The sequence below is a fragment of the Undibacterium sp. Tian12W genome, assembly GCF_049339405.1.
Taxonomy (GTDB): Bacteria; Pseudomonadota; Gammaproteobacteria; order Burkholderiales; family Burkholderiaceae_D; genus Undibacterium.
Map to the genome: position 1 here is coordinate 115,344 of NZ_JBMPPK010000005.1, position 201,326 is coordinate 316,669.

Consider the following 201,326-nt stretch of genomic DNA (forward strand, 5'->3'; position numbering starts at 1 on the left):
ACGTTCCCAACTTATCAATTCATGGTGATTTATGATTTACTTTCTATAAAGTCGCTACCCGGCTTTTTGCCATGAGGACTGGGGCGTTATGTATGTTTTCGCACATACGGCATCACCGCGAAGAATTACAATTCATCGTGACTTAGCTGTAAGCGAATACTCCCTGGCAAAATCTGATGTAGATTGGCTCCTATTTCATGCATTTTATTGTTCAAATTTTACGCATCATGCGCTGACCTTCTATGACAGAGACATCCTATTCAAGCGAAACCCGCAAACCAGCTGCATCGACCACACGCATTTCCACTGGAGTTGCGGGATTGGACGATATTCTTTGTGGTGGCCTGACTGCACAACGTGTTTATCTGGTAGAGGGCTCACCAGGCACGGGCAAAACTACGCTGGGCTTGCAATTCTTGCTGGATGGTGTGGCGCACGGCCAACGCGGGCTGTACATTACTTTGTCAGAAACGGTAGATGAACTCGATGCGGTAGCGCAAAGTCATGGCTGGGACATCAGCAAGATCACGGTATTTGAACTGGCCAATGACAATTCTCTGCATCCGGATGCGCAGCAATCGATATTCCATCCATCTGAAGTTGAACTCGGTGAAACTACCAAGACTGTGATGGACCACGTCAATGAACTAAAGCCCCTGCGCGTGGTTTTTGACAGTCTCTCAGAAATGCGCTTGCTGGCACAAAACCCCTTGCGTTACCGCAGGCAGATACTGGCATTGAAACAGTTCTTCTCACAGCGCGATTGCACGGTATTGCTGCTGGACGACAAGTCGAATAGCCCTGATCAGCAGTTGCACAGTATTGCCCACGGCGTCATCAGCCTGGAGCAAATTGCGCAAGAGTTTGGCAAAGAGCGGCGCCGTGTCAATATCATCAAGATGCGTGGCATCAAGTTTCGTGGTGGCTACCACGACTATATCCTTGAAACTGGCGGCCTTAAAATATTCCCACGGCTGGTGGCAGCTGAACACTATAGAGAATTTGAAACCCGCATCACCTCTACCGGGCTGCCCAGTTTCGACGAATTGCTGGGCGGCGGCCTGGTTGCTGGCACCAATTCCCTGATCGTCGGCCCCTCTGGCATAGGCAAGACGACAGTATCGGTGCGTTGCCTGCTGACTGCACTGGAACGCGGAGAAAAAGCCTCGTTTTACCTGTTTGATGAAGGCCTGGGGACTTTCTTTGCGCGCTCTGCCTCTTTGGGAACGGATGTGCGGCCTTATGTAAAAAGTGGTCAACTGGCGATCCAGCATATAGACCCAGCTGAGCTTGCGCCAGGCGAGTTTGCACAGATGCTGCGCGATGCAGTAGAAATAGACGGCGTAAAATTCATCGTTATCGACAGTCTGAATGCGTATTTGCAAGCAATGCCAGGTGAGCAATACCTGACTTTGCAAATGCATGAATTGCTGTCTTACCTGAACCAACAAGGTGTGACCACGGTGCTGGTCTTGGGTCAGCATGGCTTGATAGGTGAAGTACGTACGGACGTTGATCTCAGTTACCTCAGTGACACCACCGTATTGCTGCGCTTCTTTGAATCAAATGGCAGGCTGCGCCGTGCCATCACCGTGATCAAGAGCAGAACCAGTAACCACCAGTTGACTATTCATGAGCTGCAATTGGCCAATAATGGCATCACTATCGGTGCTGCACTGGAAGGATTTGAGGGCGTATTAACAGGCTTGCCCACTTATCGCGGTGCGACCCCGATGCTCGTGGAAAATACTGATGACGATAGCTAAAAATGCACTAGATGAACGTATTCTGATACTTGCGCCCTTTGGCAGAGATGCTGAAGTCATTTATCAATTCCTGATACGCAGCAATTTCGACTGCGGCGCAGTGGCTCATTTTGAGGCCATGGTGACGGAGCTGGCGGTGGGCGCCGGTGCCTGCGTAATTGCTGAAGAAATCCTGCAAGACTCCAGCGTCCAGCAATTAATAATCTGGCTTGGCGAACAGGAACCCTGGTCTGACTTTCCTTTTGTGGTACTCATTTCTAAAGGTGGCAGTGTTGCTGCCAGTGCTGCCAGAAGCGTCTTTGATCAACTTGGCAATATCGTCTTGCTGGAACGCCCCCTCAATTCAGAAACCCTGCGCAGCGCCGCTGCATCTGCATTACGTGCCAGAAGACGCCAATACGAGACGCGCAAGATCCTGCAAGACAGAATGCTGGCAACTGAGAAATTGCGTGACAGCCAGGCGCAGCTACTGCAATTGAATGAAACACTGGAATCCCGCATTGTTGAACGCACACGCGCACTGGCGCAAGCCAATGACAGATTGATGAATGAAGTCATCGAGCGTGAACGGGTGCAGCAAGCCATGGTGCAATTTCAGAAAATGGAAGCCATGGGCCGACTGACCGGTGGTATTGCACATGACTTTAACAACCTGCTCAATGTTATCCAGGGCAGCATGGATTTGATCTTGTTATTGTCCAAAGATGAAATGGCAAAGCGCAAGGCCGAAGTGGCCAGGCGCGCCTGCGAACGTGGTGGCAAGCTTACCGGCCAGTTGCTGGCCTACTCCCGCAATCAAAGACTGGATTTGCGTTCAACCGATGTAGGTGCACTGTTTGAAGGCGTGCGGGAATTGATGAAAACTTCGCTGGGCTCATTGGTTGAACTGGAATTTGAGATGGATGATCAACTGGAGTTTGTCATGGCTGACAAAAATCAGATAGAAATGGCTTTACTGAACCTGGGCATCAATGCCCGCGATGCCATGCCATCTGGCGGCAAACTGACGGTGAAAGCATGCAGGGCAATACCACCGGAAGGCTTGCTCCCGCCGGGCGCTTACGGCCTTATTTCTGTCACAGATACTGGTCATGGGATAGCGCCTAATATCCTGGCGAAAGTGTTTGAGCCATTTTTTACAACCAAGGGCGTAGGTAAGGGAACAGGCCTGGGTCTGAGCCAGGTATATGGCATGGCACAACAATCCGGCGGCACTGCCAGGGTGCTCAGCGAAATCGATGTCGGTACCACGATAGAGATATGGCTCAGGTCGGCAGAAGATTTTTCAGATTCAGATAAGCAAAGCTCCTTCCCTGTACTGAGAATGGTGGCTGCAGGTACCCGCATACTGGTGGTCGAAGATGATGACGCCGTCCGGCAATCGATGGTTGAATCGCTGGAAGCACTTGGCTATTCAGTCAGCCAGGCGGCAGATGGCGAGGCCGGCTTGCGTGAACTCAGACGCGAAAAACCGCATCTGATGATCACGGACTACCTCATGCCAGGCATGACCGGCGCCAAGCTGGTTGATATCGCCAACCAGGAGTTCCCGGGCCTGCCCATGATCATCGCGACTGGTTACGCAGATATGGAGGCCATCGACCAGGTCATAGAAGGTAATAATGTCTTGCGCAAACCTTTTCAGCTCGTCGAACTTGCCTCCAGTGTCGATCAGGCATTGCGCCGGCAGGGAGATCATCCTCAGCATTAGCGTCCGCACATATTGCCTTCAATTTTTATTCGTCATTAATTTTTGCAAAGTCTGTATTTGCTGTATCGCTGCTTTTGCATTTTGATGTCCTGGATTGATGTCCAGGGCCTTTTGGTAAGCAAGGAGCGCTTTTTCATTCATTGCCAGCGTGGCGTAAAACTCTCCCAGGCTATCGTATAAGTTCACATCGCCCGGATGCAATTCTATCGCTGCCTGAAGAATTTTCAACCCGGCTTCTGGCCCACTTGTTCCTCTCAAGCGATAGGCAATATCATTGAGGCTAACGGCACTCGCGTCTCCCTTGGCATTAATTCTGAGAGCCGTCTTGAGCGATTCAAGTCCTTTATCTTTATTGCCTGAAGAAATTTCCAGCACGCCTGCAAGTGCATGCGCGCCCTCTGATGAGGGATAAATTTCTTGTGCGAGCTGCCCGATCTTCAGCGCCTCATTGGCATTGCCGCTACGGATTAAATCTTGCGCAAGTATCTTTAGTTCAGCAAGATAATCAGGCGCTACTGCGGCATCCTGATATGCGTTCTTTATTTTATGATGTAGCGAAGCCAGCGCTTTCACCAGACCCGCCTTGCTCCCTGCATTGTTTTTAGCTGTCAATATGTGTTCTTGCATATCGAAATCCTGCTTCACAAATTTGATATGGCTAGTCTTTTTCCAGGCCACATACAATTGCTCAACTTGCCGTTCAAACGAATCGTCAAAACGAAATGCCGTGGATACCCTACTGTCTTTTTTATACAGGGCGATATAGTCATGAAAGAAAGTGATCGCCGTACTATTGGAATATGACGACAAATTGTGATTCTTTTCATGCAGTTTTTTCGCCATATACGAGCCAATTTTTCGTAACTGCAATCCACCAGCGGAGTGTAGCGCTTCGCTCATGAAAAATTGTGTCTGCTTTGCATCGACTCTGATAGCCTCTGACTTCAAGTGCTGACTGATTTGCTGCCTGAGTTGCTGATTGAATTGTTGATTGAACGAAATGAATGCTTCACTTAGTATTTTGCTTTCTTTTACTTCATCTGCATAAGCTTTTTGCTTATGCTCAAAGTAGGCATTACCTTCATTAAATACCGCCTTCACGGCATCGTAATAAACCCGTTTTTCTGCATCATGGATATACAGTGGTCTGTCCCAGGCCTCACCAGTAATGGCTTCAAATAGCTGCGCGGCAAAAATGCTGGTATCGATTCTTTGCAGATTAGCGGCAACAGCAATTGTTAGACCACGCGAAGGAAAACAGAATAAATAAGTGGATGTTTCTGGTTGTACACCATCGTGAGAAATAGAGAATCTGCCATTGACGGGACTGGTCAGCCAGCCCGCACTGTAGTTGGTGAACTTGGCCTTATTGGTCTCCATGGAGTCAAACATCATATTTTGTGCGTCTTTGGATACAATGCGGCCATGGATAATCCCGTCGCCAAACTTGAGCATGTCGATGACAGTAGAACGTGTGCCGCCAGCAGAAAAGCGGCTGCTGATGTCAATAAACTCAGCGTGTTTTATTTGTTGGTTCTGTAACTGATAACCGCGTACTCTTTCAGGGATAATGTCATAGGGATCATCCAGCCTCGTGGCAGTCATGCCCAAAGGGGCCCATACATTTTTGCTCATGTAATCGCCATACGACATGCCAGACGCGCCTTCGATGACGGCGCCCAATAAATTGTAACCATAACTGGTGTAGCGAAATCGTGTACCCGGTTCAGCGATGAGGTCAAAATTTTCAAATACGGCGATGGATTCTCGGGTATTTTTATGCTCTTTGAAATGTTGTTCCAGTTGCGGATTGACATAGGCATTGATACCTGCCAAATGCCCCAGCAATTGGCGCACAGTGATGGGGTATGGTTTTTTGGGGAAGTAAGGCACATAGTTTTGCACTTCTGCATCAAGCTCTACCTTGCCGCTATCTACCAGTTGTAATATCGCAGTTGCCGTCATGGGTTTGGTGACAGAGGCCAGGCGGTAACTGGATGTTGCCGTAGCTGGCATTTTGTTTTCAACATCAGCATAACCATAACCACGTGCCCACATTACCTTGTCTTGCAGATATCCTATGGATAAGCCAGGGATGTTGTCTCTGGTCATTTGACTGACGGCGAACTGCTCAAATTTTTTGAGCCGGATTTGTGTATCGGCATCGGGCTGCAAAGTCGCTCCTGCGTTCTTCGCAGAAAAAAGCAAGATGGACAAGGAGAACAACAGGAATATGTTTCGCATGATGATGAAGATGATGATAGTCGCAAAGAGAACCAGGGCCAGACATCTTAGCCATGCAGCAGCAATAAAAAAGCAAAAACTGCACGAACTGCACTTGCGCTGCCTGATTTGCACTTGGCAATAGAAAAACATGGCTACAATCCATCCATGACTTCAAACTTTACAAAATGCCTGCTATTTTTTCTTTTCTTCTTTGTGCTCCAGCCCTGTCTTGCACAAGTGGATTTGATGGGACTGCATTTCCAGCACTTACCTGACGATTTTTCTCAATGTGGTGAAACGAATTTGAGGTCTCTGTCTGAACAAGATGTGCAAACAGGCTTTTCCTTGCATGATCTCAAAGCAAAACAACATTACTGTCTGGCAGCGCGCTTCCTGATGCCAATGGCATCAGGAGAATCAGAAGAAGATCGAGTTTTGACTTTATCGCTGCTGGCAGCTACAGAGTTATTTATTGATGGCATCAAAGTGGGGAGCAATGGCAAACCTGCCATCACAAGGGAAGCCGAAATGCCTGGATTTATTGATTACAGCGTGAATCTGAAGCCTGGGCAATTACAACAAGGCACGCATCTGCTGGTATTAAAAATGTCCAGTTATCACGGCAGTGAGCAGGTAAAAAATCCCTTCTATCGTTTATCCATCAATGAACAGCCAAACCCGCATGCGAGCAATAACAAGGAGATCATTCTGCCGCTGTTATTGATGGGTGCTTTATTGCTGGTGAGCTTGTTATTCTCTGGCCTGACTTTGTTTTATCAGCGACATGCACACTGGATAATTTTTTTAATACTGTGCCTGGTAGCGAGTAGCCTGTTGATGATCGAAACCTGGCGTGATCTGATTGGCTATGTTTATCCATTCCACCTGACCAGGCTGTATCTGGTGGCCGGGTTGACCTGGGTTTTTGCTGTTTTATTGCCTGTGTATTTCCTGGTTTTTTTCAGGTTTGAACGTCTGTGGTTGATTAGCTGCGTGCTGGGCTTGCTGACTGCTGCCGTGACTTTTATCAGTCCTTATTTTGACTACAAAAGTGTGATGATGTTTGGCGTCGCGCTTTTTGCGAGCCTGGCAATTAACTTCATCGCCTATCAGCGCCAGAAAAATGCCAGCAAGATGAGCCTGCTCGTTGTCTTATGTTCTCTACTGCTGTTTTTGATTCCTGCTTTTCGTTTTGCAGAAACTGGCTTTGCCCTGAGTATTTGTTTTTTATTATTCACTCTTTTGCTACAGCTATTACAGCAGTTCACCCACGACAGGCAAAAAGCAGCCCTTGCCACGCAATTGGAAAACCAATTACTAAGACGCAGCTTGCAACCGCACTTCCTCATGAATTCTTTAAGTCTGGTAACAGAATTACTTCATCAATCTCCTCAACAGGCAGAAGAATTTATTCAGGCATTGGGGCAAGAATTCAGGATGTTGAATGAATATGCCAGCCACGCCAGCATCGCTTTGACGCAAGAGTTGGAGTTATGCCAGAATTATTTACAGATCATGAGTACCCGCCTGCAAAAGAAATGTTATTTACAGATACAGGGTGATCCAGCTGCCATCATTATTCCGCCAGCTATTTTATTGACGGTATTAGAGAACGCATTTTCGCACAATAAATACAGGCAAGAGACGAAGTTTGAATTGCATATCCATCGCGGCCAAAAGTCGATAGAAATCATCATGAAAACACCTGCTGTCAATCCAAGAGCACATGCTGGAACAGGTATGGGAAACCATTATATTCACCAAAGCCTGCAAGAAGTTTTTGATGGCCGTGCCAGTTATGTGGTGGAGCAAACGGATGATGCATGGTATGCGCGATTTCACTTGCCGCTCATCTCTACATGAAAACTTGATCAGTACAATGCAAAGAAAACTTCATGAAATTATTGATTGTCGAGGATGAGCCGCTGATCGCCCAACGCCTGTTGCGCGAGGCACGACATTTTTTTGGAACAAAGCTGAATCAACTAGATCATTGTGATGATATCGATGAGGCGCTGGCCTTGCTTGCTGCAACAAACTTTGATTTGTTGTTGCTGGATTTGAACTTGCTGGGCGATGATGGATTTAAAATCTTGCAGTTGAAGCACATGGCAAGCAATGACAACGCCATCAGCTTCCAGGCAATTATTATATCTGCGCATACTGAACGGGCAGTGACAGCCTTTGGCTTTGGTGTCATCGATTTTGTACCCAAACCCTTTAGCCAGGAGCGCTTATTTCTGGCCTTTCAACGCTTTGAGCAAGCTCAGCCACCAGAAAATAAAAATGCTAGCCTGGTGATCAAGAAAATGGGAAATATGGAATTACTGACGATTGCCGATATCGATTTTTTGCAGGCGGACGGTCATTACAGCAAGATTATCTGCTGCGATGGGCAACAACATTTCCATGAAAAATCCCTCGAGAATATGCAGCAAATTTTGCCTGACAATTTCGTACGCATACACCGTTCCTATGTCGTGAATATGCAGCACTTCAAGCGCCTGGCAATCAATGCGGGTGGTAAATATTCAATCGATACCAAATTTTCAAAAGAGATTCCTGTTTCACGCTCCATGTATCCAAAAATCAAGGAACTGCTTGGTGCTTCCTGATTTTTCAGGGATGCAATGTTCGTGCATCCCTGAACACTGCAATGATTCACGAATAATTCACGACTTATCAGACGATAGCAAGCCGTTCATTTTGCGGGTACATTGCCGCCATGGTTTCTGCATCTATCGCTGTCTTGAAAGCATGGGCATTTTTTACATTCTCTGCACGCCCAGCTGCTGGTCTGGCGTTTATTTCATCAAACAGTCTTTTGACATTTGGCAGCTTGCTCCAGGCATCATCACCCAGAATAAACGGGATGGCGCGTGCCCAGCCCCAGAAAGCCATATCGACTATGCTGTACTCTGTACCGACCAGATATGGTCGTTGCGCCAGGCGCGCATCCAATATGCGCCAGTGCCGCCAGGCTTCAAAATCATAGCGGTTCAGCGCATAGGTTTTTGGCTCTGGAGCAAAGTGCCTGAAGTGTACTGCCTGCCCGGAAAACGGCCCTACGCCAGTTGCAATAAACATCAGCCAGGACAAGGTTTCTGCACGCGTCACCGGATCAGCTGCTGGCAAGAATTGTCCTGATTTTTCTGCCAGATAAAGCAGGATAGCATTGCTGTCGAATACTACGGCGCCAGTTTCTTCATCGAGGATGGCAGGTGTCTTGGCATTCGGGTTAATCGCTAAATAGGCTGCGCCATGCTGTTCGCCTTTTTGAGTATCGACAGGCACCAGCTCATACGGCAAGCCTGACTCTTCAAGAAACAGGGCGATCTTGGCTGGATTAGGAGAAGGGTGGTAATAGAATTTGATCATTTTTTCTCTTTGAGAATAAGGCTGGCATGAACTGATGCAGGCCCGCATGAGCGAGCCCACAATTGCTTAAGGCATCGGGGTGAAATTGACTGGCACCCATTGATAGCCATTACCCGCTTTTTTCAATCGTCCCATGCCGGGGAACTGTATGTGTGAGGCGGCAACGATGACACCATCTTTTGCGGCCTGGGCAAATACTTTCTGACGCATGGCAGAGGCTGCTTTGGCATGGCTGTCAAAAGTCACTGTCACCTCAGGCTTGTCGAGTTGCACAGAGGCGACGTGGATCAAATCGCCCACCACCAGCATTTTTTCACCATTACTTTCCAGCAGATAAGAGGTGTGACCGGCGGTGTGGCCTTGTGTGGAATGCGCAGTAAGGCCGGGCAATAATTCACCGTCAGCACTAAAGGTTTGCAACTTGTTAGCTGCTTTATAGGGATTGAGCGAAACCATCGCCCCTTCAAAAAAAGACTTCGCATCTGCTGGTGCCTGTTCCATGTTTTTCTGGCTCAGCCAGTAATCTGCCTCGGCCTGATGTACATGGATAATGGCATTGCCAAAAGCCATGGCACCATTGACCATCAACCCACCGGCATGGTCGGGATGCAAATGAGTGAGGTAGATATCATCTATCTGTGATGGCTCATAACCTGATGCCTTGAGGTTGGCAATCAGCTTGCCCAGGCTGGGGCCAAACAGGTTGCTGGTACCGGCATCGATCAGTATCAGCTTGCTGCCAGTATTGACGAGATAAGCATTCACTGAAGTTTCCAGCGGTGCTTGCAAAAATGATTTTGCTAGCGCATCTTTGGTTTTTTGCTCTGGCTCCATCAATATCTTTTCTACTGGCAGTTTGACGGTACCGTCACTGAGTGCAGTCACTTCAAACGCGCCCAGCATGGTGCGGTAATACGCCGGGGCAGATGTTTTTACCATCGGTGCAGCAGAATAAGCAGCGCTGCTGCTCATGCCAAAAGCACCAGCGATGGACAGATATAAAGCTGCGCGGGCCAGTGTGTGTAAAGTGTTCTTGATCATGTTCTCTTCCTCCAGGCTATTCGCCATTTGTTGTTAATACCTTGTTGGTGGAAGAGATTTTATTTCTTTGCGAAAATCGATACAATTAGCTTCAATGCAAACCATCTTTGCGCTTTATGCAAAATTAATTTTAGTGCGAGTGCTTAAAGGAGGCAGCCAAGGCAGTAAAAGAGCATTGATGCGCAGCCATTCTCAAAGCCAGGAGCGAGGCGAACCAGGCATGATAATATTCTTGCTACTTGTTCATCACGGAGTCAGCATGCGTCTCATTCAACGACATAGTTTTTCTGCGCTACTTGTAGCTGGTATAGGCACGCTGATGGCGGGATGCATGCATGTCGATATCACCGACAAGCAGTACATAAGGCCCGATAGTTCAACGGGTTACAAGCTCAGACAAAAATTGACGCAGGACGATATACAGAAAATCAATCCGGCAGCACAGCTCAGGGACGAAACTGTGATTGCCACGGACCAGACCAGGCTGGAAGGTGCCGCGTTCATGCAAGAGGGCAGTAAAGTCACGGTGCTGTATTTTGGTGGCAATCTCTCGCATGTAGAAGATTCGCTGCCTTTCATGTTGAGAAACGTAGGTGCCTGCAATGTCAATCTGGTGAGCTTTGATTATCGCGGTTATGGTCGCACGGCAGGCGTACCTGATATAAAAAACCTGCAGGAAGATGCCTTGAAAATTTATGATGCCGTGCGTGCCAGCACCACGGGCAAGCTGGTGGTGCATGGGCATTCCATGGGTAGCTTTGCAACTGGCTTTATTGCGGAGCAACGCCAGCCTGATGGCATTGTCCTGGAAAACACGGCCAGCAATGTCAGGGATATGGTGTCGCTCTCCACGCCGTGGTATGCCAAGCCTTTTGTCAGCGTGAATATCCAGGACAGTTTGCAGCAGGTGGATAACATCAGGGCGATGTCGCACTACCAGGGGCCAACGCTGGTGCTGACAGCAGAAAAAGACAAGCAGACCCCGGCAGAACTTGGGCAAAAGGTGTATGAGGTAATCCCGTCCAAGGCCAAGCGCCAGTTATTCATCAAGGACGCGGGACACACCGGCTTGTTACGCCGCACAGATTTGCAAAAAGCGTATTGCGAATATATACAGCAAGTCAGCCTTTAAAATGTAAGGTCGATGTTTTTACATGCGCAGCATGATGCAAGTGCTGCGCTTTTGTCTTGTTCGCCAATGAATTTTGGGGATCAGGTTTGATAAGCTACTATAATTGACATGAGCTTATGAACAGGATTCATGAATGCAACGCGAAAATTTCAATGACTTGCAGGCTTTTATCGTCGTCGCGCGCGAGGGTAGCTTTACCAGGGCGGCGGCGCAACTGGGTGTATCGCAGTCTGCTCTCAGCCACGCCATACGCGGGCTGGAAACCAGGCTCGATATAAGACTGCTGACGCGCACCACGCGCAGCGTCTCACCTACGGAAGCAGGGCAACGCCTGCTCGATACTATAGGCCCAAGGTTTGAAGAAATCGAGGCAGAACTGGCCATCCTCAGCGAGCTCAAGGACAAAGCTGTTGGCAATATACGCATCACTACGGCTGAGCATGCCGCCAATTATGTGCTGTGGCCCAAACTCGAAAAATTCTTGCCGCTCTATCCGGATATCAAGGTAGAAATCAATATCGATTACGGCATGACCAATATCGTCGCGCAACGCTATGATGCCGGTGTGCGCCTGGGTGACCAGATAGAGAAAGACATGATCGCTGTACGCCTTAGCCCCGACATGCCGATTGCCGTGGTTGCCTCGCCTGCGTACTTCAAGAAAAATCCCAAGCCGCAAACGCCGCATGATTTGCAGGAACACAATTGCATCAATTTGCGCCTGCCTACCTATGGCAGCATGCTGGTCTGGGAATTTGAAAAAGCCGGTGAAAAACTCCATGTCCGGGTTGAGGGGCAGGTTATTTTCAACAGTACCAGTCCGCGCTTGCGCTCCGTGCTGGCAGGCATAGGCCTGACTTATCTGCCGCTGGATATGGTGGAGCAACATGTGGCTGAAGGCCGCCTGGTGCAGGTGCTGCAGGACTGGTGCCCAGTTTTTCCTGGCTATCATCTTTACTATCCAAGCCGCCGGCATTCATCGTCAGCGTTCAAGCTGTTGGTGGAGGCCTTGCGGCATCGCTGACCTGCATCCGCAGTTGACGCAATCTTGCGTATTTGAGGCTGGACAAATACGTGGCCAGTTCCTGTATCTCAGCCTCTTTCAAACCTGCGGTGCTGGCGCTCATGGGTTCATAGATGCGTTCACCTGTCCTGTCCCTGTAGCGCCTGATGGACTTTTTAAGATAACCGATTTGCTGGCCTACCAGCCTGGACGTGGTGTCATTGCCATGTGCATGTTCGGCATGGCAGATGCTGCAGCGTGAGGTATAGATTGCCTGTCCAGTGAATAACGCTTCTGTGCCTTTCAGGCAAGCACCATGCAAATATTTTATAAGCCTGTTTGTGTTGAAAATGACAAACACATGTGAAATTGATTTGCATCAATGGCCGGGCGAATCTGGCTTTGAGAGCAATTTGTCATTAAAATGAGGCTAAATCTTGAATCTGACTGGTAATTTATCGACAAATCGCGGGAGAAGTATGGCATTCAGGGTATAATCCTATTGCAAGAGAATTCTTACTTCCGATAAATCGAAGTTTTTCTGACAAGAGCGCTGAAACTGGCGTTTCAGGCAGTCTGCTACAGACGTGCTTTAGTTTTTAAGCTCACTGGCCTTGAGCGCAATCTTCTGGCTGTTATCCAAGTACTGTGTTGATGTGATGGCAAAGCCATCTGTGCACAGCCTCTTTCAACACTCACACTCTTTTCGTCTCACGGCATCAGACGATCAACAGTGAGTTCACCGTAATCCCTTGCAGATGATTATGTGATTGTCTGCCATCAGTGACGCAGTCTGTGTACAAGTGTCACGACCTACTATAAAGATGATAAAACCATGGCAAAAGAAGAACTGTTGGAAATGAATGGTCAAGTTGAAGAAGTGCTGCCCGATTCACGTTTCCGTGTGAACCTGGAAAATGGCCACAAACTGATCGCTTACACGTCCGGCAAAATGCGTCAGCATCACATACGCATACTGGCCGGTGACAAGGTGACGCTGGAATTGTCGCCGTATGATTTGAGCAAGGGCAGAATCACATTCCGCCATATTGAAACACGCGGGCCGTCAGGTGGTGGTCAGCAACGTCGTCGTTACTGATCGCAGCTATCGTAGCAGCAGCAAATACAGCAGATGTAAAAAAATGGGGCATTGGCCCCATTTTTTTGTCTGGAGAAAAATCGTAGGGCGCGCCATGCGCACCATCTCCTTATCAAAAATCTCAAAAAATACGCGCAGTCATGCGTGTATTCATGCGCGTATTCATGCCTTAAAGTCTACCTAAGAAAAATGGTGCGCATGGCGCACCCTACCAGAGGCAGGCCAGGTCTCTGATTTTTTCAATCGCTGACAAGACTTGTGAAGCCTTGCCAGGCCTGAGGACAATACCAAATCACTCAGGAAAGCGCACCAGCTTCTTGCCATCCTTGGGTATCTGATACTGCGCTACATTCATCTGCATGGCCAGCAAGGTGTAATAGGCATTGATACCTGTCAGGTCCACGATTCCTTTTTTACCAAAGCGCTTCTCAGCACGTTCATACGTGCGGTCGGAGACGCGCTTGTTCTTGTGTAATTCCATCGAAAAGTCATAGACGATTTCTTCATCGTCTGTCATGTCTGTCGGACGTCTGCCGTCGGCAATCGCAGCCGTCACTTCTGCTTTGATACCCGCTTTGAGAGCGATGGGGTGATGTACATACCATTCATAGTCTTGCGACCATTCACGTGAAGTGATCAATATGACGAGTTCACTAAGAGTAGTGCCCAGGGCAGATTGATACCGTAGATAATCACCCATGGCACGTGCCTGACTCATGACTTGCGGGCTGTGCATCAAGGGCTCGAAGGGGCCAAAGACAGGCACCTTGCGCGTTGCCAGGAATTCTTCCGCGGCTTTCTTCTGCTCTTCTGTGTATTGTGATGGGGGTATCGTGGGAAGGCGTTCGGCAGCCTGGGCCAGGGTATTGATGGTCATGGTGAGTATGATGGGAATGAGAATATTGCTCAGTGTAATACGTTTCATGATGTCTCCTGTATGTGCTGCTTTGTGCTGCTTTGGGCTAGTGAATTTCAATTCTCGCTCTGGCGTTGCACCCAGTGGACTACACCTTCAAGGCTGCGGAAGTCTGCAATAGAGCGGCAGGCGATTTGCGGATGGCGGGTCTGCAGCATTTTGGATAATGCCGAGCCTGGCCCCAGTTCCAGCGCATAGCTGATGCCGCTTTCAGCCATTGCATCCATACAGGCATGCCATTGTATGGTCTGGGTCAATTGTGCCAGCAAGCTGCTGCGTATAGTCGCTGGCTCTGTGACTTTTTCAGCGTTGATACCTGCCAATACAGAAATGTCGGTTTCATGTAAGAGAATGTCATTCAGCGCCTGCGCAAAACCAGGTGCAGCAGCCAGCATCATCGGTGTATGTGAGGCGATGTGCACAGCTATTTCTGTGTGCGTAATATCATGTCCAGGCAACTTGGCAATTTCAGGTATTGCCACGCTGAGCTTGTCTGCCAGACCGGCGATGATGGCCTTGTTGTCAGCAGTGATGATGGCAACGTACAGATCATGGCTGGCAGCGAATTGCTGCATATCGTTGATGGCGACACCAGATACAGCCATCATACCTTGCGGTGTGTGCACGCAAGCTTGCATCAAAGCCGCACGGGTAGTAGCGAGTTGCAGGGCAGCTTGCACATCTATGCTGCCACTGACTGCATGCGCAGAAATTTCGCCTATGCTGTACCCGGCGACCAAGTCGGGCGTGGGTAAATTATCGCGTAGCGCCAGCCAGCTGGCCAGTGTGGCAGCGACGATCAAAGGCTGGGCATAGCGGTTTTTAAATAGCAGATCATGTGATGAAAGTGCTTCTGCAAGCGTGTGTTGTTCTATTTTATGGCTCAACAAATCTTGCACAAAGCTGGCCGCCTTTGCGTCCTGCCTGGCCAGCGCAAACATATCTGCAGACTGTGCACCCTGCCCTGGACATAGCAGGGCGAACTTATTCATGTATCCTCGTTACTGAAAATTCTTCCATGCAGTGATGTACAAAGCATGTTGCAGCCAGCATATCTGCTGCGCCTCCTGGTGACAGTCTGCGTGCGATGAATTCTCGATGACAGTTTTCTGCAATGATCAACCATTGCGGATTAGCTGTACCGCCCTGATTCAGAAATTTTTGTGCTGCATCTTTGGCATAAGCTATTCCTGCTATGCCGCCGCGATGATAGAGATTGGTGTCGCTGATATGTGCTATCAGAGTAAAGAAACAATCGACTTGCGCCAGATGCAGACTGCGGTCGTCTTTCAGGCTTTGCTGCAAACGTGGCAGTGCAAGTTCAAAGATGGAAGGGAAACCCAAGGCCGCCTCTTCCCTCGCACCGCTGGCAGCATATCGTTTTGCCGCCTGCAAGCCGTGACTCAGATGCTGTGTATCTTCTGGAGCACTGTGCACTGACAATGCCTGTCCCCATTGCGATATGAGAGCCTGCCGTAAAGTCACAGCCGTCATTACGCCGTCACGCGAAAAACAATATCCTGCCGCTGCACTGAGCATGCCCAAAGCAAAGATGGCACCTCTATGCGTATTGATGCCCCTGGTCGCTTTCAGCATGCGCTGTTCTGCTGCCATACCCAGTTGTCTTAGCACTTCAAATTCAGCACCAATGGCACCAGCGAACGCAATGTCTCTGAAATAATGGCGCAGAGAAAACAGGCTGCGCATGAAACAGGCAGCATCCATGTCGGTATGGCTACCATTGTCGCGCAGGGATACCAGACCGGGTTTGGGATACAAGACCAGTTCGGCATACAGACTCCGCACTGCGATTCTGGCGATCTGCTGCGCCACACATTTTTTCTTGCTCTCGCAATTTGCTACGGACGCAGTTGGCAGGTAGCGATAAGCACGAGCAATTTCTAACATGGCAATTCACCCTCGGCCAACAGATCAAGCAGGCTTTGCCGGGCACGCAGGCTGACACCATGCATGTCTTTGACCATCACGCGTTGCTGATTAAAATCCTGACTTGCGTGAGCGGGCTGCATCCATTCTTTCCACGCTACTGCGGCTTCGCCAGGAAATACAATCTCTCCATCAATAGGCAGAGTTTGCTGCAGCTCTTGCAGCAAAGCCAGGCCAGCGCGCAATTGTGCCTGGTGATAAGGCCGGAACAGGGTGTCGATATCGGAAGTCGCACTCAAATAATCTTGTCCCGTCAAAAACTGCATGGCGACCGAGCCATACACGCGTAGCTTGATACCCGCCATCAGGGCTTGTTGATGCAGGTTTTGCAAACCAGCCTGCCATGCAGGCGGCACAACAACGATGACAGTATGCAAAGACAAGGCAGACTGATGAATGGCGATATGCTCAGCTTTTACTATCGCAGCAAAGCGCGGCTTGTTGCCATTCACAGGTGGGAGCGGGAAACCTATGCAGACTTCATCGTCTGCAGCATCAGGATGGCGGCGTGTGACTACCGCTGGCCACTCCTCTTGCTGCCATTGCCTAAGAAGGTCTGGTGCGCCAAAAGACTGCAAGACAGCCAGCCAGGCTTCATCAGCAAGCCAGACCAGATCATGTCTTTGATATTGCGCGATACTGTCCATACCTTATTGTACTTGCGCCGCCTGAGATAGAACAGCCTCTATTACCTGCTGTGACTTGCGGCGGCCACCACGCTGTTGGCCCAGTTCACTGCGCCTGTCAGTTGCATCTGCCTGCAACAAGGCATCGCGTAAGCACTGTGCCAGATCACCTTCCCATATAGACTGCACGCCACCCATGCGTTCATAGTTCTTGGGGCCGGGGGCGAATACGGGATTATGCAGCGCGAGTGCAGTCAGCTTTTCTTCTGCTACCTTGGTAATGCGTGCCATCGCTGGCAAACCCATGACGCGTATGGTGGCTTCTGGCAAGGCATAACAGGCATCGGCCATCATGCCACTGGTGATGAAGCCGCCAGACAGAGCCTGGTCATAGACCAGCGCGATGATCTTGTGGCCAGATTGTCTGGCTAACTCTATGCATTTCCCAAGATGTGCCATATAGCTGTTGATGCCCAGCATTTCATCTCTGTGACGCAGGCGCTGGCCCTGGGTATCAACCAGCAGAAAAATTGGCCTTTGGGGATGATCACGTACCGTCGCCAGCACAGCTCTCGCTTGTGCCAGTGCTATCTCTACGTCTATCGGTGTATGCCCACTGGTGCCGATAACACTGATGTCCTGTCCAGCTATAGTCGCTGTGCCGGAGATAAAATCATCAACGATAGTGACTTCATGACCTTGCGGGAATAATTGCGCAAGTAATTGCATGCTATCCATGTTGGCGCTCCGTCTGCCTGATGCTGGCACTCAGCTGCAGGAAAGCCTGGGTATCGAGCATGGCAATATCCTCAGGATTTTCTATGCCCATGGCAGCCCAGATATCCATGGGTTCAGTCTTGCTACCAAAATCTTGCAGGCGTGCTGTCAGCATTTTTTGTTCTGCTTCCAGTGCAGCCAGGCTAAGCGCAACTTCGCTTTGTACACTGTCCTGCATGGCTTGTACTATCGCCGTCTTGAAGGCGGCATCATCGTCGGCCACCAGCATCTGGCAATCGCCGAGCAGGTAGCGGTGCTTGCCGCCGGTGGTACGCCACACCAATGCGCGGTCACGTGAATCAAATTCTTCTACGCCATTCGCGGTTTCTATGACTTCAGGACCGGACATGGCGAGACGCGCTTCTTCCGACATGATGATGGTATTCGCACAGCGCGAGACTATGCCCATGCCGCCAAAGCAGCCATTGCTGCCGCCGATGACGACGATCACGGGTATGCCTGCCGCACGCACAGCCAGCAAGGCGCGCATGACTTCAGACACGGCTATCAGACCCGCATTGGCTTCATGCAGGCGCACACCGCCGGATTCTGCCAGCAGGACCAGTGCCTGCGGTTTGTGGACGACAGCAGCGCGCATGAGCCCTACCAGCTTTGCCCCATGTACTTCGCCAACTGCACCACCCATGAAACCGCCTTCCTGCGCGGCGACATAGACTTGCTTGCCATCCATAGTGCCGCGACCAATGACGACACCATCATCAAATGACACCGGCGCATTCAGCTGCGGCAGATGCGGGCTGGTCCACTCTTTTGCGGGTGGCAGGAACTCTGTGAAATCACTGATCAGTGCGGCCACTCTTTGTCTGGCCGTTGCTTCCAGATAGCTGCTCATTTGGCTTGCTCCAGACAGGCTTCTATGGCCTGATCCATGCGCAGGCTGACAACAGCGGGAGTAGCCCCCATGTCGTTGATGGCGATGCGGCAATCAGCCAGTTGCCAGCGCTGGTTAAAGTCATTCATGACTGCCTGCCAGATCGCACCAAAACCAGTCGCCGCCGTGCTGATTTCTATCTCGCAGGCTGACTGCAAATCCACAGACTGCACTAGCACTTCGAGATTACCAGAACTGACCACACCGACCAGTTGCGCTGCTGATACCAGCTTGCGCTGTCCTTGCTCAAAGCGGTATACCAAAGTTTCCATGATAACGATCCTTACCAGTTCCTGAAGCGTTTAGGCGGTTGATATAGGCCACCCGATGCGCGTACCAGGTCTTTCATATTCTTTGCGGCCAGCAAGTCACGCGTGGCCATGCGTTTGTCTATGCCCATATCTTCTGCGCGTTTGATGATGCCACGGTCACGCAGGTTTTCTACCATGCGTTTATCGCGTGCGAGGCCAACAGGTGTATAACCTGCGATGCCGCGTATCGCTTGTTCGCGTTCCTCTTCACTGCGGCACAGGAGCAGGTTGGCGATGCCTTCTTCAGTCAGGATATGTGTCACATCGTCCCCATAAATCATCACCGGCGGTATCGCCATATTGGCTTGCTCTGCCAGTTGCCAGGCATCGAGTTTTTCTACAAAGGCGGGTTGCATGTGCTCGCGGAAAGTCTCGACCATTTGCACTACCAGTTTTTGCCCACGCGGTATCTGCTTGCTGCCTGCGCGTGCTTCGCGCCCTGCTTTTAGCCATGCCGGGCTGGCATGGCGGCGGCCACGTGCATCTGCCCCCATATTAGGTGCGCCACCAAAACCGGCGATGCGGCCCAAAGTAGCTGTTGATGAATTGCCCTGTAAATCGATTTGCAAAGTGGAGCCTATGAACATGTCGCAGGCATAATGTCCTGCTGCCTGTGACAGCGCACGGTTACTACGCATGCTGCCGTCGGCACCAACAAAGAAAACATCTGGCCGGGCGCGGATATAGTCTTCCATACCCAGTTCAGAACCGAAGGAATGAACGGATTCTACAAAACCCGCTTCTATCGCGGGTATCAGAGCCGGATGCGGGTTCAGCGCCCAGTGGCTGGCGATCTTGCCTTTCAGACCCAGCGACGCCGCATAGGTGGGCAAGAGCAATTCTATCGCGGCAGTATCAAAGCCTATGCCGTGATTCAAGCGCTTGACTTCATATTCGGCATAGATACCCTTGATAGCCATCATCGCCATTAAGACCTGTATCTCGGAGATCAAGGCCGGGTCACGGGTGAACAGGGGTTCTATGTAATGCGGTGTCGGTGCCTGGACGACAAAATCTACCCAGCCTGCGGGGATATCAACACGCGGCAAAACATCGACTATCTCATTGACCTGGACAATCACGATGCCGGATTTAAATGCTGTTGCTTCGACTATCGTCGGTGTGTCTTCGGTGTTGGGGCCGGTATATAAATTGCCTGCGCGGTCTGCCGACTGTGCAGCCACCAGCGCCACGCGCGGTGTCAGATCGACGAAATAGCGTGCATACAATTCCAGATAAGTATGGATGGCACCGATATTCAATTTGCCTGCCGAGGCCAACTTGGCCAGGCGTGCTGCCTGCGGGCCAGAAAAAGAAAAATCCAGCTTGCTGGCAATGCCCTTGTCAAATACATCCAGATGTTCAGGCAGGGCCAGCACGGACAGCAGCATGTGCAAATCATGGACGCGTGCCGCATCCAGCTTAGTCAGTGCCCTGGCAAGAAAATCTGCCTGCTTCTGGTTATTTCCTTCCAGGCAAACCCGGTCGCCTGCTTCCAGTACCGCATGCAGGCAATCACCTATGCGCTGCTGCGGAAATAGTTTGCCCTGCAAATCATTGCCCAGTACATCGGCAGCCCTTTGCAGGCGCTGCTGGCGGTTGGTTTGCAGGGTATTCCAGCGACCGGCTGCGGTCATTATTTTGCTCCCATCAAGGCATCAGGAAATGCAGTGGCGATATGCGGGAATACACATAATAAAATCACGGCCACCAGCATCAATAACAGAAAAGGCATGACACCCCAGACGATATCCTTCAAGGGTATATCAGGCGCGATATTTTTGATGACAAAAATATTCAGGCCCACGGGTGGATGTATGAGGCCCATTTCCATGACGATGGTCATGACCACGCCAAACCAGATCAGATCAAAGCCAGCTACTTTCAAGGGTGGCAAGATGATGGGACACATCATCAGGATAATCGATACCGGCGGCAAGAAGAAACCAAACACCACCACCATCAGCAAAATCACTGTCAGCAACATCCATTTACTCAGGTGCAAATCGACCACCCATTGCGCGGCTGACTGGCTGATGTGCAGATAACTCATGACATAAGAATAGAGCAGCGACATGCCTATGATGAACAGCAGCATAGTTGATTCTTTAATCGTCGAGGTGATGAAGGGCGAAATGTCTTTTGGCCGCCAGACGCCATACACAATCGCGATCAGCACCATCGCCAGCAAGGCACCCAGACCTGCTGTTTCTGAAGGCGTGGCATAGCCACCATACAGTGCCACCATGACACCGATGAGCAGAATAACGAAAGGTAAAACCCGTGGCAGCATTTCGACTTTTTGCGCGAGGGTGAAATGTTCTTCTTCCAGATAGGCTGATTTAACACCGCCCTGTTCATACGCTTTGTAAGCAACTGCATACTCACGGCGTGCGCGATATACTGCATAGCCAGAAAACAAAATCACTAGCAAAACACCCGGGCCTATGCCTGCAAGGAACAAACGTCCCAAAGACTGTTCAGCAGCAACGGCATACAGGATCATGGTAATCGATGGCGGCAGCAAAATACCCAGGGTACCACCGGCAGCGATGATGCCTGCAGCGAAGCCGGGCGAATAACCACGCCTGCGCATTTCAGGTATGCCAGCAGAACCGATCGCAGAACATGTGGCTGGTGAAGAACCCGCCATTGCTGCAAACATGGCGCAGGCGAAAACGTTGGCAATACCGAGGCCACCCGGCACCTTGTGCAGCCACGCATGGATGGCAGAATACAGGTCACGCCCGGCAGGTGATTTACCTATCGCTGCACCTTTTAAAATGAACAGCGGTATCGACAACAAGGTGATCGACGCCATTTCTTCATAGACGTTCTGGGTAATGGTATCGAGCGATGCAGCAGGCATGAAAAAATACATGAAGCCGGTGGCCACCACGCCCAAAGCAAAGGCAATCGGCATGCCGGAAAACATCACGACCAGAGTGACAATGCCATATAAGACGCCGAGGGTAAGCGGACTCATGCTGGCCTCCCTTTGCTGCTTGTATTGGTGGCAGCAGCCAGTATCTGTACCAGGATTTGCAGCGACAACAGGGTCATGCCGGTTGCCATCATGGCATAAGGTATCCACAAGGGCGGCGCGAATGTCGATGAAGTCGTTTGGCCATCTACCCAGGCTTCATGGAACAGCGTCCAGGATTTCCAGGAAAAAAACATGCAGAAAGTCGCACTGATGATATCTACCAGCAACAAACGAAAGCGGTTGACTGCCGGAGGCAGGATAGATGACAAGACTTCTATACCTATGTGGCCGCGATAAGACTGCACGTAAGCCGCAGAAAAGAAAGTCACACCTATCAACATGAATACCGAGGCTTCATCCTGCCAGTCTGTCGGTATCTTGAAAAGATAACGTGTGACGACAGAATAAGTGAGAATGAAGGCAGTCAGCAACATGGCAAACATGGAGATGCGCACGATGACTTTGTTCACCCATTCCAGTGCTTTTGCCAGCCGAGCAACGAAGGGATGGTCTGGAACAGGCGGCCCTTTAGGAGCTGCTATTTCAAAGCCATGGCTCATAATAATTTCTCCGCCAGTTTCAGCAGTTTGGCGCAGTTTTCATTTTTGTCGGCATAGTCCTTCCAGGCCGTGGTGCGGGCGATTGCCTGCCATTTTTTAACCGTGGCAGCATTCAGATCTACTACCTTGGCACCTTTCTTTTCATAGACAGTGGCGACGGCAATATCATCCTGTTTCGCGGCCTTGATGGCGAAAGCTTCGAGTTCAGCACCCACAGTCATGATGGTGTTTTGCTGGTCTTTCGTCAGCTTGTCAAAAATTACTTTTGACATCATCAAGGGTTCAAACATATACCAGTAACTTTGGCCGCGACCACTGGTCAGGAATTTGGATACTTCTTCGAGGCGGAAAGAGATCAGCGAAGTCGATGAAGTCATGGCTGCTTCCATCGCGCCGGTTTGCATGGCCGCATAGATTTCATTCGATGGCAGGGATACTACGGCAGCACCAGCAGCCTTTAATACCAGATCGACTTCACGTGAACCACCTCGTATCTTCATGCCCTTGACATCATCAGGATCAACCACTGCCTTGGTACGCGATGCCACGCCGCCAGCCTGCCAGATCCAACTGACCACGACGATGCCCTTGTCGAGTAAGAGTTTATTGAGTTCCTTGCCAACTTCAGCATTCTTCCATGCAGCACCGACTTCATAGGATGGCACGAGGCCGGGCATGAGGCCGATATTCACTTCTGGCACTTCACCACCAGCATACGATAAAGGCACCAGCGATAAATCCAGCGCCCCCTTGCGCATGGAAGAGAATTGCGCATTGGTCTTCATCAGAGAAGAGCCGGGATAAATTTCAAACTTCAGGCTGCCATTGCTGCGTTTTTGCACTTCGGCGGCAAACATGCGACAGAGACGGTCACGAAAGTCGCCCTCTTCCAGTGTGCCGCCCGGGAATTGATGGGAAATCTTTAGGGCCGTGCTTTGCGCCCATGCAGTTAGTGGCGACCATGCCGCCGCCAATGGGGCCAGACTTAAAGCTTGCAAGACTGTTCTTCTCTTCAGTTGCGACATGATTACTCCTAAGGTTTTTATGGATGAGACATCTCTTTTTGACAAGGTTTTGCCTCGTCTTTGGTCTTTGCATATCCCGCTTAATACTTCGCCTTGTATGCTTTATTAAAATTCTTGTATACAAGATCGACTATTTTGCATTCAAAGTCAACTTGAATATATACTGGAGACATAAATTACTAAAAGACTTAGCAAAATGAAAAACCGCTCAGCCAGCCTGCGAGAAGAAATAGAAGAATTGATAGCAACGGGGCAACTACAGCCTGGCCATCATCTCGATGAAACCGAGCTGGCTGAGCGCTTTGGCGTATCGCGCACACCTATCCGTGAGGCATTAATACAACTGGCATCAATGGGCATCATAGAAATGCGGCCACGACGCGGCGCCCAGGTAGCGACCATCAGCCCACAGCAATTGGTGGAAATGTTTGAGGTAATGGCAGAGTTTGAAGCCATGTGCGGGCGCATGGCAGCGCGCCGTATGTCGAAACAGGAACAGGCAGATTTAAAAACTGCCCATGAAGCCTGCAAAGAGGCGCGTGATGCCGAAGACCCGGACGAATATTTTTACAAGAATGAAGTGTTTCACTACCTGATTTATCGCGGCAGCCACAATGATTTTCTGGAGAAGCAGGCAATGAATTTGCACCGCCGCCTGCGCCCTTACCGCCGCCTGCAACTGCGTGTGCGTGACCGTGTTGCGAATTCTTATAATGAGCACGACCAGGTAGTACAAGCCATCTTGCAGGGTGAGGCAGAACTGACAGCAAATTTATTGCGCGGTCATATCATGATACAGGGGCAGCGCTTTGCCGATCTGATTGCGTCATTGCCGCGGCAAGCCAGATAAACCCGGTATATTTATGGGCGCTTCTGGTTCTCGGCCTTCTCGGTATCAAAGAAATAAGTCATGCGCTTGCGCGGGCTCAGGTAGTCATACACTTCTGGTGCCAGTTGGCCGGGCTTGAGGCTGGCGGTGATGTCGAGTATGGGTTCGTGTATCAGGTCGAGGATGATGGCTTCGGACTTGGGAACGCTGGGGTCGTAGATCAATACGCTGGGGCGCAGCGGCTTGCTGGAGTTTACCGCCACCACCATGCCCAGGGTACCGTCGCTGAGCTTGACGATGGTGCCTGGCGGATAGACACCCATGCAGCGTATGAACAGATTCAGGGCAGGTGCATCAAATTGCTTGCGCTGGTTGGCAAACATATAGGACATGGCTTCATACGGGCTCAGGGAATCAGCCGGGTTCGGTTTATTGCACAGATTGTCATAGGTATTGGTGATGGCGACGATACGAGCCAGCGGCGAGATGCGTTCTGCCTTCAGTTGTTGCGGATAACCACTACCATCGGCCATCTCATGATGCTGCGCGATGATGTCGATGACGCCTTTTGGCAAGTTCAGTTTCTCGCCTATCTGCTGGCCATAATGGCTGTGCATCTGCAACAGATTTTGCTCAGACTTGGTCAGCGCAAAGCTCTTGTTGACAATACGATCAGGGATTTCTACCTTGCCTATATCATGGAACATGCATCCCATGCCGAGTTGCTTGATATCGTCTGCGGGAAAAGACAACTCCTTTGCCAGCATCATGGTCAGCACAGCAACATTCAGAGAATGATAATAGGCTTCTTCGCCAACTATCTTGTCATTCATGAGATGAATGGCAATGTCTTTATCGACCAGCAAAGAGTCCAGCATTTGCTGCACCAGTTGCTCAGCTTCGCGCACCGATTCCTGCGGGCGGGAAAACAGGTTGCGGGTAATATTCTTGAGCGTATTGGCTGCTTTGAGCAATTGCTTTTCGCATTGGGCAATGGCATTGCGTTCTCTGATCAGCCTTTCTATGCGCGATTTTTTTTCTGCTATCAAGGCCAGTTCTTCTGGGCTCAGTGTCATAACCGGTTCGGGCTCGGCCACCTGCACCGTTTTGGGTGGCGGCGGCAAAGGGCGATTATCTGATTTGGCCGGGCTGACCCGGATGGTTTTTAGACCCAGGTGCCTGATTGCCGTGATCTCGTCCTGACTCTTGATCTTGAAACTGTTGAGCGCAAACGAGTGCTCCAGCCAGGACATATCAAGATGTACATATAAACCTATGCATAACTGTTCTACGGGTACATCAACGGTAATTGGGGCTGCGCACATGGAAACACTTTAAAACTGAGATAGATTCATTGTAGCAAATGCAGATTTGCAAAACGCAGCAAAAGCGCTGAACTTTGTTGCAGATGTTTTCATGCATGGACCTGTGCAAATCAAAGTTTTTTTTACCAAAAATCTGATTCAAGGTTGACAAGCTTGCCCCGGATGTCGAATATGCCTGATGCCCATGCCATGCTTGCGGGCAGAAAAATTCTAGCGATATTCCAGGATCAATCACATGACACGACCACTTGGCAGTTATAAATATTACGATTTTGTGATGGCAGCCTTTGTCACGGTTTTATTATGTTCCAACCTGATAGGCGCAGCCAAGGCTGCACAGGTGACCTTGCCTGTGCTGGGTACGGTGACGTTTGGTGCGGGCGTCCTGTTCTTCCCTATCTCGTATATTTTTGGCGATGTGCTCACCGAAGTATATGGTTATGGGCGCGACCGCCGCGTGATCTGGGCAGGCTTTGGTGCCGTACTGTTTGCGGCCATCATGTCGGTGGTGGTACTAGCGCTGACGCCGGCAGCAGACCCATTCAATACCGAATACCAGACCCATCTGGCGGCGGTATTTGGTAATACTCCAAGAATTATCCTGGGCTCGGTCACTGCATTCTGGTGTGGCAGCTTTGTGAACAGCTATGTGCTGGCCAAGATGAAGGTTGCCATGGAAGGCAGGCATTTGTGGATGCGCACCATAGGCTCGACAATATGTGGTGAGTTTGTTGATTCCAGCCTGTTTTATGTGATTGCCTTTTATGGCATCTGGTCAGACAGCCAGTTGATCACCGTCATGGTCGCGCAATATGTATTGAAAACCAGCTGGGAAGTTGTCATGACGCCGGTGACTTATAAGGTCGTTGCCTTCCTGAAGCGCAAGGAAAATGAAGATTACTATGACAAGGATACGAATTTCACACCTTTCCAGTTAAAGGTGTGAATCAAGTGTGAGAGAGGTGTGAGGCAGGTGCGAGCAGCAATAAACATTTCCCACCTGAAATTATCTTCAAGTTTGGCAAGCCTGCAAAAACAGGCTTGCTAAAGTTTTAGGCAATTTTACCGTTCTAAGTGCGAACAGCCTTACTTTCAGCACTTATGTCATGTTTCCTTTAAAAGTATTCCGCATCTTTGAGCAAGCCGCAGAAATGCCGCATGCCAGTAGTCAGCACCGCCGCCTTGTTGCTCAGGGGCAAACACCAGAGGGTAAAGCCAGTGGTGATGAAGCCACTTGGCCAGAAATAGAACGCCGTCAGACAGACAACCGGCGCAATGCTGATCGCCGCGAGAAACAGCAGGCCATTTTACTGAATACCCGCAAATTGCAGGGCAGGCGCAAAGACCCGGGACGGCGCTTGAGCGACAAGCTGGCAGCCCCCAATTCACGCATCCATTTCTCTATCAAGGGTTGAATGCAGGTTTTCAGTTACCTGCACTCAACACAGTTTGCACAAAATACTTTCCATCAAGCACCATCCGACAAGGCTGCCTGCATACCTGCTGCGACTTAAAGGTAAATTTTTTTAATGCTTTAGCAGGTTTTTTGCAGATGCCTTTTTAGTATCCAACGAAAATGTAATATCTTATTTGCGCAATTACGCAAATAGTAAATTGAGTGCGCGCAACTTTCCAGACTCAGAGTATGATAGAGATATTCCCACTATCAGATTGACTGCCATGGACGGATTATCTGATCAGGCTTTGATACAGATTGCCCATTATTTTTCGGCGCTGGCTGAACCTACCCGTTTGCGCATACTGAACTGCCTGCGCGAAAAAGAACACAATGTAGGTGAACTGGCCGAGCGTTGCTCCTGCTCGCAGGCGAACGTATCACGCCACCTTTCTACCCTGGCCAAGCATGGCCTGGTGGCACGCGAAGGGCGTGGTACTTCGGTGTATTACCATATCGCTGATGAATCGATCTATGCGCTGTGCGACCTGGTGTGTGGCAATGTCGCACGACAACTGGAATCACAGGCGGCAGTGCTGAACGGCATCAGCAACCGTAGCAGCATCAACTAAGCCACGGCACGATAGACCAGGCTGACTGCCACACACAAGAGCAAACCCACAAAGATCATCTGCACTTTTTTTGCCGGTAATTGCAAGGCTATGCGTCTTGCCAGCAGCATGCCACCTACCGTAGTCGCAACAAACATGGCTGACAACAAAGCTGGCAGTTGCGTGCCACTCAGCAAGGCAGATCCTACACCCATCGTACCGACTATACTGACGACCAGCAATGAAGTCGCCACCGCCACATGCATGCTGGCATTGGTGTAATGCCTGAGCATGGGCACGATGACAAAGCCGCCACCGACACCGAGCAAGCCTGTCATGAAACCGGACACGGCACCTATGCCAGCAATCACTGCGCCGGTCTTGACTGACCATTCAAAGCGGCCAGTACTGGCATTGATACGTGCCATGGCAGCACGCTGAGCATCATCACAATCAGGCGAGCGCAATTGCACTATCAGCCTCACCGCCACTACCCCCAGTATCAGGGCGAATACCAGCATCAGCCACTGCTGTGACATGCGGTGAGCGACCTGCACGCCCAGCAGTGTCGGCAGACTGCCAGCAACTGCCATCAGCACGGCAGCACGGTAACGCACCAGCTTGCGCATGAGGCCTTCTATTGCACCTATCAGGGCTGCGCTGCTGACGGCCAGCAGGGCTACCGGCATCGCTTGCTGCATGCTGAAGCCCTGGGTATACACCAGCGCTGGCACTGCCAGTATGCCGCCGCCAGCCCCGGTCAGGCCCATGACGAGACCAACCATGGCACCAATGAGCGCCACCACAAGTTCTGCTGCAGAGATGAACATATCGGGAGTCTGGATTAAAAAATATGCTAGTGAACTATTGTATTAAAACAGAAGTGAAAGACGCTTACCGAGCGACCAAGGCAAGATGCAAAGCTATCGTGAGCATTTGCAACGCAGCCATCATCGTCGCGCAAGCGGAAGGCAATCTGTCTTAACTACAAAACCCCACATTACAAAAGTCCACTATAGTATTCCTGTCATGTTCATGCGTCGAGTGTTGAACCTGTTTTGATCCCGCACAAGCATGCTAAATGTCAAAATCAGCAACATTTTTGTTATTATTCGAGAACTCATTTCATCGCCATGCGCGAGTTCATCATGAATCCAGACATCAAGCCACACGTACACAGTTTCTTCGATACACAGACCTGTACCGCCACCCATGTTGTATTCGATGCGCCTGGTGGCCATGCGGCGGTGATAGACCCGGTACTGAATTACGAACCCAAATCGGGACATACCACGAACAAATCTGCTGACCAGGTGCTGGAATTTCTTGCGACAAACAAGCTGACCCTGCAATGGCTGCTGGAAACCCATGCTCACGCCGATCATTTGTCAGGAGCGCAGTACCTCAAGAAAAAAGCGGGTGGCAAAATTGCCATAGGCAAGAATATCAGCGCGGTGCAAAAAGTATTCAAGGTCATGTTTAATCTGGGACCAGACTTCCCGGTGAATGGTGAACAGTTTGATGTGCTGTTCGTGGATCAGGAAGAATTCTCCATTGGTCAATTGCAAGCCAAGGCAATCAACGTGCCTGGGCATACACCGGCGGATATGGCCTATGTCATTGGTGACAGTATTTTTGTCGGCGACACTTTGTTCATGCCTGACGTTGGTACTGCGCGTTGTGATTTTCCTGGAGGGGATGCTGCTCAGTTATACCACTCGATACAGAAGCTCTTGTCCTTCCCGCCTGAAACACGGCTATTTCTGTGCCACGATTATCCACCTGCGGGGCGCGAAGTCTGCACACATACTAGTGTAGCCAGCCAAAAGGCAGACAATATCCATGTGCGTGATGGTGTCAGTGAAACCGACTTTGTTGCCTTGCGCCAGAAGCGTGACAGCGGGCTGGAAATGCCTTATCTGTTGATACCGGCAATACAGGTCAACATCCGCGCAGGTGCCTTGCCGAATGCGGAAAACAACGGCATACGCTATTTGAAAATACCATTGAACAGCCTTTAAAAAAGCAGCCAGCCCGGATAAGTAAATACTTATCAACCACATAATAATAAAATGCTAAAATTTTGCACTTGAGGACATTTTTCTATCCCGGTATTCAATTTGAGCCTCACCTCCACTTCCAGGGAAATTCATGGCGAACATCAAAATCAACGGCAAGGGTCTGTTCTTTAGTGCCCAGAATGCGGCTGTTACCTCCAGCGTACAAACTCTAACATCGGGCTTTTTCATTACCAATCTGATGCAAGCCAGCTGGACGGGCACAGGACTGAGTTACACAACAGGAGTGAGCATGCCAACGGCAGGTACCATTACTTCTGTCACCGTGAAGAATGGACTTGGCCAGGAACAATTCAGCATCAGCAATCTGAACTATCTGCTGTCATCGTCCGATGACTGGAACAAACTGGATCAGGTACTCATCAACATGGTATCAGGCAACGATAACTGGACAGGTTCGGCTGTCAATGATCTGTTTGCCCTTGGTTCTGGCTCAGATACTTATGACGGAGGTGCGGGGACAGATACGGTATTGATGAATATTGCGTCCGGCTACTTAAGCGTCAATCTGACGAAAACCGGTATGGTCACTACCATCGTGGCACCAGGCACTGCAGTGAATGGGCTCACCGATACTTTTACCAATATTGAACGTCTGCAATTCACCGACAAAACATTGGCAACCGACATTGATGGCAATGCCGGGCAGGCATATCGCCTTTACCAGGCAGCGTTCAATCGCATACCTGACAAGGCGGGTTTGGGTTACTGGATAGGACAACTCGACAGCGGCGCAGAAACCCTCAATCATGCCGCTGCAGGTTTTGTCAATTCTGCAGAGTTCAAAAAACTATATGGTGACAATATTACGGACAATGCTTTCATGACTGCCTTGTACAATAATGTCTTGCACCGTAATCCTGATCAGGCAGGCTTTGATTACTGGAATGGCCGTATCCAGGCAGGCATGTCGCGCCCCGACATCCTGGCCAGCTTCAGCGAGAGTACCGAAAATTTCGCGCAGGTTATCGGCCAGATATCCCACGGCATAGAGTTCATTCCTTACGGTTGATCATGCTGGTACGGGAAGAAGTAGCAGGCCGGGCAGTTTTGGCACTCTATGCTGATTAATGTTGATTAATGCAGATTGATGCAAATTGATGCTGATTGGAGTTGCGAGCATCAATCTAGATGAGTAGTACCGGTCAACACTAATTCAAACTATTCCTGAAGAATTCTGCAAACTGCTCCGGCTGCAGAGGCCGTGAATAATAATAGCCCTGCACTTCATCACATTGCTGCTGCCGCAAAAATTCCAGTTGCTCTGCGGTTTCCACGCCTTCGGCGATAGTCATCAAACCCAGGCTCTTGGCCATGCTGATGACGGCGCTGACGATGGCGCGGTCTTCAGGGTCGCTGGTAATATCGCGCACAAAACTCTGGTCTATCTTCAACTTGTAAACTTTGAATTTCTTCAGGTAACTGAGTGAAGAATAACCGGTACCAAAATCATCAATGGACATGCGTATGCCGCGTTCATGCAGATTGTTCATGACGGCAATTGCACCTTGCGGATCATGCATGGCTACACCTTCTGTCAGCTCCAGTTCCAGGCATGCTGCCGGCATATCTGCCTCTTGTAATATGCGCGTCACCAGCGCAGGCAGATCATGATGACGGAACTGGACTGCCGACAGGTTCACCGCAATCAGTAAATCCGGCAAGCCACTGGCCTGCCAGTGCTTCCATTGTTTTGCTGCTGCGCGCAAGACCCATTCACCTATGGGCAAAATCAAACCACTGTCTTCCGCCACCGGGATAAATTCTGCGGGCGAGACATGGCCCAGCACAGGATGGTGCCAGCGCAGCAGCGCTTCTGCACCGAGTACATGGCCGGTTCGCATCGAGAGTTGCGGCTGGAAATGCAACTGGAATTGCTGCTTCTCCAGTGCCTGGCGCAAGGCATTCACCAGTTCAAGGTGACGAGTGGAACGTTCCTGCATTTCCTGGGTAAAGAAACGATAGGAATTACGGCCTTCACGTTTGGCCCTGTACATGGCGGCGTCAGCATTGCGCGATAATGTTTCCAGGTCTTTACCATCATTGGGGTAAATTGCAATACCCATGGAGGCAGTTACATTCAAATCATATTCACCAAGGTGGAATGAAGTATTCACAACCTGCATGAGCTTTTGCACGACTTGCTCGACCTTGTGTTCATCGACGCCAGTTAACAACAAGATAAATTCATCGCCACCGAGGCGCGAAATCGTATCGTTCTCGCGCATGGCAGCCACCAGGCGCTTGGCCAATTCGACCAGCAAGATGTCACCGAGACTGTGACCGAGGGTGTCGTTGATGTCCTTGAAATGATCAAGATCAAAAAAGATGACCGCCAGTGCATCCTGATTGCGTTCTGCCAGGCTCAGTGCATAACGCGCCAGCTCATCAAGCAGGGTGCGGTTCGGCAAACCTGTCAGCGCATCATAATGCGCCAGATATTTGATACGTTCTTCGGTACGTTTTTTATCGCTGATATCTTCCTGTATCGACAAGAAATGCGTGACCAAGCCTTCGCTGTTCCTGATCGGCGAGATATGGGCAAGATCAGTATGATCCAGACCATCGGCATAACGGTTAATCAACTCGCCCTTCCAGTTTTCGCCCCGGCCCAGTTGTTGCCACATGTCGGCATAGACGTCTGGCGAGGTCTTGCGTGAGCGCATGATACTGGGTTTGCGGCCTATGACTTGCCGCAGTTCCTTGCCTGCATTTTTCAGGTAAGCCGCATTCGCATATTCTATGTTGACCGCGGTATCGGTAATCACAATGGCATTCGAACTTTGTTCGACAGCCTGCGACAGCTTGTGCAAACTTTCTTCAGACTGCTTGCGCTCCATGCCTATGGCGATAAGGTTGGCGGCCATCTCCAGCAAGTTAAGCGAGAAGGTATCTGGTACCGAGGGCCGGTGGTGATAAATGGCAAATGCACCTATCACCTTGCGCTCGGCAGAGCGTATCGGTTCTGACCAGCAGGAACGCAAATCACACTGTTCTGCCAGCTCCCGGTAATCGCGCCAATAGGCGTGGGCGGAAAGATCCGTAACTATCGTGCGTTCACCAGTGAACAGCGCGTTACCACATGAGCCTACACCCGGGCCTATGGGCTCGCCTTCTATGGCGCGGGTAAAAACCTCAGGCAGGCTGGGGGCTGCGCCGGTACGCAAATGCATGCGATCCTTGTCCAGCAGCATGATGGTGCACAGACAGTCGGGCAACAAGGATTCAACCTTGAGGACGACATCATGGAACAATTCTTTCTGGGTGGTATTGGCAGTGATCCGCTCCAGCATGTAGCTGCGCAATTCTTCCATCTGCAAGGCGTGCAGTCGTTCATCTTCAAGCTCAAAGCGGTTCAGGACATGGCTGATATCGGTCGCGAACTCCATCAGCAAATCCTGCACGGCTTCGTCAAAGGCATTTTCATTTTCGGCATACAGATTGAATGTGCCTACCACTTTGCCACTCTTGAGCAAGGGCAAGGCAGCAAAAGCGCGCCAGCCTTGCGCCGCGCCACGCTCATGCCAGGCCGCCATCAATTCATCATGCAGGAAATCCTGGCACCAGTATGGCCGGTTATGCAGATAGGCCAGGGCACTGGGGCCATGTTTTTCTGCCTGATCAGGGTGTACAGTAAGCTGCAGGCCTTCAAGATATCCGGCTCCGGCGCCATAGAAAGCGACCGGGTTAAGTACTTGCCGGGCTTCATCCACCAGGCCTATCCAGGCCATTTTTAAACCGCCTATAGTGACAGCATTTTCACAGATACGCGGCAGTAAATCTTCCTTGTCGTCCAGACGCAGAATGGATTGATTACACTGGTTCAATGCATTGTACAGCCGGCTAAGCCGTTCGCTTTTGTGTGCTGCCAGCTTGCGTGCCTCGTCTGTCTCGGCCAGCCTGGCCTGGGTCAGCGCCAGCCAGCCCATGATGCTTTCTTCCATGCCCGGTTTGACGACCACAGGTGTCGTGAAATTGCCCTTGCCCAGATTGATGAGACTGGCAGACACTTCATGTATGGTGCCACCCAGGCTCCTGTTGAGAGAGCGGTAGGCACGCCACAACAGGCCCACCAGCAGGATACCAAGCAAAATAAACAGCATGCGCAACCGCAGCGCAAACTGTGCGGCATCTTCCACCAGGGCCACGCCGCGCTTTTCCATCAAGTCACTGGCCTCGGCAATCGGACGCAGGATCGCTAGTTTGGCCAGACGATAACGTTCATCATAGAGCAGGCCGCTGGCCTGATCCCTGGCTTCATTCACATTCAGGCCCGGGTGTTCGATCAGGTACATGGCCCGGTACTCTATTGCTGTCAGGGCATCAGAATTTTGCTTGGCCTGTTCCAGCAGTGTTAATTCTTTTTGTGTGATACCTGTTTTACGGATCAGGTCCATCAGCGGGACGCGTAAATTAGCCGGGGCAGTTTTTTCAGGAGCAGCAGGATAACTGGCAGGTACCAGGTCCCAGAACAAGTTTTGTCCCAGCGATGCTGGCCGGGCGGCCTTGCCATTGCGCACGTCAAGGATGTGCTGGTAATAACGCTTGTAGTCAGGGTTACCCGTGACCACATAGCTGCGCACCATGCGCGTCAGGTCTTCTGAACTTTGCTGTAATTCCTGCGACAGGGCATGGGACTCAAAGCGCAAGTCATTGAGGCGATCGACAGTTTTTTCTGAATACACATACCAGCCAAACACTGCGGTGAACACAGCAAATACCATCAGTGTCAGCCAAAAGCTGCGCGCATAGGTGGATAAGCTGTTTTGAATGGCCATTGCTTCAGTGCTTTCAAGAACCGGGCAACAAAAGTCAGCAGGACATGCTGACCAGGATAAGCAACTATTCTAAAACAAGTTTCTTTTGAGGCAAGTTCTAATTACCCTGATGTCTCGCCTAAGCCTCGGATTTAGGATGTATCCTGACCAGAATGATGCGCGGGCCATTCATTTTCTTGACAACGGCATCAAAGCGTTCAAATTCGACTTTCTGGCCTTCCACCGGCAAATCACCGAGTTTGTGCATGATCAGGCCGCCTATGGATTCGACTTCATCGCTATCGACATCAAAGCCCAGCGCACTGCCCAGCGTGAACAGTGGCAGGCTGCCCTTGCCTATCAGGGTACCATCGTCCAGTGTTGTCCAGTCGTTTTCATTCTGACGGAATTCATCGCGTATCTGGCCAACCAGCGCACTCAACAGATTATCCAGCGTCAAAAATCCTACCGGTTTGCTGCCGCGCACACCAACAATGGCAAAATGTGGTGCACCCTTGCGGAAGCGGCGGAACAATTCCAGTGCCGGCATGGTCGGTGGCACAAACTCAACCTGGCGCAAATGCTTGCTCAGGTCATCCAACTGCTTGCCAGCCTGCTGCGCCAGGAACAAGTCTTTCAGATGCAGCATGCCGAGCACGGTTTCTTCATCTTCATCAAAGTAAGGGTAACGGCTAAAGCGGTTACGCGCCGCGGTCTGCATGTTTTCTTCGAGGCTGGCGCCTTTGTGCATGGCCACAACTTCATTGATGGGACGCATCAGGTCAGAAATTTCAAGGCCCCCAAAGTCCAGTACCTGGGCCATGATGCTCCACTCATCGCGGGTTTCTTTCTTGCCGCCATGACTGCCGCGCAAGATGAGCTTGAGTTCTTCAGGCGAATAATGAGCGTCACCACCATGTTCTGCGCTCAGGCCTATCCATTTCAAGACCTTGTTGGAACTGAAGTTCAGAGTCCAGATCGCCGGATACATGGACCAGTAAAATGCATACAGGGCAGGCGCAGTCCACAAAGAGACGCGCTCAGGCATGCGTATCGCCATCGATTTTGGCGCAAGCTCGCCAACCACGATATGCAGGAAGGAAATAACGAAGAAAGCAAAAAAGAATGAAATGCCGTGTATCAACTCTTCAGAGTCTATCCCGACCAGAGAAAATACTGGGTGCAGCAGACGCGCAAAGGCAGGTTCACCTATCCAGCCCAGGCCCAGAGATGCCAGGGTAATACCGAGCTGGCAGGCAGATAAATAGGTATCCAGGTGTTGATGCACCGTGAGTAAGAGGCGGCCACGCAAACCTGAGGTTTTTGCAATACTGCGCACCCTGGTCTGACGCAACTTTACCAGACCGAATTCTGCCGCCACGAAAAAGCCATTTAACAAGACCAGTAACAGGGCAGCCAGCACCAACAATAAATTATCCAACGCTCAACCTTTGTAATGAACACCCCGACACTTTAGACTAAATTGCCCCTTTTTGCATGCAAATGCACAGGCTTGCATGAGACCAGCTTGAAAAACTGCCCTTCTGCCACATCTAAGCAAGATACATGCGAGCAAGTTACATGACAAAACCCATGAATTGAGTTAAAAGTTGATGTTCATGGCATTTTGAGGAGAGAGGTTTGAGCTTGGACAGTGTTTTAGCGGAAATTGAAATCCGCCTTGGCGAATATCCTGCACTCAATGATATCCAGTACTTGCGCAAGCTGATTGCAGAGATACGCCCACCCCGCCCACAAGATACAACAAGAGCCACAGACAACCTGCGCGCCCTGTGCTTTGTGCTGCAAAGCAATCCGGCATGGCGCAAGGCCTTGCGCTGTTATCTGATACAGGTATTGACCACGCGCAAGCTGGTACATTTGTTCACCGATGTGGGCATCACCCAAAATACCGGCTTCTGGTCGGTGGCCAGGCAAAGATTGATGAATAAATTTTTGCCGCCACTGGTCAATGACGCCTATATCAAGGACATATTTGGACAGTTGTTTTATAAAAAAACCGACCATATCTGGATCAATGCAGTTGCAGACCAGGCCTGGATGGATTTGCTCAGGGCGATAGGGTTTCGCGCCCGCGCCCCACGCAATACTTATGCCACACTGACCAGTGAAATCCTCAGTGCTGTTCAGGTGCTGTCTTACCGCATCACGAATATAGGCCTGGAAGCCGAACTGGTGCGCAATTACCCCGACATAGAAAAATTCGAGTCGCCTTTCCTGCGCCAGAATGATGCCATCAATGACTATGTGATTTGCTATAACAAGTGGCTGGCCGACAAGTCATGCGAACGTGAGGACAGTAAACACATAGAAGTCTTGCTGACCCAGTGCGAAGACATCGCCAACCGTATACGCCGTACCGCCGCCCTGCAAGGTGTCTCCATCAGCCTGACGCGTTTGCTGCTGCAGTTAATGCAAAGCATAGCGCGCTTGCGTCAGTTGCTCGACATGCTCGACAGCCGCAGCACGGATCACGCCGCCGCCATAGGCACGGCGCTGTTCAAGGAATTGGCAGTTGCAGAAAACCACAGCCATAGCCTGCGCAATCTCATGCAAAGCAATACTGAACTCTTGTCGCTGCAAGTGACCGAAAGAGCCGGGAAAAGCGGTGAGCATTATGTAACCAATAACCGCGCAGAATGGCTGGAGATGTTGCGCTCTGCATTGGGGGCTGGTTTCATCGTCGGCTTCATGGCACTGATCAAGATTTTGTTTGGCACGCTTGCACTCGCGCCATTTGGCTACGCCGTGCTGTACAGCCTGAATTATTCAGGCGGTTTCATGCTGGTGCATGTATTGCATTTCACCATCGCCACCAAGCAACCAGCCATGACCGCTGCCCTTCTGGCGCGCGCCATTGATGGCGGCAAACAAAAGCTTGATGAACTGGCTGAACTCATCGTGCGTGTATTGCGCTCACAATTCATTGCCATCATCGGCAATGTGGGCCTGGCCATGCCGACCGCATATGCCATTGCCTGGGCCTGGGTCTCCATCACGGGCAAACATCTGGTGTCGCCAGAAAAAGCCCAGCATCTGCTGCATGATATCGACCCTTTCGCCAGCCTGGCCTTGCCACATGCAGCTATTGCCGGTGTCTGCCTGTTCTTGTCTGGGTTGATCTCCGGCTATTACGATAACAAGGCCAGCTATGGCAATATCCCCGAACGTTTGCGCCAGTTGGGTTGGCTAAAGCGTCTTTTGGGTGAAACAAGATTGCTACGTGTCACCACTTACATAGGTAACAATCTGGGCGCACTGGCAGGTAACTTTTTCTTTGGCATCATGCTCGGTACGATAGGACAGTTGGGCAGTTTCTTTGGTTTGCCGATAGACATACGCCACATCACTTTTGCCAGTGCCAATTTTGCCTTTGCCCTAGTCGGCCTCGACAATATCATGAGCTGGCAAGTGGCTGCATATTCACTGTTTGGCATCATGTGCATAGGCATGGTCAATCTCGGCGTCAGCTTTAGCCTGGCGATGCTGGTAGCCTTGCGTTCACGCCGTGTCAGTTTTGGCCAGGGCGGTTTGCTGACCGTCTTGCTCTGGGCGCGCTTCAAGGAAAATCCGCGTGCTTATTTTTTCCCCTCCAAAGAAGGTGCAAAAGAAAATGGAGATGAAAAAGAAGCGGAAGTGGAACCGGAAAAGAAAGAGTGAGTTAAGAGACTGTTCATCATTCATTGCTGCGTCAACCAAATGACTGGCGCAGCGTTAACAGCGGATCAATTCTTTTCCGGGACCATCCATGAAACTTGTACCTGCTCTGCTGGCCAGTGCCATCAGCTTGTTTGCCATGCAAGCCGCCAGCGCCCATGAATATGATGGCTTGATGAAGGCAAAGAAATATGCCGAAGCAGAAAAGGCCGCGAACGCCAAACTGAGTACCGATGCCAGTAATGCCGATGCCTTGCTGGTAAAAGCAGAATTGATACTGGCTGAAGGCAAACTCGACAAACTGGATGACGCGGCGAAATATGCGGAGCAATGCGTTAACTCGCACCCGCAACTGTCTGAATGCCATGAGATGCTGGGAAATGTATTAGGTACCAAGGCCACTTCCGGCAGCATGTTTGCCGCCATGTCTTACGCTGGCAAAATTCGCGATGCCTTTATCAAGGCGATAGAACTTGATCCTAAAAATTACAGCGCACGCGGCTCATTGCTGCAATATTATTTGCAGGCACCTGCGATTGCCGGTGGCGGTAAAAGCAAGGCGCAAAACCTGGTCATAGAAACTGCCAAAGTGAATAGTGCGGCAGGCAATTTATTGCAGGCGAATGTGGATCTGGCAGACGACAAATTTGCCAGTGCAGAAACGGCAGCCTTGAGCGCAATCCCAGGTAATACTGAATCCTTGATTAGCATGCAGCGCGGCATCCTGTACAGCATAGGTGCAAGCTATGTACAGCAAAAGAAATACAATGATGCAGAGCGCATTTTTACCGACATGCAGCAACGCTTTCCAGCCAAATACCAAGGCGCATTTGGCATGGGCCGCTCCTTGCAGGAACAGGGTAAACACAAAGAAGCCCTGAGCTGGTTTGAAAAAGCCCAAACGCTTGATACCAATGCCGGTATCTATTACCGCCTGGCGCAATGCCTGCAAGCAGTGAATGAAAAACCCAAGGCAATTTCATATTTTGAAAAAGCACTGAGCTTCAAACCAGCCTTGAGCAAGAAACTGCGGACAGACGCGGAAGAACAGTTAAAGGCATTGAAGGCCTGATTGGCTTGCACAGACTGATTTGTTGAAAACACTGATGGCTGATCATATTTGATCAGCCATTTTTTTATCGGGGCTTGTGTTGCAAAACTCATGACCCAGGTTTGACGCAGGTCAATGAAAACCGAAATGCCGGTATTTGCCTGAAGTTAACTCAATAGTGGCGGCGTAAAATTCAGTTTCTTCAGTTTCATTTTCCACCCTGCTCCCTCATGAAAACCGCCACTGCATCGAAACGCTTTATCCCGCATAGCCTGCTGGAAGATGTACTGGCGATTATTACCGGTACTTTGCTTGTATCACTGGGTGTCGCCCTGTTCAATCAGGCGGGCTTGCTGACGGGTGGCACTGCTGGCCTGGCATTCTTGCTGCACTATACGACAGGCTGGTCATTTGGCACGGTGTTTTTTCTCATCAACCTGCCGTTTTACTGGCTGGCCTGGCGACGCATGGGCTGGCGGTTTACGCTGAAGACTTTTTGTGCAGTCGCACTGGTCTCGTTATTTTCCAGCCTGCATCCCAAGCTCTTGCACCTGACTACGATGAATACCCTGACGCCTTTCTATGTTGCCCTGACAGGTGGCCTGATGATGGGCGTCGGCTTCATTGTTTTATTCCGTCACCAGGCCAGCCTCGGTGGCATCAATATCCTGGCACTGTACCTGCAAGAAAAACGTGGCATACGGGCGGGAAAATTACAGATGGGCGTGGATTTCATCATCGTGGCGGCGTCACTGGCGGTCGTCACGCCTATGGCCTTGCTGGCTTCTGTACTTGGTGCGTTTGCGCTGAACCTGGCCATCAGCCTGAACCACAGGCCGGGGCGTTACATGGCGATGTGACGAGTATTAAAATCAGAGCAGCTCAGCACGGTACTGTGTTGGCGACATCTGCAATCGTTTTTGAAATACCCTGCGCAACTGGTCATCACTGCCAAAGCCACAGCGTGCGGCTATGGTTTTTACCGGCAGGGTTTGCTCAGACATATCTGCCAGCAATTGCCGGGCAAATTCAAGGCGCGCTGTCTCGATAAATTCTGTCGTGCTGACCCCGACTTCATGCTGGAACAAGCGGGTGAAATTGCGCAAGCTCATGCCTGCCATCTTGGCCAGTTGCGATACTGGCAGGCGCTGGTGCAAGTTTGACAATATCCATTGCTGCAGTTCACGGATATTGGTTTGCGCCGTTTTCTGGCTCATCAGGTGCGTGCTGAATTGTGATTGTCCACCAGGACGTTTCAGGTAGACCACCATGTCACTGGCAACTTCCAGCGCCAGTTCATGACCGCAATCATCTTCCACAAAGGCCAGTGCCAGGTCAATGCCGGCAGTGACGCCAGCAGAAGTCCACAGGTTGCCGCTGCGGATAAATATCGCATCGGCATCGACCTGCACGGCAGCAAAGTCATCTTGCAGTTGTTTGGCCACACTCCAGTGGGTGGTCGCATGTTTGCCATCCAGCAAACCCGTGCGGGCCAGAAAAAAAGCGCCTGAACATAGTGCCGCCAGGCGTTTGATCCTAGTCGCAACTTCAGCGACCCAATCGATGATGGCCTGATTGTCTGCCAGCGCCTGCTGTATATGCCTTGAACCGACAATGATGACATCATCTGGCAACACCAGGGTATTGATGAGCTTGCTGGCTTCGAGGCACATCAGGGTATCTGAACGCACAGAGCCCAGATGCGCCGCCGCAATCTTTACATCATAGGCCGCAGGCTTGCCCTGGCGCTGTAAATGGATATTGGCATATTCAAATACCGACATGGGGCCTATCGCTTCCAGTGCCTTGAAGCCGGGGTAGATCACAATATCGACAGTGCGCGCTAAAGTGGATCGCTTGACCACGCCTGACTTGGTTGCTTTAATCGACTTCATTATCAGCTCTGGCTCAATAAACTTAAATAAAGCGTTCATCATAATCGAAACAATGTAACCCGTCTTTTTAAGCCATTCTTAACGCAAAATCGGCCAGACATGCAAAAAGATGACAGAGTCACTGCGCTTTAAAGCACAATCAGCAAACTCATTTTAGCGTCAGATCAAGACCTCATTTAAAGGACAGCCATGAAAACCAAAGCCGCCATCGCCTGGAAAGCCGGAGCACCACTGACGATAGAAGAAGTTGACTTGCAAGGACCGCGAGCTGGTGAGGTGCTGATCGAAGTCAAAGCCACTGGCATTTGCCATACTGACTATTACACTCTGTCCGGTGCCGACCCGGAAGGCCTGTTCCCGGCCATACTCGGCCATGAAGGCGCAGGCGTCATCGTCGATACCGGCCCGGGCGTCACCAGTGTGCGCAAGGGTGATCATGTGATCCCCTTGTACACGCCAGAATGCCGCCAGTGCAAATTCTGCCTGTCACGCAAAACCAATCTATGCCAGGCCATACGCTCTACCCAGGGTCGTGGCCTGATGCCGGATGCTACATCACGCTTCTCACTCGATGGCAAGCCGCTGTTCCATTACATGGGTACATCGACTTTTTCCAACTACATCGTGGTACCGGAAATCGCCGTCGCCAAGGTGCGCGAAGATGCGCCCTTCGACAAGATTTGCTATATCGGTTGCGGCGTTACTACTGGCGTTGGTGCGGTGGTTTTCACAGCCAAAGTGGAAGCCGGCGCGAATGTCGTGGTGTTTGGCCTCGGTGGCATAGGCCTCAATGTCATCCAGGCCGCCAAGATGGTCGGTGCTGACAAGATCATCGGTGTGGACCTGAACCCAGCGCGTGAAAGCATGGCGCGCCAGTTTGGCATGACCCATTTCATCAACCCGAACGAAGTAGAAAACGTGGTTGACCACATCATCCAGCTGACAGATGGTGGAGCAGATTATTCCTTTGAGTGCATAGGCAATACCAAAGTCATGCGCCAGGCGCTGGAATGCTGCCACAAGGGCTGGGGTAAATCCATCATCATTGGCGTGGCAGAGGCAGGTGCAGAAATCTCCACCCGCCCCTTCCAGCTCGTCACTGGCCGCGAATGGAAAGGCTCAGCTTTTGGTGGCGCCCGTGGCCGCACAGATGTACCAAAAATCGTTGACTGGTATATGGAAGGCAAACTGAATATCGATGACCTTATCACCCACCGCCTCCCGCTGGAACGCATCAATGAAGGCTTTGACCTTATGAAGAGTGGCGAGTCAATACGTTCTGTGGTGTTGTTCTGATGATGCAGCGCGCATCCAGCAATAATGCAGCAAACGGCGCAGCAGATGATGCAGAAGAAGTGACTTTGCTGAGCCAGCACGCCTGCCATGGCGGCGTGCAGCGCTTTTATCAGCATGAATCTGCCGAAATAGGCTTGCCCATGCGGTTTTCCGTCTACCTGCCACCACAGGCCATGGCGGGTGAAACCTGCCCTGCAGTCTTTTATCTGGCTGGCCTGACTTGTACAGAAGAAACCTTCATGATCAAGGCGGGTGCGCAAGCCATTGCTGCACGCGAAGGCATCATCCTCATCACGCCGGATACCAGCCCGCGCAATGCCAACATCCCTGGCGACAGCGATGCCTGGGATTTTGGTGTGGCTGCCGGTTTTTACCTGGATGCAACGCAAGCGCCCTGGAACAAGCACTACCGCATGCACAGCTACATCGTCGCCGAACTGCTGCCCATGCTGCTGGCCAGCCTGCCCATGGACACATCGCGCGTCGGCATCATGGGACACTCCATGGGTGGCCATGGGGCCCTGGTACTGGCCTTGCGCCATCCAGACTTGTTCAGCAGCGTATCTGCCTTCGCCCCTATCGCCGCACCCAGCCAATGCCCGTGGGGACAAAAAGCCTTCACCGGCTACCTGGGAACTGATGAAAGTGCCTGGGCCGATTATGACGCCACAGCGCTGATGCAAAAGCAGAGCCAGCCACCCTTCCCCAAAGGCATTTTGATCGACCAGGGATTTGCCGACAAATTTTTGGCTGAACAATTGCATCCTGAGAAATTTGCTCAGGCCTGTACTGCAGTCGGGCAAGCGCTGAAATTGCGCTATCAGCCTGAATACGATCATGGTTACTACTTCATCAATACCTTCATTGAAGACCATTTGCTGCACCACAAACAGCAATTGAATGCCTGATACCTCTCATTAGCGCTTCAAAACGCAGCAAAAACGGCTACAAGGCTGCTTGTTCCAGTTGCACCAAACTGGAACAAGCACTCTATTTCTGTGCGTTTCTCGTTTAACTGTCATCTTTATTGTGTAAAATCGAGCGACTTCGTCGCGCATTTTTGCGCTTACTTCAGAACGACATAACCAGAAAGCAAGAGATGAGTAAAGTAGTCATCAGCGGCACCGGCCTGTACACGCCTTCCCAGTCTATTTCCAATGAAGAACTGATCGCCAGTTTCAATGCTTATGTCCAGCAACACAATGCGCAAAACGCCGCCGCCATCGCCAGTGGTGAAGTAGTCGCACTGGAAGAGTCCAGCGTCGCCTTCATAGAAAAAGCCTCAGGCATCAAATCCCGCTTTGTCATGAACAAGGAAGGCGTGCTCGACATCAACCGTATGGTGCCGCATCTGCCAGAACGCAGCGATGAAGAACCGTCCATTATGTGTGAAATGGCTGTCGCTGCCGCCAACCAGGCACTGGAACGCGCAGGTCGCACTGCTGCCGATATCGATGCCGTCATTTGCGCCGCCAGCAATATGCAACGTGGCTACCCTGCCATGGCAGTGGAAATACAAAATGCCCTGGGTATAGATGGCTATGGCTATGACATTAACGTCGCCTGCTCTTCTGCCACCTTTGGCATACAGGCAGCCGTCACTGCCATCCAAAGCGGCCAGGCACGTGCTGTACTGGTCGTCAACCCCGAGATCACCAGCGGCCACCTGAACTGGCGCGACCGTGACAGCCACTTCATCTTTGGTGATGCCTGCACCGCCATCATCGTAGAACGTGCAGACCTGGCCACATCCAAACACCAGTTTGAAATCGTCGGCCTGAAACTCAAGACACAGTTCTCAAACAATATCCGCAACAACTTTGGCTTTTTGAACCGTGCAGATGAAAGCGGCATAGGCAAACCAGACAAACTGTTCCGTCAGCAAGGCCGCAAGGTATTCAAGGATGTCTGCCCAATGGCAGCCGCGATGATCACCTCTACCGTAGAAGCAGCCGACATCGCCATCCCGGATGTCAAACGCTATTGGCTGCACCAAGCCAACCTGAACATGAATTTGCTCATCGCCCGCATGATTTTGGGCCGTGATGCATCGCCAGAAGAATCACCGACCATTTTGGACACTTACGCCAATACTTCATCGGCCGGCTCCATCATCGCCTTCCACAAATACCAGGACGACCTGGAAGCAGGCAATGTAGGCGTGATCTGCTCGTTTGGCGCGGGTTACTCGATAGGCTGTGTCGTTGTGAAAAAGCTGGGCTAAATCATCCCAGGATGAAGGATTGGAAATGACAAAAGGCCGCATATGCGGCCTTTTGCTTTATTGGTCATGAGTGATCACTGATTGATCACTTATTAACCAGTGACAAGACTGATCCAAGCACCCTACATCCCCAAAGACTTCAACAGTTCAGAGTTTTCGTCATCATCATCGCCAGCAGCAGTTGCGCTTGTACCTGCTCCACTTTGATCTGCCGCTTGTTGCATATGCAGCAAAGCATCAGGATCAGTCACCTCATGCGTTTCAAAGTCATGCAGCTTGATGAATTCTGTCCTATCTATTGCCAGTTCCAGATAAAAGATATTGTTCTTCTCGGTAAAGAATGACACCCGGCGCAGTTCTGGCCTGTCCAGCGGGGTATCCACACTCAACATGACTTGCTTGGTCAATACCAACATCTTGGGCTGGTTCTGCGTAATATTAGTCTGTAATTCGCGACGCACCTTGCCGGTAAAGTCACCGACGATCTGGTTCATCAACTCACCGAGGATATTTGCCACCTCATCAGAGGTAAACGAGGTTGCCAGCTCAGACTTGGGCATGCCCATGTTGAGCATGTATTTTTCATAGATCTCCAGCGCTGTATCGCCATCAAAATTCAACACGACCAGACCAGAAAAACCACCATCAAACAGTACAAAACAACCGATGTCCGGCTTCAAACCTATTTTCGTGATGCGCTGCACCATGGCAGAATAATTCACCTTGCTATTCGTGGCGACATTCAATACCCGTATCACCGAGTTGCACAGGCTCGTCAACAGATCTTCTGTTCCGTACACTACACCGTTTTCTTCCGTGGCCATGACCAACTCCCGAATTTATTACATGAAAATCAATGCACTTGCATGCAATGACTGGCAATCATTAAGAAAGCTACAAAGCGAGATGCTATCCACCCCAGCAAACCCTGAAAGCCTGTACGAATAATGAAAGAATACTGAACCCCCAGCGCCCCGTCCACATGTTTCATGCGATGGACATGATTTGGCTGGCGATACGCCAGATGTGCATACATGGACTGTTGCTATTTTGCAAGCATGAAAAAGCAAAAGGCCGCATACAGCGGCCTTACACTCTCGTCTATATTCAACTCGTCAGGATTAACTTGCGACTAACTTTCAATTAACTTGCTACGACACCAACAATTCTTGAAGAAAGCATGGCATTTCTCAAAATAAGTAATTCACATGCCCAACTGCTTCAAAATCTTTTGCGCCGTCTCTATCCGCATCTGATTTGGATAATTCTTGTTGGCCAGGATGACGATACCCATGTTCCTGGCTGGCACAAAGGCGATGTAGGCACCGAAGCCACCGGTGGCACCGGTTTTATGGATAAAAACGTTTTTGCCGGGTATAAACGGTGGCGTGATTTTGGTCACTGGGGTGGCGTCAAAGGCCATGTGCTGGGATGAGCCTGTGATCAAGGCAGCAATATCTGTCGGATAAGGATAAAGTTCCCATACCAGACTCTGGGTCATGCCACCCGCTTTAAAGTAGCCTGTGTGAGTGTTCTTCAGGGCGGCTGCAAATTCTGGGGGCAGTTCCATCTGACCCAGATTCGCGCGGATGAATTGCACGAGGTCGCTGGCGCTGGTTCTGACGCCGTAGGCTTCTGTCGAGAGCACATCTTCGCTCATGCGCACCGGGGTGTCGTCTTTTTTATAGCCTTGCGCATAGTCTGCGCGTTTGCTTTCTGGTACAACAATGTAACTATTATTCATGCCCAGAGTGGGAAATATCTGTTCATGCATGATGGTGGCAAAGGGCTGCTGCAGGCTCTGCGCTGCGATAACGCCGAGCAGGCCTATGCTGATATTGCTGTAAGTGCGGTATGTGCCCTGGATGTGATCTGGCTTCCAGTTCTTGAGATAGGTTATCAGTTGTTCGTCACTGGTCACTTCATCCGGCACCTGCTGGGGCAAACCGCCTGTCGTGTGTGTTGCCAGGCTCAGCAGGCTAGTCTCGCCAAACTGAGAGCCTTTGAGACTGGCAATGTGGTCAGCGACCTTGTCGTTCAGAGCCAGCTTTCCCCTGCCTTGTGCCAGCGTGGTCATGGTGGCGATAAAGGTTTTGCTGATCGAGCCTATCTCAAACAAGGTGTTATTGGTGACGGGAACATTCCCGGCTCTGGATGCGAGCCCGTAGTTGAATACATATTGTTTGCCATTGACAAAAATACCAACGGCCATGCCGGGAATGGCATTTTTTTCCTGTACCGGGAGTATGACTTCATCAACGACACGTTTGAGCTTGTCAGTTTCTGCGCTCGTGGCTGTCAGGCTGAACATGGCTGCGATGAACAAGATGCTGATTTGATAGAAATGCAGAGCGACTGATTTCATTTTATTTTCCTCAAAAATTTTGTTAGCTGATGTTTTTAAATGGACAAATTTTGCCAGGCGGGATTACAACTTCACTTCCCATACCAGCCGCCAGGTTCGCGCTGATTGCTGTAGATTGATATCTGTCCAGCGTGAAACTGCATTGGTATAAATGCCGCTGTCGAGCTTGTCTTGTTGCAACAAATTACTGACTGAAAAACGCAACTGACTTTGTTTGTTTTGCTTCCAGGCGAGGTAAATATCGAGATGACGTCTGGGGCTGTTGTGCCCTGTCAGGTAAGCTGATTCGCGTATATCATTCGCGGCCTGATAGCTGTAGTCGGCTCCCACGCGCAAGGCGGGATCAATCTGGTAGTCGGCACCGGCACTGGCCAGCAAACCTGCCTGTTGTGCCAGATGGTTATCAGGGCCGGGTACTTGTTCTACCCTTGACCAGTTACGGTTGAAATTGGCGCGCAGCTCCAGCGCTGGCATGCTGGCTGCCAGTTGCTGCAAGTTCAGTTTTGCCTCAATTTCCAGGCCAAGGATACGGGCGCGACCATTGTTGGCGAGGCTGCTGATCCAGGTGCTGCCAATTTGTGCAGTCTGCTCAAGCATCACATCATCTATCCGTCGCCAATAGGTATTGGCGCTGATGACGCTACTCTCGGTCAGATAGTGCTCATACGCCAGCTCCATGCCCCAGGCGCGTTCTGGCCGCAAGTTGGGATTGCCCTGAAAATCTGAATTGAGCGGGGTATTATTGTTATCGATGCGGAACAAGCGTGGTACGAGATTACCCACGGTAGGCAATTTAAAACTGCGGTTGAGCGCCACGCGCCATTGCCTTTGCGCATCGAGCTTACAGACACTTTGCAATATCGGGCTGACCATGCTGGCTTTGTTTTGAACATCAAAGTTGCCTGCCTCTGTGCTATTACTGCTGATACGCTCCATGCGCAAACCCAGATAGGCTGACCAGGCACTGTTGATGGTCCACTCGTCCTGCAAATAAAGGGCCAGTTTTTGCAGGCTTGCCTGATAGTCGTGTGCGCTGCTATCAGCGTCGCCGGGAAGAAGTGTGAATTCCTGTTCATTACGGTTTTCATGGCGTAGTGCCCGGCTGGCTTCCCAGCCCAGACTCAGCACATGTGATTCTGAATACGGTGCCAAATATTTGCCATTGAAGCGGTATTCATTTTCATCGGCATCACCGGTGACATAACGATGTATTTTTAATGTGCCTGCATTGTCCTTGCCCCAGAAATGGAATTTGGTCGATCTGTCCAGGCTGTTCCAGCCCAGGTTCACGTTCAACCTGGCGCTGTCGGCGAGGCGACGCTCCCAATTCAGATCATTGCGTGAGGTGAATACGTGGGCGGTCCAGATGGAATGATTATCAGGGAAATCGGTACTGTCGCCGACATAGGTACTTTCTTTTTCCTGCTTGGTCTGCTCCTGCCTGGCGAGAGTCAGATTGCCCTGCCAGCTCAGGCTGTTTTGTGCGTCAAGTTTCCAGTTCAGGCGCGGCGACAGGCTGGCAACATCGCGGCGGTTTTGCTGGCTTTGTTGCAGTTGTCTGTCTGCTGTCGTTTCCCATACACCGCTCATGCCCGCGCGTTCAGACTGGCTTTCTGTCGCTATGGTATTGAGCTGATTGACATTGCTCTCGAACGTGCCGGCCAGCACGTAAGAAATTTCAGGATGATCGCCCAGTTGATCTCCCAAACTCCATGACAGGTTGCCCGACAAGCGTCCGGCCTGCAGGCTGGTATTGGCTTTGATTTCTGTCGCCTGATTGTTGCTTTTTTTCTTGAGGATGATATTGATCGTCCCGGCAATACTCTGGGCACTGACATCGGCACTGGCGACACGCATGACTTCTATTTTTTCTATCAAGTCAGGGGCAATACTATCTATGGTAAAACCTACCGGGGTAGTCTGGCCGTTCAATAATATCTGGGTGTAACCATTACCGAGGCCGCGCATGCGTATCTCTGCGCCCTTGCCCTTGCTCTCGGTGACACTGATGCCGGGCAGGCGTTTCAAGACTTCGCTGAGATTGGTGTCACCGTATTTTTCTATGTCTTCACGGCCATAGATGCTGCGCATGCCTACGTCGTCTTGCCGGTCGCGATTGGGCTGTGACTTTGCATTGATTTCTACCTGTTGTGGTGTTTGCTGTGCCTGTTGTTGTGCCAACGCCTGTTTACCGGCAAACAGTGCCAGAACACTGAGGGCTATGGTAGATAGGCGTGTTGATGCCTGCTGAAAAAGCATGATTTTTCTTTCATCGACAGATTAAGGGTTCTAAGGGGTGTGACTGGCCCTTGCCCCGATCAAGGTTCAGGGCGCAGGACAGTCAGTGCGTAAGTGGGAGCTGCGGTTTAGCCGGGTTTGGCAGTTTCCAGCGCAGTGCGTATGTGCATGACATCATCGGTACGCACATCGCTGTTTTTTGCATTCAGCAATACCATGATGACGGGCTTGCCAGCGATGGTGGTGCGCATGGTCAGGCAACGGCCTGCGATTTTGGAGTACCCGGTTTTTGACAGGCTGATGTCCCAGTCCTTGCTGGCCGTCAGGCTGTTGGTGCTCTGGTAGTCATAAGTTTGCCCGGCAACGGTATAGCTGCCTTCACTGCGGCTGGCCAGGCTGCGCAATTCAGGGTAGCCGGCTGCAGCCTTGACCAGGCGGGCAATATCTCTGGCATTCGAGCGGTTATTGGGTGAAATACCCGCCGCTTCTTCCAGATGGGTAGCCTGCAAACCCAGGGTGGCGGTCTTGCTTTGCAAGGCTGCGACAAAGGCAGGCTTGCCGCCGGGATAAGTCCTGGCCAGTGCCTTGGCAGCGGCATTACTGGAAGGGATCAGCGCCAATTCCAGCAAGGTCTGGCGCGACAGCACCGTGCCTGGCTGCAGCTTGACCTGGTTGGTGTGCCAGCCTGCCACGTCTTCTTTGCTGATGGTAATGGCTTCATCTTTATCGAGCTTTGCATCCAGAGTCACCATAGCTGTCATCAGTTTGCTGATGGATGCAATGGGTACGATGGTGTCGGCATTTTTTTCCAGCAAGACTTTGCCGCTTTGTTCATCCACCACCAGTACATGTTCTGAACTGGTTTTGACATAGGCGCTGATGTGGGTAACTGGTTCTGCTCTTGCGGCAGCAACTGGGGCTGATGGCACTGAGGGCTCAGGTGCGGCATTGACCTGGGTTTGCAATACCAGCAACAGTGCCGCAGCAATACCGAGCACCGGTGCGGCCATCTTCCAGTGCCAGGGTTGTGAATCAGGGCGCACCAGGCGTTTGATGCGTGACAGCAAATCACCGCCGTTGGCCGCCATCGCGGCTTGCGGCATTGCAGCTATCTGCAATTTATCCAGCACTTGCAGGGCGCGCGCCAGCGGGCGGGCCTGGCCCAGCATGGCAGCAGCCATGTCGTCGGCAATCAGTTCTCTTTCAGCGTCGATGCGCTTGGAAATCCACCACACTGCAGGGTGATAAAACAGCAGCGACAAGACCAGGTTTTGCAAGAGGTTGACGACATAATCCCAGCGCTTGATGTGGGCCAGTTCATGTGCCAGCAAGGCTTCTATCATGTCGGGTGGCATGCCGGTCAGCAGGGATGCGGGCATGACCACGACCGGCTTGATACAGCCATAAGTGACTGGGCTCAACAAGTCTTTCTGAAACTTCACCTGCACCTGTCGACGTATCGCAAATTGATACGCCAGTTGATTGGTACGTGCCTGCCATTGCTGCGTCAGCACTGCAATATCATTGCCATGTTGGCCAAGGCGATACACCCACAGCAAGCCCAATGCGAGGCGCATCAACATCAATAGCACCCCCATACTCCACGAGGTAACTACCAGTGGCAACCAGGCCTCTATTTGTGCAGCAAGCAGGCTTTGCCTGACCCAGACCAGGTCCAGTGAAATGCTGGCTTTGCCGGCCAGCTGTATGGCTGTTTCGAGGTTGATGGTTTGCGGGTCTTGCCATTGCTGCACTATGCCTAGCGCTGGCCACAACAGGCAAGCCAGCATTGCAGTACAGGCCAGTGCATATCGCAATTGCGGGCGGGCATTACGTGTCACGGCCAGCAGAATGGCGCAGATACTGGCGATCAGTGCCCCTTGCCAGACAAAATGCAGCAGCGGCCAGCCCAGCAATTCAGCGAGTGTGTAGTCTGTGTATGTGGCAGCGGGCATCATGATTTTTTCTCATCCTGCATGATCTGTTCGATTTCATCACGTTCTTTATCCGTGACATGGCCACGCAAGGCAGCCAGCACCAGAGCCTTGCCAGAACCGGCAAAGACTTTTTGTATCATGTCCTTGAGCAAATTGGTTTGCAGCGAATCCTGCTCTTGCGAGGGTGCATACACATGTGAGCGCTGGCTTTCATCACGCGTCAAAATGCCCTTGCCATGCATGATTTGCAGATGGCGCAAGACCGTGGCATAGGCCAGGTCCGGGCGCTCGTCCTGTATGGTTTCATGCAATTGCTTGGCACTCATGGGGCCATGCTGCCACAGCACTTTGAGCAAATTAAGCTCAGATGCCGTGGGCTTGGGGATAGACGATTTTGCAACAGCAGAAGACATATTCAGCATCCGGATTAAACAATGGATGCAGAATAAATGTTCTAGAAACTTTTGTCTAGAACTTTTTTTCTATATCAGTAAACTGAATGCGCTTGCTGGCTTACCCTGCCTGCAGCGCTGCAAGCCTGTCTGCTACTTCCCGCTTTAATTCATGTGCGTAAACATCATTGAACTGCACATTCATTCCACGGATTTCAGGATCGGTTATGCCATTGGCGAGACGGAATTCGCGGGCATGGGTACGCAACAGGTTTTCAAACTCTTGTATGTCTGCCAGGTCAGTAATAGGCCTGACTTCAACACCAGGCTGGCGAGCCAGATGGGCGTGCAACCTGGCCTCATGCAAGGCCAGCATGTCTGTTACCGGCGTCGATTTGAACAGGGCAAAGCTGTGTACGCGGGGGCCGCTGAGGTAATACGAGCTGCTGCGCGCATCCGAAGTCAGCAGCAGACTGCCATCGCTGAGCAAGCTTACACAGCGCTTCAGACGTGCATTGCCTGCTGCTTCTATGAGCAAGGCAAACTCCTGCGTCGGTGCCAGCCAGCATGCGCCCGGGGCTTCGCGCTTCAAGATAAGTACATTCGCCATATTTTGAAACCAGGACAAAAACTGCATGTCCGTCTTCACCATGGCCTGTTGCATCTCATCGAGCCAAGGATGCATTTCATCCTTGAACCCTGCTTTTTCCATGGGTGCAATGTCTATATGCGCCCAGCTCACCAGACCGACAGTGGAACTGGCGACTTTGGCAGCGGCGGATTTTATTTCCTGTATCTGCTGTTCGCTCGGCTCTTCGGGCATATTGATACTTTGCTCTTGCCACTCGCCTAGCGCCGATTTGAGATTGGCCATGGCTTCTGTCCTGTCGCTAAAGCTGACTTCCTGGTTCCTGAGACTGGTGGACAATTGGCCCAGTTGCGCCATGGAATTTTCCAGTTCAGCAAAATGCCTTGCGTGAACACTGGCACGCCCACGCTGACAAGTGTCAGCCTCCTGCAGAACCTCTTGCAATCTATGATTCAATACTTCCAGCTCCTCTTCGCTACTATTCTGCAAGGCAGCTTCATAGGCTTTGGCAGCCAGCCTGTAGGCACCTGCTGCGGCAGAATATTTATCCAGCGCTTTCAGCAGATGGCCTTTTTGTGTCAATAAACCGGCATCTTCGAGATTGTCGATTTCATCGATAGCGTCTATAGCCTGATACACTGTATGTGCATGCATACGGCCCAATATCATGTGCTCAAAAAAACCGGGAGGCGTCTTGGCACTATCTTCTTCAACCGCATCACAGATCGCAACCAGCAATCGGGCACGCTCTTTTTTAAATTCAACTGAATCAGGGTGTACTGCCAGAGCCTGCAAAATCATGCTGTAACGCAACCAGGGATTCCAGATATTTGCTTCAGACCAGGCTGCCAGTATCTTGTCAGCCTTGCCTGCATCTGCTGCATGCTCTTTCATCAGTTGCACAAAACCATACATGGCTTGTTGCTCCAGTTGCTCTGAGTAGCTGGCTGCCTCTTGTTCCAAAGCCTCGCGGGCGGCAAGCACGGCTGGATCGACAGGTTCATCTTCCGTATCCTCACCGTCTTCATGCTCGCTTACTTCTCCCTCCTCGCTTATTTCTTTGTCCTCGTACTCTTCACCGTCGTCATCTTCATCCTCGTCGCCACCTTCATCAGGAAACAGCGCCCGCATCTTTTCTTCAAATACTTCATCAGTAATCCAGTATGCAGACTTGTGCTGACGCGCCAGTATCTCAAGTTGGTTATCCAGGTCTTCAGGCTGCAAGAGCGCCAGCACTTTTCTGTCCTTCCAGGCAGAAATATGGTCGTAGGCTGCATCAAACATGGCAATACGCATGCGCAGATATTCTGCATTCTCGGGATGAGAGGCGATGTGGCTGTCAAGCAATGTCATTGTCTCTTCAAAATCCGCCTCATCATTGCAGGCCAGCTCAACCTGTACGCGCATTTTTTCTATCGTCATTTTCGTTTTCCCTTCCCTGAATTATGGCGCACATTTTATCAGCACTTTTTCAGGCAACATAAATCATCTTGTCCTCATGCCTGGGTGCTGGCCACAGACCTGCCGGACGCTTGAGCATGACGATGACCATGGTCAGGCCCAGCAATAATTGCCGCAAGACTTCGGGCTCTATCAGCATGTGGCCGAATAACTGCTGCTGCAGCGGTGGTACCAGATAACGCAGTAATTCGGGCAATAACACCAGCAGCACCGCCCCCAGAATCACGCCGGGTATATGGCCTATGCCCCCCAGTATCACCATGGACAGGATGGATACCGATTCACCCAGGGAAAACGATTCTGGCGACACATAACCCTGGAAGGCGGCAAACATCGTACCTGCCACGCCACCAAAGGAGGCGCCCATGGCAAACGCCAGTAATTTGATATTGCGGGTATTGATGCCCATGGCAATGGCTGCAGTTTCATCTTCACGGATGGCGACAAAGGCGCGCCCCAGCCGCGAATCATGCAGGCGCACAGTGACGAAGATAATGCTGGCACAAAGACTGAGGAAGAGAAAGTAATATGCGTTCACCGATGGCATGGAAAAGCCGGCAACATAGACGGTCGCCTGCGACCCAGGTTCGCCACCCAGTGACACGCCAAAAATGCGGATATGATCGACCATGTTGATGCCCTTGGGGCCATTGGTAATGTTGATGGGCGAGTTCAGGTTGATGATGAAGATACGGACAATTTCACCAAAGCCCAGGGTCACGACCGCCAGGTAATCGCCGCGCAATTTGAGGGTAGGCGCGCCGAGCAATGCCCCCAGCACAGCAGCCAGTGCAGCCCCCAGCGGAACAATGACCCATACTGACAAATGTATGCCGTGCGCGGCAATCTCCGGCCCGTATAGCCACAACAGTGCCTGGCCCAGTATGGGGTAATTATTGATCACGGATTCCAGCAGGGTGGCAAAGTGCGGTGACGCCAGCAAGGCCATCATGTAGGCACCCATGGCATAGAAGGCGACATAGCCAAGATCAAGCAAACCGGCAAAGCCGACGACGATATTCAGACCCAGTGCCAGCATGATATACAGCAAGGCAAAATCCACGATACGCACCCAGGCATTGCCAAACTGCATGGCAACGAAAGGGAAAACCAGCATCAGCGTGATTAGCAATGCCAGTATGGGGTATGCCAGACGGGGGTTGGTTCTGACATCAAAGTAATGAGACATCTATGCTTACCGGAAGTTAACTATCCAGGGTAGCTTAAATGCCAGCCATAACTGGCGCTACCAATATCTTGCTCGAATCGTTATCACAACGCACTACGTTGCCGCGATTGACTAGGCGTCATGCCGAAAACCGAACGGAAGCTGGACGTGAAATGGCTATGGCTGGCAAAACCGCATGCGTGGGCGATCTGTGTCAGGTCATGGCAGCTTGCCCGCATGGCGCGCAGGGCTGCCGCCAGGCGCGTGCGTATCAGATAGCGGTGAACAGGCAAACCAACTTCTTCCCTGAATACCCGGGACAGGTGAAACGGTGAAGTATGTACCTGACGGGCCAGTTCATCGAGCGCCCAATCCTGCTGGGGATACAGCGAGATCAGTTCCTTGACAGCCTCAACCTGCTGTCGCCTGCGGCGCTGCGTCTGAGTGTGTCTGGCGCGGTCCAGTTGCTGACGCTCAAAACAGGCAGCCTGCACCGAGGCAGTCAATACTGAAACGCTGATTTCCTGTACTGCCAGCGTATCAATAATCGGTTCATGCAAATGCCGCCACAAAAGTTCGCGGCTCAGCACACTGGCTGGTGGCAGTAGGCTATGTGGCCGCAACACCGGGGCATACAATTGCTGTACACCTGCGGCATCGACCAGCAATTGCATGAGTGCTTCCCTGGAGAAATCCAGCACCAGCGCCTCGTCGCCTATATCACCGGGGAAGGTGATACGGTAAGGCTGTCCTGTTCCCAAAAAAATCGCATGGTTGGCATTCGCAATGACATGCTGCCTGGGGCCATCATGCTTGGCCAGCACGCCAGCGATGGGCAGTAATACCAGGTCGGCAGTCTCGCACTCGAGCTCCTTGCTATCTTCGGGCGCAGGTCTTGCAATGCCGTGCCGGATGGACAGCAATTCGCTTTGGAACAGGGTGCGCAGCGCCAGTGCCATGGTAGTCTCGGTGGTAGCCCAGGTTAATCAACTCTGACACAATAAGCCGATTCTGCACAAATTTTAATTTGTTAATATGGCATTCTGGCAGACAGGATTGCGGCAACAGAGTTCACTGTCCTACTTGGGAAGCAGCTTGCGCCTCTCGTATTCAAGTTGGTTGATATGGCGCTGTATCGACACATCCATGTCATGCGGCAGGTTCTGGAAACTGATCCCTATGCGGTACTTGCCCTGCCTGCTTTTTTCTATCTGGGTGACGTGGCGCACTATGCCTTCGCAGCGCACGACATTGCGTATGCCCAGCACGATATGCAGTTTGGCAATGCGGTCCTGCACCTTGACTTCAGGCGGGCCAGACACTTGTACGCTCAAGCCACCCACGCACAAATCAAAGATGGGCCAATAGGCCAGGGTCTCGCCTTTTTCATCATACAGCCTGACCTTGAGCGGATCGACGATGGGCAATTCATTGCGATAGTATTCGCGACGTTGCATGCGCACGACACGTGAAGGTATCGGCACCCAAAAGGCATCCTGGTCGCCCCAGGTGAAAATCTGCGGGTTCAAGCCAGTAAACTGTACGCGTATGCCGTCTGGCCTGGCCAGAAAAACGCAGGAACTGGCTTTTTCCAGCAGTTTATTGGCGCGCGCATCTCCACCTATATCAAAGACCAAACCATCGTCCCTGGCTGAGAGTATCAGGGTGACGATGAATTCACGGCCTTCATTAAAATAGACAGTAACCGGCTCACGCCTGTGCGAAAGATCATTCAAAATGCCCAGAATTTCTCTCTGCCCCAACAGGAAAAATTTATCCTCGATTTCGTCATTGCTAAACGATGCTGACATCCATTTACCTTTTTATTTATTTTTCTTGAAAAATAGACTGCTTATTACGACTGGTCAATCAAATAATATCTTTTCCATCATGATTTGACACTTCAGTTGCTTTTTTAGGGGTCGGCACGCCTCACCTGCTCTTGCCGCATAATGACTGTAATACTATCAATATTCATAATCATTAATCAATGAACATACTCGCCATCTGTGGCAGCCTGCGTGCTGCCTCACTCAATGCCATGCTGATACGCGCGCTGATACGTCTGGCACCGCCGGATATCAGCATCCAGGTCTATGAAGGCATGGCAACATTGCCCCTGTTCAACCCCGATCTGGATTTATCGCCACCCACCAGCGTGCTGAGCTTGAAAGAACAGATAGCAGTCGCTGATATCGTACTGATTGCCAGCCCGGAATACGCCCATGGCATGACGGGCGTCATCAAGAATGCCCTGGATTGGACCGTCAGCAGCGATGTATTTGTCTATAAGCCGGTGGTGGTTTTGAATGCCTCGCCCAGGGCCAGGCATGCAGATGCGGCTTTGCGTGAAGTATTGAGTGTGATGTCGGCGAAGATACTGGAAACAGCGTCGGTCCAAGTGCCGGTCATTGGTGCCAGGCTGGACGAGGATGGCATGCTCAGCCATCCTAAAATTGCAGAAATCCTAAAAGCTGCGCTCACAGCGGCCAGGGTGGAATGGCAAACACTGTAAGGCTGAACAGGACAGCAGGCAAACTGGTAATGAGACTATCTGATGGTCAGACGATCAGATAGTCAGATGATCAGACAGCCAGTGCCTGTTCCAGCAAGGTGTGCAATTCGCTGAAGGACGGCTCACCGACATAGCGTTTGAGAATATTGCCCTGCTTGTCAATAACGTAGGTAGTCGGTGTCAGTTTCACATCACCGAAGGATTGCGCCAGCTTGCCTTGTGGGTCGAGCGAAACATGGAAAGGCAGCTTGCGGCTTTCCGCATAGTTGATGACATAATTCGGCGCATCATAGCTCATCGCCACTGCCACAAACTCCAGGCCTTGCTTATTGTATTTATTGTAAGTTTCTATCATCTTGGGCATCTCTGCCACGCAAGTCGCGCAAGAAGTTGCCCAGAAATTCACCATGACAACCTTGCCGCGCAGGCTCTGGGTCGATATCTTTTCGCCTTTGAGATTGGTGAAACTGACATCTGGCATAGGTGTTTTCGCCTTGTAAGTCGCAAAAAAAGCGACCGCCAGGGCAATCAGCGCCGTTGCAGCAATGACTGAAAAAATGGCAAATTTACGCGGTGAAGATGGCGCCAGCATGGTTTTCCCAAAGCAAGAAACAAATCAATAAATACTACAAGAGCGCATTATACGGCCTAAGTCATAAACAGGTTTTGCGCTATCACAGCTACAGCTGCTTCTACACTACAGCGGCTTTACCAAAGTTTGGCTACCGGCACGACGACACCAGCAAACCAGGAGCGGTCCTGGGAATTGCTGGTCAGGCCCTTGGTCATGCCAGCATCAAAGGTAAGCCGCTTGTTGGGGCTATAGGTCAGGGCGATCAGCGCCTGTCCCTGGTTTTTGGTACCAGAGCGATGCCAGCCAGCCCATTCGGCAGTCAGGCCCATTTTTTCATTGATTTCGGTCGAGAAAGACGCTGACAAACCACTTTGCCAGTGTGAAGTTGCATCCTCAGCAAAACCCAGATGTGTCATGTTCAGGTTCAGGTCCGCATGCACCTTGCCCAGATCCTGGCTGACGATGCCATTCAAAGTCCAGTCTGACTTGCCTGAACCCAATGCATCTTTTGCCGTGGGAAATTTATTGCCGAACTCCAGGCCAAAAGCAGTATCGTCACTGATGACAAACGCCCGCTTGATGGTAAGTGAAGTGTCGCCAAAGCCACGGTCACGCTGGCCGGCACCATCATCATTGATGATATGCGCCTCACCACCGAGCAAGACTCCCCATTCCTTGGAAAAAGCCAGCTTGAACAGATAAGGCAGGCTCTGGCGCTGGGCTGGGCCGGTCTTGATGGTGTTGATGCCCATTTCCAGTTCCAGTTGCCCAGCGACAGGCAGTTGCGCAGAATTCGATACCGAGGGGCGGTATGGCGTGATGGCATCAACCTCTTCATCGGCAGCATAGGCGAACTGAGCACTCATGCATGTGAGGCAGGCAAGTGCAGTCAATGTTGCTAAGTTCAGGCGGGATATTCTGGACATGGTTTTCCTTTCATTCTGTGATCAGCATAGCGGGGGCACTGATGGCTTTACCTGCCACATGGGTAGTCAGCACGATTGCGGTCGAGGTAGAGCCAAAAGCATTCAATTCATTAATGATACGCTGTAAATGTTCTACATCGGTCGCCAGCACACGCATGACGGCACCATCTTCTCCTGTCACGGTATAGCAATCGATAATTTCCGGGCAGTTGGCGACATACTGGGCATAAGGTCGCCCCTGTTGCGTCGATAGTCTGATCATGGCGGTGATTTGATAACCCAGCGCCTTGGGATTAATATCAGCACGATAGGCACGTATGACCTGGGCAGCTTCAAGGCGCTTGATGCGTTCTGATACTGCAGGCTGGCTCAGATGCACCTGGCGGCCTACCTCAGCATGCGACATGCGCGCATCCTGTTGCAATAATTGCAGGATTTTTTGATCAAACTGGTCTAGTTTATGATTCATAAGCATTTTGCGTCAATTTCCGATCAAAGCCTTGGCTGGATGAATAAATCCCTTTGGAATCCCATTCAAACCAGGGATTGCACTTGTTAAAGTAGAGTTACTGTAGAGCTTACACCAAACCTCAGGATGCCCCGGAAAAATTGCCATGACAACGACTATTACAGCCAGCCAGCTTGCCCATATTGCCAACGAGTTCGATACACCATGCTGGGCCTATGACGCTTCCATTATAAGAGCGCAAATTGCCCGCTTGCGTCAATTTGACGTGATCCGCTTTGCCCAGAAGGCCTCCAGCAATATCCATTTGCTACGCCTGATGCGTGAAGAAGGCGTGATGGTGGATTCTGTCTCACTCGGTGAAGTGGAACGTGCACTGGCCGCCGGCTATTCCAGCCAGGCGGAACATGGCGGCCATGCCCCTATCGTGTTCACGGCGGATTTGCTGGACCGTGCGACCCTGAAGCGTGTGGTGGAATTGAATATCCCTGTCAATTGCGGCTCACCGCAGATGCTGGAACAACTGGGGCAGGCCCATCCTGGCCATGCCGTATGGTTACGCATCAACCCTGGCTTTGGTCACGGCCACAGCCGCAAGACCAATACCGGTGGCGAGCAAAGCAAGCATGGTATCTGGTTTGAAGAATTGCAAAATGCACTCGCCATCATCGATCAATATGGTTTGACGCTGGTAGGCCTGCACATGCATATCGGCTCTGGCGTTGATTATGATCATTTGCAAAGCGTCTGCGATGCGATGATAGAACAGGTAAAAATCTGCAAGCGTGACTTGCAGGCGATTTCCATCGGTGGTGGCTTGTCCATCCCTTACCGTGGCGACGAGCCTGCGGTCGATACTGCGCACTATTTTGATATCTGGGACAAGGCCAGGAAAGAAATCGAAACCCTGCTGGGCCACAAGATCAGCATGGAGATAGAACCTGGCCGTTTCCTGGTGGCGCAATCCGGCATCTTGATTTCTGAATTGCGTGCGCAAAAACAGGTGGGCAGCAATTTCTTTGCGCTGGTTGATGCTGGCTTTAATGACTTGGTGCGCCCTTCCATGTATGGCAGTTTCCACCGCATTACTTGTCATGCTGCAGATGGCACAGCGCGCACTACAGCCTTACGGCCTACCGTGGTGGCAGGGCCTTTGTGTGAGTCTGGTGATGTGTTCACGCAAGAAGATGGCGGTGTAGTCACCACGCAGGATTTGCCAGCTTGCGACATTGGTGACTTGTTCGTCTTCCATGATGCCGGTGCTTATGGTGCCAGCATGTCGTCGAACTATAATTCCCGCCCGCTGATACCGGAGATATTGGTCGATGGTGAGCAGATCAAACAAATCCGCCGTCGCCAGACTGTGCAGGAATTGATTGCGCTGGAAAATATCTAAGCATTTATTGACGCAGGTCTTCGAGTAGCCCTGCTTTTCTTGCCTTGAGGATGGCGACATTGAGTTTATCAATAATGCCGTCATCCTTGTCTGCCCTGACCGCAAAATGGATAGTGTCTATCAGCAGCGGTTTGGGCAAGACGGTCAGGCGCACATCAGCAAATGGTGAACTGCCGCCTTCGTTCTCATCGCGCAAAACCTGCAAACGGTTTTCAAGAAAACGCGGGTCTTTATTCGCCGCACCAAACAGGCCCGCATCCATGCGCCGGAACAAGAGTTTATAGATACGCGACAAGGGCGCGTAATTATCGACTTCTACCTTGAAGAGATTGTCCTTCATCGCATCGAAGCGGTCACCATAGCTAAAGCCACGTGGTATGCCTATGGTCTTGCCCTTGAGATCAGCCATGGTATTGAAGCGGAACTGGGCATCGCTCCTGGTCACCAGGAACATATATTTTGATTGTATGGGCAGGGAGAAGTGGAAGATTTTTTCGCGCTCTTTGGTCTTGCTGACGCCGTATATCACACCGTCACCATTTTCTGCGGCCTGCAATGCGCGGGGCCAGGGGCTGCGCTGCTGTTGTATCTGCAAGCCGCCTTCCCGTTCAATAAACTCAAATAATTTATCTGCGAGTTTTAAGGGGAAAGGCTGGCCGCGTTGATCTATGGGGTCGGCTGTCAGTATCACCACCTCTTTGGCGTATGCTACATGCATGCTGATTCCAAATGCCAGCGCAGACAAAATCAGCCGCATAGTGAGCCGCATAGCCAGAACTGGATTGCACAAGCGCATTTGACTTACCAAGACCTTTCAGACAAAACCCTCAAAAAAACAGCAGACAATACCAATGCCCAATGCCCAACGACGGGGTCTGGATCAGAAATTGTTTGGGAGAGTAAAACAGACGAGCGATACAACTAATTTGCTTCCATTTCTGGAAACTTATCAGATAGTAACGTCAATATGGCAATGCAGCAAGTTTGACAACAAATTATTACAATAATAAAAAGCCTGCCATGCAGATGCTTATACAGCATCAGTCGCAGCTTTCTCAACTCTTGGTAGAGCTGGCTTGCTTTTGAATAATAGCCTTGATATGCGCCCATTGGGCGGGCTTGATGCCACCCTTGAAAGACTCCAAAACCTTGCCATCACGGCCTATCAGAAAAACCGTGGGTGTTGCAAATACCTTACCAAAATTGTCTTGATAATCAGCGGCATTGCGCCAGAGTGAGGGAAAACCTTGATTGTCCTTGCTCAGCCATTTTGCCTGTTTGGCATAGTCATCAATATCAGTCATCACATCATCAATGCTGACGGTGACCAGTTCAAAGCCTGACTTTTTATTGGCTTCATAAAATTTGCGAAACGTTGGCATCTCGGCCTGGCAGGTTGGGCACCAGGTCGCCCAGAAGGTCACCAGTATGATCTCGCCTTTGCTCGTATCCATCTTGTATGGCTTGCCGTTCAGCATGGTGCCAGCCAGCGCTGGCTGGGCAGGAAACACTTCCTTGCTGGCCGCCTGGGCAAATTGAGCACTGAGGTTGCACGCGACAATCACAGTTACTGCCAACAACTTTGACATACTGAGCATGGTGATACTCCACTTCTGTCTGGACGATAACTTACAGCATAGTGCAGATTAAGATTGCCGTCTGCGCTTATAAGGCAATTTCAGGATAAGTCGCCGAACGCGTGCCTGGTCGCGGTGGGTTATCTGCAGACCTGTAGGTAAATACCATGGAAAACTTGGTTGCTGCTGTCTGATTCTTGCCTGCGGCATGAAAGAGATTGCTATGGAATAGCAAGACATCACCCTGCTGCAAAGGCACAGGCCGTGCTTGCGCCAGCAAAGCCTGGTTTTGTTCCAGATCAGTACGCAAGAACTGTGCTTCGTCGAGTTGGGCAACATCAATATCGGTTTTGTGGGAACCGGGTATCACCAGCAGGCAGCCATTTTCCAGGGTTTCATTGCGCAGTGCCAGCCACGACGATATGAGGTCTGCGCGCTGAAAATTCCAGTAACGGCTATCCCTGTGCCAGCCTGTAGCGGTGGAATACTGCGGTTGCTTGGTCATGATGCAATTATGATGTGACTGCGACAGCAAGGCTCCATCACCCAGCAATTGCAATAAAGGCGTTGCCAATGCGGGCCCGGTTGCCCATTGCGCCAGGCGCGAGTCACGCGCATAAGCCTGCAATAAGCGTCTGGCCGTCAGGCCGCCTTCAGCATCGCGTGACGCGGGTGCGCCGGGGTAGCGGGTATCGGCTTCGTACTCTATCGGTTGTATCTGCCCTGCCAGTTGCTGTTCGCAATAGGCGATCACTTCTTCGCAATAGGCGGCGCTGGCCTGTTGCCGCAATACCAGAAAACCCTGGCTGGCAAATTCTTCTTGTTGCGCAGTACTTAACATGGTCATTATCTTTAATAAGCAAAATACCAATATCGTGCATCATTGATGACACAACAAATGGCTCACTCTTGATTTTAGGGGAATTCTATTCAACTGATCAGAACAGATAGAGGCAATTTAAGCGGTATTGTGATCAGGGCATCACAATTAAAATCCCGTAATAGGTGATAATGTAGGCCAAATTTAACGCAATAAACTAACGCAAAAGCCTCTTACTCAACATGACACACACCGTACTGGAAAACATTAACGTCAGTTCTTTCGAGAACATGCCCACCCCTGAAGAATTGCATGCGCGCCTGCCTTTGAGCGATCTCGCTGGTGATGTCGTCGAGCAAAGCCGCGAAAGCCTGCGCAACATACTGGAACGCAAAGATAAACGCCTGTTCGTCGTCGTCGGCCCCTGCTCCATCCATGACCCGGTTGCCGGCCTGGATTATGCACGTCGCCTGAAAGCCTTGCAGGAAGAAGTCAAGGATGTGATGTTGCTGGTCATGCGCGTGTATTTTGAAAAACCACGTACGACCACAGGCTGGAAGGGTTATATCAATGACCCATATATGGACGATTCTTTCCGCGTTGATGAGGGCATGGAAAAAGCCCGCCGATTTTTGCTGGACGTCTGTGAACTCGGTCTGCCGACCGGAACCGAAGCGCTGGACCCGATTTCACCGCAATACCTGGGCGACCTGATCGCCTGGACGGCGATCGGTGCACGTACCACAGAATCCCAGACCCATCGCGAAATGTCGTCCGGCCTTTCTACACCTGTAGGTTTCAAGAATGGTACGGATGGCGATATCAGCATAGCCATTAATGCGATTTTGTCTGCTTCACACCCACACTCTTTCCTCGGCCTGAATGGCCAGGGCCGCGTCTCCATCGTACGCACCAGCGGCAATCAATATGGTCACGTGGTCTTGCGCGGGGGAGGTGACCGCCCTAATTACGATACCGTATCTGTCGCCATGGCCCAGCAAGCCCTGGTCAAGGCCAAACTGCCCCCCAATATCGTGGTCGATTGTTCACACGCCAACAGCTATAAAAAACCGGAACTGCAACCCCTGGTCATGGCCGATGTCATCAACCAGATTGCCAACGGCAACAAGGACATCGTTGGCGTCATGATCGAATCCAATATCGTTGCCGGCAACCAGCCTATCCCCGCCGATTTATCGCAACTCAAATACGGTTGCTCAGTCACTGATGCCTGTGTGGACTGGGAAACGACGGAGAAGATGTTGCGCGAAGCTGCGGCGAGATTGCGCAATGAGTAAGTAATTTTTTGTAGGGTGCAAGAGCTTGAAAATTGCACCCTTCTCTGTTGGGCACATAGCCATATCCATGAAACAAAGAACCGGCGCAGGTACCTATCTGCTCACCATGTCAGTCAGCGTCATCGTCTGGTCGGCAAGCACAATATTACTTTGCAAAAAATTAGCGATGACAGGGGTCATCGATCTGGTTACGCTCAACTGGTGCATCACAGCAATGGGTATGGCTTTTGCTGCACTTTTTTACCCCATGTCTGCCAGTCGCGTGCGTGATTTGAATTTTCCATCCTGGTCAATCAAGATTTTTTCATTTCCCCTGATCACCTTGATTATCCTGCCTTTGCTCTGCTTTCTTTCCGGGCCAAGATGGGAGAATGACTACGGTGAGCAGGCACCAAAATCTGGAACAGGTAAAACATTGCTCGCGCTTTCTGCATTTGGGGTTGCTGTACCTAGCCTGTACTACGCATTAATCATTTATTACGGCACACGTTATTTGTTGGCCCACACTTTTTCATCGCCAATTTGAGAGCCAAAGGAACTGATTACGATCAATGCAGTTCTCTATGTTCCACACCTTTGCGCATGCAGGCCGCTGCTGATGTTTATAATTGGCGTAATTGATACATGCAACTGGTGTAGGCCGTCCGGATTTCCGTTTGTAGTACATGGCGGCCGTTTTCCACTATTTTTTCACCTCCCACATACACATCGCGCACCAGATTATCATTGCCTGCAAAGATCCAGGTATTGAGTACATCCGTGCTAGCTATACCGGCGAGATTAGGATGCGCATCATCCAGTACTACAATGTCGGCACGGTAACCAACACTTAGTTGTCCAAGCTTGCGCCCGCTGGCTTGAGCGCCACCTTGCAGGGCTGCCTGATATAAGAAATCACCAACCTTGCGCTGGCCCGTAACGCTGGCAATATTGCGGCCCTGCAGGCGCAGGCGCTGGCCATATTCCAGCCAGCGCAATTCTTCTACCGGACTTTGCGATACATGGCTGTCACTGCCTACACCAAAGCGGCCATTGGCGGCGATGTAATCTGGCAAATCAAAAAAACCGTCACCGAGATTGCCTTCCGTCGTGGTGCAAATGCCAGCTACCGCGCCACTGGCGGCGATACCCTGCACTTCTACCTTGTTCAGATGCGTGGCATGCACCAGGCACCAACGATCATTCACAAGTCCACTATCGAGCAAGAGCTCTACCGGGCGTTTGCCTGAGTAAGCGATGCAGGCATCAACTTCTTTTTGTTGCTCAGCGATATGGATATGGATGGGACGGGCGGCAGGCAGTGCCGCTACCAATTCACGTATCTGGCTGATGCTGGCAGCACGTAATGAATGCGGAGCTACACCAACTTCAACCTGGGCACTGCGCTTGACTTCCAATGCTTCTATCAATTGCATGATCTCTGCCACATTGGTGGAGAAACGGCGCTGGTCGTGGCGCAAGGCCTGTTCACCAAAATCGGCATAGCTGTACAACACGGGCAACATGCTGATGCCCATGCCAGTCTGCTCTGCTGCTGCAATCACGCGTTCTGCCATCTCGGCTGGACGCGAATAAAAACTGCCATCCTGGTCACGATGCAGGTAATGAAATTCACAAACTGCGGTATAGCCGTGGCGCAGGCATTCGGCATACAGTTGCGCGGCGATAGCCTGGATTTGTTCAGGCTTGATATGCAGGGCATAGCGGTACATGAGGTCACGCCAGGTCCAGAAACTGTCCTTGCCCTCGCCTGCCATTTCTGTCATGCCAGCCATGGCGCGCTGGAAGGCGTGCGAATGCAAATTGGTCATGCCGGGCAAGACAAACTGCGCCTGGTTTTCATGCGCCTGCAAAGCTGCATTCTGTTCGACGAGGCTCAGGTCACCGCCCTCATTCCAGTGCAGACGTACATTGCTGGTCCAGCCTTGGGGCAGTAAAGCGTAATGGGCAAACAAACTGCTCATGCGGCACTCCCTTGTGTTTTGTTCCAGTCCAGGCAAGCTTGCAGCAACTGCTTCAGCAGAGGTTGCACCTTGACTGCCAGGTCAGGCCGGTATTCGTAGGGCGCGGCTTCATTCATGTAAATGCACTGGCTCATCTCCAGTTGTACTGCATGGATATGACGGGATGGCTGGCCATAATTACGGGTGATAAAACCACCTTTGAAACGGCCATTGAAAATATGCGTGTAAGTATGCGCATCACTCGCGTTTTGCAGGCTGTTTGCAATGGCAGTTTGCATGCCTGCATCACAGGATTTTTGATCGGCAGTACCAAAGTTCAGGTCGGGTAACTTGCCTTCAAAAAAGCGTGGCACTTCAGATGCGATGGAGTGTGCATCCCACAAAACCACGCTGCCATGCAGGCTTAACAGGCGTTCCAGCTCTTGTTGCAATTGCTGGTGATAAGGTAACCAGTAAGTGGCGATGCGGCGCTGCACCTCGGCTTCTGCCGGTAAATTCTCTGGTGCATATAGCGGCTGTTTGGCAAAGGTATCAACCGGGCACAAACCAGTAGTATCTTGCCCGGGGTACAAATTGGCATTGTCGGACGAACGGTTCAGGTCTATCACATAGCGTGAATATTCAGCCGCGATGGTGGATGCCCCGAGCTCTGCTGCCATATTGTAGAGTTCACGCAAATGCCAGTCAGTATCGGTTTTCTCTTGCGCGACTGGCAGCATCTGGGCGGCGATGTCATCCGGTATGCTGGTGCCGACGTGAGGCATGGAAATCAGTAGGGGCAGGCTGCCCTGTTGAAAATGAAAAGCAGTCATGGTGTCTCCGGGATTTATGAATATTGTAGTTTGCGGCTCAGTCTGTCGGCTGCTGCCAAAGTCATGTTGATGAGTTCGTGCTTGCGTTGCTGTATGCGCTGCGCCGGTGCCATCAGGGACAAGGTGGCTTCAAGTTTATCGCGGCCAGAAAATACCGGTGCGCTGACGCCCCAGATGCCAAGATCAACTTCATTTTCACTGGTGGCATATCTCTGTTCACGTATGCCTTGCAACTGGGTTTGCAAGTCTTGTAGCAGTTGGCCGGATACTGGTGCGTTTTCCAGAAAATTCTGCGCCAGTAATTCGTCTTGCAAGGCTGGCGGCAGATGTGCCAGCAAAGCCTTGGCAGAGGCACCGCGCACGCTGGAACTGGCGCGACCTTTGGCAAAAGAACAGCGCAGGGCTTGCTGGCTTTCTTGCATATCCAGACAAACCACTTGTCCATTGACATAGGCCAGCAAACCTACGCTCTCACCCGACTTTTGCACCAGATCGGCAAGCTCATCGCGCGCTGCTCTCATGAGCCATGAGTGCTGGTCAAAACCGCGCGCCAGTTGCACTGCCAGTGGGCCAGGTTCATATAAGCCGGTTTGTGCATGTTCCTGCACCAAACCCCATTTCTTGAGAGGTGCAAGCTGACGGTATAAGGTGCTCAGTGGCAAGCCGGTTTGCTCTACCAGTTCACGTGCAGACAAAGCCTCGCCATGACGCGCGATGCAGGCCAGGACCTGTAAAACGCGTTCGCTTTGAGCAATACTATCCTTAGTGGATGCTGGCATTGTGGCTTAGAGAAAAGAACAATATCAGACTCATTCTAGCAACACGCTGAGAAACATCAACAATCAATTCTCACTAAATGAGAATTGATTGAAAATATTTTCAGCCAGTGACTGTTACGCGAGTGCAGGTCAACGGCGAATATCAGTCGTGGCCACTGAAATAATCTTTGTTTGACCGGGAAAAATCCATGAAATCACCCTCAGGGGTATTTTCACGATTGACGTATTGACCGCTGGGAGGCCCCAAACTTGGCTGTACAAACAAATAGCAAAGAATAGCCCCGATAACCGGGAGCAACCAGATCAAGGCATATTGCGCATATTTTTGCGCAGGCTCGAAAAACTCGCTCCTTGCCAGCAAGTAAGTCACATACACATTCATTGCCAGCAAGACAGTCACAATGATTATGGAGATAATTATGAGTGCGTCCATCATGTCAGAAGCGGTAGTCAGGACTCAGTTGCACAAAACCTCAATGATCCAGGCCATGCAAACCAACTCCGGTATATTCAGGAACATCACCCCTGAATCTGATTTTATGGCTTACGTCTGGTTTCGCCAGCGAATAACAAAACAGACTACCCAACAAAGGTAACAACCAGATCAGGAAAAATTGGAAAGCCTTTTGCACTGGCTCATAATAATCGCTACTCAAGATACAGTAACTGACGTAGATGTTTATCGCACACATTGTGCACAGGAAGTAAATCGCCAGCGTCTCAAAACTGCTCATGTCCTAACTCCTGCTATAAGCCGTTGCCTGGCAATTGCGATTTTCCTGCGCCGGGAACTCAGCCTTGATGACATCGTACTTGCTCTTTTCTTCCGCGCTCATGGCCCTGAACTGAAAGGCAAATTTATTGGTGCTGACCGTGCGCGGGCCTATGCGGGCAGAGCGCACGCCTTTATTGCTGAGATTATTCAAATGCAGTTTGGCTGCTTCTTCGGTCTTGAACACGCCCAGCGAAATACCCCAGCGCAGATTGCTCTGGTCTTGCACGATATAGAAGTCATTGATGCCCAAGCGGCGTAATTCACCGGCTTTTTTGTCTGCGCCTTCTTTGCTGCCTTGCGAAGGGATGAAGACCATGTGGGTGGCAACATCAACGACATTGATACGGGACTGGCGATCACCCATTGCCAGGGATTTTAATTTTTCTTCAAACTTGGGAATATCGTTTTGCTGGAAGTTACCGACTTCGAGGCAGGCGATGACTTCGGGTTTCTTTTCTGCTGCGGGTTCACTTGGCGACACTGCTTCGGCCGCAGTCAGGAGTTTTAACTGGTCGGCGTGATGCTGTTTTTTCAGGCGCTCGGGCTCATGGGTATCGAGGGACCAGTGTCCCAGATAGCCGAGATTAAATGCCAGCAGGAAGGCATTCAGTACGAGCAGGCTCCAGAAAAAGAATCTCAGCATGGTTAAGTGTCAGTGTTATCAGTCCGGGCTTGATTGTGCCACGACAAACAGCCCCGTCAAGACCAGATTATCTACATATTGATAAGGAATGCCCAAATGACTCAATAAATACGGGGCAGCACCACCAGAAATCACGCAATTGACAGTCTTTTTCTCCTGCTGCTCCAGGGTATTGAAGGCACGTACTATCGCACCAACCTGGGCACTGATGCAGCCACTGACGATGGCCTGGTCGGTATTATCGGCAAAGACTTTGGCGATCTCGGTTGATTCTGCCACCTGCGGCAATTGTGCGGTATTGCGTGCCAGCGACTCTGCCATGAGTTTAAGGCCAGGCAAGATCATGCCACCCTTGAATACGCCATCTGCAGTAACAGCATCGACTGTGGTGGCAGTTCCACAAGTAGCGACAATCAGGCTTTGTTGCGGGAACAGATAATGCGCACCTATCATGGAGGCGAGACGGTCACAGCCCAGTTGCGCCGGATTGCGGTAGCCATTATGCAGGCCGGCGATATCTTCTTGCGAGGCAAACCAGTCTATGTGCAAGTCTGGCTGTACTTCTTGCAGTAAGGCCGTGAGTTTTTCTTTGATGCTGGCACCGGCTACATTGGAAATCAGGGCGCGTGTAAAGTGCATGCCTTGCCAACTGGCTTTCAAAGTGTCCAGTTCATCATGGCTGACGGAGGCAATCTGCTGCCACACTGGCGCTGGTGCGGGTGTTGGTGCCGATCCCGCTGGCACAGCCTTGATATCTGCCAGCGCCCATTTGATGCGCGTATTACCTGCATCGATCAATAATTGACTCATGTCTGCTTTACTCTTTTCTTGTTACTCTTTTCTTGCTACTCTTTTCTGGCTACTTTTTTCATGCTACTGGCCGCAAAGACACATCACCTGCGAGCACATTGACCTGGCCCTGCTCAGTCAGTAATATCAGGCAGCCATGCAAATCCACACCCAGTGCTTTACCGGTGTGCAAGACCTGGCCGTGGTCGAGTATATGCACGGTTTGACCGGCGTAGGCATGCAAGGCATTCCAGCGTGGCAAAAAGACTGAAAAACCTTGCTTACCAAATTGCTGCAATGCTGCGGCAAGTGCGTTCAACAATTGCGCCAGCAACAGGTTTCTATCCATCTGCGCGAGCCAGGGTGCATCTGCCAGGGCGCGGCCTACTTGTGCTTCCAGCTCATCCGACACTTGCAGGTTGAGGCCTATGCCAGCGACGATCCAGGTGCCGCCTTCACTGGCGGCAGCAGATTCCAGCAAGATACCTGCGAGCTTTTTACCATCGCGCAAAATGTCATTCGGCCACTTCAATTGCACATTCTGATTCAGGGCATTCAGGCACTCAGCCAGGGCAACGCCTATCGCCAGCGGCAAGCCCAGCAGGTTGTGTGGCGCTTGCGGCAAATGCCAGGCCAGCGAAAAAGTCAGCATACCACCGGGCACAGTCAGCCATGGGCGACCTGCCCTGCCACGCCCTGCCGTCTGATGCACGGCCACCCGCAGCACCGGGCGCGCCGGTGGCGATGTGCCTGTGCCTGTACCTGCAGACAGGCGCGCCATCAGGTCGGCATTGGTGGAGCCGGTTTCTGCGACGACTTCAATATCAACTTCGCGGGCTGCGCCATCACAGAGTTTTTCTATGGCAGCAGCATTGAGTTCCGGGTTTTTATTCTCTTGCATAATCTGTCTATGGTTAGCAGCCGTATTGTACTGCTGCCTGAGCAAATGTTCAGGCCAAAAAAAAACGGCACCTTATACAGGTGCCGTTCTTTACTACATCAACATCTTGATAGTGCTGTATTGCTGCGGTGATTGCTTATGCTTCGCCGCCATCCACCACATCAGTTGTTGTTACTTCTGGTATCGGCGCAAATGCTGCTTTTTCCGCTTCCAGCAAGGCTACGCGTTCATCTGCTTCCCAAGTTTCTTTCAACTTGCGGGCGCGGTGGAATGCCAGACCTGTACCAGCAGGGATCAGGCGACCAACGATGACGTTTTCTTTCAAACCACGCAGACCGTCTTTTTTGCCCATGATCGCAGCTTCGGTCAGAACACGTGTGGTTTCCTGGAAGGACGCCGCAGAGATGAAGGAATCGGTGGACAGGGATGCCTTGGTAATACCCAACAAGATATTTTCATATGTTGCAGGGATACCGTTAGCTGCTGCTACGCGATCATTTTCATCCAGCAATTCAGAACGTTCTACCTGTTCACCAACGATGTAGTTGGCATCGCCTGGATTAACCACGACAACGCGGCGCAACATCTGACGCACGATCACTTCAATGTGCTTGTCATTGATCTTAACGCCTTGCAAACGGTACACGTCCTGAACTTCATCAACGATGTAACGTGCCAGCGCTTCGATACCCAGCAAACGCAGGATGTCTTGTGGATCGGCTGGGCCGTCAACAATCATCTCACCCTTGTTCACGACCTGGCCGTCATGCACCAGGACTTGTTTGTCCTTGGTGATCAGGAACTCGTGTTTCTCGCCGTCCATGTCTGTGATTTCCAGACGTTGCTTACCTTTGGTTTCTTTACCAAACGCAACCGTACCTGTTACCTCTGCCAGCATACCGGCATCTTTTGGTGAACGGGCTTCGAACAACTCGGCAACGCGTGGCAGACCACCGGTAATATCACGGGTTTTTTGTGATTCAGTCGGGATACGCGCCAGAACTTCACCCACGTGTACTTGCTGACCGTCTTTAACGGTAATCAGCGCGCCCACCTGGAAGCCGATCGTTACTGCGTGTTCTGTGCCAGCGATCTTGACTTCTTCGCCTTGTTCGTTCAACAGCTTGACTTGTGGACGCAGTGTTTTACCTGCTGCGCTACCACGGCGTTTCGCATCGATCGCTACCAGCGTGGACAAACCTGTTACTTCATCAACCTGTTTGGCAACAGTCACGCCTTCTTCGACGTTCTCGAATTTCACCGTACCGGTGTATTCGGTAATGATAGGACGAGTCAATGGGTCCCATGTCGCCAATGCAGTACCAGCCTTGATGATCAAACCGTCTTTGACGATCAGAGTTGCACCGTAAGGTACTTTATGACGTTCACGTTCACGACCGTGGTCGTCAGTGATCAGCACTTCGCCAGAACGGGAAATAACGATCTGGTCGCCTTTACCGTTAGTGACATAACGCATGGTCGCTGTGAAACGGATAGTACCGTTGGACTTGGCTTCAACAGAAGATGCAATCGCTGCACGGGATGCCGCACCACCGATATGGAAGGTACGCATCGTCAACTGTGTACCTGGTTCACCGATGGACTGCGCAGCGATAACACCGACTGCCTCACCAGAGTTAACCAGGGAACCACGACCCAGATCACGGCCATAGCACATTGCGCACAGACCATAGCGTGTGTCGCATGTCAGTGGCGTACGTACTTTGACTTCATCGATACCCAGGGCTTCGATGCGTTCTACCATTGTTTCGTCGAGCAGGGAACCAGCTTCGTACAGTGTTTCCTGTGTTTCTGGATTGACGATGTCGTTCGCGCAAACACGGCCCAAGATCAGGTCACGCAAAGGCACGTTGACTTCACCGCCTTCAACGATAGCCTTCATGGACGAACCATTGGATGTGCCGCAGTCATCTTCAACCACGACCAGATCTTGCGTCACGTCAACCAGACGACGTGTCAGGTAACCGGAGTTAGCTGTTTTCAACGCCGTATCGGCCAGACCTTTACGCGCACCGTGAGTGGAAATAAAGTACTGCAAAACGTTCAGACCTTCGCGGAAGTTCGCGGTGATCGGCGTTTCGATAATCGAGCCATCCGGTTTCGCCATCAGACCACGCATACCTGCCAACTGACGAATCTGGGCTGCAGAACCACGCGCACCGGAGTCGGCCATCATGTAAATGGCGTTGAAAGATTCTTGTGTACCAACAGTGCCATCGCGGCGTGTGACTGGTTCAACTTTGAGTTGTTCCATCATGGCCTTGCCGACTTCATCACCGGTCTTGCCCCAGATATCGACCACTTTATTGTAACGCTCACCCGCAGTCACCAGACCGGATGCATATTGCTGTTCGATCTGTTTGACTTCGTGTTCTGCTGCTGCCAGCAAAGTCACTTTTTGTGGTGGAACCAACATGTCATCAATACAGATGGAGATACCGGCGCGTGTCGCCAGGCGGAAACCCATTTGCATCAATTGATCAGCAAACACCACCGTTGCACGCAGACCGCACTTGCGGAATGAGGTATCGATGAGTTTGGAAATTTCTTTTTTCTTCAACGCACGGTTCAGTACGGTGAATGGCAAGCCCTTAGGCAGAATCTCGGACAGGATCGCACGGCCAACAGTCGTTTCATAACGCTTGATGGTTTTGACGAATTCGCCAGTTTCAGCATCTTTCGGAAATTCAGTAATACGGACTGTGATACGTGTGCTCAGCTCAACTTCCTTGTTGTCCCAGGCGCGGATCGCTTCTGAAACGTCAGGGAACATCATGCCTTCGCCCTTGCCGTTGATTTTTTCACGGGAAGCGTAGTACAGACCCAACACGATATCCTGGGAGGGAACGATAGACGGTTCACCATTGGATGGGAACAGAATATTGTTGGATGCCAGCATCAAAGTGCGTGCTTCCATCTGTGCTTCGATAGACAGAGGAACGTGGACAGCCATTTGGTCACCGTCAAAGTCGGCATTGAAAGCCGCGCAGACGAGTGGGTGCAACTGGATCGCTTTACCTTCAATCAGGACCGGTTCAAACGCCTGGATACCCAGACGATGCAGCGTAGGCGCACGGTTCAGCATGATAGGATGTTCGCGGATGACTTCTTCCAGAATATCCCATACGACTGGTTCTTGTATCTCTACCAGTTTTTTCGCTGCCTTGATGGTCGTTGCCAGACCCATCAATTCCAGTTTATTGAAAATGAACGGTTTGAACAGTTCCAGCGCCATCAATTTTGGCAGACCGCACTGATGCAATTTCAGTTGTGGACCAACCACGATAACGGAACGACCAGAGTAATCGACGCGCTTACCCAGCAAGTTTTGGCGGAAACGACCGCCCTTACCCTTGATCATTTCTGCCAGGGATTTCAAAGGACGCTTGTTGGCGCCTGTCATTGCCTTACCGCGACGACCGTTATCGAGCAGGGAATCGACGGCTTCCTGCAACATACGCTTTTCATTGCGTGTGATGATTTCAGGAGCGCGCAATTCCATCAGACGCTTCAGACGGTTGTTACGGTTGATGACGCGGCGATACAGATCGTTCAGATCGGAAGTCGCGAAACGGCCACCATCCAGCGGGACCAATGGACGTAGTTCTGGCGGCAGGACCGGCAGAACTTCCATGATCATCCAGTCTGGCTTGATGCCTGAGCGCTGGAATGCTTCCAGTACTTTCAGACGTTTTGCGTATTTCTTGATCTTGGCTTCAGATTTGGATTCTTTCAACTCTGTGCGCAGGGTTTCTGCATCACGGTCGATGTCGATGGAACGCAGCAATTCGCGGATACCTTCAGCACCCATGAATGCAGTGAATTCGTCACCGAATTCTTCGTACTTGGCAGCGTAATCATCTTCAGACATGATCTGGCATTTTTTCAGCGGAGTCATGCCTGGATCGGTGACGACATATGCTTCAAAATACAGAACGCGTTCGATATCGCGCAGGGTCATGTCCAATACCATACCCAGACGGGATGGCAGGGATTTCAGGAACCAGATATGTGCAGTTGGGGAAGCCAGCTCGATATGGCCCATGCGTTCACGACGCACTTTGGCCAGAGTCACTTCAACGCCACATTTTTCGCAGATAACGCCGCGGTGTTTCAGACGTTTGTACTTGCCGCACAGGCATTCGTAATCCTTGATAGGACCAAAAATCTTGGCACAGAACAGACCGTCACGCTCAGGCTTGAAAGTACGATAGTTGATGGTTTCCGGCTTTTTAACTTCACCGTAGGACCAGGAACGAATTTTTTCTGGAGACGCCAGACCAATTTTGATCGCGTCGAATTGTTCGTTGGGTTGGACTTGCTTGAATAGATCGAGCAGAGCTTTCATGTGTATCACTCCAGTTAAGCGCGCAAACGCTTGGTGGCTGAATGGTGCTGCAACAGAAGCTTCGCCGCTTTACCCTGTTCGCATGAGCGGGAGAGCCAGGTCTTTTCGACACAGGTTCCGCTGATACCGGGAACGACATTACTTCCAAACTGCTTGCCAGGTTTAACGGCCATCGCCCGAATGCTATCCGGGCGATGACTTTGCTACGCAATTACAAAAAACTAAACTTCTTAGCTACGTTCGAGATCGATATCGATACCCAGAGAGCGGATTTCTTTAACCAGAACGTTGAAGGACTCAGGCATGCCGGCGTCGATCACATGGTCACCCTTGACCAGGTTTTCATACACTTTGGTACGGCCATTCACGTCATCCGACTTGACTGTCAACATCTCTTGCAAGACGTAAGACGCGCCGTAAGCTTCCAGTGCCCAGACTTCCATCTCACCGAAACGCTGACCACCGAACTGAGCTTTACCGCCCAGTGGTTGCTGCGTGACCAGAGAGTAAGGACCGGTCGAACGTGCATGCATCTTGTCATCAACCAGATGATGCAATTTCAGAACGTGCATGTAACCCAGTGTGACTTTACGCTCGAACGCTTCACCAGTACGGCCATCAAACAGGGTGACCTGGTTTTTCGATGGTGTCATACCCAGTTGCGCGGCGATATGGTCAGGGAAGGCCAGATCCAGCATGCGACGGATTTCATCTTCATGCGCACCGTCAAATACCGGTGTTGCAAATGGCACGCCATGCTTCAGGTTGTTCGTCAATTCCAGGATCTCAGCGTCAGAGAAGCCGTCGATGTCTTCCTTCTTGCCAGATTCGTTATAAATCTTCTTCAGGAAATCACGCAGTTCTTCTACCTTGGCTTTGGCTTTCAGCATTTCGCCTATGCGCAAGCCCAGACCTTTCGCTGCCCAGCCCAGATGCACTTCCAGAACCTGACCAACGTTCATACGTGATGGAACACCCAGTGGGTTCAACACGATGTCTGCTGGTGTACCGTCAGCCATGTAAGGCATGTCTTCGATAGGCACGATACGGGAAACCACACCCTTGTTACCGTGACGACCCGCCATTTTGTCACCAGGTTGCAAGCGACGTTTAACAGCCAGGTAAACCTTGACCATTTTTTGTACGCCTGGCGGCAATTCATCGCCTTGCGTCAGCTTGGTACGTTTTTCTTCAAAAGCCAGATCGAACTGATGACGTTTTTCAGCGATGGAATCTTTCATCGCGACCAGTGCATTGGCTGCTTCATCAGATGCCAGGCGAATATCGAACCAGTGGTATTTATCCACGCTGGCCAGGTATTCCTTGGTGATCTTGGTGCCTTTAGCCAGTTTGGCCGGGCCGCCGTCAGCGATCTTGCCATCCAGCATACGTTCCAGACGCTCAAATGCATCGCCTTCAACAATACGCAACTGATCGTTCAGATCGAGACGATAGCGCTTCAATTCATCATCGATAATCTGTTGTGCACGTTTGTCGCGTTGTATGCCTTCGCGGGTGAACACTTGTACGTCGATAACTGTACCTACCATGCCGGAAGGCACGCGCAGGGAAGTATCTTTAACGTCAGATGCTTTTTCACCGAAGATGGCGCGCAACAGTTTTTCTTCTGGTGTCAGTTGAGTTTCACCTTTTGGTGTCACTTTACCGACCAGGGTATCACCAGCTGTTACTTCAGCACCGATGTAGACGATACCGGACTCATCCAGACGTGCCAGTTGGTTTTCAGCCAGATTGGAGATATCACGTGTGATTTCTTCCGCACCCAGTTTGGTATCACGGGCAACAACTGACAACTCTTCGATATGAATCGAGGTATAGCGGTCATCAGCCACAACTTTTTCAGAGATCAGGATCGAATCTTCGAAGTTATAACCATTCCAAGGCATGAACGCGACCAGCATGTTCTGACCCAGGGCCAACTCACCCAGATCTGTCGATGCGCCGTCGGCCAATACGTCACCTTTAGCAACCAGATCGCCAACTTTAACGATAGGACGTTGGTTGATATTGGTGTTCTGGTTGGAACGGGTGTACTTGATGAGGTTGTAAATATCCACACCGACTTCACCAGCCTGTGCTTCAGCATCATTCACACGAATAACGATACGGCCCGCATCGATGTAATCAACTTTACCGCCACGCAGTGCCTGTACTGTTGTACCGGAATCAACTGCCACAGTACGTTCGATACCTGTACCGACGAATGCTTTTTCTGGACGCAAGCAAGGAACAGCTTGACGTTGCATGTTGGCACCCATCAACGCACGGTTCGCATCATCGTGTTCGAGGAACGGAATCAAAGATGCCGCAACAGAAACCACCTGACCGGTAGCAACGTCCATGTACTGGATACGCTCTGGGGATACCAGGATCGTTTCGCCAGCTTCACGGGCAGAGACCAGTTCATCGATCAGTTTGCCTTCGCCGTCAATCGTCGCATTCGCCTGAGCGATGATGTAACGACCTTCTTCAATCGCAGACAGGTAATCGATCTGAGATGTGATTTTGCTATCAACCACTTTACGGTATGGTGTTTCCAGGAAACCGTATTCGTTCAGGCGAGCATACAGAGCCAGCGAGTTGATCAGACCAATGTTTGGTCCCTCTGGTGTCTCAATCGGGCAGACGCGGCCATAGTGGGTTGGATGAACGTCGCGGACTTCAAAGCCGGCGCGCTCACGTGTCAAACCACCAGGTCCCAGGGCGGAAATACGACGCTTATGCGTGATTTCTGACAATGGGTTGGTCTGATCCATAAACTGGGACAATTGTGAAGAACCGAAGAACTCACGGATCGCAGCAGAGATAGGCTTGGAGTTGATCAGGTCATGCGGCATCAGGTTGTCGGCTTCGGCCTGACCCAGACGCTCTTTGACAGCACGTTCAACACGTACCAGACCAGCACGGAACTGGTTCTCAGCCAATTCACCAACGCAACGTACGCGACGGTTACCCAAGTGATCGATATCATCGACTTCGCCGCGGCCATTGCGCAGCTCAACCAGGATCTTGATCACGGCCAATACGTCTTCGTTCGACAAAGTCATGGCGCCTGTCAGTTCATCACGGCCAATACGGCGGTTGAACTTCATGCGGCCGACTGCGGACAGATCGTAACGGTCTTCGCTATAGAACAGGCCATTGAACAGGGCTTCAACAGAATCTTCTGTTGGTGGTTCGCCAGGACGCATCATGCGGTAGATGGCAACGCGGGCAGCCATCTGGTCAGCTGTATCATCAGCACGCAGAGTCTGGGAAATGTAAGCACCCTGATCCAGGTCATTGGTGTACAAAGTCTGGATATCAGTGACTTTGGCATCGCGCAAACGACCCAGCAATTCTTCTGTCAGCTCATCATTGGCATTGGCAATCACTTCGCCAGTGTCTGCATCAACGATGTTCTTGGCCAGGACGCGACCCAGCAGGTAGTCTTCAGGCACGGAGATGTGCTTGATACCACCGGCTTCGATCTCACGTACATGCTTGGCATTGATACGCTTGTCTTTGGCAACGATGACTTTGCCGTCTTTGTCGCTGATGTCAAAACGGGCAACTTCGCCACGCAGACGTTCTGCAACGAATTCCATTTCTGCGCCATCACTGTGCAGATTGAAATTATCGAAGACAAAGAAATTGGCCAGAATCTGTTCATTGCTCATGCCTATAGCACGCAGCAAGATAGTGACTGGCATCTTGCGACGACGGTCAATACGGAAGAACAGGATGTCTTTAGGATCGAATTCAAAGTCGAGCCAAGAACCACGGTAAGGAATGATCCTTGCCGAGAACAGCAATTTACCGGAAGAATGTGTCTTGCCGCGGTCATGTTCAAAGAACACGCCAGGGGAACGGTGCAACTGAGAAACGATAACGCGCTCAGTACCGTTGATGACAAAAGAACCAGTGGTTGTCATCAAAGGCAATTCGCCCATGTAGACTTCCTGTTCTTTCATTTCTTTGACAACCGGCTTGGTTGGTGATTCCTTGTCCAGAATGACCAGGCGAACTTTTGCACGCAAAGGCGATGCATAAGTCAGGCCACGCAATTGACATTCCTTGACGTCGAACGCAGGATCGCCTAAAACGTAGGACAAGAATTCAAGACGTGCGAACCCATTGTGCGAAACAATAGGGAAAATCGAGGTGAAGGCAGACTGCAAACCCTCGTTCTTACGAGTTGGCGGTGTTCTGTCTTCTTGTAAAAAGCTCTGGTACGACTCGATTTGAGTCGCCAGCAAGAACGGAACGTTGTGGACGTTGGCGCGCTTCGCAAAAGATTTACGAATACGCTTCTTCTCAGTAAATGAGTAGTGCATGGACACTCCGTGAGTGGCAAGGAAGGATAGAGAATTCAGGATTCTTGTCACAAAAATAAAACCTAGCAACTCTGTGACAAAAAAACCTCAAGTCTCAACCCTTGGTCTTAATAAACAGCTAAACAACCCTGAACGACAAAGAAGCCAAAGAGGAACCCTCTCTTCCAAGAGGATTCCTGTCTTTGACTTGGGCAAATCCGAAGACTTGCCATGATACCTGAATTACTTGATGTCGGCTTTCGCGCCTGCATCTTCCAGTTTTTTCTTAGCTGCGTCAGCATCAGCTTTGGAAACTGCTTCTTTAACTGCTTTTGGTGCGCCATCAACTACGTCTTTAGCTTCTTTCAAGCCCAGACCAGTGATTTCGCGAACTGCTTTAATGACGCCAACTTTGTTTGCGCCAACTTCAGTCAGAATTACGTTGAATTCTGTTTGTTCTTCAACTGCTGCTGCTGGACCGGCTGCTGCTGGGCCTGCTACTGCTGCTGCGGAAACACCAAATTTTTCTTCGAAAGCTTTTACCAGGTCGTTCAGGTCCATTACGGACATCGCGCCTACGGCTTCCAGGATATCGTCTTTGCTAAGTGCCATTTGAAACTCCAATTAATTATTTACATTGATACGGTATTTGACGGAAAAAAACTTATTCTGCGGCAGCTTCAGCAGCTTCTTCAGCTACTGGTGCTGCAGGAGAACCTGCTTCTTTCTGTGCTGCGACGGCTGCCAGAGCACGTGCGAAAGCAGATACAGGAGCCTGCATCATGCCAACCACTTGCGCCAACAATACTTCACGGCTAGGAATGCTTGCCAATGCGACAACGCCAGCTTTATCCAGCGATTTGCCTGCATAGTTACCCGCTTTAACAACCAGTTTGTCATTGCTTTTTGCAAAGTCTTGAACGACTTTAGCAGCAGCAACAGCATCTTCCGAGATTGCATAAATCAACGGACCAGTCATTTCAGAAGCGAGACTTGCAAATGCAGTTCCCTCAACAGCGCGACGTGCCAATGTGTTTTTCAACACACGCATGTATACGCCTTGAGCACGTGCGCTAGCACGCAATTGCGTCAAATGACCGACCTGGATGCCACGATATTCGGCCACGACGATAGTCTGTGCAGTTGCTACTTTTGCAGAGACTTCAGCGACGACGGCTTTTTTGTCATTCAGATTGAGACTCACGGTCAACCTCCATTAATGATATTCAGTCCATACACCGGAATGATGTACTTCCCTCATATCGTTTCGAACACGGCGTCCGAAGTTAGGAGTTTCACTGGGGGACCAGTAATCACTACAAAACTTGTTCGGGTACACCATCTGCGTTGGGACCTGTTGATTGCTCTTCAGATATTAACCTCATGCTTGAAAACTACACTCACACACTCGGCCCAACGGTCTTTGACACTCTGGATGTTTGTTCAAAACATCCAGCCCAAAGATGCGCCCTGCATCAAAAGATGCAGGGACTTAATTCTTAGCCTGCCAGATTAGCGTGATCTACACGTACACCTGCACCCATAGTGGATGAGATGGATACTTTACGCAGATACACACCTTTGCTGGATGCTGGTTTAGCTTTGTTCAAAGCTTCGATCAGTGCAACCAGGTTGGACTTCAGGTCACCATCAGCAAACGACTTACGACCGATTGTTGTGTGGATGATACCTGCTTTGTCTGTACGGTATTGAACTTGACCAGCTTTTGCATTTTTAACTGCAGTAGCTACGTCAGGAGTCACTGTACCGACTTTAGGATTAGGCATCAAACCGCGTGGGCCCAGGATCTGACCCAGAGTACCAACGATACGCATAGTGTCTGGAGAAGCGATAACGACGTCAAATGGCATGTCGCCAGCTTTAACGCGTTCAGCCAAATCTTCCATACCAACGATATCAGCACCGGCAGCTTTCGCTTCTTCCGCTTTTGCACCTTGTGCAAATACGGCTACGCGTACTGTTTTGCCTGTACCAGCTGGCAATACAACTGCGCCACGAACAACTTGATCAGATTTCTTAGGATCAACGCCCAGTTGGACGGATACGTCGATGGATTCGTTGAATTTTGCTGTTGCGCATTCTTTGATCAAAGCGATAGCATTGTCAAATGGATACACTTTCAGACGGTCAACTTTCGTTGCCAGCAATTTTGCTTTTTTAGATAACTTAGCCATTACAGACCCTCTACCGTGATGCCCATGGAACGAGCAGAACCAGCAATAGTACGCACTGCTGCGTCCATATCAGCTGCTGTCAAATCAGCGCGTTTAACTGTCGCGATTTCTTCAGCTTGCTGGCGAGTAATTTTGCCAACTTTGTCTGTATGTGGTTTTGCAGAACCTTTAGTGATGCCAGCTGCTTTTTTGATCATGTAAGTTGCTGGAGGCGTCTTCATCACGAATGTGAAAGACTTGTCAGCAAATGCGGTGATCACAACAGGAATAGGCATGCCTGGTTCCATACCTTGGGTCTGCGCGTTGAACGCTTTGCAGAATTCCATGATATTCAGACCACGTTGACCCAGAGCTGGGCCGATAGGTGGGGATGGGTTTGCTTTACCAGCTGGCACTTGCAGCTTGATAAAACCAATGATTTTCTTTGCCATGTTTGGCTCCTTCAAAAAATGAGTAGTAGCGCCTGCCGGTATTTTTTCATACCAACAGGCTCCTCCGCCTGCTGAGAATTGCCTGTATTACGTTTGTAGTACCACAGCCAACGCTCTAACCAGTTTCAACAAATTGCTTTGTTACGTACTAGTCAAACGTGAATCCTGTTAAACCTTTTCAACCTGGGAGAATTCCAGCTCTACTGGTGTAGCACGGCCGAAAATAGTGACTGTCACGCGTACTTTGGACTTTTCATAATTGACTTCTTCGACATTGCCGTTAAAGTCAGTGAAAGGACCATCTTTGATACGGACTACTTCGCCTACTTCGTACAAGACTTTTGGTCTTGGTTTTTCAACGCCTTCTTGCATCTGCTGCAAGATCTTGTCGACTTCGTGCTGTGGTATCGGGGAAGGCTTGTTTGATTTGCCGCCGATAAAACCGGTTACCTTGCTGGTGTTTTTTACCAGATGCCAGGTATCGTCAGTCATTTCCATTTCAACGAATACATAGCTGGGGAACAAACGACGCTCAGTGACGACTTTCTTGCCATTCTTTGGCTCTATCACTTCTTCAGTCGGAACCAGAATCTGACCGAATTTGTCTTGCATCTCTGCGCGTTCTATACGCTCCACCAATGCACGTTGCACGCTCTTTTCCATACCGGAATAAGCATGCACGGCGTACCATCTTTTAGCACTTTTAGGTACAGACACCGCTGGTGCTGTACCTTCTTCGTTTTCCTGAATGTTCTCGCTCATTATTTTTTCCATCCGAGGATTACGTCATACAACACAAATCCGATCAACTGATCGGTGCCCCACAGGAAAAGCGCCATCACAAGAACAAAGCCGAATACTACGGCAGTGATCTGCCCCGCTTCTTTGCGGGTTGGCCAGACAACTTTTTTAGTTTCGCGCACAGCTTCTTTTGCAAAGCTGACAAAATCGCGACCCATTTCAGAAGTTGCGATAAATCCAACAGCAACCAACAAACCCACTACCAAAGCGATGGCACGTATCCACGTTGCCTGTCCAGCGAGAATATAAAAAGCAGCAACACCGGCAACTGCAGCCACTACCGCCAGAATGACTTTGTACTTGTCATTGGATGTACTGACTGTTTGAACGGGATGATTAGACATACTTTATTTACTTTCGGTGGCCAGCGGCCTTGATGGTGGCAGGGGCGGAGGGAATCGAACCCGCGACCTTCGGTTTTGGAGACCGACGCTCTGCCAATTGAGCTACACCCCTACATCTTGACATTTACTACAAGCCTTGCCCGAACGAATCAGACAAGGCTTGCATTTTACTACTTATTTATTACTCGATGATTTTAGCAACAACGCCAGCACCGACTGTACGGCCACCTTCACGGATAGCGAAGCGCAAGCCTTCTTCCATCGCGATCGGGTTGATCAATTTAACAGTGATAGATACGTTATCACCTGGCATGACCATTTCTTTGTCTTTCGGCAACTCGATCGAACCAGTTACGTCCGTTGTACGGAAGTAGAACTGTGGACGGTAGTTGTTGAAGAATGGTGTATGACGGCCACCTTCATCTTTGGACAGAACATAGATCTCGCCTGTGAAGTGGGCGTGAGGCTTGATGGAGCCTGGTTTTGCCAACACTTGACCACGCTGGATATCTTCACGTTTTGTACCACGCAGCAATACGCCGACGTTGTCACCTGCTTGACCTTGGTCGAGCAGTTTGCGGAACATTTCAACGCCAGTACATGTTGTTTTGACTGTGTCTTTGATACCGACGATTTCGATCTCTTCGCCAACTTTGACGATACCGCGTTCGATACGGCCAGTAACAACTGTACCGCGACCGGAGATGGAGAATACGTCTTCTACTGGCAACAGGAAGGCGCCATCGACAGCACGTTCTGGTGTCGGGATATAGGAATCCAGTGCATCAGCCAGTTTCATGATGGCTTCTTCGCCCAGAGGACCTTTATCGCCTTCGAGGGCCAGTTTAGCGGAACCTTGAATGATAGGCAGATCATCGCCTGGGAATTCGTATTTGGACAGCAATTCACGAACTTCCATTTCAACCAGTTCCAGCAACTCAGCGTCATCCACCATGTCGCATTTGTTCAGGAATACGATGATGTATGGAACGCCAACTTGACGGGCCAACAGGATGTGTTCGCGAGTTTGTGGCATTGGGCCGTCTGCTGCGGAGCAAACCAGGATAGCGCCGTCCATTTGAGCCGCGCCAGTGATCATGTTTTTAACATAATCAGCATGGCCTGGGCAGTCAACGTGGGCGTAGTGACGACCGGCTGTTTCGTACTCAACGTGGGCTGTATTGATTGTAATACCGCGCGCTTTTTCTTCTGGTGCTGCATCGATCTGGTCGTATGCTTTAGCTTCGCCGCCGAATTTTTTCGACAGGACTGTTGCAATCGCTGCTGTCAGTGTGGTTTTACCGTGATCAACGTGACCAATTGTACCGACGTTGACGTGCGGCTTGGTGCGCTCGAACTTACCTTTTGCCATTTTGGACTCCTAACGATTTTGATGAGAATGCTCAGGCACGCGCCCGACAAATCAGACTTGAAAACACCAGATAACCTTGGTGCCCTTGACGTGGATTGAACACGTGGCCTCTCCCTTACCAAGGGAGTGCTCTACCACTGAGCTACAAGGGCAGCTTGCTGCGCAAAACCCCGCGCAAGTAAAACTGGAGCGGGTGAAGGGAATCGAACCCTCGTCATAAGCTTGGAAGGCTTCAGCTCTACCATTGAGCTACACCCGCAAAGGCCACCGCTTCAGCCGCTAATTTCTAAATTCAATTCTTTACCTGTGGTGGAGAGGGCTGGATTCGAACCAGCGTACTCGTAAGAGAACAGATTTACAGTCTGTCGCCTTTAACCACTCGGCCACCTCTCCGCAGGGAACCCCGAATTATGGAGATACTCGACCCAACTGTCAACACCCTTTTGAGAATTTCTTACTCAAACAGAAGTGGGATTTACCGAAAAATTTTCTAAATAATTGATTTTATTCATTATTTATAAAATCATATGTATTAAAAAGTTACGGTAAAAATCCGCAGCAGATGAGACAACTTGCGGCACCGCCATGCCTTTGTTGCAACTTTCCTACAATCACCATTGCGTCCAAGCTCAAGGTATGATGTTGACACCCTACTACACACGCTAGCCATGGCCCGCACCCTCGCATCCGATTATCAATTGCAGCGCGACGATATCCTGGAAAAGGCGGCGACTGCCTTTGCCAACTATAGCTACCCCGGCACCTCCATGAGCGTACTGGCGCAGACCTGCGGTACCTCGAAAGCCAGGCTGTACCACTACTACCCCAGCAAAGAAGCCATTTTGTTTGATTTGCTGAACCGTTATACGCAAGTGCTGATACGTCTGGCGGAGAGTCATCATGACTTGCCAGCGCTGATTGCGGCCTTCCTGGCGGAATATGAGCATTCACAGACCCGTCATATCGCCTTACTGAATGATGTGAAATTCCTGGAAGAGCCGCAGCGCAAGCTGATACTCGATGCGCAAAGAAAAATCGTCGAATTGTTTGCTGGCTCGATACAGCGCAGCTTTCCAGACCGTACCACAGCACAAAACCGCAGCGCCATCACCATGCTCCTGTTTGGCATGATCAACTGGACCTTTACCTGGCTCAAACCACACCAGGATGCAGACAAAATCTCGTATGCCGACTTTGCTGTACTGGTGACACAGATTTTCATGCAGGGCATGCTGGGCGTACCTGTGACAGCGCCAGAAAAAGCTGACGCTTAAATTGTTTGCCCTATGTTTGCTCTAAATGATCCCTGCAATTTAGTTTCTGGCGTGTGCAATCTGGTAAAACTCCAGTCCCTCAAACGCCCCCAGTTCCAATGACAGCTCACTGATGCGCGTTGCCAGTTTGCGGCTCAGGCCGACTGCCACGAAACGCCATTCAGAGCGCCCTTCCTTGCAACTGATGTTCAGGGTACCTGTCGCAATTTCATAGCCACGCGCAAGCGCCATACTGCGCAGGACATCTTCGCGCGGGATATAGCCCTGGCGAAACTGCATGGTGATCGCCACCGCTGGCCGAGAAGGCAGCCAGGTCTCAATTATGGATACCCAGATCATGCAGGCCGCTGACAAAAACGCCAGCAGGATCGCAGCGGCATAAAAGCCGACGCCAACCATCACGCCTATGGCTGACGAAGCCCATAAAGACGCAGCAGTTGTCAGACCGCTGATGGTAAATCCTTCGCGCATGATGACGCCGGCACCGAGAAAACCTATGCCGGTGACTATGCCTTGTATGGTACGTGAAGGATCGAGATTGACAGGAGAAAGCGCGCGCCCGCCAAACCAGAAATCAGGGTAACCGGCGATCACCACCAGGGCTGCCGATGCCATGCATACCAGGCCATAAGTCCGCATGCCGGCAGCACGCCCATGATAAGAGCGCTCATAGCCAACCACAAAACCCAATAGCATGGCGCCAGTCAGATTCAGGAAGATAATGACATTGGCATGCAATTCAGCGGCGGACCAGAAACTCATGAAATAACTGGAAAGAGATACTGTCATCAGCTGGCCTCAAAATGAGCTAAATTGTATGTCTGTCAGTGTAGCAAGCAGGTATCTGACGGACCAGTAAAACATCGTCAAATCAAAGCAATAGCTGACCTGGGGTCAGCTATGCGTTATAATCCTGTTTCTCTTTCATTGGGGAGTAGCCTGCTCCGGTTAAATCCGGGGAAAACGCATCAACATACTTGGCCATCTGGTCATGGTGCGTTTGATACGATTTGCCGCAAGTGCGGCGATTGTATTGGGCAAGACCTTTGATAGTTATGTTTCTGCTGACCAGGGATGGGGCGGGATGTAACTGTCATCGGACAAACTGCCCCATCCCGCCTATTCTCATGGAAGCTTTTCTCGTCTCTGCACTCGCTGTCACCGTTGGTGAAATTGGTGACAAAACACAATTGCTCGCACTGCTATTGGCTGCCCGCTATAAAAAACCTGGCCCTATCGTGCTAGGCATCCTGGTCGCGACACTGGCCAACCACACCCTCGCTGGTCTGGTCGGGCAACTGGTCGCCACGCATATTGATGCTACTGTCATGCGCTATCTGCTGGGCCTGTCTTTTTTAGCCATTGCTGCATGGACGCTGAAGCCGGATGAGATGGATGATGGCGGCATCAGCGAAAGCCGCTATGGTGTTTTCATGCTGACTTGCGTGACTTTTTTCATCGCTGAAATTGGTGACAAAACCCAGTTGGCGACAGTCGCGCTGGCCGCCAAATATTCTGACCTGACGATGGTCATCGCCGGGACCACACTGGGCATGCTGATTGCTGATGTACCAGCTGTATTTCTGGGCAAGATTGCTGCACCGAATTTCCCTTTCAAATACGTACGCTGGTGTGCTGCCGCAGTTTTTGCAATTCTGGGCCTGCTGGTATTGTTTGGGATGGAACTTAAATTTCCAGGAATATAAATTTATAGGAAGAGCTGATGCAGAATGAAGGCGGCCCGGCTTTCCCGGCCAGACACAACAACGCCAGCTTAATTCTGCAACAGGCTCTGCGCCATGTTGACGTGACAAGACCATAGAATGATGATAGATACATGATTACGATTTACCACAATCCACGTTGCTCAAAATCGCGCGAAACCCTGGCGCTGGTGCAGGCGCATGCAGACGAAACTCAAATACCACTGCAAGTCATTGATTACCAAAAAACTCCTTTGAGCTTTAAGGAATTGCAAGGCCTGCTGGCTGCTTTGGGCAATGCTGATGCCGGTGGTGAAATCAATGATGACATTCAGACAATGCTGCGCAATAACGAAGCTGAATATGCCAGCCTGAATCTGGCCGGCGCGGATGCGGCAACTGGCCTGACTGCCATTGCGGCCCACCCGCACCTGCTGCAAAGACCGATAGTCACTTACCAGAACAAAGCGGCCATAGGACGTCCGCCGGAACACGTCCTCACCCTGTTCAAGAAAGCCTGAGCCGCCATGTCAGAATTTAAACTTGCCGCTGGCAGCCACGTCAAATTTGGTTGTATCTCGACCCAGCTGTACCCCATCCTGCGCCAGGGCCTGGCAGCAGACATGCCGCGCCAAAGCTTCCAGGAAGAAGCAGCTACGCCCGCAGGCGGCATCATGGTTGGTGAACTGATGGCTTATTTTGCCGCTTGCGCCGCCTTTTGCAAAGCAACCAGCAGCCTGCATCATGAGCACCAGCAGGTATTGGGAGAATTCGTCAATGCACTGCAAAACCAGCATGGTGAAAAACCCCAGATGCCGGAACTGGAAAACATTGCAGTTGCCGCAGGCTTGCCAGTGATACTGGAAATAGAATTGGGGGAAGACTGCGTACTCAAGGCTGACACACACTTTGTCTCTGACAATGAAGCAGAGAAAAGCTGGAAGCTGTGGCGCAGTGGCATCTTGCAACGCGAGGGCGGCATCCCGGCATCCTGGATCAAGAAATTTTATTTCCCGCGCCTGCTCGATTATCGCGATGTCGCCAGCTCACGCAGCCCGCGCTCACTGGAACAAACCACGGATACCGCGCTGATGGTAGGCGGTCTCATGCAATCCTGGCACAAGGATACGCCGGCAGATCTATTGCATGCGTTTCGCAAGCAATATGGCAGGATCAATTTCTCCCAACACAGCAGTTTTGATGAAACTGCCCTGGAGCGCTTTTTCAACCTGAATCCCATGCTGGACCCTGCCACCCGTCTGTTGAATCAAATGACGATATGGCAAGACATCGATGCCCTTGCCAAGAAGCAGGAGATTCCTCTGGCTTGAAAGACCGGCATAAGAAAATCCCGCCGTGAATTCAATCACCGGCGGGATTTTTTAACTGGAAGGACTGCGTTTGACAAAGAACAGCGCCGTACCTATCGCCATCAGTATCCCGCCAAAAAAACGGTTCTGGCTCTTCAGCCATTTAGGATCGCGAAAGTATCGCTGCATCGTGGATGCAGCAAATGCATAACCATGCATGACCACCAGATCAATCGCGCACATGGTCACGCCCAATATCAACAATTGCGGCAACAATGGCGCATCGTGAGAAATAAATTGGGGTAATACCGCCACCATGAAAATGATGCCCTTGGGATTAGTTGCATTCGTCAAAAAGCCTGTCAAAAAGCGTCTGGACATGGCCGGCACCTGGGTAGTGGTGGCCTGATCAGCACCGGCGTCATTCGCAGCAGGCACATCAATTTTGGCGCGCCATTGGCTGATACCCAGATAAATCAGGTACAGCGCACCTATAGTTTTGACAACGCTGAAAGCAAACTCTGAAGCCATCAGGATAGAACCAACACCAGCACCGGCAATAGCCAGTATCAGCAACAAACCTGCCTGCAAACCCATGATGGTGCCGCTGGCTTTTTTGACACCATAATTCAGACCATGCGACATTGACAGTACCGCGCCGGAGCCAGGAGACACTGCGATAACGCAGGCTGCAAAGAAGAAAGTAAGCCAGGTAGTAAAGTGCATGAGGTTCGTCCCGCTGAAATGATGAATAGTGTCAGGACATTGTAATGCCTGAGCATTATCCTTGCAGTAAGTGCTAGCACGTAGCGCTCTGCGTGTCTGCTGCTAGCCGCGCATCATGGCTGCCAGCAGCTGGCTCTTGAGGGTTTTGATGAGTGCAGTCTCGTCTGGTGGTACACCTTCATCGGCGTTCACATTACGGTCTGCATAGAACAGACCCAGCGGTTTTTTTTGTATGACCAGCGGCAGTATGATGAAACTGCGTGCGTCCGGCAATAATTGCTTATGCCAGTCTGGCAGCAGATTTTGTATCTTGGGTACCGAGGCATCGGATATCATCAGATCGACATTATTGCTCATCGCCAGATGGAACAGGTTCTGGTCTGGCTTGCCGCTAAAGGAAAAACCTCTTTGCCTTTCCTGATAATTCTCACCTATCGCCAGCCGCGCCACATAACGCACAGTCTGCAGGTCACGCAGACAGACTGCGGCAAAACGAAAACCCATGCTGCTATACAAGGTCTCCAGCACCAGCAGGATCAGGTCATTCAGTTTGAAGTTGTCAGACGCCAGCATTTGCGTCACATCCTGCACACCGGCCAGCAAGAGATCGCGGGCCTGCTTGGGCTTGCCGCTGGGGTGGCGCTCATCATTCTGGATTTCGCCGGCTTCATAATTTTGCAGCAGCAGATCATTTGGCACGCCATTGGTGGTACTGGCATCTACCTCACCAATCTGGATATCACCCATGGCAATATCCATGCTCTTGGCCAATTGCCGTGTTTCTGTCTCGACCTTGGTCAGCATTTCGTCAAGTATAGCCTGGTCGAAGTCCAGAGCCTTGCCATATTTCAGTAACAGCGGTTTGGCTTTTTCACTGAGGTTGCCACTGCCGGCACTCATGATGGTTGAAGCCAGCGCATCGCTGAAACTGGCTACCTGACGCAGCCATTCAGCACGCGTGTTCACCTTCTTTAATTCACCGCCTGGCAAAGGGAGCAACGATTGCACGATAGTGTCAGGTATCTTCCACTCTTGCAGTGCCATTTCGCCAAAACGCTCATAGCTGCACCCCAGCAGCGTGGATGCAGCTTCCTGCGAGGTGGTCTGCCCGGTCTGCAGCATGGCTTGTATGCGGCTATACAAGGGGTGGTCGTAGGAAGCCACCAGTATCTTGCCAACATTCTTGAACAGGGCAGCCACTGCCGCTTCTTCGCCATCCTGAAAGCGCCCGCGCGCAGCCATTTCACGTCCTACTATGCTGGCGCACAAGGCCTGCACCAGCTCACGCCTGACGCTGTTGGCATGGCTTTTATCCTTGAAGCAATCGACCAGCAACATCGCCATGGCACTGGTCTTGATGCTGTTAAAGCCCAGCAGGAAAATCGCCCGTGAAATGGTGGTGACAGGAGCACCTGCACTGGTGCGGTAATGGATGGTATTCGACAGCCTCAGTATTTTTTGTGTCAGGGCGACATCGGCCAGCACAAAATGCGCGAGCTTGGCGACCGGGTCTTCACTGGATGAAGTAATTTCAACGACCTTGGTAATCGACACTCCCAAGGTTGGCAAACTACTCTCTTCATTGATTTGCCTGATCAACCGGTCACGCGGTAATTCTGGTGCGTGCTGATCCAGATGTACAGAAGCTTGAATAGTCATGGTCTCCGCAACTACTTATTTTCTTAACAAAACCATACTGGAGCCTGGTTGCTTAATTTTTATATTTGGTTTTTATAATGAATCTTTACTTGGCAACCCGGGCAGCATTGATGCCGTATTTTTTCTGCAATTCGTCATACAGGCCGCGTATCGCTTTCAGACGTGGATTCATGGGATCAAGGCGACGCGCTGACTCAATCAGGTTGCGCGCCAATTCGCCAGTGGCATGATCCCAGCCCATGTTTTCCAGACATTTCAAGGCGGCCAGTGCGGCATTCAAGACCACTTGCGGGTTGTCGGGTGACTTACGTGCGGCAGCCGCCATCATTTCCACAGAGCCACGGAAATCGCCCTGCTTGGCTTTTTGTACACCCAGAGCCACCAGGTCCATGACTTCTTTCTGGCTGCGTTGTGCCAGTTCCTTGGCGAGATGCCCCTTGCCTGCGCTTTCAAATACGCCCATGGCCTTGCTCATGACTTGCTGGTTGCTGGCGTTTTTCATAACGTCGAGAATAATCTCGGAAGCATTGTCTTCCTGATTATTTTCAAGACAACTTTTTGCCAGGCCCAGCTTGGCTTCCGTCGAAAGACCTATGTCTTCACGCGTCGCGGCCACGGCATTGTCAAGTTCTTCACTCAAACGAGCATCGCCGGTTTTGGCATGCACCATGGCAGCAGAGATCGCCCGTACAGCGGCAGTTTTTTTCATGCCTACCATGTTCTTTTCGAGATCACGGATAACGGATTTGGCCTGCTCGGTATCCCCTTTCTTGACCAGAGCATCGACCAGGTTCATATGATCTTCAGGATCACGGAACTCGGAGAACTTGGCCTTGCTGACGACTTTTTTGAAGACATTTTCAGCGGTTTCTATATCCCCGGTCTCAAGGGATATCTTGCCCAGCTTGCGCAAACGCCTGACGGCATGGGGCGAAACGCCAACGGCGACATCAAGCACCTCTTTTGCCTCTGGCAACTCACCGACCATTTCATGGGTCTTGGCCAGCCAGTCATAGGCATCCATGTATTTATTGTTTTCTGCTACCAGGTTTTTCAGGATTTCTTCCGCTTCCTGATATTTACCTTGCATGAACAAGGTCTTGGCCAGGCCCAGACGCGCCCAGGCCACTGCCTTTAATTCGAATAAATGTTTATATAATTCTTCGGCCTCAGCCGCCTCACCCTGTACTACATGCAACTCGGCACGCAGGCGCATGAAGTCTATCGAGTACTTGGGAAAATCCCGCTCACCATGGTGACAAGCCATGATGGCTTCGGGAATTGAGCCTTGCTCCATGAGACTATGAACATCGACAAAGGCCTTGCGTTTTTCCAGGGCGCGAATAACGCGCTCCAGCAACATGTCGGCAGTAAATGGTTTGAGCAGGTAGTCAGAAGGCGCAAGTTCAGCTGCACTGACGACCTTGGCATAGGAACGCTCTGCCGTCACCATGATGAAGATGGTTGATAAAGGTGCCAGCTTGTGGTGACGCATGTCTTCCAGCAGTTGCTGACCATCCTGGCCTACACCCAGATCATATTCACACAGGATAAGGTCAAACACTTTGGCCTGTATCGTACGCACAGCGATACCCGCAGAAAGCCCGTGCTCTATCTTGGTGATGCCACAAAGATTCAGCATATTATGCAAACTGACCCGCATGCCTGCATGCGGCTCAATGAGCAATGCCCTGATATCGCTGAGTTCGCTCATTTCAACCTTTAGCGTAATTTATTGTTGATCTCGCTGCAGCGCATGCCAGCCCGCCCCCTTGGTCAGCATGCCCTATTAAGCCTGAGTAAGCTTAAATAGACAATTTCATTATATTAAAGTGACGGCGTAAAGATATGGAAACTTTACCCCCATATGACAACAATGTTGCACGGCTTTAACATATTTAACGCATTTTGAGACTGGAGGTGGATTAAGCCTATCTAATTGCAACACCATCACGTACTGATTATTTGAATATCCTGGCTACCAGCAGGACGAATAATGAAATCAATATGGTGGAAGCGAAGGGAAAGGAAAAACTGCGGCCAAACAATTTGAAACGCACATCGCCTGGTAAGCGGCCTATGCCCAGTTTTTCCAGCCAGGGCAGCAGGCTGGAAAATACCACGACAGCGACAAAGATGGTCAATACCCAGCGTATCAAAGCCTGCTCCTGTTCAATTTGTAGATGCCAATTTTATAATTAGCATCAATCAGGCAACCATCATAAGCGGTGACTGCGATCCAGGCGTAATAAATTTTCTGGCAATTCCACGCCATGTCCCATGACCAGCACTTTGAACAACTCCCCCATTTCCGCTGGCGACACCAGTTTTTGCAGGGCATTTGCCTGGGGCAGGTAGTCCATGACTTGTTCTGGTGAAGTGCGCGCCAATACATCGGCAATGCCTGCCGCTGTCAAAAAGCTGGCCTGACTGGTGTAGTTCAATAACTCCAGCCCCGCCGCCAGACCCGATTTGGCCATGGCCGTAAAATCGACATGGGCGGTGATGTCCTGCAAACCTGGCAGATAAAAGGGATCAGGATGGGCATGATGGCGGTAATGGCACATCAGACTGCCTTGCTGGCGCTGCGGGTGATAATACTCTGCCGCCGGGAAGCCATAATCTATCAGTATCGCTGCTGCAGGTTTGCCGCTGGCGAGCAACATGGCGGCCAGGCTGTGCATGAAGCCGGTAGCAATGGCATGGACTTCCGTCAAATAACCGACCGGCAATTCATCGGCATAAGGAATTTGCGTAATCTTGTCTGAACTGCATGCCTGTGGCTGTTCGCGGAAAATCAGTCTTGGCGCACTTTCTTTATCGACCACCGCCACGCCGACCTCACGCCAGCCTTCTGCCGTCTTGATGACAAGATCGACAGGCATGGCATCCAGCACCTCATTACCCAGTACTATGCCAGAAAAAGAATCTGGCATTTTTTGCAACCATTGGACTTGTGGGAAGCCTTTCAGCAATTCTTCCTGACGTGCGCGCAGTTCGCCGGACAATTCCACGATAAAATAGCGTTCTATCGCGATTCCAGACAATTGACATTCCGACAAAAAATCCAGGGCGAGCTTGCCCGTGCCTGCGCCGAACTCCATGACTTCGGCGGCAGTTTGACTGAATAACTGACTTGCCAGCCTGGCCAGGGTGGCTCCAAATAGCGGCGACATTTCCGGTGCGGTTGTAAAATCACCGTCTTTGCCTAATTTTGTGGCACCACCGCTGTAATAGCCAAGGTCAGGCGCATACAGCGCCAGTTCCATGTAGCGCGAAAACGGTATCCAGCCCTGATGTTGGTGGATGTCGTTGATAATCAGTTGTTGTAAGGCAGATGAAGCGGCCAGCGCATCATCGCCAGGCACAGGTAGAGATAATTTATGCATAGCCGCATTGTATTGAAAACACAGTAATCCTTGTCAAGAATTTCCATGAGAGACGTATGAGCAGCATCAAGTTATGAACAATAAGCACACAAACCGCACAGCACTGATCACCGGTGCCGCCAAACGCATAGGGCGGCATATCGCCCTGCATATGGCGCGGCAGGGTTGGGATATTCTTGTCCATTATGGCAATTCAGCAGCAGAAGCCCAGACCCTGGTGACAGAAATCCAGGTACTGGGCCGCCGTGCCCATGCCTTGCAGGCCGACCTGGCAAATGAAACAGCAACGCATGCCTTGTTGCCCGCAGCGATAGCCGCCATGGGCAAGATAGATTGCATCGTCAACAATGCATCGCTGTTTGCAGAAGATGATGTACACAGCTTCAGCCAGGCCAGCCTGAACAGGCATATGCATGCCAACCTGGCCGCCCCCATCATACTGGCGCAAGCACTGCATGCGGCAACCACAGATGGCGAACAAACCTGCGTCATCAACCTGCTGGATCAAAAGCTGTACAACCTGAACCCCGACTTTTTGTCTTACACCCTGTCCAAGGCAGCGCTGCAATGTGCGACCACAACACTGGCGCAGGCACTGGCCCCTAAAGTCCGGGTAGTTGGCGTTGCACCTGGCATCACCATGGAATCAGGCCATCAAAGCACGGCAGATTTCCAGCAGGCATACCAGGTTACACCATTGGGCAGGTCCAGCACGCCTGAGGATATTGCCCGCGCCGTCTGTTTTCTGGCGGACAGCTCTGCCATGACAGGCACTACCATCCTCGTCGATGGCGGCCAGCACCTTATTCCCTTGCAGCGCGATGTCATGTTCCTGGCGACTGCAAACCAATCTATTTCACCTTAATCCCGGGACCACCATGTTATCCATCCTGCATCACCCCCAGCTCTCAGACTGCCGCCGCCTGTTCTTGCGCAATTATGAAATCTCCATCAACATCGGCGTGCATGAGTTCGAGAAAAAAGGCGAGCAACGCGTGCTCTTCAATGTGGACCTGTATATCCCGCTGGCGCTGTCTACGCCCAAGGATGACCAGCTGGAAGAAGTCGTCGATTATGATTTCATGCGCTGCACGATAGCCGACCGCATTTCCAAAGGCCATGTACATCTGCAGGAAACCCTGTGTGATGATGTCGCAGCTATCATGCTGGCACATCCTAAAGTACGCGCAGTGCGCATCTCTACCATGAAGCCGGATGTCTATCCAGATTGCGAAGGCGTAGGTGTAGAAGTATTCAAGATCAAAACCGACATTTAAGCCCGAATTTACGCAAGAATTTAAAGCCATATCATGCAAGCTCTGAACGATACATTGATGGACACCCCGGTCGAAGTAAAAGCCACGGTCAAATCACAAGAAAAAATCACCTACGAAAACAATAAGCTGCACAAGCGCTTATGCCGCCTGGTTGGCCAGGCGATCGGTGATTTCAATATGATAGAAGAAGGCGACAAGGTCATGGTCTGCCTGTCTGGCGGCAAGGACAGTTATGCCCTGCTGGATATCTTGATGACCCTGCGTGAACGTGCGCCCATCAATTTCGATATCGTCGCGGTTAACCTCGATCAAAAGCAGCCTAACTTCCCTGACCATATCCTGCCAGCTTATCTGGAAAAACTGGGCATACCCTACCATATAGAAAACCAGGATACCTATAGCATCGTCAAGCGCCTGATCCCAGAAGGCAAGACGACTTGCTCGCTGTGCTCACGCCTGCGCCGCGGTATTTTGTACCGCGTGGCCGATGAACTGGGAGCCACCAAGATCGCGCTTGGCCATCATCGAGACGATATCCTGGAAACTTTTTTCCTGAACATGTTCTTCGGTGGAAAACTCAAGGGCATGCCAGCCAAGCTGCAATCCGACGATGGCAAACACATCGTCATTCGCCCCCTGGCCTATGTTAAAGAGTCAGACACTGAACGCTATGCCGAAGTAAAAAACTTCCCCATCATCCCTTGCGATTTATGCGGTTCGCAAGAAAACCTGCAACGCAAGCAAATCAAGGGCCTGATGCGCGAATGGGACAAGAAATTCCCTGGACGTGTAGATAATATCTTTGCATCCTTATCGACCGTAGCACCTTCACATCTGATGGACAAGAACCTGTTCAATTTCAGGGATTTGAAAATCGATGGCGAGGCGAATCCGAATGGTGATATCGCTTTTGATGATGAGCCTTGTGCGACACCTGCTGCGGGTGTGATTTCTCTGCATCTGGATCAGGATTAAAAAATAGCTGCTGCGTGAGCGCTTGATACGACTCACGTAATCAAGCGCTAGGATTTCAGTTCCGCCGCCAGAAAATCGACAAAGCTGCGGATCTTGGCGCTAGGGCGGCGGTTTGGTAGCATCAATACATGTAGAGGGCGGCTGAGTGGCGTTTCATGCGGCAGCACCCTCACCAGCTTTCCCGTGAGCAGATCGTCACTCACCAAAACCTCGGCCAACAGGGCGATGCCAAGCCCGCCCAATACCGCAGCACGTTGCGAGTGGCCACTATTGACGCGCAAGCGTCCGCGCACCGACACTGGTATCTGGCCGGTCGCCTGAACAAAAAACCACACCCCCGGCGTTGATGAGCCAGTAAAATCAACGCACTGGTGCTGGGCCAGATCAGCCAATATTTTAGGCTCGCCACAACGCGCTATGTAGGCTGGCGAGGCACATGGCACCAACCGCAAAGGCGCCAGCGAGCGGCCTATGAGGCCGGAGTTGGGTAATTCGCCACCGCGTATCGCCACATCAAACCCCTGATCCAATAAATCAACCCGGCTGTCATTGAGGACTAACTCAATCTCAACTTCGGGATGTTTTTCCAGATATGCCGTGATGATCACTGGCAGCACCACCGAACCTATCGAATGTGGTGCCGTCACTCGCAATATGCCGCGCGGTGCAGCATGCAGGCCAAGGGCATCGGCTTCAGCCCCTTCCAGTTCAGCCATGATGGTCTTGCAGCGCTCATAAAAAGCCATGCCGAGCTCAGTCAGCTTCTGACGGCGCGTTGTGCGGTTCAGCAGCAGGCCGCCCAGATGCGCTTCAAGATAGCGGATGTGATTGCCAACCATCGGTGCGGACAGATTGGTGGCATCAGCGGCGGCTGCAAAGCTGCCTTTTTCTACCACTTTGACAAAGGTGTTGATGGCAGCAAAACGGTCCATTCGTTAATCCTATTTACGAGTCTATGCGCGATATTACTATTTTTCCAGGCGTTTGTTGCGGGCAAGATGGCACTGTTCTCTCCCGAACGACAACTAATAGGAAAATATTATGACTACATTAAATCGCATTCTCGCTGTCGGTGCCGCTGGTAAATTTGCTGGCCTGGTTGTTCCTGAACTGGTCAAACGCGGCGCGATTGTGCGCGGCCTGGTCCGCAATCCAGAAAAAGCGGAAGAAGCACGTGCGAATGGCGTGACAGAAATCGCCATCGGTGATCTGAGCGACCGCGCTGCGATTGAATCTGCCCTGCAAGGCGTAGATGGCGTTTTTTATCTGGCACCAGCTTTCCTGCAAGACGAAGCGCAGGTTGGTATGCAACTGGTTGAAGCTGCCAAAGCGGCAGGTGTGCGCCGCTTCTTATTCTCAGGCGCGATACACCCGGTCATTAGTCAACTGGCCAATCATAATGGCAAGCCAGCGGTGGAAGAAGCATTGATACGTTCTGGCATGCAGTACACCTTGTTACAACCTGGTGTTTTCTATCAAAACATGGCACCAGCCCTGCCAGTGGCAGCTGAGCATGGCGTTTTTGCAGAACCATTTTCAAGCACTTCAACCCTGGGCCGTGTGGATTATCGCGACGTGGCCGAAGTGGCCGCGCTTGCATTGACCGGCGATGCCCTGGCGTATGGCACGTTTGAATTGACCGCTGGCGAAAATACCGATCGCGACCATGTGGTGCGCATCATGGGCGAAGTACTGGGACGCGAAGTCAAGTCAGTGACACCTACGTTCGAGCAATGGGCAGCCATGGTCCATCTGCCAGATGCCGCACGACCCACGCAGATGTTGCGCGCTATGTATGCGTATTACGACAGGCATGGCTTGCAAGGCAACTCGCTGACTTTGCGGGCAATCCTGGGCAGGGAACCACGCAGCCTCAAAGCTTATTTCACCGAGCTGGCACAGGACCAATCCTTGGCTAACTCTCGCTAAGGACATAGGTATGACAACGAAGCATAACTCGTACATTGCCAGGGAAACTGCAATCAATACGGTATTCAGTGTTGTTCTCAGTATCGCGTTTGCGTTGCTGTTTTTTCAATCGGACACCCATATCGATTTGGGCAGCCGCAAGGTTGTTCTGGATATCGTGCCACAAAGCTTCGCGGTTGCTTTTATGAGCTCACTGATACCGTCGCTGTTGACCCGCCAGCGTCGTAGTAGTGGAAAACTGCAAACACTGGAAGGCAAGCATAGTTTGCCGCGCAATGTGTTTCTGCGAAGCGCAGTAGTGGGTGTCATTGTCACCACCATCTGCGCGGCGGCCTACGCCATTCTCGGACCGGTGCAGGGGGCGATTGTTTTAATACTTAGCCAGTTCGTGATCTTAAAGGCTGTTTTTGGTGGAATTTTATCGCTCGTCGTCACACCGATTGCTTTGATCACCGCTTTAAGGGATACATTATGAAATCACATAACACCATCATTCATCATCAACAACATGATCAGGATCGTGCCTTCATGGCGGACCTGCGCGCGGCACTGGTATCAGCCCCGAAACTTGAACTTACACCCGAAGCGCGCCCTGGCTTTGATGCCCTGATGAGGCAGGTGCCGCTTGCAGATGCAGTTGACTATGAGACGTCCAGCGTTGCCGGCATACCAGGTGCGTGGTGCAGCCCGGCTGGTGCCCAAAGTGATGCCGCCATCTTGTATTTGCACGGCGGCGGCTACGTGCTGGGCTCATCTGCCGCTTACCAGAACCTGGCCGGTCAGATCGCTGCCCGCGCTGGCGTCAAGGCCTTCGTACCTGATTATCGCCTGGCACCTGAGCATCGTTTCCCAGGTGCTTTGGAAGATGCCATCGCGGCTTACAAGGGCTTGATTGCGCTGGGCTACCGACGTATCGCCCTGGTAGGCGATTCTGCAGGTGGTGGATTGGCGCTGGCCTTGCTGTCGCGTTTGCAAGAGCTTGCCGGAGCAGGTCTGACAACACCAGTGTGTGCAGCAGTCATGTCACCCTGGACCGACCTTAGCCTCTCCGGTGTATCAATGAGTACAAGGGCTGCACATGATCCATTATTAAGCCGCGAAATATTGGCCAAGGCTGCCGCGCTCTATCTGGGCAATCAGGATACCGATACAAAAGACCCGCTGGTTTCTGCATTATTTGCCCGGCATGAAGGAATCGCCCCTGTCAGGCTGCATGTCGGAGCAGACGAAGTGCTGATGGACGATGCTATCCGCTATGCGCAAATACTCAGCGCGGCAGGCGGAACGGCTGAGGTGCATATATGGGAAGGAATGACGCATGTCTTTCCCGCCAGCCTGTCAACACTGATAGCCGCCCGCGAGGCACTGGACGACATTGCTAATTTTTTGCGCCAGCATCTGACGTAAGCAATCAATTTTCCATGCCACAATTGAAACAATGATCGCCAGACGGCATCTGTCCTTTATGTCTGTTCTTTATGTCTATTCTTTATAACTCAGGCAATCCTGTTGCCCGCTTTCCATACGCCCATGACAACAGGTATGCCACGTACTACACGCACGCGTAAAAAGTCAGCACGCAAGCCAACTGCAATCTCTCCCCTGTCATGCAGACCTATCATGCGCGCCGGATTGCGCGTCACGGTCGCCACTGCCTTGGGCAAACCAAAGCCTTCATTTTGCAGCAGGAAAGCTGCATGCAAGAGGCTGGCAGGCACATAGTCTGAAGACAGCACATCGAGTAAGTCCAGGCGCGCCAGTTCTGCCGCCGAGACATTGCCTGAGTGTGAACCACCACGTACCATATTCGGCGCGCCCATGATGATGCCCAGGCCCTGTTCACGGGCAGCACTTGCAGCAGCAACCGTAGTCGGAAATTCAGATATCGTCACGCCATCATCAACACCTTCGGCCACATGTTCCACCGTTGTATCATCATGGGTAGCCAGTGGGACTGGCACATCCAGTTCACGGCAACTGGCGACGATGGCGCGGCGATTGGATGCTGCATACGCGACTTGCCTGAGCAGTAAACGTTCGAGCATGGAATCGACTTTTTCTTCGCTCCAGCCGCGCTTGCCGGATACATAGACGCGGTAATGCGTCAGGTCTGTCCACTGCCTTTGGCCGGGTGTATGGTCCATCAAGGAAACCAGCTTCAGGCGATCGTCATGCAGATAAGGAGCGAACATGTCCAGCAAGCCTTCTTCCGCCAGTTCCAGGCGCATGTGCAAGAAGTGGTCTGCCCGCAGGATGCCTGAGTCTGCGGCCATGCGCAAACCTTGGGTACAAGAATCGAGAGTGTCATTGCGCAGGCTGTCTGAATCGATGTCACCGACTGAAATTGCATCAAGCACAGTCGTGATGCCGGATGCAGCGATCTGGGCATCATGCGCCAAAATAGCAGGCAGAGTAGGCCAGACTACCTTGGGGCGTGGCATCAGGTGTTTTTCCAGATTGTCAGTATGCAGCTCTACCATACCCGGCAAGAGATAATCGCCTTGCCAGTCATCTGTACCTGTGACACTGGAAGCACGTGCGGCTTCAGTCAGATCAGCTATCCTGCCCTGTTCTACCAGCATGGAACCGCTGATGACTTCATCGGCCAAAACAATTTGTGCGTTCTCTATTCTGTTCATCATGCTGCCACCAAAGAAACTGCTGCGGGGATGGAAAAAATTCTGGTCGCCAGCGCCTGGCGCACTACTTCATCATGGAAGATGCCGACAACAGCAGCACCGCGTTCACGCGCCCCATTGATCATGTCGATGACGGTGGCGCGATTGGCTTCATCCAGTGAGGCAGTTGGCTCATCAAGCAAGAGTATGGGGTAATCGCAAATCATGGTGCGGGCAATATTCACGCGTTGTTGTTCACCGCCAGAAAAAGTCGCAGGCGGGATTTGCCACAGGCGTTTGGGTATGCGCAGGCGTGACAAGAGTTCTTCTGCCTGTTCATAAGCAGCCTGCTTTTCCACGCCGCGCATGAGCAAGGGTTCTGCCACCAGGTCCAGTGTACTGATACGTGGTATCACACGCAGGAACTGGGTCACGAAACCCAGGGTACTATGCCTGACTGCCAGCACTTGTTGTGCAGGTGCAGATTGCACATCGACCCAGCCGCCGTCATCTGCATCACCCTTGTGCCAGATATTCACGCTGCCACTGCTGGCACGGTAATTGGCATACAGGCAGCGCAGCAGGGTACTCTTGCCTGCACCCGATGGCGCGTGGATGACTACGCATTCACCAGCATCTACCTGCATGTCTATTTTGGACAGGATGGACATTTCCTGCCCGCCTTGCAGGTGCAGGGTAAAGTCCTTGGACAAGCCTTCAACAACGATACGTTTCAACATGTGTTCCTCAAGCCTGCAAGACGGATGACACCAGCAACTGGGTATAGGGATGCTGCGGGTCATCAAGTACCTGATCAGTCAAACCCTCTTCAACTACCTGCCCCTGGCGCATGACCATGAGCCGGTGCGCCAGCAAACGCGCCACTGCCAGGTCATGGGTGACGATGACGGCGGCTACCTGCAATTGCGAAACCAGTTGACGCAATAAGTCCAGCAAGCGCGCCTGGACGGAAACGTCGAGGCTGGCGGTAGGTTCATCCATGAAAATCAGGCGCGGTTTGGTCACCAGGTTGCGGGCAATTTGCAAACGCTGTTGCATGCCGCCAGAGAAGTCACGCGGCAAATCATCTATGCGGGCAGCATCAATTTCCACCCTGTGCAACCAGTCCTGCGCCTCGGCACGTATCTGACCATAATGGCGGGCACCAACAGCCATCAGTCGTTCACCGACATTGGCACCGGCAGAGACTTCTACCCGTAAGCCATCCCTGGCACTTTGGTGGACAAAGCCCCAGTCCGTGCGGGCCAGCAAGCGGCGGCGTGCCTCGCTGATCGTGAACAACTCCACCATGCCTTCATCACGGGTATTGAACAAAACTTCGCCCTGCTCTGGCTGCAACTGGCCTGCCAGGCAATTCAACAAAGTAGATTTGCCAGAACCGGATTCACCAACTATGCCCAGCACTTCACCCGGATAAAGGCTCAGGTTGACTTGTTCACAAGCAATCTTGCCACCATAAAACTTGCTGACATTGCGTGCCTGCAGCAGGGGCTCGTTGTTATCCAAATTTTTTTCAATATTCATCTTGCTCATGCCTGTTCTTCCCTGCGGCTGCGGCAATAATCAGTATCGCTGCAAACAAACATGCGTGAACCCTGATCATCGACGATGACTTCGTCGAGGAAGCTGTCATTCGCATCGCACATGGCGCAGCGGTGATCCCAGTGTTCTATCTCGAAAGGATAGTCTTCAAAATCCAGGCTCTTCACCGGCGTATAAGGCGGAACGGCATAGATACGTTTTTCGCGACCGACACCAAATAATTGCAATGCTGGATTTTTATCCATCTTGGGATTGTCAAACTTGGGTATCGGTGAAGGGCGCATCAGGTAGCGCTCGTTGACGATGACAGGATAATCATAAGCAGTTTCTATCTTGCCCAGTCTGGCGATATCTTCATACAGCTTGACGCTCATGAGGCCATAGTCAGCCATCGCATGGTATTTGCGGGTCTCAGTCTCACTGGGTTCCAGCCAGCGCAGGGGTTCAGGGATAGGCACCTGATATACCATGATCTGCCCTTCAGCCAAAGGTGTTTCCGGAATGCGATGGCGGGTTTGTATGACGGTCGCCACCGTGGTTTTTTCCGTCGTTGCCACACCCGTGGTGCGACGGAAGAAGCGGCGTATATTGACTGCGTTGGTGGTGTCGTCAGACCCCTGATCGATGACTTTCAAGACATCATCCTGGCCTATGATGGCGGCAGTAACTTGTATGCCGCCTGTGCCCCATCCATAAGGCAGTGGCATTTCACGCCCGCCGAATGGTACCTGGTAACCAGGTATGGCAACTGCTTTCAAAATGGCGCGCCTGATCATGCGCTTGGTTTGCTCATCGAGATAGGCAAAATTATAACCAGCTTCAGGCTCAGTCCTGGCAGGCGCGGCTTGGGCTTGGGCTTGTTCTGGGGTCTCTTGATATTCCTGAGTTTCCATGGTGTCCATCTCCATCATCATGCTGCCTTCTTGCCTGATTTTTCAGCGGCTTCGTCATCTGCTTGTTCATCTGCTGCTTCAAGCTTGCCAGCTTCAGCAGCCTTGGCATCAATGGTGGCACGTATGCCACGCAAGAGACTGAGTTCAGCCTGGAAATCCACATAATGTGGCAGCTTAAGATGTTGCAAGAAACCGGATGCTTCTACATTGTCGGCATGGTAGAGCACGAATTCTTCCATCTGTGCCGGTGCAGTGATCTCTTCTTTCAGCTCGCTGGCACGCAAGGCACGATCCACCACCCCCATGGCCATGGTCTTGCGCTCGCAATGACCAAAGCCCAGGCCATAGCCACGTGTGAACTTAGGTGCTTCATTTTGTGAACCCACGAACTGGTTCACCATCTGGCATTCAGTGATATCGATCTCGCCTATGTCTATGGCAAAGCCCAGTTCTTCAGGCACGACTTGCACGCTGACCTTGCCATAACGTATCTCACCTGCGAAAGGATGATTGCGGGCATAACCGCGTTGGGTGGAATAGGCCAGTGCCAGCAGGAAGCCTTCATCACCGCGTGCCAGGCTTTGCAGGCGCAAGGCGCGGCTGGCGGGGAATTGCAAAGGCTCACGCGTCAGGTCAAAAGGCTCGGGGTCGCCCTCAGGTATCAATTCAGGCTCGATCAAGCCTTCAGCGTTCAAGAAATCGAGTACACGCGGGCAGGCTTCTGCTGTTATGTTTTCCTGCGCTACAGGTTCAGTACCACCACTACTCATGGCTTCTGCCGCCAGTGAAAAGTCCAGCAGGCGCTGAGTATAGTCATAAGTCGCCCCCAATACCTGGCCACCCGGCACATCCTTGAAGGTCGCCGAGATGCGTCTTTGTATCAGCATATTGGCGGTGTCAACAGGCACGGTCGCCATCAGGCGTGGCAAGGTCGTGCGGTAGGCGCGCAGCAGGAAGATCGCTTCTATCAAATCACCACTGGCTTGTTTGATGGCGAGCGCCGCCAGGTCTTTGTCATACAGCGAGGCCTCGCCCATGACGCGGGCCACGGCCAGAGACATTTGTTCGCGTATCTGGGTGATGCTGAGTTCTGGTACGTCAGTATCGCCACGTCGCATTTTCGCCAGCGCTTCATACGACTGGGCAATGGCCTTCTCACCACCTTTGACGGCTACGTACATGGCAACTCCTCCGACTGCACTGCTGCTATTTTGCTGGTGCGTGGCAAACCGAGTACTGCATCGCCGCTGCAAAAAATCACATCCACACCTTGCGGAAAGGCGGCGCAATTGGCTTGCCATTTGCTGACAAAGTCTGCAGGCAAACCACTGATACGTATGCTGCGTTTATCCTTGATGCCAGGGCCTGTGAGTTGGTATTCAGTGCCATTCAAAAAATCATCGACTTGTATGAGCAGAGTCGCAGATTTGTCCGGATAAGTCATGCTGCCTTGGGCAAAGCCCTGCAAATCCAGTTGCTGTAATGAGCTACCTAGTACTGCAAAATTTGCTGAAGATTTTTCATGTACCAGCGGCAGACCGCAATGGAAACGCAGATAAGTGCGCACGGCATCATTATCCAGTTCATCTGCCAGCCAGGCTGTGGTTTCATAATCCATCAGCGCCAGGCAAGCTGCGGCTGTCGCCATATGCAGAGGAGCAGGCGCTTGCAGGTTCACCTTGAGACGCTGGATAGTGCCAGGCTCGGACAAGGCTTTCAACAAACTGCGAAAAACTGTTTGCGCATCATGCACCGTGTCTTCCCATGCGGGCAACAGTTGCTGCATGGATGACGCAGTTTTCTCACTAGTGTCCAGTGTATATGTCATGCATCTTCTCCTCTGACCATAGTCATGAATTCCACCCTGGTTGCTTGCGCTTCAGCCTGTAATTGTTCACGCTTCTGCTGCAACAATAACTCTAGTGGCTTGATGATATTTTCTTCGACCGTTGGCCTGTGCTCACCTTGCATCAGCGCATCAAAAATCGCTGCCCATTCTGCATGCCGCTGGTCGCGACCGGCCACATAGGCCACGCCTGTTTCTCCTGTCGCCAGACGCAAGGCGCAGCGCGTGACTGACATTTCACCGAGATTGAACTGGCTGCCACTGCCACCGGTTCTGGCGCGCACCATCGCCAAGCCAGTCTCGGGTTTTCTTAACCATAAATAAGAGGGCAGTTCACCGAACTGGCGCACGCTGGCAGCCAGTTCTGGTGCAGGCGCTTTCGCCAGTATGGACATCCAGCGGGCACGCTCTTGCTGGGCAGAGTTGGGAGTTTGGTCAGCATTCATAGCCCCACATTACAGCAGGCTTAGATGAAGTCTTGATGACATCTGATCTGAGATTTTCTTGTCAATTTCCAGTCATATTTCGGGTTTATGATTTGTCATCGCGAGCAAGGGGATCAGCATGGAAACGCATATCGCAATACAGGGTGGCAAGTATCTGCAACAAGACCAGAACGGTCACACTGCCTGGTCTGAAGACAGCATCTATTTGCACGGACTACACATTGCAAGTACAGACAGCAACCACTTCCAGCACCATAACAAACCACAGTTTTTTGATGCCACAGGTTTGCTGATACTGCCCGGCCTGGTTGATATTCATGGTGATGCTTTTGAACGTCAGTTACAACCGCGCCCGGCCACCAGCTTTGCCTACGATATTGCCTTTGCCGATACCGACAGACAACTGATCAGCAATGGTATTACCACCGCCTGCCACGGTCTGACCTTTTCATGGGAAGGCGGCTTGCGCGGACGTGAAGCCGCACTGGCCACGCTAGAACAAGTGGCCGCACAAAAATCCCGCGTGCATGCCGATCACCTGATACATCTGCGTTTTGAAAACCACCATCTCGATGGCTTGCATGATGCACTGAGCTGGGTAGAGTCAGGTCTGATCGCCTTCTTTGCCTTCAATGAACACCTGCCATCCATCTTGAAGAAGAGTGCGTCGCCAGAAAAACTGGTAGCTTACGCCGAGCGCGCACGTTGCGATGTTGCCGGTTTTCTGGAACGTCTGCACAAGGCACAATCACGCTCCCCAAAAGTAGCACAGGCGATCAGCCAACTGGCTGCAGCTTGCCGGCAGCACGGCATCGCCATGGCATCGCATGATGATGAAACCCGCATGGACAGGGAGCGCTTCCAGGAACTTGGCGTTGATGTCAGTGAATTCCCCAAGACGGAAGAAGCCTTGCAGGCAGCAAAAGCCCTGGGCAACCATGTTGTCATGGGCGCACCGAATGTCTTGCTCGGTGGCAGCCACTGTGGCGGTCTGTCAGCCAGCGATGCAGTGCGCCGTGGCCTGTGTGACACGCTGGCATCTGACTATTACTACCCGGCCTTGCTGCATGCGCCTTTCCGTCTGGAACAGGAAGATGTCTGCAGCCTGGCACAGGCCTGGCAACTGGTGTCGCTGAATCCTGCCCGCGTACTGGGCTTGCATGACAGGGGCAATATCGCTGCTGGCCAGCGTGCTGATCTCATCATGATAGAAAAACAGGCTGACGGCAGCCCGCGCCTGATTGCCACCATCGCCGCTGGCAAGCTGGTATTTTGCGCAGAGCCGCAACGCCTGCAATATCAGCAAAGCCTGGAACTGGCCGCCTGATGCGCTATGCTCTCTACTTTTCCCCTGCACCGGACAGCCCATGGTGGCAAGCCGGTGCCAGCTGGCTGGGGCGCGACCCCATGCACGCCGGGAAAATACCGCAAGCACATATCAATGGAGTGCCAGATATTTTGCTTAGCCAGCTCACCAGTGAAGCCCGGCGCTACGGTTTTCATGCGACGCTGAAAGCGCCGTTCAATTTGCTCGAAGGTTTCCAGGAAGCCGACCTGATACAGATGGCCAGTGCCTTTGCCCAGGTACAGCCTGTCATCAGCATCAGGGAAATGCAGATACGCATGATGGGCAATTTCCTGGCCATTCGCCCGCAGGGTGATGAAGCCGAGATCAATGCCCTGGCCATGCGTTGCGTCAGTTATTTTGACTTGTTACGCCGCGCCCCTGATGCGGCTTATCTGGCGAAGCGCCGTCATGCCGGTCTCAGTGCAAGGCAGGAAGCTCTATTGCAGCAATGGGGCTACCCATATACTGAAGAAGAATATCGCTTCCACCTGACACTCAGCGATGATTTACTGGAGGTGGATGCCGATGCACAATATGCCTTGCGTAAGGCAGCGGAACAGCAGTTCTCACGCCTGCTGGACAATACACCGCTCGATATTGATGCGCTGACGATATTCCGTGAAGAACGGCCCGGTGCGCCTTTGAACTTCTGGATGCGTTTTCCCTTCCAGGCCAGGGTACAACAAAAATCCCTGCCTGCGGCTGGCCGTCTGTATTTTGTCGTCGGTCCTTCAGGCGCTGGCAAGGATACCCTGCTGCACTGGGTCAAAGACAACCTGCCCACCAATGCGGCACTGGAGTTTGCGCAGCGGGCTATCACCCGCCCCGCTCACGACAGTGAAGCGCATGAAGTCTTGAACCAGGAAGCTTATTGGCAAGCCGCTGCCGCCGGTCATTTTTGCATGCAGTGGCAAGCCAATGGCCTGTGTTATGGTATACGCAGGAATATCGAGGCCAAGCTCAAATGCGGCCAGGATGTCATCGTCAATGGTTCGCGTGAATACCTGCCACAACTGCGCCAGCTATTCCCGGATGTGCGCATCATCTGGATCATGGCTGATCCCGAGCAAATCAGGCAGCGCATGGAAAAACGCCAGCGTGAGTCTGGTGCAGCCTTGTTGAACCGTCTGGATCGGGGTTTGAAATTTACCGTGCCTGATGACCAGGATATTATCTGCATAGACAATAGCGGGCCTATACATGTGGCAGGGCAAAAGCTGTTAAAGATATTTTCAAAAGAGTAGTACAGCTTCGAAAGGTTAGTGCAGCCAGTATTACCTACGGCCTCACGCTGTTTCAGCCTGTCTCGTGAATTGCAAATTCAGTTTTTCCATCATGCTGATGAAAACTTGCAAATCCACAGTCTTGGCACCAACCACTTTTGCCGTGTCATCCCACTGACGCAATCTGACTGCATCTTCGGCATAGTCCTGATCTATAAATTCCGTTGCTTGCGTCACTGAAAATGGGCCACCCTGCCAGATCAGGCTGCGTTGTGATGCATGTGACAAACCTGACCAGTACAACGGATCTGCCGCACACAGGTAGCGTTTGGCATCGACATGCATACGTATCGGTTCAGTCACATCCCGGTCAAACAATTCTGCCAATAACAAGGCAGCCAGCTCACCATGCGGAAAAGTTTCATCAGTTTCATCATCTGCCATATGTGCCAGGTCATGCAAAAGCGCGGCGATGACCAGGGCATCGCTTGCGCCTTCTTCCATGGCAAGGCTGGCACATTGCATGGCGTGCTCGAGCTGGGTGATGGCTTCGCCACCATACAGACCACCGGCACGGTTTTGCAGCCAGTCTATAACTTGCGGGAGGGTGATGCCCTGGACGATCTGGCGATTTTGTGTTTGCATATCTGCTATATATCAGATGAAGACTTTTCTGAGACGGGAAGAAATCACATCTATCATGCTGACTGTCAGCACGATCATCAATAAGACGGCGCAAGTCTGCGCATACTGGAAGGCACGTATGACTTCCCACAGGATCACGCCTATGCCACCGGCACCGACCATACCAACGACTGTGGCAGAGCGTACATTTGATTCAAAGCGGTACAGGGCGAATGACACCCACAGTGGCATGACCTGTGGCAAGACGCCATAGACTATTTCTTCCAGCGCATGCGCACCTGTGGCACGTATGCCTTCTACCGGTTGCGGGTCTATCGCCTCCACAGCTTCAGAAAACAGCTTGGACAAAATACCGGTCGTATGCACGAACAAGGCCAGCACACCGGCAAAAGGACCAAGACCAACCGCTACTACAAACAGCATGGCAAACACCATTTCATTGATGGCACGTGCGGCATCCATCAATCGACGCACAGGCTGGCTGACCCAGGCTGGTGCGATATTCGAAGAACTCAACAAACCCAGGGGAATGGAACAGACTACAGCCAGCGCAGTACCCCAGGCAGCAATCTGTAAAGTCACCAACAGCTCTTGCAAATAAATGCGCCATTCATGAAAATCTGGTGGAAAAAAACTGGCGGCATAGGTCAGCATATTGCCGCTGTCACGCAGTAATTCCAGAGGGCGCATGTCAGCGCCCTGCCATGACATGGCAAGTATCGCCAGGACTATGCCCCAGACCAATAATTTACCGGTATCACGCTTGGGTGCTTCCGGCAAATTCATGACGACTTGTGGGCGGGCTGTTGGTGTGCTGTTCATGCTATCAAGACTTGGCGATGTCGTTCAGCTTGCGGTTGATGTCGTCGAGCTTGGCTTTCTTTTCATCCGCATTCAGGGCGACGTCTGCTTCTATCTTGACTTTTTCCTTGAACAATTCAAGCTGACGTACAGGCTTCAACTGAGCATTGCTGGAATCCTGGAAACCACCCAGAGTCAGCTTGGCCAGTTGTGCTTTTTCACGCGCCGCATCAGGGCCAGTCTTACCGTAGTTGACAAAGAAATCCTTGATCTTGTTTTTCATATCGGCTGGCAAGTCCTTGCGCCATACCAGGGGATCAGCAGCGATCAGAGGGGATTTCCAGACCTGGCGCAATTGGCTGGCTGTTTCTGGCTGGCGTGCCTTGATGCGGTCCAGCGTATCAGAACTATGCACGGCAGCATCTACCTGCTTGTTGGCAACAGCCAGGATATTGGTTTCATGATTGGCACCACGCACAGTCTTGAATGCTGTTTTCGGGTTCACATTGTTTTGTGCAAACACATAATAGCTGGGCACCAGGAAACCGGAAGTGGAGTTGGGGTCACCTATGCCGAAATTCATATTCTTGGCATTTTTTAAGACATCTTCCATGGTTTGATAGGAGCTATCCTTGTGCACGCTGATCATGCTGTAATAACCAAGAGTGCCGTCAGCATTCACCATCTGCGCAAACACTTCGGAATTGGCACGATCGACGGCCTCGATAGCCGACTTATTACCCAACCAGGCAAATTGCACTTTATTGAAACGCATGCCCTCAATCACGCCAGCATAGTCTGATGCAAAGAAAGCCGTGACCTTGATACCAAGCTTTTTGCTCATATCATCCAGCACTGGCTGCCAGTCCTGTTTCAGGTTTTGGGAAGATTCGGTAGAGATGAGGCCAAAGTTCAAAGTCTTGACCGCATCTTCTGCCATGACAGCATTAGCAGTTGCGGCCATCACCAGGCCCAGAGTCAAACTGCGCACGAATTGACGAAACATGGAAATACTCCTGAAGAGAAAAGAAACTCAGGCGGCAGCCGCGAGAGTGGGTAAAGAGAGTGGGTCGGTAACCGGTGCAGCACTTGCCATGTTGACTGATACAGGATTAAGCAATTCTTCTGCCTCTGCACCATACAGGTCGCGCAACATGGCGACTGTCAGTTCGCTGGAAGGGCCGTCATACACGACACGGCCACGCGAGAGCGCAACAGTGCGCGGGCAAAAACGAAAAGCCACATCGACCTGATGCAGGGATACCACTACCGTCGTACCATCCTGGCGATTCAGGTCCGCCAGGGTCTGCATGACACGGCGTGCGGATTCAGGATCCAGCGAGGCTATCGGCTCATCAGCCAGAATGACCTTGGCTTGTTGCACGATAGTGCGGGCAATCGCTGCACGCTGTTGCTGGCCGCCAGACAGGGCAGACGCACGTTTATAAGCATGTTCAGCAATACCCACGCGTGCCAGCGCGGCCAGGCCCAGGGCTTTTTCTTCTTTGGTAAAAATACGGAAACAACTACGCCACAGCGGAATGCGGGCAATGCCACCTGTGAGCACATTGGTCAGCACAGGCAAACGCCCGACCAGATTGAATTGCTGAAAGACAAAACCGATTTGCGAACGCAGATGACGTATCTGCTTGCCAACCACGCCATTCGCCTGCAAAACCTGCTCTCCGAGACGGATATCATTCTTGTCGGCATTGGCGGTGATCAGGCCAGAGATATGGCGCAATAAAGTTGATTTGCCAGAACCGGATGCGCCGATAAGCGCAACCATTTCACCAGGCGCAAAAGTCAGTGCAATATTGTCCAGCGCCTGGTAACCACCTTTAAAGGTTTTGGAAATCCCGTTGATTTCTATCTTCATCGCATTTACCCCGCATGGACAATTGAGCTAATCCACGGGAGTATTGGACAAGAATATGTCAGGCGTATGAAGACAAGATTACAGGACGATGAAACGACGACATTTCCACGTAAAAAAAACAGCGGATTTGCCTTCAGACAAATCCGCTGTTTTCAACTATTGTAGCCGGGCAAGATATTCCTGATCAGGCTTTACGAGCATCCAGACTCCAGCCACCACTGCCATGTATCAGGACATACAGCAGGCCGCCCGCCATGGAAATATTTTTCATGAAATGTATCATCTGGTTTTGTGCCACATCTGCTGGTACACCCCAGAAATTATGGAAGATGAAAGCCGCTGCCAGTGTGAACAGTATCATTGCCGCAGCTGCCCAGCGTGTACGCCAGCCGACGATGAGCATGAGGCCACCACCCAGTTCCACCACGATGGCAGCAATTGCACCCAGCGCTGGCAAAGGCAGACCCTTGCTGGCGATATAGCCTACGGTTTGCTCAAAGCCGGATATCTTGCTGGCACCGGATGCCACGAAGATCAGGGCAATCAGCACACGGGCGATGAAGGAACCGAAGACGGGTCCTATGGTTTCTGTTTGTTTCATTTTGTTTTCCTTACATGTAGATTTTATTTTGTTCTTCAGTAATGTCGTAGGTTGGGCTACGATTTACCAGCCCAACACTGGGCGTTTAATAAACGTATACGTTACTTCGAGGCTGAGTGTTGGGCTGATGAGACGTAGCCCAACCTACAATCTGCAAATTCCGACAGCTTCAAGGGGTGCTATTTACGGTAATCTCCATCAAATATCGCTCACCAATTTGCCTTCGCGAAAATCACTGATCGCCTTGAATATCTCCGCCTGACTGTTCATCACAAACGGCCCATACTGAACAATCGTTTCACCTAGGGGCTGGCCAGCAATCAGCAACAAGCGACTATTCACTTTGGCGTCTATCACCACGCCATCCGCATCCGGCGATTTTTTCAAAATCGCCATGCGTTGCACCGGCACCTCACGCTCGCCTATCTGCACCTCACCTTCATAGACGCACACAAAGGCATTGAAGCTGGCTGGCAGGCTGTGGCTGAAACTGCTACCGGCTGGCATGTGTATATCCAGGTATAGCGGCTGGGTTACTTCACGCTGTACGGCACCTGCCACGCCATGGCTGCTACCAGCGATGATGCGTACCTTGACACCGGCTGCGGTCAGCACTTCAGGGATGGTGTCGCTCTGGATATCCCGATACCAGGGGGCGATCATCTTGTCTTTTGCTGGCAGGTTCAGCCATAACTGGAAGCCTGCCATGCGGCCTTCTTCCTGTTCCGGCATTTCGGAGTGAATCACGCCACGACCTGCTGTCATCCATTGCACACCGCCGTTTTGCAGCAAGCCTTCATTACCGGCACTGTCGCGATGGCGCATGCGCCCGGCCAGCATGTAAGTAACCGTTTCAAAACCACGGTGCGGATGACTGGGGAAACCGGCGATGTAGTCACCTGCCTCATCACTGCCGAAAGCATCCAGCATGAGGAAGGGGTCCAGCCGGTATTGCAGTGGCTGTGTCAATACCCGTGTCAGCTTGACACCGGCACCATCTGAAATAGGCTGACCGGCGACCAGTTGCTCTACCGTGCGTGATTTGTTCACGCTTTCAGTCTGTTGAACTGTGCTGCTTGCAACTACATCTGTCGTTTCCATGATTCATCGTCCTCGTAGTTAGCCCGTTAATGTTTTCGATTAGTTGTCGATTAAGCAGGCAGTAAATCATTAATTTGCTGGTGTGCTGAAGCCAGAGATGCTTTTTCTGCATCCGGGCCCATGGCCAGACCCTCTGCATAGACAAACTCTACATCGGTCATGCCCAGGAAGCCAAAGAAGGTTTTCAGGTAAGGCATTTGTGTGTCGTTTGGTGTATTGCGATACAGGCCGCCACGTGTCAGTACTACATAGACTTTCTTGCCAGTCAACAAACCTTCAGGGCCATTGGCGGTATAACGGAAAGTCACCTGGGCGCGGGAAATCGCATCTATCCAGTTTTTCAATTGGGCCGAGATACCAAAGTTATACATCGGTGCGCCGAGTACTACTACATCTGCGGACTGGATTTCTGCAATCAATGCATCATCCAGGGCAACGCGGGCTTGCTGTTCTGTCGTGCGCTGGTCTGCTGGTGTGAACAAGGCTTGCAGTGCTGTTTCATCAAGTATGGGGTGAGGATTGCTACCCAGATCACGTACATTCACGGTGGCACCAGAAGATGTTTCCAGTAAAGCCTCAACCAGGCTATTTGCCAGTTGAGTGGAATGAGAACCTTGGACGCGGGCGCTGGAGTTGATTTGCAGGATGTTCATTTTGTGTTCCTTTCAGATAAAGTTTGATGGACGTACTTTAATCGTTCCAAAAACAATCCGGAAGGCGTTAAAATGGATATCATTGTTCCAAAAATAGGAAAATAGTATGGAGGCGCGATCATGACCCTCGAAGCCAATGACCTTTTGCTATTTGCCCGCGTGGTTGAAGAAGGCAGCTTCAGCAAGGCGGCAGAGAAGCTGGGCGTACCAAAATCAACCTTGTCACGCCGTATATCTGCCCTTGAAGCCCAGCTGGGTGAGCGCCTGATCTTGCGCACCACCCGCAAGCTGACGGTGACTGACCTGGGTCAAAATGTTTTGCTGCATGCCCAACATGTGCAGGAAGAAGTGAATGCCACGCTGGCCCTGACCCAGCACAGGCAGGTAGAACCGAATGGCAAGCTGAAGGTATCCATGCCTGGCGATTTTGGTAATCATCAGATGGGTGAGTTGTTATCTGACTTCATCAGCAAATACCCGGCGGTAAACCTGGAACTGGATTTATCACCGCGCCGGGTGGATTTGATAGGTGAGAATTTTGATGTGGCCATACGCGTTGGCGACTTGCCGGACGATGCCTCACTCGCGGCCCGTGGGCTGGTACGTTTCAGTGTGGGCTTGTATGCGTCACCTGCCTACCTGAAACTGCATGGTGCGCCAGCAGAGCCTGAGGCCCTGATGGAGCATGATTGCCTGAGACTGAATACCCGCAATGGCGAAGCCTCGGTCTGGCGCATGGAAAAAGATGGCGCAGTCTGGGAAGGCATACCCCCTGGCCGGGCCAGTGCCAATTCGCCGGAATTACTGACGCGCCTGGCTGTGCGTGGCAAAGGCATCACCATGCTGGCTGACCACTTTGCCGGTCAGCATGTGCATAAAGGCGAGCTGGTGCCCTTGCTGGAAGACTGGAAACTGCCTGAAGTCACTGTCTGGGCGGTATTCCCAGGCCGTCGCCTGATGCCTGCCAGGACACGGGTTTTTCTTGACGCCCTGCAGGCTGAATTCTCAGGCCCGCGCTGCCAGAAGATGTTGGAAGAAGTCAATGATTGCAAGACTGGACGTATAAGTATCAAGTCTTTCTGACTATCTTTTTCACTGAGCTGAATCAAGTTTCGGTACTGACCTTGTCCCAGTCATTTTCTGCTTCATACCGGCACAGCCAGTTGGCCGCCTGATGCCATTCGCGCACCGCATCTGCATTCAGATTACCCGGAGCATCACGGCCAGTGATGTGTGCATGACGAACCGCCCAGTGCAGGCGGTACAATAAGTCCGACCAGTCCAGCACTTGCCCCTTGCGACGCGGCTTAAGGGCAGCCTGCAAACGCTCGGGTGCTTCCATCGCATGCGGGAAGAGTTTCAGAATTTGCTTGAGGTTCGCCGCTTGCGTAGGAACTGCCAGCTTGTCTGTCAAACCCGCAGCCCAGGCGAGGAAATACAGGGCTTCCTGCCTTTGCAGAAATTGCGCACGCAATTCTTCGGTGATGCCATCCGCAAACAGAAATGCGTTTTCCTGCGCTGATAAACAAGACTTCAGACCATGCGTTTCCAGATAGGCGCGATAGTGTACAACATCACCACCAGCAGCTACTGCAGTCACCGCCCACAAGGCCAGCATGCGCTGCATCAATTCTTCAGGCGTGCGCAGTTCCACTTCTTCATCAGACTCAATCACATGCAATTGCACATTGATGCGGATACCACGTTTATGCAATTCCAGTTCGGAAGCTTCTTTGCGTTGCTCTGGGCTCATTATTTCTTCAATATTGTTAATCAATTCACTCGCTGATAACGAGCAGACGGATTATCCCAGATTTTGCATTGTTAAGGAGTTACAGAACAGCGCAACTCCATGCCTCTACAGGCATTAGAATGTCTGATTGTTACCTGTTATTGCAAAGCTTATATGCCTGAAACCAAACTCTTCCCCGTACTGGAGACCACCAACTATCAACTGCGTCGCATAGTCGCCACTGATATGCCTGCAATTTTCCGTGGTTTATCCGACCCGCGTGTCACTGAATATTATGGCATCAGCTACGACAGCCTGGCGTCAAGTCAGGAGCAGATGGACTGGTATGAACAGGTCTGGCTAAACGGCACAGGCCTGTGGTGGGGCATTTGCAGCAAAGAGGAACCGGAACAATTGATAGGCACTTGCGGCCTGCACGAGTGGGAACAGGAACACCATTGCGCAGAAACCGGCTTCTGGCTTTCTCCCGACCACTGGGGCAAGGCCGTGATACCTGAATGCATGAACGTCATCATCACCCACTGCTTTGAACACCTGAGCCTGCACCGCTTGCAAGCCATGGTTGAGCCAGAAAATATCGCCAGTTGGCGTTTGATAGAAAAACTGGGTTTCCGGCTAGAAGGTGTACTGCGCGAATGTGAATACAAACATGGGCGCTATGTTGATCTTAAATGCTATTCCTTGCTGGACAGGGAGTTTGTTTCGAAACAGGATAGCCGCTGATTTGCAAGGACGACAGGCCAGGCTTTGTATGGGGAGTACGCAGATGGCCTGCCGCTTGCAAAAAACTAAGGGATAAAATTACGTGAATCGGTGGTGTTCCTGTTGGGTTTGACGTTGCTTTTGACTTTTCGCAGTTCCCATGTGTCGACGCCGTTTGTGCTGTACAGAAAATGGATCAAGAAGGACCGCTGTTTGAGGTGTAGCTGGGGTTTCGAGGTGCATGCACCTCGCCAGCGTAACGGCAATCGCTTGCAAGCGATTGTGCGCCCTGCAAGGGAAGCGAGTTTCGGGCCTTCCCATTTTTTGTACTGCACAAACGGGAACCCCTTTAGGGGCGGCTACGCCTGGGTCGCCTTTCTTTGAGTACTTTCTTTGGCGACCAAAGAAAGTACTTCGGCCGCCGGGCCGAGACCCGGCTTGTATCCACAGAGGGCAATCGTTTTACACACGCTACAAGTATGCAACGAACGCCACTAGGCTCCAGCCTACGCTGGAGCGACGACATGTAGATTACCGCTTATCGACATACCGCGTGAGTAATCAATCTCACTTCCCACTACCCCTCAATTTCCCCACTATCCCCGCCGGAAAAAAATAAATCGACACCACAAACAATACCCCCAACCACAACATCCACCGGTCCGGATGCAAGGCATTCGCCAACAGCGGCACATCAGACAAAGACGACGAGGCCACCCCCATCAAACTCTTCAAATAATTCTGCGCCAGTATGAACAAGGTCGCTCCAACCACAGCCCCATACATGGTCCCCATGCCACCTATCACCACGATCAATAAAATGTCTGTCATGACTTCAAAACTCAGCATGGTCTTGGGCCCCACATAACGCAACCACAAGGCCATCAGAGCACCAGCCATAGCCGCAACCAGGGCAGCAATGCAATTCGCCAGGATGCGGTAATATACGGTGCGGTAACCCAGTGCTTCGGCACGGAAATCATTTTCGCGTATGGCCTGCAAGACCCGGCCAAAAGGTGAATTGACGACGCGCAATAAGAACAAGAATAACAAGGCACAGCTTATGAACACGATGTAATAAGTAATCACCTTGCCATCGACAACGCGGCCAAATATCTCTGTTTCAAACAAACGGTAAGCAGGAGACAGCAAAGCAGGCACGCTAAAAGTCTTGCCGTCTTCTCCACCCGTAAAATCTGACAATTGTGATGCCAGCACAGCAAAGGATGAAGCCACAGCCAGCGTGATCATGGCGTAGAAAATCGCTCTTACGCGCAAGGCAAACAGCCCGACGATCAGGGCTAGTACCAGCGTCACCAGCAATGCTGCCAGCAAGCCGACAGCAGCCAGCCCCCATGATGGCGTGCCACTGGCCAGCGCCAGGCCTATGCCATAGGCACCTATGCCAAAAAACATGGTGTGAGCAAAAGAGACTATGCCGGTATAACCGAGCAACAAGTCATACGAAGCAACCAGCACGATATAGACACAGATGGTGGCTGCAGTATTCAAAGGCCGTGCGCCGCTGGTGATGAAGGGGGCAAAAGCCAGCCCGAAAAATATCGCCACCAGGATAAGTCCTAGCCAGCGGTTACGCGGAAAATCATCCGACAGGATTTGTTTCATTGCATTCATGTCTTAACGCCTTACCACGGTGTACAAGCCAGTCGGACGCCACAGCAACACGGCGATCATCAGCAGGATATTCGACACCAGCGCCAGCTTGGGCACCAAGAAGCCAGCGTAATTGGCGACCAGCGCCATCAGCAAGGCACCGATAAAACAGCCGCCTACAGAACCCAGGCCACCAATGATAATGACGATAAACACCATGACCATGATGTCGCCGCCCATGGCTGCAGTGAGGCTCTCTTTGTATAAGCCCCACATGACACCACCGAGGCCAGCCAGTGCCGAACCGGCAGCAAACACCAGCACGAACAGGCGGCGTATGCGGTAACCAAGTGCTTCCACCATCTCGCCATTTTCTACACCGGCACGTATCAGCAAACCCAGCTTGCTGCGGTTCAGTATCAGGAACATCGCAACAAATACCAGCAAGCCAACCACGACAGCAATCAGGCGGTATTTTTCTATGGCGGCATCACCGAGCAGGATGGAGCCGCGCAAGCTGGTAGGCAATGGCAGCGGGATTTGCTCTGCACCCCAGATGACATTGATCATCTGTTCAGCAACGATCATGCCGCCCATGGTGATGAGGATTTGCTTCAAATGTTGACCATATACGGGCATGATGATGACGCGCTCGAAAGCCCAACCCAGCAGACCGGTTGCCAGCATCGCCAGCAGGATAGCCAGGCCCAGTGCGGTCAGATTCATTAGCAATGAATCTGCTTCCATCCAGCCATGCATCGGTAATAACACCAGCGTAGCGACGAAGGCGCCGACGGACACAAACGCACCGTGACCAAAATTCAATACATCCATCAAACCAAAGATCAGGGTCAGGCCGCTGGCCATGATAAAGATCATCATGCCCATGGCCAGGCCTGCGACGGTCAGGGTGATCCAGGTCGGGAAACTGCCCACCAGCGGCAGCATCAGCAAGGCCAGGGCTGGCACCAGTACCAGCGGCCAGATATCGCGTGGCGCTGTCGGCAGGCTGGCGACTTCTGGCTCGGCGGTATTATCCAGAACAGTATCTGTCATTATTCTTCCTCTTGCTTTATTGATGCGCGGCCAGTGACAAGCCCAGCAAATGCTGTTGCAGGCCATTGTCATCTGCCAGTGCCTGCATGCCGCCAGCATGGACGACACGGCCATCATCCATGACAGCCACTGTATCCCCCAGCTTGCGTACGAAATTGAAATTCTGTTCCACCAGCAAGATGGTGGTGTCGCTGGCTTTCAATTCATTGAAGGCAGCCATCAGGCTGAGGATGATGGCAGGTGCCAGGCCCTTGGTCGGCTCATCTACCAGTATCAGTTTGCGTGGTTCGACAATGGCACGGGCGATGGCAACCATTTGCTTTTGTCCGCCGGACAGATTGCCCGCCGGGTAATTCCAGAATTTTTTCAAGGCCGGGAAAAAGCCGCATATCCATTCAACACGATTATTATCGAGCGGGCCATTGCGTGCGGCCAGCAGCAGGTTTTCCTTGACGGTCAGGTCCGAGAATATCGCCATACTTTCAGGCACATAGGCAATGCCCAGTTGGGCAATGTCTGGCGTTGCCATGGCAGTGATATCGCGGCCATCGAAATGTATCTTGCCCTGACTGGCTTTCCACAGGCCCATGATGGTACGCAGGGTCGTGGTCTTGCCTGCACCGTTGCGTCCCAGCAAAACCGAGAGGCCACCGCGTGGCACCTGCATATCAACACCTTGCAGGATATGGTATTCGCCGATGTGGGTATGCACACCGGCCAGTGTCAGTATGGCTTCAGACATGTTGCTCTTCCCTGGTTTCCGGGGCGACGCCCAGATAAGCCTCTTGCACGATGGCAGATGCCATGACGCCGACCGGTTCGCCATCAGCCACCAGCGCACCGTTATGCAAGACGATGATGCGGTCAGCCAGTGAACGCACGACATCCATCTTGTGCTCAACCAGCAAAATGGTTTTCTTGCGCTCTGCCTTGACCTGATGGATCAGGTCCAGCACTACCGGCACTTCATCGACACTCATGCCTGCGGTGGGTTCATCGAACATCATGATTTCTGGTTCCAGTGCCAGCAAGATTGCGACTTCAAGTTTGCGTTTGTCGCCATGTGACAGTGCAGCGACTTTGTCGGACTTGCGGTCAGCCAGGGCAACCTTGTGCAGGTAATGCTCTGCCCGCTTCAACAGACTGGCATGCGCAGACCATAGAGAAAAAATGCTCAAACCCAGACCTGCCCTGCTTTGTACAGCCAGACGCACATTTTCCATGACAGACAAATTAGGAAAAAGATTGGTCAGTTGAAAAGCCCGGCCTATGCCCCTGCGTGTGCGCTCAGCCGCCCCTTTGCTGGTGATATCCACGCCAAACAAATGCACGCTGCCTGAGCTGGCAGGCAGTTGACCAGACATCAGGTTGAAGTAAGTGGTTTTACCCGCGCCGTTAGGGCCGACGATGACAGTCAGTGTGCCGGGATAAAAGTCTGCAGTCACCTGGTTGACGGCCACATGGCCGCCAAACCTGATACTCAGTTCACGCGTGGATAGTGAAGGTGCGCCACTCATTTGCTCGCCTGCCATCATCAGCGCTTGTTCTTGACCGGGACTGGCAACTCACTGGCGGGAATTTCCCTGACCAGTTCGAGCAAATCCCACTCATTTTTCTGATCTTTCTTGATCTTGAAATGGTACATGGCTTGCATGGCCTGATGATCTTCCTTGCGGAAATTCATCTTGCCTTTAGGCGTATCAAATTCCATACCTTCCATGGCCGTGATGAGTTTTTCAGTATCCGTGGATTTAGCTTTGCTGATGGCTGTATAGACTGCGCTGGCAGCGGCAAAACCACCGGCAGTAAAGAAATCAGGCGGGGCTTTATAGCGTTTATTATGCTCGGCCACAAACCAGTCATTTATCTTGTTTTTTGGAAAATCGTAGTAGTAATAAATTGCGCCCTGGGTACCTGCATAGGTTTTCCAGTTTTTCATGATAGGCAGGATATTGCCGCCAGGTGCCAGGGTAATGCCAAAGCGTTCTGGCTTCATGTCAGCCAGCTTGTTCATGGGGCTGGCGCCAGCCCAGATGATTTGCAATACACGCGGTTCCGGCTTGTCTTTGAGCACATCAAAAATGCGTTGCGCAGCAGCCGTAAAGTCGGTGGTGTTTTGCGCTGCATATTCTTCATGAACTACCTTGGCCTTGGCACCAACCGTGCTCAGTGCATCCTTGGCAGCCTTGACACCTTCACGGCCAAAAGCATAATCCTGCGCCAGGAAGGCGATACTGCCACCAGCCTTGATGGTGCTGGCCCCAGCCAGGCCATCCTGGGTGGAATTGCGGCTGGTACGGAAGATGTAACGGTTCCATTTTTCACCGGTAATCGCATCTGCCACTGCGGGCTCGACGATGAGTACTTTTTTGTATTCTTCAGCGACTGGCAGCATAGCAATCGCTGAGCCGGAAGAAGTGGTGCCAACTGCGATGTCGGCCTTGTCATCACCAAAGGCTTCTGCCAGCATGGTGCGGCCTATGTCTGGTTTTCCCTGGTCATCCTTGACGATGACCTTAATCTTGCGGCCATTGATTTCCATCTTACCGCCAGTCAGGTATTCCAGACCCATCATGAAGCCGGTTTCAGTTTCCTTGGCATAGGCTTCGAGTGCGCCGGTCTTGCCTGCAATGAGAGCGATTTTCAAATCCTGTGCCAAACTGCTGGCTGAGGCGAATACACTGCTCAGTGCCAGGCTCAGATAGACGAGTTTAAAGCGGTTTTTCTGTTGCATTTTGTCTCCTGCTAATTTTACGTTGTGGAACTGCATGCATTTTGTCAGCGGCATTTTCCATGCTCTTTTTTGTCTGTGCGCATAAGCATACTGCAAATCGCCTAATCGACTGTGGCTAAAAATTCCCTGATGGCTTTTTGCGCCTGCGCTTCCATGAGCATGGGCGCATGGCCCACTCCATTGACTTCAGCATATTGCATGTCGGGTGCCAGATCTTGCATATAGGCGAGCTGTTCAGGCTCAACCAGGTCTGACAGATCACCGCGTATCAGCAGCACAGGCCGGTTTCTGGCAAGACGGCGGAAAGCAAAATTGGCGACCCAGGATTTGCTTTTCAACTGACCGGTTTGCAAGGGACGGGCAATGTTAGGATCATATTGCAGCACGAGCTTGCCATCGATATTCTGAGCAAAAGCCCGCCTGGCCCACTTGCTCCAATCTTCCATACTATTGTCAGGAAAAGCAGATACATTCACCTGGCGTATGTATTGTGTGGCCTCATCCCAGTCTTGCACTTCCACGGTCTTGCCAGCAAAACCGGCTATCCTGCCCAAGCCCTTCGCGGACAAGGCAGGCCCAACATCATTAAGGACAGCAGCCGCAATCAAATTCAATTTACGCGCTGCCACCGTCATGGTGATGAGGCCACCCATGGAAGTGCCTATGAATACCGCCCGGCCTATGCCCAGGTCACGAGCCAGCTTGATGACATCATTGGCATACGTGACAGTATTGTAGTGCTCGGGGTCGGCGTCATGCTGGGAACGCCCGCGCCCCCGGACATCGACCGCAATCACGCGCCTGCCCTGTTCTGCTATCCACGGTGCCAGCTCTTCAAAGTCGCCAGAATTGCGGGTCAGGCCGTGTATACAAATGACTGCACATTTGGCCTGCCCGCCTTGCGATGGATAATCCCGCGCATACAGTTGCAGGCCATCGTTACTGGTAAAGCTGATGTCAGTGAAAGTAGTCACGCATTATCCTCTCGCTGTCACCGGACTAGAAACGGTATTCCACCGTGGCCGAGACTGTCCTTGGATTGCCATAGAAAGCTGTCGTGCTGCCTTCCAGACCCAGGGTTGGGAACAGGTAACCGGCGACCTTGTACTTGGTATTGCTGAGGTTCTTGCCATGCAGGCCAGCACGCAGGCGTTTGTCAGTGCTGGTCCAGACCAGACTGGCGTCCCACAACGAATAAGCATCCTGATCCAGCAGAGCATTTGGTGTTTCAAACTGGTTGGTCGCACCGCGATAGGAATAGCTGGAAATCAGTGACAGCGTGCCGTTCTTGCCTATCATGTTGAGCGGCCAGTCATAGCTGGCAGTCAGGTTGGCTGATTGCTTGGGGGTATTCTGGAATACCTTCTGGCTGGCGACATCGACACCGGCGACAATGAATTGCGTGTACTTGGCATCGATATAGCTGAACATGCCAGACAGGCGGAAGGCGTCGGTAATGCGCGCAGTTGCTTCCAGCTCAAAGCCCCTGATGCGGGCCTTGCCTGCATTGGTGGTGACGCCGGCGAAGTTGTCATCCTTGCCGTCACCATCGGTATCCACTGCGACTGAGCCAGGTATCTGCACGTTCTTGTAGTTACTGAAGAACAGGGCAGCATTAGTCATGATGCGGCCCTTGTCGAATTGCGACTTCAAGCCCAGTTCCACGGTTTCGATTTCTTCTGGCTCATAACCACTTTTTGCTTTAGTAAGGCTGATCTTGGTGCCAACCACATTCAAACGTGGATCAAAACCACCGCCCTTGAAACCTTGTGACCAGGATGCATAGACATTGTTATCGGCATTGGCTTTCCAGTTCAGTGACAGGCGCGGTGTGAACTTCGTGTCAGTACGGTCCAGATCGCTCTTCGTCAGATTGGTGTCTGTGCGGAACAGCACTGCACCGGGGTTGCCCATTTCAGGTGAACCCTTGGTGCCGAGATATAGCTGGCGCAAGACTGCGGCCTGACGTGTATCCGAGGTATAACGGCCACCGGCGGATACGCTGATCGTGTCTGACAAATTCATGCTGCCATCGGCAAATACAGCCCAGGCCTTGGTATCAACATCGCCCATGGTATACACAGACAGCGGCAATGCGCCATTGAGCAGGGTATCGAATTTGTTGTAGGCATTGGCATCAATGTAATACACACCGGCCACACCCTGTATGGTCTTGCCGCTATAGCTGAGTTGCAGTTCCTGGCTGAACTGACGGTTCTTGTACAGTGCGGGAGCTTCCAGATCGACCGTCGGCAGAGAATCAAAATCGATAGGCGCATAGGAAGTATCGCGGCGGCTGGCAGTAATCGATTTCAATGTCAGCTCATTATTGATCTGCCACTCCACCAGCGCAGAAGCGCCAGTCTGTTTGACTTGCTGGAGATGGCCGAGTGCCGAGGTCAGATTGGCACGGGTATCAAAAACATTATCGAGTATCGGTGCCTTGCTGAGATTGCCCACGGTCAGGCGATAACCATTCTTGGGGCTGGAGTCATCCTGGCTGGTATCTGCCGATACACGGATAAACAGGTTGGAATTTGGTGTGAATTCTGCGCTGAGGCGGGCGGCAGCGACATCCTTGTCGTAATTTTCTGCTCCGGTCAGCAGGTTCTTGCCGTAGCCATTGCGCTTGAACTTTGCCAGGCTGGCCCCTACCCGCAGGGTTTCGGATACAGGTGTACTGGCCGTCAGTACCGCATCGGTCTGGCCATAAGTGCCCACCGTGGCTTTCAGGCGTACATCGGTTTGTGGCTGCAATTTGCGTGTCACATATTTGACCGCACCACCTATGGTATTGCGGCCATACAAGGTACCCTGCGGGCCACGCAAGACTTCTATGCGTTCTACATCATAGATATCAGCCACGGCACCTTGCGGGCGGGCGATATACACATCATCGAGATAAATGCCGACGCCAGCTTCAAAGCCAGCCAGCGGGTCTTGTTGACCAACGCCGCGGATAAAGGCGGTCAGCGTCGAATTGGTGGCGCGCGATGCCTTCATCGTGGTATTAGGCAAGCTTTGCACCAGGCCGACGATGTCGGGGATTGCTGTCTTGGAGAGTTGATCGGCAGAGAAAGCCGTGACAGAAACTGGCACGTCTTGCAGGGATTCTTCGCGGCGGCGGGCGGTAACGACTACCGTGGTCGGCTCGGCATTAGCTGTTTCAGTCGTTGCTGGCGGTGTCGTAGTCTGAGCCTGACTGATGCCACTGCCTGTGACTGTTCCTGATGCGACCAACAATGCTGCAGCGGACCGACGTAAGAATTTCTGCCTTCTCTTGCTCTGATTCATTTCTGTCTCCTGTATTTTTTATGTGCGCCGTATACATTGTTGTATGTCGCATGGCAGGCAGTGTGCACGGAAAGAAAAAAGCCAGAAAGCGTATGCGCGCCCACCGTTTGTGCATAAATGCACATCAGAGTGAAGATAGAGCAATTAAAACTGCCCAGTTGTTGTGCAAAACCCGCATTTCTTGGTTTCTTGCAAAGCAGAAATGGAGAATGAGCTGTTGCAGTATGTGCTTTGCCGCACAATTGGTGCACAATTAGGGCATGAATAGCATGCCTGAATGGACTGACCTGCGTTACTTTCTGGAGCTTGCCCGCGCTGGCACGCTGTCTGGTGCATCCCGTCGTCTGAGCGTGGAACATACGACAGTAGCACGCCGCATAGACCGGCTGGAAAGCCAGCTAGGCTCCACCCTGTTTGACCGCAGCCGTGAAGGCTATGAACTGACCGAGATGGGACATGCCCTGCTCCCCCATGCCGAAGCCATGGAGAGCGCCGCCCTGACAGCGACTGATCAACTGGGTGCAGCCAGCGTCTCCGCCCACGGTGTCGTGCGCCTGGGGGTGCCGGAAATGTTTGGCACTTTGGTGATCGCCCCCTTGCTGGTACATTTGCTGAAAGACCATCCCGAGTTGAGTGTGGATTTATTGGTACAACCACGCTTTGCCAATCTGGCAACCCGTGAGGCCGACCTCGGCGTCATGCTTGATCCACCCAATACCGGGCGCTATGTGTTTACCCGCTTGGCGACTTTCCGCCTGAACCTGTATGCCTCGCCTGATTATCTGGCACGCCACCCGCCGATACGCAGCGAAGCAGACCTGGCTGAGCATGAATTTGTCGATTACGTACAAGACCGACTGGCCAGCAATGAACTCAACTTCCTCGACAAACTGGGCTTTACCCCCAAAAGGCGCTTATGCTGTACAGGCATGATGGCGCAATGTGAGGCTGCAGCGGCTGGCATGGGCCTGATCATGGCACCGCCTTATGCGATACCTTCCAGCGGTACCCTGGTGCCGGTTTTGCAAGACAGTTTCTTTACCGAGCGCTCTTACTGGCTGGCCGCACCCAGCGACCTGTATCGCTTGCAGAGGGTGCGGGTGGTCTGGAACCTGCTGCGCGAATATGCAGAACAACATCCATCTCTGTTTATGCATGCAGAAAGTGGCAAGTCCTGATATCGTACACTGCGTTACAAACTGGAAATCGACTAAAATCAGCTAGTCTGTACATGCGTCAGCGTTTCCTGGCACATAAGCCCCTCATATAACCGACAGCCAAGATTGGATAAGCAATTGCCCACTGCCGCTCTGGATACCAGCCAGTTACAAAACTGGCTAGCCGCCGTCGCCCGCAAAGACGCTCAGGCATTTAAATTTCTGTATGACGCCACTTCAGCGAAACTGTTTGGCTTCGCGCTGCGTATATTAGTTAAGCGTGAGTTGGCAGAAGAAGTTTTACAAGAGAGTTTTGTCAACATCTGGAATAACGCGGGCAGTTATCAGGCAGGTCTGGCAGCACCAATGACCTGGATGACAACTATCGTACGCAATCGCGCTTTCGACCTTTTGCGTCGTGTTGATCACGATGTGGAAATCGATGCTGATAATTTTGATATGGGAATCATGCAAGCCATGGAAAGCACTGAACCGACACCAGCACAGACGCTGGAATTGACACAGGATGCCAAAGCATTGGCGTCTTGCATGTCACGTCTGGAAGGTTTGCACAGGCAGGCAATGGCGATGGCATTTTTCCATGATCTGTCACACAGCGAAGTGGCAGAACACATGAAACTGCCGATAGGCACGGTAAAAACCTGGATCAGGCGCGGACTCGATAAATTGCGCACCTGCCTTACACGTCTGGAGGCATGATGAATTTGCACCAGATAAAAAATAATCCAGGCCTGCAAGAAAAACTGGCCTCTGAATATGTGCTGGGCACCCTGCGCGGTGGTGCACGTCGCCGCTTTGAGGCCTGGCTCAAACAAGATGCAGCCTTGCGCCAGGTCGTCGGCCAATGGGAAGCACACCTCGTGCCCATGGCAGAATTTACCCCTCCCGTGGCAGCACCGGCAACCGTCTGGCCAGCACTGGAAAAACGCCTGAACCTAAGCACCACCAAAGACCCATGGGCCTACTGGCGCAATTGGGGCAAACTGCGCGAAGACCTGGCGTTCTGGCGCGGCCTGGGCATGTTCTCAACCACAGCCGCCGTGGTGCTGGTATCTGTCTTGCTGAGCAAACAGGCGGATCAACAGCAGGCAACACCGCAAACCAATTACGTCGCCACTTTGTCAGATGACAAGGCACAGGCTATCGCAGTGATTACCGGCGACAGCAAACGCGGCCAGTTACAGATACGCATGGTGACAGCGCAAAACATCGCCGCCGACAAGAGCCTGGAACTATGGGCAGTGGGCAAGGATGGCAAAGTCAAATCGCTGGGCCTGGTGGCCGACAAAGGCATCATCACCCTGCCCATGCCTAAAGACATGACCGCAGACAGCGTACCTTTGCTGGCAGTAACGCTGGAACCCAAAGGTGGATCGGGTAATCCTGAGAAACCATCAGGACCGATTATATTCAAAGGTAACTGGGTGCAGATTTAAATAACACCACAATTGATTGGCTTAATTGGCATGAAAAAAACGGGACTGAAAAGTCCCGTTTTATTATTTGCAAAAAATCAAAGTCAATCGGAAATTTACGTCCTGGCTGGCAACAAAGTCCCAACCACTTCACCAAAGCCTATCCGTGCACAACCTTCTTTCTGTGCCCAGCCGCGCATGATGATGGCATCGCCATCTTCCATGAAAATGCGCTGCTCACCATTACTGAAAGTCAGTGCCTTCTTGCCACCTTCAGTGAGTTCCAGCAAGGAACCAGCTTCGTCTGCCAATGGGCCGGATTGCGTGCCCGAGCCCAGCAGATCACCAGGATTGAGGTTGCAACCATTAACAGTATGATGGGTAATCAGTTGCGCGATCGTCCAGTATGAATGACGGAAATTCGACAAGGATAAACGTTCGGCAGGTGCGCCTGCTGCACGCATTTTTTCCGTCTGCAACAAGACTTCAAGCTGCACATCAAAGGCACCTCTGTCACGCAAATCTGGTGCATCCAGATAAGCCATGGGTTGCGGGTCTTCTGCATCGCGGGTCCAGGCATGGCGGTAGGGTGCCAGCGCTTCCAGCGACACTACCCAGGGGGAAATGGTAGAAGCAAAATTCTTGGCAAGGAATGGGCCTAGCGGCTGGTATTCCCAGGCCTGCACATCACGGGCTGACCAGTCATTCAACAGGCACAGGCCAAAGATATGCGATTCTGCCTTGTCCATATTGATGACATCGCCAAGCGCATTGCCGGGGCCAACGAAGATGCCGATTTCCATCTCATAATCCATGCGCTTGGCAGGACCAAACACCGGCGTATCAGATGTCGGCGGTTTGGTCTGGCCTACCGGGCGGCGGAATTGCTGGCCTGATACACCGATGGATGAGGCGCGGCCATGGTAACCAATCGGCACCCATTTGTAATTCGGCAGTAAAGGATTATCAGGGCGGAACAACTTGCCAACAGCCGTTGCATGATGGACTGAGGTGTAAAAGTCAGTGTAGTCACCAATCTGCGCAGGCAAGGCAAATTCTGCTGCACTTTGTGCCAGCAGGCAGGCTTGCAATGCACCTTGCAGGCCTGCACCTTCACGCAAGACGCGTGACAGGGCCAGGCGCAATGCCGACCATACGGGCGCGCCCAAACCCATCAGGGCATTGAGATTGCTGGCATTGACGGCATTGGTGAAATGGCCGCCCTGCAATTCGGTATAACCGGCAAAAGCATGGGTGGCATGGGCGGCCGCCAGATCAAGTATCTGGTCACCAATCGCAATACCGATACGAAATGTCTGGTTGCTGCCCTGACGACGAAACACGCCGTATGGCAAATTCTGCAGCGGAAAATCCGTGTCAGCCTGATTCGCGGATGCTACCCAGCTGCGCAAGCCTACATCATGGGTTTCGTTAAGTTGTACCGTCATTTATTTTTGCTCCGGATTAAAATTTTTCTTGATACCTTGCCAGCACTGATAATAGTCAGCCTGCAATTGCGGCGCTTCCATGGCGGCGCGGGTAGGTTTGATGATATTACGCGTTTCTATCATGAATGCCATCGTATCATCGACTTTATGTGGCTTGCTGGTATCTGCTGCGGATGCCTTATCGAAAGTCGGCGCATCCGGGCCGTGACCGCTCATGCAATTATGCAGGCTGGCGCCACCAGGGCGGAAGCCGGCGGATTTGGCATCATACTGACCGTGGATAAGGCCCATGAATTCACTGGCGATATTGCGGTGGAACCAGGGTGGGCGGAAAGTGTTTTCAGCCGCCAGCCAGCGTGGCGGGAAAATCACAAAATCTATCGTATCCACACCCGGCGTATCACTGGCGGCCTGCAAGACCAAAAAGATGGATGGATCAGGATGATCGTAGCTGATGGAACCTATGGTATTGAAGTGACGCAAATCATATTTGTAAGGCGCAAAATTGCCGTGCCAGGCGACCACATCCAATGGTGAATGCCCTATCTTTGCCGACCACAGATTACCGCTGAACTTGGCCAGCAATTCAAAATCACCTTCCTTGTCTTCATACCAGGCAACCGGTGTCTGGAAATCACGCGGATTGGCCAGGCCATTGGAACCAATAACACCAAGGTCAGGCAACTTCAATATGGAACCAAAGTTTTCGCATACATAGCCACGTGCATCACCATCAGGCAGATGCACCTGGAAGCGCACACCACGCGGTATCACGGCGATTTCTTGCGGTTCTATATCGAGCAAACCCATTTCGGTACGGATATGCAGGCGGCCTTGCTGGGGAATAATAAGTAGCTCAGCATCGGCGTCATAAAAGAAACGTGACGTCATGTCACGGTTAGCTGTATAGATGTGGATGGCACAGCCGGTCTGCGCATCAGCCGAGCCATTGCCTGCCATGGTCATCCAGCCATCGATGAAATCTGTTGCTTCTGCCGGTATCGGCATGGGGTCCCAGCGCAATTGATTTGGCGTTGTTGGTGTCGCGCCGAAATCATTCGTCATGCGGCCATTGCTGGCTTGCTGGAAAGGCTGGTGCATGGCAGCCGGGCGTATGCGGTATACCCAGGAACGGCGGTTCACATGGCGCGGGGCGGTAAAGGCCGTGCCCGAGATTTGCTCGGCATACAGGCCATAGGCGCATTTTTGTGGAGAATTCTGGCTCTTGGGCAAGGCATCTGGCAATGCCTCGGTCGCGAATTCATTCGCAAACCCGGTCTGGTACTGCAGTTGAACTTCTCTTGCGTCATGCTTGCTCATAGCTGATCCTGCCATTCTTGATTGAACAGACTTGAACTTTAATGCAAAGCGCCTTGTTTTACGATATAAATACAAGAATGTACTACATTCATAAAATCAATAATGCTCGACAATAATATTGGACACTGATGCTGGAACCCAAAGACATAGACCTGAACTTGCTCGTGATCTTCCAGGAAGTGTATCAAGACCGCCAGATATCGTCTGTCGCGCGCAAGCTGGGCTTGTCGCAGCCAGCCGTCAGCAATGCCCTGGCACGGTTGCGGCGCAGCTTTGATGATGAATTATTTGTTCGTACGGCAACAGGCATGCAACCGACGGCGCTGGCAGAGCAACTGGCCGAGCCTGTGGCGCTGGCACTGACCCACATCACCCAGGCACTGAACCGGCAAGAGAGTTTTGACCCTGCCAGCAGCAAGCGCCATTTCACAATTGCCATGACCGATGTCGGTGAAGTGTATTTCATGCCTATCCTGGCAGAGCATCTGCATAGCCTGGCACCGCAATTACAGTTATCCACCGTGCGTGCCAGTGATATTGATTTGAAAACAGAAATGGAATCTGGCCGGGTTGATCTGGCGATTGGTGCTTTTGACCATTTGTCCGATGCCTGGTATCAGCGCCGTTTGTTCAGGCAAAACTATGTTTGCATGTTCCGGCAAAGCCATCCGCTGGCGGCAGACAGGCTGGAGATGAAGGATTTCCTGGCGGCGCGACACTTGATTGTTGCATCGAGGGAAAACCCTTATGCCAAAGTCAACCAAAGCCTGGAGAAAGCTGGCATCAGTGCCGCCAGCCATCTGCGCGTGCCGCATTTCGTTGCCGTTCCCTACATAGTCAGTTGCAATGACTTATTGGTAACCGTGCCACAGAAACTGGCGGAGCGCGCAGCCGCGCCATTTGGCTTGCGCTATGTCAAGTCTCCCTTGCGCTTGCCTGCCCTGCAGACCAATATGTTCTGGCACAGGCGCTACAATCAGGATGCAGGCAATCAGTGGATGCGCAGCCTGATATCTGATCAATTTCTTGAGTGAAGCTGTGTGACAAGGGCAATGCTGAAAATCCTTCATGTAAACTCTGAAAGCTTTTCTGCCATGCAATGTAGCTTATCCCCTACACTTGTAGAAATAATTAATCAGCTGGAGTAAACCATGCCCGTCATTACCTGTGTAGAAGACCTGCGCCTGCTCGCCAAAAAGCGCGTCCCAAAAGCTTTTTATGATTATGCAGACAGCGGTTCTTACACAGAATCGACTTACAAGGCCAATGCCAGCGATCTGGCAGCCATCAGGCTAAGGCAGAGAGTTGCCATCAATGTAGAACACCGCTCTACCCGCACTACCATGATAGGCCAGGAAGTAGCCATGCCGGTAGCAATAGCACCCACCGGGCTGACAGGCATGCAATGGGCCAATGGTGAAATGCTGGGGGCGATTGCGGCAGAAAAATTTGGTATCCCTTTTACTCTATCAACCATGAGCATCTGCTCGATAGAAGACGTCGCCAGTGTGACCACCAAGCCGTTCTGGTTCCAGCTGTATGTCATGCGTGACCGCGGCTTTGTCAAAGAACTCATACAAAGAGCAAAGAATGCCAAATGCTCGGCCCTGGTACTCACGCTGGATTTGCAGATTTTGGGACAGCGCCATAAAGACTTGAAAAACGGCATGTCGGTACCACCCAGGCTGACCCTGGCAAACGTCATCGACCTCGCCACCAAACCGGCCTGGGCCCTGCGTGCGCTGACTGGCCGCAAGACTTTTGGCAACCTTGTAGGCCACGTCAAAGGTGGCGATGGCATAGTCACGCTGAGCCAATGGACAGCCAGCCAGTTCGACCCCACGCTGAGCTGGGATGACGTCGCCTGGATCAAGAAAGAATGGGGCGGCAAGCTGATACTCAAAGGCATACTTGATGTCGAGGATGCCAAACTGGCAGTCGCTGCCGGTGCTGATGCCATCGTCGTCAGCAACCACGGTGGCCGCCAGCTTGACGGCGCGATGTCATCAATACAGGCATTGCCAGCGATCGTCGATGCGGTGGGCCATCAGACCGAAGTCTGGTTTGACGGTGGCATACGCACAGGACAAGACATACTCAAGGCCACCGCCTTGGGTGCCAAGGGCAGCATGATAGGTCGTGCCTTTTTGTATAGCCTGGGTGCGATGGGCGAGGCAGGTGTAACGACCATGCTGGAAATCCTGCAAAAAGAACTGGATGTCAGCATGGCTTTGACGGGGACCAAGGATATTCGTGAAGTCAACGCATCGAACATCATACGTGCTTAAATCATACGTGCTTAAATCATACGTGCTTAAGTCATACGGACTTAATGGCAACACCCGGTATAAAACAATACACGTTGCGCTTTAGTTTTTATACCGGGGAAATATCACCTCAAAAATCGTTCCCTGCCCCTGACTACCAGTCAGCACCTTGATCTCTGCCTTATGGTCTGTTGCGATATCCCTGACGATGGCCAGCCCCAGGCCGCTGCCATTTGACTGATCGCTGATACGATAAAAGCGGTTGAAGATCAACTCTTGATCTGAAGGCGCAATGCCGGGGCCGGAATCATCTACTTTCAGCAGCACCTTGTCTTGCAGGCTCAGGCAACTGACCGTGATGGTTCCCTGTGCTGGCGTATAACGAATCGCGTTATCGATCAAATTATCAATCAAGTCGCGCAACAAAAAGCGGTTTCCCATGATATCGCCAGGGGACAAATCAAAACCCAGATCAATATTTTTCTTGTCGGCTTCTTCTATGAAATGCTGTATCGCTTCTTCCACCAGTTTTTCGAGCGCCACCTTCTCCAGGTAAGCTTCAACAAACTGGCTGGGCTCTGCCCTGGCCAGTGACAGGAACTGGTTGGTCTGTCGTATCACGCGCTCACTCGATGACAGCATCAACTCAATTGATCGACTGGTTTCTTCATCGGCTACATAGCGCTGCTGCAGCCACTCTATCTGCATTTTCAGGCCAGCCAGTGGTGTTCTCAACTGATGCGCCACGTTCGCAACAAAATCACGCTGCGCAGCAGCGCCTACCTGCACTTTGCTCAGCAAGTCATTGAGTGCCATGACCAATGGCTGCAATTCCAGTGCGTTATGTTCTACGTCAATCAGGGACAAATCATCATAACTGCGCGAATCCAGATCAGCGCGCATTTTCTTCAAAGGTAATAAGCCTTTTGACACTGCGAACCAGACGATGAGGATGGACATGACTGCCAGCAAGCCCTCCATCAGCAGCAGGGTAGTAAAAATCTCGGAACGGATATTATTCCTGCGTCTCAGGGTCTCACCTACACCGATAAAAACCGGTTTGCCATCGACCATGGCCTTGAGTGAAATAACACGTATCCCGCCGCCGCGCATCATGCCATCGTAGGCCAGCGGCTCATTCAATTGCTCGGATGTGCGCAAGGAAGGGAAATCGCTATCACCAGCAATAGTTTTTCCTGCGACATTCCTGACAATGAAATAGATGGGGTCAAAATGGCCCACACGCAGAACCTGTTCTGCTTGCGGTGGCAAGTCGATGGCGACATCGGCACTGGCCAGTTTCAACCTTGGCACCAATGCCCAGGCCGTATCTGTCAAGCCCTCATCAAAAGCGGCATTGGCAGGCCCCCAGGCGAGGCGATAAATCAGGATGGCGCCAAGGATGTTGGTAATCAACAAAGGCGCGATCAGCCATTTCAGCAATCGCAGGCGTATGCTGGCATTCATCAACTGGCTTTCTCCAGCATATAGCCAAAGCCTCTGATTGTCCTGATGGTGACACCGGCATCCAGGATTTTGCTGCGTATGCGTGAGACATACACTTCGACCGCATTCAGCGTGATGTCCTCACCCCACGGCAGGATGGCATCTATGATTTGCTGCTTGGATACCACGCGGGCGACCTGCAGCATCAGGTATTCGAGAACAGCCCATTCGCGTACCGACAATTCAATTGTCTGGCCATTCACGCGGGCGCGCTTGGCAGTCTGGTCCAGCGTCAGTCCCGCCAGTTGCATGGCGGTAGCTTCTGGTGAACTGCGCCTGACCAGCGCCTTGATACGCGCCACCAGTTCTGGCGTGGCGAAGGGCTTGACCAAATAATCATCGGCACCCAGTTCCAGCCCGTGTACACGGTCCTGGATGGAATCTCTTGCTGTCAGCAACAGCACTGGCAAATTGGCATTCTGACTACGTAAGCGTCTGACAACCTCAAAACCATCAATGCCAGGAATACCGATATCAAGCACCATGATGGAAATCTCTGACCGCTGCAATGCCGCCAGCGCATCGAGGCCATTATGGACGACATCAATCACCATACCGTGAGCTTTGAGATTTTTGGAGATGCCATCCGCAATCACGGTGTCATCTTCAACCAACAAGACATGCATAAAATATCCGAATGAGCATATGAACAACCTGGATATTCTACCTCTTTGACCTCTGTTCCAAGCCTGCTCCCGCTTATTTTTCATTGTCAGCTTATTGTCAGCCTTCTGTCATGTTGACGACAGAATGCCTTGCTATCCTGCCTCAAAATTTGTAATTGACTATTTGCTGCGGCAAACACCTGGCTGCCTTAGTTTGCTTTGCTGTCAGGTGAATTCCCTTGAGGTGGAAATGAATAAGAACAATACCAGTCTGCATACGCTAAGCGTACTGCTCGCCCCCGTCTGTCTGAGCATGCTGCTGTCTGGCTGCAACAAGGCAGAGGCACCAGCATCCAAAAAAGAGGCGGCGGACGAAGCCAAGTTACCCCTGATCCGGGAAGCAGCAGGGATACGCCTGCCTGAGGCATCGCCATTACGAAAATCAATAGCGGTCGCTGCCGTGACTGAACAGACGATAGAACGCGCCATCATCATTCCCGGCACGATAGAGCTGGATGCGGCAACATCCATCAAGGTAGTTCCCCCGGTAGCCGGGCGCATACTGCAATTGAACAAACGTCTGGGCGACAAAGTCAGCGTGGGTGATGTACTGTTTTCTATAGACTCTGCCGATATTGCCACGGCCTACAGTGATGCCAGCAAGGCACAAAGTGCGCTTTTATTGTCTAAACGCAATCTGCAGCGCCAGAAAGACCTGGTAGACGCAGAAATTGCTGCACGCAAAGATTATGAACAGGCAGAAGCAGATTATTCCCAGGCCAGCTCGGAAGTAGGCAGGACCAAAGCCCGGTTGGCACAGCTAGGCGTCAGCCAGGATGGCGCTACCGGTCACCATTACCAGTTGCGTTCTCCTATAGCCGGACGGGTCATTGAATTAAGCGCCGCGCAAGGTGGTTTCTGGAATGATACCAATGCGCCCCTGATGACCGTGGCTGACTTGTCCACTGTCTGGATGACCGCTAGCGTCACCGAGAAAGACCTGCCACTGGTGTTTGCCGGACAAGCAGCCAAAATCACCCTGAATGCCTATGACAATGAAGTCTTTGAAGGCAAGATACGCTATGTCGGTGATGTCATTGATGCAGATACCCGCAGCGTCAAGCTCAGGATTGCAATTGACAACAAGGCTGGGCGTTTCAAACCTGGCATGTATGCCAAGGTCAATTTGAGTGGACAGGCCCATCAGGCACCTGCCATTCCCGCGTCAGCCGTAGTGCAGAATGGTTTTAATACACGTGTGTTTGTAGAAAAAACACCCTGGGTATTTGAACCGCGCATCGTCAAGACCGGTGCCCAAGTGGGCGACAAACTGGAAATCCTGTCCGGCCTGAAAGCAGGCGAGCGCATCGTCATCAAAGAGGGAGTGCTCCTCAATGATTGAAAATATTGTCAAAGTCAGCTTCGCCAGACGCGGCATTGTCTGGCTCGTCTTTATCCTGGTCGCCATGTATGGCATCTACTGCTGGAATCAGTTGCCGCTGGAAGCTTATCCCGATATCGCCGACACCACTTCACAGGTAGTGACACAGGTCAGCGGCCTGGCGGCCGAAGAAGTTGAAAAGCAGATCACGATACCGCTGGAACGCGAAATCATGGGTACGCCCGGCATGCATGTGATGCGTTCCAAAAGCACTTTCGGCCTGTCCCTGATTACCGTCGTGTTCCAGGATGGTACGGAAGATTACTGGTCACGCCAGCGTTTGCAGGAGCGCATCAGCGCCGTTACCCTGCCCTATGGTGCGCAGCCTGGTCTTGATCCGCTGACATCGCCCATAGGCGAGATATATCGCTACACGCTGGAATCCAAGAGCCGTGACCTGCGTGAACTGTCCGAACTGCAGTTCTGGAAGGTAATCCCGCGCCTGAAGCAGGTGGCGGGTGTGGCCGACGTCACCAATTTTGGTGGTATCACTACCCAGTTCCTGCTGGAATTTGAACCAGAAAAACTCAGCAAATATAACCTGAGCCTGGCGCAAATCACGCAAGCCATCAATGCCAATAATGCCAGTGCTGGCGGCAGCATACTGACACGCGGGCAGCAAGGTTTTGTCGTGCGCGGCATAGGCCTGATCAGTGGCCTCGATGATCTGGGCAATATCATGATCACGCAAAAAAACGGCGTGCCGGTCTTGTTGAAAGACCTGGGTGAGGTGAAGCTCGGCAATCAGGAACGCAGTGGCATACTCGGCAAGAATGAAAATCCGGACACGGTAGAGGGCATCACTTTGCTGCTCAAGGGCCAAAATCCATCCAAGGTACTGGAAGGCGTGCACGCCGCAGTCAAAGACTTGAACGAAAATGTCTTGCCCAAGGATGTCAAGGTCGTGCCTTACCTGGACCGCACCATGCTGGTGAAGGCCACCCTGCACACGGTAGGCAGGACCCTGCTCGAAGGCATGATATTGGTGACACTGGTGCTGCTGCTTTTCCTCGGTAGCCCGCGTGCTGCACTGATTGTTGCAGTGACGATACCCATGTCTTTGCTGACGGCATTCATCTTCATGCATCACTTCAAGATACCGGCCAATTTGCTGTCGCTGGGTTCCATCGATTTCGGTATCGTGGTAGATGGTGCGATTGTGGTCATGGAACAGATACTGCGCAAGTTTGAAGAAGATGGCGGCAAACCCCTGACAGCAAAAGATGTCATGACGGCTGCCCTGCAAGTCAGCAAACCCATCTTTTTCGGTATGGTCGTGATTATCACTGCCTACCTGCCGCTGTTCATGTTCCAGCGCATAGAGTACAAATTATTTTCGCCTATGGCATTTGCGATCGGCTTTGCCCTGCTCGGTGCACTGGTGGTTTCACTGGTATTGATACCCGGGCTGGCCTATGTAGCCTATAAAAAGCCGCGCAAGGTATTCCACAACCCGGTGCTGGAAAAATTTTCCTCCATCTATAAACCCGTCCTGGAAAAAGTTGTCAACTCACCGCGCTTGACGATTGCAGCCTTTGTGTTTGCCTTTGCCGCTGTCGTGGGACTGGGTGCCAGTATAGGCCGCGATTTCTTGCCCACTCTGGATGAGGGTTCGATCTGGCTGCAGGTCACTTTGCCACCAGGTATCTCGCTGGAAAAAGCTGGCAGCATGTCTGATGAACTCAGAAAAGCCACGATGGAGTTCAAGGAAGTGTCCGCCATCGTCACGCAACTGGGGCGCAACGATGAAGGCACGGACCCATGGACGCCTTCCCACATCGAGGTCAGCGTCACCCTGCACCCGTATGACACCTGGAAATCTGGCTGGAGCAAACAAGAACTCATAGAAAAAATGGCACAGCGTTTTGAGAAGCTGCCTGGTACCCATGTCGGCTTCACACAACCCATGATAGATGGCGTACTGGACAAGCTTGCCGGTGCCCACAGTGATCTGGTCGCCAAAGTGTATGGCAATGATTTCAAGGAATCCCGCCGTATTGCCAAAGAAGTAGAAAACACGCTGAAAGCCGTACCTGGTGCAGAAAATGTCATTATCGAACAGGAACCACCTTTGCCGCAGATACGCATAGAAGTCGATCGCGCCGCGTCTGCCAGGTATGGCGTCAACGTTGCCGATATCACCGACCTGATAGGCACGGGCATAGGTGGCAAACCCATAGCCCAGTTGTTTATTGATGAACGTCACTATGACATCGGTATACGCTTCAACAAAGCATCGCGCAGTACACCGGATGCGCTGGGCAATCTGATGCTGACATCCTCCAGCGGTGCCAGGATACCGCTGGCGCAGGTAGCCAGCATACGTCTGGATGATGGTGAAAGCACCATCACGCGGGAAATGGGCAAGCGTCACCTGACTGTCGGTCTGGGGCTGAAAGGGCGTGATCTGGCTTCTTTCCTCGATGACGCCAAGGAACAGGTGGAAGCCAAAGTCAACTACGATCATTCCAAATTCCAGATTACCTGGGGTGGCCAGTTTGAAAATCAGCAACGTGCCCAGGCCAGACTGGCGGTGATTTTGCCTGTTGTAGTGGCCTTGATGTTCATTCTGCTGTTTGGACAATTCAGGAACCTACGTCAACCGGCATTGATATTGATGGCCGTGCCACTCGGTGCTATCGGTGGTTTGTGCGCCCTGCATTTGCGCGGCATGACGCTGAATGTATCCAGCGCGGTGGGTTTTATCGCCCTGTTTGGGGTGGCCGTGATGGATGGGATTTTGATGGTGTCGAACCTGAATCGTCTGCGTGCCGAAGGTAAATTGTCATTGCGGGACGTGGTATTGCATGGCGCCCGCGAACGCTTCCGTCCGGTCTTGATGACGGCCAGCGTTGCTGCCCTGGGATTGCTGCCCGCTGCCATCGCCCACGGTCTGGGCAGTGACGTGCAGCGTCCGCTGGCCACGGTTGTGGTGGGTGGTTTGATCACGGCAACCGGCCTGACCCTGGTATGGCTGCCAGGTCTCTATTACCTGATAGAAAAATATATAGAAAACAAAAACAGTAAAGCTGCCGCGCACCATGAAGCCAGCGTAGCAGATGCAGTGTAAGGAATCATCATGCAAAAAATTAAGAAACAAAAATCTCATGGACTGCCGCTGATGTGCGGCCTGCTGCCATTGTTGTTGCAGTTGCCGGTTCATGCACAGGTCAATGTGCAGACAAATACAGTCAGCATGCAGCAATACCTGGCTGCAGTAGAAAACAATAGCCTCGATCTGCAAGCGCAGCAAGAACTCGTCACCAGTGCCAGGGCCGGCATCTCCATCGCCAGTGTGCGACCAGACCCACAATTGACGGCAGGTATTGACTCCAGAGAAATGTATGGCCCAAACAAGCCCAATACTGCGACCACGTCGATAGCAGGTATCGCCATTACTGTGGAAACTGCCAACAAGAGAGGTGCAAGAATACAGGCAGCGGAGAGCAATGTACGCCTGACCGAAGCCGGTGTCTCAGCCTACCGGCGGCAGCTATTGAGCGATGCCTCAAACGCTTTTACAGAAACCTGCCGCTCTGCCATGTCGCTGGCACGTCGGGATAGCAGCCTGAATGCCATGCGCGATATTGTGAAGATGAATGAAACACGTTTCAAAACCGGCGACATAGGCAAGCAGGAACTAGTGCAATCAAAAGTCGAAGCTGATCGCTTTGCCATGGATGTCACCAGCGCCCGCGCTGATACCATTAATGCTGAAGCGCAATTATCGAATTTCCTCGGAAAAAGCTATCAAGAGATTTTTGCAGACAGGAAAATCGATTGCAGCGGCAGCCAGGATGAGATGACGGCAGATCTGACCACCCTGACACGGCAAGCCCTGGAAAAACGGGAAGACATACAAGTGGCGCGTTCAGCCAGTGAAAATGCCAAGGACAATATAGAACTGGCAAGAGCCAATCGCTGGATCGATCCTGTGGTCAACCTTGGTATCAAGAACACGCCAAGGGTCAACGCGATACAGAATGCCAGCGGTACAGTCACGAATTCTCCGGCTGAACGTTCGAGTCCGCTGAGCCTGACGGTCACGATTCCTATTCCTTTTTCACGCATGCAAAGTGGCGAATTAAGCCAGGCGCAATCAGCGCTGACACAGGCGCAACTGCAATTGCGCTCAACCTTGATGAAGGCAGAAACCGAGGTCAGGGGTAGCTATCTGCAATATCAGGCTGCTTTGCAAAATATCAAAAACTATAAGGAACACGTACTTGAGGATTCTGACCGTTTGCTACAGAGCGTGCGTACCAGCTATCGCAAAGGGGCAGCGTCGATGCTGGAACTCTTGAATGCCCAACGCAATGCCGATGAAATTTATCAGGCCTATCTACAGGCAGAAGCTACTTTGGCGATGGCCAGAATCAAGCTGCAACAAAGCACTGCTTATCAGATGAAATAAGGGAAAAATAAGCCTGTCACATTACAGGCAAGCGTAGCATAAAAGCATGGGCAAGCCCATGCTTTTATGCTTCATTTTTGGAGACAGTCCCATGTTTACGCATGGGCCAGATTTATTGCTTGATATTGCTTGATATTACTTAAGCAACCTGACGTTGCAATTGGTTTTGCACCTGAGCCTGCTGTTCTACCAGTTGCAGATTCTCGGCATCAATCAGGATGCGACGTGGTTTGTGTGCTTCTGGAATTTCACGTACCAGTTCGATACTCAACAAACCATTGTCGAGACGCGCGGTGACAACTTTGACATGGTCAGCCAAGCGGAAACGGTGTTCAAAATCACGTGAGGCAATGCCACGATGCAGGAAGTTGCGTGTGCCTTCTGCCTTTTGACGGCGGCCTACGATTTTCAGGGTATCACGTTCGGTTTCGATGTCGAGTTCGCTGCGGTCAAAGCCGGCAACTGCCATGGTGATTGCATATTTATCTTCTGCAATCAACTCAATATTGTAGGGGGGATAGCTGGGTGCATTTTCTGTACGTTGTGCGTCATCAAACAATTGTGCGAGACGGTCAAAACCGATAGCGGAACGGTACAGAGGAGCGAAGTCAAAATTACGCATGATAATATCCTTATAAATTGAAGCGATATAAATTAAATGTTTAGAAACTTTTTTTAAAACTACTGCTTTGAAGCTACTACTTTGACACTACTGCTTTTACTTCTTCAGCAAACCTCGCTTTTGAGCATCTGCTGAGTAGAAAATGGTACTGGTACAAAGAGTTTCAAGAGCCTTTTATAAAAAATTTTAACTTCAATAAAATTGACAATAAATCGACTGTCCTCATCAACAAGATTGACAACAGTCCACCAGGAACCAAACAGGAAACAGGCATGGCCAAGCTCTACTTCAGATACTCAGCAATGAACGCCGGGAAATCCACCGCACTTTTGCAGGTGGCACACAACTATGAAGAGCAGGGACAAAAAGTCCTTCTCTATACCGCTGCCATAGACAACCGTTATGGTGCAGGTAAAGTCACTTCACGCTTGGGGCCACAAAGGCAGGCTGAAGTTTTCGATACGAATTTCGATTTTTTGGCAGAGACACCGAAGGTCAGTTGCGTGCTTGTTGATGAAGCGCAATTTCTGTCTGCTGACCAAGTACGCCAGCTACATCAATTGGCACAGGTGCGCGGTGTGCCAGTGATTTGCTATGGCTTACGCAGTGATTTTTTGGGTGAGCCATTTACCGGCTCGGCATATTTGCTGGCGCTCGCGGACGATATAGAAGAATTAAAAAACATCTGCGCTTGCGGCAAGAAGGCCACGATGAATATCCGCGTTGATGAAAATGGCAGACGCATGAAATCTGGCGAACAAATTGATATTGGTGGAAATGAGCGTTATCAACATGTATGTGGCCGCTGCTTTTACGCTGGCTAACAATAATACGCAGCCTTCTAAAACAAAAGAGCAGGCCCTCGAGCCTGCTCTTTTTACGTATTCCAAACAAGTTTTACAATACCTTCAAAAACTCCGCCAGATCAATAATCTCCTGCGGCGTAAATCCTATATTGAAACGCTTGTCATAGAATTTCACGACATCTGTAATCTCCACCATGCCACCATTATGGAAGTAAGGGGAGCGTGCTTCTATGGCACGCAGGCTGGGTACCTTGAAGCGGCCTATGTCTTTCCATTTTCCTGTGTTCATGGCGCTGCCGGGGTCCGTTGTTTGTAGCAACTCACCAGTCAGTTTATTCCTCAGCGTATATAAGGGCATATCAGGTGTGCGCAGGCTGGCATCTGATACGCCGGTATTGAACAGGCGCGGCACAGAATGCGTACCCACATTACCTAGGCTATGGCAACTGGCGCAGGTTGCACGCTGCAAACCAACACGCAATTCATCATTGAAGCCGGCGACGCGTGTGATAGTGAAAGGCTTGTTATTGAATATCTGCTCGCCTCTGGCTATCGATGCCCTGGCAATATTGATTGCCGATGGTGGCTGTGGTGGTTGCGGTGGCCTTCCTTGCACTGGCGGGTTTGGTGGCGCTGGCCTGTCCAGCCCGCGCCATGCGGCAAACATGTTCATGACATTGCGGTCGAATGGTGCTCCCGTTATATAGTCACCGCCATCAAGGTCATTGATACCAAAATAAAAATTATTCTTTGCCAGTTCAACAGGGCCACCTTTGGCGCCAAGGTCTGTCAGATTACCTGCGGTCAGACTGCTGATCTGTGCTGTGAATAAAGTTTTTTCAAAATCAACGATGCTGCGCTGCTCTGCTGCAGTCAAGCCCTGCGATGCCTGCGCATGACCAGTGACTGCGCTATTTGACTGGTGCAGCAAATCGAAATCAGTGGTGGAAAAACATTGTAGCGGACGGGTATTGCGTATACACAGATTGGACCTGGCATCGCTGAAAGTTTCACGGCCATCCCACATGACGGTACTCAGAAATTTGAGATTCGTCGTTGGCATAGGACGACGGAATAGCGATACTTCTTTGGCGCTGGCGTACCCATAGGGATCATCTACTTTATCCAGTATAAATTCAGCATCAGCGGGTATTGGCAAACCCACTCTGATGAGGCCCTTGGACAGCAACATGTTATAAGCCTGACGCTTTTGATCTAGCGTGGTCACTTTGGCAGTCGGCGAGTTTGCTCCATCGACGAGGGCAAACACCGGGTCATTACCATTGCTGGCAGTAAATCTCAGTTGCAGGTCGTCAGGACGTATGCTCCAGCCCTGGCTTTCCTGATGGCAGCTGGCACAACTGCGGCCATTGCCAAAGGCTTTAAAGAAAGGATTGTTTCTATCTATGCTGCCAGTCGTGGATACTGTCAGCGCAGCTCCCTCGCCATTGGCAATAGGCTCGAGTGAAGGCGGGTCTGCAGGGGCAGGTACCGGAGCAAGGAGTGCAGCCGTGCTTACCGGCGGTGCTGATTGCACACTAGTAGCATTGCTTGCTGACCCTGCCGTACTGGCGTCGCCACCGCAGGCAGCCAGGCTTGCCAGCATAAGCATGGCACTGCCTATCTGTACTCTTGCCCGCACGCCGGCCATAACATGTAAATTCGATATTCTTTGTGATTTCATTTCTAGCCCCCTTGAAGTTTCGATTTTTCTACTCAAGAAGCCCGGCATTCTCTGCGCTAAGTTCTGAGACTGGAGACAGGATGATTTCTGAATGTGAAGAAAAAATGAAGAAAACAGTTTTTTTGAAATTCCATCCGTATTTTTTTATAAAAATATTTTTTTGTTGCGTATCGTCTTTACTTCATGATTCCTCCATAATTGGCTGGCACCATGGCAAATCAATACTTTAGAACTCATTTCATAAATAGGATCACTAGTGTCCCAACGTTTCTCATAGGAGAGACATCTGTTTTGGTTGAATTTCGTCATTGAGATTTCCCGATGACGGCGTAAGTAGTTGATTTATTGGTGTTGTTTCAAACATGGTGAGACTCAGTATTTGTAGAATTTCGTAAAGGCTGTGAGGCAAATGCAGACGTTTTTTGACGATTGCGATGAGTACGTAAGTACAGACCGCGATCCATATTTGCGTCTTCACGGCATTCTCGCTGGTGCCCAGAAAGGTCTTGATACGCAAATGCTGCTTGATCCACTTGAAAAACAATTCGACTTGCCAGCGCTGCTTGTAAAGTGCCGCAATCATCTCTGGTTTGAGAGCGAAATTGTTGGTCAAAAAAATGATGCGCTCCCCAGCGTCGTCCTTGACGACGACACGACGCAAACTTGCCGGGTAATGCTTGCTTGTGTAGAAGAGTGGAAGCACACCAGTTTGATCGCAGATAACGTTGCTCGTCGCCCGATCGACCGGATGCGAGTACCGACGCTTGAATTTGGTATTGCTTTTTGCTCTGGTGACAAAGAAGGCACCCGTCGAATGCAAGTTGTACAGCCGGGCGAAATCCAGATAGCCACGATCCATCAGGTAATACGCGCCTGGTTCGATGACCAGATCGTCGAGAATATTGACCTCGTGGGTCTTGCCGTCTGTGATGTGAATGAAACTGGGAATAGAACCACGTAGGTCCAGCAACGTGTGCAACTTGATGGCCGCCTTGGCGGACCGGAAAGGTGCCCACGGATATACCGACAAACACAGATCGATAGTAGTGGCATCGAACGCATAGACCGTTGCATTGAAGTCCAGGCCAAACGGCTCGCTGGCGTACAACGGGCGTGCTATCGCAATTAGATGTTGCGCCAGATCGGCATAGATTTGCCAGGGACGTGTGGCGTTTGCATTGGCCAGCGTATTGCGGGAAATCGTCGCACAGCGAAATCCCATGTGATACAGCCGATGGGCCTGGGCGCGCAGATTGACTTCGATATCGCGCAGCGATTCCCGATAGGTCAACTGTGCAAACGCCATGGCGAAGAATTGATCCAGACAGGAAAAATCCTTGACCTTGTGATCGCCCCTGTGGGCTGCTACGCATCGTCGAAAGGTGGTCAGCGGCAAATACGTCATGACCTGCGAGAAAACGAGTTTGCCCTGATGCATAGGAGCCTTCAGCGGATATCCGCAAAAAGCACCAATTCTGCACCTCGACGTTCAAATCGAGACCAGATGAAAACATCATTTTATGCAAACAAATCATTGACTTATGAACCCCTGATGTGAAAACGTTGGGACACTAGTGAAATAGGATGAGTGCGAACAAGACGATTTGGGATGCAGTGCAAGGCGTGACGCGCAGCTAAGGCGTCCGCCTTAGCAAGCGGCACAACGCAGCAATGCGCCCAAATCGTCAGTTCCCGGAGGGGTTGCCTCATAACGTGCGCTGGACTGCGTTGAACTCGTTGTCAATAGGCAAAGCTATTGACTGCCTCGTCCGCCTTGCCAGCCCACGTTATGAGGCAAACGCATCTCATCCTATTTATGAAATGAGTTCTATACAATCCGGGAGCCCTGAAGTATGCGTCTGACCATCGCCCGCAAGCTCGCTTTGGCCATTACGGCAATTGTGATTATCAGCATAGGCACGCTGGCCTGGGTCACCAGTCAAAACCTCAAAAGTGGTTTCATCGCCTACCTCAGCGACCTGGAAAAGCAAGACCTGGTCAGGCTAAGCAATCTGCTGGCAGAAGACTATCGCCAGTATGGTAATTTTGACCGTTTCCAGGCCAACCGCCGCCCCATGCGCGACTTGCTTGATCAGATACGCAGCCAGCCACGTCCACAAAATGAAGATGCTCCGCCGCCGCCACCCAGAAGGCCGCGTGAAGACGGGACTGAAGACCAACATGACAGGCGCCCGCCGCCTCCACCACCAAGAGGCCAGGACAGGCCACCACGCGATGCACCACCAGAGCAAAGGCCACCGATAGATCCTATGGGCTTTGGACAAAGACTGTCGCTGATAGACAAGAATGGTATAGCCCTGATAGGCCCCGGCGATGCGCCCGGTGGCAGCATCGTGCCCATCATGCTGGGCAATCAAAAAGTAGGCATGCTCAGGCTGGCCCCTCTGCGGCAAATCTCGAACGCGAGCGCGATGGATTTTGTCAGCTTGCAAATACGTCATACCTTATGGCTGGCATTGACACTGATACTGGTATCGCTGGCATTTTCCCTGTGGCTGGCCAGGCATTTATTGCGTCCTTTAAAATCCTTGCACCAGGTCACGGCAAAAATTTCCAAGGGCCAGCTCGACGCCAGGGCAGAAATGATCAGCCAGGACGAACTCGGTGACCTCGCCCGTGACATCAACAGCATGGCGCAAAACCTGGAGAGAAACGAAGCACAAAGAAGCAAAATGCTGGCTGATATCTCGCATGAATTGCGTACCCCGCTGACTGTCATACAGGGTGAGGTAGAAGCCCTGATGGACGGAGTGCGCCACATCACACCCGCAGCGCTGGAGTCCCTGCATGCAGAAGTGCGCCACATCAACAAGCTCGTCGATGATTTACGCCAACTGACGCTGGCCGATGCCGGTGAGCTGCATTATCAGTTCCAGCCCATGGACTTGCGCCCGATGCTGGCAGACCTGTTGCAACGCTTTGGCCTACGCATGCAGCAGGCTGGCCTGCACCTTGACAGCCAGTTGGGCGACATGCCAGCATGGATCAATGCCGATGGCGGACGCCTGACCCAGGTACTCAGTAATTTGCTGGAAAACAGCATACGCTATACCGATAACGGCGGGGTGATCCTGTGCACCTTGACACGTAATGGCGCCTTGCTTGAACTCAGTATCGAAGACAGTGCGCCTGGTGTGCCGGATGCCAGCCATGCGCTGTTATTTGACCGCCTGTACCGGGCCGACAGTGCACGCAACCGCGCCAGCGGTGGCAGCGGCCTGGGGCTGGCGATCTGCAAGGTCATCGTTGAAGCACATGGTGGACGTATCAGTGCATCTGCCTCACAATTGGGTGGCGTGAAAATTCTCATGCAATTGCCTTTTATCAAGACACCATAAATCATCACATGGACAATAGCGCCCACATCTTCATTGTTGAAGATGACTTGAAAATCGCGGCCCTGCTGAAGGACTACCTGCTCGCGGCGGGCTACCAGGTAAGCCATGAAGCAAATGGCAGGCTGGCACTGGAACAACTGCGCCTGTCCGCACCCGACCTGATCTTGCTGGACCTGATGTTGCCAGAACTGGATGGCATCAGTATCTGCAAGGAAGTACGCAAATTCAGCGAAGTGCCTATCATCATGCTGACTGCGAGAGTGGAAGAGGTAGATCGCTTGCTGGGACTGGAAACCGGGGCTGACGACTATGTCTGCAAACCCTTCAGCCCACGTGAGGTTGTCGCACGTGTGAAGGTGCATTTGCGCCGCAGCATGGCTGGTCTGACTGGTCTGACTGGTCTGATTAGGCAGCCAGCTTCTGAACAATCACGTTTTGCTATCGATAAAGAGCAACTGCGCATACTGATTGATGCCCAACCTCTGAATCTGACGCCGGTAGAATATCGCTTGCTGTCTGAATTCATCAGCCATCCTGAACGGGTGTTCTCACGCCAGCAATTGCTTGATTTTGCGCATGAAGACCAGCGCGATATCAATGACAGGACGGTGGATACGCACATCAAGAACATACGCAAAAAGATACAGGGAAAACTGCCGGGCAATGAATGCCTGCATTCTGTATATGGCGTAGGCTATCGTTTTGAACTGCCATTATCAATTTAAAATTTGCAGGGAAAAAGATGTCCTGTATGCTTGACTTAGAGTCCACTCTAAGTTCTAAGATCATACCGTGACCAGACAATTCATTTCCATAGGCGAGCTGGCTGCCCTGACGGGCTTGTCTGCATATACCCTGCGTTTCTATGAAAAGGCCGGGGTCTTGCAGGCAGCCAAACGGGCAGACAACGGCCACAGACGCTACAACAGCCAGGACGTCCTGTGGCTGGAGTTTGTGCTGCGCCTGAAGCAAACCGGCATGCCACTGGCGGACATACGTGAGTATGCGCAGCTCAGGGCAGCAGGAGAAATGAGTCTGCAACAGCGGTTGACTATGCTTGAGCTCCATCGTCAGCGCCTGGCCACCACCATGTCTGAGCTTGCAGCCAATGCCAGCGTCCTGGATGACAAAATCCGGATTTATCAAACAATGATAGTTGATAAGGCTGGCCGGAAAAAGAAAGTCTGATCATGCATCAAAACAGCAATGTATCCATCAATGAACGTTATCAGCGCGGTTGGGAAAAGCTCAGGGAAATTGATGGCGAAGCAGGAGAAAAAGTCATCGCCGCGCTGGCAGATATTGCGCCCGACTTTGCACGTTACCTGATTGAATTCCCTTTCGGGGATATTTACTCACGCCCGCAACTGGACTTGAAGTCACGCGAAATCGCCGTGGTTGCAGCACTGACGGCGCTTGGGAATGCCACACCCCAGCTCAAGGTGCATATACAGGCTGCCCTGAATGTGGGTTGCACGCGCGAAGAAGTGACAGAAGTGATTATGCAAATGGCGGTATATGCCGGCTTTCCTGCGGCGCTGAATGGCTTGTTTGCGGCGAAAGAAGTATTTGCTGCGCTGGATGCTGAAGCTTAAATCGGCAGACAGTAACTTTGCTTGACGGTATCCATGATCACGGTGGTGCGGAATTTGAGGATGTTCTCATTGACAAACAATACGGCACGGGTAAAACGTTCATAAGCTGCCATGTCCGTGGTTTGCACGATGAGCATGAAGTCAAAATCACCCGCGAGGTAGAAGCACTGCTGTACTTCGATCAGGGCCTGCATGTCTTGCTTGAAGCTGTCTATGACATTGCCCAGGCCTTTTTTGAAAGCAACCTCAACCATGACGGTCAGGGGATAGCCAACCGCCTGGGGGCTGACTATCGCCACCTCTGCCCTGATGACGCCTTCATCCCTGAGCTTGCGTATGCGCCGCTGCACGGCAGTGGCAGACAAGCCTATGTCTGCCCCTATCAGCTCGGCTGAATGGCGACTGTTCTTTTGCAGGTAGCGCAAAATGGCAAGATCAAAACCATCCAGTATCATCGCAATAGGGGTTCATGATGGGGAAGCCTATTATGAACCCATTGGAAATCAATTGCTTACTCTGAAGCAATTAGAAACAACAAAGTGGCAATTAATTTGCCTTGAAGAAATAATAGGTGGCTTTATAAGGTGTGCGGGTTTCTGCCCCAATCTGGAAATCCGAGCATCCAGTCAAAGGTGCCTTGCCGCCAACGGTGACCACGCGCTGTATGCTGGTGACCTTGGAAAAAGTACCATTCGCTGAGCTGGACTTAGCTTTCAACAACAGCCAGGGGATAGCACTGGTATCGACGCTGTCGCTCTTGGCGACTACTTCAGCGACTACTTTGCTGCCATCCGCGGCTTCCCAGGTCGGGCCTTCATAATGCTTGCCCAGTTTGGGGCTGGTAGGGTCATGACTCGCGTATAGCTCAGCTTCTGGCGCACGGAATACCCATTCAAACTTTTTAGGGCCGGATTTATTGGCACGGCAATCATAAATCTGCACGCCGGTAGCAGCCATCTGGAAGGCCAGCACTTCACCTGCAGGTGCTTTGAGGTTGGCTGGCACGCTAACGACCTGGGCAGCAGGTGCAACTGGGTCTGCCGTATGTTTAATAGGCGCAGTCGAGCAGGCTGACAGGAAGGCAGCAGTAGCAATACTGCCAGCGATAGCGATTTTTTTCATTTCTTATACCTTTCAATTAGAGCCGCCAAATTTTAGCAACGGTGTTTTAAAACGAATAAAACACTTACTGAATTTTACATCCTTTGTCAGGAAAACAAGCCCCTACTTAAGTATGAACAAAGTATGAACAAAATATCAGCAACATCGGCGAAAACCGCCTGCAGTATGGATTTTTCTGCTCAGCAGGCCACGGGGCTTCGTGGGACAATGCGGGATTCGCCTGCAGATGAGCAGGCAACAAGGATGATGGATCAGGCCAGATGAGCAACAAGAACAAGAAGGATGCAAGAAACCGAGCTGGCAGCTCATTACTGCATGCGCGCAACCGCCATCAGGGACGCTATGATTTTGCGGCCCTGAGCAAGGCAGAGCCTGCCCTTGCATATCTGCTTGTCAGCACCCCAACAGGTGAAACCAGCATCAATTTTGCCGACCCGCTGGCAGTCAAACTGCTCAACAGGGCTCTTTTGCACAGCAGCTATGGCGTGCGTGGCTGGGATATCCCCTCCGAGAATCTTTGCCCTCCAGTGCCGGGGCGGGCAGACTACCTGCATTATCTGGCTGATTTACTGGCTGACTGCAATCAGGGCCGTGTGCCCAAAGGCAAGCAGATACTGGCCCTTGATCTTGGTACGGGTGCCAGTTGCATTTATCCCCTGCTCGGTGCCAGCGAATATGGCTGGTCATTCTGCGCCAGCGACATCAATCCCGCCTCGCTGGCTAATGCACAGGCCATACTGGAACATAATCCCGGCCTGGGCCAGCAGATACAGTTACGTCAACAGGCCAATGCGGCATCCCTGTTTCATGGCATCGTTGGCGATGATGAATGGTTTGATGTCAGCCTGTGCAATCCGCCTTTTCACGCTTCTGCTGAAGAAGCAAGAGCTGGCAGCCAGCGCAAGTGGGAGAACCTGAAGCAAACTGGCCAGGCAGAGCAGGCGCTACCCGTATTGAACTTTAGTGGCCAGGCTGCAGAACTGTGGTGCGAAGGCGGGGAACTGGCGTTTATCAAGAAAATGATCACTGAAAGTGCGGCCATACCCACAAAAATCTTATGGTTTTCTACTCTGGTATCAAAGTCGGCCAATTTGCCCGCAATCCATGCGGCATTGAAGCAGGTCAAGGTGCTTGATGAAAAAACCATTATCATGAGCCAGGGCAATAAAGAGAGCCGTCTGGTTGCCTGGACTTTCCTGAATGCAAGCCAACAGGCTGCCTGGGCCAAATTACGTTGGTCAAATAGCAAGAGATAAAGCCTGCGCCTGGGTATTTGCCTCCCTTACAGAATATAATCTTAGCTATAGCGGCTAGCCCTGGCTTACAATCTCGTTCGTCTGCCGGTTTGCAGTCCGGAATCAACAAGAACCCACAAGAAATAGCAAGAAGTATGCAATATGTATCTGTAGAGTAAGAGTACTAAGAGTATTGAGAGAGTACTGAATATAGCGTCGCGTGATTTACTTTTGAGCAAAATGTATCAAGGATAACAATGAAACGTGTAGATGATTTCCGCCTGAAGCTGGGCAAAGATGAGCTGGTTCCTATCATGATCGGTGGCATGGGCGTCGATATTTCCACTGCTGAACTGGCTCTGGTTGCTGCACGTCTGGGCGGTATAGGCCATATCTCTGATGCCATGGTGCAGGATGTCTCTGACCGTCGTTTTGACACCAGCTTTGTCAAGGAAAAGACCAAATTCTACAAATACAATATCAACAATTCCGACAAGACTGACATCAAGTTCAACCTGGATCAACTGGCAGAAGCAACCCGTATGCACGTGGGCAAGACCATGGAAGCCAAGCAAGGCACGGGCATGATCTTTGTCAATTGCATGGAAAAGCTGACTATGAATGGCCCACGCGAAACACTGAAGGTGCGCCTGGAGTCTTCACTTGATGCTGGTATTGATGGCATCACCATGAGTGCCGGCCTGCATCTGGGTTCTTTTGGCCTCATCGCTGATCACCCGCGCTTCCGCGATGCAAAACTGGGCATCATCGTTTCTTCAGTACGTGCGCTGCAACTATTCCTGCGCAAGAATTCCCGCCTGAACCGTTTGCCCGACTATGTCATTGTCGAAGGCCCGCTGGCTGGCGGCCACCTCGGTTTTGGCATGGACTGGGCTGAATATGACCTGCAAACCATCATTACTGAAATCGTCCAGTACCTGAAAGCAGAAAACCTGGATATCCCGCTGATAGCCGCTGGTGGCATTTTCACAGGCAGCGATGCCGTATCCTTTTTGGAAAACGGCGCAGCCGGGGTACAGGTAGCTACGCGCTTCACAGTCACCAACGAATGCGGTTTGCCTGCCAGCGTCAAGCAGGAATACTTCAAGGCCAGTGAAGGCGATATCGAAGTCAATAATATCTCGCCTACCGGTTACCCCATGCGCATGCTAAAGAACACGCCTGCCATTGGCGATGGCATACGCCCTGGTTGTGAATCTTATGGCTACCTGCTCGATGGCAATGGTAACTGCGCTTACATCACTTCGTATAACCGCGAAGTGGCAGCACATCCCGATGCGAAGAAAGTCTCGGTCATGGACAAGACTTGCCTGTGCACCCATATGCGCAATTTCAATTGCTGGACTTGTGGCCAGATGACTTACCGCCTGAAAGACACGACCCGCAAACTGCCGGATGGTACTTATGAATTGCTGAGTGCTGAACATGTGTTCCGCGATTATCAATTCAGTGTTGATCACCAGATTGCCTTACCTGTGTAAATCACTGCTCTGAATACAAAAACGCCGCTTTAGCCTTTGGGCAAAGCGGCGTTTTCATATGTGCAGGCTATCAGAGTTCAGATGGCTTCTTGTTCGCGATGGTTTTCCAGTTGGTTTTTGCAAGATCGATATTGCCTGCAATGTCCTTGGCCCAGATCGCACGAATCTTGGTATCGAGATTGAAGTAGAGTTTGTTATCGACGATGTCATACACGTCCGGGTCAGCAACAAATTTCTTGCCTATGGAAGCCCCATAAGCGCAGTAGCCACCAAAGGCAGGCAGGTATTTCTCAGGGTTCGCCTGGAAAGTCTTTTTGTTTTCTTCACTGGTAAACAGGTAATCAACCCCATCTACTGTTGCCACATGGTGACCTGTGCCATGAGCTGGTTTTTCACTGGTGAAGAAAGTCGTGAGATCGTAGCCCCGTGCACCTATGACGCTATTGGCGACCGTATCAGCAGCGCTGATGCCTGGCACTGCTGCCAGGGACAAAGCGGCTACTGCGGAAAAGAAAATGAATTTGATTTTGCTGAACAGGCGGCTGGAAGTGCGTGATATGGAAGTGCGTGATATGGAAGTGCGTGATATGGATGTGAGTGACATAGCGTGCTCCTTTATATGGTTGAAAGCGGATTTGAGATTCGCCTTGCTCATGCGCAGCGAATGGCAGGCACTTTAATTCAGTTCATCAAAGTAAAGAATAACCATAATATTGAATTCATTATTCCCTAAAATGGAATTATGGCCACCGATTCTGATTCGGCACTCTCTGGTGCAAACTCATGCCACGCAGAAATATTTGCTTACATTTTGGTGCATGCACCTGCCTGCGCTGGTATCACAAGCAATTTATTTCCCTGATTAGTTGCGAGCAAGATCAAAATCACTGGTATCAGCCTTGGCATGAAAAATGCTGCAATGCACATGCTTGTGTGTCATTGACGATGTTTTTGAAAAGGCCAGCCTGATGAAAATACGCGTGCTCTCCAGCTTCCCGCTTTCTGTCTCACTTTTTCTCTCATTTTTCTTCTCATTTTTTTTCTCCATCAGCCTTTTCCTGTATGGGGGCAACAGCTATGCACAAGAAACTGCGCCAGCGAGTTCTGCAGCAAGTGCCACAACAGCACCTGTAGTGGCTACGGCCACGCCACCAGCCATGACCAAGCCGGGCATGATCGCCGCCGACAAGATCAGCGCTGGCGACACCGCCTGGATGCTGACCTCGACTGCACTGGTATTGCTGATGACCATACCCGGCCTGGCCCTGTTCTACACTGGCATGGTGCGCAAGAAAAATGCCCTGGGCACGATGGCGCATAGTCTGGCAACCACCTGCATCGTCACGGTCTTGTGGGTGGTGCTGGGTTATAGCCTGGTATTCACCGCAGGTTCGCCTTATCTGGGCAGCATGGACAGGTTCATGCTGCACGGCGTGAGCTTCTTGAAAGAAGCCGGGCAGCTCAGCGTGCATCAACTGGCACCGACGATACCGGAAAGCGTATACCTGATGTTCCAGATGACATTCGCCATCATTACCCCTGCCCTGATCACCGGTGCCTTTGCTGAACGCATGAAGTTCTCTGCGTTGCTGCTGTTCATCACCTTGTGGTCTTTGCTGGTGTATGTACCGGTCGCGCACTGGGTGTGGGAACCGGCAGGCTGGCTGGCGGCGCGTGGTGTGCTGGATTTTGCCGGTGGTACTGTTGTACATATCAATGCCGGTGTATCTGGCCTGGTGGCTGCTTTGATCGTCGGGCCACGCCTGGGTTTTGGCAAGGAACCCATGCCGCCGCATAATTTATTACTTACTGCGATAGGCGCATCACTGTTATGGGTGGGCTGGTTTGGTTTCAATGCCGGTTCTGCCGGTGCGGCAGATGGCCGCGCCGGGCTGGCGATGCTGGTGACACAGGTGGCGACTGCGATGTCGGCACTGGCCTGGATGCTCGTGGAATGGCTGCGCCGTGGCAAACCATCGGTGCTGGGCATAGTCTCTGGCGCTGTCGCTGGCCTGGTCGCGATCACACCGGCATCCGGCTTTGTTGATCTGACAGGTGCACTGGTCATAGGTGCAGTCGCTGGCGTCGCATGTTACTGGGGAGCGACTTCACTCAAATCCTTGGGTGGCTACGATGATTCACTGGATGTATTTGGCGTGCATGCCATCGGTGGCATAGTCGGGGCCTTGCTGACTGGCGTATTTGCAATGAAGAGCATAGGCGGTGCTGACGGCAGCTTGGCAACGCAGGCCTTTGGTGTCATCGTCACTGTGATTTATTCGGGCGCTGTGACTGCCGTCATTTTATGGCTGATCAAAGTGAGCATTGGCTTGCGCCTGACCAATGAGCAGGAAAGAGAAGGACTTGATCTTGAACTTCACGGGGAGCATATCTTATGAGTACCAGCAGCCTGATACAGAATGCCATGTCGGACAATCTTGCCTTCTCCCTCATGGCAAGACTGCACGTGATTTTACGGCGGCAAAATGGCCGCGTGACTGACATAGAATACATGCGTGTCAATCCCGGCTATTGCCGCACTATCCTGGACATGGCGCTGGAATTACCAAACCCTGATTTGCACGACATCTGTCAAAAGCTCAATGAGATTTATTTTGGTGAAGATGGCTTGTTCGTCACGCCACCACCACCCACTCCTTTGCTCAACAGACTGGCAGTCAGGAAACAGGTCATCAACAAGCAGGACGAAAGCAGCATGCCGGATATGACCAGGATACCCGCGCCTGTGCTTGATCATAATGCCATGGTCGATCAAACCTATATAGGTCGCTTGCGTTAGATTTTTATCCGGTGAGGCCAAGACTCATATTACCATTTGGAGAAATGGTCTTCTGTCACACCCACCAGTTTTTCTATCTGCCACCTGGGTGCATCCAGACTTGCCCTGACCCAGCCGCTGAAGACACCTATGGGTTGCAGATAACGGCTGCTGGCGATGACGAGGTTTTTATTTTCTGCGCGAAAACCTTCGGGATGAAAATGCAGGTCCAGCAAACCATCATCAGTATAAATATGCCAGTCAGCCATGGCCTGGCCGGGATCAAAGTCGAACTGTGCAGCGCCCAGTGAAATGAGTTGGCCATCCAGCCACAAGGCATTTTCGTGACTGGAAAAATACCCGGCCTGCAAGTTGAAACCTATGTCCAGCGCATGTGCTGATGCCCAGCGCCAGCCAGTTTCACGCGCCAGGAATCCATTGCTATGATCATAGCTGCCTACACCTTTCTGCAAATTGAAACTGCGGCTACCCACACGTACTTCGCCACTCAATGGCATGCCCGCAGATTTGACGGTTGCATGCACAGTACCGCCCAACACTTCACCAACTGCCAGCAAGGAAGGCGCAGCCGGTTTGGCATCCAGCATGGCATTGATGCTGAATGAACCGCAGTGCAATTGCAATTCATAGCACCCGCTGGCTGGCAGATGCTGAAAGCGTATGCGCTTGCCAAAAAACCTAAATGCGGAACTGGCCTGTTCTGCCGGATGCGCATTCAGTGTTGCTGTCAGACCTGGCAGACCATCCTGGGAATAACTGGCAATAAGCTTGCCTGCCAGCCTGTCGAACACATAGGCAAAGGCGGTGTTGGTCCAGCCCACATCAACAATCGCGATACCGCAAAATATTTCTTCTGTCGCCAGCGCCACATAATGCCAGTGCTTGTGGTGCAAGGTTTGCCACAGCTTGCCGCGCCTGTGTGGTGCGGCCAGACTGGTCCAGTCTATGATGGTTGGTGCACCGGCATATTTGCCAAATCGCACCTGACCATCAGGATGCAGGACTTGAGCGGGTGCAGGCGGCAGGAAGTTCGCTGGCATGGTGTCTCCATTTTATATTTTTGTACGCCAGCGATTCTGCAGCAAAGCAGTTAGAGGGTCTATTTCAAATTGCTTTCATATCCTGCACTGCCGGGATAGCCATGAGTTTCAACAAGGCATAGCCCCACAACAGCAAGCCCGCACCCAGGCAGCCATAAGGATCAGCCGCCCCTTGGGGAAATAAAAACGGATAGGTAACGGCAAACACACTCATCACCAGCCCAAACCAGAAGTGACCTGGCACTTTGAACACGCTGGCCAAAGGCAGGAAGTGCAGGCCAATGATCAGCATGGCGAATGGTGTGACCCACCCGGCCAGGCCCATATTCGCCAGCACATTTCCGCCGACCAGGATGATGGCCCACTGAGCTGCATTAATGACATGGAACAGACGCCCTGCCCTTTGCGCAGCCGGGCTATTGTCGTCAGCATAAGCCTTGTATTGCCGGTGACGCTGGACTGCCAACCCGGCCAGCGTCAACCCTGCAATGGCGATGATCAGATAGACCAGTCCTTTGCCTTGCATGGCACGCTGGTTCCATAACACCATCCAGGCAGCGCCAAAGACAGCAAAGAACATTGCGCCTTTGGCACGGGCAGCGTGGGAAGAAAATGTGGCAGCGTTGATTGCAGACATGATGAGTACTCCTTGTTGAATTGCTGCCAGTATGCCGAAACAGAGTGTGTAATATCAGAGCAAAGTGTCAGGACTTGGCGGTGACAAATGTCATGGTTTTTTCGGATGCAAAAATGTAATTGGCATAGTGAGTCTCACTTGCATGCATAATATCGCTTTTGTAATTGTCGGCAAATTTGCCTGCAATGCGGTTCGCTCAGGCGGCCAAGGACAGGAGATTCTTCAGTGCACTTACTCATTATCGTCATTGCCTTGTTGGCCCTGGCTTATTTTCTGAATCAGGCCATGCAAAAGAACAATCATGCGCAGGACGGAAAGTCCTTGCCTGCGGCTGGCCGTGATGCGGCACATCAAAGCCATCTCGACCGTACTGCCAGTGCACAGGCAGTGGCTTTTATCTCGGAAGGTAAATTGTTTTACCGCGCAGCCCATGGTGAAACCAGGCAATTGCACAGCCCCTATGTGCAAGAGATGCTGGACAAGATGGAAAAACACAGGGAAAGACATGCATGGAAGCAAAACACCAGTTTTGGGGTTTCTGCCTCAGGTGCCTGGCGTCAGTTTGATGGCGAAGGCGCGCAGATCAATGCGACCTCTATGCAATTTGATGAGCAGGGCCGCATCCTGTATTTTTTGCAGGATGCCGGCATGGGTGGCCTGTTTTCGTATGATCTGGAAACTGGCACCGAAAAGCGCATCTTGCACAGGCAAAACCTGGCACTGACAGACATGCATCTGGACCAGGGCAGTGGCAAACTGCTGGCCTCATCGATGAACAAAACCGGCATCGCCAACTTGGTCATGTGCAATCGCGAAGGTGATGAATACCGGGAGTTGACTGGTGGCGATACCCTTGACACCAGCCCCTGCTGGATACCGGATGCAGGAAAGCAGATCCTGTATCAATCCACCGGCATCGCCCGCAATCAAAGTGGCGTCACGCTCGCTTATGGCAATGCCAGCATACAGATGCTGGATGTAAAAAACGGCGCTGTTACGCCGGTGCTGGATGATCCTCAATATGATTTCCTGCACCCACGTGTCTGCCCGCAAGGTAATCTGCACTTCATCCGCCGTCCTTATGAAGTACCCCAATATGACACCAGCAATGCGCTGCTCGATGCCTTGTTTTTTCCTTTTCGTTTATTGCGTGCAGTGTTTCATTACCTGAATTTTTTCTCCATGATGTATAGCCGCAAGCCTTTGACCAGCGCATCCGGCCCGGCCTTGAATGCAGATTTAAAAGAAATCATCCTCAAGGGCAAACGCATCGATGCTGAAAAAGCCTTGAAAAAAGAGGCTATGGTCAATGGCGTGCCTTCATTAGTACCGGCTTCGTGGCAGTTAGTCAGCCGCAACCGCCAGGGCAATGAAACTGTGCTGGCAACCAATGTAGCCGCTTACGATATACGTGCTGACGGCAGCATTGTTTATTCAAATGGACGCGGCGTATTCTTGCTGGGTAGCGGCAGGCAATCAGGCCTGATATTGAAAAGTGAGCTGATTGCAGATGTTATTTCTCAATAAAACCAGGAAAAGACCTTATATGTTGTCATACAACTTTATGCGGGCTTTTTAAGTTAGAATCAGTCTATAACAATCAATTACTTATCAGAACAATACCCGGTTCATGGAAACTCAAGATTACGCCAACGCTCTGCCTACCAAAAGACGGCATAAGAGCCTGTCTCAGGGGCTGGTAGAAAGTATCAGCAATAACATCAAGAATGGCATCCTGAAGCCGGGTGAAAAGCTACCTACCGAATCTGCCATCATGAATCTTTATGATGTCAGCCGCACCGTGGTGCGCGAAGCCATTTCGCATCTGCAGGCTGCCGGGCTGGTGCAAACCCGGCATGGCATAGGCACTTTCATCCTTGAGCCCAGCCAGGCTGCCAGCACCGGCATGCTGCGCGAAGCCATCGTTACTGTCAGGGATGTGCTGGACATACTGGAACTCAGGATCAGCCTGGAAACCGAGGCTGCCTGGCTGGCCGCTTCGCGCCGTACAGAAGAGCAGGCGGTAGCGCTGGGCAAAGCGCTAGAAGATATCCTGGCCAACAAGACCGAAGAAAATGCCTCGGTTAATGCCGATGTGCGCTTTCACCTGCTGATTGCACAATCTACAGGCAACCGTTATTTTGTTGACATCCTTAGCAACCTTGGCACCACCATCATCCCGCGCGCCAGATTGAAATCTGCGATGCTGACACTGGAAAGCAGTACCGGGAATACCAATCAAAATAGCAACAGTGGCAGTAGCTACCTCGAAAGGGTCAACCGCGAGCATGAGGATATTTACCTCGCCATACAGCGCAAAGACCCGGAAGCCGCCCGCGCTGCCATGCGTACCCACCTAAGCAATAGCCGGGAAAGATTGCGACAGGCGCAACAGCGTATAGAAGCTCCTGCAAGCTGATCTCCGCTTAATCCAGGTTTAAATTCAGATTTTTTAAAAGTGTGCTTGTCTTCTCTTATTTTAAGTTGTACGATGACGTATGACTTAAAGAAATAAATAAATAAGCTTACGCACTTACTTTTTAAAACCCGACCAAACCTGGTCATGACGAATCCAGGTTTCCATTTCCGGAGCTACCATGCATCCTCAAGAACTGAAACAAATCCTGTCCTCTGGCCTGCTGTCTTTTCCTCTGACTGACTTTGACGCAGCTGGCGACTTCAATGCCAAGACTTATGCAGAACGTCTTGAATGGTTGGCCCCGTATGGTGCCAGCGCCTTGTTTGCTGCCGGTGGCACGGGTGAATTTTTCTCACTGACCGGTGGTGAATATTCCGACATCATCAAGACTGCCGTCGATACCTGCCGTGGCAAAGTGCCGATCCTGGCCGGTGCCGGTGGCCCTACCCGCCAGGCCATTGCCTATGCACAGGAAGCAGAACGCCTGGGCGCACACGGCATCTTGCTGCTGCCACATTACCTGACCGAAGCCAGCCAGGACGGACTGATCCGTCACGTAGAAGAAGTCTGCGCTTCTGTTAAATTTGGTGTGGTTGTGTATAACCGTGGTAATTCCCGCCTGACTGCTGATTCTCTGGAAAAACTGGCAACACGCTGCCCTAACCTGATCGGCTTTAAGGACGGTATAGGCGATATCGAATTGATGGTATCGATCTGGCGCCGTATGGGTGACCGTTTCAGTTACCTCGGTGGCCTGCCGACTGCAGAAGTTTATGCAGCGGCTTACAAGGCACTGGGCACACCGGTTTATTCTTCTGCCGTATTCAACTTCGTACCAAAACTGGCGATGGATTTTTACCACGCCATTGCAGCAGACGACCATGCCACATCAAATCGCCTGCTTGACCAGTTCTTCCTGCCTTACCTCGAAATCCGTAACCGCAAAGCAGGTTATGCAGTGAGTATCGTCAAAGCTGGTGCGCGTCTGGTTGGCCATAGCGCAGGTCCGGTACGTGCTCCACTGACCGATCTGACAGAGGAAGAAGATGCCATGCTGCACAAATTGATTTTGGCGCAAGGTCCACAATAAATTCAGAAGTAAAGGGAGTACAGAATGCAAATCACCGGGCAAATGCTGATCGGTAAAAAAGCGGTTTTTGGATTGGCAGGTAATGTCAAAGCCATAGACCCATCCACCAATCAGGAAATCGAGCCTGTCTTTGGCTTCGCTACAAAAGATGAAGTTGAGCAGGCTTGCCTGCTGGCTGAACAGGCGTTTGACAGCTACCGCACGACCAGCCTGGAACTGCGGGCACGCTTCCTGGAAGCGATCGCCACAGGCATCATGGATCTGGGCCCTGCACTGATAGAACGTGCAGCACAGGAAACCGGCTTGCCTGTCGCCCGCCTCGAAGGTGAACGTGGCCGCACCGTCAATCAATTGCGCCTGTTTGCCAAAGTAGTACGTGATGGACACTGGCTGGACGCAACCATAGATAGCGCCTTGCCAGAACGCGCACCACCACGCCCGGATTTGCGCTTGCAAAAAATCGCCCTGGGCCCGGTTGCTGTATTTGGTGCCAGTAATTTCCCGCTGGCGTTTTCAGTAGCGGGTGGCGACACAGCATCTGCTCTGGCTGCTGGCTGCCCTGTCGTCGTCAAGGCGCACAATGCTCATTTAGGCACAGCAGAACTGGTAGGCCGCGTCATACAAAGAGCAGTGGCAGATTGCGCCTTGCATGAAGGCGTGTTCTCCATGCTGGTAGGCGCTGGCAGCCAGGTCGGCCAGCAACTGGTTGATCATCCATCCATCAAGGCAGTGGGCTTCACTGGCTCCCGCTCCGGTGGTCTGGCACTGGTAAAAACTGCCAGCCAGCGCAAAGAACCTATCCCGGTGTATGCAGAGATGAGCAGTATCAATCCTGTATTTTTGCTGGATCATGCACTGACAGCACAAACCACGACACTGGCGAAAAACTTTGTCGATTCACTGGCCTTGGGTGCTGGCCAGTTCTGCACCAACCCTGGTTTGGTAATCGCCATAGAAAGTGCAACAGCACGTCAGTTCTTGCAGGATGCAGCCAATGCACTGGAAGATAAACATGCAGCGACCATGCTGACACCAGGCATACACCAGGCCTATGTCAAAGGCACTACGCATCTGGCTGACATCGCGCAATTGCAATTGGTGGCCAAAGGCCAGCAGGCAGAATCCCCATGCGCAGCACAGGCAATGTTGTCTGTATGTTCAGGCAGCACCTTCCTGAGCACGCCAGCCTTGCAGGAAGAAATTTTTGGACCTTCTTCCATCGCCATTCTGTGCAAGGATTTTGATGAAGTAGTCGCCGTCGCCTCTTCGCTGGAAGGGCAATTGACAGCAACCGTACATGCAGTCGCTGACGATCATGCCCAGGCCAGAAAACTCTTGCCAGTGCTGGAAAGAAAAGCCGGACGCATCCTGTTCAATGGTTTCCCTACTGGCGTAGAAGTCGCGCATGCGATGGTACACGGCGGCCCTTTCCCGGCTACCTCGGATAGCCGCAGCACTTCAGTTGGTGCATCAGCGATCGAGCGCTTCTTGCGCCCGGTTTGTTATCAGGGCTTCCCGGCAGATTTGTTGCCGACAGCGCTGCAGGATAGCAATCCCCTGCAACTTGCACGTATGATGGATGGGAAACTGACACTCGCTTAAAGAAAGATGAAGATGTGGAATGGCCCGGGCATGCCCGGGCTGTTTTGTAAATGTTTTGCAAAATGAGCTCATGTACACAGTACTCAAAAAGAAGTGCAGACATGGCAATAAAAATCATCATCAGGAGACGCTCGCATGAGCCAGCAAGCTATAGGAAAATACCGGTGGACTATTTGTGCCCTGCTATTTTTTGCCACCACCGTTAATTACCTGGATCGTCAGGTACTCAGTCTGTTAGCACCGGATTTATCAAAAGAATTTGGCTGGACCAATACTGACTATGCCAATATCACGGCGGTGTTCCAGTTTGTATATGCCATCTCCATGCTGTTTGCCGGCCGTTTCATCGACAAGATAGGTACCAAAAAAGCTTACCTCATCGCCATTGCAGTCTGGTCAGTTGGCGCAGTCATGCATGCTTATTCCATCATGCTGGGTGAAGGCATGGTCAGTGCCCTGACTGCGCTGGGCATAGCGGCAATTCCAGTGTCTGTCGCAGGCTTCATGATTTCACGTGCAGTGCTGGCAATAGGTGAAGCCGGTAACTTCCCTGCAGCAATCAAGGCCACGGCAGAATATTTCCCCAAGCATGAGCGCTCCTTCGCCACCGGCATCTTCAATTCTGGTGCGAACATCGGCGCGATCCTGGCACCTTTGACTGTGCCGCTTATCGCTGCTCAGTGGGGTTGGCAGTCTGCCTTTATCATCATAGGCGCGATAGGTTTTGTCTGGATGATTTTCTGGCAGATGTTCTATGACAAACCAGAACAGCAAAAATATCTTTCGGCAGCAGAACTCGCTTACATCAACAGTGGTGACACACAAACAGCAGAGACAGCAAGTACCACCAGCGATGCAGGTAAAAAAGTATCCTGGTTCAAACTGCTGTCTTACAAACAAACCTGGGCTTTTGTCATAGGCAAGTTCATGACCGACGGCGTGTGGTGGTTCTTCCTGTTCTGGCTGCCCAAGTATCTGGAAGCGCAGTACAAGATGCAAAAGACCGAGATCGTCTTGCCACTGGCAGTCTTGTACAGCATGACCATGATAGGCAGTATAGGCGGAGGTTATTTCCCCAGCTATTTCATGCGCCGTGGTGACAGTCCCTACAATGGCCGCATGAAAGCCATGCTGGTAATTGCCCTGTTCCCCCTGGTGGTCTTGCTGGCACAGCCATTTGGTTACCTCGGCTTCTGGGTGCCGGTATTGCTGATCGGTATAGGCACTTCTGCCCACCAGGCCTGGTCTGCGAATATCTTCACCACCGTATCTGATATGTTCCCGAAAAAATCGGTGGCATCCATCGTCGGCATAGGCGGCATGGCCGGTGGTCTTGGTGGTGTACTGGTCTCCAAAACGGGCGGCTGGCTGTTTGATTATTATGGTCAGCTGGGTCATATACAGACTGGCTACACCATCATGTTTACTTTCTGCGCAGTTGCCTATCTGTTGGCATGGGGCATGATGAAGGCGCTGGTGCCTACCCATAAAGAAATCACAGATCTGTAAGATGACTGAATTTTCACACATAGAATCGATACCAGCCGTGAACTGCATCGTCGGTGAAAGCCCTCTGTGGCATGCGGAGCAGGCGGCCTGGTATTGGGTTGATATACCGGCGAAAACCATTTGGAAACTCGATGCCAGAAATGGCCGCCTGACGTCCTGGCTGACTACAGAAATGGTGGCCTGCATCGCCCTGAAACAGGATGGCGATTTTATTGCGGGTATGGAGAGCGGTATTTTCAGCCTGCACCTCGGTGAAAGCTCACATGCCCGGCAAACCCACCTGGCAGCGCCAGCAGAGCTGATGGGGAGCGGGACAGGCATGCGTTTCAATGACGGCCGCTGTGACCGCCAGGGACGTTTCTGGAGTGGCACCATGTTCATGGACATGGCTGCGGCGAAAGCGATAGGTAATCTCTACCGCTATTCAACAGCGCAAGGACTGTCGGCCCCTGTCGTCAGTAATCTGCTGACCCAGAATGGCCTGGCATGGTCACCTGACGGCAAGACCATGTATTTGTCGGATTCCCATCCTGCCAGCCAGACTATCTGGGCATTTGACTATGATGTGGAAGATGGCATGCCACATAACAAACGCGTCTTTGCCGACATGAAACCCATGGCTGGCCGCCCTGACGGTGCCGCCATGGATGTTGATGGTTGCTACTGGATATGCGGCAATGATGGCGCCTGCCTGCTGCGCTTCACGCCTGCAGGCAGGCTCGACCGTACTATCGCCCTGCCGATGAACAAACCCGCCATGTGCACCTTTGGCGGGCCGGACATGAGTACCTTACTGGTAAGCTCCATAGGTGCTGGCAAGGCAGAACATGATCAATGGGCAGGCAGCCTGGTGCTGGTCAGGCCGGGTGTGGCAGGTGTGCCAGAAACAAGATTCGCAAACTGATTTATTTAATACCTGAAAGCGCAGCGGTACTTGAGCGCATAAGAGATAACATCTCTTATGCGCATTTTTTTATGCTGAGAGCTGGCTATTGTGCAGTTTGTCACCTATCTGCACATTCTTCAATTCCAGGCCCTTGACGTTGTACAGATACAATGGGCTGGCAGCATTCACTGGCGTACCAAACTGGCAATCGCTGATGGTCACATTAGTGACCGGGAAGATCATGGGATTCTTGTCGTCACCGTTATAGTCTGAGGCGACAGGGCCAAGGATGACGATGGCCTGGAAGCACGAGAACTTGCCGTTTTTGGTCGTGACATTACCCACTTTGACATTCGAGATATGCACATTGGTCACCACCGGTGGCCTGGTCCTGACATTGTCACTGACAGGTGCGTAATCGCAATCAAAGGTGATGACGGCACCGGCAGCGGTGGCGACTGTCTTGGATTGTATCGGTGAGCCAGGCAGCGACGTGTAGAAAGACGGGCTGGTCTGCACACCATTCGGAATCGTAATATTGCGTACAAAGAAATTCTTGAGGTAACCGCCACGGTTCATATTGGTCTTCAGGCGTATCGCTGTGTTCAGTGGATTGGTGGCCCAGTTGATATTTTCGAACAAGAGATTTTGCGCATACACATTCTGTATGCCGCCCGCCATTTCACTACCCAGTGTCACCGCGCCATGACCGCTTTGCATGGTGCAATTCTGGATGACAATATTTTGTGAAGGCCCATACTGGGTATCCAGATTCTTGCCTGCCTTGATGGCGATGCAGTCATCACCAGAATCAAAGGTACAGGATTCAACCAGTACATGATCACAGGCCTCGGGGTCAAAGCCATCGCTGTTCGGGCCATGGCTTTTCGCCAGGACATTGCGTATCACGACATTGCGGCAATGCACAGGATGGTGTTGCCAGAACGGCGTATGATTCACCTGATAGCCCTGCATCAAGACATTCGTGCAACTAATAAACTGTATCATCGGCGGACGCAAATTATGGCCCATGCCAAAGATACGTTTGCCCACGGGCACACCCGCTTCAGACAGGGATGGCAGATAATTCGCATCGGCACGCCATTTATCGTTATCGCCCTGTATGCGCAGCCTCTGTTTTTCATCGAGTTGCGGTGCGATTTTTTCCAGGCTGGTCGCATTCAAATCATTTGCGGTATTTTCTGAGCGCTTGCCCAGCTTGTAATTCGGCGTGGTATTTTGTCCCACAGAATTGATGGTTTTTTGCTTGCCCTTCCAGGTCCACCAGCAATCACCATTATCATCAAAGGGAACACCACCCTGGCCGTCGAGTATGCTGCTCCAGTCATCACCCGTCAGAGCAATATTATCCTGACCATAGGCGTATACCATGGGTGAGAAATTCAGGCAGTCATTACTCTGCCAGCGCGATATGACCAGCTTGCCATTTGGCCCGCAGTCAAAGCTGCCGTATTTAGCATAGTCTTCAGGATTATTACTGAAATAGATATGCGCACCCTTTTGTAGATGCACATTCACATTCGACAGCAAGACGATGGGGCCAGCGCAATACCAGTTACCGGCAGGGATGATCACACGGCCACCACCTGCTTCATGACAGGTCTTGATCGCCTGAGCGATCGCAGGATAAATATCTTTGGCATTCGCGACTGGTGTAGATAAATTATCCTGCTCTTCAAAAGAGATCCAGGATTTGACTTTTTTTAATTCACAAGTGACAGCACCAAAATCAGTGATGCGGTAATCAGCAGCGCGAAATTTAAGGGGCTTGGCAAGACGATCGACAATGTCCTGGGCCTTTTGCCAGGGGTCTTCTATCATGCTCGCGGCGAGGGCACGGCTTGCTGGCAAGCTGCTGCCGGCAGCCAGGGACATCGTCTTGATAAAGTTGCGGCGCGCCGTCTGGTTTGCCACTGTATTTTTTTCGTGTTTCATCTTGTCTCTCTTATGCTGTTACCGGTTTACTCTTCAGTATTATTAAATTCAGCCAGGAATATGCGCACAGGTGAAAAAGGCCCGTCATATCCCATCTGCTTTACCGGATCAATTTTTGCTGCCAGTAAATTCGCCCAGTAATCATCACTGGTAAATTGCGCTGGGCGGTAAGGCAAGGTGCCCTTCTTGTTCCAGTCTGACCAGGGCTGCTTTTTATTGATATGTGCACCGATGACAGAATTCATGACGACCATCTTGCCCACCGTTTCCAGCGTTTGCCGCCTGATTGTACCTGTCGGTGAATTGAATACATCGACCTCGCCTATCTGGCAGTCATAGCCTGCAACAGGTACAGGCGCATAGGGTGTGCAACGCTCGTTATGGAACCACTGGCGCGCCAGGCTGAATTTACCAGCGAGGGCATTGCTGCTGCCGTCGTGGGTGAAGCGGCAGTGATCAAACACAAAACCGTAGCGCGACTTCACATTGGTGTTGGGAGCACCAACATAAGAAGAATTGCGGTCACCGAGGGATTTGATTTCAGTTTCAAAAAAGTAGGCCGTGGCATCACCAAAAATAAAATCGACATCGCCTTCTATGTAGGAGCGCTGGAAAAACTGCCTGGCAGTCTGTCCATCCTTGCCTGATTTCATGTACAGGGTATCCTGGAAACCCAGCATGCGCACACCATCAAAATGCGTCTTGTCTGCACCATCCAGCATGACGGCCAGCGCCTGGTGATGCACCATCTGGCTGCGTGCATAAATACCGTTTTCATCAGGACAATTACCCGGCTGGCAATCTGCGCGGGCATTACCCTGATCCTTGTTATAGGCATTTTCTATCGTCAGGTTTTTTGCTTGGAAGCCGGGGCTCTTGACCCACAAAACGGCAGTGCCAAAAGTACCCAGTGCTGGCCGGTCTTTGATGCTGTTGTACATGGCGGCGATAGTAGTGTGTACACCTGCAAACTGTGCAGAAAATTGCTTGGTGTAAGTGCTGCCTGTCGTTGCCGCATCAAGATTGGCACTGATGCGCGTCTTGGCGGCATCACTACCATACAAGGTGATGGGAATAGCCGTATCAGGCACATACACCAGTTCACGGTAAGTACCAGGTTTGATGTAGATGTGAATGCGCTGCTTGCCTGCTTTCGATTTTTCAATATCACCAACAGCTTGATTAACTGCAGCCTGGACTTGCCTGAATACCCTGACGCCATCTGGTGTAGCGTTAACATCAACGACATAGTCAGGCACCAGTTGTGGCTCGGCGGCAATGGGGGCAGACAGCGGGTCCCAGGGCGCCACCTGCTCCTTGCCCGGCAAACCTGCATATTTCAAGACTTCGGTATAGGAAAAGTTCTTGGCAGCCTGCGCATCAAGTTGCGGACGCTTGCTATTATCAGTTGCACTACCTGGTTCTGGATATGCAGCAAATGCTTTTTCGCACTGTCCGGGATTGGCAGCCACTGCATTGAAAACTACTTTATCACGGCCTTCCAGTTGCACATGTTCAAACTGGCTGCTGCTCTTGTCTGCTACGCTGACATCCTTCATTTTAAGTGCAATGACATGTTCTGCGTCATAGCCTTGCAGGATGATCTTGCCTGGTGTTAAAGACTGTACATGTTCAAGACTGATATTACGGTATTGTGGCACCAGATTACCTGTGGCAGTTTTACCGTAATGGGTATCAAAGTCTATCGGTGCCTTGACGTTGCGTATACAGACATTGCGATAGTTAATGTTTTGTACCAAGCCACCACGCGAGACATCGCTCTTGATACGCAAGCCTGAAGTTGTACCATCCATACTGAGATTTTCGACCAGCACATTGCTGACACCGCCATTGGTTTCACTGCCTATGGACATGCCATGGCCTGAATAAAAATGGTTATTGCGGATGGTGATATTTTCTGTCGGACCGTTGTTACCCGCCTTGATGGCGACATTGTCGTCACCGGTACGGATATAGCTATTGGCAATCGTGATATTGCGCGAAGAGATAGGGTCTATGCCATCGGTATTCCTGGCATTGGCGGACGTATCGATGCGCACACCCCAGGCGGTAAAACCATCAACCTGATTCAGGGTGACATGAAAATTTGGTGAATTGCGCAAAGTGATATTGTGCAGGGTAAAATCATTCGACTGCGTGACTTCTATGAGTCTGGGCACATTCTGGCGATTGTTTTCTTTCTGTGCACGCCGGGCGATCTGCCACCAGCTTTCTTCCTTGCCGGTAATACGTTCGCCACCCTGGCCATCGATGACACCCTCACCATAAATACCGCTGCCTTTGGCGCGTTCTACAGTAATAAAAGGTTTGCAGCCTTTGCCTTTGTCATCATTGATGCCGCAAGTACCTGTGCCACGGTCATAATCGAGCGGGTGCGTCGACGCATATAAGGTCACACCAGCATCAAGCAAAAGTGAAACACCGCTGCGCAATTGCAAAGCACCAGACAGAAAGACCGCCTTGCCATTACGGCTGCTCAGGCGCACTGCCTGTCCGGGGCGGCAGGCGTCTATTGCGGCTTGCAGGCTTTGTGTATCCGGTGCGCGGCCAGATGCAACATTTTGCTTGCCACTCTCCAGTTGTGCTGTCAGCACGCTGCAGATTGCTGGTGTCTGTGGTTCTTTTACCAGGCGGCTATCTTGCGCAAACACTGAGCTGGCAAACAAACAGCCTGATGAGGCCAGTGCAGCAACAACAGCTAATGCAGAAGATTTTTTTCGCTTGCTCATCATCTGTTCCCTGCATTCACATGTGCTTGCAAATTCGGCGCTATCAGCAGTAATTCCTTGAGCACCATGGCAGAAAAATGCGCTGCACCTTTGCTGCCCAGGTGGGTACGGTCAAAGGCAGATTTCGCTGCACCGGCTCTTTCCGTCTTTGCCAGGTCACCCGTGTCTGCTGGCAATGCGGCAGGAGGTGGTGCCATTGCCAGCGTATCGGCTTCAGCCTCGCCCATCGCCTGCACTGAGCTATAACTGATGGCATTCAAATCTATCATGGGTACATGTTTGGCGTCTGCCACTTTCATGCTGGCATCTGCCCAGGGCCGCAAATCATTTTGCAGTTGCGTGCCCTTGAAGCTGCGCCTGGTCAACGGCGTCACTAGCACGGCTTGCGCGCCGGCAGCCTGCACATCATTGACATAGCCTGCCATATTGACAGGGAATTCTGTTGCCAGATCGGTAGAGCGACCGGGCTTACCGGGCTGGTCATTGTGACCGAACTGTATCAATACCAAGGTCTGGCTGAACTGTGCATTATTTGCCATGAGTTTTTGTACTACTTCCCATGAACCCTCAGCACGATAACTGCCAGAGCTGCGGCCACCTTTTGCAAGGTTAAGGCAAGTCACCTCAGGCTTAAAGCGTGCACACAAGGCATCACCATAGCCGCTTTTGGGGGCCATCGTAGAGTCACCCACGAGTATGATACGTGTTGGCTGTGTGGGCTGCGTGGGCTTCGTGGACAACGCAGGACCTGGCGATTCTGCCAGCCGTGTCTGGCTGCAAGCGCACAGCATCAATGCGCTTATCGCAGTCATGGCGAAAGTGCGGAGTATAAGTTTCATGGGATTTTCTGGATTCTTAAAAAAAACAGGGTCTGCGAACAAACCCTGTCTCTGTCAAATGACTACATCACTACGTTAATGCTTAAAAGTTATAAGTCAGACGCGCATTGAATGCACGGCCTATAGGGCTGGCTGCACTGCTCAGATAGCCGTAGGTATAACCACTATGATTGGTGACAGGTGGTTTGGCATCCAGCAAGTTGGTGATACCGGCTGACAAAGTCAGGTTCTTGAAACCACGGTAGCTTGCTGTCAAATTCCAGACCTGGTATGGCTCGATGTCCCTGAAGTATTCTGCCGCAATCAAATTCTGGTCATGGTAGCCAGTGTTATAGTTTTGCGTCAGTTGAGAACTCCAGTTACCATAATTCCATGCCATCGTCAGCGTATGTTTCCAGCGGAAAGTAATGATAGGCAAGCTGCTGGTCGTACCATTGCTGGCGACACCAAAGCGACCCACGTTGGAGACATAAGCGCTGTCTTTTTCCAGTTGGTTATCGAACTGCGTCAGATAAGTACCATTCAACTCAAACTTGAAATTACCCAAGGATGTTTTAGGAATGGAATAAGCCAGGGCAACGTCGATACCAGAAGCTTTCTGGCCACCCAGGTTCATCGTGATATTTTTGATGTAAGCCAGTGAGCCATCAGCATTACGCACAAACAGATCAGCGTACTTGGTTGGGTTCAGGAAATAGACTTGCTCAGGCAAATTAGCCAGCATGTCCTTCATTTCTATATGCCAGTAATCAGCTGACACCGTCAGGTTTTGCAAAGGCTCAGCAGCGATACCAAGAGTAAAGCCCTTGGATGTTTCTGGCTTCAGATCAGCGTTACTACCGGTTTGGCGCGGCAGAGCGACATTACATACTGCTGATGCGACCAGACCAGGCAAGGCTTTGCCGGTACCGGCTACACCAGGAGTGCCGCCCGGGCATTGCACGGGATCATCCCATTTTGCAGCTGTCGTGGTATTTGCACCTGCTACTCGATAGCCATAGCGGTCAAACAGTGTCGGTGCACGGAAACCGGTATTGGCAGAACCACGGAACATCAAAGACTTCATCGGCTGATAACGGAAGCTGGCCTTGGGATTGATGGTATTACCAAAATCGCTGAAATGATCGTCACGCACGGCAACGTTGAAATTCAATTCCTTGGTGACAGGGATTTCCATCTCGGCATAAAGCGCTGCGACATTTCGTGCACCCTGGCCATGCGATGGACCAGAAGCCGCGTAAGTTACGACTGAGGTGATATCAGTCTTGGTATCTTCTGTTGTATCTCTGTGCACATCGGCACCCAAAGCCAGTGTCAATGGTCCGCCAGCGAGTGTAGTCAACTCAGTGGAGGCAGTCAGGTCTATGCCTGTGAAGGTACTGATGGAATGGCGATTCAATGCGCCATCTACCGAGATACTTGCGAGGTAAGCCTTACCTGCAGCATCCTGCAAACCAAAAGGATTCAGCGTGCCGTTGGCTATGCCTGTCAGCAGGCCAGGGCCATTCACATAACCTGTTTCGTAGTAGTTATCACGCTGGCTGTGACCATAGACAAAACCAGCCTTGTAGTCCCAGTTTCCAAAACGGCCTTCATCATTGACGCTGACGCGTTGGTTGACTTGTACGTCCTTGGTCGTGGCTTCTGCCAGGTCGGCGACACTCCATGTGACTGTCAGTGGCTCACCTTTGAGACCTGCTACTGCAGGTACGCCACCAGAGTTACCTGGATACCATTTACTGGTCGATGGTATCAAGGCTGCGACACCATTTGCTGTCAGGCTGGTGGTTGGATTTTTTGTACCGAGGATGTATTCCTGACCGCGCATGTAGTCGATAGTCAGGGTATGGTCATCACTGAATTTCTTGGTGCCTTTGGCATAGAAGGTGACCTGCTCGTTACCATACAGTGCAGTACCGTAATAGGCTGCGTTCAGGATACAGGTATTCTTGGCACCCTGTATGCTGTATGGACCCTGGCAACCTGCTGCATAGTAAGGATTGGCAGCGGTTTTATTGGTCGCTGTCGTAAAGTTGGCAGGCATGGCATAGCCACCGCTACCCAAAGTGGGCGCACGGCCTATGCTGGTCAGGATATCTGTGGTACTCAGCTCGGCGCGGTCAGAAGCCAGCAGGCGGGTGCGGCGATGCGCATCTACTGTACCGTACAAATTCCAGCCATCTTTTTGCAGATCACCGACGCCAACGGTGGCGCTCAGGCGCTGCTCATCACCACCACCAGATTTCTGTGGTTTGACATATTGTGCAGAAACAGAATTACCGACCACTGTGCGCTTGGTAATGAAGTTGACCACGCCGCCGATCGCGTCAGAACCATAGATGGAAGACGCACCATCACGCAGGATTTCTACCCTGGCGATTGCGCTCATAGGGATCACATCAAGATTGGCATAACCATCGGCAATCGCTTCATTGGCCAGACGGCGGCCATTCAGCAAGACCAGGGTACGATTAACACCCAGGCCGCGCAGATTGATATTGGTGCCGGAACCGGCATTGGATGGTGCCAGTGAACTGGACTCAGGCAGGGACATCATCAAATCTGCCAGTGTGGTCATGCCACGTTTTTCCAGCTCTTCACCGGTCACCATAGTGACTGGCAATGATGCTTCTGATGCCAGGCGCTTGATGGATGAACCTGTCACTTCCACCCTTTGTACTTCTTGCGCCTGTGCCTGATTGACCATAGTCAGCACTGCCAGCGCTATGGATGACAATACAAACATGGGCCTTTGGAATTTCTTATCGTGTTTCATCGTTCAGTCTCCTCCTGTTTTAATAGAATTCTCGCGACCACGCCTCGTTGGGTATGGAACGCTAGTTGGAGCACCTCGCGTACTCTGTGCCACTGCGACGAAGATGGGCGCAAAAGCCCCACCGGGGTCACAGCCGGTCAAAAATAATAAAACCCGATTACCGCAAATAAAGTCGCAAATTTTTTCTTTGCTTGATGACTTATCTGCTCTTTTGCTTTTGCATCGCTTTGTGTTGCCAATGCACAGCTTATGTATTGTTATGCGTTCAGCCGCGTGAGAAAGTCCTGGTTACCCTTTCAAGATGCGCCCGCATCGCCTTGCGCGCAGCTGCCGGATCATGCGAAGCAATTGCCTCCAGAATATTTCTATGATCAGTCAACGTTTCCTGGCGCAAGTCTTCTGTCTGGAAATGCTCCTTCAATTTATGCCATAAACGGCCACGCTGGTTCCACAGATATTCAACCGTGCCCACCAGCGCACTATTGCCGGTTGCCCTGGCGATGGCCAGGTGAAAATTCCTGTCAGCATTTTCATTACTGGAATAATTGGCATGATGCTTTTCCATTTCCAATACGGCCTTCAAGATTTCATCTACCGCAGAATCAGTCGCCACTCTTGCTGCAATTGCTGCCACCTCTGCCTCTATCAGGCGACGTGCCGACAGCACTTCAAACGGCCCCGGCCCGGCTTCAGGCACATTCGCCTGGGCTTCAGGCACCTCACTGACATAGACGCCAGAGCCACCTCTTACTTCAATCACACCACCGAGTTCCAGCGCTATCAGTGCTTCACGTAAAGATGCGCGGCTCACACTCAATTTGGTTGCCAGATCGCGCTCAGAAGGCAAACGCTCACCGGCAGCTATATTTTCTTCAGCGATCAGGGCCTGGATCCTGTCTGCTACCACGCGGTACAACCTGGGCTCATGCGTCAGCCCTTCGTTCTGTGAACTATTTTTTTTCATCATGGTGTTTGCTACCCGTAGAAAAGCTTAATAAAAGCAATTCGGTCAGACCATTCTAATGTGGTCAGACCAAATTTGCAATGTGGACTAGCCAGATTTTTTATTTGGTGGCATACTCGCCACAAATGATACGAGAGGGATTATAGCGGACTCTGCATTTCCTCCCGTAGAAAAAGAAAAATCTGACGGTATAAATAGAAGGTTTTCATAGTGGAAGCCGGTCTCTTGACAGTAATGATGCAAATTACCAACGCGGCCAGAACTATATTTTCAAAGTTTCATGCCAATTTCTTTCTGGTATGACCACTTTGAAGAAAACCAGGTTTTTCAATAAAAATAATTGTGCACAGCTCATCTCTTTGTGCATTGATAGCCACAAGTGGCAAAGAAGGGGGAATACAAAATGACGGTATCCAGCATCAGCCGGCCACTCAGCTCGCCGCTATATATACGCATGCATGACAAGGACAATGTGGCGATTGTTGCCAATGATGGTGGCTTGCCAGCGGCAACGGTCTTTCCCTGTGGCCTGGCCTTGCTGGAGCATGTTCCTCAGGGGCATAAACTGGCCTTAGAGGATATTGCTAAGGGTGCTGCCATTACCCGCTATAACGTCACCATAGGTTATGCGGTGCGCACTATCCCACAGGGTAGCTGGGTAGAAGAGTCATTGATACGCATGCCCCCCGCCAGAGAACTGGTGGATTTGCCCATCGCTACCGTGCACGCTCCCAATACTGAACCACTGGAAGGCTATACCTTCATGGGTTACAGGAATGCGGATGGCAGCGTGGGTACGCGCAATATACTGGCGATCACGACGACAGTGCAATGTGTATCCGGTGTGGTTGAGCATGCTGTCAAGCGCATCAAGGAAGAACTCTTGCCGAAGTATCCCAACGTCGATGATGTCGTCGGACTGGAACATACTTATGGCTGCGGCGTCGCGATTGACGCACCAAATGCCAACATACCCATACGCACAGTACGCAATATCAGCCTGAACCCAAATTTTGGCGGACAAGCCATGGTGGTCAGCCTGGGCTGCGAAAAACTGCAGCCGACACGCTTATTCCCCAAGGGTAGTATTCCCATCAAGAAGGGGGATGACGGCAGCGGAGAACCGGCGCTGGTATGCCTGCAGGATCAGGTGCACGTAGGCTTCAACTCCATGATCGCCTCGATCATGAACACCGCAGAGAAACAATTGGCCGAGCTGGACAAGCGCCGCCGCGAACCCTGCCCGGCATCCGAGCTGGTAGTCGGTGTGCAATGTGGCGGCAGCGATGCCTTCTCAGGCGTGACAGCAAACCCGGCGGTCGGCTTTGCGACAGATTTGCTGGTGCGTGCCGGTGCGACCGTGATGTTTTCTGAAGTGACCGAAGTACGTGACGGCATAGACCAGTTAACCTCACGCGCCGCCAACCCGGAAGTGGCCGCCGCCATGATCAGGGAAATGGCCTGGTATGACGATTACCTGAAACGTGGCGGCGTCGATCGCAGCGCGAATACCACGCCAGGCAATAAAAAAGGTGGCCTGTCAAATATCGTTGAAAAGGCCATGGGTTCCATTGTCAAATCTGGCAGCTCCACCATTTCTGGTGTTTTGTCACCCGGTGACAAACTCACGCAAAAAGGCTTGATCTATGCTGCTACGCCAGCCAGCGATTTTGTCTGCGGTACCTTGCAACTGGCTGCAGGCATGAACTTGCATGTATTCACCACTGGCCGCGGCACGCCCTATGGTCTTGCCGCAGTCCCCGTCATCAAGGTCGCCACCAGGAATGATCTGGCAAGACGTTGGAATGACCTCATGGATATCAATGCCGGTAAAATCGCCAGCGGCGAAGCCACGATAGCCGATGTGGGCTGGGAACTGTTCCAGATGCTGCTGGATGTCGCCAGCGGCAAGGAAACTTGGGCCGAACATTGGAAATTGCATAATGCGCTGGTGCTATTTAACCCGGCGCCGATTACCTGATCAATAGTCTCAGCAGAAAATCTCAGCAAAAACGCGTTTCAAGAATTCAATAGAAGAGAAAGAATCCCATGAACACCAATATTACTGAAAAACCTTTCAACCGCATTTTGCTGACCGGTGCTGCCGGTGGGCTGGGCAAAGTCTTGCGTGAACGTATCAAGGCATGGGCCAATATCGTTCGTCTTAGCGACATCGCCGATCTTGGCCCAGCGGGTGAAGGCGAAGAAGTCGTCCAATGTGACCTGGCCGACAAAGCTGCTGTGCTGGCATTGATGGAGGGCGTGGATGTGGTGCTACATTTTGGCGGCATTTCTACAGAAGCCAATTTTGAAGCCATCATGCATGCGAATATTCAGGGTACTTACAATATTTATGAGGCGGTACACAAGCACAATGTCAAGCGCGTGGTATTTGCCAGCTCTAACCATGCAGTTGGCTTTTACCGTACTACGGATTATATCGACGCTGACATGCCTACCCGTCCTGACGGCATGTATGGCATCAGCAAATGTTTTGGTGAATCCTTATCCCGTTTTTACTATGACAGGTTTGGTATAGAAACTGTCTGCATACGCATAGGTTCATCCTTCCCTGTGCCAACGACACGCCGTATGCTGGTGACTTATTTCAGTTACGATGATCTGGTTGAGATGCTGCGCTGCTCTATCTTTGCACAGCGCGTGGGTCACACTATTGCCTTTGGTGTATCTGAAAATCCGGGCAAGTGGTGGGACAACAAAAAGGCGGCACATCTGGGTTACAAGGCCAAAGACAGTTCTACAGTTTTTTCTCATCTGTATCCAGACAGCAGTGAATATCCGGCCAAAGACGATATCACTACTATTTATCAGGGCGGCGGCTTTTTGTTGACGACACCGCAATACAAAGATTAAACCAGGAAATAAGAAGCTGTTGCAAAATCAAAAGGGCAGACAAAATTTATTTGTCTGCCCTTTCTTCATTCACCAGCGGTCAGGTCAAGGAACTGGTCAAGAATATGGAAGTGGTCATCAAAGAATAATTCCTCCATACTTTCCAGCTTGTCTATGCTGACCCAGGCTGCCTGGGCTGCGTCATCGGCAGCGCGGATATCGGGCAAGTGATCAGTCTGCAAATCAAAATAATGCGCATGGGTGATAGTGCGGCCACGCAGGCTGCGGCCTGGATGGTCAAACACTTTGACATCAACCAAAGCATGCTCAAGCGTAGATGCCAGTACCGCCAGATTGGTTTCTTCAAACAATTCGCGTATCGCGCCCTGGAACAGTCTTTCATTCTGATCGAGAAAGCCACCAGGCAGTGCCCACAAACCCTTGCCCGGAAAACCTCCCCGCTGCACCAGTAAGACATGACCAGCCGCCTTGACCACGGCGTCCAGAGTCACGAATGTTGGTGCATAGGGAGCTGCCTTCCATGCCTCCTGATAAGCCAGCAGTTGCGCATGTTCTTTCACCAGCACAGCATAGTGCGGCAAAATGCTCCAGGCCTTCAGGTATTGGCGCACACTCTGTGGCAAATAATGAGCAATCACATCAAGTGATACACGCATGTCTTCTGCCTCAAACAATACCTTGCGTATGACAGTGGCATCTATCGCCAGCAATTGCTCGGCAGCGACCAGTTGCCATTGCGGGAAACGGTTCAGGTAATAACTGGAAACATCCTTGAAGTGGCCTATCAAGGCAATACGTTTCGCATAAGGGAAATGCCTTTCTACCTTGCCACGCACTGCTGTCGCCCAGCGCGCATCATCATAATAATCACGCACGGCAATATATGACACCCGGTCACGCTCTGCAGGTGTGAGCGTCGCATTGATCATGTCTGCCCGCTCTTGCCAGGTGAAAGGGTTTTTGGTACTGCGCGCATGGAAGGATGAACCCAGTACCACGACCACTTCTTCTGCCGTTTCCAGCGCCAGTTGCAGGAGCGTGGCGTGGCCGTTATGAAATGGTTGAAAGCGTCCTATCAATACTGCAACGTCGATTTGCATGGCTGACTTCATAAAATAAAACTTTGATTAATCTTAATTGCTATACTTTGCCGCAATCGGCATCTGCCGTCCACTACCAAAAGCACGACCACGCACGCGAATGATGGGCGGTGCCTGGCGGCGCTTGTATTCATTGCGCGCCACCATGCCCATGATACGGCTCAGGCTCTTCTCACCAGTTTCTGTCTTTTGCAATTTTTCCACAAAGGCCTGCGCTTTGACCAATTCATGGGCAGGCAGGCGCTTGCCTTCTATATGCCATTTCAGCATTTCATCGAGTTCATCATACGGTGGCAGGCTGTCTGTATCAAGCTGATCAGGTGCCAACTCTGCTGATGGTGGTTTGGTCAATACATCTTGCGGGATAATTTCACGCCCGGCTGCATTGTTGACATGCTGCGACAAGGCATACACTTCTGTTTTGTACAAATCTCCGATCAAACCCAGGCCGCCATTGGTGTCACCATACAGGGTGCAATAACCAACCGATATCTCACTCTTGTTACCAGTCGTCAGCAACAGTGCGCCAAAGGCGTTCGAGTATTCCATGAGTATGGTGCCACGTATGCGTGCCTGCAAATTCTCTTGCGTCAATCCACGCAAGGGTAAAGCAAATGCATCTTCAAAACCCTTGGCATATTGCTCCACCAGACTCAGTATGGGATGCGTATACAGTTTGACTTGCAGGTTATTGCATAATTTTACGGAGTCAGATACTGAACCTGTGCTTGAATACGCAGATGGCATGGTGATAGCGATAACGTTTTCTGCCCCCAGCGCCTGTACTGCCAGGGCAATGGTCAATGCCGAATCAATACCGCCAGAAGAACCGACTACCACTTGCTTGAAGCCACAACGGCGCGCATAGTCTTGCAGACCCAAAACGATCTGGCGACGGGTAAATTCTGGCACAGTCAAGCCCGCACTATCCGGTTTGACTAATGCAGTACCATCAATCGCAGAAAACTGCTTGCCTACAAATCCCAGCAACTGAAAATCTTCTTCAAAACGTGCTGCCTCAAAAGTCACGCCATGATCAGCTGTGACCGCAAAAGAAGCGCCATCAAACACCAGTTGATCTTGCCCACCAACCTGGTTCACATACAGCAGGGGCAATTGATGATGCGCAGCGGCCTTGGCAAACATCGTATGTCGTTGCTGGCGTTTGCCTATATCTGAAGGGCTGGCATTGATACTGATGATCAAATCGACCTTGGCTACTGTCAGTGCGTTGAAGGGATTAACCTGGTAATCATGCTCTTCATCATTCCAGCCATCTTCACAGACCATGAAACCCAGTTTATGACCAGCGACATCCAGCGTGCTGGCAACTTCCTGTCCTGGTTCAAAATGGCGGCGCTCATCAAAGATGCCATAAGTCGGCAGCAATTGTTTATAGTATTCAGCAACAATCTCACCATTGCGTATCGCCAGCAAAGCATTATGCAAAGCTTTGCCCTGCCCTTTGTTTGGACGCACAGTGCCGATAACGCTGACGAGATCAGGGCAATCTTTGGAAGCCTGCATGATGCTGGCCAATGCCTGTTCAGCCTTCGATAAAAAAGCGCTGTCTTCGAGCAAATCGCCGGGGTAATAGCCGCATACACAGAGTTCACTGAACACCGCGACATCAGCATCTGCCGCCGCAGCTTTTTGCATATGCTGGATGATCGCGGCAGTATTGCCAGCAAAATCACCCACCATATAATTTAATTGTGCAACTGCCAGTTTCAACATGATGAAAAAGTCCTGAATTTAAATTATAGGGTGATGAAAAACCTGACGCAGGTAAGCGAGGAAGGTTTCATCAGTACACAAGGTCTTGCCGGCAGAATCAGATAATTTTGCGACTGGCTGGCCATTGCAGGACATGAGCTTCATGACGATATTCAAGGCTTTGATGCCTGTGTCATTCGTCAGGTTCGTGCCTATGCCAAAACCCGTCATGGTGCGGTCAGCAAAATGACGGTACAGGCTGAAAGCAGTTTCCAGATTCAGACCATCAGAAAACACCAGGCGTTTGGTGTGCGCATCTATACGCAACTTGGTGTAGTGGGCAAGGGCCTTTTCACCCCAGACCACAGGATCACCAGAGTCGTGACGCAGGCCATCAAACAGTTTGGCAAAGTACAGGTCAAAGTCAGACAAGAAGGCATCCATGCCGACCACATCTGTCAAGGCAGTGCCCAGGTCGCCACGGTATTCCTGTACCCAGTCTTCCAGCGCCGCTTTCTGGAAATCACGCAGACGCACGCCAAAGGACTGGTAAGACTGCAGGTATTCATGCGCCATCGTACCTATTGGCACCAGCTTGTGTTTCTTGGCCAGATAGACATTCGATGTACCCTTGAAGAATTGCGGTACTTCACGCGCCAGCGTGGCCACGACTTCATCATGCCATTCACCAGAGAAACGCCTGCGCAAACCAAAATCAAAGAATTCAAAAGGGTGAGCTCTTGGTGCTTCTTTTCCAAATTCACGAATTTGTTCTATCTTGGCTACCAGCCTGTTTCTACCCTCAACCAGAGACTGCTCCGTTTGCAAGCGGCGGAAATATAATTCATTGACGATATGCAGTACAAAAATTTCAAAACCCATGACATGCACTTGCGGGCCGGTTGCGACGATTTGCAAATTGTCGCCATCGGTACTGACCTTGATGAATTTACGCTGGAAATGGAAGACCGTTAAAAAGTCAGTGAAGTCACTTTTGATGAAGCGCAGGGAACGCAGATAATCGAGTTCGTCTTCAGTAAAGTTCAATGCGCACAGGTGATCAAGTTCACGTTCAACATCTTCCTTCAATTCGGCCAGTGGATAAGCCGTGGAATTGCGGCAAACGAAAGCATATTCAGTCTGGGCATTTGGGTGGCTATGCAGCAAGGCTTGCCACATGGTGAATTTATATAAATCAGTTTCCAGCAAACTTTGAACAACGGGTTTCATATTTTTCTTTTCTAGTGTCACTTAAAAGCTGTTGCAAAATGAAGTATGACCGGCAAGCAGGGGGCGCCATGCAGACCATTGTTTGACGTATCCACAAGCAAAATCAACTCTCGTTTTTTTGACAAAGGGGCGGTGCGCACGGCGCACCCTACGCGTTTATCTTCTTAGCCTTTACACATTCGCCAATAACTCAGGCAATACATCTGCCATCTTCGCAATCTGCACACCCCTGGCAGCCATGTCGCGCACAAAGCCTTCAAACTGGGCATCAAAACCTGTGACTGCACTCATGCAATCAGTTACCAATACCAGCTTATGCAAATCAGCTGCGGCGAAATTTTCTACCAGATGTTCAGTGGTCGCCTTCACACAATGGCTGCCTGCTTCGCCAGTAATATACACGCGGTCAGCCTTGCTGAGTTCGGTAATCAATTGCTGGTTCAGTTGTGTATCAGGGTCAGTGGCATCCGGCACTTCTGCCTTCACCGCTGAATAATGCTCAGTCCAGGGATTGGAACCCTTGTTGATCTTGTTGACCACGCCCAGTTGTTTTTCTTCCCAGGCATTATAGGCTGCACGCACATCGGCATGCACATTCTGCCCCCAAGAGCCAATTTCGCAATGCACTGGCCATATCATCAGTTGATAACGACGTTCAGCTTCCAGCGCATCCAGGTAAACCAGCGCACGAGGTAAAGCCCCTGGCTGGCGTGGCTGATATTCGCCAGCACGTACCGCGCTTGCAGAAATTCTTGTGAAAGGTGACACTGCCGCGCCCTGCCCTGTCCTCCAGAAAGTGGGGTGGGCAATGTCATAGCGATGATGAGCGTCCAGAGTGATACTGATACCGCTGATGCCATCTGCGCCCTTATTGATGAGTTCAGCCACGCGCAACATATCGGCATGGGCGCCAGGTACAGGCAGGGCTGGCGATAGTGGTTCAGCGCTATGCGCATCCCTTGCCAGATAAGCTGACGGCAAATCACAGAAATCATTTTGCGGATCAATGATGAGGACTTGCAAATTGCGTTTCATGATGTTTCCTTTTTCTTGTGAGGCTGATTCTATTGTAGGTCACTTAGTTATTTTTTGCAACTAAGTATCCGTATTTTCTTTTTGCTCGCCTTATCAGTGCTAAAAATAGCTTTCATAGTTAAAAATAAGTTTTATTTTCAATAACTTAGCATGAATCTTGCTTTTCCCACTGTGCATGCATATCGCTCCTGCCGATTACAATTGCTTGCAAAGTCGAAGGCTGCGAATCAAAAAATGCAATAAATTGCACACTCAATGCATTCATTTTCCTGCCTCATTTAAATCTGATTGGGATTTTCTTATCCCTCAGGCATGCGCGAAAACAACAAATGGATCAATCTTAGTTATATTTTAAAACTATCTTAGTTGATTTTTATAACTAACTTGATTTATAGTGCGCTTAATCCTGCAAGACAGGCAACTCATAAAAAGAAAAATAAAATGCAAATAACTCAATCTCAAAAGAACTTCAGCAAATTCCTCAGCTACGTACTGCGCCACCAGCCAGATTCCATAGGCATTACACTGGATGCACAGGGCTGGACAGAAATAAATACACTAATGAGCCAGGCCGCGAAGCATGGCAAGCAATTCAAGCTGGAAGACTTGCATGAAGCGGTGCGCACTTCTGACAAGCAGCGCTTTGCCCTCAGTGAAGATGGTTTGCGCATACGTGCAAACCAGGGGCATTCAGTAGCGGTGGATCTGGCCTTGCCGGTGACAGTGCCGCCAGACGTTTTATATCATGGTACGGCCAGCCGTTTTATCGCTTCCATCATGAAAGACGGGCTGCGTCCAGGCTCGCGTCATCACGTGCACCTGTCGGCAAATACGACTACTGCCCGTACCGTTGGCGCACGGCATGGCAAGCCGGTTATCCTGCAAGTCATGGCAAAACAGATGCAGGAAGATGGCTTCCAGTTTTTTGTATCGGCGAATGGTGTATGGTTATGCGACAGCGTGCCACCAACATATTTGATCAGGATGAATGATGACAACTAAGCGACCACATCAGAATACTTACTGGGTAAAACCAGGAAAATTACTGGCAGGCGAATACCCGGGCGCACTGGATGTAAACACGGCAGCGCAAAGGCTGGGGCAATATCTCGATTGCGGCGTCGATTATTTTATCGACCTGACAGAAGAAGATGAACTGGACCCTTATGCACCGCTGCTGATGAAGCTGGCGAAAGAACGCGGCATGCAGGCCCAGCACCGCCGCTTTGCCATACCAGACCGCCATACCCCATCGTCAAGAGAGCAGATGCAGGAAATCCTGCAAGCACTGCGCGAAGCACTGGCAAAGCAGCATACGGTGTATGTGCATTGCTTTGGCGGCATAGGCCGCACTGGCACGGTCATAGGCTGCTATCTGGCAGAGCAACATCAGAACAGTAAGGCAGGTTTGCAGGAACTGGCGCAATTATGGCAGCAGATGGAAAAGAAAAACTTTTGGCCAGAAACACCGCAAACCACAGAACAGCATGCCTGGGTCTTGGCCTGGCCTGTGGATAGCAATTCAGACCGTATAGGAAAGACATGAATACGCGAGAAGAATTATTAAAGCAGATAGACGAGGGCAAGCAGTTCAATTATTTGCACTTCTGGGGTCATAAGCAGCGCGGTTTACAACCGGATAAAGCCTGCTTCAGTCAGTGGTTTGTTGCGCCGTTCAAGATCGATGGCATTACTTACCCTACGGCTGAACATTATATGATGGCTGGCAAGGCCAGGCTGTTCGGTGACGAGGTCGCACTCAAAGAAATACTGGCTACCAGCGACCCGGATATGGTGAAACGCCTGGGGAGGAAGGTGAAGAATTATGATGAATCGACATGGGTAGAGCATCGCTTCCAGATTGTAGTCGATGGCAATTATGCGAAATTTTCGCAAAACCAAAAACTGAAGCAATACCTGTTAAGTACGGTAGACAAGATCATCGTCGAAGCCAGCCCGCTGGATAGAATCTGGGGCACGGGTCTGGCGCAAGATCATCCTGACAGTAATAATCCGCAACTTTGGCAAGGCTTGAATTTGCTGGGTTTTGCCTTGATGGAAGTCAGGAGCAGACTGCTGTGTGAACACAAATAATAAAAATGAAATTTGAAGCTTATAAAAAACAAGTAATGCAATGGCCAGATAATGGCAAGCACATCATGGCGCAATTTGACGAAGATACGATTATCGTCTATCAGGCATATTCTGATGCCATCGCCGATTTTGCAGTTAAGCACCAATACTTTGGCGGTGCATACAGCTATACACGCATGAGTTGGATCAAGCCCAATTTTTTATGGATGATGTTCCGCTCTGGCTGGGCACAAAAACCTGGTCAGGAACGCGTATTGGCAATACGCATCAAGCGCAGCTTTTTTGATGAAATTTTATCGCAGGCTATTCCATCCTCTTTTGGCGCCTCAGAATTTGCCACACAAGAAGTATGGAAGCAGGCGATAGAAACCTCAGACGTGCGTTTGCAGTGGGACCCTGATCACGACCCTGCGGGCAACTGCCTGCCACGGCGCGCGCTGCAATTAGGTTTGCGCGGAGAAATGCTGGCACGCTATGGGAAAAAAGAAATACTGGAAATCATTGATGTCACGCCGTTTGTGTTGCAGCAGCTCCTGCATGTTGATCAGCAGGAGCAATTGTTAATGCCAGTTGAATCCATTTATCGCTCCTGCAATTGACATGCACGCCAAGCATGCGAATCACGCAAAAATCTCGTTTGAATATCAGCCTCGCATCCGTTTAAATATCCATAGACGACAGCCCTGAACTTACCACCCGGAAGCCCGGCTTCGTCGCTATATGGACGGAGGCAATATGGATGTTGTTACTGAACGCCAAAGGGAATTTTCACTACCGGTATCAATGCCTGGCAGCAGTTACGTGCTGGCGCCGATGAGCTATGTTTTGCCTGATGGTCATCGACCTGTCAGTTATACCTTTGAGCCACCGGCGGGTACCCCCTGGGAAAACGCCACTTACGATTTGCGTGAAGTGGCGATACATGATGCGCGCCATGCTGAGCAGGAACCGCAGCTTGAACGCGAGGGTTTTGAATTGTGGGATGCGCCCACTTCCGTCAAAAACTTCATGGATCATGAAGAAGTCAGGTCTGATTACTATCAGGAAGCGCGTGAACTGGCGCTGGCTGTTACTGGTGGCAGGCAGGCTTATGTCTTCGATCACCTTGTCCGGCGACGCGAAGCCAGAGAAGCCAGCCTGTCATTTGGCAAGCGGGCAGAGAATGGTCTGGCGGCGGCCAATGGGCGCATACATAATGACTATACTGAACAGTCAGGGCAAAAGCGCCTTGGCCTGGTGATCCGGGATCTGGAAGTGATGGCGCAGATACGGCGCTATTGCATCATCAATATCTGGCGCCCTACCCATAATACCGTGCTCGATACGCCGCTGGCAATTTGTGATGCACGTACAGTGAAGCAATCGCATTTGCTCGCTTGCGATGTCAAGTACCCTAACCGCACCGGTGAAATTTACTTGTCCAGATTTTCACCAAGACACCGCTGGTCTTACTTCGCTGAAATGCAACCGCATGAAGCACTGATCTTCAAGCAATATGACAGCCAGTTCAGCGGCGTCTCGCGCTTTACACCGCATGCTGCATTTAATCACCCGCACGCTCCTGAAGATGCACCACCAAGAGAAAGCATAGAGCTGCGCTGCCTGGTGGTATTTTGAAAAGGAGGTCATGATGGATACCCCGATAAGCAGCATGCCTGTCATTGATTTCTGGTTTGAGTTTGGTAGCAATTACAGTTACCTCAGTGTCATGCGCATAGAGCAGGATGCAGCCAGGGCAGGCGTCAGGGTACGCTGGCAACCGTTCTTGCTTGGCCCCATATTCCAGGCTCTGGGATGGGAGACCTCGCCCTTTGTATTGCAGAAAGCCAAAGGGGATTATGTCTGGATCGATATGGAAAGACAATGCCACAAGTATGGCTTACCCTGGAAAAAGCCCAGCAATTTTCCACGCTCAGCGATCTTGCCCTTAAGAGTCTCGGTACTGGGTGCGGAGCAAAACTGGATGGCAGAATATTGTCGCCGCATCATGCAGATAAATTTTGCGCATGACCGGGATATCGATAACAAAGAAGTGGTCGCTGCTGTATTAAACGACATGGGCTTGCCCGCAACTGAAATCATCGCGCAAGCCCTGAGCGATGACAACAAATTGAAGTTGCGCAGGCAAACCGAAATTGCCATGAGCAAGGGTATCTTTGGTGCACCGACTTTTTTTGTCGGCGAACATATGTACTGGGGCAATGACAGGCTTGATGATGCGCTTGCCCATGCACGGGATCTATTGATTTATCCCGACGCATGAGCCTGGCGATCTGGATCAGGCTGTTGCTGTCGCATCGGCTTGTATCTCAGGTTTCTGCACGGCTTGCGTCCTGATGAACATACTTAATAAGGCAGTCAGTACCCCACCTGCAATCAGGAAGAGATATACATAGCGGAATTGCTGCAGATTCTGTACCTGTCCACCCAGTATGGTCACCGTAAAAGCCACTCCGAGGGCAGAACCAAACTGACGTACAGCCTGGTTCACCGCACTGCCAACACCAAAGCGTTTGGCAGGCAGGCGCGCCACCGCTGCGCCTGACAGCGACGGCAACACCAGGCCTACTCCTATGCCACTGAGCAGCATGCCGGGCAGCCATACTGTAAGGTAATCGGCAGTCAGGCTGGTGTTCAGATAAAACCATAAGCCACTCAAGGCGTAAATCAATCCACCTGAGACCAGCAGAGGTTTGTGCCCAAAGCGCGCAACGTAGCGGCCAGAGATAATTGCCACTGGCATGACCATCAAAGGGCCGGGAGTAATGCCAAAACCAGCCTTTGTCAGACCGTAATGCCAGATTGCCGTCATGAATAAAAAGAAGCTCAGGAACATGGCGGTAAACGCGGCGCCGAACACCAGTGTAGCGGCATTCACAAAGCGGTAATTCCTGTCCTCGAACAAACTCAAATCGACTGCCGCATGTGGCTTGCCCTTGGCCCAGAAAATAAAGACAAGAAGTATCGCTACGCCAGCACTGATGGTGGCGAGAGTAGATGGTGCCAGCCAGCCCCAACTGTCAGACTGGACTATGCCCAGTATCAGCAAACCACTGCCAGCAATGAGCAAAAACACACCTGGCCAGTCAAAGCGATGGCCGGTTTCCAGATTGCGTGATTCTGACAGGCTTAACGCGGCCCTGATCATGGCGATGATTCCTATAGGGACATTGATCAAAAATGCCCATTGCCAGTTGATGCTTTCTATAATAAGCGCACCCACACTAGGCCCGACGGCTGCTGCCAGCGCAGCAACCGCTCCCCACAGGCTGACGGCAATAGCACGCTTCTCGATAGGAAAAGCCTGCAACACTAGCGCCAGCGAAGTTGGCGTCAGCAAGGCAGCACCAACAGCTTGCAAGACACGGAAGAAGATCAGCATGCTCGTACTGCCAGCCACACCGCACAAACCGGATGCCAGGGTAAACACGCCTACACCAAGTATGAACAGTCGCTTGCGCCCCAATAAATCTGCCAGGCGACCGGCGGGTACCAGTAATGCCGCATAGACGATGGTATAGGCGTTCAGTACCCAGGACAGTTCACTGGGCCGGACATCCGGGAAGGCATGGCGCAATGCAGGGAAGACAGCGAAGCCTATGGTGGCATCAAGCGACACCAGAAATACGGCAACGCTGGCCAAGGCAAAGGTGGGCCAGGGACTGATATTTTTCATGATGTTTCTCCGGCTTCTAACACTCGTTCAACAATATCGGCGGCAAGTTTATTAATGATGAAGCTGACTGCTGCCGCATGTATCTCTGGCGTGCGCAAGATGCGTCTGTGTCCGGTTCCTGCACTTGGCACCAGACTGGCTTGCGGCCAGGCAGCAGCCAGAGCCTGGCTTTCGGTGTAGGGCATTTCTTTATCTTCCGGGTCATGCAGGATCAGGGCGGGGTGACGCATGCCTTGCTGTAACTGGGACAGATCCATGGACGACAGCGGTGCGCCTATGCTGCTTGCCAGCATGTCTTCCAGCTGCTGCCTACTTGCTTCGTCCAGTCCACCTGCCCTGGCCGCATGCTGGAATACGCGTGTCAGCGAGGCCGGGCCGCACAGATGTACACTGGCCTTGACTTGTACGCCTTGTGCAAACGCATACAGGCTGGCGGCGGAGCCTACTGAATGGGCGATCGTGGCAGTCAGCGGCCCCAGATGTTTTGCTACTGCGACCACTGCCTTGCCATAGTCGAGTACATTGGTCGTTTCGCCTTGCGATGCACCGTGTGCCGGTGCATCCAGCGCGGTCACGCTAAAACCTGCCCGCAGCAAAGGGGCGACAAAGCCTGCCATGTGGCTGGCCCGGCTTTCCCAGCCATGCAGGAGCAGGACTTGCGGCCCCTGTCCCCAGGTCCAGGCGCGCAATTCCAGCCCCGCATAAGGAATGCTGACGGGACGCGCCTGCGCCAATACCTTTTTATCATCTTCAGTTTCCGCCTGCCTTTGCGGCCGGGTGAATGCCTGCAAGATCATGTCCATGATGGGCTTATTTGTTGCATTATTTGCTTCTTTGACTGGTGTATTCATGCTGCCCTCGAAATTAGATGACGAATATAATCCAATGGATGTTGATTATCATCTAAAATAGAGATTCATGTCAAACCTGATTAAAACCAGTATTAAAATGAAAACGCTGGTTGGCAGATTTTTTAGGAATAGAGCAAATGAGAACTACCCGCGAACAAGCTGCGCAAACCCGCGAGCGCATAGTAGAAACCGCTGCCCGCCTGTATCGTGAACATGGCATCAATGGCATAGGTGTGGCAGACCTGATGAAAGAAGCCGGGCTCACGCATGGCGGTTTTTACAAGCACTTTGAATCCAAGGAAGCCCTGATTGCCAAAGCCTGCAGTACCGCGCTCGAAAGCACACGTACAGAACTGCTGCGCAAGACAGAACTGGTCAGCGACGAAGAAGCCATCGCCAGCCTGGTGCATAGCTACCTGAGCCGGGCACATAGTGAGCATCCCGGCCATGGTTGTGCGATTGCGGCACTGGGGGCAGAAGCAGCGCGTGGCGAGGCGGCAAGCAAGGAAGTGATGGCGCAAGGGGTTGATCAGCTGTTAGCCATCATCAGCAAGCAATTGCAGCGTTCAGGTGCTAAGGATGACGCGGCTACCGCGCATGGCGTCTTGTCTTCGCTGATAGGTGGCCTGCTGTTGTCCCGCATGATGGACAAACCGGCGAATGCCAAAGCAGTATTGCGTGACACCAGTGAATTTGTGTTGAAAGCGGTACAGAAATAATAAAGAAGTAAAAAAACTGCCCGTTATTTCTAACGGGCAGATGATTCATTAAATCAATTTACCCCCCTGTAAATTCACTTCCGATTATTCGCCAGCCTGCGTACCACAGCCAGCAGGCGATCTATCTCTTCACAAGTATTGTAGAAAGCAAACGAAGGCCGTACCGTTGCTTCCAGACCAAAGCGACGCAAGATGGGTTGGGCGCAATGATGGCCGGAACGTACTGCGATTCCCTCTTCATTGAGTGCCTTGCCAACTTCTGCCGTTTCATATCCTGCCAGCACAAAAGAAGCGACACTGGCTTTTTGATGCGCGGTACCGACCAGGCGTACACCAGGTATGCTCTTCAGCCCATGCGTTGCATATTCCAGCAAGGCATGTTCATACAGGGCGATATTTTCCAGGCCTATGCGCTCGACATAATCAAGCGCGGCTCCCAGGCCGACGGCATCGGCGATATTGCCAGTACCAGCTTCAAAGCGTGCCGGTGCTGGCTGATAACGGGTGTGCTCGAAAGTCACATCTGCAATCATATTGCCACCGCCCTGCCAGGGTGGCAGTTGTTCCAGCAAGGCCTTCTTGCCATACACCACGCCTATGCCAGTCGGGCCAAATATCTTGTGACCGGAGAAGACATAAAAGTCAGCATCCAGCGCCTGCACGTTCACGCGCAGATGTGACACGGCTTGCGCCCCATCGATCAGTACGCGGGCACCGGCAGCATGGGCCAGGGCAGTAATCTCATGCACCGGGGCGATAGTACCCAGGGCATTTGACACTTGCGTTACCGCCACCAGACGGGTCTTGCTGTTCAGGAGCTTGCGGTACTCGTCAAGCAAGACCTGGCCACTGTCATCCACGGGAATGACGCGTATGACTGCACCCTTCTCAGCCGCCAGTTGTTGCCAGGGCACGATATTGGCATGATGTTCAAGCTCAGAGACGATGATCTCATCACCCGCGCCTATGAACTTCTTGCCAAAGGTTTGCGCGATCAGATTGATACCTTCAGTCGCGCCACGCACGAAGATGATTTCCTGTTCGCTGGCAGCACCAAGAAATTTGGCTACCTTCTTACGTGCAGACTCATAAGCATCGCTGGCACGTGCAGCCAGTTCATGCGCCGCTCTATGTATATTTGAATTCTCATGCTCATAGAAATAACTGATACGGTCTATCACCGACTTTGGCTTGTGCGTGGTGGCGGCATTATCAAACCACACCAGTTGCTTGCCATTGACACGCTCAGCCAGGATAGGGAAATCCCTGCGCACGGCATTGATGTCAAAGGGTGCGGCCAAGGATGGATTAGCTGCCCTTGGTGCCTGATCCCAATAGTCTTGCTCGCCTTGCTGGAAATAATACGCTGGCTGTGTAGCATTGCCACCAGATTGCGGTGCGGGCACAGACGTGGCCGACGTAGCTGGCGTTGTTGAATACAGTTCACCCAGTATGCGTTGCAATTGCTCTTGCCCCGGCACGTTGAAAGCACTCGCGCCGGATTGCTTGCCTGTGCCCGCACCTGTTCCTTGCGCCGCCAGGCTATCAAGATTATTGTCAGCAACTGGATAGCCATGCTCTTGCCCGACAAAATAATAGGGCGTGCTGGAACTGGCACCACCCGCTTGCGGGCGCGATGGTGCTAGGCTGCTACCAGCATTTTGTGGTACGCCACTGGCAGAGACAGAAGGCTGGCTTTGTACCGAGCTGCTATCGTGGACTGGCGTACGCGCCGACGGTGGTGCTTCAGGTGTATTGCCCTGGCTAAAGCCCGGCAAGAATTGCGCAGCCGCTTGCGCCGCACCTGGCACCAGCGCAAAAAATTCTGATGCCATGCGGTTCAGTGCGGCTTCATCCGGCAAACCTGAGTTTGCCGCGCCAGTATTATTTGTAGGTGTCAGGATAGTCATGGTATTTACCTATCTCTACGTCATCGAGAACAGCCACTGCATCATCTGTCAATACTGCCAGCGAGCAGTACAGGGAAATGAGGTAAGAGGCAATCGCATTGCGGTTGATGCCCATGAAGCGCACAGACAAACCAGGACTTTGTTCACCCGCCAGGCCAGGCTGAAACAAGCCAACCACACCCTGGCGTTTTTCACCAACACGCAACAGGATAATTTTTGTCTTGCCGTCTTCGATAGGCAATTTATCAGACGGTACCAATGGCACGCCGCGCCAGGTCAGGAATTGCGAACCAAACAGGCTGACTGTCGGAGGTGGCACACCACGGCGTGTGCATTCACGACCAAAAGCAGCAATCGCCAATGGGTGTGCGAGGAAGAAGCCAGGCTCTTTCCAGACCTTGGTCAGCAAGTCGTCAAGATCATCCGGTGTAGGCGCACCTGTCAGTGTGGAGATGCGTTGATCATCATGCACATTTGCCAGCAGACCATAATCAGGATTATTGATGAGTTCGCTTTCCTGCCTTTCCTTGATGGTTTCTACTGTCAGACGCAATTGCTCCTTGATCTGGTCATGCGGGCTGCTGTACAGATCAGAAATGCGCGTATGTACATCCAGCACGGTCGCTACCGCATTGAGGAAATACTCACGCGGCTGTTCGTCATAATCGACAAAGGTTTGCGGCAATTCAGATTCATCGCGCTGTGAACAAGCTACCCGCACATCCTTGGGATTTTTTACTTTGTTGAGCCGGTAGATACCTGCCTCTACCGGCAACCATTGCAGCAGATGCACCAGCCAGCGTGGCGAGATGGTGGATAACTGTGGAACGGTCTTGGTCGCATTTGCTAACTGTCTGGCGGCATTGTCGCTGAGGGCGAAATTACCTGCAGTTACTTCATTACTTACATCTGTCATTACTCTACTCCATGAAAGTCAGTGTATCGAAAAATAAACATGAACAGGCGTGCGGGGATAAGCAGCCGTGTTATGTAGTTCACGGCTGTTTATTTGAAGCTCACTTATTCAAACCAAAGAAACGGGATTTTGCTGTTCGTGCCTCAAGCTGGCCTGGCTTACATGGCTGCCTGCTGCCACATCGCTGGTGACCCAGACATTGCCGCCGACGATGGCACCACGGCCTATGGTGACGCGGCCCAGTACTGTGGCACCGGCATAGATCACCACATCATCTTCAACGATGGGATGGCGTGGCAAACCTTTTTGCAGCTTGCCATCATCATCGCTGGGGAAGCGTTTTGCCCCCAGCGTAACGGCCTGATAGATACGCACACGCTGGCCGATAACGGCAGTCTCTCCTATCACCACGCCAGTACCATGATCAATAAAAAAGCCTGCCCCTATGCTGGCACCGGGGTGGATGTCTATGCCGGTCTGTCCATGGGCAATCTCGGCAACAATACGCGCCAGCAGTGGCACACCGAGCTGGTACAGTTGATGGGCAATACGGTGATGTATCATCGCCAGTATGCCGGGGTAGCACAACAAGACTTCATCGACCGTGCGGGCTGCCGGGTCACCCTGATAGGCTGAGATGACATCGCTGTCCAGTAATGAGCGTATGCCAGGCAAAGCGCGGGAAAATTCACGTACTATCGTCAGGGCCCGGTCATCGATATGCAGACCTTCTTCTTCGTGGTAGCGCGAGGCATAGCTGAGTTCCAGCCTGACCTGACCCAGCAGAGAATGCAGGACAGTATCGAGTGTATGGCCTACATAAAAGTCTTCACTCTCTTGCCGCAATTCAGGCGGCCCCAAGCGCATGGGGAACAAGGCACCACGCAAGTCATTGAGGATTTTTGCCAGTGCATCACGCGATGGCAATTCACGCCCGCCAGGTTCGGCTGATCTTTGCTGGCGACGCCGCCAGGCATGGCGCACTACTGCCAGCTCGCTGACAACCTGCTCTATGCCGAACAGCGAGGCGCGTATCTCTTTAGTCTGTTGCAATACTTGTCCCATGATGAGCTGCCTTCTCTATTACTGATTTTTGAATTGATTCAATCCTGCACCCAGGGGAGTTTGTGGAAGCGCCAGCCCCCGTGATGCCCGCGCTGCTGCGCCTCATCCAGATCGCCTTCGAAACCCTGTTCTATATTGAAGACATTCGACAAACCGGCCTTGCTGGCGGCTTCTGCTGCCAATGCCGAGCGTTTACCACTGCGACAAAGCAGCAAGACCACGGCCTGCTTTTCCTTAAGCTTGCCTTCGAGCTCTTTGACAAAGCGCGGGTTACGTGTCAGTGCTGTACCTGTCGCCCAGGCTACATGCAGGCTGTCTGGCAAATGACCGACGAACTTGCGTTCTTCATTGCTACGTACATCAACAATCACGGCCAGGCCTTGCTGCTGCAACTCCCAGGCATCTGTCGGGGACACGCTGCCAGCAAATGGCAGGCCGGCATCTTTGGCGCGCTGGCGGGCCGCAGCCAGCACAGGTGATTCAGTTATAGTCTCGATTGTGGGGGAAGCTGTCATACACGTTCTCTGTATTCATGTTTTTCATCACAGAGATTGAATGTACAGAAAATACCTAAGACAGAAAACGAATAAAAATGAAGTTAATTATCCGAAATTCAAATATGCTGTAGCTATTGCCACAAAGCCGACATTTGCTGCATTGCGCAAATATGGTATTGCAGTCTGTTAGGCGTATGATATTAGAATCCCACTACTTTATCGCTACTATGGCTACAGCTAAATCTACCTCGTATCCCAGGCTAACGACACTGCTGACGCTGGGCGTCAGTGCGGTAGTATTGTGTACCGTCCTGTCGGCCTTGCTGCTGGTTGACCACTTCGCTAAAAACTATGCACAGAAAGAAGCAGAGCAAAGACTGCAGCAAGTTGCCTGGCAAATGCGCGATTCCCTAGACCAGGTCATGCAAAAATCAGTCAGCGATGTGCAACTGCTATCGCAACTGAATGAAGTCAAAGACGGTAAAGAGCCTGCCGATGTACGCCGTATCCTTGATCACTTGCAACACAACTTCTCTGACTATGCCTGGATAGGTTTGGCCGACCCCGACGGTAAAGTGCTGGCATCTACCAAGGGTATGCTGGAAGGGCAAGATGTCAGCAAGCGGCCCTGGTTTATTGAAGGCAAGAAGGCCTTGTATGCGGGTGATTACCACCCTGCCCTGTTGTTGCAGAAGCTGCTGCCTTACAGCATAGACCCCTGGCGCTTTGTCGATGTATCTATCCCCGTCTACAATTCTGAAGGCAAGCTGCGCGGCGTGCTGGGCGTGCACCTGAGCTGGAACTGGACGCGCAATCTGGTGCAAAACATACTGGCACCCGCTGACAAACAATATGCGGCAGAAATCATGGTGGCGAGGGAAGACGGTACCGTCTTGCTCGGTCCTCTGAAGATGGAAGAAAGCAAAATATCCCCGAACAGCCTGAAGCTGTCGCGTTCTGGCAAGAGTGGCGTGACGGAAGAAGTATGGGACGGCCCGCAGAAATATCTGACTGCCTATACCATGAGTGGACAGGCACGCAATTATCCTGCCTTGCAATGGAGCATACTGGTACGCCAGCCCAAAGATGTTGCCATGGCTGGTTTGTATAACCTGCAGCGTGAAATCCTGATTTCTGGCGCCATACTGTGCGTCGTGCTGGCACTGCTGGCATCACTGATGGCAAGACGCATGTCGTCTTCGCTCACCAAACTCAGTAGCTTCATGGAGCAGCGTACCCAAAACCGCGACTCACAGGCAGCGCAACCTGTCTTCCCGGTTGTGGTTCACGGCTTTCATGAAGCCCAGCTATTATCGACCACGATAGCGGGAATGCTGGAAAAAGAAGAGCAGTACCTGACCAAGATCGAACGCAGCAATCAAGACCTTGAAGCAACCGTGGTTGAACGCACGCGAGAAATTGAACTGAAAGCCAGCCAGCTGGAAAATGCCTTGCAAGAGCAGCGCGTTGTACAAAACCGTTTGCAAGCCATTACAGATAACCTGCCCTGCATTATCACTTTCATGGACAGGCAAGAACGCTATCTATTCGTGAATGCTTTCGTCACGACAGAATTTGGCATCAAGCCCGAGCATCTGTTGGGGCGCACTTTGCGTGAAGCTGTTGGCGATGAATTTTACAAGGCCCATGCACCTCATGTGCAGGCAGTATTGGCGGGTGAACGTGTCAGCTTTGAAGGCGAGGGTAAATTAAATAAACGTACCTACTATTATCAGTCTGTGTATGTACCAGCCTATGACGATGCCGGTCAAGTCACGGGGTTTTATGCGATGAGCTTTGATATTGCTGACCGCAAGCGGGTAGAGATGATGATGAATGAATTCGTCTCCATGGTCAGCCACGAACTGCGTACACCATTGACATCCATCAATGGTTCGCTGCGCCTGGTGGCTGCTGGTGTTGCCGGGCAAGTACCGGAGAAAGCCCAGGAACTGATCACGGTTGCCATGCGCAATGGTGACCGCCTGCTGCACTTGATCAATGATATTCTCGACCTGGAAAAAATCGCCTCCGGCAAGATGGAATTCAATTTCCAGCTCAGCCAGATTGGTCCCATGATCCAGGATGCCATCAGTGCCAACAAATCCTATGCGGATCAATATGGTGTCAGCATCAACTGGCACGAAGCGTATGCCGAGATGATGGTCAACGTTGACCGCCATCGCGTTGGCCAGGTACTTGCCAATCTCTTGTCAAACGCAATCAAGTTCTCGCACAAAGGGGGCGAAGTAGAAGTGACAGTGGAAATGAATTTGGCCAGACAAAGAGTGAAGGTGATTGTTACTGATCATGGCTGCGGCATACCGCCCAATTTCCATAGCAAGATATTCCAGAAATTCAGTCAGGTCGATGGTTCCAACACCCGAAAAAAAGGTGGCACTGGCCTGGGTTTGAATATCTGCAAAACCATCATAGAAAAAATGGAAGGAAGCATAGGCTTCACCTCCACGGTGGATGTAGGCAGCCAGTTCTTTTTTGAACTGCCGCTGGCTGGTACCACTTCATCAAGTGCCGCCAGCGTCATTGAGGCAAGCTAGGCTGAAAGGCTGTCGACTAGGTTGCAGCCAATGCCTGCTCCAGATCAGCAATCAGGTCATCAATGTGTTCTATGCCTATTGACAGACGCACGGTGTCTTCAGTGACACCGGCTTTTGCCAGCTCTTCAGGGTTCAATTGACGATGTGTAGTGCTGGCCGGATGGCAGGCTAGCGACTTGGCATCGCCTATATTCACCAGACGGGTGAATAATTGCAGGGCATCCTGGAAGCGGCCACCGGCGTCACGCCCGCCTTCGAGACCAAAAGTCAGGATTCCGGAAGGCTTGCCGCCCAGATATTTCTGCGCCAGCGCATGGTCCTTGTGTTCAGGCAGGCCGGCATAATTGACCCACTTCACCTTCGCATGCTTGTCCAGGTAATGGGCAATCTTGATGGTGTTGTCGGTAATCCTGTCCAGGCGCAAGGCCAGGGTTTCTATGCCTTGCAAGATCAGGAAGGCATTGAAGGGCGACAGCGCAGCACCAGTATTACGCAAAGGTACGACGCGGGCGCGGCCTATATACGCTGCAGGCCCCAGCGCTTCGGTATACACCACACCGTGATAAGACACGTCAGGCTCATTGAGGCGTTTGAATCTTTCTTTATGCTCAGCCCAGGGGAATTTGCCAGAATCAACGATGATGCCACCTATGGAATTGCCATGCCCGCCGAGGTATTTAGTCAGCGAATGCACGACAATATCGGCACCAAATTCTATTGGGCGCAACAGATAAGGGGAAGGCACGGTGTTATCCACAATTAATGGAACGCCATGTTGATGGGCGACTTTGGCGATGGCTTCAATATCAGTGATATTGCCTAGTGGATTGCCGATAGATTCCACAAACACAGCCTTGGTTTTGCCATCAATCAGTTTGGCAAAGGACTCAGGGTCACGGTAATCAGCGAAGCGGGTTTCTATGCCGAATTGCGGCAGGGTATGGGCAAACAGATTATAGGTACCGCCATACAGGGTAGAGGCAGAGACGATATTGTCACCTGCCTCGGCAATGGTTTGTATCGCATAGGTAATTGCAGCCTGGCCAGATGCCAGGGCCAGGCCAGCAATACCGCCTTCGAGCTCAGCCACGCGCTTTTCCAGCACATCATTGGTGGGATTCATGATGCGTGAATAAATATTGCCCTGCACTTTGAGATCAAACAGGTCCGCACCATGCTGGGTATTGTCAAAGGCATAGGCGACGGTCTGATAAATAGGCACGGCAACCGCGCGCGTAGTCGGATCAGGTGTGTAACCACCATGTACTGCTATGGTTTCCAGCTTCATCAAGATGTCCTTTTATTTTAATAATGCGTTCGGATGAGGAAATTGATCATAAAAATACTGTCTTTAAATAACAAGGAAGCATTTCGAATTTGCTTATCAAGAAAATGAAGCCAGCCCCAGCCCGGAATTTATTTTCGGCATGCAACAAGCAAATAGCGCATGCGGCCACTATTCAGAATGCTGGATAATATTACAATAAAAACATTGTCAAAAATTTCATTAAGTTTGAATTTGAAATACAAACTTACAATATAAAGCGGCAATTATTTATAGTTTGATATTTATAATAGGTCGGAAAAACACAATCAAATTTCCGTGAAACCCGCATGAGGCTGCTATATAAAATGAAAAAATATATCCCACTGGCAATGTTTATTTTCGTTGCATCTGCCTGTACAACATCACCAGCACAAAATGAACCGCGTAATGTCAGGGCTGGTGGTTTTCAGGATCAGCAGAATGCTGAAGTAGGTGATATCCAGGACATGCGCAGAACGACACTGCAAAAGCAAGGCCGGACAGGTGCGACTGGTGCAGTGGTCGGCGCGGTCACCGGTGCAGCGCTGGGCAATCAGATTGGCAAAGGCAACGGCAAGAAAGTCAGCACAGTATTAGGCGGCGTCGTCGGTGGTGTGGTTGGCAATGCTGTTGCTGAACAAAACTCCATGGTTAACGTGCCAGGACTGGAAATTGTAGTGCGCCTGCGCAGTAACGGCAGCCTCATCACTGTCACCCAGGAACAACAGGGACGCGATTCCTATTACATAGGTCAGCCAGTGCGGGTAATCTACACGCAAAATATGGCGCAAGTAATACCCTTGTAAAACAAGGGCTTCATTACGGTGACAACATTTCTCGTTGACGACAGGCCATGACAACGAATAGTTTTTTATAGCGACAGAATGAAAACTTCACACAAGTTAATCAGCCTTGCCCTTTGCGGTCTCAATGCGGCAGCGCAAGCACAAATCTGGACTGACCTGCCAAGCATAGACCAGAAAGCCGATGTCATCACCCAGCGTGCTGACAGCCCTATATACAGCCGCATGGCGACTGACAAGAAATACCGTGAATTTGCCTACGCTGCCATCAATATCCGCGGCGAACAGCTAGGTTACAAACTGGTGCTGGAATCACGCGACGCATTGTTCACGGATAAAAAATTACGCAAAGTCTATGAAGCCAGGGCAGGCAAGTATTTTGTCTCTTACTGGGTAAAGGAATACCCAAACCAACGCACGATGCCCTTCAAACGCAATGTTGATATCTTGCTGGTTGTCGTCGATACCGTGCCCGCGAATAAAGATAATCCCGAATTCAAGGCGGTTGCCAGCAAGCTGCCCTATGTGACTTACCAGATACGCTGGCAGCAATTCAATGGCAATCAGGTGGTTGGCATCAAAGGGGATGACACCGGTGCAGCCGTCAAATGGAATTGTAAAACCAAGGAAGGCAAAGTCATGCCGACCATGATACAGACCATGATCATCCACAAACCCAACTTCAAGAATGAAGAAGAGTGGTATCGCACTGCGTATTACATCACCGATACCGGCGAGTTAAAAGACAATGGCGCAGGCCGGAGAAACATCTGCACTGAGCGCAGTGTAGGCCCGGATGATGAAGTGTCGAAGTGGGTACGCTTTTTTGGCGGTGTATAAACCAGAGATTGACTCTGGCATTCAACAGCTTTTGACGGGGTGATGCTTTTCACACACAGCATCGCCCCTCTCTCAGCTTGGCCCTTGATCACTTCACTGGTACATCCGGCAGACTCAATGCCAGTTCAGCTATCCTGTCCTTGCGCATGAAAACTACACCGGGATGTTGCAGCGCATATTGCAAGAATTCTCCCAGGATTTTTACACGACCCGGGGTGCCGCCTATGCGGTCATGCAGGGAAAGCGACATCATGCGCCGCCTGTATCCTGACTCCATATACAACTGATCAAATTCATCACGCAACTCCTGGCCAAAGGCTTGTGCTGTCAATGGCCCCTCAGCCCCGAAGCGGGCAATGTCGTTATTGCGCAAGGTGTAAGGCACAATCGCAAAGGCCTGGTCATTGACGATGGTCGTCATCGGTTCATCAGCACTGAGATCATCGATGTGATAAGTGAAACCCAGTGACTGCAATATCCCCAGTGTGCGCGGAGTGCCACGTAACCAGAAGGCATTAAAACCGACAGGCCGCGTGCCTGTTGCTTTTTCTATCGCTGCGATATTGGCGATGTACGATGCGCGCTCTTCTGCCTCAGTCATGGTCCAGTGCGGCGTCCAGCTATGGCCATGCGCGGCCGCTTCATGGCCACGTTGCACGATTTCTCTGGCAAGCTCCGGTCTTTGCAATACCGCCTGCCCAACCATATGCGAAGTCACGGGTATCTTGAATTTGTCCCACAGATCCAGCATGCGCGGTATGCCTTCACGTGCGCCATATTCAAACCAGGTGCGGGCTGGCAAGTCAGGCAGGCTGGTGTCTGCCATGGCAGGAAAAGGTGAACCATTCTCGTGCTCTGATTGCGCACCAGCTTCAAACTGCATGGAAACAGAGACCACCATGCGTATGCCATCTGGCCAGAACTGCCCATCAGGCAGATTGATCTTGTTTGTCATTGTCAACTCCCTCTATTAATTTTTGATGATGCCAAGTTGCTGCAACAAAGCCAGGTTATCTTCCAGATGCCAGTTCTCTGCGATGCGGCCATCGGCGACGCGGTAAATATCGGTTGCAATGAAATCGACCTTGCGACCATCGCCTTGCTGACCATGAAAGCTGCCACTGAAGTGGCCAGTAAAATGCAGGCGGCCTACAACACGGTCACCGACCAGCAACATCTCTTCCACCTCCAGCTTAAGATCAGGTACGGCTGCGCGAAAATTTTTTGAGGCAAACAAGGCGCCCTGAGGACCTTGTGGCCGGCCCGCAGGCAAATTCCTGTCCATGAAATTATCTGCCAGCGCCGCTTGTGCAAACTGCGCGTCGCCGGTATTCCAGAAAGCATAGTAACGCCGCGCCGCCAGTGCCATACTTTGTTGCTGCACTGCCGGGATGGACTTGTCGGCAACGATGTTACGCGACACCGGCAAGTCGTCTTGCGCATAAGCTGTGCTTACATAAATATTAAGGAACATCTGATTAAGTTCTAATTTCCATCAATTACAAAATCATGTTCCAGTCAAAGCATAAAACGTGCTGCTGAACATGATTTTCATCAAGAATTGGGGAGTTGTATCCCCAACTTCTTC

At 51.5% G+C, this 201,326-nt stretch carries 183 protein-coding genes, 4 tRNA genes and 1 riboswitch; of the genes, 72 read left to right on the forward strand and 115 right to left on the reverse strand.

Annotation, left to right across the window (positions count from 1 at the left end; all coding sequences use genetic code 11):
• Nucleotides 1-242: 242 nt before the first annotated feature.
• Both ACO0LI_RS07860 and ACO0LI_RS07865 read left to right on the forward strand, forming a co-directional pair.
• Entirely contained in the window at nt 243-1,766 is a 1,524-nt protein-coding gene (locus tag ACO0LI_RS07860) for an ATPase domain-containing protein (protein ID WP_422948955.1), read from the forward strand.
• The gene (locus ACO0LI_RS07865; RefSeq protein WP_423032084.1) at nt 1,753-3,477 is read left to right on the forward strand and encodes a response regulator; all 1,725 of its coding nucleotides are present in this window, start codon (nt 1,753-1,755) and stop codon (nt 3,475-3,477) included. Before ACO0LI_RS07860 ends, ACO0LI_RS07865 begins: the two co-directional genes overlap by 14 nt.
• Nucleotides 3,478-3,495: 18 nt before the next feature.
• Here ACO0LI_RS07865 and ACO0LI_RS07870 read toward each other — a convergent pair whose 3' ends face one another.
• Nucleotides 3,496-5,721: a serine hydrolase gene (locus ACO0LI_RS07870; protein WP_423032086.1), complete on the reverse strand. Its 2,226-nt coding sequence runs from the start codon at nt 5,719-5,721 to the stop codon at nt 3,496-3,498.
• Nucleotides 5,722-6,138: 417 nt separating this feature from the next.
• Here ACO0LI_RS07870 and ACO0LI_RS07875 point away from each other — a divergent pair, with 417 nt between their 5' ends.
• Together ACO0LI_RS07875 and ACO0LI_RS07880 are read left to right on the forward strand one after the other, a co-directional pair.
• Entirely contained in the window at nt 6,139-7,566 is a 1,428-nt protein-coding gene (locus ACO0LI_RS07875; protein WP_423032088.1) for a histidine kinase, read from the forward strand.
• A 32-nt stretch (nt 7,567-7,598) separates the two neighbouring features.
• Entirely contained in the window at nt 7,599-8,318 is a 720-nt protein-coding gene (locus ACO0LI_RS07880) for a LytR/AlgR family response regulator transcription factor (RefSeq protein WP_423032090.1), read from the forward strand.
• A 67-nt stretch (nt 8,319-8,385) separates the two neighbouring features.
• On the opposite strand, the gene ACO0LI_RS07885 is transcribed toward ACO0LI_RS07880, so the two are convergent.
• Nucleotides 8,386-9,081, reverse strand: coding sequence for a glutathione S-transferase family protein (locus ACO0LI_RS07885; protein WP_423032092.1), 696 nt, complete (start codon nt 9,079-9,081; stop codon nt 8,386-8,388).
• Between the two features lie 66 nt (nt 9,082-9,147).
• Nucleotides 9,148-10,122 carry an MBL fold metallo-hydrolase gene (locus ACO0LI_RS07890; RefSeq protein ID WP_423032094.1) on the reverse strand — a complete coding sequence of 325 codons (975 nt, stop codon included), beginning with the start codon at nt 10,120-10,122 and terminating at the stop codon, nt 9,148-9,150.
• 259 nt (nt 10,123-10,381) lie between these two features.
• Between ACO0LI_RS07890 and ACO0LI_RS07895 the strand changes: the two genes are divergently transcribed.
• Complete coding sequence (locus ACO0LI_RS07895; protein WP_423032096.1) at nt 10,382-11,254, forward strand: alpha/beta hydrolase; 873 nt, start codon at nt 10,382-10,384, stop codon at nt 11,252-11,254.
• Nucleotides 11,255-11,387: 133 nt separating this feature from the next.
• Nucleotides 11,388-12,278, forward strand: a complete 891-nt coding sequence (locus ACO0LI_RS07900; RefSeq protein ID WP_423032098.1) for a LysR family transcriptional regulator — start codon at nt 11,388-11,390, stop codon at nt 12,276-12,278.
• Here ACO0LI_RS07900 and ACO0LI_RS07905 read toward each other — a convergent pair.
• A complete protein-coding gene (locus ACO0LI_RS07905; protein ID WP_423032100.1) occupies nt 12,244-12,579 on the reverse strand; it encodes a c-type cytochrome in 336 nt (111 codons plus the stop codon). The genes ACO0LI_RS07900 and ACO0LI_RS07905 overlap by 35 nt on opposite strands.
• A gap of 513 nt (nt 12,580-13,092) precedes the next feature.
• On the opposite strand from ACO0LI_RS07905, the gene infA reads away from it, so the two are divergent.
• Entirely contained in the window at nt 13,093-13,356 is a 264-nt protein-coding gene (infA, locus tag ACO0LI_RS07910) for a translation initiation factor IF-1 (RefSeq protein ID WP_162039515.1), read from the forward strand.
• 292 nt (nt 13,357-13,648) lie between these two features.
• Here the strand turns inward: infA and ACO0LI_RS07915 are convergent, their stop codons facing one another.
• From ACO0LI_RS07915 to dctP, 11 genes are read right to left on the reverse strand one after another with little or no spacing between them, the layout of a single operon-like run.
• Nucleotides 13,649-14,281, reverse strand: coding sequence for a carboxymuconolactone decarboxylase family protein (locus ACO0LI_RS07915; RefSeq protein ID WP_423032102.1), 633 nt, complete (start codon nt 14,279-14,281; stop codon nt 13,649-13,651).
• 47 nt (nt 14,282-14,328) lie between these two features.
• Nucleotides 14,329-15,264 (reverse strand): ACP S-malonyltransferase, encoded by a 936-nt coding sequence (locus ACO0LI_RS07920; protein ID WP_423032104.1) that lies wholly within the window; start codon nt 15,262-15,264, stop codon nt 14,329-14,331.
• Entirely contained in the window at nt 15,257-16,180 is a 924-nt protein-coding gene (mdcB, locus tag ACO0LI_RS07925; protein WP_423032106.1) for a triphosphoribosyl-dephospho-CoA synthase MdcB, read from the reverse strand. Before mdcB ends, ACO0LI_RS07920 begins: the two co-directional genes overlap by 8 nt.
• Nucleotides 16,174-16,866, reverse strand: coding sequence for a malonate decarboxylase holo-[acyl-carrier-protein] synthase (gene mdcG, locus ACO0LI_RS07930; RefSeq protein WP_423032108.1), 693 nt, complete (start codon nt 16,864-16,866; stop codon nt 16,174-16,176). The genes mdcB and mdcG overlap by 7 nt, the downstream gene beginning before the upstream one ends.
• Nucleotides 16,867-16,869: 3 nt before the next feature.
• Nucleotides 16,870-17,583, reverse strand: a complete 714-nt coding sequence (mdcE, locus tag ACO0LI_RS07935; protein ID WP_423032110.1) for a biotin-independent malonate decarboxylase subunit gamma — start codon at nt 17,581-17,583, stop codon at nt 16,870-16,872.
• On the reverse strand, nt 17,576-18,475 hold the full coding sequence (locus ACO0LI_RS07940; RefSeq protein WP_423032112.1) for a biotin-independent malonate decarboxylase subunit beta: 900 nt from the start codon (nt 18,473-18,475) through the stop codon (nt 17,576-17,578). The genes mdcE and ACO0LI_RS07940 overlap by 8 nt, the downstream gene beginning before the upstream one ends.
• Nucleotides 18,472-18,786 carry a malonate decarboxylase acyl carrier protein gene (gene mdcC / locus ACO0LI_RS07945; RefSeq protein ID WP_423032114.1) on the reverse strand — a complete coding sequence of 105 codons (315 nt, stop codon included), beginning with the start codon at nt 18,784-18,786 and terminating at the stop codon, nt 18,472-18,474. Before mdcC ends, ACO0LI_RS07940 begins: the two co-directional genes overlap by 4 nt.
• Before the next feature lie 11 nt (nt 18,787-18,797).
• Nucleotides 18,798-20,462 (reverse strand): malonate decarboxylase subunit alpha, encoded by a 1,665-nt coding sequence (mdcA, locus tag ACO0LI_RS07950; protein ID WP_423032116.1) that lies wholly within the window; start codon nt 20,460-20,462, stop codon nt 18,798-18,800.
• Nucleotides 20,462-21,811, reverse strand: coding sequence for a TRAP transporter large permease (locus tag ACO0LI_RS07955; RefSeq protein ID WP_423032118.1), 1,350 nt, complete (start codon nt 21,809-21,811; stop codon nt 20,462-20,464). Before ACO0LI_RS07955 ends, mdcA begins: the two co-directional genes overlap by 1 nt.
• Nucleotides 21,808-22,371, reverse strand: a complete 564-nt coding sequence (locus ACO0LI_RS07960) for a TRAP transporter small permease (protein WP_423032120.1) — start codon at nt 22,369-22,371, stop codon at nt 21,808-21,810. The genes ACO0LI_RS07955 and ACO0LI_RS07960 overlap by 4 nt, the downstream gene beginning before the upstream one ends.
• Nucleotides 22,368-23,396 carry a TRAP transporter substrate-binding protein DctP gene (gene dctP / locus ACO0LI_RS07965; RefSeq protein WP_423032122.1) on the reverse strand — a complete coding sequence of 343 codons (1,029 nt, stop codon included), beginning with the start codon at nt 23,394-23,396 and terminating at the stop codon, nt 22,368-22,370. The genes ACO0LI_RS07960 and dctP overlap by 4 nt, the downstream gene beginning before the upstream one ends.
• Nucleotides 23,397-23,592: 196 nt before the next feature.
• Between dctP and ACO0LI_RS07970 the strand changes: the two genes are divergently transcribed.
• On the forward strand, nt 23,593-24,246 hold the full coding sequence (locus tag ACO0LI_RS07970; RefSeq protein ID WP_423032124.1) for a GntR family transcriptional regulator: 654 nt from the start codon (nt 23,593-23,595) through the stop codon (nt 24,244-24,246).
• A gap of 11 nt (nt 24,247-24,257) precedes the next feature.
• On the opposite strand, the gene ACO0LI_RS07975 is transcribed toward ACO0LI_RS07970, so the two are convergent.
• Complete coding sequence (locus ACO0LI_RS07975; RefSeq protein WP_423032126.1) at nt 24,258-25,550, reverse strand: HD-GYP domain-containing protein; 1,293 nt, start codon at nt 25,548-25,550, stop codon at nt 24,258-24,260.
• Nucleotides 25,551-25,785: 235 nt separating this feature from the next.
• On the opposite strand from ACO0LI_RS07975, the gene ACO0LI_RS07980 reads away from it, so the two are divergent.
• The 3 genes from ACO0LI_RS07980 to ACO0LI_RS07990 all read left to right on the forward strand — a co-directional run bounded on the left by ACO0LI_RS07980 (nt 25,786) and on the right by ACO0LI_RS07990 (nt 27,578).
• A complete protein-coding gene (locus tag ACO0LI_RS07980) occupies nt 25,786-26,496 on the forward strand; it encodes a queuosine precursor transporter (protein WP_422977107.1) in 711 nt (236 codons plus the stop codon).
• A gap of 160 nt (nt 26,497-26,656) precedes the next feature.
• On the forward strand, nt 26,657-26,965 hold the full coding sequence (locus ACO0LI_RS07985) for a hypothetical protein (protein WP_423032128.1): 309 nt from the start codon (nt 26,657-26,659) through the stop codon (nt 26,963-26,965).
• 265 nt (nt 26,966-27,230) lie between these two features.
• Nucleotides 27,231-27,578, forward strand: a complete 348-nt coding sequence (locus tag ACO0LI_RS07990; RefSeq protein WP_422948979.1) for an ArsR/SmtB family transcription factor — start codon at nt 27,231-27,233, stop codon at nt 27,576-27,578.
• Here the strand turns inward: ACO0LI_RS07990 and ACO0LI_RS07995 are convergent.
• Entirely contained in the window at nt 27,575-28,387 is an 813-nt protein-coding gene (locus ACO0LI_RS07995) for a sulfite exporter TauE/SafE family protein (RefSeq protein WP_423032130.1), read from the reverse strand. The two genes, ACO0LI_RS07990 and ACO0LI_RS07995, sit on opposite strands and share 4 nt — an antisense overlap.
• 330 nt (nt 28,388-28,717) lie before the next feature.
• Here ACO0LI_RS07995 and ACO0LI_RS08000 point away from each other — a divergent pair, with 330 nt between their 5' ends.
• Both ACO0LI_RS08000 and ACO0LI_RS08005 read left to right on the forward strand, forming a co-directional pair.
• Nucleotides 28,718-29,578: an MBL fold metallo-hydrolase gene (locus ACO0LI_RS08000; protein ID WP_423032295.1), complete on the forward strand. Its 861-nt coding sequence runs from the start codon at nt 28,718-28,720 to the stop codon at nt 29,576-29,578.
• Between the two features lie 130 nt (nt 29,579-29,708).
• Nucleotides 29,709-30,647, forward strand: coding sequence for a DUF4214 domain-containing protein (locus tag ACO0LI_RS08005; protein WP_423032132.1), 939 nt, complete (start codon nt 29,709-29,711; stop codon nt 30,645-30,647).
• Nucleotides 30,648-30,786: 139 nt separating this feature from the next.
• Here ACO0LI_RS08005 and ACO0LI_RS08010 read toward each other — a convergent pair whose 3' ends face one another.
• Together ACO0LI_RS08010 and ACO0LI_RS08015 are read right to left on the reverse strand one after the other, a co-directional pair.
• Nucleotides 30,787-34,413, reverse strand: coding sequence for a bifunctional diguanylate cyclase/phosphodiesterase (locus ACO0LI_RS08010; RefSeq protein WP_423032134.1), 3,627 nt, complete (start codon nt 34,411-34,413; stop codon nt 30,787-30,789).
• A gap of 118 nt (nt 34,414-34,531) precedes the next feature.
• Nucleotides 34,532-35,833: a hemolysin family protein gene (locus ACO0LI_RS08015; protein ID WP_422948983.1), complete on the reverse strand. Its 1,302-nt coding sequence runs from the start codon at nt 35,831-35,833 to the stop codon at nt 34,532-34,534.
• 200 nt (nt 35,834-36,033) lie between these two features.
• Between ACO0LI_RS08015 and ACO0LI_RS08020 the strand changes: the two genes are divergently transcribed.
• The 3 genes from ACO0LI_RS08020 (at nt 36,034) to ACO0LI_RS08030 (ending at nt 39,981) form a co-directional block, all read left to right on the forward strand.
• Nucleotides 36,034-38,073, forward strand: a complete 2,040-nt coding sequence (locus tag ACO0LI_RS08020) for a site-specific recombinase (RefSeq protein ID WP_423032136.1) — start codon at nt 36,034-36,036, stop codon at nt 38,071-38,073.
• Between the two features lie 88 nt (nt 38,074-38,161).
• On the forward strand, nt 38,162-39,142 hold the full coding sequence (locus ACO0LI_RS08025) for a CDC27 family protein (protein WP_423032138.1): 981 nt from the start codon (nt 38,162-38,164) through the stop codon (nt 39,140-39,142).
• 209 nt (nt 39,143-39,351) lie between these two features.
• Nucleotides 39,352-39,981, forward strand: coding sequence for a YitT family protein (locus ACO0LI_RS08030; RefSeq protein ID WP_423032140.1), 630 nt, complete (start codon nt 39,352-39,354; stop codon nt 39,979-39,981).
• Between the two features lie 12 nt (nt 39,982-39,993).
• On the opposite strand, the gene ACO0LI_RS08035 is transcribed toward ACO0LI_RS08030, so the two are convergent.
• On the reverse strand, nt 39,994-41,016 hold the full coding sequence (locus tag ACO0LI_RS08035; protein WP_423032142.1) for a GlxA family transcriptional regulator: 1,023 nt from the start codon (nt 41,014-41,016) through the stop codon (nt 39,994-39,996).
• Between the two features lie 189 nt (nt 41,017-41,205).
• On the opposite strand from ACO0LI_RS08035, the gene ACO0LI_RS08040 reads away from it, so the two are divergent.
• From ACO0LI_RS08040 to ACO0LI_RS08050, 3 genes are all read left to right on the forward strand, one after another.
• The gene (locus ACO0LI_RS08040; protein WP_423032144.1) at nt 41,206-42,312 is read left to right on the forward strand and encodes an S-(hydroxymethyl)glutathione dehydrogenase/class III alcohol dehydrogenase; all 1,107 of its coding nucleotides are present in this window, start codon (nt 41,206-41,208) and stop codon (nt 42,310-42,312) included.
• Nucleotides 42,312-43,220 carry an S-formylglutathione hydrolase gene (fghA, locus tag ACO0LI_RS08045; protein ID WP_423032146.1) on the forward strand — a complete coding sequence of 303 codons (909 nt, stop codon included), beginning with the start codon at nt 42,312-42,314 and terminating at the stop codon, nt 43,218-43,220. Before ACO0LI_RS08040 ends, fghA begins: the two co-directional genes overlap by 1 nt.
• Before the next feature lie 191 nt (nt 43,221-43,411).
• On the forward strand, nt 43,412-44,536 hold the full coding sequence (locus tag ACO0LI_RS08050; RefSeq protein ID WP_422948990.1) for a beta-ketoacyl-ACP synthase III: 1,125 nt from the start codon (nt 43,412-43,414) through the stop codon (nt 44,534-44,536).
• A 122-nt stretch (nt 44,537-44,658) separates the two neighbouring features.
• Here the strand turns inward: ACO0LI_RS08050 and ACO0LI_RS08055 are convergent, their stop codons facing one another.
• From ACO0LI_RS08055 to ACO0LI_RS08095, 9 genes are all read right to left on the reverse strand, one after another.
• Nucleotides 44,659-45,360: a DUF3334 family protein gene (locus ACO0LI_RS08055; RefSeq protein WP_423032148.1), complete on the reverse strand. Its 702-nt coding sequence runs from the start codon at nt 45,358-45,360 to the stop codon at nt 44,659-44,661.
• A gap of 380 nt (nt 45,361-45,740) precedes the next feature.
• Entirely contained in the window at nt 45,741-46,901 is a 1,161-nt protein-coding gene (gene ampC, locus ACO0LI_RS08060; protein ID WP_423032150.1) for a class C beta-lactamase, read from the reverse strand.
• Between the two features lie 63 nt (nt 46,902-46,964).
• Entirely contained in the window at nt 46,965-49,160 is a 2,196-nt protein-coding gene (locus ACO0LI_RS08065) for a TonB-dependent receptor plug domain-containing protein (protein ID WP_423032152.1), read from the reverse strand.
• A gap of 107 nt (nt 49,161-49,267) precedes the next feature.
• Nucleotides 49,268-51,094, reverse strand: coding sequence for a M56 family metallopeptidase (locus tag ACO0LI_RS08070; protein ID WP_423032154.1), 1,827 nt, complete (start codon nt 51,092-51,094; stop codon nt 49,268-49,270).
• On the reverse strand, nt 51,094-51,489 hold the full coding sequence (locus ACO0LI_RS08075; protein WP_162057357.1) for a BlaI/MecI/CopY family transcriptional regulator: 396 nt from the start codon (nt 51,487-51,489) through the stop codon (nt 51,094-51,096). The genes ACO0LI_RS08070 and ACO0LI_RS08075 overlap by 1 nt, the downstream gene beginning before the upstream one ends.
• Nucleotides 51,490-51,589: 100 nt before the next feature.
• The gene (locus ACO0LI_RS08080; protein ID WP_423032156.1) at nt 51,590-53,479 is read right to left on the reverse strand and encodes a hypothetical protein; all 1,890 of its coding nucleotides are present in this window, start codon (nt 53,477-53,479) and stop codon (nt 51,590-51,592) included.
• 49 nt (nt 53,480-53,528) lie between these two features.
• The gene (locus ACO0LI_RS08085) at nt 53,529-54,707 is read right to left on the reverse strand and encodes an ABC transporter permease subunit (protein WP_423032158.1); all 1,179 of its coding nucleotides are present in this window, start codon (nt 54,705-54,707) and stop codon (nt 53,529-53,531) included.
• A gap of 83 nt (nt 54,708-54,790) precedes the next feature.
• Nucleotides 54,791-55,645: a helix-turn-helix transcriptional regulator gene (locus ACO0LI_RS08090; RefSeq protein WP_423032160.1), complete on the reverse strand. Its 855-nt coding sequence runs from the start codon at nt 55,643-55,645 to the stop codon at nt 54,791-54,793.
• A 120-nt stretch (nt 55,646-55,765) separates the two neighbouring features.
• Nucleotides 55,766-56,497 carry a flagellar brake protein gene (locus ACO0LI_RS08095; protein ID WP_422948998.1) on the reverse strand — a complete coding sequence of 244 codons (732 nt, stop codon included), beginning with the start codon at nt 56,495-56,497 and terminating at the stop codon, nt 55,766-55,768.
• 179 nt (nt 56,498-56,676) lie between these two features.
• Here ACO0LI_RS08095 and ACO0LI_RS08100 point away from each other — a divergent pair, with 179 nt between their 5' ends.
• Nucleotides 56,677-57,201 (forward strand): NADPH-dependent FMN reductase, encoded by a 525-nt coding sequence (locus ACO0LI_RS08100; protein WP_423032163.1) that lies wholly within the window; start codon nt 56,677-56,679, stop codon nt 57,199-57,201.
• 70 nt (nt 57,202-57,271) lie between these two features.
• Here ACO0LI_RS08100 and ACO0LI_RS08105 read toward each other — a convergent pair whose 3' ends face one another.
• The 3 genes from ACO0LI_RS08105 to ACO0LI_RS08115 form a co-directional block, all read right to left on the reverse strand.
• Nucleotides 57,272-57,793 carry a TlpA family protein disulfide reductase gene (locus ACO0LI_RS08105; protein WP_423031043.1) on the reverse strand — a complete coding sequence of 174 codons (522 nt, stop codon included), beginning with the start codon at nt 57,791-57,793 and terminating at the stop codon, nt 57,272-57,274.
• A 116-nt stretch (nt 57,794-57,909) separates the two neighbouring features.
• Nucleotides 57,910-58,701 carry a transporter gene (locus tag ACO0LI_RS08110; protein ID WP_423032165.1) on the reverse strand — a complete coding sequence of 264 codons (792 nt, stop codon included), beginning with the start codon at nt 58,699-58,701 and terminating at the stop codon, nt 57,910-57,912.
• 10 nt (nt 58,702-58,711) lie between these two features.
• A complete protein-coding gene (locus ACO0LI_RS08115) occupies nt 58,712-59,170 on the reverse strand; it encodes an Lrp/AsnC family transcriptional regulator (RefSeq protein WP_423032167.1) in 459 nt (152 codons plus the stop codon).
• A gap of 145 nt (nt 59,171-59,315) precedes the next feature.
• Between ACO0LI_RS08115 and lysA the strand changes: the two genes are divergently transcribed.
• Complete coding sequence (lysA, locus tag ACO0LI_RS08120) at nt 59,316-60,563, forward strand: diaminopimelate decarboxylase (RefSeq protein ID WP_423032169.1); 1,248 nt, start codon at nt 59,316-59,318, stop codon at nt 60,561-60,563.
• Nucleotides 60,564-60,567: 4 nt separating this feature from the next.
• Here lysA and ACO0LI_RS08125 read toward each other — a convergent pair whose 3' ends face one another.
• From ACO0LI_RS08125 to ACO0LI_RS08135, 3 genes are all read right to left on the reverse strand, one after another.
• Complete coding sequence (locus ACO0LI_RS08125; RefSeq protein WP_423032171.1) at nt 60,568-61,281, reverse strand: substrate-binding periplasmic protein; 714 nt, start codon at nt 61,279-61,281, stop codon at nt 60,568-60,570.
• Between the two features lie 337 nt (nt 61,282-61,618).
• Entirely contained in the window at nt 61,619-62,161 is a 543-nt protein-coding gene (locus ACO0LI_RS08130) for a TlpA family protein disulfide reductase (protein ID WP_423032173.1), read from the reverse strand.
• A 67-nt stretch (nt 62,162-62,228) separates the two neighbouring features.
• Nucleotides 62,229-62,981, reverse strand: coding sequence for a phytanoyl-CoA dioxygenase family protein (locus ACO0LI_RS08135; RefSeq protein ID WP_423032175.1), 753 nt, complete (start codon nt 62,979-62,981; stop codon nt 62,229-62,231).
• A 221-nt stretch (nt 62,982-63,202) separates the two neighbouring features.
• On the opposite strand from ACO0LI_RS08135, the gene ACO0LI_RS08140 reads away from it, so the two are divergent.
• Together ACO0LI_RS08140 and ACO0LI_RS08145 are read left to right on the forward strand one after the other, a co-directional pair.
• Complete coding sequence (locus ACO0LI_RS08140) at nt 63,203-64,258, forward strand: 3-deoxy-7-phosphoheptulonate synthase (RefSeq protein WP_423032177.1); 1,056 nt, start codon at nt 63,203-63,205, stop codon at nt 64,256-64,258.
• A gap of 67 nt (nt 64,259-64,325) precedes the next feature.
• The gene (locus ACO0LI_RS08145; RefSeq protein ID WP_423032179.1) at nt 64,326-64,784 is read left to right on the forward strand and encodes a DUF805 domain-containing protein; all 459 of its coding nucleotides are present in this window, start codon (nt 64,326-64,328) and stop codon (nt 64,782-64,784) included.
• 76 nt (nt 64,785-64,860) lie between these two features.
• Here the strand turns inward: ACO0LI_RS08145 and ACO0LI_RS08150 are convergent, their stop codons facing one another.
• From ACO0LI_RS08150 to ACO0LI_RS08250, 21 genes are all read right to left on the reverse strand, one after another.
• Nucleotides 64,861-66,222 carry a formimidoylglutamate deiminase gene (locus ACO0LI_RS08150; protein ID WP_422949009.1) on the reverse strand — a complete coding sequence of 454 codons (1,362 nt, stop codon included), beginning with the start codon at nt 66,220-66,222 and terminating at the stop codon, nt 64,861-64,863.
• Nucleotides 66,219-67,034 (reverse strand): N-formylglutamate deformylase, encoded by an 816-nt coding sequence (gene hutG, locus ACO0LI_RS08155; protein WP_423032181.1) that lies wholly within the window; start codon nt 67,032-67,034, stop codon nt 66,219-66,221. Before hutG ends, ACO0LI_RS08150 begins: the two co-directional genes overlap by 4 nt.
• A 14-nt stretch (nt 67,035-67,048) precedes the next feature.
• Nucleotides 67,049-67,813 (reverse strand): IclR family transcriptional regulator, encoded by a 765-nt coding sequence (locus ACO0LI_RS08160; protein ID WP_422949011.1) that lies wholly within the window; start codon nt 67,811-67,813, stop codon nt 67,049-67,051.
• A gap of 142 nt (nt 67,814-67,955) precedes the next feature.
• The gene (locus ACO0LI_RS08165) at nt 67,956-68,246 is read right to left on the reverse strand and encodes a hypothetical protein (protein WP_422949012.1); all 291 of its coding nucleotides are present in this window, start codon (nt 68,244-68,246) and stop codon (nt 67,956-67,958) included.
• A 40-nt stretch (nt 68,247-68,286) separates the two neighbouring features.
• Complete coding sequence (locus ACO0LI_RS08170) at nt 68,287-68,547, reverse strand: hypothetical protein (RefSeq protein WP_422949013.1); 261 nt, start codon at nt 68,545-68,547, stop codon at nt 68,287-68,289.
• Nucleotides 68,548-68,550: 3 nt separating this feature from the next.
• Nucleotides 68,551-69,231, reverse strand: coding sequence for an SPOR domain-containing protein (locus ACO0LI_RS08175; protein ID WP_422949014.1), 681 nt, complete (start codon nt 69,229-69,231; stop codon nt 68,551-68,553).
• An 18-nt stretch (nt 69,232-69,249) separates the two neighbouring features.
• Nucleotides 69,250-70,041, reverse strand: a complete 792-nt coding sequence (locus ACO0LI_RS08180; RefSeq protein WP_423032183.1) for a type III pantothenate kinase — start codon at nt 70,039-70,041, stop codon at nt 69,250-69,252.
• 58 nt (nt 70,042-70,099) lie between these two features.
• Complete coding sequence (locus tag ACO0LI_RS08185; RefSeq protein WP_423032185.1) at nt 70,100-70,921, reverse strand: biotin--[acetyl-CoA-carboxylase] ligase; 822 nt, start codon at nt 70,919-70,921, stop codon at nt 70,100-70,102.
• Nucleotides 70,922-71,057: 136 nt separating this feature from the next.
• Entirely contained in the window at nt 71,058-75,290 is a 4,233-nt protein-coding gene (gene rpoC / locus ACO0LI_RS08190) for a DNA-directed RNA polymerase subunit beta' (protein WP_423032187.1), read from the reverse strand.
• Nucleotides 75,291-75,520: 230 nt separating this feature from the next.
• Nucleotides 75,521-79,627, reverse strand: a complete 4,107-nt coding sequence (gene rpoB, locus ACO0LI_RS08195) for a DNA-directed RNA polymerase subunit beta (RefSeq protein WP_422949018.1) — start codon at nt 79,625-79,627, stop codon at nt 75,521-75,523.
• A gap of 222 nt (nt 79,628-79,849) precedes the next feature.
• Complete coding sequence (rplL, locus tag ACO0LI_RS08200) at nt 79,850-80,218, reverse strand: 50S ribosomal protein L7/L12 (protein WP_423031079.1); 369 nt, start codon at nt 80,216-80,218, stop codon at nt 79,850-79,852.
• A 52-nt stretch (nt 80,219-80,270) separates the two neighbouring features.
• Nucleotides 80,271-80,810 carry a 50S ribosomal protein L10 gene (gene rplJ, locus ACO0LI_RS08205; RefSeq protein ID WP_186949960.1) on the reverse strand — a complete coding sequence of 180 codons (540 nt, stop codon included), beginning with the start codon at nt 80,808-80,810 and terminating at the stop codon, nt 80,271-80,273.
• 295 nt (nt 80,811-81,105) lie between these two features.
• Nucleotides 81,106-81,801 (reverse strand): 50S ribosomal protein L1, encoded by a 696-nt coding sequence (gene rplA / locus ACO0LI_RS08210; protein WP_186956790.1) that lies wholly within the window; start codon nt 81,799-81,801, stop codon nt 81,106-81,108.
• A complete protein-coding gene (gene rplK, locus ACO0LI_RS08215) occupies nt 81,801-82,232 on the reverse strand; it encodes a 50S ribosomal protein L11 (RefSeq protein ID WP_186956792.1) in 432 nt (143 codons plus the stop codon). Before rplK ends, rplA begins: the two co-directional genes overlap by 1 nt.
• A gap of 168 nt (nt 82,233-82,400) precedes the next feature.
• The gene (gene nusG / locus ACO0LI_RS08220; protein ID WP_422949021.1) at nt 82,401-82,994 is read right to left on the reverse strand and encodes a transcription termination/antitermination protein NusG; all 594 of its coding nucleotides are present in this window, start codon (nt 82,992-82,994) and stop codon (nt 82,401-82,403) included.
• Nucleotides 82,994-83,377 (reverse strand): preprotein translocase subunit SecE, encoded by a 384-nt coding sequence (secE, locus tag ACO0LI_RS08225; protein ID WP_422949022.1) that lies wholly within the window; start codon nt 83,375-83,377, stop codon nt 82,994-82,996. Before secE ends, nusG begins: the two co-directional genes overlap by 1 nt.
• A 36-nt stretch (nt 83,378-83,413) precedes the next feature.
• A tRNA-Trp gene (locus ACO0LI_RS08230) sits at nt 83,414-83,489 on the reverse strand.
• Nucleotides 83,490-83,558: 69 nt separating this feature from the next.
• Nucleotides 83,559-84,749, reverse strand: coding sequence for an elongation factor Tu (gene tuf, locus ACO0LI_RS08235; RefSeq protein ID WP_423018072.1), 1,191 nt, complete (start codon nt 84,747-84,749; stop codon nt 83,559-83,561).
• Between the two features lie 77 nt (nt 84,750-84,826).
• A tRNA-Thr gene (locus ACO0LI_RS08240) sits at nt 84,827-84,901 on the reverse strand.
• 33 nt (nt 84,902-84,934) lie between these two features.
• A tRNA-Gly gene (locus ACO0LI_RS08245) sits at nt 84,935-85,008 on the reverse strand.
• A 48-nt stretch (nt 85,009-85,056) separates the two neighbouring features.
• A tRNA-Tyr gene (locus tag ACO0LI_RS08250) sits at nt 85,057-85,142 on the reverse strand.
• 275 nt (nt 85,143-85,417) lie between these two features.
• Here ACO0LI_RS08250 and ACO0LI_RS08255 point away from each other — a divergent pair.
• A complete protein-coding gene (locus ACO0LI_RS08255) occupies nt 85,418-86,023 on the forward strand; it encodes a TetR/AcrR family transcriptional regulator (protein WP_423032190.1) in 606 nt (201 codons plus the stop codon).
• A 39-nt stretch (nt 86,024-86,062) separates the two neighbouring features.
• Here ACO0LI_RS08255 and ACO0LI_RS08260 read toward each other — a convergent pair whose 3' ends face one another.
• Nucleotides 86,063-86,812: an MgtC/SapB family protein gene (locus tag ACO0LI_RS08260; RefSeq protein WP_423032192.1), complete on the reverse strand. Its 750-nt coding sequence runs from the start codon at nt 86,810-86,812 to the stop codon at nt 86,063-86,065.
• Nucleotides 86,813-86,940: 128 nt separating this feature from the next.
• Nucleotides 86,941-87,058: riboswitch (yybP-ykoY riboswitch) on the forward strand.
• Nucleotides 87,059-87,150: 92 nt separating this feature from the next.
• Between ACO0LI_RS08260 and ACO0LI_RS08265 the strand changes: the two genes are divergently transcribed.
• The 3 genes from ACO0LI_RS08265 (at nt 87,151) to ACO0LI_RS08275 (ending at nt 89,057) form a co-directional block, all read left to right on the forward strand.
• Nucleotides 87,151-87,729, forward strand: coding sequence for a TMEM165/GDT1 family protein (locus tag ACO0LI_RS08265; protein ID WP_423032194.1), 579 nt, complete (start codon nt 87,151-87,153; stop codon nt 87,727-87,729).
• 131 nt (nt 87,730-87,860) lie between these two features.
• Nucleotides 87,861-88,247 carry an arsenate reductase family protein gene (locus ACO0LI_RS08270; protein ID WP_423032196.1) on the forward strand — a complete coding sequence of 129 codons (387 nt, stop codon included), beginning with the start codon at nt 87,861-87,863 and terminating at the stop codon, nt 88,245-88,247.
• A gap of 6 nt (nt 88,248-88,253) precedes the next feature.
• The gene (locus ACO0LI_RS08275; RefSeq protein ID WP_423032198.1) at nt 88,254-89,057 is read left to right on the forward strand and encodes a hypothetical protein; all 804 of its coding nucleotides are present in this window, start codon (nt 88,254-88,256) and stop codon (nt 89,055-89,057) included.
• 51 nt (nt 89,058-89,108) lie between these two features.
• Here ACO0LI_RS08275 and ACO0LI_RS08280 read toward each other — a convergent pair whose 3' ends face one another.
• From ACO0LI_RS08280 to ACO0LI_RS08300, 5 genes are all read right to left on the reverse strand, one after another.
• Nucleotides 89,109-89,762 carry a LysE family transporter gene (locus ACO0LI_RS08280; protein ID WP_423032200.1) on the reverse strand — a complete coding sequence of 218 codons (654 nt, stop codon included), beginning with the start codon at nt 89,760-89,762 and terminating at the stop codon, nt 89,109-89,111.
• A 102-nt stretch (nt 89,763-89,864) separates the two neighbouring features.
• Nucleotides 89,865-91,421 carry an HDOD domain-containing protein gene (locus tag ACO0LI_RS08285; RefSeq protein WP_423032202.1) on the reverse strand — a complete coding sequence of 519 codons (1,557 nt, stop codon included), beginning with the start codon at nt 91,419-91,421 and terminating at the stop codon, nt 89,865-89,867.
• Nucleotides 91,422-91,506: 85 nt separating this feature from the next.
• Nucleotides 91,507-93,135 (reverse strand): tetratricopeptide repeat protein, encoded by a 1,629-nt coding sequence (locus ACO0LI_RS08290; RefSeq protein WP_422949030.1) that lies wholly within the window; start codon nt 93,133-93,135, stop codon nt 91,507-91,509.
• A gap of 247 nt (nt 93,136-93,382) precedes the next feature.
• Nucleotides 93,383-93,580, reverse strand: a complete 198-nt coding sequence (locus ACO0LI_RS08295; RefSeq protein WP_422949031.1) for a DUF2905 domain-containing protein — start codon at nt 93,578-93,580, stop codon at nt 93,383-93,385.
• 60 nt (nt 93,581-93,640) lie between these two features.
• Nucleotides 93,641-94,810 carry a class I SAM-dependent methyltransferase gene (locus ACO0LI_RS08300; RefSeq protein WP_423032204.1) on the reverse strand — a complete coding sequence of 390 codons (1,170 nt, stop codon included), beginning with the start codon at nt 94,808-94,810 and terminating at the stop codon, nt 93,641-93,643.
• 73 nt (nt 94,811-94,883) lie between these two features.
• Here ACO0LI_RS08300 and ACO0LI_RS08305 point away from each other — a divergent pair, with 73 nt between their 5' ends.
• Genes ACO0LI_RS08305 through ttcA form a run of 3 tightly spaced genes read left to right on the forward strand, consistent with a single transcriptional unit; the run spans nt 94,884 to nt 97,062 of the window.
• Nucleotides 94,884-95,675, forward strand: coding sequence for an SDR family oxidoreductase (locus ACO0LI_RS08305; protein ID WP_423032206.1), 792 nt, complete (start codon nt 94,884-94,886; stop codon nt 95,673-95,675).
• Between the two features lie 13 nt (nt 95,676-95,688).
• Nucleotides 95,689-96,087 carry a dihydroneopterin aldolase gene (locus ACO0LI_RS08310; RefSeq protein WP_422949034.1) on the forward strand — a complete coding sequence of 133 codons (399 nt, stop codon included), beginning with the start codon at nt 95,689-95,691 and terminating at the stop codon, nt 96,085-96,087.
• A 33-nt stretch (nt 96,088-96,120) separates the two neighbouring features.
• Nucleotides 96,121-97,062, forward strand: a complete 942-nt coding sequence (ttcA, locus tag ACO0LI_RS08315; RefSeq protein WP_423032208.1) for a tRNA 2-thiocytidine(32) synthetase TtcA — start codon at nt 96,121-96,123, stop codon at nt 97,060-97,062.
• 47 nt (nt 97,063-97,109) lie between these two features.
• On the opposite strand, the gene ACO0LI_RS08320 is transcribed toward ttcA, so the two are convergent.
• A complete protein-coding gene (locus ACO0LI_RS08320) occupies nt 97,110-97,994 on the reverse strand; it encodes a LysR substrate-binding domain-containing protein (RefSeq protein ID WP_423032210.1) in 885 nt (294 codons plus the stop codon).
• Between the two features lie 109 nt (nt 97,995-98,103).
• Between ACO0LI_RS08320 and ACO0LI_RS08325 the strand changes: the two genes are divergently transcribed.
• The 3 genes from ACO0LI_RS08325 to ACO0LI_RS08335 are packed head-to-tail and all read left to right on the forward strand — an operon-like array spanning nt 98,104 to nt 100,398.
• Nucleotides 98,104-98,991: an NmrA family NAD(P)-binding protein gene (locus ACO0LI_RS08325; protein ID WP_423032212.1), complete on the forward strand. Its 888-nt coding sequence runs from the start codon at nt 98,104-98,106 to the stop codon at nt 98,989-98,991.
• Between the two features lie 10 nt (nt 98,992-99,001).
• A complete protein-coding gene (locus ACO0LI_RS08330; protein WP_423032214.1) occupies nt 99,002-99,466 on the forward strand; it encodes a hypothetical protein in 465 nt (154 codons plus the stop codon).
• Nucleotides 99,463-100,398: an alpha/beta hydrolase gene (locus ACO0LI_RS08335; RefSeq protein ID WP_423032216.1), complete on the forward strand. Its 936-nt coding sequence runs from the start codon at nt 99,463-99,465 to the stop codon at nt 100,396-100,398. The genes ACO0LI_RS08330 and ACO0LI_RS08335 overlap by 4 nt, the downstream gene beginning before the upstream one ends.
• Before the next feature lie 89 nt (nt 100,399-100,487).
• On the opposite strand, the gene ACO0LI_RS08340 is transcribed toward ACO0LI_RS08335, so the two are convergent.
• The 7 genes from ACO0LI_RS08340 to phnG are packed head-to-tail and all read right to left on the reverse strand — an operon-like array spanning nt 100,488 to nt 106,357.
• Nucleotides 100,488-101,630, reverse strand: a complete 1,143-nt coding sequence (locus ACO0LI_RS08340; RefSeq protein WP_423032218.1) for an alpha-D-ribose 1-methylphosphonate 5-triphosphate diphosphatase — start codon at nt 101,628-101,630, stop codon at nt 100,488-100,490.
• Nucleotides 101,630-102,349 (reverse strand): phosphonate C-P lyase system protein PhnL, encoded by a 720-nt coding sequence (phnL, locus tag ACO0LI_RS08345; protein WP_423032220.1) that lies wholly within the window; start codon nt 102,347-102,349, stop codon nt 101,630-101,632. Before phnL ends, ACO0LI_RS08340 begins: the two co-directional genes overlap by 1 nt.
• A gap of 7 nt (nt 102,350-102,356) precedes the next feature.
• Entirely contained in the window at nt 102,357-103,163 is an 807-nt protein-coding gene (gene phnK / locus ACO0LI_RS08350; protein ID WP_423032222.1) for a phosphonate C-P lyase system protein PhnK, read from the reverse strand.
• On the reverse strand, nt 103,160-104,074 hold the full coding sequence (locus tag ACO0LI_RS08355; protein WP_423032296.1) for an alpha-D-ribose 1-methylphosphonate 5-phosphate C-P-lyase PhnJ: 915 nt from the start codon (nt 104,072-104,074) through the stop codon (nt 103,160-103,162). The genes phnK and ACO0LI_RS08355 overlap by 4 nt, the downstream gene beginning before the upstream one ends.
• Nucleotides 104,075-104,082: 8 nt before the next feature.
• On the reverse strand, nt 104,083-105,246 hold the full coding sequence (locus ACO0LI_RS08360) for a carbon-phosphorus lyase complex subunit PhnI (RefSeq protein ID WP_423032224.1): 1,164 nt from the start codon (nt 105,244-105,246) through the stop codon (nt 104,083-104,085).
• On the reverse strand, nt 105,237-105,893 hold the full coding sequence (gene phnH, locus ACO0LI_RS08365) for a phosphonate C-P lyase system protein PhnH (protein WP_423032226.1): 657 nt from the start codon (nt 105,891-105,893) through the stop codon (nt 105,237-105,239). Before phnH ends, ACO0LI_RS08360 begins: the two co-directional genes overlap by 10 nt.
• The gene (gene phnG / locus ACO0LI_RS08370) at nt 105,890-106,357 is read right to left on the reverse strand and encodes a phosphonate C-P lyase system protein PhnG (RefSeq protein WP_423032228.1); all 468 of its coding nucleotides are present in this window, start codon (nt 106,355-106,357) and stop codon (nt 105,890-105,892) included. Before phnG ends, phnH begins: the two co-directional genes overlap by 4 nt.
• Before the next feature lie 118 nt (nt 106,358-106,475).
• On the opposite strand from phnG, the gene ACO0LI_RS08375 reads away from it, so the two are divergent.
• Both ACO0LI_RS08375 and phnN read left to right on the forward strand, forming a co-directional pair.
• Nucleotides 106,476-107,684 carry an alpha-D-ribose 1-methylphosphonate 5-triphosphate diphosphatase gene (locus ACO0LI_RS08375; protein ID WP_423032230.1) on the forward strand — a complete coding sequence of 403 codons (1,209 nt, stop codon included), beginning with the start codon at nt 106,476-106,478 and terminating at the stop codon, nt 107,682-107,684.
• Nucleotides 107,684-108,949 (forward strand): phosphonate metabolism protein/1,5-bisphosphokinase (PRPP-forming) PhnN, encoded by a 1,266-nt coding sequence (gene phnN, locus ACO0LI_RS08380; protein ID WP_423032232.1) that lies wholly within the window; start codon nt 107,684-107,686, stop codon nt 108,947-108,949. Before ACO0LI_RS08375 ends, phnN begins: the two co-directional genes overlap by 1 nt.
• Nucleotides 108,950-108,991: 42 nt before the next feature.
• On the opposite strand, the gene ACO0LI_RS08385 is transcribed toward phnN, so the two are convergent.
• The 7 genes from ACO0LI_RS08385 to ACO0LI_RS08415 form a co-directional block, all read right to left on the reverse strand.
• A complete protein-coding gene (locus ACO0LI_RS08385) occupies nt 108,992-109,573 on the reverse strand; it encodes an HD domain-containing protein (RefSeq protein ID WP_423032234.1) in 582 nt (193 codons plus the stop codon).
• Nucleotides 109,574-109,585: 12 nt separating this feature from the next.
• Nucleotides 109,586-110,395: a phosphonate ABC transporter, permease protein PhnE gene (phnE, locus tag ACO0LI_RS08390; RefSeq protein WP_423007522.1), complete on the reverse strand. Its 810-nt coding sequence runs from the start codon at nt 110,393-110,395 to the stop codon at nt 109,586-109,588.
• Between the two features lie 4 nt (nt 110,396-110,399).
• Nucleotides 110,400-111,380: a phosphonate ABC transporter substrate-binding protein gene (phnD, locus tag ACO0LI_RS08395; protein ID WP_423023357.1), complete on the reverse strand. Its 981-nt coding sequence runs from the start codon at nt 111,378-111,380 to the stop codon at nt 110,400-110,402.
• A gap of 27 nt (nt 111,381-111,407) precedes the next feature.
• Nucleotides 111,408-112,253 (reverse strand): phosphonate ABC transporter ATP-binding protein, encoded by an 846-nt coding sequence (gene phnC / locus ACO0LI_RS08400; protein ID WP_423032236.1) that lies wholly within the window; start codon nt 112,251-112,253, stop codon nt 111,408-111,410.
• Nucleotides 112,254-112,437: 184 nt separating this feature from the next.
• Complete coding sequence (locus ACO0LI_RS08405) at nt 112,438-112,854, reverse strand: DoxX family protein (protein ID WP_423032238.1); 417 nt, start codon at nt 112,852-112,854, stop codon at nt 112,438-112,440.
• A 198-nt stretch (nt 112,855-113,052) separates the two neighbouring features.
• Nucleotides 113,053-113,955, reverse strand: coding sequence for a pirin family protein (locus ACO0LI_RS08410; protein WP_423032240.1), 903 nt, complete (start codon nt 113,953-113,955; stop codon nt 113,053-113,055).
• Nucleotides 113,956-114,005: 50 nt separating this feature from the next.
• Nucleotides 114,006-114,608 carry an FMN-dependent NADH-azoreductase gene (locus tag ACO0LI_RS08415; RefSeq protein ID WP_423032242.1) on the reverse strand — a complete coding sequence of 201 codons (603 nt, stop codon included), beginning with the start codon at nt 114,606-114,608 and terminating at the stop codon, nt 114,006-114,008.
• A gap of 120 nt (nt 114,609-114,728) precedes the next feature.
• Between ACO0LI_RS08415 and ACO0LI_RS08420 the strand changes: the two genes are divergently transcribed.
• Complete coding sequence (locus ACO0LI_RS08420) at nt 114,729-115,691, forward strand: LysR family transcriptional regulator (protein ID WP_110254931.1); 963 nt, start codon at nt 114,729-114,731, stop codon at nt 115,689-115,691.
• Nucleotides 115,692-115,713: 22 nt separating this feature from the next.
• Here the strand turns inward: ACO0LI_RS08420 and ACO0LI_RS08425 are convergent, their stop codons facing one another.
• Nucleotides 115,714-116,361: a DUF4272 domain-containing protein gene (locus ACO0LI_RS08425; RefSeq protein ID WP_423032243.1), complete on the reverse strand. Its 648-nt coding sequence runs from the start codon at nt 116,359-116,361 to the stop codon at nt 115,714-115,716.
• A gap of 153 nt (nt 116,362-116,514) precedes the next feature.
• On the opposite strand from ACO0LI_RS08425, the gene ACO0LI_RS08430 reads away from it, so the two are divergent.
• Entirely contained in the window at nt 116,515-117,084 is a 570-nt protein-coding gene (locus ACO0LI_RS08430) for a GNAT family N-acetyltransferase (protein ID WP_423032244.1), read from the forward strand.
• A gap of 546 nt (nt 117,085-117,630) precedes the next feature.
• Here ACO0LI_RS08430 and ACO0LI_RS08435 read toward each other — a convergent pair.
• The 7 genes from ACO0LI_RS08435 to ACO0LI_RS08465 form a co-directional block, all read right to left on the reverse strand.
• Nucleotides 117,631-118,689 carry a branched-chain amino acid ABC transporter permease gene (locus ACO0LI_RS08435; protein WP_423032297.1) on the reverse strand — a complete coding sequence of 353 codons (1,059 nt, stop codon included), beginning with the start codon at nt 118,687-118,689 and terminating at the stop codon, nt 117,631-117,633.
• A gap of 12 nt (nt 118,690-118,701) precedes the next feature.
• Nucleotides 118,702-119,733 carry a branched-chain amino acid ABC transporter permease gene (locus tag ACO0LI_RS08440; RefSeq protein WP_423032245.1) on the reverse strand — a complete coding sequence of 344 codons (1,032 nt, stop codon included), beginning with the start codon at nt 119,731-119,733 and terminating at the stop codon, nt 118,702-118,704.
• 16 nt (nt 119,734-119,749) lie between these two features.
• Nucleotides 119,750-120,475, reverse strand: a complete 726-nt coding sequence (locus ACO0LI_RS08445; RefSeq protein WP_423032246.1) for an ABC transporter ATP-binding protein — start codon at nt 120,473-120,475, stop codon at nt 119,750-119,752.
• The gene (locus ACO0LI_RS08450; RefSeq protein ID WP_423032247.1) at nt 120,468-121,265 is read right to left on the reverse strand and encodes an ABC transporter ATP-binding protein; all 798 of its coding nucleotides are present in this window, start codon (nt 121,263-121,265) and stop codon (nt 120,468-120,470) included. The genes ACO0LI_RS08445 and ACO0LI_RS08450 overlap by 8 nt, the downstream gene beginning before the upstream one ends.
• Nucleotides 121,266-121,267: 2 nt before the next feature.
• Complete coding sequence (locus ACO0LI_RS08455) at nt 121,268-122,467, reverse strand: substrate-binding domain-containing protein (protein ID WP_423032248.1); 1,200 nt, start codon at nt 122,465-122,467, stop codon at nt 121,268-121,270.
• Nucleotides 122,468-122,568: 101 nt separating this feature from the next.
• Nucleotides 122,569-123,441, reverse strand: a complete 873-nt coding sequence (locus tag ACO0LI_RS08460; RefSeq protein WP_423032249.1) for an alpha/beta fold hydrolase — start codon at nt 123,439-123,441, stop codon at nt 122,569-122,571.
• A gap of 25 nt (nt 123,442-123,466) precedes the next feature.
• A complete protein-coding gene (locus ACO0LI_RS08465) occupies nt 123,467-125,761 on the reverse strand; it encodes a TonB-dependent receptor (RefSeq protein WP_423032250.1) in 2,295 nt (764 codons plus the stop codon).
• A 260-nt stretch (nt 125,762-126,021) separates the two neighbouring features.
• On the opposite strand from ACO0LI_RS08465, the gene ACO0LI_RS08470 reads away from it, so the two are divergent.
• The 3 genes from ACO0LI_RS08470 to ACO0LI_RS08480 all read left to right on the forward strand — a co-directional run bounded on the left by ACO0LI_RS08470 (nt 126,022) and on the right by ACO0LI_RS08480 (nt 128,375).
• Nucleotides 126,022-126,939 carry a LysR family transcriptional regulator gene (locus ACO0LI_RS08470; protein ID WP_423032251.1) on the forward strand — a complete coding sequence of 306 codons (918 nt, stop codon included), beginning with the start codon at nt 126,022-126,024 and terminating at the stop codon, nt 126,937-126,939.
• Nucleotides 126,940-127,056: 117 nt separating this feature from the next.
• Nucleotides 127,057-127,638 (forward strand): sigma-70 family RNA polymerase sigma factor, encoded by a 582-nt coding sequence (locus ACO0LI_RS08475; protein WP_422949063.1) that lies wholly within the window; start codon nt 127,057-127,059, stop codon nt 127,636-127,638.
• The gene (locus tag ACO0LI_RS08480) at nt 127,638-128,375 is read left to right on the forward strand and encodes an anti-sigma factor (RefSeq protein ID WP_422949064.1); all 738 of its coding nucleotides are present in this window, start codon (nt 127,638-127,640) and stop codon (nt 128,373-128,375) included. The genes ACO0LI_RS08475 and ACO0LI_RS08480 overlap by 1 nt, the downstream gene beginning before the upstream one ends.
• Nucleotides 128,376-128,470: 95 nt before the next feature.
• Here the strand turns inward: ACO0LI_RS08480 and fahA are convergent, their stop codons facing one another.
• Both fahA and hmgA read right to left on the reverse strand, forming a co-directional pair.
• Nucleotides 128,471-129,802 (reverse strand): fumarylacetoacetase, encoded by a 1,332-nt coding sequence (fahA, locus tag ACO0LI_RS08485; protein WP_423032252.1) that lies wholly within the window; start codon nt 129,800-129,802, stop codon nt 128,471-128,473.
• A complete protein-coding gene (gene hmgA, locus ACO0LI_RS08490) occupies nt 129,803-131,122 on the reverse strand; it encodes a homogentisate 1,2-dioxygenase (RefSeq protein ID WP_423032253.1) in 1,320 nt (439 codons plus the stop codon). It lies immediately after the preceding gene.
• Nucleotides 131,123-131,250: 128 nt separating this feature from the next.
• Here hmgA and ACO0LI_RS08495 point away from each other — a divergent pair, with 128 nt between their 5' ends.
• Nucleotides 131,251-132,156 (forward strand): LysR family transcriptional regulator, encoded by a 906-nt coding sequence (locus ACO0LI_RS08495; protein ID WP_162039416.1) that lies wholly within the window; start codon nt 131,251-131,253, stop codon nt 132,154-132,156.
• A 117-nt stretch (nt 132,157-132,273) separates the two neighbouring features.
• Nucleotides 132,274-133,410, forward strand: a complete 1,137-nt coding sequence (locus tag ACO0LI_RS08500) for an alpha-hydroxy acid oxidase (RefSeq protein WP_423032254.1) — start codon at nt 132,274-132,276, stop codon at nt 133,408-133,410.
• 81 nt (nt 133,411-133,491) lie between these two features.
• On the opposite strand, the gene ACO0LI_RS08505 is transcribed toward ACO0LI_RS08500, so the two are convergent.
• Nucleotides 133,492-134,856, reverse strand: coding sequence for a sensor histidine kinase (locus tag ACO0LI_RS08505; protein WP_423032255.1), 1,365 nt, complete (start codon nt 134,854-134,856; stop codon nt 133,492-133,494).
• On the reverse strand, nt 134,856-135,521 hold the full coding sequence (locus ACO0LI_RS08510) for a response regulator transcription factor (protein WP_422949070.1): 666 nt from the start codon (nt 135,519-135,521) through the stop codon (nt 134,856-134,858). Before ACO0LI_RS08510 ends, ACO0LI_RS08505 begins: the two co-directional genes overlap by 1 nt.
• Nucleotides 135,522-135,750: 229 nt before the next feature.
• Here ACO0LI_RS08510 and ACO0LI_RS08515 point away from each other — a divergent pair, with 229 nt between their 5' ends.
• From ACO0LI_RS08515 to ACO0LI_RS08525, 3 genes are read left to right on the forward strand one after another with little or no spacing between them, the layout of a single operon-like run.
• Nucleotides 135,751-136,902, forward strand: coding sequence for an efflux RND transporter periplasmic adaptor subunit (locus ACO0LI_RS08515; RefSeq protein ID WP_422949071.1), 1,152 nt, complete (start codon nt 135,751-135,753; stop codon nt 136,900-136,902).
• Nucleotides 136,895-140,011 (forward strand): efflux RND transporter permease subunit, encoded by a 3,117-nt coding sequence (locus ACO0LI_RS08520; protein ID WP_422949072.1) that lies wholly within the window; start codon nt 136,895-136,897, stop codon nt 140,009-140,011. Before ACO0LI_RS08515 ends, ACO0LI_RS08520 begins: the two co-directional genes overlap by 8 nt.
• Before the next feature lie 9 nt (nt 140,012-140,020).
• Entirely contained in the window at nt 140,021-141,355 is a 1,335-nt protein-coding gene (locus ACO0LI_RS08525) for a TolC family protein (RefSeq protein WP_423032256.1), read from the forward strand.
• Between the two features lie 139 nt (nt 141,356-141,494).
• On the opposite strand, the gene ACO0LI_RS08530 is transcribed toward ACO0LI_RS08525, so the two are convergent.
• Nucleotides 141,495-141,977: an Hsp20 family protein gene (locus ACO0LI_RS08530; RefSeq protein ID WP_422974465.1), complete on the reverse strand. Its 483-nt coding sequence runs from the start codon at nt 141,975-141,977 to the stop codon at nt 141,495-141,497.
• 272 nt (nt 141,978-142,249) lie between these two features.
• Between ACO0LI_RS08530 and ACO0LI_RS08535 the strand changes: the two genes are divergently transcribed.
• A complete protein-coding gene (locus tag ACO0LI_RS08535) occupies nt 142,250-142,801 on the forward strand; it encodes a thymidine kinase (protein ID WP_422949075.1) in 552 nt (183 codons plus the stop codon).
• A gap of 73 nt (nt 142,802-142,874) precedes the next feature.
• Here the strand turns inward: ACO0LI_RS08535 and ACO0LI_RS08540 are convergent, their stop codons facing one another.
• The gene (locus tag ACO0LI_RS08540) at nt 142,875-144,467 is read right to left on the reverse strand and encodes a cytochrome C (RefSeq protein WP_423032257.1); all 1,593 of its coding nucleotides are present in this window, start codon (nt 144,465-144,467) and stop codon (nt 142,875-142,877) included.
• Nucleotides 144,468-144,738: 271 nt separating this feature from the next.
• The gene (locus ACO0LI_RS08545; protein WP_423032258.1) at nt 144,739-145,905 is read right to left on the reverse strand and encodes an IS4 family transposase; all 1,167 of its coding nucleotides are present in this window, start codon (nt 145,903-145,905) and stop codon (nt 144,739-144,741) included.
• A 415-nt stretch (nt 145,906-146,320) separates the two neighbouring features.
• Between ACO0LI_RS08545 and ACO0LI_RS08550 the strand changes: the two genes are divergently transcribed.
• The 4 genes from ACO0LI_RS08550 to ACO0LI_RS08565 all read left to right on the forward strand — a co-directional run bounded on the left by ACO0LI_RS08550 (nt 146,321) and on the right by ACO0LI_RS08565 (nt 149,421).
• Entirely contained in the window at nt 146,321-147,826 is a 1,506-nt protein-coding gene (locus ACO0LI_RS08550; RefSeq protein ID WP_423032259.1) for an ATP-binding protein, read from the forward strand.
• An 8-nt stretch (nt 147,827-147,834) separates the two neighbouring features.
• Nucleotides 147,835-148,551: a response regulator gene (locus tag ACO0LI_RS08555; protein WP_422949078.1), complete on the forward strand. Its 717-nt coding sequence runs from the start codon at nt 147,835-147,837 to the stop codon at nt 148,549-148,551.
• Between the two features lie 67 nt (nt 148,552-148,618).
• Nucleotides 148,619-149,014 (forward strand): MerR family transcriptional regulator, encoded by a 396-nt coding sequence (locus tag ACO0LI_RS08560; protein ID WP_423032260.1) that lies wholly within the window; start codon nt 148,619-148,621, stop codon nt 149,012-149,014.
• A gap of 2 nt (nt 149,015-149,016) precedes the next feature.
• On the forward strand, nt 149,017-149,421 hold the full coding sequence (locus tag ACO0LI_RS08565; RefSeq protein WP_422949080.1) for a carboxymuconolactone decarboxylase family protein: 405 nt from the start codon (nt 149,017-149,019) through the stop codon (nt 149,419-149,421).
• On the opposite strand, the gene ACO0LI_RS08570 is transcribed toward ACO0LI_RS08565, so the two are convergent.
• Together ACO0LI_RS08570 and ACO0LI_RS08575 are read right to left on the reverse strand one after the other, a co-directional pair.
• A complete protein-coding gene (locus ACO0LI_RS08570) occupies nt 149,418-149,876 on the reverse strand; it encodes an Lrp/AsnC family transcriptional regulator (RefSeq protein WP_422949081.1) in 459 nt (152 codons plus the stop codon). The genes ACO0LI_RS08565 and ACO0LI_RS08570 overlap by 4 nt on opposite strands.
• 91 nt (nt 149,877-149,967) lie before the next feature.
• Nucleotides 149,968-150,543 carry a DUF3455 domain-containing protein gene (locus ACO0LI_RS08575; protein ID WP_423032261.1) on the reverse strand — a complete coding sequence of 192 codons (576 nt, stop codon included), beginning with the start codon at nt 150,541-150,543 and terminating at the stop codon, nt 149,968-149,970.
• A gap of 260 nt (nt 150,544-150,803) precedes the next feature.
• Here ACO0LI_RS08575 and rlmF point away from each other — a divergent pair, with 260 nt between their 5' ends.
• Nucleotides 150,804-151,799 (forward strand): 23S rRNA (adenine(1618)-N(6))-methyltransferase RlmF, encoded by a 996-nt coding sequence (rlmF, locus tag ACO0LI_RS08580; protein WP_423032262.1) that lies wholly within the window; start codon nt 150,804-150,806, stop codon nt 151,797-151,799.
• 236 nt (nt 151,800-152,035) lie between these two features.
• Complete coding sequence (locus ACO0LI_RS08585) at nt 152,036-153,280, forward strand: nitronate monooxygenase (protein ID WP_422949084.1); 1,245 nt, start codon at nt 152,036-152,038, stop codon at nt 153,278-153,280.
• A gap of 70 nt (nt 153,281-153,350) precedes the next feature.
• On the opposite strand, the gene ACO0LI_RS08590 is transcribed toward ACO0LI_RS08585, so the two are convergent.
• The gene (locus ACO0LI_RS08590; protein ID WP_423032263.1) at nt 153,351-153,884 is read right to left on the reverse strand and encodes a YHS domain-containing (seleno)protein; all 534 of its coding nucleotides are present in this window, start codon (nt 153,882-153,884) and stop codon (nt 153,351-153,353) included.
• A gap of 364 nt (nt 153,885-154,248) precedes the next feature.
• Here ACO0LI_RS08590 and ACO0LI_RS08595 point away from each other — a divergent pair, with 364 nt between their 5' ends.
• Nucleotides 154,249-155,679 (forward strand): ammonium transporter, encoded by a 1,431-nt coding sequence (locus ACO0LI_RS08595; protein ID WP_422949086.1) that lies wholly within the window; start codon nt 154,249-154,251, stop codon nt 155,677-155,679.
• Entirely contained in the window at nt 155,676-156,080 is a 405-nt protein-coding gene (locus ACO0LI_RS08600; protein ID WP_423032264.1) for a hypothetical protein, read from the forward strand. The genes ACO0LI_RS08595 and ACO0LI_RS08600 overlap by 4 nt, the downstream gene beginning before the upstream one ends.
• 29 nt (nt 156,081-156,109) lie before the next feature.
• On the opposite strand, the gene ACO0LI_RS08605 is transcribed toward ACO0LI_RS08600, so the two are convergent.
• Both ACO0LI_RS08605 and ACO0LI_RS08610 read right to left on the reverse strand, forming a co-directional pair.
• Nucleotides 156,110-157,120, reverse strand: a complete 1,011-nt coding sequence (locus ACO0LI_RS08605) for a DUF2804 domain-containing protein (RefSeq protein ID WP_423032265.1) — start codon at nt 157,118-157,120, stop codon at nt 156,110-156,112.
• A gap of 64 nt (nt 157,121-157,184) precedes the next feature.
• Nucleotides 157,185-157,757: a hypothetical protein gene (locus ACO0LI_RS08610; RefSeq protein ID WP_422949089.1), complete on the reverse strand. Its 573-nt coding sequence runs from the start codon at nt 157,755-157,757 to the stop codon at nt 157,185-157,187.
• A 225-nt stretch (nt 157,758-157,982) separates the two neighbouring features.
• On the opposite strand from ACO0LI_RS08610, the gene ACO0LI_RS08615 reads away from it, so the two are divergent.
• The 6 genes from ACO0LI_RS08615 to ACO0LI_RS08640 all read left to right on the forward strand — a co-directional run bounded on the left by ACO0LI_RS08615 (nt 157,983) and on the right by ACO0LI_RS08640 (nt 165,281).
• Nucleotides 157,983-159,284 (forward strand): TolB family protein, encoded by a 1,302-nt coding sequence (locus ACO0LI_RS08615; RefSeq protein WP_422949090.1) that lies wholly within the window; start codon nt 157,983-157,985, stop codon nt 159,282-159,284.
• A gap of 103 nt (nt 159,285-159,387) precedes the next feature.
• Nucleotides 159,388-160,176, forward strand: a complete 789-nt coding sequence (locus ACO0LI_RS08620) for a FadR/GntR family transcriptional regulator (RefSeq protein WP_423032266.1) — start codon at nt 159,388-159,390, stop codon at nt 160,174-160,176.
• A gap of 178 nt (nt 160,177-160,354) precedes the next feature.
• Nucleotides 160,355-161,266: a 5-dehydro-4-deoxyglucarate dehydratase gene (gene kdgD / locus ACO0LI_RS08625; protein WP_423032267.1), complete on the forward strand. Its 912-nt coding sequence runs from the start codon at nt 160,355-160,357 to the stop codon at nt 161,264-161,266.
• A gap of 24 nt (nt 161,267-161,290) precedes the next feature.
• The gene (locus tag ACO0LI_RS08630; protein ID WP_422949093.1) at nt 161,291-162,868 is read left to right on the forward strand and encodes an aldehyde dehydrogenase (NADP(+)); all 1,578 of its coding nucleotides are present in this window, start codon (nt 161,291-161,293) and stop codon (nt 162,866-162,868) included.
• 135 nt (nt 162,869-163,003) lie between these two features.
• A complete protein-coding gene (locus ACO0LI_RS08635) occupies nt 163,004-164,377 on the forward strand; it encodes an MFS transporter (RefSeq protein ID WP_423032268.1) in 1,374 nt (457 codons plus the stop codon).
• Between the two features lies 1 nt (nt 164,378).
• Nucleotides 164,379-165,281 carry an SMP-30/gluconolactonase/LRE family protein gene (locus ACO0LI_RS08640; RefSeq protein WP_423032269.1) on the forward strand — a complete coding sequence of 301 codons (903 nt, stop codon included), beginning with the start codon at nt 164,379-164,381 and terminating at the stop codon, nt 165,279-165,281.
• 69 nt (nt 165,282-165,350) lie between these two features.
• Here ACO0LI_RS08640 and ACO0LI_RS08645 read toward each other — a convergent pair whose 3' ends face one another.
• From ACO0LI_RS08645 to ACO0LI_RS08665, 5 genes are all read right to left on the reverse strand, one after another.
• On the reverse strand, nt 165,351-167,219 hold the full coding sequence (locus ACO0LI_RS08645; RefSeq protein ID WP_423032270.1) for a glycoside hydrolase family 28 protein: 1,869 nt from the start codon (nt 167,217-167,219) through the stop codon (nt 165,351-165,353).
• 26 nt (nt 167,220-167,245) lie between these two features.
• Nucleotides 167,246-169,969: a pectinesterase family protein gene (locus ACO0LI_RS08650; protein WP_423032271.1), complete on the reverse strand. Its 2,724-nt coding sequence runs from the start codon at nt 169,967-169,969 to the stop codon at nt 167,246-167,248.
• Entirely contained in the window at nt 169,969-170,808 is an 840-nt protein-coding gene (locus ACO0LI_RS08655; RefSeq protein ID WP_423032272.1) for a rhamnogalacturonan acetylesterase, read from the reverse strand. Before ACO0LI_RS08655 ends, ACO0LI_RS08650 begins: the two co-directional genes overlap by 1 nt.
• A gap of 82 nt (nt 170,809-170,890) precedes the next feature.
• On the reverse strand, nt 170,891-173,584 hold the full coding sequence (locus ACO0LI_RS08660) for a TonB-dependent receptor (RefSeq protein WP_423032273.1): 2,694 nt from the start codon (nt 173,582-173,584) through the stop codon (nt 170,891-170,893).
• Between the two features lie 265 nt (nt 173,585-173,849).
• Entirely contained in the window at nt 173,850-174,548 is a 699-nt protein-coding gene (locus ACO0LI_RS08665; protein WP_174244975.1) for a FadR/GntR family transcriptional regulator, read from the reverse strand.
• Nucleotides 174,549-174,951: 403 nt separating this feature from the next.
• On the opposite strand from ACO0LI_RS08665, the gene garD reads away from it, so the two are divergent.
• Together garD and ACO0LI_RS08675 are read left to right on the forward strand one after the other, a co-directional pair.
• Nucleotides 174,952-176,529 (forward strand): galactarate dehydratase, encoded by a 1,578-nt coding sequence (garD, locus tag ACO0LI_RS08670; RefSeq protein WP_423032274.1) that lies wholly within the window; start codon nt 174,952-174,954, stop codon nt 176,527-176,529.
• Between the two features lie 68 nt (nt 176,530-176,597).
• The gene (locus ACO0LI_RS08675; protein ID WP_162039382.1) at nt 176,598-177,422 is read left to right on the forward strand and encodes an NAD-dependent epimerase/dehydratase family protein; all 825 of its coding nucleotides are present in this window, start codon (nt 176,598-176,600) and stop codon (nt 177,420-177,422) included.
• A gap of 65 nt (nt 177,423-177,487) precedes the next feature.
• Here the strand turns inward: ACO0LI_RS08675 and ACO0LI_RS08680 are convergent, their stop codons facing one another.
• The 4 genes from ACO0LI_RS08680 to ACO0LI_RS08695 form a co-directional block, all read right to left on the reverse strand.
• The gene (locus ACO0LI_RS08680) at nt 177,488-178,522 is read right to left on the reverse strand and encodes a bifunctional nicotinamide-nucleotide adenylyltransferase/Nudix hydroxylase (RefSeq protein WP_423032275.1); all 1,035 of its coding nucleotides are present in this window, start codon (nt 178,520-178,522) and stop codon (nt 177,488-177,490) included.
• Between the two features lie 33 nt (nt 178,523-178,555).
• Complete coding sequence (locus ACO0LI_RS08685) at nt 178,556-180,259, reverse strand: NAD+ synthase (RefSeq protein ID WP_423032276.1); 1,704 nt, start codon at nt 180,257-180,259, stop codon at nt 178,556-178,558.
• Between the two features lie 18 nt (nt 180,260-180,277).
• Nucleotides 180,278-181,468 (reverse strand): nicotinate phosphoribosyltransferase, encoded by a 1,191-nt coding sequence (gene pncB, locus ACO0LI_RS08690; protein ID WP_423032277.1) that lies wholly within the window; start codon nt 181,466-181,468, stop codon nt 180,278-180,280.
• Nucleotides 181,469-181,639: 171 nt separating this feature from the next.
• Nucleotides 181,640-182,503 carry a cysteine hydrolase gene (locus ACO0LI_RS08695; RefSeq protein ID WP_423032278.1) on the reverse strand — a complete coding sequence of 288 codons (864 nt, stop codon included), beginning with the start codon at nt 182,501-182,503 and terminating at the stop codon, nt 181,640-181,642.
• A 441-nt stretch (nt 182,504-182,944) separates the two neighbouring features.
• Between ACO0LI_RS08695 and ACO0LI_RS08700 the strand changes: the two genes are divergently transcribed.
• The 6 genes from ACO0LI_RS08700 (at nt 182,945) to ACO0LI_RS08725 (ending at nt 186,860) form a co-directional block, all read left to right on the forward strand.
• The gene (locus ACO0LI_RS08700) at nt 182,945-183,505 is read left to right on the forward strand and encodes an RNA 2'-phosphotransferase (RefSeq protein WP_423032279.1); all 561 of its coding nucleotides are present in this window, start codon (nt 182,945-182,947) and stop codon (nt 183,503-183,505) included.
• The gene (locus ACO0LI_RS08705; RefSeq protein ID WP_423032280.1) at nt 183,495-184,049 is read left to right on the forward strand and encodes a protein-tyrosine phosphatase family protein; all 555 of its coding nucleotides are present in this window, start codon (nt 183,495-183,497) and stop codon (nt 184,047-184,049) included. Before ACO0LI_RS08700 ends, ACO0LI_RS08705 begins: the two co-directional genes overlap by 11 nt.
• Nucleotides 184,046-184,597 (forward strand): NADAR family protein, encoded by a 552-nt coding sequence (locus ACO0LI_RS08710; RefSeq protein WP_423032281.1) that lies wholly within the window; start codon nt 184,046-184,048, stop codon nt 184,595-184,597. Before ACO0LI_RS08705 ends, ACO0LI_RS08710 begins: the two co-directional genes overlap by 4 nt.
• A gap of 5 nt (nt 184,598-184,602) precedes the next feature.
• Complete coding sequence (locus ACO0LI_RS08715; RefSeq protein ID WP_423032282.1) at nt 184,603-185,196, forward strand: DUF4291 domain-containing protein; 594 nt, start codon at nt 184,603-184,605, stop codon at nt 185,194-185,196.
• 136 nt (nt 185,197-185,332) lie between these two features.
• Nucleotides 185,333-186,214 (forward strand): CmcJ/NvfI family oxidoreductase, encoded by an 882-nt coding sequence (locus ACO0LI_RS08720; RefSeq protein WP_423032283.1) that lies wholly within the window; start codon nt 185,333-185,335, stop codon nt 186,212-186,214.
• Between the two features lie 10 nt (nt 186,215-186,224).
• Nucleotides 186,225-186,860: a 2-hydroxychromene-2-carboxylate isomerase gene (locus tag ACO0LI_RS08725; protein WP_423032284.1), complete on the forward strand. Its 636-nt coding sequence runs from the start codon at nt 186,225-186,227 to the stop codon at nt 186,858-186,860.
• 15 nt (nt 186,861-186,875) lie between these two features.
• On the opposite strand, the gene ACO0LI_RS08730 is transcribed toward ACO0LI_RS08725, so the two are convergent.
• Together ACO0LI_RS08730 and ACO0LI_RS08735 are read right to left on the reverse strand one after the other, a co-directional pair.
• Complete coding sequence (locus tag ACO0LI_RS08730) at nt 186,876-188,273, reverse strand: MFS transporter (RefSeq protein WP_423032285.1); 1,398 nt, start codon at nt 188,271-188,273, stop codon at nt 186,876-186,878.
• Complete coding sequence (locus tag ACO0LI_RS08735) at nt 188,270-189,124, reverse strand: alpha/beta fold hydrolase (protein ID WP_423032286.1); 855 nt, start codon at nt 189,122-189,124, stop codon at nt 188,270-188,272. The genes ACO0LI_RS08730 and ACO0LI_RS08735 overlap by 4 nt, the downstream gene beginning before the upstream one ends.
• Before the next feature lie 137 nt (nt 189,125-189,261).
• On the opposite strand from ACO0LI_RS08735, the gene ACO0LI_RS08740 reads away from it, so the two are divergent.
• Nucleotides 189,262-189,843: a TetR/AcrR family transcriptional regulator gene (locus tag ACO0LI_RS08740; RefSeq protein WP_423032287.1), complete on the forward strand. Its 582-nt coding sequence runs from the start codon at nt 189,262-189,264 to the stop codon at nt 189,841-189,843.
• Between the two features lie 74 nt (nt 189,844-189,917).
• Here the strand turns inward: ACO0LI_RS08740 and ACO0LI_RS08745 are convergent, their stop codons facing one another.
• The 4 genes from ACO0LI_RS08745 to ACO0LI_RS08760 all read right to left on the reverse strand — a co-directional run bounded on the left by ACO0LI_RS08745 (nt 189,918) and on the right by ACO0LI_RS08760 (nt 194,249).
• Nucleotides 189,918-191,753, reverse strand: a complete 1,836-nt coding sequence (locus tag ACO0LI_RS08745; RefSeq protein WP_423032288.1) for a family 2A encapsulin nanocompartment cargo protein cysteine desulfurase — start codon at nt 191,751-191,753, stop codon at nt 189,918-189,920.
• Nucleotides 191,728-192,669: a family 2A encapsulin nanocompartment shell protein gene (locus tag ACO0LI_RS08750; protein ID WP_422949117.1), complete on the reverse strand. Its 942-nt coding sequence runs from the start codon at nt 192,667-192,669 to the stop codon at nt 191,728-191,730. Before ACO0LI_RS08750 ends, ACO0LI_RS08745 begins: the two co-directional genes overlap by 26 nt.
• A 108-nt stretch (nt 192,670-192,777) precedes the next feature.
• The gene (epsC, locus tag ACO0LI_RS08755; protein WP_422949118.1) at nt 192,778-193,734 is read right to left on the reverse strand and encodes a serine O-acetyltransferase EpsC; all 957 of its coding nucleotides are present in this window, start codon (nt 193,732-193,734) and stop codon (nt 192,778-192,780) included.
• A gap of 38 nt (nt 193,735-193,772) precedes the next feature.
• Nucleotides 193,773-194,249: a rhodanese-like domain-containing protein gene (locus ACO0LI_RS08760; protein WP_422949119.1), complete on the reverse strand. Its 477-nt coding sequence runs from the start codon at nt 194,247-194,249 to the stop codon at nt 193,773-193,775.
• A 209-nt stretch (nt 194,250-194,458) separates the two neighbouring features.
• Between ACO0LI_RS08760 and ACO0LI_RS08765 the strand changes: the two genes are divergently transcribed.
• Nucleotides 194,459-196,789: a sensor histidine kinase gene (locus tag ACO0LI_RS08765; RefSeq protein ID WP_422949120.1), complete on the forward strand. Its 2,331-nt coding sequence runs from the start codon at nt 194,459-194,461 to the stop codon at nt 196,787-196,789.
• A 16-nt stretch (nt 196,790-196,805) separates the two neighbouring features.
• Here ACO0LI_RS08765 and ACO0LI_RS08770 read toward each other — a convergent pair whose 3' ends face one another.
• Nucleotides 196,806-198,077, reverse strand: a complete 1,272-nt coding sequence (locus ACO0LI_RS08770; protein WP_423032289.1) for an O-acetylhomoserine aminocarboxypropyltransferase/cysteine synthase family protein — start codon at nt 198,075-198,077, stop codon at nt 196,806-196,808.
• A gap of 344 nt (nt 198,078-198,421) precedes the next feature.
• Between ACO0LI_RS08770 and ACO0LI_RS08775 the strand changes: the two genes are divergently transcribed.
• Nucleotides 198,422-198,901, forward strand: coding sequence for a glycine zipper 2TM domain-containing protein (locus ACO0LI_RS08775; protein WP_423032290.1), 480 nt, complete (start codon nt 198,422-198,424; stop codon nt 198,899-198,901).
• A 78-nt stretch (nt 198,902-198,979) separates the two neighbouring features.
• Nucleotides 198,980-199,738, forward strand: coding sequence for a hypothetical protein (locus ACO0LI_RS08780; protein ID WP_423032291.1), 759 nt, complete (start codon nt 198,980-198,982; stop codon nt 199,736-199,738).
• Nucleotides 199,739-199,826: 88 nt separating this feature from the next.
• On the opposite strand, the gene ACO0LI_RS08785 is transcribed toward ACO0LI_RS08780, so the two are convergent.
• Together ACO0LI_RS08785 and ACO0LI_RS08790 are read right to left on the reverse strand one after the other, a co-directional pair.
• Nucleotides 199,827-200,693, reverse strand: a complete 867-nt coding sequence (locus ACO0LI_RS08785) for a polysaccharide deacetylase family protein (RefSeq protein WP_423032292.1) — start codon at nt 200,691-200,693, stop codon at nt 199,827-199,829.
• A gap of 15 nt (nt 200,694-200,708) precedes the next feature.
• The gene (locus ACO0LI_RS08790) at nt 200,709-201,212 is read right to left on the reverse strand and encodes an ester cyclase (RefSeq protein WP_423032293.1); all 504 of its coding nucleotides are present in this window, start codon (nt 201,210-201,212) and stop codon (nt 200,709-200,711) included.
• Between the last annotated feature and the right edge of the window lie 114 nt (nt 201,213-201,326).

Bases quoted from the DNA above. Each gene is read 5' to 3' on its own strand.
- ACO0LI_RS08175 (WP_422949014.1), bottom strand. From the start codon at position 69,231: ATGCTGAGATTCTTTTTCTGGAGCCTGCTCGTACTGAATGCCTTCCTG.
- ACO0LI_RS08715 (WP_423032282.1), top strand. From the start codon at position 184,603: ATGAAATTTGAAGCTTATAAAAAACAAGTAATGCAATGGCCAGATAAT.
- ACO0LI_RS08455 (WP_423032248.1), bottom strand. From the start codon at position 122,467: ATGCAACAGAAAAACCGCTTTAAACTCGTCTATCTGAGCCTGGCACTG.
- ACO0LI_RS07880 (WP_423032090.1), top strand. From the start codon at position 7,599: ATGAAATTATTGATTGTCGAGGATGAGCCGCTGATCGCCCAACGCCTG.
- ACO0LI_RS08285 (WP_423032202.1), bottom strand. From the start codon at position 91,421: ATGACTATTCAAGCTTCTGTACATCTGGATCAGCACGCACCAGAATTA.
- ACO0LI_RS08480 (WP_422949064.1), top strand. From the start codon at position 127,638: ATGAATTTGCACCAGATAAAAAATAATCCAGGCCTGCAAGAAAAACTG.
- lysA (WP_423032169.1), top strand. From the start codon at position 59,316: ATGACAACGACTATTACAGCCAGCCAGCTTGCCCATATTGCCAACGAG.
- ACO0LI_RS08605 (WP_423032265.1), bottom strand. From the start codon at position 157,120: ATGCCAGCGAACTTCCTGCCGCCTGCACCCGCTCAAGTCCTGCATCCT.
- ACO0LI_RS08305 (WP_423032206.1), top strand. From the start codon at position 94,884: ATGAACAATAAGCACACAAACCGCACAGCACTGATCACCGGTGCCGCC.
- ACO0LI_RS07895 (WP_423032096.1), top strand. From the start codon at position 10,382: ATGCGTCTCATTCAACGACATAGTTTTTCTGCGCTACTTGTAGCTGGT.
- ACO0LI_RS08030 (WP_423032140.1), top strand. From the start codon at position 39,352: ATGAAAACCGCCACTGCATCGAAACGCTTTATCCCGCATAGCCTGCTG.
- ACO0LI_RS08290 (WP_422949030.1), bottom strand. From the start codon at position 93,135: ATGAGCGAACTCAGCGATATCAGGGCATTGCTCATTGAGCCGCATGCA.
- ACO0LI_RS08130 (WP_423032173.1), bottom strand. From the start codon at position 62,161: ATGCTCAGTATGTCAAAGTTGTTGGCAGTAACTGTGATTGTCGCGTGC.
- ACO0LI_RS08425 (WP_423032243.1), bottom strand. From the start codon at position 116,361: ATGAGCCCAGAGCAACGCAAAGAAGCTTCCGAACTGGAATTGCATAAA.
- ACO0LI_RS08420 (WP_110254931.1), top strand. From the start codon at position 114,729: ATGACCCTCGAAGCCAATGACCTTTTGCTATTTGCCCGCGTGGTTGAA.
- ACO0LI_RS08505 (WP_423032255.1), bottom strand. From the start codon at position 134,856: ATGAATGCCAGCATACGCCTGCGATTGCTGAAATGGCTGATCGCGCCT.
- ACO0LI_RS08275 (WP_423032198.1), top strand. From the start codon at position 88,254: ATGTCAGAATTTAAACTTGCCGCTGGCAGCCACGTCAAATTTGGTTGT.
- ACO0LI_RS08655 (WP_423032272.1), bottom strand. From the start codon at position 170,808: ATGAAACTTATACTCCGCACTTTCGCCATGACTGCGATAAGCGCATTG.
- ampC (WP_423032150.1), bottom strand. From the start codon at position 46,901: ATGAAATCAGTCGCTCTGCATTTCTATCAAATCAGCATCTTGTTCATC.
- ACO0LI_RS07990 (WP_422948979.1), top strand. From the start codon at position 27,231: ATGGACGGATTATCTGATCAGGCTTTGATACAGATTGCCCATTATTTT.
- ACO0LI_RS08630 (WP_422949093.1), top strand. From the start codon at position 161,291: ATGCAAATCACCGGGCAAATGCTGATCGGTAAAAAAGCGGTTTTTGGA.
- ACO0LI_RS08330 (WP_423032214.1), top strand. From the start codon at position 99,002: ATGACAACGAAGCATAACTCGTACATTGCCAGGGAAACTGCAATCAAT.
- mdcA (WP_423032116.1), bottom strand. From the start codon at position 20,462: ATGACCGCAGCCGGTCGCTGGAATACCCTGCAAACCAACCGCCAGCAG.
- ACO0LI_RS08040 (WP_423032144.1), top strand. From the start codon at position 41,206: ATGAAAACCAAAGCCGCCATCGCCTGGAAAGCCGGAGCACCACTGACG.
- ACO0LI_RS08145 (WP_423032179.1), top strand. From the start codon at position 64,326: ATGAAACAAAGAACCGGCGCAGGTACCTATCTGCTCACCATGTCAGTC.
- ACO0LI_RS08410 (WP_423032240.1), bottom strand. From the start codon at position 113,955: ATGGAAACGACAGATGTAGTTGCAAGCAGCACAGTTCAACAGACTGAA.
- ACO0LI_RS08665 (WP_174244975.1), bottom strand. From the start codon at position 174,548: ATGAAAAAAAATAGTTCACAGAACGAAGGGCTGACGCATGAGCCCAGG.
- ACO0LI_RS08745 (WP_423032288.1), bottom strand. From the start codon at position 191,753: ATGACTATCCTGACACCTACAAATAATACTGGCGCGGCAAACTCAGGT.
- ACO0LI_RS07975 (WP_423032126.1), bottom strand. From the start codon at position 25,550: ATGTGCGCAGCCCCAATTACCGTTGATGTACCCGTAGAACAGTTATGC.
- rplA (WP_186956790.1), bottom strand. From the start codon at position 81,801: ATGGCTAAGTTATCTAAAAAAGCAAAATTGCTGGCAACGAAAGTTGAC.
- ACO0LI_RS07940 (WP_423032112.1), bottom strand. From the start codon at position 18,475: ATGAGCAGCTATCTGGAAGCAACGGCCAGACAAAGAGTGGCCGCACTG.
- ACO0LI_RS07860 (WP_422948955.1), top strand. From the start codon at position 243: ATGACAGAGACATCCTATTCAAGCGAAACCCGCAAACCAGCTGCATCG.
- ACO0LI_RS08385 (WP_423032234.1), bottom strand. From the start codon at position 109,573: ATGCAAACACAAAATCGCCAGATCGTCCAGGGCATCACCCTCCCGCAA.
- ACO0LI_RS08585 (WP_422949084.1), top strand. From the start codon at position 152,036: ATGAAACGTGTAGATGATTTCCGCCTGAAGCTGGGCAAAGATGAGCTG.
- ACO0LI_RS08545 (WP_423032258.1), bottom strand. From the start codon at position 145,905: ATGCATCAGGGCAAACTCGTTTTCTCGCAGGTCATGACGTATTTGCCG.
- ACO0LI_RS08090 (WP_423032160.1), bottom strand. From the start codon at position 55,645: ATGGCACTGGCGCTGCGCACCCTGTTCCAAAGCGAATTGCTGTCCATC.
- ACO0LI_RS08595 (WP_422949086.1), top strand. From the start codon at position 154,249: ATGAAAATACGCGTGCTCTCCAGCTTCCCGCTTTCTGTCTCACTTTTT.
- ACO0LI_RS08050 (WP_422948990.1), top strand. From the start codon at position 43,412: ATGAGTAAAGTAGTCATCAGCGGCACCGGCCTGTACACGCCTTCCCAG.
- ACO0LI_RS08010 (WP_423032134.1), bottom strand. From the start codon at position 34,413: ATGGCCATTCAAAACAGCTTATCCACCTATGCGCGCAGCTTTTGGCTG.
- ACO0LI_RS08075 (WP_162057357.1), bottom strand. From the start codon at position 51,489: ATGTCTTCTGCTGTTGCAAAATCGTCTATCCCCAAGCCCACGGCATCT.
- ACO0LI_RS08280 (WP_423032200.1), bottom strand. From the start codon at position 89,762: ATGCACTTTACTACCTGGCTTACTTTCTTCTTTGCAGCCTGCGTTATC.
- ACO0LI_RS08440 (WP_423032245.1), bottom strand. From the start codon at position 119,733: ATGACAGATACTGTTCTGGATAATACCGCCGAGCCAGAAGTCGCCAGC.
- ACO0LI_RS08360 (WP_423032224.1), bottom strand. From the start codon at position 105,246: ATGTACGTAGCCGTCAAAGGTGGTGAGAAGGCCATTGCCCAGTCGTAT.
- phnC (WP_423032236.1), bottom strand. From the start codon at position 112,253: ATGAAGATAGAAATCAACGGGATTTCCAAAACCTTTAAAGGTGGTTAC.
- fghA (WP_423032146.1), top strand. From the start codon at position 42,312: ATGATGCAGCGCGCATCCAGCAATAATGCAGCAAACGGCGCAGCAGAT.
- hutG (WP_423032181.1), bottom strand. From the start codon at position 67,034: ATGACTGCTTTTCATTTTCAACAGGGCAGCCTGCCCCTACTGATTTCC.
- ACO0LI_RS08705 (WP_423032280.1), top strand. From the start codon at position 183,495: ATGACAACTAAGCGACCACATCAGAATACTTACTGGGTAAAACCAGGA.
- ACO0LI_RS08310 (WP_422949034.1), top strand. From the start codon at position 95,689: ATGTTATCCATCCTGCATCACCCCCAGCTCTCAGACTGCCGCCGCCTG.
- ACO0LI_RS08510 (WP_422949070.1), bottom strand. From the start codon at position 135,521: ATGCATGTCTTGTTGGTTGAAGATGACACCGTGATTGCGGATGGCATC.
- ACO0LI_RS08780 (WP_423032291.1), top strand. From the start codon at position 198,980: ATGAAAACTTCACACAAGTTAATCAGCCTTGCCCTTTGCGGTCTCAAT.
- ACO0LI_RS08725 (WP_423032284.1), top strand. From the start codon at position 186,225: ATGATGGATACCCCGATAAGCAGCATGCCTGTCATTGATTTCTGGTTT.
- ACO0LI_RS08525 (WP_423032256.1), top strand. From the start codon at position 140,021: ATGCAAAAAATTAAGAAACAAAAATCTCATGGACTGCCGCTGATGTGC.
- ACO0LI_RS08140 (WP_423032177.1), top strand. From the start codon at position 63,203: ATGACACACACCGTACTGGAAAACATTAACGTCAGTTCTTTCGAGAAC.
- ACO0LI_RS08760 (WP_422949119.1), bottom strand. From the start codon at position 194,249: ATGACAGCTTCCCCCACAATCGAGACTATAACTGAATCACCTGTGCTG.
- ACO0LI_RS07970 (WP_423032124.1), top strand. From the start codon at position 23,593: ATGAAAAACCGCTCAGCCAGCCTGCGAGAAGAAATAGAAGAATTGATA.
- mdcC (WP_423032114.1), bottom strand. From the start codon at position 18,786: ATGGAAACTTTGGTATACCGCTTTGAGCAAGGACAGCGCAAGCTGGTA.
- ACO0LI_RS07920 (WP_423032104.1), bottom strand. From the start codon at position 15,264: ATGAATAAGTTCGCCCTGCTATGTCCAGGGCAGGGTGCACAGTCTGCA.
- ACO0LI_RS08085 (WP_423032158.1), bottom strand. From the start codon at position 54,707: ATGTCTCATTACTTTGATGTCAGAACCAACCCCCGTCTGGCATACCCC.
- ACO0LI_RS08445 (WP_423032246.1), bottom strand. From the start codon at position 120,475: ATGTCTGAAGCCATACTGACACTGGCCGGTGTGCATACCCACATCGGC.
- ACO0LI_RS08685 (WP_423032276.1), bottom strand. From the start codon at position 180,259: ATGTTGAAACTGGCAGTTGCACAATTAAATTATATGGTGGGTGATTTT.
- ACO0LI_RS08335 (WP_423032216.1), top strand. From the start codon at position 99,463: ATGAAATCACATAACACCATCATTCATCATCAACAACATGATCAGGAT.
- secE (WP_422949022.1), bottom strand. From the start codon at position 83,377: ATGTCTAATCATCCCGTTCAAACAGTCAGTACATCCAATGACAAGTAC.
- ACO0LI_RS08740 (WP_423032287.1), top strand. From the start codon at position 189,262: ATGAGAACTACCCGCGAACAAGCTGCGCAAACCCGCGAGCGCATAGTA.
- ACO0LI_RS08265 (WP_423032194.1), top strand. From the start codon at position 87,151: ATGGAAGCTTTTCTCGTCTCTGCACTCGCTGTCACCGTTGGTGAAATT.
- garD (WP_423032274.1), top strand. From the start codon at position 174,952: ATGACGGTATCCAGCATCAGCCGGCCACTCAGCTCGCCGCTATATATA.
- ACO0LI_RS08005 (WP_423032132.1), top strand. From the start codon at position 29,709: ATGGCGAACATCAAAATCAACGGCAAGGGTCTGTTCTTTAGTGCCCAG.
- ACO0LI_RS07915 (WP_423032102.1), bottom strand. From the start codon at position 14,281: ATGAAACGTATTACACTGAGCAATATTCTCATTCCCATCATACTCACC.
- ACO0LI_RS08730 (WP_423032285.1), bottom strand. From the start codon at position 188,273: ATGAAAAATATCAGTCCCTGGCCCACCTTTGCCTTGGCCAGCGTTGCC.
- pncB (WP_423032277.1), bottom strand. From the start codon at position 181,468: ATGAAACCCGTTGTTCAAAGTTTGCTGGAAACTGATTTATATAAATTC.
- ACO0LI_RS08100 (WP_423032163.1), top strand. From the start codon at position 56,677: ATGAACATACTCGCCATCTGTGGCAGCCTGCGTGCTGCCTCACTCAAT.
- ACO0LI_RS08600 (WP_423032264.1), top strand. From the start codon at position 155,676: ATGAGTACCAGCAGCCTGATACAGAATGCCATGTCGGACAATCTTGCC.
- ACO0LI_RS08105 (WP_423031043.1), bottom strand. From the start codon at position 57,793: ATGCTGGCGCCATCTTCACCGCGTAAATTTGCCATTTTTTCAGTCATT.
- phnE (WP_423007522.1), bottom strand. From the start codon at position 110,395: ATGAACAGCACACCAACAGCCCGCCCACAAGTCGTCATGAATTTGCCG.
- ACO0LI_RS08645 (WP_423032270.1), bottom strand. From the start codon at position 167,219: ATGAAACACGAAAAAAATACAGTGGCAAACCAGACGGCGCGCCGCAAC.
- ACO0LI_RS08640 (WP_423032269.1), top strand. From the start codon at position 164,379: ATGACTGAATTTTCACACATAGAATCGATACCAGCCGTGAACTGCATC.
- ACO0LI_RS08540 (WP_423032257.1), bottom strand. From the start codon at position 144,467: ATGAAATCACAAAGAATATCGAATTTACATGTTATGGCCGGCGTGCGG.
- ACO0LI_RS08110 (WP_423032165.1), bottom strand. From the start codon at position 58,701: ATGTCCAGAATATCCCGCCTGAACTTAGCAACATTGACTGCACTTGCC.
- ACO0LI_RS08650 (WP_423032271.1), bottom strand. From the start codon at position 169,969: ATGAGCAAGCGAAAAAAATCTTCTGCATTAGCTGTTGTTGCTGCACTG.
- phnL (WP_423032220.1), bottom strand. From the start codon at position 102,349: ATGTTGAAACGTATCGTTGTTGAAGGCTTGTCCAAGGACTTTACCCTG.
- ACO0LI_RS08555 (WP_422949078.1), top strand. From the start codon at position 147,835: ATGGACAATAGCGCCCACATCTTCATTGTTGAAGATGACTTGAAAATC.
- ACO0LI_RS08765 (WP_422949120.1), top strand. From the start codon at position 194,459: ATGGCTACAGCTAAATCTACCTCGTATCCCAGGCTAACGACACTGCTG.
- ACO0LI_RS08720 (WP_423032283.1), top strand. From the start codon at position 185,333: ATGGATGTTGTTACTGAACGCCAAAGGGAATTTTCACTACCGGTATCA.
- ACO0LI_RS07955 (WP_423032118.1), bottom strand. From the start codon at position 21,811: ATGAGTCCGCTTACCCTCGGCGTCTTATATGGCATTGTCACTCTGGTC.
- ACO0LI_RS07995 (WP_423032130.1), bottom strand. From the start codon at position 28,387: ATGTTCATCTCTGCAGCAGAACTTGTGGTGGCGCTCATTGGTGCCATG.
- phnG (WP_423032228.1), bottom strand. From the start codon at position 106,357: ATGAATGCTGACCAAACTCCCAACTCTGCCCAGCAAGAGCGTGCCCGC.
- ACO0LI_RS07900 (WP_423032098.1), top strand. From the start codon at position 11,388: ATGCAACGCGAAAATTTCAATGACTTGCAGGCTTTTATCGTCGTCGCG.
- ACO0LI_RS08635 (WP_423032268.1), top strand. From the start codon at position 163,004: ATGAGCCAGCAAGCTATAGGAAAATACCGGTGGACTATTTGTGCCCTG.
- ACO0LI_RS08135 (WP_423032175.1), bottom strand. From the start codon at position 62,981: ATGTTAAGTACTGCGCAACAAGAAGAATTTGCCAGCCAGGGTTTTCTG.
- ACO0LI_RS08750 (WP_422949117.1), bottom strand. From the start codon at position 192,669: ATGACAGATGTAAGTAATGAAGTAACTGCAGGTAATTTCGCCCTCAGC.
- ACO0LI_RS08775 (WP_423032290.1), top strand. From the start codon at position 198,422: ATGAAAAAATATATCCCACTGGCAATGTTTATTTTCGTTGCATCTGCC.
- ACO0LI_RS08160 (WP_422949011.1), bottom strand. From the start codon at position 67,813: ATGCCAGCATCCACTAAGGATAGTATTGCTCAAAGCGAACGCGTTTTA.
- ACO0LI_RS08150 (WP_422949009.1), bottom strand. From the start codon at position 66,222: ATGAGCAGTTTGTTTGCCCATTACGCTTTACTGCCCCAAGGCTGGACC.
- ACO0LI_RS08415 (WP_423032242.1), bottom strand. From the start codon at position 114,608: ATGAACATCCTGCAAATCAACTCCAGCGCCCGCGTCCAAGGTTCTCAT.
- ACO0LI_RS08260 (WP_423032192.1), bottom strand. From the start codon at position 86,812: ATGACAGTATCTCTTTCCAGTTATTTCATGAGTTTCTGGTCCGCCGCT.
- ACO0LI_RS08430 (WP_423032244.1), top strand. From the start codon at position 116,515: ATGCCTGAAACCAAACTCTTCCCCGTACTGGAGACCACCAACTATCAA.
- ACO0LI_RS07980 (WP_422977107.1), top strand. From the start codon at position 25,786: ATGACACGACCACTTGGCAGTTATAAATATTACGATTTTGTGATGGCA.
- ACO0LI_RS08405 (WP_423032238.1), bottom strand. From the start codon at position 112,854: ATGAAACAAACAGAAACCATAGGACCCGTCTTCGGTTCCTTCATCGCC.
- ACO0LI_RS08770 (WP_423032289.1), bottom strand. From the start codon at position 198,077: ATGAAGCTGGAAACCATAGCAGTACATGGTGGTTACACACCTGATCCG.
- phnD (WP_423023357.1), bottom strand. From the start codon at position 111,380: ATGTTTCGTCAATTCGTGCGCAGTTTGACTCTGGGCCTGGTGATGGCC.
- mdcG (WP_423032108.1), bottom strand. From the start codon at position 16,866: ATGGACAGTATCGCGCAATATCAAAGACATGATCTGGTCTGGCTTGCT.
- nusG (WP_422949021.1), bottom strand. From the start codon at position 82,994: ATGAGCGAGAACATTCAGGAAAACGAAGAAGGTACAGCACCAGCGGTG.
- ACO0LI_RS08790 (WP_423032293.1), bottom strand. From the start codon at position 201,212: ATGTTCCTTAATATTTATGTAAGCACAGCTTATGCGCAAGACGACTTG.
- ACO0LI_RS08470 (WP_423032251.1), top strand. From the start codon at position 126,022: ATGAATAGCATGCCTGAATGGACTGACCTGCGTTACTTTCTGGAGCTT.
- rplK (WP_186956792.1), bottom strand. From the start codon at position 82,232: ATGGCAAAGAAAATCATTGGTTTTATCAAGCTGCAAGTGCCAGCTGGT.
- ACO0LI_RS08535 (WP_422949075.1), top strand. From the start codon at position 142,250: ATGGCCAAGCTCTACTTCAGATACTCAGCAATGAACGCCGGGAAATCC.
- ACO0LI_RS08255 (WP_423032190.1), top strand. From the start codon at position 85,418: ATGGCCCGCACCCTCGCATCCGATTATCAATTGCAGCGCGACGATATC.
- ACO0LI_RS08660 (WP_423032273.1), bottom strand. From the start codon at position 173,584: ATGAAACACGATAAGAAATTCCAAAGGCCCATGTTTGTATTGTCATCC.
- hmgA (WP_423032253.1), bottom strand. From the start codon at position 131,122: ATGAGCAAGCATGACGCAAGAGAAGTTCAACTGCAGTACCAGACCGGG.
- ACO0LI_RS08590 (WP_423032263.1), bottom strand. From the start codon at position 153,884: ATGTCACTCACATCCATATCACGCACTTCCATATCACGCACTTCCATA.
- ACO0LI_RS08450 (WP_423032247.1), bottom strand. From the start codon at position 121,265: ATGGCAGGCGAGCAAATGAGTGGCGCACCTTCACTATCCACGCGTGAA.
- phnK (WP_423032222.1), bottom strand. From the start codon at position 103,163: ATGAGCAAGATGAATATTGAAAAAAATTTGGATAACAACGAGCCCCTG.
- infA (WP_162039515.1), top strand. From the start codon at position 13,093: ATGGCAAAAGAAGAACTGTTGGAAATGAATGGTCAAGTTGAAGAAGTG.
- ACO0LI_RS08300 (WP_423032204.1), bottom strand. From the start codon at position 94,810: ATGCATAAATTATCTCTACCTGTGCCTGGCGATGATGCGCTGGCCGCT.
- ACO0LI_RS07985 (WP_423032128.1), top strand. From the start codon at position 26,657: ATGTTTCCTTTAAAAGTATTCCGCATCTTTGAGCAAGCCGCAGAAATG.
- ACO0LI_RS08695 (WP_423032278.1), bottom strand. From the start codon at position 182,503: ATGAAACGCAATTTGCAAGTCCTCATCATTGATCCGCAAAATGATTTC.
- ACO0LI_RS08170 (WP_422949013.1), bottom strand. From the start codon at position 68,547: ATGAGCAGTTTTGAGACGCTGGCGATTTACTTCCTGTGCACAATGTGT.
- ACO0LI_RS08125 (WP_423032171.1), bottom strand. From the start codon at position 61,281: ATGCATGTAGCATACGCCAAAGAGGTGGTGATACTGACAGCCGACCCC.
- ACO0LI_RS08055 (WP_423032148.1), bottom strand. From the start codon at position 45,360: ATGGCCACGGAAGAAAACGGTGTAGTGTACGGAACAGAAGATCTGTTG.
- ACO0LI_RS08565 (WP_422949080.1), top strand. From the start codon at position 149,017: ATGCATCAAAACAGCAATGTATCCATCAATGAACGTTATCAGCGCGGT.
- ACO0LI_RS08035 (WP_423032142.1), bottom strand. From the start codon at position 41,016: ATGAAGTCGATTAAAGCAACCAAGTCAGGCGTGGTCAAGCGATCCACT.
- ACO0LI_RS08095 (WP_422948998.1), bottom strand. From the start codon at position 56,497: ATGTCAGCATCGTTTAGCAATGACGAAATCGAGGATAAATTTTTCCTG.
- ACO0LI_RS08620 (WP_423032266.1), top strand. From the start codon at position 159,388: ATGGAAACTCAAGATTACGCCAACGCTCTGCCTACCAAAAGACGGCAT.
- epsC (WP_422949118.1), bottom strand. From the start codon at position 193,734: ATGGGACAAGTATTGCAACAGACTAAAGAGATACGCGCCTCGCTGTTC.
- ACO0LI_RS08165 (WP_422949012.1), bottom strand. From the start codon at position 68,246: ATGGACGCACTCATAATTATCTCCATAATCATTGTGACTGTCTTGCTG.
- ACO0LI_RS08785 (WP_423032292.1), bottom strand. From the start codon at position 200,693: ATGACAAACAAGATCAATCTGCCTGATGGGCAGTTCTGGCCAGATGGC.
- phnH (WP_423032226.1), bottom strand. From the start codon at position 105,893: ATGACATATACACTGGACACTAGTGAGAAAACTGCGTCATCCATGCAG.
- ACO0LI_RS08065 (WP_423032152.1), bottom strand. From the start codon at position 49,160: ATGCTTTTTCAGCAGGCATCAACACGCCTATCTACCATAGCCCTCAGT.
- ACO0LI_RS07960 (WP_423032120.1), bottom strand. From the start codon at position 22,371: ATGAGCCATGGCTTTGAAATAGCAGCTCCTAAAGGGCCGCCTGTTCCA.
- tuf (WP_423018072.1), bottom strand. From the start codon at position 84,749: ATGGCAAAAGGTAAGTTCGAGCGCACCAAGCCGCACGTCAACGTCGGT.
- ACO0LI_RS08710 (WP_423032281.1), top strand. From the start codon at position 184,046: ATGAATACGCGAGAAGAATTATTAAAGCAGATAGACGAGGGCAAGCAG.
- ACO0LI_RS08500 (WP_423032254.1), top strand. From the start codon at position 132,274: ATGCCCGTCATTACCTGTGTAGAAGACCTGCGCCTGCTCGCCAAAAAG.
- ACO0LI_RS07885 (WP_423032092.1), bottom strand. From the start codon at position 9,081: ATGATCAAATTCTATTACCACCCTTCTCCTAATCCAGCCAAGATCGCC.
- ACO0LI_RS08320 (WP_423032210.1), bottom strand. From the start codon at position 97,994: ATGGACCGTTTTGCTGCCATCAACACCTTTGTCAAAGTGGTAGAAAAA.
- ACO0LI_RS08185 (WP_423032185.1), bottom strand. From the start codon at position 70,921: ATGCAAGAGAATAAAAACCCGGAACTCAATGCTGCTGCCATAGAAAAA.
- kdgD (WP_423032267.1), top strand. From the start codon at position 160,355: ATGCATCCTCAAGAACTGAAACAAATCCTGTCCTCTGGCCTGCTGTCT.
- rplL (WP_423031079.1), bottom strand. From the start codon at position 80,218: ATGGCACTTAGCAAAGACGATATCCTGGAAGCCGTAGGCGCGATGTCC.
- ACO0LI_RS08070 (WP_423032154.1), bottom strand. From the start codon at position 51,094: ATGCCCGCTGCCACATACACAGACTACACACTCGCTGAATTGCTGGGC.
- mdcE (WP_423032110.1), bottom strand. From the start codon at position 17,583: ATGGATAGCATGCAATTACTTGCGCAATTATTCCCGCAAGGTCATGAA.
- ACO0LI_RS08675 (WP_162039382.1), top strand. From the start codon at position 176,598: ATGAACACCAATATTACTGAAAAACCTTTCAACCGCATTTTGCTGACC.
- fahA (WP_423032252.1), bottom strand. From the start codon at position 129,802: ATGACGGTACAACTTAACGAAACCCATGATGTAGGCTTGCGCAGCTGG.
- ACO0LI_RS08575 (WP_423032261.1), bottom strand. From the start codon at position 150,543: ATGAAAAAAATCGCTATCGCTGGCAGTATTGCTACTGCTGCCTTCCTG.
- ACO0LI_RS08180 (WP_423032183.1), bottom strand. From the start codon at position 70,041: ATGAGTCAATTATTGATCGATGCAGGTAATACGCGCATCAAATGGGCG.
- ACO0LI_RS08435 (WP_423032297.1), bottom strand. From the start codon at position 118,689: ATGAAACAAATCCTGTCGGATGATTTTCCGCGTAACCGCTGGCTAGGA.
- ACO0LI_RS08610 (WP_422949089.1), bottom strand. From the start codon at position 157,757: ATGTCTGCAATCAACGCTGCCACATTTTCTTCCCACGCTGCCCGTGCC.
- ACO0LI_RS07890 (WP_423032094.1), bottom strand. From the start codon at position 10,122: ATGATCAAGAACACTTTACACACACTGGCCCGCGCAGCTTTATATCTG.
- ACO0LI_RS08325 (WP_423032212.1), top strand. From the start codon at position 98,104: ATGACTACATTAAATCGCATTCTCGCTGTCGGTGCCGCTGGTAAATTT.
- ACO0LI_RS08515 (WP_422949071.1), top strand. From the start codon at position 135,751: ATGAATAAGAACAATACCAGTCTGCATACGCTAAGCGTACTGCTCGCC.
- ACO0LI_RS08550 (WP_423032259.1), top strand. From the start codon at position 146,321: ATGCGTCTGACCATCGCCCGCAAGCTCGCTTTGGCCATTACGGCAATT.
- mdcB (WP_423032106.1), bottom strand. From the start codon at position 16,180: ATGTTAGAAATTGCTCGTGCTTATCGCTACCTGCCAACTGCGTCCGTA.
- ACO0LI_RS08270 (WP_423032196.1), top strand. From the start codon at position 87,861: ATGATTACGATTTACCACAATCCACGTTGCTCAAAATCGCGCGAAACC.
- ttcA (WP_423032208.1), top strand. From the start codon at position 96,121: ATGCAAGCTCTGAACGATACATTGATGGACACCCCGGTCGAAGTAAAA.
- ACO0LI_RS08025 (WP_423032138.1), top strand. From the start codon at position 38,162: ATGAAACTTGTACCTGCTCTGCTGGCCAGTGCCATCAGCTTGTTTGCC.
- ACO0LI_RS08465 (WP_423032250.1), bottom strand. From the start codon at position 125,761: ATGAATCAGAGCAAGAGAAGGCAGAAATTCTTACGTCGGTCCGCTGCA.
- ACO0LI_RS08340 (WP_423032218.1), bottom strand. From the start codon at position 101,630: ATGAACAGAATAGAGAACGCACAAATTGTTTTGGCCGATGAAGTCATC.
- ACO0LI_RS08115 (WP_423032167.1), bottom strand. From the start codon at position 59,170: ATGAATCATAAACTAGACCAGTTTGATCAAAAAATCCTGCAATTATTG.
- ACO0LI_RS07870 (WP_423032086.1), bottom strand. From the start codon at position 5,721: ATGCGAAACATATTCCTGTTGTTCTCCTTGTCCATCTTGCTTTTTTCT.
- rlmF (WP_423032262.1), top strand. From the start codon at position 150,804: ATGAGCAACAAGAACAAGAAGGATGCAAGAAACCGAGCTGGCAGCTCA.
- ACO0LI_RS07865 (WP_423032084.1), top strand. From the start codon at position 1,753: ATGACGATAGCTAAAAATGCACTAGATGAACGTATTCTGATACTTGCG.
- rpoC (WP_423032187.1), bottom strand. From the start codon at position 75,290: ATGAAAGCTCTGCTCGATCTATTCAAGCAAGTCCAACCCAACGAACAA.
- phnN (WP_423032232.1), top strand. From the start codon at position 107,684: ATGCGCTATGCTCTCTACTTTTCCCCTGCACCGGACAGCCCATGGTGG.
- ACO0LI_RS08700 (WP_423032279.1), top strand. From the start codon at position 182,945: ATGCAAATAACTCAATCTCAAAAGAACTTCAGCAAATTCCTCAGCTAC.
- ACO0LI_RS08355 (WP_423032296.1), bottom strand. From the start codon at position 104,074: ATGGACACCATGGAAACTCAGGAATATCAAGAGACCCCAGAACAAGCC.
- ACO0LI_RS08495 (WP_162039416.1), top strand. From the start codon at position 131,251: ATGCTGGAACCCAAAGACATAGACCTGAACTTGCTCGTGATCTTCCAG.
- ACO0LI_RS08530 (WP_422974465.1), bottom strand. From the start codon at position 141,977: ATGCGTAATTTTGACTTCGCTCCTCTGTACCGTTCCGCTATCGGTTTT.
- rpoB (WP_422949018.1), bottom strand. From the start codon at position 79,627: ATGCACTACTCATTTACTGAGAAGAAGCGTATTCGTAAATCTTTTGCG.
- ACO0LI_RS08080 (WP_423032156.1), bottom strand. From the start codon at position 53,479: ATGACGATAGAAAAAATGCGCGTACAGGTTGAGCTGGCCTGCAATGAT.
- ACO0LI_RS08570 (WP_422949081.1), bottom strand. From the start codon at position 149,876: ATGATACTGGATGGTTTTGATCTTGCCATTTTGCGCTACCTGCAAAAG.
- ACO0LI_RS08520 (WP_422949072.1), top strand. From the start codon at position 136,895: ATGATTGAAAATATTGTCAAAGTCAGCTTCGCCAGACGCGGCATTGTC.
- ACO0LI_RS08735 (WP_423032286.1), bottom strand. From the start codon at position 189,124: ATGAATACACCAGTCAAAGAAGCAAATAATGCAACAAATAAGCCCATC.
- dctP (WP_423032122.1), bottom strand. From the start codon at position 23,396: ATGTCGCAACTGAAGAGAAGAACAGTCTTGCAAGCTTTAAGTCTGGCC.
- ACO0LI_RS08680 (WP_423032275.1), bottom strand. From the start codon at position 178,522: ATGCAAATCGACGTTGCAGTATTGATAGGACGCTTTCAACCATTTCAT.
- ACO0LI_RS08375 (WP_423032230.1), top strand. From the start codon at position 106,476: ATGGAAACGCATATCGCAATACAGGGTGGCAAGTATCTGCAACAAGAC.